The following is a 224720-nucleotide window of genomic DNA, read 5'->3' as shown; positions in this document are numbered from 1 at the left end:
AGTGCGGGCCGCCGTTGTAGAGGGCGTGCGGGCCTTCGTTGGTCCGGTAGGGGCCCTCGGCGGTCCGGGCGCGGCCGCCGAGCGTGTGGTGGGCCTCGTGGACGGTGACCTTGGCGCCCGCCTCGGCGGCGGTGATGGCCGCGGTCAGTCCGGCGAGGCCGCCGCCGACGACGGTGATGCGATGCATGGCTCGGGGTCTCCCTCGGGTCGGGGTCGCCTGGTGCGTGACCTGTCTGCCCCTACGACGCCCGAGGGGGTGCCGAATGTGACATCGCGCCCGGAGCGGAGGCGTTCGCGCAGGCCGGCGCCGGTTGTCAGTGGCGGGGTGCAGCATGGGGTCATGGCGAGGAGAGCGGCGGACGGACGGGGTACGACGGTGCGGGCGGCGCGGCGCCCGGAGCTGCGGCTGCCACCGCTGGCGCCGTTCGAGGACGGGGGACTGGAGCCGGACGGGGACTACGACGCGCTGGACTTCGCGGAGACGGACCTCACCGGGCAGGACGGCGCGGGCGCCCGCTTCATGGACTGCGCGCTGACGGGGTGCGCGCTGGACGAGGCGTCGCTGCCCCGGGCCCGGCTGCTCGACTCGGTCCTCACCGGCGTCCGCGGCGTGGGCACGAACCTGGCGGAGGCCACCCTGCGCGACGTCGAGCTGCGCGACGCCCGCCTCGGCGGCACCCAGCTGCACGGTGCCGTACTGGAACGGGTCCTGATCCGCGGCGGCAAGATCGACTACCTGAACCTGCGCCGGTCCCGGCTCAAGGACGTCGTCTTCGAGAGCTGCGTCCTGGTCGAACCGGACTTCGGCGGCGCCCGCCTGGAGCGCGTCGAGTTCGTGGACTGCGCCCTGAAGGAGGCGGACCTCAGCGCGGCCACCCTCGTCGACGTCGACCTGCGCGGCGCCGCCCCGCTGGAGCTGGCCCGGGGCGTGGACCGGCTGTCGGGCGCCGTGATCAGCCCGGCCCAGCTGCTCGACCTGGCACCGGTACTGGCGGCGGAGCTGGGGGTGCGGGTGCTGGCGGACGGATAGCGCCGGGCCGGGGCGTCAGGGCAGGCGCGCAGGGGGGCGTCAGGTCAGGCGCGGGAAGCGGGCCTGGAGGGTCCAGATCGCCGGGTTGTCCGCCAGGTCCTCGTGCATGTCGGTCAGATCGGCGACCAGGTCGTGCAGGAAGTCCCGGGCCTCCCGGCGCAGTTCGGCGTGGGAGAAGGACAGCGGGGGTTCGTCCGCCGGCATCCACTCCGCCTCGATGTCGACCCAGCCGAAGCGGCGCTGGAAGAGCAGGCGGTCCGTGGACTCGGTGAAGTCCAGCTCCGCCCGCTGCGGCCGGGCCGCCCGGGAGCCCGCCGGGTCCCGGTCCACGCGCTCCACGATGTCGCACAGCGCCCAGGCGAAGTCCAGCACCGGCACCCATCCCCAGGCTGTGGACAGCTCCCGGTCGGCCTTGGTGTCGGCGAGATAGACGTCCCCGCAGAACAGGTCGTGCCGCAGCGCGCGGACGTCCGCGCGCCGGTAGTCCGTCTGCGGCGGGTCCGGGAAGCGGTTGGAGAGGGCGTAGCCGATGTCGAGCACGCAGCCGATGGTGTCACGCCCGACCGGATAGGTTGCCCACGTGATCATCACCCCCTTGCGGCCCGGCCCCGACCACGACATCCCCGGGCCCCTCCTCACCGAGCTGACCGCCCTCTACGCCGCCCACCGCGACTTCCACGCGCTCAGCGGCGACTTCCCCGACCCGGAGGACATCCGTCCGGAGCAGGTGGCGGCGGCGCTGGCCGACGAGCTGGCGCGACCGGGCGCCGAGGTGCTCCTCGCCAGGGACGCGGGCCGGCTGACGGGCGTCGCGATCACACTCGCCCGGCATCCCGACCCGGCCGACCCGGACCCCTGGATCGGGCTGCTGATGGTGGACGCCGAGCTGCGGCGCCGGGGCCACGGCAGGCGGCTCGCGACGCTCGTCGAGGAACGGCTCCGGGCCACCGGCCGCACCGCCGTACGGCTCGCCGTGCTCGACGCCGACACCGAGGCCCTCGCCTTCTGGACCGCCCTCGGCTACACGGCCGTCGACCACCGCCCCGACCTGGAGCGCGGCCGTCCCTGCACGGTGCTGCGCAAGGAGTTCGACAGCGGCGTGCCCCGCACCCCGCGCCGCGCCGCCCGGGTCGCCGTGCTCGACCCCGAGGGCGCGGTGTTCCTCCTGCGCTACGACAACATCGAGGTCGGCGTGCACTGGGCGATGCCCGGCGGCGGACTGGACGCGGACGAGAGCCCCCGCGAGGGCGCCCTGCGCGAGGTGCGCGAGGAGACCGGCTGGCACGACCTGGAGCCCGGCCCGCTGCTCTGCACCTGGGAACACGACTTCACCCACCTGAGCGTCGGCCCCGTCCGCCAGCACGAGCACATCTACGTCACCCACGCCCCGCGCCGCGAACCCACCGGCCCCCACCTCGCCGCCGCACACGCCGCGGACGGCATCCTCGAATGGCGCTGGTGGAGCCGCGCCGAACTGGCCGAGGCCCCCGAACCGCTCTGGCCCCCGGACCTGGCCCTGCTGCTCGACGCCTTCGAGGGGTGAGACCGCGGGGACGGCGGTGCCTCACGGGCGGTCCGGCCGGCCGTCCCCGTAGAGCCAGTCGTCCCAGATCTCCGTGAAGTCCTCGTCCGGCGCCGACTTCTCCACGTAGGCCGTGAAGTCCTCGGTGTCCGCGTTGCCGTGGCGGTGCGCGGTGGCCCAGCCCCGCAGCAGGGCCAGGAAGGCGTCGTCGCCGACCTTCTGGCGGATCTTGTGCAGGACCATCGCGCCGCGCTGGTAGACGGGGCTCGCGGAGATCTGCTCGGCGTCGGGCGGGTCGGCGGGCGGGAACGCCCAGATCGAGTCGCCCTCGTCCTCCTCGTCGTAGTACGTCCCGTCGTAGAGCGCGTCGAAGGTCTGCTGGGCGGTGTCGCCGCCCTCGTCCTCCTCCCACAGCCACTCGGCGTACGTGGCGAAGCCCTCGCTGAGCCACATGTCCCGCCAGGTCTTCGGGCTGACCGAGTTCCCGTACCACTGGTGGGCGAGTTCGTGGACGAGGAGGGCCGGGCCGGGGGCGCCGGGGAAGTAGGGCCGGTTCTGGGTCTCCAGCGCGTATCCGGCGTCCTCGACGCGGTCGACGATCGCGCCGGTGGAGGAGAAGGGGTACGGGCCGAAGTTCTCCTCGCCCCACTCCACGACCTCGGGAATCCGCGCCAGCACCTTGCGGCTCGCGTCGGACTGCTGCGGGTCGACGGCCGTGTACACCGGCAGACCGGTGTCGGTGGTGGAGCGGTCGGTCTCCCACTCGCCGACGGCGACCGTGGCCACGTGGCTCGACATCGGCTCGGCCGTGTGCCAGGTGAACGTCGTACGGCCGCCACGGGTCCGCTCGTCCCGCAGCTCCCCGTTGGAGACCACGCCGAAGCCCTCCGGAACGGTCACGGCGAGGTCGTACGTCGCCTTGTCCGAGGGGTGGTGGCTGCCGGGGAACCACGCCATCGAGCCGACCGGCTGGCCGAGCGCCACCGCGCCGTCGGCGGTGGGCAGCCAGCCCTCCTCGGAGTCGTCGGGATCGGTCACCGTCCGAGGTTCGCCGGAGTAGCGGACGCTCACCCGGAACGTCTCCCCTTCGCGCAGCTCGTCCGCCGGGCGGACGGTCAGCTCCTGCCCGGCCCGGTTGAAGCGCGCCTCCCGGCCCTCGACCGTGACCGCCTCGACGTCCAGGCCCTTGAGGTCGAGGTCGAAGGCCGACAGGTCCCGGGTGGCACGGGCGGTGATCGTCGCGGTGCCGGCGAGGTGCTCGTCGTCGGGCTCGTAGGCCAGCTTCAGGTCGTAGTGGCCGACGTCGTAGCCGCCGTTGCCCGCCTTCGGGAAGTACGGATCGCGCACGCCCGAGCCACCGGGACCGCCGTCCACGGCCCCGCCACCGCTGCACGCCGCGAGGACGGTGACGGTGGCGGCGGCTATGAGGGGACGGGAGATGCGCACGTCGTGATCCTATGCGGCGTTTCACGTGAAACGCCCGTTGGGACCGGGTGTCGGGGCCCTGTGGCCAGCCCCGCTGCCTCCTCGGGCAGCCCCTAGTTCAGCGCCTCGGCGCCCGCCCGCGCGAACTTCTCGTCCAGGGTGCCGGACGGAGCGCCCGCGACACCGATCCCGGCGATCGGCGCCTTGCCGGCGGTGACCGGAACGCCGCCGCCCAGGAACAGGGTGCCCGGGATGTCCTTCAGGTTCGGGGCGTTCTCGAGGCGGCCCTCCAGCTCGCTGGTCGGGGCGTTCCAGGAGACCGCGGTGAACGCCTTCTTCTCGGCCGACTCGTAGGACTGCGGGCCGGCGCCGTCACCGCGCATGGTGAGGATCGTGTTGCCGTTGCGGTCGACGACCGCCACCGTGATCCGCTGACCCTCCTTCTTCGCCGCCTTCAGCGCGGCCTGCCCCGCCTCGGTGGCGGCGTCGATCGTCAGGTGCGTGGAGGTCGTGGTGGAGCGCTGCCCGGCCGAGGCGGGGGCGGCGGACACGGCTGAGTCGCGGCCGCTCTCCGGAGCGGAGGCGTTCGCGGCCACCGTGCCGAAGGTGCCGGCGGCGACGGCGGCGAGCACGGCGCCTCCGGTGACGATGCGGGCGCGTCGGGAGAGGGTCTTCTTCATGGCGGTCTGCTCCTCGGGATCGGGCCGGATCGGGCGCTGTGCTGCGTCCGCTCTCCACCCTCCGTCCCGCCGCCCCGGTGCCCGGTCGCCGTTCCGGCTGCTCCCGGACGACGGAACGGGCGAGGCCGGGGTCGTCCGATCGGTTGACCCGGACACCCCCCGCACAGGGCACCATGGGTGTGTTCGGGCAGCTCAGCGCCCTCCTGCGGCACGTTGGGGGACACGAACCGGAAAGGAGGCGGGCGGATGCCGAAGCCGTACGACCCCGACACCCGGTGGCTCGGCGCCGTCATGCACGCGGCGTTCTTCCTGCTGCTCGGCGGCGCCCTCGCCCGCTTCCTGCTGCGCCACCCGGGCGAGCCCCGCACCCCGTGGATCCTCGCCCTCTCCCTCGCGCTGGCCCTGCTGCACCTGCTCGGGCCGGTCCTCAGCGGGGCCGGGGAGCGGCCCACGGGGCGGCGCGTGGCCTGGCTGGGCCTGGTGGTCGTGGTGTGGATGGTGCTGGTCGTCCTCGCGCCCAGCTTCTCCTGGTGCGCGGTACCCCTCTTCTACACCGGCCTGCGCACCCTGCCGCCCCGGGCCGCGCTCGTGCTGGTCGGCGTCCTGACGGTGTTCGTGGTCGCCGCGCAGCTCCGGCTCGCCGGGCGCTTCGACCCGAACCTGCTGCTGGCCCCGCCCGCCGTCGCCGCCGTCGCCGCCGCCGTGTTCCTGCACACCGAACGGCAGACCGCCCGGCAGCGCGCCCTGATCGACGACCTGATCCGCACCCGCCGCGAACTCGCCGCCTCCGAACGCCGCGAGGGCACCCTGGCCGAACGCCAGCGGCTGTCCATGGAGATCCACGACAGCCTCGCGCAGGGCCTGTCCAGCCAGCGGATGCTGCTCCAGGCGGCCGAGCGGGTCTGGGAGTCCGACCCGGACAAGGCCCGCGCCCACGTCCGGGGCGCCGCCTCCGTCGCCGAGCACAACCTCGCCGAGGCCCGCCGCTTCGTCCACGACCTCGCCCCGGCCGACCTCGCCCGGGGCGGCGGCCTCGAGGCGGCGCTGCGCGCACTGGCCGCGCGGGAGTCCGGCGACGACCTCACCGTGCGCGTCCACGTCGACGACGGCGCCCGCGTCCCGCCGCTGCCCGACCGCGTCCAGTCGGCCCTGCTGCGCATCGCGCAGGGCGCCCTGGCCAACGTCCGGGAGCACGCGGGCGCGTCCACCGCCGCGCTCAGCCTCACCCTCCTCGACGACCAGGTCGTGCTGGACGTCACCGACGACGGCCACGGCTTCGACCCGGCCGCCCTGCCCGACGCCCCCGCCGGAGTGCGGGGCCACGGACTGCCGGCGATGCGCGCCCGGCTGCGCCAGCTCGGTGGCACCCTGACCGTCGAGTCCGCCCCCGGCGAGGGCACCGCCCTGTCCGCCGCCGTCCCCCTGGACCCGCCCCGCACCGACCCGGCCGACGCCCAGGAGGCACCCCGATGACCGACCCGGCAGCCGGCGCTCCCGGCCCCGTGCGCATCCTGGTCTGCGACGACCACGTCGTCGTACGGGCCGGGCTGCTCGCCCTGCTCGACAGCGCCCCCGGCATCGAGGTGGTCGGCGAGGCCGGCACCGGCGAGGAGGCGCTCGCGCTCGCCGGGCGGCTGGCGCCGGACGTGGTGCTGATGGACCTCCAGCTCGGCGAGGGCATCGACGGTGTGGAGACCACCCGCCGCCTCACCGCCCCTACGACCGGCTCCGGCGGCCGCACACCGCACGTACTCGTCCTGACCACGTACGACACCGACGCCGACATCACCCGCGCCATCGAGGCCGGCGCCACCGGCTACCTGCTGAAGGCGGAGCGCCCCGAGGAACTGTTCGCCGCGATCCACGCCGCCGCCCAGGGCCGTACGGCGCTGTCGGGGCCGGTCGCCAGCCGGGTCATGGCCAACATGCGGCGCCCGAGGCCCTCCCTCACCGACCGCGAGCGCGACATCCTGGCGCAGCTCGCCACCGGTCTCGGCAACCGGGAGATCGCTCGCGCCCTGTTCATCAGCGAGGCCACGGTCAAGACCCATCTGCGCCGGATCTACGACAAACTCGGCGTCGACACCCGCGCGGGCGCGGTCGCCGTGGCCAAGGAGCAGCGCCTGCTGCCGTGACACCGACGCCGGAACAGGCCGACCGGACACGCCGAAGGCCCCCGGCCGGACGTCCGGGGGCCTTCGTACGGAACTGCTCGGCGGGCGAACGTCAGACGTTCACGCCGAAGTCCTGGGCGATGCCGACCAGGCCCGAGGCGTAGCCCTGGCCGACGGCGCGGAACTTCCACTCGGCGCCGTTGCGGTACAGCTCGCCGAAGACCATGGCGGTCTCGGTGGCGGCGTCCTCGGACAGGTCGTAGCGGGCGATCTCGGCGCCGCCGGCCTGGTTGAGGATGCGGATGTAGGCGTTGCGCACCTGGCCGAAGTTCTGCGAGCGGTTCTCCGCGTCGTAGATCGAGACCGGGAAGACGATCTTCTCGATGTCGGCCGGCAGACCCGCCAGGTTGACGTTGATCGCCTCGTCGTCGCCGGCGCCCTCGCCGGTGCGGTTGTCACCGGTGTGGACGATGGTGTTGTCCGGCGTCTGCTTGTTGTTGAAGAAGACGAAGTGACCGTCGGAGTAGACCTTGCCCTGCGTGTTGACCGCGATCGCGGACGCGTCGAGGTCGAAGTCGGTGCCGGTGGTGGTACGGACGTCCCAGCCGAGGCCCACGGTGACTTCGGTCAGGCCCGGAGCCTCCTTGGTGAGCGAGACGTTGCCACCCTTGGACAGGCTTACAGCCATTGTTGGGAGTCCCTTCCCTCGTTTACGTACGGCAAGAAAGCTACAGCTACCCCCATGAACGTCGAGGGGGGTACGTAAGGTTCCAGCTCTCTTTACTTTCTTTACCGAGTCCGGGACCGAGGATATTCGGGTGACGTGACCCGTTCGGTGGCGGGAACATGGACGGCATGTCCGGTCCCCATGTCATCCGCGGTTCCGTCTCCCTTCCCGAGGCCGAGCTGGTCTGGCGCTTCTCGCGTTCCTCGGGGCCGGGCGGCCAGCACGTCAACACCACCGACACGGCGGTCGAGCTGCGTTTCGACCTGGCGCGGACCGAGGCCCTGCCCGAGGTGTGGAAGCGGCGGGCGCTGGAACGGCTGGCCGGGCGCCTGACCGACGGCGTCGTCAGCGTCCGCGCCTCCGAGCACCGCTCCCAGTGGCGCAACCGCGAGAGCGCCGCGGTGCGCCTGACGGCGCTGCTCGCCGAGGCCACCGCGCCCCCGCCGAAGCAGCGTCGCCCCACCCGCATCCCGCGCGGCATCAACGAACGCCGCCTGCGGGAGAAGAAGCAGCGCGCCCAGACCAAGCGAGGGCGCTCCGCGCGGGGCTGGGAGTGACCGACGCGGGGGTTCCCGTTGTGGCTGTCCACGGGTTCGTCGTGGCTGGGCGCGCGGTTCCCCGCGCCCCTTTCGGGGCGTGTTCCGCGGTGTTTCAGCCCAGCTCCAGCACGCCCACCGTCTCGCCCTCGCTCGTCTCCCCGTCGGGGCGGAAGCCCAGGCCCAGGTAGAAGCCCTCGGGGCCGTTCGGGCCCGGATGCCACGTCACGAAGCACTCCTTGCCGCCGCGACGGCGGATCTCCTCCACCACCGACTCCACGGCGAAGCGGCCGTAGCCTCGGCCCTGTTCACCGGCCGCGATGTTCAGCCGCCACAGGCCCGAGCGCAGGACGCTGCCGTCCTCGTACCAGTCGATGTCGAGGAAGGCCATCAGGAAGCCGACCGGACGGTCGCCGTCCACGATCAGCCGGGGCCAGGCGACGCCGTGATGCACGTACGCCTCGGCGAGGGACTTCACCACCGGGTCCACGGCGAACTCCTGCTCCGGGCGCACCCGGATGCCGGTGGCGGCCTCGAAGTTCGCGGAAGTGATCGTCTCCAGGCGGAGACCGGCGTGCGTCGTCATGCGCGCACCCTAGGCAGGCGGCGCGAGGACGGGCGAGCGCATTACGGCTCAGCCCAACTGCCGGTACCGGCCCCGGAAGTACGTCAGCGGCCCCCCGTCCGCGCTCGGCAGGGCGGCGGTCAGCACCCGGCCGATGACCAGCACGTGGTCCCCGGCCGGCACCCGCTGCTCGGTGCGGCACTCCAGGGTGGCCAGGGCGCCCCCGGCAAGCGGCGCCCCGGTCGCCCCGCCCCGCACGTAGGGGATGTCGGCGAAGAGGAGGCGGTCGCTGATCCGGCCCTTCATCGCGAAGCGGCCGGCGATGTGCCGCTGGCTCTCGGAGAGCACGGAGACCGCCCACAGGGGCTGCTCGTCGAGCAGGTCGTCCATGCGGGAGCCCGTCCGCAGGCTGACCAGGACCAGCGGCGGATCCAGGGAGACCGACATGAACGCCGTGGCCGTCATCCCGACGTCCTCACCGCCCGGCGCCAGCGGGTCGTCGGCGTCGAGCGGCGGCTCCTGGGCGGTCACCAGGACCACGCCCGAGGCCAGCCGGGACATGGCGGCGCGGAATTCCTCGTTGCTCACCCCCTCAGCATGCCCGGCGGCGGGCGACGGCAGCGGGAGCGCGGGGGACGCATGGGACGTGAGGGAGGGAGTATTCGGCACACCATCACGCTAATCTCCGGACTCTCGGCCGGACATCGGACCCCGGTCCGAACCGGGACCTAGGACCACGGACGGAGACGTGCGCATAGCCACAAAATTTGCGTTCAGTAAACGCACAGGGAAAACGCAGAAACTCCACTCAATTGTTCATCTTCCGCTGTGACTTGAGTCACAAGGGGCGGTAATTGTTGACCCTGTGTACCGAGTGGGGAGCGCGCTGTGATTCAGTGGCGGTGAACCTGCAAGGGCACCATCAGTAAGGGCGCCGGAGAGATCCCTTGATTCGCTGCGAGGTCTCGGGGGGAGGGCGAGCATGGAGACCGAGTCGGAGCCCTATGTCCGCCTTGCGTCCCTGCGGCAACTGCACCAGGCCATGGCCGACATGAACAAGGCCCGCAGCCTGGCCGACACCCTGCAGGCCGTCGCCGACGGCGTCGTCCAGGCCCTGGGGTACGAGCTGGCCTGCGTCAACCTGGTCCGCCCCGACGGCGATCTCGTCGTCGCCGCGTTCGCCGGCAACCCGGCCGCCGAGGCGCTCATCACCGGCCGCTCGGGCTCCCGCGACTCCTGGGACCGGCGCCTGAACATGGGCGAGCAGTGGGGCGACCTGATCTTCATACCGCACACCGAGGGCTGGATCCTCGACGACGACGACGTCCCGCAGTGGTACACCGACGGACCCGCGCCCCGCTTCGAGGACGAGTGGCACCCCTCGGACCGCCTCTTCGCGCCGATGTACGCGCCCGGCCCGCAGGGCGCCGGCAACAGCGGCGAGCTGATCGGCGTCCTGTCCGTGGACCGGCCGCGCAACGGCCGCCGCCCCGGCGCCTGGGGCCGCGAGGCTTTGCAGATGTACGCCTTCCAGGCCGCCATCGCCATCAGCAACGCCCGGCTCCGCTCCAACATGCAGCGCGCCCTGGTCCGCCTGGAGCGCGACCAGCAGGCGCTCAGGGCCAGCGAGGAAAGCTTCCGCCAGGCCTTCGAGTACGCCCCCTCCGGCATGGCCATCGCCGAGATGGGCGGCGACCAGCACGGCCGGATCCTGCGCACCAACGACGCGCTCTGCCGCCTCCTCGGCCGCCCCGCCTCCGCGATGCGCCGCTACGCCTTCTCCGACCTCGTCCACCCCGAGGACATCGGCACCCTGCTGCGCACCTCCGCCGAGGGCGGCCGGGCCGAGCTGCGCCTGGGCCGCCGCGACGGCACCTACGTCTGGGTCTCGCTGCGCAACAGCGTCGTCGCCGACGCCGCCGACGGGCCCCGCTTCCTGCTCACCCACGTCGAGGACATAGAGGAACGCAAGCGCCGCGAGCTCCAGCTCGCCCACCGCGCCTCGCACGACTCGCTCACCGGGCTGCCCAACTCCGCCGAACTGCGCTCCCGCCTGGCCGCCCGGCTCTGCCAGCGCCCGCAGTCCTCGCACGCGGCGATCGCCGACGCGATGGACGCCGCCTACGGGCATCCCGCCGTCTTCGACTCCGGCGGCCACACCTTCGACTTCAGCGCGCCCGCCGAGCCGTACGGGGCCTATGACCACCATGTGCACGCGGTCGCCCCCGAGGACGGCCGGGACGACGGCACCAAGGGCCTCGCGGTCCTCTTCTGCGACCTGGACGGCTTCAAGTCGATCAACGACCGGTTCGGGCACAACGCGGGTGACGCCGTGCTCATCGAGGTCGCCCGCCGGCTCGGCGGCGGCGTCCGCGACGGCGACACGGTGGCCCGGCTCGGCGGCGACGAGTTCGTGATCCTCGCCAACGGTCTCGGCCGCGCCGACGCCCAGGACCTCGCCGTACGCCTGCGCAACGAGATCATCCAGCCGATCCGGGCCGAGGGCCGGGCCGTCCGCGTGGGCGCCAGTTTCGGCATCGGATGGGCACACTGCGGCATGACGGCGGACGAGGTGTTGAAGTCAGCTGACGAACGGATGTACGTCGAGAAACGATCTCGTCCCAAACAGCACCGCCGAGCCGGATGATCACCAGGTCAGCGCGCTGATGCGGTCTGAGTCACCCGTTTGGGTCAGCTCGAGCGGGTAGGCTCGCCATCTCACACCTGTACCGCAACGCACCGCATCTGGTTAGGAGACCAAGGGATGACGCCCGGCAACAACGGCGCGAGCACGCCCGAGGACGACGACCCCTTCGGCTATCTCTACGCCGACGGGCAGGCCAACGGGGCCCAGCCGCCGTCCGGTGGCTACGGCTACCCGAACTCCGTCAACCGGGTGCGTCCCGTCGGTACACGGCAGTACGGGGCGCCACAGCACCAGGGCGTCCAGACCGCCGCCCACGGCCAGGCCGCCCCGCCGCAGCAGGGCGCCTACGGGCAGCCGAACGCGCATTACGCCGCGCCGGAGACGTTCCCCGGCGGGGGTGGCGGTTCTCACACCGGCTCCCAGCAGTCCGGGCACGGCGGGGGCGGCGGACGCCGCGGCCCCAACACCAAGGGCCTGCTGATCGGCGCGGTCGCCGTGGTCGCCGCCGTGGTGATCGGCATCGCCGTCGCCATGACGAGCAGCGGCTCGGACGACGACAAGGGCGGCGACGAGGCGGGCGGCGACCCCACCGCCGGCCAGTCCCAGACCACCGAGCCGAGCGCGTCCGCGAGCGACGGGGCGGAGGAGGAGGTCGAGCTTCCCGGGGTCGACGCGAAGACCCTGCGCCTGTCACCCGGGGTGACCACCGCCTCGGACGTCAAGGGCGCGGAGGCCGACGGCGGTGTCTACGTCACGGGCTTCAACCAGGTCGGCGCCAAGGTCACCTGGACCGTCAACGGCATCGAGAAGGCCGGCAGCTACCGCCTGAACGTGCGCTATGGCATCCCCGGGGTGGACGCCGACGCCACTCTGGTGATCAACGGGAAGGCCAGCTCGCGCCCGCTGAACATGAAGAACTTCGGCGGCACGCCTCAGGGCGACTGGGAAAAGGGCTGGCAGACCACCTGGGCCAACGTGAACCTCACCAAGGGCACCAACACGATTGAGCTCGCGTGCAACGAGGGCAACAAGTGCGACGTGGCCTTCGACCAGTTCTCGCTCTCGACCGACTAGCCGCCCCCTCGGGGGATCACGCCGCGCCCGCCTCCGCCGTCACCGCGACCCCCCGCCCGATCAGCTCCTCGTACGCCGCCCGGTCGAACTCGCCGGCCACCGGGGCGAGGACCGTCGCTGCGGACAGGGCGACCGCGCGGGCCAGCCGGTCCGGCCAGGGCAGGTGCTCGACCAGGCCGGAGAGCAGGCCCGCGACCGCCGAGTCGCCCGCGCCGGTCGGGTTGCCGTGCGCGTGGGCGGGCGGCGCGGCCCGCCAGCGGCCCTCCGGGGTCACCGCGAGCAGCCCCTCGGCGCCCAGCGAGGCGATCACCGAGCGGGCGCCGCGGCGCCGGGCCGCCTGGGTGGCCCGCAGCGGCTCGTGCGAGCCGGTCAGCTCGGCCAGTTCGTCGGCGTTCGGCTTGATCAGGTCCGGCCGGGCGGCGACGCCCCGCCGCAGCGGCTCCCCGCTGGTGTCGAGCAGCACCGGCACGCCCGCCGCGCGCGCGGACCGCACCAGACCGGCGTAGGCGCCCACCGGGACGCCCGGCGGCAGGCTGCCGCACAGCGCCACCGCGGAGGCGCCGGCGAGCAGTTCCTCGTACGTGTCCTGGAAGGCGTTCCACTCGGCGGGTGCGACGGCCGGGCCCGGTTCGTTGAGCTGGGTGGTGTCGCCGGTGCGTTCGTCGACGACGGCGATGGTGCGCCGGGTGGCCCCGGCGACCGGCACCAGCGCGTCGGCCACCCCGCGCACGCCGGCCAGCCCGTCGCGTACGACGCCGCCGGTGGTGCCGCCCGCGAAACCGGTGACCGTCACCTCGTGCCCGAGGGCCGCCAGCACCCGGGCCACGTTCAGCCCCTTGCCGCCGGCCCGCTCCGTCACGTCGGTGACCCGGTGGGACGCGTGCGGCCGCAGGGACCGGACCCGGTAGGTGATGTCGAGAGCGGTGTTGAGCGTGACGGTGAGGATCACCGGTACCGACCTCCCCCGATCGCCTCCGGCCGTGTGTCCCGGAGATGTTTTCCGAAGACACGATCATGCCAAACGGACGGCGGTCGGCCCAGTCCCCCCGTCGGATCAGCCCAGTTGGGGCTCGACCACCCAGGCGCCGTGCCGCATCACGCCCCGCACGTCGAAGGCGTCGTCCAGCACCACCAGGTCGGCGTCCCTGCCGGGCTCCAGGGAGCCGATCCGGTCGCCGAGGCCGAGCAGCCGGGCCGGGTTGGCGGAGATCGCCGTGACGACGTCCCCGACGGGCAGCCCGTCGACCGTCACCGCCCGCTTGAAGGCGCGGTCCAGGGTCAGCGTGGAGCCCGCGATCGAGCCGCCCTCCACCAGCCGGGCCACCCCGTCCGCGACCTCGACCTCCATCGGGCCGAGCAGATAGCGGCCGTCGCCGAAGCCGGCCGCGTCCATCGCGTCCGTGATGAAGGCGACCCGGTCCGCGCCCGCGTGGTGGAAGGCCAGCTGGAGTGAGGCCGGGTGCAGGTGCGTGCCGTCGTTGATCAGCTCGACGGTGATCCGCTCGTCCTCCAGGAGCGCGGCGATCGGGCCGGGGGAGCGGTGGCCCATCGGCGGCATCGCGTTGAAGAGGTGGGTGGCGACCGTGGCGCCCGCGTCGATGGCCTGGACCGTCTGCTCGTACGTGGCGTCCGTGTGCCCGACCGCCGCGATCACGCCGTGCTCCACGAGCAGCCGTACGGAGTCCAGACCGCCCGGCAGCTCGGTGGCCAGCGTCACCATCTTCGCGTGTCCGTGGGCGGCGTCGACCAGCTTGCGGACCTCGGCCGGATCGGGGTACCGCAGCAGCTGCTCGTCGTGCGCGCCCTTGCGGCACGGGGAGATGAACGGCCCCTCGAAGTGGATGCCGGCGATGTCGCCCTGCTGGGCCAGCTCGGCGAGCACCCCGGCGCGCCGGGCGAGGAAGTCCAGGTCGCCGGTGACGGCGGAGGCGACCACCGTGGTGGTGCCGTGCCGGCGGTGGGTCTCGACGCCCTTGAGGATGTCCTCGGGCGTGCCGCCGGTGAAGGAGGCGCCGCCGCCGCCGTGGTTGTGGATGTCGACGAAGCCGGGCACCACCCAGTGGCCCGACAGGTCGAGCACTTCCGCGCCGGGGGGCGCCGTGTCCGCGATCCGGGTGCCTTCGACGATCACGCGGCCGTCGTCCACGGTCCCGGTGGGCAGTACCACCCGGGCACCGGCGAGAACCTTGCTTGGGGCCATCAGGTGGTTACCTCCGGGGGAGTCGCGGTCGTGGGGGTGGTGCCGGTCGGTTCGGTGTCGAGCAGGTCCCAGGCGAGCAGCCCGGCACCCAGGCAGCCGGCGGTGTCCCCCAGCGCCGCGGGGACGATCTCCGGCAGCTTCTGGAAGGTGACGCGCCGCCGCACGGCGTCCCGCAGCGGTGTGAACAAGGTTTCCCCCGCCTCGGCGAGGCCGCCACCGATGATCAGGACGCGCGGGTCCAGCAGAGTGAGCGCGGTGACCAGTCCGTCAGCCAGCGCGTCCACGGCGTCCTGCCAGACCGCGAGCGCGCGGGCGTCGCCCGACTCGACGGCCTTGGCGCAGTCGGCGGCGTCCGCGGCCGGGTCGCCGCAGGCCGCGGCCCACGCCTGGCTGACCGCCGACGCGGACGCGAACCGCTCCAGGCAGCCGCGCTGCCCGCACGGACACGGGATGCCGCCGGGCCGCACGACGACGTGGCCGATCTCGCCCGCGAAGCCGTGGGCGCCCGACTCCACCCGGCCGTCGATGCCGATGGCGCCCGCGATGCCGGTGCCCAGCGGCACGAACAGGAACCGGTCGGCGCCCTGTCCGGCCCCGATCCGTCCCTCGGCGAGCCCGCCGGCGCGCACGTCGTGGCCGAGGGCGACGGGGACGGCGCCGAGCCGGTCGCCGAGCAGGGCCCGCAGGGGTACGTCGCGCCAGCCGAGGTTGGCCGCGTACACGGCGGTGCCGTGCTCCTCGTCGATGATGCCGGGGACGGCCACGCCGGCCGCGCGGGCGGGCTCGCCGAACCGGTCGGCGCCGTGGGCGCGCAGTTCGGCGGCGAAGTCGAGGATGCCCGCGACCACCGCCTCGGGCCCGCGCTCGCGGCCGGTGGCCCGGCGGGCCCGGTGCAGCAGCTCGCCCCCGGACCCGACGAGGGCGGCCTTCATCCCGGTGCCGCCCACATCGAGGGCGATGACATGTCTCACGGGGACAGTGTGGCCCGTTGACCCGGGAGAGGTCTAGTCCACTGCCGTGGTGTAGACCTTAATCCGTTAAACGAACAGGCACAGGGTTGGGGATTCAGGTGCAGCGGCGTAGGACAGGAACGATCGCGGTGGTGTCCGCACTGGGCATGACGGCGGTCCTCGGCGGCTGCGGCCTCACCGGCGACTCCGGCGAGGTGACTCTGAAGCTGGTCGCCGCCGACTACGGCGACAGCAAGGACAACAGCTCCCAGAACTACTGGGACGAGCTGGTCAAGTCCTACGAGGCCAAGAACCCCGACGTGCACGTGGAGGTGGACGTCTACTCCTGGAACGACGTCGACCGGAAGGTCCGGGAGATGGTCGACGCCGGTGAGGCGCCCGACATGGCGCAGATCGGCGCGTACTCCGACTACGCGGACAAGGACCTGCTCTACGCCGCCGACGACGTGCTCTCGATCCCGGTCCAGGCCGGCTTCGTCTCCCAGCTCGCGGGCGCCGGCCAGGTCAACGGGGTCCAGTACGGGCTGCCCTTCGCGGCCTCCACCCGCGTGCTCTTCTACAACAAGACCCTCTTCGCCGAGGCCGGCGTCACCCCGCCCAAGTCCTGGGACGACCTCGCCGACGCCGCCGAGGCGCTCGACGCGAAGGGCGTGAAGTACCCGTACGCCCTGCCGCTGGGCGCCGAGGAGGCGCAGGCGGAGACCATGCAGTGGATGCTCAGCGGCGGGGGCGGCTACACCGACGACCTCGGCACGTACTCCGTCGACTCGCCGCAGAACGTCACCACGTTCACCTGGCTGCGCGACGAACTGGTCGCCAAGGGGCTCACCGGCCCGGTCGCCCCCGGCAAGCTCAACCGCGCCGCCGCCTTCGCCGCCTTCGCCAACGGCGACGTCGGCATGCTCAACGGCCACCCCTCGCTGATGAAGATGGCCTCCGACAAGGGCGTGAAGTACGGCATGGTGACGACCCCCGGCGCCGACGGGGAGAGCCAGAACACGCTCGGTGTGTCCGACTGGATGACGGCCTTCAAGAAGAACGGCCACCAGGAGGAGATCGGCGACTTCCTCGACTTCGTCTACAGCGACGAGAACGTCCTCGACTTCTCCCGCGAGTACGACCTGCTGCCGGTGACCACCTCCGCGTCCCAGGTCATGAGCACCGCGGCCGAGGACAGGAACCTCAAGCCGTTCCTGGACGAACTGCTGCTCTCCGAGCTGTACCCGGTCGGCAAGACCTCCTGGGCCTCGGTCAGCGCGGACGTCAAGAAGCGGATCGGCCAGGCGGTCGCCCCCGGCGGCAGCCCCCAGGAGGTGCTCGCCCAGATACAGGCGACCGCGATGCGGGTGGGCAGCGCGGAGTAGGGCTTTCGCGACAGGCCCTCGCGGGCCGCGCTGTCGGTGGCGGGCGCTACGGTGCCTCACATGGACCTGGGAGAGCTGGCCGAGCGGGAGCGCGGCATCCTCGCACTGGAGCGCCGCGGCTTCCCCGGCCCCGGCGCCAAGGAACGCGCGATCCGCGAGGAGCTGGGCCTGGCCCCCGTCCGCTACTACCAGCTCCTCAACGCCCTCCTGGACGACCCCCGCGCCCTGGCCACGGACCCGGTCACGGTCAACCGCCTCCGCCGGATACGGGAGTCCCGCCGCTCGGAGCGGTGAGGCGGCGACGAGGTTGCCGTCCGCGCCGGCGGGATAGGTTCGCGGTATGGGAAGCCACCAGGACTCCACCCGTGCCGACTCCCCGGACCGCCTGCCGACCCCCTCGACGGCGGCCGGACGCGCGGGGCTCGACGCGCTCCTCACCGACCCCGGCCGTGCGGTGATCGCACTGGACTTCGACGGCACGCTGGCCCCGATCGTCGCCGACCCCGACCGGGCGCGGGCCCACCCGGACGCCGTACCGGCGCTCGCGGCCCTCGCCCCTAAGGTCGCCGCCGTCGCGGTGATCACCGGCCGCCCGGCCGAGGTCGCCGTCCGGCACGGCGGCTTCGCGGACGTCCCGGGCCTGGACCACCTCGTCGTCCTCGGCCACTACGGCGCCGAGCGCTGGGACGCCGCCACCGGCACCCTCACCACGCCCGAACCGCATCCCGGTGTCGCCGCCGTCCGCGCGGAGCTGCCGGCCCTGCTGGAGCGGTCCGGGGCGGGGGAGGGCACCTGGACCGAGGAGAAGGGCCACGCGGTCGCCGTCCACACCCGCCGCGCCCCCGACCCGCAGGCCGCCTTCGACGTCCTGCGCGTCCCCCTCACCGACCTGGCCTCCCGGCACGGCCTCATCGTCGAACCGGGCCGCATGGTCCTCGAACTGCGCCCACCCGGCATGGACAAGGGCGCCGCGCTACGGGCGTACGTCCGGGACACGGACGCCGCGTCCGTCCTCTACGCCGGCGACGACCTCGGCGACCTCCCCGCCTTCGCGGCGGTCGACGTACTCCGCTCCGAGGGCACCCCGGGCCTCCTCGTCTGCAGCGGCAGCGACGAGGTCCCGGACCTCCACAAGAGCGCCGACCTGGTGGTCGACGGCCCGACGGGGGTGGTGCGACTCCTTCGCGCCCTGGCCGCGCGCCTCGCGTAGCTCCCCCCCCCCGCCGCCGTCTGCGGGCACGCGTGCCGCCTGGGGCGGCACGGGTGGGCGCAGGCGGCGCCCCGCACGCCGGGCCACCAACACCCACCCCCCGGCACCCGCCGTCAAGACCTCAGCGCCTCCAACTGCTCGAGAAACCACCGCGCCGGAGGCAGCGCCGTGCCCGCCGCGGCCAGCCGCTTCGAGCGCTCGGCACGCTCCGCCGGGGGGACGGACAGGGCGGTGTGCAGGGCCTCGGCCGTCCCGGACACGTCGTACGGGTTCACCACCACCGCGTCCTCGCCCAGCTCCTCGTACGCCCCCGCCTCCCGCGACAGCACCAGCACGCACCCCTCGTCGGAGACGACCGGCACCTCCTTCGCGACCAGGTTCATCCCGTCCCGCACGGGGTTGACGAGGGCCACGTCGGCCAGCCGGTACGCCGCCAGCGACCGCGCGAAGTCGTCCTTCACGTGCAGCACTACCGGCGTCCAGTCCGCCGTGCCGAACTCCTCGTTGACCGCGTCCGCGACCCGCTGCACCTCGGCCGTGTAGTCGCGGTACACGGCGAGGTCCTGCCGCGAGGGGTAGGCGAACGCGACGTGCACCACCCGCTCGCGCCACTCCGGCCGCGTCGCCAGCAGCTCCCGGTACGCCAGCAGCCCGCGCACGATGTTCTTGGACAGCTCGGTCCGGTCCACCCGCACGATCGTGCGGCGGCCCTCGCCGATCTCCTCCCGCAGGGCCGCCATCCGCTCGTCCACGTCCGCCTCGTGCGACCGCTTCCGCAGGAAGTCCGCGTCCGCCCCGAGCCCGTGCACGCCGGTCTCCGTGGAGCCCAGCCCGCCCACCAGGGCGTCGCAGCACGCGGTGAACGCGTCCGCCCAGCGCCGGGTGAGGAACCCGAGCCGGTCGGCGCCGAGCATGCCGCGCAGCACCTGCTCGGCGATGTCGTCCGGCAGCAGCCGGAAGTAGTCGACCGGCGCCCACGGCGTGTGCGAGAAGTGACCGATCCTGAGGTCCGGCCGCAGCTCGCGCAGCATCCCCGGCACCAGCGTCAGGTGGTAGTCCTGCACGATCGCGACCGCGCCCTCGGCGGCCTCCTCGGCCAGCGCCTCGGCGAAGGCCCGGTTGTACGCCTCGTAGGAGGCCCACTGCCGCCGGAACTCCGCGTCGAAGACCGGCTCGAGGGGCGTCTGGTAGAGCATGTGGTGCACGAACCACAGCACCGAGTTGGCGATCCCGTTGTACGCGTCCGCGTGCACGTCGGCCGGCACGTCCAGCATCCGGACGCCGTCCTCGCCGACCCCGCGCCGCACCGCCTCGCGGTCGCCGTCGCCCAGCGCCGAGCACACCCACAGCGCACCCGCGTCCGGCCCGATGGCCGACAACCCCGAGACCAGCCCGCCACCACCCCGTTTCGCGCGCAGCGCCCCGTCCTCACCCACCTCGTACGAGACCGGCCCCCGATTGGAGGCGACCAGCACCTGAGCAGCACCGAAGGTTGAAGCCATACGCCTCAACCTAGCCCGGCCCCGAAATACTCAAACGTGGTCGCACACCACAGAGGGCCGATCACGCCACCCGCCGCGCCGCGTACTCCGCGATCTCCCTCATCGGTGGCCGTTCCTCCGTGTCCACGGCGTGGTTGCGGGGCTCGAAGCCCGAGGGGCCGCGTTCGAACTGGGTGAGGGTCGGGCGGACCAGGTGGCCGCGGGCCAGGCGGAGCTGGGCGGTGCGGTAGATCGCGGCGGACATGCGGCCCAGGGCCTGGCCGTCCTGGTGGTGGTGGATGCGGACGCCGACGTCGACCTGGGCGAGGGCGTCCAGGCCGACCAGGTGCAGGGCGTCGACCAGCATGCCCAGCTCGACGCCGTAGCCGACGGGGAAGGGGAGCCGTTCCAGCAGGGAGCGGCGGGCCGCGTACTCGCCGCCGAGCGGCTGCACGAAGCCGGCCAGCAGCGGCCAGTGCAGGTTGAGCAGCGGGCGGGCCACCAGCTCGGTGACCCGGCCGCCCTGGCCGGGAGTGGTGCCGAGGGGGCGGTCGTACATCGCCTTGACGAGCTGCACGTCCGGTTCCGTGAGCAGCGGGCCGACGATCCCGGAGACGAAATCGGCGGAGAACTCGCGCAGGTCGGCGTCGACGAAGCAGACGAGGTCGCCGCCGGTGACCAGCAGCGAACGCCACAGCACCTCGCCCTTGCCCGGCACCGCCGGGACACGCGGCAGGATCGCGTCGCGGTGCACGACGCGCGCGCCCGCCGCCGCGGCCACCGCCGACGTACGGTCGCTCGACCCGGAGTCCACGACCACGATCTCGTCGACGAGCGGCGCCCGCTCCATCAGCTCGCGGCGGATCACCGTGACGATCTCGCCGACCGTCGCCTCCTCGTCGAGGGCCGGGAGCACCACGCTGACCGTCTGCCCGGTGGCCTGTTTGGCGGCCAGCAGCTGCCGGATCGGCCGGTCCCCGGCGGACCAGGAACGCGCGCTCAGCCAGCGCTCGACTTCTTCCAGCACGGTCCCGGGCTCCTTTGTGATCCATCTCGCGGTACGGACGACTATCTCAACCGTCCTGGCCTTCGGTTACAGTCTTGAACAACGCGCAGGACCACCGCATGCCGGGGGTCGCCGCGTGTACCAGCGAGAAACAACTTCATACCGCTCATCCAGAGGGGCAGAGGGATACGGCCCGATGAAGCCCCGGCAACCCTCCAGTCGGTTCTTGTCACACGGACGTGGCGAGGCTCCCGACTAGGGAAGGTGCCAAATCCGTCTCACGGCGAGATGCGTCGTGAGGAAGATGAGGAGAAAGGGCCTCGCCTCCATGGCTGTGCAGACTGCCGAAACCTCCACGAACACCCCGGGCGCCACCGACACCACGGTCGACCTCGGCCCCGCCGCCGCGCTGAGCTGCCGGGAGTGCGGCCACCGGGTCCCGCTCGGCCCGCTCTTCGCCTGCCAGGAGTGTTTCGGCCCGCTGGAGATCGCCTACGACTTCTCGGCCTACGACACCGAGGAGCTGCGCAAGCGGATCGAAGCGGGCCCCGCGAACATCTGGCGCTACGCCCCCCTGCTGCCCGTCCCCGCCGACGTGGCCGACAAGCCGAACATCAACCCGGGCTGGACCAAGCTGGTCAAGGCCGACAACCTGGCCCGCGAGCTGGGCGTCACCGGCGGTCTCTACGTCAAGGACGACTCCGGCAACCCGACGCACTCCTTCAAGGACCGTGTCGTCGCCCAGGCCCTGGAGGCCGCCCGCGCCTTCGGCTTCACCACCCTCTCCTGCTCCTCCACCGGCAACCTGGCCGGCGCCGTCGGCGCCGCCGCCGCCCGGGCCGGCTTCCGCTCCTGCGTGTTCATCCCGCACGACCTGGAGCAGGGCAAGGTCGTCATGGCCGCCGTCTACGGCGGCGAGCTGGTCGGCATCCAGGGCAACTACGACGACGTGAACCGTTTCTGCTCCGAGCTGATCGGCGACCCGGCCGGCGAGGGCTGGGGCTTCGTCAACGTCAACCTGCGGCCGTACTACGCCGAGGGCTCCAAGACCCTCGCCTACGAGATCTGCGAGCAGCTCGGCTGGCGGCTGCCCGACCAGATCGTCGTCCCGATCGCGTCCGGCTCCCAGCTCACGAAGATCGACAAGGGGCTCCAGGAGCTGATCAAGCTCGGTCTGGTCGAGGACAAGCCGTACAAGATCTTCGGCGCCCAGGCCGAGGGCTGCTCGCCGGTGTCCACGGCGTACAAGGCGGGCCACGACGTCGTGCGCCCGCAGAAGCCGGACACCATCGCCAAGTCGCTGGCCATCGGCAACCCCGCCGACGGCCCCTACGTCCTGGACATCGCGCGCCGCACCGGCGGCGCGGTGGAGGACGTGACCGACGAGCAGGTCGTGGACGCGATCAAGCTGCTCGCCCGGACCGAGGGCATCTTCGCGGAGACCGCCGGCGGCGTGACCGTCGGCGTCACGAAGAAGCTGGTCGAGAGCGGTGTGCTGGACCCGTCGCTGACCACGGTCGTCCTCAACACCGGCGACGGCCTCAAGACCCTGGACGCGGTGGCCGGCACCGGCCTGACCGCGACCATCCGCCCCAACCTGGACTCCTTCCGAGAGGCTGGCCTCGCATGAGCGTGACCGTTCGCATCCCGACCATCCTGCGCACCTACACCGGCGGCAAGGCCGAGGTCGACGCCCAGGGTGCCAACCTGGGTGAGGTCATCTCCGACCTGGAGAAGAACCACACCGGCATCGCCGCCCGCGTCCTGGACGACCAGGGCAAGCTGCGCCGCTTCGTCAACGTCTACGTCAACGACGACGACGTGCGCTTCGAGCAGGGCCTGGAGACCGCGACCCCGGACGGCGCGGGCGTCTCCATCATCCCGGCGGTCGCCGGCGGCTGATCCACTCGTTCGTTACCGCAGGTAATCGCGGTGACGCAGAGTTCATCGAATTGCCCCCTCCGTGAGAGAAGCGGAGGGGGCAATTCCATTGGATTGAGCGCGGTAGAGTTGGGGAACGCGCTCCCGATCAAGACATCGGGAACCCTGAATTCCTGCCGCCCACCCGACAAGAAGTAGCCAAATTGTGGGTGTGTTTCGCGGCTTTTGTGACTTTTGCGTGCCCCGACTTGACCCACATTCAGGGGAAAGCTCGTCATATTCCGGACCGGGTACGTCCAGATTTCTCGTTCGATTGCCCTGTTGCAGACGGCAGTTGGACAGATACATTCAGCCGCGGTCGACGCGTTCCGGCGCACGCCCCCAGTCGTGGGGGGTGAGGTCTGACCCGGGTCCGCGAAGTGCGGATCTGTGCAAGGGCCAGTAATAGGGGAGTTAGGCATGGCTCAGGGCACCGTCAAGTGGTTCAACGCGGAGAAGGGGTACGGCTTCATCGCGGTCGACGGTGGTGCGGATGTTTTCGTCCACTACAGCGCGATTCAGATGGACGGCTACCGCACCCTCGAAGAAGGCCAGCGGGTCGAGTTCGAGATCTCGCAGGGTCAGAAGGGCCCGCAGGCCGACATGGTTCGCCTCAGCGCCTGAGACGTTCGGCCACCGCAAACAAACGGTTCTTCTCCGAAGGGCCCGCACCTCCCCGGAGGTGCGGGCCCTTCGGGCTGCCCGGACGAGGGTGCGCCCGAGTGTTCACGGGTGGCTGAGCGGGCGCCCCGATCCCCGAGAGCCGCTTGCACTCGATGGGGTCGAGTGCTAATCATTGGCGTTAGCACTCTGAAGGTGAGAGTGACAACGAAGGACCGGGTCGGTGAGGCCCGCAGGCCGGGTGGGGAAGGAACCACGAGGTCGGCGAGCCGTCCGTCGCGGGCGCGGGCGCGGTCCGAAGGAATCACCCCCAGTCCTGGAGGGACCACTTCACATGGCCAAGATCATCGCGTTCGACGAGGAGGCACGGCGCGGCCTCGAGCGCGGCATGAACCAGCTCGCGGACGCCGTCAAGGTGACGCTCGGCCCCAAGGGCCGCAACGTCGTCCTCGAGAAGAAGTGGGGCGCCCCCACGATCACCAACGATGGTGTCTCCATCGCCAAGGAGATCGAGCTCGAGGACCCGTACGAGAAGATCGGCGCCGAGCTGGTCAAGGAAGTCGCCAAGAAGACGGACGACGTCGCCGGTGACGGTACGACCACCGCGACCGTTCTCGCCCAGGCCCTGGTCAGGGAAGGCCTGCGCAACGTCGCGGCCGGCGCCAACCCGATGGCTCTGAAGCGCGGCATCGAGAAGGCCGTCGAGGCCGTCTCCGCCGCCCTGCTGGAGCAGGCGAAGGACGTCGAGACCAAGGAGCAGATCGCCTCCACGGCCTCCATCTCCGCCGCCGACACCCAGATCGGCGAGCTGATCGCCGAGGCCATGGACAAGGTCGGCAAGGAAGGCGTCATCACCGTCGAGGAGTCCCAGACCTTCGGTCTGGAGCTGGAGCTCACCGAGGGTATGCGCTTCGACAAGGGCTACATCTCGGCGTACTTCGCCACCGACATGGAGCGTATGGAGGCGTCGCTCGACGACCCGTACATCCTGATCGCCAACTCCAAGATCGGCAACGTCAAGGACCTGCTGCCGCTCCTGGAGAAGGTCATGCAGTCGGGCAAGCCGCTGCTGATCATCGCCGAGGACGTCGAGGGCGAGGCCCTGTCGACCCTGGTGGTCAACAAGATCCGCGGCACCTTCAAGTCCGTCGCAGTCAAGGCCCCGGGCTTCGGTGACCGCCGCAAGGCCATGCTCGGCGACATCGCCATCCTCACGGGCGGCGAGGTCATCTCCGAGGAGGTCGGCCTCAAGCTGGAGAACGCGTCCCTGGACCTCCTGGGCCGCGCCCGCAAGGTCGTCATCACCAAGGACGAGACCACCATCGTCGACGGCGCCGGCTCGACCGACCAGGTCAACGGCCGCGTCAACCAGATCCGCGCCGAGATCGAGAACAGCGACTCGGACTACGACCGCGAGAAGCTCCAGGAGCGCCTGGCGAAGCTGGCCGGCGGCGTGGCCGTCATCAAGGCCGGTGCCGCCACCGAGGTCGAGCTCAAGGAGCGCAAGCACCGCATCGAGGACGCCGTTCGCAACGCGAAGGCGGCCGTCGAGGAGGGCATCGTCGCCGGTGGTGGCGTGGCCCTGCTCCAGGCCTCCCAGGTCTTCGAGAAGCTGGAGCTGTCGGGTGACGAGGCGACCGGCGCCAACGCCGTGAAGCTCGCCCTGGAGGCCCCGCTGAAGCAGATCGCCGTCAACGGTGGTCTCGAGGGCGGCGTCGTCGTCGAGAAGGTGCGCAACCTCCAGGTCGGCCACGGCCTGAACGCCGCCTCCGGCGAGTACGTCGACATGATCGCCGAGGGCATCATCGACCCGGCGAAGGTGACCCGTTCCGCGCTGCAGAACGCCGCCTCCATCGCCGCGCTGTTCCTCACCACCGAGGCCGTCATCGCCGACAAGCCGGAGAAGGCCGCCGCGGCCGGTGCTCCGGGCGGCATGCCGGGCGGTGACATGGACTTCTGATCGACCGGTTCCGGTTGATCGACCGTCCAGCATCGACCGAGGGCGGCACTCCCCGCGAGGGGGGTGCCGCCCTCGGGCGTTTCCCGTGGTTCGGCGGGTGTGGGAAAGCGCACCCTGGAGTGCGGAATGGGGCCCCGGGGGTGCGGGGTTCACCTTGGAGCGTGTTCAATGCATGCGCACATACCAGCCGGTACCCGGTACCCCGTCCAAGGAGCCCCCACGTGACCGTCACCCCCGTCGAGGCCGCCTCCCGCGCCGCCCGGATCCTCGCCCGCCCGGCCACCATCAACGGACTCACCGTGCCGAACCGCATCGCGATGGCGCCGATGACCCGGATGTTCTCCCCGGGCGGCGTCCCCGGTGAGGACGTGGTGTCGTACTACTCCCGCCGGGCCGCCGCCGGTGTCGGCCTGATCGTCACCGAGGGGACGTACGTCGGTCACGACTCCGCCGGGCAGAGCAGCCGGGTGCCGCGGTTCCACGGCGAGGAGCAGCTCGCCGGGTGGGCGAAGGTCGCCGAGGCGGTGCACGCGGCGGGCGGCACGATCGTGCCCCAGCTGTGGCACATCGGCATGGTGCGCAAGGCCGGCCAGCCGCCCTTCGCGGACGCCCCCGCCGTCGGCCCGTCCGGGCTGCGCATCGGCGAGGACGAGGTCACCGGCACGGCCATGACCCGGCGCGACCTGGACGACGTCATCGGCGCCTTCGCCCAGGCCGCCGCGGACGCCGAGCGCATCGGCTTCGACGGCGTGGAGATCCACGGCGCCCACGGCTACCTCGTCGACCAGTTCCTGTGGTCCGGCACCAACCGCCGCACCGACGCCTACGGCGGCGACCCCGTGGCCCGCACCCGGTTCGCCGCCGAGATCGTGGCCGCCGTACGGGAGAAGGTCTCGCCGGAGTTCCCCGTGATCTTCCGCTACTCGCAGTGGAAGCAGGAGGCCTACGACGCCCGCCTCGCCGAGACCCCCGAGGAGCTGGAGGCGATCCTCGCCCCGCTCGCCTCGGCCGGCGTCGACGCCTTCCACGCCTCCACCCGCCGCTACTGGCTGCCCGAGTTCGACGGCTCCGACCTCAACCTCGCCGGCTGGACCAAGAAGCTGACCGGCAGGACCACCATCACCGTCGGCTCGGTCGGCCTCGACGGCGACTTCACCAAGGCGTTCCTGGGCGAGGGCGCCCCCGTCGGCAGCCTCGACAACCTCCTCGACCGCCTGGAGCGCGACGAGTTCGACCTCGTCGCCGTCGGCCGTGCGCTGCTCCAGGACCCGCTGTGGGCCGAGAAGGTCCTCGCCGGACGCTTCGACAGCCTCGCGCCCTACGACGCGGCCTCGCTGAAGACCCTCAGCTGAGCGCGGTGCGCACCGCGGCGTAGGGTCCGTGGGATGACGATCCCTGGACCCGTGGAGTCAGTGGAACCCGTGGTGCGCACGGCCGCCGGTGCGGTGCGCGGGCGCGCGGAGGACGGGCTGACCGTCTTCCGCGGCATTCCCTTCGCCGAACCCCCGGTGGGCGCGGGCCGGTTCGCCGCCCCGCGCCCCGCCCGCCCCTGGGACGGCATACGCGACGCGTACGCCTTCGGCCCGCCGCCCCCGCAGGACCTCGGCATCGCGGGCCCGCCCGGTGCGCTTCCCCAGGGCGACGACTGGCTGACGGTCAACGTCTGGACACCGGAGCCCGATCCGGCCGCTCGCCGCCCGGTGATGGTCTGGATCCACGGCGGCGCCTACAAACTCGGCCACTCCGGCAGCCCCGGCTACGACGCCCGCCGCATCGCCGCCGACGGCGACCTCGTCGTCGTCACCCTCAACTACCGCCTCGGCATGGAGGGTTTCGCCCACATCGAGGGCGCCCCCGCCAACCGGGGTCTGCTCGACCAGGTGGCCGCGCTGGAGTGGGTGCGGGACAACGTCGCCGCGTTCGGCGGCGATCCGGGCCGGGTCACCGTCTTCGGGGAGTCCGCGGGCGCCGGTTCCGTGGCCGCGCTGCTCGCCATGCCGCGCGCCGCCGGACTCTTCGGGCGGGCCATCGCGCAGAGCGTGCCGGGCACCTTCTTCTCGCCGGAACTGGCCCGGGACCTCGGCACCGCCCTCGCCGCCGAGGCCGGTCTGCGCCCCACCGTCGCCGACCTCGGCACCGTCCCTCCCGAGCAGCTCGTCAAGGTGGGTCAGGCCCTCGCCCCGAGGATGCCCGGCCGCGTCGACCGCTGGGGACAGGCAGCGCCCACCGTCACCCCGTACGCCCCGGTCGTCGACGGCGAGGTCCTGCCGGTGACCCCCTGGCAGGCGCTCGCCTCCGGCGCCTCCCGCGACGTCGACCTGGTCGTCGGTCACAACCGCGACGAGAACCGCCTGTTCACCATGATGGCGGGCAAGCTCGGCTCCATCGGCGAGGAGCGGGCGGCCGCGGCCCTGCGCCTGTACGCGCCGGGCGGCGAAGCGGCCTACCGCGCGGCGTTCCCGGACGCCTCCGCGAACGACCTCTACGAACGGGTCCAGACGGACTGGCTGTTCGGCATGCCCTCACTCCACTTGGCCGAGGCGCACCTCGCCGGCGGGGGCCGCGCCCACGTCTACGAGCTGACCTGGGCGGCCCCGGCCGACGGAGGCGCCCTCGGCGCCTGTCACGCCCTGGACGTCCCGCTGCTCTTCGGCACCTTCGCGGCGGACGTCGGCGCCCTCCTCTTCGCCGGCACGGAACCGTCCCCGGAGGCATTGGCCCTGTCGTCCCGCTTCCGGTCGTCCTGGACGGCGTTCGCGCGCACGGGCGACCCCGGCTGGCCGGAGTACGACACGGAACGGCGCCTGGTCCAGGTCCTCGACACGGAGCCGGTCGTCGCGCCGTACCCGGAGGAGGCGTCCCGGCGCCTGTGGGAGGGCCACGAGTTCCCGGCGTTGCCCCTCGTGGGACGGGGCGCGTGAGCGCGGGACGGGCACTGCGTCCGCTGCTGCTGCTCGCGCCCCTGGCGCTGCTCGTCGCGGGCTGCGGGGTGGCCGAGCCCTCCGAGGAGAAGGCGACGGACGCCGCCCGCGAGGTGGCCAGGACCGTGGGAGAGCGGCTCTACAGCCAGCGCACCCGCACGCCGGTTGAGGCGGGGCGTGAGGCCGCCGCCATGGAGGGGGTGGAGGTGATGCGGGTCGACGGCACCTCGTCCCACGACGGGGACGGCCTCGAACTGGTCGTCCGCACGTCCGGCACCGCGTACAACGCGACCTTCGACATCGAGGAGGTCACCGTACGGCGGTGTTTCGCGGTCCGCGTGGCACCCTGGTCCGAGTGGCGCGAGAAGCCCCGTGACGTGGACTGCCCGGACAGCCTCCCCCTGGTCTTCGGCCCGCCGCCCGAGCCGCCCCGGCTGCCCGAAAGGGAACTGCGTGCGAAGCTCCCGCGGGTGCCGGAGGGCGGGCGGGCGGACGAGGCGGAGGTGCGGCGGGTGGTCGGAGCGCTCGACATGGACCCCGCGATCCGCAGTGAGGTGAAGGCGGAGGACGGGCGGGTCGGCGTACTCCTGCTGGTGCCGGGCGACGGGTTCGGCCCGCAGGACTGCCTCCTCGCCCGCGTGGGCCCCGGCGAGACCGAGGTGTGGGTGCCGCCCCGGATCCAGCGGATGCGGGGGGAGGCCGGCTGCACGGTGTCCAACGCCCTGCACCCGGCTCCGCCGCCGCACTAACGCTACGCGGTCAATCGGTGGTGACTGGAGACGCCTTGAGGGCGCCTACGAAGGCGGACCAGGCGGCGGCTTGGAAGCGGAGGGTTGGTCCGTCAGGGTTCTTGGAGTCGCGGACAGGGGTGGTGGTGGGGTTGCCGAGCCCCATTTCCAGGCAGTTGTCGCCGCTGCCGCCGCTGTACGTGGACTTGCGCCAGCGAGCGATCTCCAAGCAATTGCCGCCGCTGCCGCCGCTGTAGCTGGACCTGTGCCACGCGTACTCAGAGGTCGTCTCCATGGGCGTAATTCTGCGCCAGCTCCTCGATCATGGACAGGGATTTCGTAGGCGAGAGCGCGGAGATCATGAGGAGTTCGTAGTAGAGCCTGTAGCGCCCGACGGTGGCCGGATCGTCGTCCACCCGCCCTGTACCCACCCCTTCGAGGTAGACCAGCGGAGGAGCGCCCGCGAAGTCCATCAGCTTGACGCAGCCCTGCATCGCGGGGTGCGCTCCCGCATCAAAGGGCAGCACCTGCACGATGACCCGGTTCTCGCGCATGAGGGTGGCGATGTGGCGCAGCGCCGCTGCCATCACTTCCCGGCCGCCGGTGGCGCGGCGCAGCGCGGATTCGTCAATGACGGCCCACAACATGGGTTCTGTTGGATCGGCGAGCATGCGGGCCCGCTCCATCCGTGCCGTCACCAGTTCGTCGATCACTTCGTCAGTCGCCGTCGGCTGATAGGCGCGGCATACGGCCCGAGCGTAGGAGGGAGTCTGGAGCAGCCCCCGGGATCAGCATCGACGCGTACTCCTTGATCGCCGTAGCTGACCCTTCTGCCTCCGCCGCCTCGGCGAAGTGCTCGGGATACTTCGACTTCGCCGCAGCCGCACAGTTGCGCCGAAAGAAGTCCTCCGTCCCGAGGGCGTCGTCCAGCAGTCCCGCGTACTCGCGCTGCATCCTCCTCGTGCCGGACTCCAACTGGCCGATGAACGACCCGCTGACGAACAGCCGCCCGCCCAGCTCCTCCTGGCTCAGCCCGGCCTTCTCCCGCGCGTGGCGCAACTCCGCACCCAGCAGGGCGCGGGGGGACGTCGAGGGGTCGAGGTCTTTCGGTCCAGGCATGGCGACGGAACTCCCGGTCTTACAGCAGGGGTTGTTGGGGCGCCCTCTCTGGCCAGGTTAGAGGCGGAACGGACACGCTGTGTCGCGAATCACGAACTCAGCGTGGAGGTGGAGAAGGGTGCGTACGACCGAGGAAGTCGTCGAGTCCCTGCGGCAGGCACTCCTGGGCGCGGGCGTCGTCCTGCCGTCCCTGTGCGTCGATCCGGTGACCGGCGCGAGCGACGAGCCGTTCGCCCTGGTCGAGCTGGGGCGTTGCAACGTCCGCGTGGCCGAGCGGCTGGCGTCGGTGGTGCGGGGTGAGCGCCCGCCGGTCGGCACGCATGCCGTGGACGCGCGGGACGGCCGGGTGGGTGAGGTGATGGGGCACGTCGGCGGCAGCGTTCAACTGCGGCCGGTCGGCGGAGGCCGGGAGTGGGACTGCCCGCACGGGTCGGTGACGGCGGCGGGGGCGGACGAGGTGATGCGGGCCAGACTGCGGCGTACGAACCACGAAAGCGCGCGGGGCTAGCGCGTACGGCGTCAGGCGGGTGGCCAGCACACCCGAACGCCTTCGATACGCGGCCTGCTGGCCGGTGTCCGGGTACAACCTGAAGGCGTACCGAAGTTGCATGCGAGGATCGTACGAACGAGTCAGAGTATGTCGCCGGGAACATTCGTTCCCCGCCTCACCCCAGACGACCTTCTCCGTCCGGCAACGCCGGTCAGCCCCGGTCCGGCACCACGATCCGTTCGACCGCCGCCGTCACCAACTGGTCCCGCTCCTCCTCGGTGAACACGTCCGGGAGGGTGAGCTGTTCGACGATCAGCCAGTTCAGGGCGAGATAGAGCAGCTTGACGGCCATCGCGTCGCCGGGGAGGCCGGAGCCCTCGTGGTAGGCGACGTTGGCGTCCACGTCCTCGCGGATGCGTTCGGTCAGGACCGCGCGCAGGCCGGGGCGCCGGGTGGCCTCGAGGCGCAGTTCGAGCAGCGCGAGGTAGCCGGAGCGGAAGGAGGAGACGCGGTCGACGAGTTCGCGCATCAGCCGGACGTAGGTGTCGCGGTCGTTCCCTGCCGCGCGCTGGCGGGCGATCGTCGCCTCGTCCGGGTGGAGACGCTCGTAGACGCGGGCGCCGGTCTGGGTGAGCAGGTCGTCGCGGTTGGCGAAGTAGTTGGACGCGGTGCCGGCCGGGACGGCGGCCTCGGCGTCCACCGCCCGGAAGGTCAGGCCCCGCGCGCCCTGTGCCGCCAGCACCTCGATGGCGGCGTCGACGAGGGCGGCGCGCCGCAGGTCGTTCCGTCTGACCACCTCAGAGGCCGCCCATCGGTTCGATGTCCACCCGCACCGGCGTGCCCCACACCCGCAGCACCTCGTAGTCCGTGAACTCGTGCACCAGCCGGTACGCCATGGCCGCCCGCGGGGCGCGCAGTTGGGCCGCGATGTACAGCTCGGCCTCGCGGCGGTCGCGGCGCGGGGTGCCGCACAGCTGCCACGCCTGCCCGTTCCACAGCTCGGGCAGCCAGCGCTGCTGGGGCTGCGGACGGTCGCCCCGCACCCCGTAACGGGACTGGACCGGCTCGGTGGGCCGGGCCGGGAGGGGGCCGCCGTTGTACTCGGCGCGGCGGGCGCTGCGGCGGCGGGTCTCGCACAGCAGGCAGCGGTCGGGGGCGGCCTCGTCGACCGGCCCCGTCGGATGCTCCGGGCAGCGGGTGCTGGGGGCCGCCGTCGCGACGCTCTCCTCCAGCAGGTCCAGCGCGCGCTTCACGTCCGCGCGAACCTCGTGCAGCTTGGCGTCCGGGGTGTCACCGGTCAGGGCCTCGCCGTGCTCACCGAGGAGGCGCAGGGCGCGGCCCAGGGCGGTCAGCTGGGCGTGGTTCATGCCCTCCAGAATCGCACACGCCGCGGGACGGCCCCGGGCCGGTGGGCGGGGACCTGCCCGGCGGGCCCGGCCGCGGAACAGGGCGCCGCGCCCGCCGGTACCGGGGTCGGGGTCCGGGGCGGACGCCACGCGGCGGGAGCGGCACCCCTCCCGGCACCCCTCCGCCGCCCGGACCGCCGGACGGCGTCGCGCGGGTCAGCCGTTCGCCGCCGCCAGCGCTGCCCGCAGGTGGCCGTCGGAGTCCGCCAGGAGGCGGGCCGCGGTCGGGCCGTCCACGTCGGCGAGGAGCACCAGGATCGCGTGCTTGACCTCGCCGTCGGTGGCGGTCAGCGCGCGCTCGATGTCGGCGTCGGCGGCGCCGGTGGCGAGCGCGACGATCCGGCGTGAGCGGGCGCGCAGCTTCTCGTTGGAGGCGCGCACGTCCACCATCAGGTTCCCGTACGTCTTGCCGAGCCGGACCATGGTGATCGTCGACAGCATGTTGAGGACGAGCTTCTGCGCCGTGCCGGCCTTCAGGCGGGTCGACCCGGTGATCAGCTCGGGCCCGGTGACGACCTCGATGCCGTGCTCGGCGGCGGCGGCCAGGGCGCTGCCCTCGTTGCAGGCCAGCCCCACGGTCAGGGCGCCGAGCGCGCGGGCGTGCTCGACGGCGCCGACGGCGTACGGGGTGCGGCCGGAGGCGGAGACGCCGACCACCGCGTCGTCGGCGGTGAGACCGAGGGCCTCCAGGTCGGCACGGGCCAGCTCGGGCGAGTCCTCGGCGCCCTCGATGGAGGTGACCATGGCGTCCGGGCCGCCCGCGATCAGGCCGACGACCTGTCCCGGGGCGGTGTTGAAGGTGGGCGGGCACTCCGAGGCGTCCAGCACCCCGAGCCGTCCGGCGGTCCCGGCGCCCGCGTAGATCAGCCGCCCGCCGCGTGCCATCCGGGCGGCCACGGCGTCGATGGCACCGGCGATCTCCGGCAACCGCGCGGCCACGGCGGCGGCGACGCCGGCGTCCTCACCGTTCATCGTCCGCGCGATGTCGAGGGTGGGCAGCTGATCGATCTCGGCCAGCTCGGGCCGGAACGCCTCGGTGGCAAGGGTCTCCAACTGGGAACGGAGATCGGGGTGATGGGGGGTTGAGGTCATGAGAGCTGCTCTCTTCAACGTTCGGTCCGTGTACTAACCCAGGGGCCCAGGGGCGCGGGGAACTGCGCGACCAGCCACGACGGGCCCGCAGCCGCGCACGGCGAATACCGTCTACGGTCTCCCGCGCGACCCCCCGTGCCGATGGGCCAGCGCTTCATAGGACGCCGCCAAAGCCGGCGCCGCCGCCTCGTACGTCCGCTGCGCCACCCCCACGAACAGGCAGTCCACCACCAGCAGCTGACTCGTCCGGGAGGACATCGCCGCCGGCCGCAGCTCACTCTCCCGCGACGTCGACGTGGTCAGCACGTGGTCGGCGTACTGCGTGACGGGGCTGTCGGGGCGGCCGGTGATGGCGACGGTCGTCGCGCCGCGTTCGAAGGCGGCCCGCAGCGGTTCGATGACGTCCCCGGTCGACCCGGAGTGGGTGATCGCGAGGGCGACGTCCCCGGCGCGCAGCTGCACCGCGTTGGTGACGGCGAGGTGCGGGTCGTTGGGGGCGTGGGCTATCAGCCCTATGCGCAGGAGTTTCTGGGTGAGATCCTGGGCGACCAGGCCGGAGGCGCCGATGCCGTACACGTCGGTGCGGCGGGCGGCCGCCAGTGCGGCGACGGCCGCGCCGAGCTGGCCGGTGTCCAGCCCGGCGGCGGTGTCGGCGAGGGTCTGCTGTTCGTCGTAGGCCAGCTTGGCGACGACGTCGGCGATCGGGTCGTCCACCGCGATGTCGGTCGTGATGGCGGGCGCGCGGCCGGACTGCTGCTGGGCGGCGAGCCCGGCCAGGGCGAGGCGCAGATCACGGTAGCCGGGGTAGCCGAGCAGCCGGGCGGTGCGTACGACGGTCGCCTCGCTGGTGCCGGTCAGCTCGGCGAGACCGGTGACCGTGAGGGCGGCGCAGCCGGCCGGGTCGCCGGCGACGGCCTCGGCGACCCGCTGCATGGAGCGGGTCATCGACGGCGCCAGCGTGCGCACCTTGGCCGCGAGGGCGGCGGGTGCGGGCGGCGCGGTCCCGCCGCCGGTGGCGCGGCGGCCCCCGGAGGCCTTCGCGAAAGTTTCCTTCACTTCATCGGTCACTCATGAAAGATATTTTCGTTTCGGTCCGCGGGTCAAGAGTGCGCACAATGGGTGCATGGACCCCATCAGCCCCCTGGAGCAGACGCTGCACGCCGCGCGCGCTCTCGTGCTCGCCGATCTGGTGGCGGGCCGGGTCGCCGAGCCGGACGTCGTGTCGCTGGTCGAGGAGTCCGTCGTGCAACGGCGTTGGTGGGTCGAGCAGTGGCCCGAGGGCGCGGAGTTCGTGGCCGGGCTGGTCGCGCAGGACGTGCAGGACGCCCTGCTGGAGCGCTACGGCCGCTGGCCGCTCTGCCCGGTCTGCGGCTCCGGCGACCCGCACGCGCTGGACGTCGAGCCGGAACTGGGTCCCGACCCGCACTGGGTGTGCGGCAAGGCGGGCGTGAAGGTCGCCGCCGTCGGTTCGCTGGGCGGCGCCATCGGCGGCTCCGCCCCGTGAGGACGCCCCGGTGACCGTCTACATCGACCCGCCGACCTGGCCGGGCCACGGCCGCATGTGGTCGCACCTGGTCAGCGACGTCTCCTACGCCGAGCTGCACGCGTTCGCCGCGACGCTGGGCGTCCCGCGCCGCGCCTTCGAACGCGACCACTACGACGTCCCCGCCCAGCGGTACGCCGACGCGGTGTCCGCCGGTGCGCTGGAGGTCAGCAGCCGCGAGGTGGTGCGGCTGCTGCACGGGGCGGGGCTGCGGCGCCGCAAGGGATCGGGGACCGGCTCCGGGGCCGGGGCTCAGCCGCGCAGCTCGTAGGCGAGTTGCCCCTCGTCGCCGGCGACCCGGGTGAAGCCGGCGCGGGTGATCACTGCCTGGGAGGCGACGTTGGCGGGCTCGGTCGTCGCGAACACCGACGTCACCTCCTCCCGCGCCAACGCCCACGCGGACAGCGCGCGCAGCGCCTCGGTGGCGTAGCCGTGGCCGCGGGCCGCCTCGGCGAGGTCGTAGCCGATCTCCACCCGCCCGTCCTCGTCCGGCGGCCCGTGGAAGCCCATACCGCCGACCGCGCGGCCGTCTTCCCGGCGCACCAGTGCGAACACGCCCCACTCCGGCCGGTGCACGCCCCCCTCGTACGCCTTGAGCAGCATGCCGGCGGCGTCCCGGGTGCCCTGGAAGGGCCCGCCGCCCACCCACTCGAACCCGCCGTCGCCGCCCGCGGCGAGGTCGGTGGCGGCGGCCGGCGTGACGCCCTGGAGGGTGAGCCGTTCGGCCGGTATCACCAGGTTGTTGCGCCAGCGCCACTCGGTGACCGGGGCACGTCCGGGCAGGTCTCCGCGGCCGGTGGCCCACAGCAGGGTGCGCCAGGGGTCGGGGCCGGGCTGAACGTGCGGGAAGATCCCGGCGAGGACGCCGGCGCAGAGTCCGGCGGGGGGCTCGTAGGCCAGGCCGAGACCCTCGGCGATGTCGTGCGTGTGCAGGAACACCTCGGCGATCCCCATCGCGGCGAAGCCCTCGCGATTCGCGCTGCGGTAGGGGTACGGGTGGAAGGCGCGGACCTCGCGCGGGGTGGTGCGCAAGGTCGCGGCGAGCAGCGCGCAGGTCGTCTCGATCACATGGAGCACGCCCTCGTTGCCGGTGCCCTCGTCGAAGGTGATCTCGAAGGGGACGTACGCGTCGGTGGCGCGTCCGGCCAACTGCCCCGCGTAGGTGATGAGATCGCCCGCGACGTGCTCCGCCGTGTACCGGCAGCTCCACTCCAGCCGGCCCGCCCGCGCCGTCTCCCAGTCCCGGTCGACCGCCGTCCGCAACAGCGCGACGGCGCTCGCGACGGCTTCCTCCACCTGTTCCCCACCCATGGTCCGCATGCCGGGCAGGCTAAGCGTCCGGGGCGTCTGAGAGCGACAGCATTTCCAGCTCGCCGGTGATGTTGTGGCGTGCGGTCGCCTCCCACTCCCGGCGGCCGTGCGGGGTGTGGAACAGCCGGGGCAGGCCGAGCAGCTGCCGCAGGACCGCGGCCCGGCCCTCGCGGAAGGCGTCGTTCGGCACGAAGTGGTACTCCTCGCGCACGGCCACCGTGTACGCGGCGTACGCCGACGGCGGCGAGGCGAGGACCGCGAGGTCCGCGTCGCACAGCACCTGTCCGTCGCGGTCGTCGTCGGCCGGGGCGTGGGTGACGGTGAGGCGGACCAGCCGGGCCACCTCGGCGGTGCGCTCCGCCGGGACCCCGGCCTCGGCCAGGGCGCGCTCGGCGAGCCGGGCCGAGCGCTCCTCGTTCTCGGAGCGCTCGGGGAGGTAGACCGCGTCGTGGAACCAGGCGGCGAGCCGGACGGCGGCCAAGTCGTGGGCGTGCTCGGCCAGTACGTCGACGTGGTCCAGTACGGCGGTCAGGTGCGCGAGCGTGTGGTACCGCCGGTGTGGCTCCTGCCAGCGGGCGAGCAGACGGTCGGCGTACGGCGCCGGGTCGGGGCCGGAACCGGGGGTGGCGGCTTGCTCCAGGGCACGGGCGAAGCGGGAGCGCAGGGCGTCGAGGTCGGCCATGCGCCCATTCTTCCAGCGGCAGCTCTGGTGATAACCTCTCACTCAATCTTGACGATGAAGCGGAGAGGTGGCGGACCATGCCCGAGGCGCGCACCGAGACCCCGCGCGAGCGCTACCGCACCCAGGTGCGCGCGGAGATCAAGGAACACGCGTGGGAGCAGATCGCCACGGCGGGCGCCTCCGCGCTCTCGCTCAACGCGATCGCCAAGCGGATGGGCATGAGCGGGCCCGCGCTCTACCGGTACTTCGCCGGCCGCGACGAGCTGATCACCGAACTGGTCCGGGACGCCTACCGCAGCCTCGCCGACGGCTTCAAGGCGGCCGCCGACTCCGGCGCCGACCTCGCCGGACTCGCGCACGTCCTGCGCACGTGGGCACTCGCCGACCCCCAGCGCTACTTCCTCGTCTTCGGCACCCCCGTCCCCGGCTACCACGCCCCCGACGACATCACCGGGATCGCCGCCGAGACCATGGCGGTCATCCTCGACGCCTGCGCCGCACTGCCGTCGGACGGTCCCGCCGGCGACTTCGACGCGCACATCGACGGTCACCGGCAGTGGGCGGGCGGCCACCCGGCCCCCGCCGCGGCCCTGCACCGCGCCCTCGCCTTCTGGACCCGCGTGCACGGCGCCCTCTCCCTCGAACTCGCCGGACACTTCACCGGCATGGCCTTCGACCCCGCCCTGCTCTTCGTCGCCGAGGTCGACGACCTGTCGGGACGCTGACCGCTCCCCCCGCCCGGCCCTAACGTGGGGTCCATGACGACTCCTGCCGACGTGAACGACGTACGCGACCCCGAGCTGCCCGGGCGGCTGCTGACCATCGAGCGGGACGCTCTGGTGCCCCTGCTGCGGGCGCGGGCGGACGCGGACTTCGCGCTGCCCGTGGCCGCGTGTCCGGGCTGGACCGTGCGCGACGTGCTGGCGCACTGCTCCAGCGCGCTCATCCGGGTGGTGGAGAACCGCTTCGAGGAGGGCGTCTTCTCGCCCGCGTTCAACGACCGCGACATCGCCGACCGCGCGGACTGGAGCAACGCCCGCGTCGTGGACGAGCTGGAGCGCGGCATGACCGAGGCCGGTCCGGTGATCGGCCGCGCGGGCGGCGCGCTGGACGGGGTCGCGCTGGGGGAGTGGGTGCACGCGGGTGACGTGCGGACGGCCCTGGGCGAGCCGGGCGCGTACGCCGGGCCCGGCCTGCCCGCCGCCCTCGCGCTGCTCGCCACCCTCACCCGCGACCGCGGCCACGTGCCGCTCCACGCCGACCTCGACGACGTGGACGAGCCCCTGAAACTGGGCGCGGTGAGCGGTGAGCGGCCCCCGGGCCGGTTCATCGGCGACGCCGCCACCCTCGTACGGCTGTACGCGGGCCGGCCGGCGGGTGACCCGGCCGGATACGAGCTGGCCGGGGTGGAAGCGGCGGAGCTGAACCTCTTCGGCGACTGAGGGGCGCCCCGGCCCGCCGTCTGGGCGTAGTCTTGGATTGGACTAGACCTGTAGCAGGCCGACGAATGGGGTCCCATGAGCAAGCGTGCAGTCCTGGAGGTGATCGCCCTCGACGTCGAGGACGCGGTCGCCGCCCAGGCCGGAGGCGCGGATCGCCTCGAACTGGTCACCGACATGGCGGCCGACGGACTCACCCCGTCGGCCGAGACCGTCGCCGCGATCCGGGCCGCCGTCGACATCGACCTGCGGGTGATGCTGCGCCTCGCGGACGGGTTCGCCGCCGGGGACGTCGAACGGCTGACGCGGCTGGCCGGCCGGATGCGGGAGGCCGGGGCGACGGAGTTCGTCCTCGGGTTCCTCGACCCGGACGGGGACGTGGACCTCCACGCGGTGGAGCGGATCGCGGGCGTGCTGCACGGGTGCCGGTGGACCTTCCACCGGGCGATCGACCGCGCCGCGAACCGCGACGCCCTGCGCAAGCAGCTCGGGGACTTCCCGGGGCTGGACACCTACCTCACGGCCGGCGCGGCCGGCGGCGTGGACGAGGGCATGACCGTCCTGCTCGCCGAGGCACGGCGCCGGGGCGAGCCGGGCTACGAGCAGCAGCTCCTCGTCGGCGGCGGCCTGCGCCTCGAGCACGTGCCGGGGCTGCTGGCGGCGGGGATCGACGCGTTCCACATCGGCGGTGCGGCGAGGCCCTCCGGGTGGGAGGGGCCGGTGTCGGCGGAGGCGGTCGCGGAGTGGCGGCGGGTGCTGGGGGATTGATCTCCCCCCAGCTGCGGGCAGTCGTGCCGCTGGGGCGGCACCCGTCCCAAGGAGAGCGGCACCCCGCCCACGCGGGCGAGTGACACCCACGCCACCGGTGCCCCGTAGCTACGAGGCCAACTGCGGCGGCAGCTCCGTCGCGTGGGTCACGATCAGCCCCGACACCGCACGCGTCAGCGCCACGTACAGCCGCCGCAGCCCCGTCCGCTCGTCCGGCTCCCCGTCCACCACCGCCCGCGGTTCGTCCAGCACCACGTAGTCGTACTCCAGGCCCTTGGCCAGCGAGGCCGGCACCAGGGTCAGCCGCGTGGCGTGCGTGGTCTCCTCGCCCGGCCCGACGTACCCGACGCCCGCCGCGTCGAGCGCCGCCGCCAGCTCCGGCACCCGCGCGTCCGCCGCGATCAGGCCGACGGAGCCCTCGCGGGAGAGCAGCTCACCGCAGGCCGCCAGTACTCCGGCCGTCCCCGCGGGCGTCGTACGGATGTCGAAGAAGCCCGGGTTCTCGCGGATCGACGCGACCGGCGTCAGGCCCGGCGCGATGTGCGGCAGCAGCCGGGAGGCGTACGCGATGACGTCCGTCGGCACGCGGAAACCGGCCGTCAGCTCCTCCACCACGGCCTCGCCCTTGCCCAGGTGCCCCAGCGCCTCGGCCCAGCTCCGCGTCGCCCACGGCGTGGTGCCCTGCGCCAGGTCGCCGAGGACGGTCGCCGAGCCGGTGGTGCAGCGCCGGCCCACCGCGCGGTACTGCATCGGGGAGAGGTCCTGCGCCTCGTCGAGGACCACGTGCCCGAGCGAGTGGGTGCGCTCGACCAGGTCGGTCGCCTCGTCGATCAGCACGGCGTCCGCGGGCGACCACGTGGCGGACTTCACCGAACGGGCCGGCTTCACCCACAGCACCGCCTTCTGCTCGTCCTCGGAGAGCACCCCCGCGGCGTGCTCGGCGAGGAAGTCCGCGTCGGAGAGGAGCCGCAGGACCAGCTTGGCGGGGTCGACCGGCGGCCAGATCTCCTTCACCGCGGCCTTCACCGCCGTGTTGCGCGCCACCGCGTTCTGCACCCGGTCGTCCGGCGCCTCGCCCGCCCGCTCCATCTGCACCAGCACGAGGTGCGCGATGCGCTGCGGCAGCGCCTCGCGGGCGGCGCCGTAGCGGATGTCGCGGGCGAGCAGCTCACGGACGATCTCCTCCAGCTCGTACGCCGCCACCCGCCAGCGCCGCGAGCCGCGCACCACGACGATCCCCTCGGCGGGCGGGGAGACGTGCGCGTAGAGGGCCCGGCGCAGCACCTCCGCCATCCGCGCGTCGCCCTTGACCACCGCCGTCGCCGCCTCGTCCGCACCGCGCACCTCGACGTGACCGACCAGGTCCTCGACGGTGGCCTGGCGGACCGTCAGCTCGCCGAGGGCCGGGAGGACCTGCTCGATGTAGTGCAGGAAGGACCGGTTCGGCCCGATCACCAGCGTGCCGGTGCGGGCCAGGCGCTCGCGGTGGGCGTACAGGAGGTAGGCGACCCGGTGCAGGCCGACGGCGGTCTTGCCGGTGCCGGGGCCGCCCTGCACGCAGACCGAGCCGGTGAGCCCGGCGCGCACGATCTCGTCCTGCTCGGGCTGGATCGTCGCGACGATGTCCCGCATCGGCCCGACGCGCGGCCGCTCGATCTCCTGCTGGAGCAGCCTGCTGGTGGTCGCCGCCTCGGCCGGGTCGGACAGGTGCTCGTCCTCGTACGCCGTGAGGTCCCCGCCGGTGTAGCCGAAGCGGCGGCGCAGCGAGACGTCCAGCGGGTCGTTCTTCGACGCCCGGTAGAACGGCTGCGAGACCGGCGCCCGCCAGTCGATCACCATCGGGTCGCCGTCCGCGTCGTGCACGTGCCGGCGCCCCACGTGCAGTGTCCGATAAGCGGCCTCCGGCCGCGGGCGCTCACCCTCCGCGCCCTCGGCCCGCTCGGCACCGGGAGCGTGCAGGTAGTCGAGCCGGCCGAAGAACAGCGGGGTCTCGCTGAGGTCGGCCAGCGCCTTGATGCGGTCCTCGATCTGGCGTTCCAGGACCGCGGCGTTGACCCAGTTCGCGGTCACGTCGGAGATGTCGAGGGACTCCACGTCCTCGCGCATGGCGCGCAGGGCGGAGCGCGAGGCGGCCAGGTGGGCGCGCTCGCGGGACAGGGGGTCGTCGTGGACGGGCGTGGACAAGGCGGTGCCTCCGGGTGACCTGCGGTGCGGTGGGCGCGGGCGCGCGCGGGAAGCCGGCCGGTTACCAACCGGACGACGGCACTCCGTGAGGGAGGCGGGCAAGAGCGGAGATTTTAGGGGAGAGGGTGGCGGGCGGGCCAACCCTTTTCCACCCTCTGGTGTCATCCCCCGCTCGACCCCTAGGGGACGGGCCCTCCCACCTGAGGGGCACCCGTCCCTCGGGAGGTGTACGCGGGGGCGGAGCGGGTTCGGTCCGGAGACCGATGCCGGTCGGGGCCGGGCGGTCGCACCATGGAGACATGAGCGCAGCAACCATGTACCCCGCCCCGGCACCGGTCCGTGCGTCCGGTGCCACGCCCGTGGCCGGCAGCCACCGGCACCGGCTCGGCGACGCCGTGCGCGCCGTGCGGGTGTTCGCGGGCGCCGCCTTCGACGTCGTGATCCTCGGCGAGTACGGGGAGGAGGCCGGCGTCCGCCGCCGCTGACACCCCGGACCCGTCAGACCCCCTCGCCGAGCACCTCGTCCGCGTCCATGATCCGGTACGCGTAGCCCTGTTCCGCCAGGAAGCGCTGGCGGTGGGCGGCGAAGTCCTGGTCGAGGGTGTCGCGGGCGACGACCGAGTAGAAGTGCGCCTGATGACCGTCGGCCTTCGGACGCAGCACCCGGCCGAGCCGCTGCGCCTCCTCCTGCCGGGAGCCGAAGGTGCCCGACACCTGGATCGCGACCGTCGCCTCCGGCAGGTCGATCGAGAAGTTCGCGACCTTGGAGACGACGAGCACGCTGATCTCGCCCTGCCGGAAGGAGTCGAAGAGCTTCTCCCGCTGGGCGTTGGACGTCTCGCCCTTGATGACCGGCGCGCCCAGGTGCTCGCCCAGCTCGTCGAGCTGGTCGATGTACTGGCCGATGACGAGGATCTGCTGCCCGGCGAAGCGCCGCACGATCGCCTCCGTCACCTTCCGCTTGGTGTCGGTCGTCGCGCAGAAGCGGTACTTCTCCTCCGTCTCGGCGGTGGCGTACGCCAGCCGCTCGGAGTCGGTGAGGTTGACCCGGACCTCCACGCAGTCGGCGGGCGCGATGTAGCCCTGCGCCTCGATCTCCTTCCACGGCGCGTCGAACCGCTTCGGGCCGATGAGGGAGAAGACGTCGGACTCGCGGCCGTCCTCGCGGACGAGGGTCGCGGTCAGACCGAGCCGCCGCCGGGCCTGGAGATCGGCGGTGAACTTGAAGACCGGCGCCGGCAGCAGGTGCACCTCGTCGTAGAGGATCAGCCCCCAGTCCCGGGAGTCGAACAGCTCCAGGTGCGGGTAGACGCCCTTCCGCCGGGTCGTCAGCACCTGGTACGTGGCGATGGTGACCGGCCGGATCTCCTTCTTCGTGCCGCTGTACTCGCCGATCTCGTCCTCGGTCAGGCTGGTCCGCCGCACCAGCTCGTGCTTCCACTGCCGGGCGGAGACGGTGTTCGTGACGAGGATCAGCGTCGTCGACTTGGCCTGCGCCATCGCACCGGCCCCGACCAGGGTCTTGCCCGCACCGCAGGGCAGGACGACGACACCGCTGCCGCCGTGCCAGAAGTTCTCCACCGCCTGCTTCTGGTACGGGCGCAGTGCCCAGCCGTCCTCCGCCAGCTCGATCGGGTGCGCCTCGCCGTCGACGTACCCGGCGAGGTCCTCGGCGGGCCAGCCGAGCTTGAGCAGCGTCTGCTTGATCTGCCCGCGCTCGGAGGGGTGCACGGCCACCGTGTCGGGGTCGATGCGGGTGCCGACCAGCGGCGCGATCCGCTTCGACTTCAGGACCTCCTCCAGCACCGGCCGGTCGGTCGTCGTCAGGACGAGGCCGTGCGCCGGGTGCTTGGAGAGGGTGAGGCGGCCGTAGCGGTCCATCGTCTCGGCGATGTCGACGAGCAGCGCGTGCGGCACGGGGTAGCGGCTGTACTCGACGAGGGCGTCCACGACCTGCTCGGCGTCGTGGCCGGCCGCCCGCGCGTTCCACAGGCCCAGCGGTGTCACCCGGTAGGTGTGGATGTGCTCGGGCGCCCGCTCCAGCTCGGCGAACGGCGCGATGGCCCGACGGCAGTCACCGGCCCGCTCGTGGTCGACTTCCAGGAGCAGGGTCTTGTCGGACTGGACGATCAGCGGACCATTCACGGGCGGCACCCTTTCGCGTGCGTACGGCCGACAGCGACTCGACGGCTCGGCCAAACGTCCAGTGTGCCTGATCGCGCCGCCGGGCTACTTGAGACCGATGTTGTTGATCAGCGGCCCCTCGATGGTGAGGCCCTCGGTGACCAGCGGCTCCACGCCGGTGGCGGGCAGCGGGAGCGGCAGCGCGGCGGCCTTGGGGGCGAGCGCGCCGAACAGCGCCGCGGCGGTGATCAGGGCGGCCACGGAGACGGCGACGGCGGAACGGGCGGCGGAGCGGAGGGGGTCGGCGGTCTTGGGACGCATGAGGAGCCTTCCGGAGGGAGGGGGAGGGAGCGAGGGGAGGGAGAGGGAGGGAAGGGGATCCGGAGCGGGCCGGGCCCCGGGGGCTGGGAGCCCGGCCCGCCGGAAGGGGGTGTGACGGATCGGCGGGCGGTCAGAGGGTGACGCCTCCACCGAGGTCGATGCCGACCGCGGCGGCCTCGGCGGCGAACGCCGCGATCAGGGTCGCGGTGGAGGCCAGGACGGTGGCGACTCGGCGAACGGCAGTACGCATCGGGTTCTTCCTTTCGGTTTCGGTGCAGGACACCCCGTGGCTGCCCGACCGCCGAAAGGTCGATGCGGTTTATGAAAAAAGCTCCCTCTCAGGTGCGAATCACCCGGCGTGGCGTGCATGAACCGGCGCGTACGCCCGAAAGAGGGCGTGTCACGTCGCGTCGTCGGCCAGTTCCGCCACGCCCGTGACGCGGTGCAGCGGATAGGTGCGCACCTCGTCCGCCGTGTGGTCGTACGCCGTGACGAAGCCGCCCTCCACCCGGATCGGGGCGATCACGCGCTGGCTGGCGGAGCCCTCCGCGTTCACGTAGCCGATCCACAGCGCCTCGCCGGTCAGCACGGCCGCCTGCATGGTCGCGAGCGTCTCGGCGGCGCCCGTGCGGGGCAGCTCGCCGCCCGTCGCACCGCCCTCGCCGTCCCCGGGGCCCGGCTTGCGCGGGGCCGTGGAGGCCAGGTCGCCCGCCCGGACGGCGCGGATCGCGGCCGCCAGCAGGGTGTCGTCGGGCGCCGGCGGACCGTCCGGGACGGGCTCCGGCGCCGCCCGCGGCGGGGTGCGGCGGGCGTCGGCCCGCGCGATCAGCACGTCGCCCGCGGCGGACTCGGCGGCCGGCGCGAACCCCATCGCGCGCAGCCCCTCGAGCAGCGCCGCCGGCTCGGCCTGCGCGGCCAGCACGGTCGGCGCGAGGCGACGCAGGCCCAGGCCGGCGCCCCGCCGGTCGGCGAGGATCTCGTCCAGCGTCGCGTCGTCGTCGCAGCGCACGTACGCCGAGGCCGCGCCCACCCGCAGTCGCCCGTGCCGCCGGGCCACGTCGTCGATCAGGTACGTCAAGGGCTGCGGCACCGGCGTGCGGGAGTGCCGGGCCAGGAAGGTGTGCAGGTCGGCGGCGGTCTGCCCGGCGTCCAGCGCACGGCGCACCGACCCCGGCGTGAACCGGTAGACGGTCGCCCCGCCCTTGGACTCCACGTCCGCGAGCACCCCCAGCAGGTCGGCCAGCTCACGCTCCAGCGGGCCCGGCGCCACCGCCGTGAGGTCGGCCTGGAGCAGCACGTGGTCCAGCGGCTCCGGGAGGAGCGGCGCCAGCAGCCGGGCGGCGGTCGCGGCGGCGGCGGCCCGTTCGCCGGGGGCCGGGGGAGCCGGCGGCGCGGGCGTGCGGTGGTGGACGGGGAGCTTGTCGCCGGGGCCCTCCGGCGCCTTCGCCGGGTGCGGCGGCTCGGGCGCCCCGATCAGCGCCCGCCCCGGCGCGGCCAGCGCGCCGCGGCCGGTGACGCCCAGCAGCTCGGCCTCGGACAGCGTCCACCGGGCGAGCCGGGTCCGCAGGTCGTCCTCCCGCCGGTCCCGCTCGGGGCCGCGCAGGGGGCGCTCCCAGCGCAGCCGGGCCAGCATCGACTCCTCGGTGGGCGAGGCCCCCTCGGGCAGGCCCGCCAGCAGGGCCAGCACCCGGTGCCGTACCTCCGGCGCCGCCGAACGGTCCAGGTTCGGGCCCAGCGCGGAGAGCGTCCGGTCCTTCGCGTCCCGCCCGCCGACCACACCGGGTGTCCGGGTCGCCGTCAGCCACGTCTGCGCCAGGCTCGCCCAGCGCTCGGCGGGCGGCAGCTCCCGCCACTCGTCGTACGCCGGGGTCGGCGCGTACCGCTCGTCGGCCTCGCCGTCGGAGGCGATCAGCCCGGCCGCGTAGGCCAGTTCCAGCCAGAAGGCGGCGACCGGCTCGGGCAGGTCCAGGGCGACGGCCGTGCGCTTCAGGTCGCGCACGCTCAGCCCGCCGGCCCGCAGCACCGTCGGGCCGCCCTCGTCCCACTCCTTCAGCAGCTCGGTCACGGTCGCCAGCGCCGCGAGGGCCTGCCCGGCCGCGGTGGCGTCCACAACCTGTGGACGGTGCGTGGCGGCGGCCTCCACCGCCGGCGGGGCCGGCTCGGGCGCCCGGTGCGCGCGGCCCGCGCGCAGGTGCAGGGCGACCTCGCGGGGCAGGACGACCGTGCCGGGCGCGGTGGGCAGCAGCAGGCCGCGGTCGAGGAGCGCGCGCAGGTGCGCCGCCGGGTCGTGGGTGACCTGACCGTACGGGGGTCCCCACACCAGCCGGGCCAGCACCTCCCGCGACTCCTCGGGCAGCCCGGCCAGGAGGGCCGTCATCCGGCGCCGGTCGGCGAACAGGGCGCCGAGCGCGGTCACCGCGGACACCGAGTCGTGGGTCGAGGGCAGGCCGGCGGTGGTCAGGATCTCCTGGATCCGCCCCGGCGACATCCCGGCGGTCGCCTCCCGCACGGTGGGCCCAAGACCCGTGGGGGACGGGTGCTGCGGGGAGGGCGCCAGCAGCTCACGGGCGGTGCGCACCAGCCGCAGCCGGTCGTCGGCGCCCCACACCAGGGCCTGCTCGCGCAGCAGGGCGACGGCCCGGGGCAGCGCCGCGGCGACGGCCGGGTCCTCGACGTCCCCCGCCATCAGACCGAGCAGCTCGCCGTACGGCGCCGGGTCCGACGCCACGGCCAGCGCCTCCGCCGTCTGGAGCGCGAACCGGTCAAGACGCTCCAGCGCCCGCACGACCGAGGCCCGGGTGCCGGCCCGGGTGGCGAGCTGCGTCAGGTCGGTGGGCACAGGAGTGATGAGGTCGGGACGGCTGCGCAGGAGGGCGGCCAGCGAGACGTCGTCCCGGACACGGAGCGCCTCCGCGAGGGACCGGGGGGCCGCGGACTTCTCCTCGGTGCTCATCCGGCCCACGTTAGCGGGTGGGGGTGACGGCGGGGGGTCGCGTGCGCCGGTGCCGTGCGCGGGGTGTCCGCCGCCCACGGGAGGATTCGGTACCTTCGTGCGACGGGCTACCACAACACACCGCCCCGGAGGGATCCGTGGGGATCGAGAGCGACCAGGTCGTCTACGAGTATCTGAGCCGCGTCGGCGACGTGGCCCAGCAGCGGCAGCTGCCGTCGGCCGCGCGCATGCGGCTGGTCTCCGAGCTGCGCAACGAGATCGACCGGCACCGGGCCAGGACCACCGTGGACAGTCCCGCCGCCGTCCGGCGCATCCTGGACCGGCTCGGCAGCCCCGACGACCTCGTCGACGCGGCGGGCGGCACGAGCGGGGTCCGCCCGGCGCCGGTGCCGCCGCCGACCGCGGTGCCCGAGCAGCGGGACACGGGCCCCCGCAGGGCCGAGCGCCGCAAGGGCCTGCGGCGGAACGCGCCCGAACCCCCGCCCGAACAGCCGGCCGCCTCCCCACCCCATGTGGCGAGCGCGCAGGAGCTGGGAGGCGGCGGCCGCGGTCCGCAGCCGGACTGGTGGCGGGTGGAGGGCGGCGCGTTCGGCGCCATGGGCGACAGCGTGCCCGGGTTCGTCGGCGGGGTGGAGATCCCCGAGCTGCTCAAGCCGCCGCCGAAGCCGGAGGACGAGGCGGAGAAGAAGGACGCCACCGACGCGAAGCCCGCCGTGGTGGAGCAGGTCGTGGAGCCCGCCCCGGCGGGAAGGACGCGGAGGCTGCTTCGCCGGGCCCGGCCCCGGCCCGGCGGCGGCTGGAACAACCCCCTGCTGCTGCTCGCCGCCGCGCTCCTGGTCATCGGCGCCGTCCTCGGCAACCTCGTCGCCCTGGGCCTGGGCTGGCTGATCGCCTACCTGTCACGCCGCCTGACCGCGGCCCAGTCGAAGTGGGCGGTGCTGGGCCTGCCCGGCACGGTCGCCGCCGCCGGTGTGGTCTGGCTGTGGGGCCGCACGGAGGGCCGCTGGGGCGACCCGATCGCCGAGGGCCACATGAACGACGCGATCACCGAGACCTGGCCCTGGGTCCTCCGCGGCGCCGCCGTCGCCACGGCCCTGTACCTGCTCTGGCACTCCCGCCGCCCGCGGGGCTGAGCGGGGCGGCTCGCCGTGGGCCGTCGGCAGGGGAGGGCCCGCCGGGGGTGCCGGGTGGGACCTGCACAATGGGGGCCATGGCCTTCACCACCCGTACCGCCCCCACCGTCGGCTTCGATCTCGACATGACGCTGATCGACTCGCGGCCCGGCATCCGGGCCTGCTACCTGGCGCTGAGTGAGCGGACGGGGACGTACGTCGACGCCGACCTGGCCGTCACGCGGCTGGGGCCGCCGCTCGTGGAGGAGCTGGCCAACTGGTTCCCGGCCGAGGAGATCGCCGCCACCGCCGACCTCTACCGGGAGATGTACCCGTCCTACGCGATCGAGCCGACGCTCGCGCTGCCCGGCGCCCGGGAGGCCGTCGCCGCCGTACGCGCGGCCGGCGGGCGGACGCTCGTCGTCACCGCCAAGTACGAACCCAACGCCAAGCTGCACCTGGCGCACCTCGGCATCGAGCCCGACGCCGTGGTGGGCAACCTGTGGGCCGAGCAGAAGGCCGTCGCGCTGCGCGAGCACGGCGCGGACGTCTACGTCGGCGACCACGTCGGCGACGTCCGCGGAGCCCGGGCCGCGGGCGCCCGCTCCGTGGCGGTGGCCAGCGGCCCGTGCGGTGCCGAGGAACTGCGCGCGGCCGGCGCGGACGTGGTCCTCGCCGACCTGACGGAGTTCCCGGAGTGGCTCGCGGGCTACGGGGACGGCGAGGGCGACGGGGCGGCCGCCGCGCGGGCCTGACGGCGCCCGGCCGCGATCGACTGGAACACCCCCGCCCCGGCGATCAGGAAGCCCACGCCCATCAGCATGCTCAGGCCGAACATGTAGGTGGGGAACGGCGTCGTCCCCAGCAGCAGCGGGGCCACGGTGACCAGAGTGGCCACCGTACCGACGAAGAAGACGATCGCACCGGCGCGGATCAGTCGGTCACCGGGCGCGGCGGAATTCGATTGGGTTTGTTCACGCACTCGACCAGGGTAGTTCCCAGCCCTGGGGAACAACCGAGGGACGTCTTGTCAGTCGCCTGAAGAGCATTAGCCTTGGTACCGGCGGGTCAGGACGACCCGCCCAAGTGCTATCAAGAGCCGTTTCCACGCAGTTATCCGAGCAATTTCCCGACGAGCACGAGGACGAGGACAGACGTGCCTACCGGCAAGGTCAAGTGGTTCAACAGCGAGAAGGGCTTCGGCTTTCTCTCCCGCGACGACGGCGGTGACGTCTTCGTGCACTCCTCGGTCCTCCCCGCCGGAGTCGAGGCGCTGAAGCCCGGCCAGCGCGTGGAGTTCGGCGTCGTCGCCGGGCAGCGCGGCGATCAGGCCCTGTCCCTGACCCTGCTGGACCCGGCCCCGTCCGTCGCGGCCGCGCAGCGCAAGAAGCCCGACGAGCTGGCCTCCATCGTCCAGGACCTGACGACACTCCTGGAGAACATCACCCCGATGCTGGAGCGGGGCCGCTATCCCGAGAAGACGGCCGGCAAGAAGATCGCCGGCCTGCTCCGCGCCGTCGCCGATCAGTTGGACGTCTGACCGGGCCCGCCCGTCAGGGGAACGCCAGCGCGTCCGGGCCGAGGGCCGGCACCAGTCCCTCGGCCGCCGCGCGCGTCAGCAGGCCCCGGATCGCCGCGTAGCCGGCCTCGCCGAGGTCGGCCGTGAACTCGTTGACGTACAGCCCGATGTGCTGGTCGGCGACGGCCGGGTCCATCTCCTGCGCGTGCTCCATGACGTAGGGCCGGGAGGCCTCCGGGTCGTCCCAGGCCGCGCGGACCGAGGCGCGGACCGCGTCGGCCAGCCCGGTCAGGGCCTCCGCGCCCAGCGACCGCCGGGCGATGATCGCGCCGAGCGGGATCGGCAGCCCGGTGGTGTGCTCCCAGTGCTCGCCCATGTCGGCGAGCTTGTGCAGCCCGTAGTTCCGGTACGTGAAGCGCGCCTCGTGGATCACCAGACCCGCGTCGACCTTCCCGTCCCGCACGGCCGGCATGATCTCGTGGAACGGCATGACCACGATCTCACCTACCCCGCCGGGCACCGTGTCCGCCGCCCAGAGGCGGAACAGCAGGTACGCCGTCGACGTCTCGCTGGGCACCGCGACCGTGCGCCCGCGCAGGTCCGCGTCCGCCTCCCGGGTCAGCACCAGCGGCCCGCAGCCCCGGCCGAGGGCGCCGCCGCAGGGCAGCAGGGCGTACTCGTCGAGGACGTACGGCAGCACGGCGTACGACACCTTCAGTACGTCCAACTCGCCGCGTTCGGCCATGCCGTTCGTGATGTCGATGTCCGCGAACGTCACGTCGAGGGCGGGCGCGCCCGGCACCCGGCCGTGGGCGAGGGCGTCGAAGACGAAGGTGTCGTTCGGGCAGGGCGAGTACGCGATCCGCAAGGGCTCAGCGGTCAGGTCGGTCGTGTGCGTCATGTGGGTTCCAACTCCTGAGGACGGGTGCGAGCTTCCCGAAGGCGTCCGTCAGCGCCGCGAGGGCCTCGCCGATGCGCCAGGCGGCGCGGTCGCGCGGGCCGACCGGGTTGGAGACGGCGCGCAGTTCCAGTACCGGCACCCCGTGCGCGGCGGCGGCCTCGGCGACGCCGAAGCCCTCCATCGCCTCGGCCAGCGCGTCCGGGTGGCGGGCGCGCAGCAGCGCGGCGCGTTCGGCGGTGCCGGTGACGGTGGACCCGGTCAGGACGGTGCCGGGGCGGGCGCCGGTCGCGGCGGCGGTGGCGCGCACCAGGGCGGGCGGCGGGTGGTGGGTGACGGTGCCGAAGCCGAGGTCGGTGACCGGCAGGAAGCCGTCGGCGGTCTCGGCGCCCAGGTCGGCGGCCGTGATCGCGTCGGCGACGACGAGCGAGCCGACCGGCGCGTGGGGCGGGAAGCCGCCGCCGATGCCGGCCGAGACGACCAGGCCGTAGGGGGCGCCGTCGAGCGCCGCGGCGGTCAGGGCGGCGGCGGTGGAGGCGGCGGCGAGGGCGGGGCCGACCCCGGCGGCCAGCAGGTCCGGGCCGCCGTCCGGGAGGCGGTGCAGGGCCACCCCGGGACGGGACAGCTCGGCGGCCGGCGCCGGGAACGCCCGTGCCACCGCGTCCCGTTCGGCGGGGACGGCGGTGGCTACGAGAACGCGCGCGGGGGACGTGGTCAGTCGTCCTTCTTCAGCTTGAAGGACCACAGACCGGTGGCCGACTCGCTGTCGTCCTTGCCGTCGCCGGCCTTGATGGTGACCAGCGTGGAGTCGCCCTGGGCGCCGTACTGGGCGTTGAAGAACACGCTGCCCGGGACCGTCCGGTAGGTGTTGTCCGTGTCGTCGGTGAGCTGCTGACCGTTCATCAGGATCGTCCAGCGCTCGTCGGCGACCTCCGGGTCGACGCCGAAGCGGACCGTGTCGTCGGCGTTGACGCTGATGGACTTGACCTTGTCGTTCTGGAGGCACTTCTGGATCTCGGCGGTCTCCAGGGTTTTGCCGTGCCCGCCGCATTCGGCCTCGGAGCTGACCGAGTCACTGCCGACCGTGACCGTGGCCATGGGCGTGGGCTTGTCACAGGCGGACAGCAGGAGCAGTCCGGCGGATACCGCGCCGGCGGCGGCGACGGCGCGGCGGCGCCGCACAGCGCCGTGTCCGAGGGCGGCAGTGCCGCGGAGCAACGTGGTCATGGGCGAAGGCTATCTGGCGCCCGCGGCCTGCCCCCCACCTGGGTACGGCGTGGCGTGATCACGCCACCCTGGGTCTGCTCGGCCCGCCGTGCCGCGCCGAGCCGACCAGACCCCGTACGGTCGTCAGCCACCCGGCGGCGATGATCGCGGCGCCCACCGACAGGCCCAGCGTGCCGTTGAGGGGCAGCACGATGCCGACCGCGCCGCCGAGCACCCAGGAGACCTGGAGCAGCGTCTCCGAGCGGGCGAACGCGGAGGTGCGGACGAGTTCCGGCACGTCCCGCTGGATCAGCGCGTCCAGGGACAGCTTGGCCAGCGCCTGCGCGAACCCCGCGACCGCCGCCAGGCACGCCACCAGGACGGCGCTGAAGAACACCGCGGCCGTGACCGCCGCGCCCAGCACGATCGCGACCACCGTCACGATGATGATCTCCGGCGCCCGGGACCGCAGCCACGCCCCGACCGCCGTGCCCAGCGCGTTGCCCGTTCCGGCCGCGACGCCCACGATCCCCAGGGACACGGCCGCGCTCTGCCCGGACAGCGGGTGCACCCGCAGCAGGAAGGCCAGGAAGAAGATCAGGAAGCCGGTCAGGCAGCGGATGGCGGCGTTGGCGGCCAGCGCGTGCGTCACCGCCGGGCCGACCGTGCGCAGCCCCGGCCGCTTGCTCCGCTTGCGCAGCGGACCGTGCAGGTGGTCCTCGTCCGCGGCGAGCAGGGCCCGGGCCTCACCTCGCGCGGAGTCCACCGTGTGCGGCAGCGTGAACGACAGCACGGTGCCCGCCACGAAGATCACGAACGCGCCGTACAGCGGCCAGCGCGGCCCGACCTGCTGGAGCCCCGCCCCGATCGGCGCGGCCACACCGGTGGCGAGCAGCCCGCACAGCGTGACCCGCGAGTTCGCCTTGACCAGGGAGAAACGGGGTGGCAGCAGCCGTGGCACCACCGCGCTTCTGACCACGCCGTACGCCTTCGAGGCGACCAGCACACCGAGCGCGGCCGGGTACATCTCGATGCTGCCGGTGATGACCGCCCCCGACAGCACCAGCGCGAGCAGCGCCCGCGCGGCCATCGCGCACGCCATCGCCGCGCGGCGCCCGTGCGGCACCCGGTCCAGGAGCGGGCCGATCACGGGCGCGAGCAGCGTGAACGGCGCCATGGTGATGGCCAGGTACAGCGCGACCCGGCCGCGCGCCTCGTCGGTGGGGACGGAGAAGAAGACGGTGGAGGCGAGGGCGACAGTGATCATGACGTCCCCGGCGCCGTTCACCCCGTGCAGCTCGATCAGTTTGCCGAGGCCCGACTCGCCGGCCCCGTGCGCGTGCGTCGCTTTCCGGATGCCGCGCGCGGTCCCGGTCACCGGAAGGCGAAGAGCGCGGCCGAGCGCGCGGAACCGCGGGCCGGGGCCACGCCTCCGGCCCCCGCCCTTGAACTCCGTCCGTGCGGCTGCCACCCCGTCATAGTGCCCCGAGAGCGGGTGCTATAGCGTCCCATCGGCACGGATGGCGGTGATCGAGTCGGGTGACACGGACGCCGGGGCCGGGTGGGAAGAGCGGACCGTACCCCGCCGAAACTCCCGTCGGTGTAGGCCCAGCGCACATGAGCAGGTAGCGTGCCTAGCGCGCCGTGGCGAACGTTCTCGGCCGCGCGCCTTACGGCCATCCCGCAGAATGGATGGCGTAGGTGTGCCCGAGCGCGATCGGGCGCGGACGTCGACGCGGTCCACAGGTCCGCTCCGTCCGCCCCTCGCAGGCAGCGGCGCACTCGTGAGACGGCGTATGGAGAGAAGCGATACCTGTGAGCGCAGCGACAACGCGAAGCCGCACCCCTGACCGCCTGTGCGCCGAGGCCCTCGACCTCGCCCGCGCCGCAGCCGAGGAGGCCGCCGCCCCCGGCGTCGTCGGCGAGCACGAGGGCCTGGTGTCGGAGGGCGACCGGGTCGTCACCCACTACTTCGCCTGCAAGGAGATGGGCTACCGCGGCTGGCGCTGGGCCGTGACCGTGGCCCGCGCCTCCCGCGCCAAGATCGTCACGGTGGACGAGGCGGTGCTGCTGCCCGGCCCCGACGCGCTGCTCGCCCCCGAGTGGGTGCCGTGGAGCGAGCGGCTGCGGCCCGGCGACATGGGCCCCGGCGACCTGCTGCCCACCGACGCGGAGGACCTGCGTCTGGAGCCCGGCTGGACCGGCGAGGACGAGCCGCCGCCGAACTCCGCCGTCTCCCACGAGATGGCCGACCTGGTCGAGGCCGAGGACGCGGAGGTGACCGCCGGACCGCCCGCCGAGCTGACCACCGTGCCGGCCCGCGGCACCATCTCGGCGGTCGCCGAGGAACTGGGCATGCGCCGCACGCGGGTCCTGTCCCGGTACGGGCTGCACGTCGCCGCCGACCGCTGGGAGGACGGCTACGGCCCGAAGACGGCGATGGCCCAGGCGGCCCCCGCGTCGTGCGTCAGCTGCGGCTTCCTGGCCCGGATCGGCGGCTCGCTCGGGCAGGCCTTCGGGGTGTGCGCCAACGAGTTCTCCCCGGCGGACGGGCACGTGGTGTCGCTGGCCTACGGGTGCGGGGGGCACTCCGAGGCGGCGGTCATGCCGAAGCCGCCTCGGGTGGCTCCGCCGGTGATCGACGAGACGCGGGTGGATCCGTTCCCGCTGCGGCCGGCGTCGGACTCGGGGTCCGTCTCCCTGGCGGAGGACGAGGCTTCGGCGGAGCTGGGGCATTCGTAGGTCGCCTCGGTGCGGGTGCGTCCCTTGGGGCGGGGATGCGGGTGCGTCCGTAGCGGGGTAGGTGCGCGTCCGTCGTGGCTCGCGTCCCCGGGGGCTGCGCCCCCGGCCCCCCATCGGCCTTGACGGCCTCGTCCTCAAACGCCGGACGGGCTGGATGGTGCGGCTCGGGCTGGATGGTGCGGCTCGGGCTGGATGGTGCCGCCCGAGCCGGATGACGGCGCCCGCCGGAGGAATCCCGGGCCGGTGAGGAAGTCTCCTCGCGGTACCTTCGTGGTCCGTCGATGAGGAGAGTCACCGTGAGCATGTTCGTGCAGCCTGCCGCCGAGGGGGCCGATCCGTTCGGTACGGGACGTCTTCGGCGCGGGGTGCTGGACGCCTGGGCCACGAGCCCGGCCCGGTTCCGTGAGGACGCCAACGCGGAGGAGGACCTCGTCCTCGGCGGCTACCGCGACCGGCTGGTCGTCGAGCTGGCGCAGAACGCCGCCGACGCCGCCGCCCGGTCCGGCGTGCCGGGGCGGCTCCGGCTGACCCTGCGCGACGGCGTCCTCGTCGCCGCCAACACCGGCGCCCCGCTGGACGCGACCGGCGTCGAGTCGCTGTCCACGTTGCGCGCCTCCGCCAAGCGGGACGCCGGGGACAGCGCCGTCGGCCGGTTCGGGGTCGGCTTCGCCGCCGTCCTGGCCGTCACCGACGAGCCCGCCGTCGTCAGCCGGCACGGCGGGGTCCGCTGGTCCCTGGCCGAGGCCCGCGACCTGGCCGCCGACACCGCCGCGCACAGCCCCGGCCTGGGCGACGAGATCCGGCGGCGCGACGGGCACGTCCCGCTGCTGCGGCTGCCGTTCTCCGCCGAGGGCAGCGCCCCCGGCCCCTACGACACGGCCGTCATCCTCCCGCTGCGCGACACGGCCGCCGCCGACCTCGCCGAACGGCTCCTGCACGCCGTGGACGACGCCCTGCTGCTCGCCCTGCCGGGCCTGGCGGAGGTCGTGGTCGAGGTCGCGGACGACGTCCGCACGCTGTCCCGGCGCACCGAGGGCGCCCTCACCGTCGTCGAGGACACCAGCGAGGGCACCACCCGCTGGCGCACCGCCGCCGCGCACGGCCCGCTCACCCCCGACCTGCTCGCCGACCGGCCGGTCGAGGAACGGCTGCGCCCGCACTGGTCGGTGACCTGGGCGGTGCCGGTCGACGCCGACGGCGCCCCGGCACGGCCCCGCACCAGCCCCGTGGTGCACGCGCCCACCCCCAGCGACGAGCCGCTCGGCGTGCCCGCCCTGCTCATCGCGTCCTTCCCGCTGGACTCCACCCGCCGGCACGCCGCGCCCGGCCCGCTGACCGGCTTCCTGACCGAGCGGGCCGCTGACGCCTACGCCGGGCTGCTCGCCGACTGGCGCCCGGTCACCGCCGGTCTCATCGACCTCGTGCCCGGCCCGCTGGGCAAGGGGGAGCTGGACGGCGCGCTGCGCCAGGCGATCCTCGAACGGCTGCCGCGCACCGCCTTCCTCCCGCCCGCCACGGAACCCGGCGACGATCCCGACCTGCCCGAGTCCCTGCGCCCGCGCGACGCCGAGGTGGTGGAGGGCGCCGGCGCCGACACCGTGCGGGTCCTCGCCGAGGTGCTGCCGACCCTGCTGCCCGCCGGGCTCGAACGCCGGGTGGAGCTGCGCACGCTCGGCGTCGCCCGGGTGCCGCTGACCGACGCGATCGACCGGCTGGCCGGCCTGGAGAAGGACCCGGGCTGGTGGCACCGGCTCTACGACAGCCTCGCCGGCGTCGATCCCGACCGGCTCTCGGGGCTGCCGGTACCGCTGGCCGCGGGCGCCTCCCAGGGCTTCGGGACGGGAGCGGTGCGGACCACCATCGGGCCCCGGCAGGTGCTGCTGCCTTCCCCGGAGGCCGCCTCCCTCGACCCGGAGGTGCTCACCCGCCTCGGACTGAAGATCGCCCACCCGGACGCCGCCCATCCGCTCCTGGAGAAGCTCGGCGCCCTCCCGGCCACCCCGCGTGCCGTGCTCACCACCCCGCAGGTCCGGGCCGCGGTGGCCGCCTCGCTGGAGGACGACGGCGGCGCGAACTGGGAGGAGGACGCCCTCGACGCCGAGGAACTGGCCGACACCGTCCTCGGCCTGGTCCGCGACGCCGGACTCGACGCCGGGGACGAGCCCTGGCTGGGCGCGCTCGCCCTGCCCGACGAGGACGGCGAACTCTCCCCGGCGGGCGAACTCGTTTTCCCCGGCGGCCCGTTCGCGCGGGTCATGCGCGAGGACGAGGTCGCCGCCGTGGACGCGGAGCTGGCCGAGAAGTGGGGGGAGGACGCGCTGGCCGCCTGCGGTGTGCTCGTCACCTTCGCCCTCGTCCGCGCCACCGACGTCGTCCTCGACCCGGACGAACTGGAGCCCCGCGAGGGGGACTTCGCCGAACCCGACGACGCCGGGCTGCTGGACGCCGTGGACGTGTGGAGCGAGGACGTCCTGGACCGCTTCCCGGACACGCCCGTGCCGCCGGTCGCCACCGAGATCGTCGCCGTGCGCGACCTGGACCTGGTGGACGACGACCGGTGGCCCGAGGCCCTCGCCCTGCTGTCCCGGCCGCCCCTGCGCGACGCGCTCGTCCAGCCGGTCCGCGTGCTGCTGCCCGACGGCACCCACGAGGTCGTACGGCCGTACACCGCGTGGTGGCTGCGCGGGCACCCGGTGCTCGGCGGACGGCGCCCGGCCGGACTGCGCGCGGCGGGCTCCGACCCGCTGCTGCGGGGCCTGTACGACGAGGCCGACGCCTCCGGCTTCGAGGACGAGCAGGTGCTGCGGGCGCTGGGCGTACGCACCTCGGTCGCCGCGCTCCTCGACGAGCCCGGCGGCGCGGCCGAACTCCTCGACCGCCTCGCCGACCCCGGCCGCCCGGTCACGGCCGCCCAACTGCACGCCCTGTACGGCGCGCTGGCCGAACTGGACCCGGAGCAGGTCACCCTGCCGGACGACGTGCGGGCCGTGGTCGACGGCGAGGTGCGCGTGGTGGACGCCGCCGACGCGGTCGTGGTCGACTCGCCGGACCTGCTGCCCTTCACCTCGGGTGTGCCGCTGCTGCCGGTACGGCCGGCCCGGGCCGCCGAGCTGGCGGAGCTGTTCCAGGTGCGGAGGCTGAGCGAGTCCGTCACCGGGCGCGTGGACTCCGAGGGCACCGAGCACGACGTGCCGGAGCCGGTGCGGGTGCTGCTCGGGGCGCGGACCCCGGCGTCGTACGTGGAGCACGAGGAACTGGTCGTCGACGGCGTGGAGATCGACTGGCGGCTGACCGACGACGGGGCGTTGCACGCGGCGACGCTGGAGGGGGTCGCCGCGGGGCTGGCCTGGGCGGCGGGTCAGTGGCCGCGGCGGTTCGAGGTCGCGGCCCTGCTGGAGGACGAGTCGCGCACGGAGGAGCTGGCCAGGGACCGTTGGTTCGACTGACGGTTCCGGCTCGTGGGTTGGTGCCGCGCCGTCGTGGCCGTTCGCGCAGTTCCCCGCGCCCCCTGCGGCATCACCCTCAGGCCGGGAAGCGGTGGCCCACCCGTCGCCACAGGAGTTCCAGCGAGGCCGCCGCCACCACCGCGACACCCGCGGCGGCCACGGCATCGTCATCCCTACAGCTGCGCAGGTCCTACGCGTCGTCCCGCGCCGCCCGCCGCAGGGCGGCCTCGCGGCCCCGGACGTACCAGATGCCGATCAGCCCGAGTCCGGCTCCGGCCAGGCAGGTCCACACCCACCAGGTGTGGCCATGATCGTCGAACCAGCCGTAGAACGGGAGCTGCACCAGGAAGAGGACGAACCACAGGACGGTGCCGCCGACGATGGTCGGAACCACGGGGCCCTCCAGGGGCGCCGGTGCCTCGTGCGTGGGTGTCCACTTCTTCATGCGTACAGCTTACGAGGAGCGGGCGAACGGGTTGTCGGCGCGGCGCCCTCGGGGTCTACGCGCGGAGATAGCGATCCCGGGCTCATACGTTCATACTGAACCCGTTTGTCTCTGACCACTTTCTTTCGTAGAAAACTCCAAGCGCAGAAACACCGACAAGGCCGTGGGGGAACCTGCTGTTGGTGATGAGGTCTCCGCATGCCCACCTCGGCCTCCGCCAAGGTCCCCCCGTCCCCCGAGTCGCCGGAGGACCGGCGACCCCCGCAGAACGGCCTCGACCGCTACTTCAAGATCTCGGAGCGCGGCAGCACCCTGCCCCGTGAGATCCGCGGCGGCTTCGCCACCTTCTTCGCGATGGCGTACATCATCGTGCTGAACCCGATCATCCTGGGCAGCGCGAAGGACATGTACGGCAACCAGCTCGACAACGGTCAGCTGGTCACCGCGACCGCGCTCACGGCCGCGTTCACCACGCTGCTGATGGGCGTCATCGGCAACGTCCCGATCGCGCTGGCCGCCGGTCTCGGCGTGAACTCCGTCGTCGCCCTCCAGCTCGCCCCGCGGATGTCCTGGCCGGACGCCATGGGCATGGTCGTGCTGGCCGGGTTCGTCGTCATGGTGCTGGTCGCCACCGGTCTGCGCGAGCGCGTGATGAGCGCCGTGCCCTACGGCCTGCGCAAGGCCATCGCCATCGGTATCGGCCTGTTCATCCTGCTGATCGGCCTGGTCGACTCCGGGTTCGTGACCCGGATGCCCGACGCCGCGCAGACCACCGTCCCGCTCCAGCTGGGCACCGGCGGCCACCTGGAGGGCTGGCCGGTGCTGGTCTTCGTGCTCGGCGTGCTGCTGACCCTCGCGCTGATCGTCCGCAAGACCCCCGGCGCCATCCTCATCTCGATCGTCGTGATGACCGTGGTCGCGGTGATCATCAACGCCGTCGCCGACATCCCCTCCTGGGGTCTGACCACGCCCGAGTGGCCGGGCAACCCCGTCGCCACGCCCGACTTCGGGCTGGTCGGCGAGGTCAGCCTGTTCGGCGGGTTCGAGAAGGTCGGTGTCCTGACCGGCGTGCTGTTCGTCTTCACCGTGCTGCTGTCGTGCTTCTTCGACGCCATGGGCACGATCATGGGCGTCAGCGACGAGGCCAAGCTGACGGACGGCGAGGGCCAGATGCCGGGCATCAACAAGGTCCTGTTCGTGGACGGCGTCGCGGTCGCCGCGGGCGGCGCCAGCTCCGCCTCGGCCACCACCTGCTTCGTGGAGTCCACGGCCGGCGTCGGCGAGGGCGCCCGGACCGGCTTCGCGAACATCGTCACGGGCGGGCTCTTCGCCCTGGCGCTGTTCCTCACCCCGGTCGCCACGATGGTCCCCTCGCAGGCGGCCACCCCGGCGCTGGTCGCGGTCGGCTTCCTGATCCTGGCCGGCTCGGTCCGGGAGATCGACTGGTCCGACTTCACCATCGCGATCCCGGCCTTCGTGACGATGCTGATGATGCCGTTCACGTACTCGATCACCAACGGCATCGGCATGGGCTTCATCACCTTCTCGGTGCTGCGCCTGGCGGCCGGACGGGGCCGCGAGGTCCCGGTCACGATGTACGTGGTGTCGGCGGTCTTCGCCTTCTACTACCTGATGCCGGCCCTCGGTCTGACCTGACCGGTGGGGCTCAGGTGACCCCGTAGAACCGTTCCGTCTCCTCCACGGCGGACTGGAACCGCTCGTCGAAGTCATCCCGAATGAGCGTCCGGACGACATAGTCCTGGACGCTCATTCCCCTTTTCGCCGCATGGTGCCGGAGCCGTTCGAGCAGCTCCCCGTCCATCCGCAGGCTGAGCACGCTGGTCCCCATGCGGTCGAGGGTCGCCCGCGCCGGCCGGGTGATGCTCCGATTTCCGGAAACGACTCACTCGTACGGGTGAACCGTGGGTTTCGGTGGCGGGCGTCACGGGCACGCGGGCGGTTGTGCGGTGGTATTTCGCGAGACTAATGAGTTAGGCTAAGGAACATGCCGGACCTCAAGCATGGCGACGACGCCGCCGCCGTGAACTCCCTGCGCTCCGCCGTGATGCGGCTGTCCCGTCGGCTCAAGCACCAGCGGGTCGACGAGTCGCTCAGCCCGACCGAGATGTCGGTGCTCGGCACCCTGTCGCTCTGCGGCAGCGCGACCCCGGGCGAGCTCGCCCGCAAGGAACACGTCCAGCCGCCCTCGATGACCCGCATCGTGGCGCTGCTGGAGGCGAAGGGCCTGGTCCGTCTCGAGCCGCATCCCGAGGACCGGCGTCAGAAGGTCGTGACGCAGACCGAGCAGGCCGTGGTGATGCTCGAGGAGAGCCGCCGCAAGCGGAACGCGTTCCTGGCCACGCTGGTCGAGGGACTCGACGAGGACGAGTGGGCGAAACTGCGCGCCGCCGCCCCCGTGCTGGAGAAGCTCGCCCACAAGTAAGCAGTTCTCGCGAGGAGGCGAACCCTTTTGAGTACGGGATCCGGAGCAGCTTCCGCCCCCGCACCTGACGGCCACGACGACCCGACCACCCCCGACACCCCCCGTACGTCCCGGACCTCGATGTTCGCCTCCCTGAGGGTCAGGAACTACCGCCTGTTCTTCATGGGCCAGGTCGTCTCCAACATCGGCACCTGGATGCAGCGCATCGCCCAGGACTGGCTGGTACTCAGCCTCACCGGCTCCTCGGCGGCCGTCGGCATCACCACCGCCCTCCAGTTCCTGCCGATGCTCCTCTTCGGCCTCTACGGCGGGGTCCTCGTCGACCGCCTGCGCAAGCGCCCCACGCTGCTGGTCACCCAGTCGGCGATGGCCCTGACCGCGCTCTTCCTCGCCGTCCTCACCCTGACCGGCCACGTCCAGGTCTGGCACGTGTACGTCGCCGCCTTCGCGATGGGCCTGGCGACCGTGGTCGACAACCCGGCGCGGCAGTCCTTCGTCTCCGAGCTGGTCGGCCGGGACCAGCTCCAGAACGCGGTCAGCCTCAACTCGGCGAACTTCCAGTCCGCCCGGCTGGTCGGCCCCGCCGTCGCCGGCCTCATGATCACCGGAGTGGGCACCGGCTGGGCGTTCCTCGCCAACGGCCTCTCCTTCGTCGCGCCGCTCAGCTGTCTGCTGCTGATGCGCGCCCGCGACCTGCACGCCGTACAGCGCGCCCCGCGCGGCAAGGGACAGCTGCGCGAGGGCCTGCACTACGTCGCCGGGCGCCCCGAGCTGATCTGGACCATCACCCTGGTCGGCTTCATCGGCACCTTCGGCTTCAACTTCCCGGTCTTCCTGTCCGCCTTCGCCGACGACGTCTTCGACGCGGGCGCCGGGGCGTACAGCCTCTTCAACACCCTCATGGCCGTCGGCTCGCTGGCCGGCGCCCTGCTCGCCGCCCGGCGCGGCACGGCCCGGCTGCGGGTCCTGATCGCGGCGGCGGTGGCCTTCGGCGCGCTGGAGATCGTGGCGGCGACGGCACCGGGGCTGTGGCTGTTCGCGCTGCTGATGGTCCCGATCGGCGTCTTCAGCATGACGGTCAACGTCACCGCCAACACCAGCATCCAGATGTCCACCGACCCGGCCATGCGGGGCCGCGTCATGGCCCTGTACATGATGGTCTTCCTCGGCGGCTCCCCGGTCGGCGCCCCGATCGTCGGCTGGGTCACCGACACCTACGGCGCCCGGGTCGGCTTCGCCGCGGGCGGCGCGGTGGCCGCCACCGCCGCGATCGTCATCGGCCTGGTCCTGGCCCGCGTCGGCAACCTGCGCCTCTCGGTCGGCTGGCACCGCGGCCACCCGCAGGTGCGGTTCGTGCCGCGGGAGCGGCGGGAGGAGCTGGCACCGGCGGCATGACCGGCCTCCGGGTCAGTCGCGGGGGAAGTCGTCGGTCTTGAGGGTGAGACCGACGGCGGTCCCGGTCAGGTCGACGTCCTCGCCGAAACCGAAGCTGACGCGCCCGTGATACTTGCCGTCCGCCGGCAGGGTGTGCAGATGCCATTCCTCGGCATACGGGTCCACGATCAGATACACCGGGACCTCTGCGGCGGCATAGGCGTCCTTCTTGGGGCCGTGGTCGTTGCCGGCAGTGCTCCGGGAGATGACCTCGGCGACGAACTCGACGTCCTCGGGGCGCCAGTGGCCCTTGTCGTCCTTCGCAGCCCCTTCGGCCAGGGCCACGACGTCGGAGGCGAAGCCGTTGAGGTAGCCCGGGTAGTCCATACGGACGTCGGACTTGACGCGCTTGCGTGGGTACTTGGTGCGGAGCTGATCGTAGATGTCCGCGATGATGTCCCAGTGGGCGTCCCGCTGCGGCGTCATGAAGATGTGCCCCCCGACGATCTCGGTCTTGTATCCCTCGGGGACGGGCAACTTCTCGAGCCACTCGAACATGACGTCCAGAGTCAGCTCGGCGCTCTCTTCGGCCATCTCGATCCTGTCGTCAAGGACGGTCATCGTGGCGCTCCTCCCCGGCTGCCCCCGACGCGAGTGCAGCCGCGCGGTACAACGATACGCACGGTGACCGGGACAAGCGCGGGCGTACGCGTGTTCCCCGGGGGAGACTGGTCGGCATGAGACTGTTCGCCGCCGTCCTGCCCCCCGAGGACGTCACCGCCGCCCTCGCCGCCGAGGTGGACGCGCTGCGGAGGCTGCCGGGGGCGGACGGGCTGCGGTGGACCGGGCGGCCGGGATGGCACTTCACGCTCGCGTTCTACGGGGAGGTGGACGACGGACTCCTGCCGGAGCTGTCGGCCCGGCTGGAGCGGGCCGCGCACCGCACCGGACCCTTCGGGCTGGCGCTGCGCGGCGGCGGCCACTTCGGGCACGGGCGGGCCCTGTGGGTGGGGGCGGAGGGCGATCTCGCGACGCTGCGGCTGCTCGCCGAGCGGGCGGAGTCGGCGGGGCGCAAGGCGGGCGTCGCGCCGGGGGAGCACCGGCGTTACAAGCCCCACCTGACGCTGGCCCGCAGCCGGGAGGCGCACGACGTACGGCCCCACCTCGCGGCGCTGGACGGCTTCACCGGCCCGGCCTGGACCGTGACGGAGCTGGTCCTGGTCCGCAGCCGGCTGCCGAAGTCCGGCGTGCCGGGGGAGCAGCCCCGTTACGAGGCGGTCGGCCGCAGTCCGCTCGGCGCCTCCGGTTAGGCTCAAAGGCGTGGACCCGAAGACCCGTAACCGGATCATGGCCGGTGTACTCGTGCTGATGCTCGTGGTGGTGGCGGTGGCGGCGGCGCTGGGCTGACCGGCCGCCGCCCCGCTCACCCCGCTACCAGGCGAACGCCTCCGGGGACGGTCCCGGACCCGGGAAGATCTCGTCCAGCCCGGCCAGCAGCTCGTCCGACAGCTCCAGCTCGACGGCGCGCAGCGCGGAGTCGAGCTGCTCGGCGGTGCGCGGACCCACGATCGGGCCGGTCACGCCGGGCCGGGTCAGCAGCCAGGCCAGGGCCGCCTCGCCGGGTGCGACGCCGTGCTTGTCGAGCAGGTCCTCGTAGGCCTGGATCCGCGCCCGGCCCGCCGGGTCGGCCAGGGTGTCGGCGGCCCGCCCGGAGGCCCGCCGTCCGCCCTGCACCTCCTTCTTGAGCACGCCGCCGAGCAGCCCGCCGTGCAGCGGCGACCAGGGGATGACCCCGAGGCCGTACTCCTGCGCGGCCGGGATGACCTCCATCTCCGCCCGGCGCTCGGCCAGGTTGTACAGGCACTGCTCGCTGACCAGGCCGATGGTGCCGCCGCGCCGGGCGGCGGTTTCGTTGGCCTGGGCGATCTTGTACCCGGGGAAGTTCGACGACCCCGCGTACAGCACCTTGCCCTGCTGGACCAGGACGTCGATCGCCTGCCAGATCTCGTCGAAGCCGGTGGCGCGGTCGACGTGGTGGAACTGGTACAGGTCGATGTGGTCCGTCCGGAGCCGCCTGAGGCTGGCGTCGACCGCCCGCCGGATGTTCACGGCGGACAGCTTGTCGTGGTTGGGCCACGCCTCGCCGTCGGCGGCCATGTTGCCGTACACCTTGGTGGCGAGGACGGTCCGGTCGCGCCGGTCGCCGCCCTTGGCGAACCAGTTGCCGATGATCTCCTCGGTACGGCCCTTGTTCTCGCCCCAGCCGTACACATTGGCGGTGTCGAAGAAATTCAGACCGGCCTCCAGCGCCGCGTCCATGATGGCGTGGCTGTCGGCCTCGTCGGTCTGCGGACCGAAGTTCATGGTCCCGAGGACGAGCCTGCTGACCTTGAGTCCTGTGCGTCCCAGCTGCGTGTACTCCATGCTCTCCAGCCAACGACTTGGAGTGCGCTCCAAGCAAGTGATCTCAGCCGTCCCGGTCGCGCAGTGCCGCCCGGGCGGGGAGCGTCACGGAGAGCAGGCCGAGGGCGACCACGACCGCGGCGAACGTGGCGTACAGCAGCGGCGGGACGTGCGGGGACTCGCCCGTCAGGCCGCGCATCATCGGGGTCAGCGTGATCATGGCGATGGCGGTGCCCAGCGCCACGCCCGCCACCGACACCAGCAGCGACTCCCAGCGGAGCATGCGCAGCACCTGGCGGCGGGTGGAGCCGACGAGGCGGAGCGCGGTCAGTTCGCGGCGCCGGTCGAGGACCGTCATCACCAGGGTGTTGACGGCGGCGACGGCGGCGAAGCCGCCCAGGACGGCGGCCATCGTGTAGTTGGCCCAGGCGCCGAGTTCACGCTCGACGTTCCGCGCGAGGGCGTAGCCCGACGCGTCGGTGACCTCGCCGAGCGCGGCGAGCGGCCCGGCCTCGCCGCCGCTCACCAGCAGCGTGCTGTCGAAGGCCGAGGTGACGTGGCCGGCCAGGGAGGCGCGGTCCATGGTCACCGCCGCCAGGCCCAGGCCGCGGCCGTAGACCGCGACGACTTCCGGGCGGGCCCGGGTGCCGTCGGGGAGGTAGAGCGGCAGTGCGTCGCCGACCTCGACGTCCGCCGCGGTGGCGAGCGTCCTGTCGACCGCGATCCGGCCCGCACCCACGCGGTCCAGGCTGCCGCTGCGTACGTCGAGGTCCTGCACCTCGGCGAGCTGGGCGCCGGAGCCCGAGATGCCCTGGGCCGCCGACGCCTGGAGCGACGTCTCGCCGCCGCCCCGGACGGGGACCAGCACCTGGGTGTCCAGCAGGCTCACCGCCGCTTCGACGCCGGGAGCGCGGGCGGCCCGGCCGGCGGCGTCGGCGGGCAGGCCCGCCGGGTCGGTGACGACGTGGTCGGCGGTGAGGCCGGCGCGGAGCTGGTCCTCGGCGGTGCGGCTCTCGCTCGTGTGCATGAAGACCAGCGTCGAGGCGAAGGCCATCGCCATCACGATCGGGGTGAGCGCGGACGCCAGCCGGCGGGCGTTGGTGCGGGAGTTGGCGGCGGCCAGCGCGGCCGGGGCGCCGCCGCCGCGCAGCAGCAGGCCGAAGAGCGCGGCGCACAGCCGGGCCACCACGGGGCCGAGCAGGGCGACGGCCAGCATGAAGAGCATGATGACGCCGAGGGAGGCGTTGGCCGCGTCGCCACCGGCGGCGGAGGCGGCGACGCCGGCCAGGACCGCCGCGCCGGCCAGGGCACCCAGTCCGAGGACGGTACGGACGACGCCCGGCCGCAGCCGCTCCACCGAGGCCTCGGCGAGTGCCTGCCCCGGCTTGATCCTCGCGGGCCTGCGCCCGGCCGCCCAGCCCGCGCCGAGCGCCGTGAGCAGCCCGGCACCGACGGCGGCGAGGGGCGGGAGCCACGAGACGTGCAGCTCGACGGCCTCCGGAATCGCCCCGCGGTCCTTCAGCTGTCCGAACCACCAGTTCGCCAGCGCGATCCCCGGCAGGCAGCCGAGCAGCCCGGCGAGCGGCGCGACGAGCAGTGCCTCGGTGGCGACCGCGCGGCGGATCTGCCGCGGGGTGGCGCCGACGGCGCGCAGCAGCGCGAACTCGCGGCCGCGCTGGCCGACGGAGAGGGCGACGGTCCCGGCCGCGGTGAAGACGGCGACCAGGGTGGCGACGCCGCCGAAGGAGCCGCCGAGTCCGGTGAGGGTCTCCTTGGCGTACGCCAGGCCGTGGTCCTCGACCTCGCCGCGGTCGTCGCCGGTGCGGACCAGCGCGTCGGAGCCGGCCAGGGACTTCCCGACGGCCGCGGCGAGGGCGTCCGTGCCGGTGCCGTCCTCGGCGAGTACGGCGATGGCGTCGGCCTTGCCGGGGTGCCCCGCCAGCACGGGTGCCTCGGTGTCGGCGAACCAGGCGGTGGCACCGCCACCGGCCCTCGCGCCGGACCCCGCGGTGTCACCCGGCCCGGCCTCGGCCAGCCCGGAGACCCGGAAGACGGCGCGGCCGGCGGCCGTTTCGAGGGCGACGGAGTCGCCCACGGCGGCCTGCGCGGTACGGGCCGCGGCGGCGTCGAGCACCACCTCGCCCGCGCCGGGTGCGGCGCCCTCGGTCAGCGCGGTGCCGGTGAAGGCGTGCGAGCCCCAGCCGTGACCGGTGAGTCCCGCGCCGCCGGGGCCCGCACCCTGCCGCACCGGGAAGGTGAAGTCCGGCACCGCGGCCGCGGCACCCGGCGCCCGGGCGGCCTTCGCGGCGAGCCCCGCGTCCACGCGGGCGGTGTCCGGCAGCGGGAACGCGCTCTCCTCCGGGCCGTCGATGGTGTCGGCGACGAGGCGCGCGGACTGGTCGGCCGCCGCGACCACGGGGGCGTTCGCGTACCGCTCGGCCGGCACCGAGGCGCGGACGCCGCTCTCCAGCAGGACGCCGTAGGCCGTGACGATCAGCGCCGACATCATCAGCGCGACGAACGTGCCCGCGAACGAGGCGGGTTTGAAGCGCACGGCCGCGCGCGCGAGGCCGTTCGGGGCGAGGCTCCTCATGCCGCCACCCCCGCCATCACGTCCGTACGGGCGGTGAGCGCCGCCATGCGTGCCGCGATCCGCTCCGCCGAACCGCGCTCCAGGCTGCCGGCGAACCCGCCGTCGGCGAGGAAGAGCACGCGGTCGGCCCAGGCGGCCGCGGCCGGGTCGTGGGTGACCATGACGACGGTGGCGCCGAGGGTGTCCACCGCGTGCCGGAGCAGGCCGAGGACCTCGGTGGCGGTGCCGGTGTCGAGGGCGCCGGTGGGCTCGTCGGCGAAGACCACGTCGGGGGTGGTGACCAGGGCGCGGGCGACGGCCACGCGCTGCTGCTGACCGCCGGAGAGTTCGCCGGGGCGGCGCCGTGCCTTGTCGGCCAGCCCGACCTGGGCGAGTACGGCGGCCGCGCGGCGCCGGTCCTGGCGGTGCCCGGCGAGGCGCAGGGGGAGCAGGACGTTCTGCTCCACGGTCAGCGACGGCAGCAGGTTGAACGCCTGGAAGACGAAGCCGAGTCGGCTGCGGCGCAGTTCGGTCAGCTCGTTCTCGCTCATGCCGGTGATCTCCGTACCGCCGAGGCGCACGGACCCCGCCGACGGCCGGTCAAGGCCGGCCGCGCACTGGAGGAAGGTGGACTTGCCGGACCCGGACGGCCCCATGACCGCGGTGAACGTGGAGCGCGGGAGGGCGAGGTCGATGCCCGCGAGCGCGTGCACGGTGCCCGCGCCCCGCCCGTACTGCCGCCGGACACCGCGCAGTTCGACGGCCGGTCCGGGCGTCCCGGCCGGGGCCTCCGGCCGGTCGTCCGCCTTCTGCCGCTTGCCGCCGCGTAGCCTCATGTTCCGTCTCCCTCGTCCGTTCACTGCTTCGACGGGATGGAGAGTGCGGCCTCGGCTACGCCCCGGGCGTCATACCGGGGAGCCAATGTGGGGGTGCTACCGGGGTAGGGGGTGGCGGAGGAGGGAGCAGGAGGGGAACGGGACCTGCCGGAGGTCACTCGCCCGGCGCCACCAGCCCCGATTCGTATGCGAAGACCACCGCCTGGGCGCGGTCGCGCAGGTCGAGCTTGGTGAGGACGCGGCTCACGTGGGTCTTCACGGTCTGCTCGGCCAGTACCAGCGTCTGGGCGATCTCCGTGTTGGACCGGCCGCGGGCCACCAGGGTGAGGACCTCGGTCTCGCGTTCCGTGAGGGCCTTCAGGCGCAGCGCGGGCTTGCCCCGGGCGGCGGGGCGCTGCCGGGCGAAGTCCGCGATCAGGCGGCGCGTCACCGAGGGGGCGAGCAGCGCGTCGCCCGAGGCCACGACGCGTACCGCCGCGATGAGGTCGGCGGGCGGCGCGTCCTTCAGCAGGAAGCCGCTCGCGCCCGCCCGCAGCGCCTCGTACACGTAGTCGTCGACGTCGAAGGTGGTCAGCATCAGGACGCGCGGCCGGTGGGTGACGCCCGGCGGGGGCGACAGGAGGCGGCGTGCGGCCTCCAGGCCGTCCATCTCGGGCATGCGGACGTCCATCAGCACGACGTCGGGCCGGGTGCGCCGGCTCAGCTCGACGCCCTGTGCGCCGTCGGGCGCCTCGCCCACCACGTCGATGTCGGCCTGTGCGGCCAGCAGCGCGGCGAAACCGGCCCGCACCATGGCCTGGTCGTCGACGATCATGACGCGCGTGGTCATGTGAAGTCCTCTTCGGTCAAAGGGAGTCGGGCGGCGATCCGGAACCCGCCGTCCGGCAGCGGCCCCACGTCGAGGGTGCCGCCGATGATGCGTACCCGCTCGCGCATGCCGACCAGGCCGTGCCCGGTGCCGCCCACCTCGAGCGGCGCGGCGGGCGGCTCCGGCGGCGGCCCGTTGACGACCAGGACGGTGAGCCGGCCGCCGCCGTCCGCGACCGGCTCCGACACCGACAGCGACACCCGCGTCGCGGCACCCGGCGCGTGCCGTACGACGTTCGCGAGGGCCTCCTGGACGATCCGGTACGCCGAGAGGCCCACCGCCTCCGGCACCTCGGCGTCGCAGGGGGTGAACTCCACCGGCCCGACGGTCCTCGCCGTCGCCTCCACCAGCTGCGCGATCTGCGGGAGGCCCGGCTGGGGCACCAGCTCGCCGTGTGCCTCCTCGTTGCGCAGCACGCCGAGGAGCCGCCGCATCTCGCCGAGCGACTCCCGCGCGGTCGCCGCGATGGAGGTGAACTCCTCCCGCACGTCCGGCGGCAGCGTCGCGAGGCGGTACTCCGCGGTGTCCGCCTGCACCGTGATGACGGACATGTGGTGCGCCACCACGTCGTGCAGCTCGCGCGCGATGCGGGCACGTTCCTCCAGCAGCGTCCGCCGCCCCCGCTCGGCCTCGCTGATCGTCTCCTGCTCGGCCAGCCTGCGCTGCACCTCGTGCCGCTCGCGCAGCACACCGCCCAGCAGGAGCGCGACGCCGCCGAGGATGGTGAGCAACAGGCCCTTGGCGCCGAAGCCGTGGGGTGCCGCGAAGCCCAGGCCGACGTTGGCGGCCGCCGTCGCCAGCCACACCAGCAGCAGCGTCCGGCGCCGCTCGCGCAGGCCCAGGGCGAGGCACAGGCCGATGTACCCGACGATCCCCATGGGCGGGAACGGCCACAGCAGGCGCGCTTCGAAGTCGACGGTGAGCAGGGCCAGCGCCCCGGCCACGTCCGCGGCGAAGATCACGTACCAGGCCCGCAGCGGGTGTGCGACGGCGAGCAGCAGCGGCGCCGCCTGTGCGACGGCCAGCGCGCTCGCGAGGCCGCCGCCCAGACCGTAGTCGGCGGTGAGGACCACGATGGTGGTGGGCAGCAGGGCGACGGACAGCACGAACGCCACGGCCCACGGCAGCAGCCGTACCCACCACCGCGAAGCCCCCGCGAGCAGCGCGCGAGGGCGACCCTCCTCGACTGAGGTCATGGGCACCAGCCTATGCGGGGCGGGACGGCGTCCGGACAGGTGCACGGCGTCGGTTCCTCCTCCCTCCGAAGCGTCCGGCGTGACGGACAGGAGGATAGGAAGACGGCCGGGGGCGTGGCGTCACCCTGGGGAGCCAGGTCGTCAGTGGTACCCGGGTAGGGGGGGTGGGTCGGGTGCCCGCGGTGGTCTACGCGGCGGCCGAGTAGGGCCCGCCGAGTCCCCACCCCTCGTCCATCGCCTCGGCGAACGCCGCCGCGATCCGGTGCTCGCCGCTCTCGTTCGGGTGGGTGCCGTCGTACGTGTCCGCGTGGAACTCGTACTCCGCGGGCGGCGGGACGAGCAGCAGGGAGGAGCGCGGCTCGTCGAGTTCGGCGACGGTCTTGGCGAGGAGTTCGTTGAAGCGGTGGACCTGCCCGGCGAAGGTGGGGTCCGCGTCCACCCGGATGTTGTGCAGCACCGGCATCACGGCCATGCGCACGCGCGGGTTGGCCGAGCGGGCCTCGGCGACGAAGGCGCGGGCGTTGTCGGCGGTCTGCTCCGCGTTCGTGTAGAAGCCGAGGTCGATGAGGCCCAGGGAGACCAGGAGCACGTCCGCGCGGTACTCCCGTACCGTCTCGGCGATCAGCGGTGTCATGTGGTGCCAGCCCTCGCCCCAGCCGGCCAGGTGGGCGCGCGGGAAGCCGGGTTCGGCGTAGGCGTACGAGGTGGGGGCGTCCGTCACCTGGTCGTGCAGCGTCTCGCGCGGGCCGACGCAGGTGAAGGGGCGGCCGTACGAGGCGCACAGGTGCTGCCACAGCCGGTAGCGCCACGTGTGTTCGCCGGCGCTTCCGATCGTCATGGAGTCACCGACGAACATGAACCTGAGCATCCGCTCATCATGGACGATCGGTCCGGCCGGCGCGACGTGACCCCGACCACCCGGGATGTGAGCCCGGCCACCCAGGGTGACCGCCCGCGTGAACGCCCGCGCGGGATGGCAGGCTTGGCGCATGCGCCGACCCCTCGCCCTCCTCGCCGCGGCCCTCCTCGCGGGCGCGTTCGCCGTGCCCGCCTCCGCAGCCGACGGCGTTGCCGGGAGCGAGGGGTTCACGATCAAGGACCCGCGCATCACCGAGTCCAGCGGCCTCGCCGCCTCCCGCCTCCACCCGGGCGTCTACTGGACGCACAACGACCAGGACAACGGGCCCTACCTGTACGCCGTCGACGGCGCCACCGGCGAGACCGTCGCCCGCGTCGCCCTCTCCGGCGTCGGCAAGCCCCGCGACGTCGAGGCGATCGCGGTCGGGCCGGGCAACAGGATCTTCGTCGGCGACATCGGGGACAACCTCGGCGGCACCTGGCCGTACGTGTGGATCTACGAGCTGCCCGAGCCGAAGGAACTGAAGGACCAGACCGTCAAGGCGACGCAGTACGTCGTGAAGTACGCGGACGGCGCCCGGGACGCGGAGTCGATGGCCGTCCACCCGCAGACCGGGCGGGTCTACCTCATCGACAAGAACGAGGACGGCGGGCACCTCTACGAGGGCCCGGCGAAGCTCTCCGCCTCCGGCACCAACGTCTTCAGGCCCACCGTCCCCGTCGACCTCTGGGCCACCGACGCCGCGTTCTCCCCGGACGGGAAGTCGCTCGCTGTGCGCGGCTACCTCGGGGGCATCTGGTACGACTGGAACGGCGGGAAGATCCAGCGCAAGGACCGGATCAGCGTGCCCCTCGGGCAGGGCGAGTCCGTCACCTACACCACCGACGGCGTGAAGCTGCTGCTGGGCATGGAGGGCGCGAGCAGCCCGGTCAAGGCCCAGGACGCGCCCGGCGCGGGTGACGGGGCGGGCGGGGGCGGCTCCGACGCCTCGGGCGGGGGCGGCGACGGGTGGGGTGTCCCGGGCGGGGACACGTTCAAGGTCGGGGCGGCCGGGCTGGTCGTCGCGTGCCTCGCGCTGTTCGGGCTACGACGGCTGTTCCGGCGGCGCTGAGCAGTCGGAGCCGGTGTCCGTGGCGGGGACCGGTGCGGCTCTCCGGGCGGCCGCGAAGACCTCGAGACCGTCCAGGATGCGCTGCAGACCGAACTCGAAGTGGTCGAAGCCGGGGCCGAAGGTGTCCTCCGACAGCCCGGCGAGGACGGGGTAGCGCCCGCTGGTCATGGCCTTCACCATCATGGGTTCCTGCGCCGCCCAGAACTGCGCGTCGGTGAGCCCCGAAGTGCGCTCGGCCTCCTCCGCGTACACCTGGGTCCGGGCGGCCCCGATGACGTACCCGTCGATCAGGAGGATGGCCGACAGCAGTTCGGGGTCGGTCAGCCCCATCGGCTTGATCCGGGTGAGCACCTTCTCCATGCCGTCCAGCGCGCTCGGGCCGAGGATCGGGCGGGAATTGTTGACCTCCAGCAGCCAGGTGTGGCGGCGGTAGAGGGCGAGCGTGGCGTGGCCGAGGGCGTGCAGTGCCGAGCGCCAGTCGCCGTCGCCGAGGTCGGCGGGGTTCTCCGAGGGGCGCTGCACGCGGTCCAGCATCAGGTCGAGCAGCTCGCTCTTGCCGGGGACGTAGCGGTACAGGGACATCGTGCCGGTGCCCAGCTCGGTGGCGATGCGGCGCATCGAGAGGGCGCCGAGCCCCTCCCGGTCCGCGACCTCGACGGCGGCCTCCACGATCCGCTCCAGCGTCAGGCCGGGCTTGGGCCCCCGGCTGGGGCGCGGGCCGGTGTCCCACAACAGTTCGAGGGTGCGGGCGATGTCGCCGCTGCCGCTGGTCTCCGTGCCGCTCGCCATGGGGTCAGTCTAGGGCCGCGGAAAAAAACTGGGTACGGCGTACGCGTAATCGGGTACGGTGTACTCAGTTGGCGAGTGAGAGGGGGACCCATGAGCGACGGACACGCGGTTCGCGCCGAGGGCCTGGAGAAGCGCTACGGCGAGAAGCACGCCCTCGACGGCTTCGACCTGGCCGTCCGCGAGGGCACCGTGCACGGCCTGCTCGGGCCGAACGGCGCGGGCAAGACCACGGCGGTACGCATCCTGTCCACGTTGATCCGGTTGGACGGGGGCCGGGCCGAGGTGGCCGGCCTCGACGTCGCCCGGCAGCCGCGCGAGGTGCGCGCCCGGATCGGCCTGACCGGCCAGTACGCGGCGGTGGACGAGGTGCTCACCGGCCGGCAGAACCTGGAGATGTTCGGGCGCCTGTTCCACCTCGGCGGCCGCCGGGCCCGCGCCCGCGCCGTCGAGCTGCTGGACCAGTTCGACCTGAGCGACGCCGCCGACCGGGGCGTCGGCAAGTACAGCGGCGGCATGCGGCGCCGCCTGGACCTCGCCGCGTCGATGATCCTCGCCCCGTCCGTCCTGTTTCTGGACGAGCCGACGACCGGCCTCGACCCCCGCAGCCGGGGCGAGGTCTGGGAATCGGTGCGGGCCCTGGTGGCGGGCGGCACGACCGTGCTGCTGACCACGCAGTACCTGGAGGAGGCCGACAAGCTGGCCTCCCGCATCACCGTCATCGACCAGGGCCGGTCCATCGCCGACGACACCCCGGACGGCCTGAAGAACCTGGTCGGCGGCGACCGTGTCGAGGTCGTGGTCGCCGAACGGGCCGACCTGGCAAGGGCGGTGAAGGTGGTCGCCCGGGTCTGCGAGGGCGAGCCCGAGGCCGACGAGGAAACGCTGCGCGTGCACGCCCCGGTCGCCGACCGGGTGTCCGCGCTGACCGAGGTGGCGCGCACCCTCCAGGACGAGGGCGTCGCGGTGGAGGACATCGGGCTGCGCAGGCCGAGCCTCGACGACGTGTTCCTGCGCCTGACCGGACACCGCACGGATCGCACGGATCGTGTGGATCGCACGGATCGTGCGGAGAAGGAGATGGTGACCGCATGAGCGCCCTCGACCTGACGACTGGGGAGACCGGCGGTCGCGGGCGTCTGTACTGGCTGCTCGCCGACTGCGGCAACCTCGTCCGCCGCGGCCTGCTCCACTACCAGCGCCAGCCCGTCAACATCGCCTGGCAGCTGGGCTTCCCGATCCTCTCCGTCCTCCTGTACGGCTACGTCTTCGGCAGCGCGATGACGGTGCCGGGCGGCGGGGACTACAAGGACTTCCTGATGCCGGGCATGTTCGTGATGACCATGGCGTTCGGGTTCATCAACACCGCGACGCTCGTCGTCTACGACTCCACCAAGGGCGTCATCGACCGCTTCCGCTCCATGCCGATGGCCTCCTCCGCGGTGGTGGCCGGACGCGGCGTCACCGACCTGCTGGCCGCCTGCGCCGAGTTGGCCATCATGATGCTGACGGCGATGGCCATGGGCTGGCGCCCGGACGGCGGCTGGGGCTTCCTCGCCGCGTTCGGGCTGCTGCTGTGGCTTCGGTTCGCGCTGATCTGGATCGGCGTGTGGCTGGGCCTGCTCGTCCCCAACCCGGAGGCGGCGGGCGGCCTGTTCGCGGTGGCGTTCCCGCTGACGATGATCTCCAGCATCTTCGTCGCCCCGCAGCTCATGCCCGACTGGCTGGGCTGGGTGGCCGCCTGGAACCCCATCTCCTCCACGGCGGCGGCCGCCCGCGACCTCTTCGGCACCCCGGTCGGCGGTGGCGACACGTGGATCGAGCAGCACGCGCTGCTGATGGCGGTCGTGTGGCCGGTGATCCTGACGGCGGTCTTCCTGCCGCTGGCGGTACGGCGGTTCCGGCGGCTGAGCCGGTAGGCACCGGCGGGGTGCGGTCCCTCAGCGGGAGGGGACGGGTGCGGGCGCCGACCGCCATTCGCGCCGGAGCAGTCCGTACACCCACGTGTCGGACACGTCGCCGTTCACGACGCAGTCCTCGCGCAGCGTCCCCTCCCGTACGAAGCCGATCTTCTCCAGGACCCGGGCCGATGCCGCGTTGCGCGTGTCGGCCTCGGCCTGGACCCGGTTCAGGTCGAGTGTGTCGAAGCCCCACCGCAGCAGGGCGTGCGCGGCCTCCGTCGCGTAGCCGTGGCCCCACATCGCCTCTTCGAGGCAGTAACCCATCGACGCGCTGCGGAAGTCCGCGTTCCGTTCGCCCAGGAAGCACCAGCCGACGAAGGCCCCGTCGGCGGAGCGCTCGATCGCCACCCGCGCGCCGGTACCTTCCTCCGCCATCCTTCCGGACCGCGCGACGAACAGCTCACCGCGCGCCCGGTCGGTCCACGGTGGGGAGTCCCAAAAACGCATCACGCGGGTGTTGCTGTGCAGTGCGAAGAGGGCGTCCGCGTCGTCGGCGGCGAAGGGCCGCAGGCGCAGGCGGGCGGTGTGCAGCACGGGAGTCGTCAGGGCCATGCCCGCCATCCTGGGCCTTCTCGCGGTTCGGTGCGCGGCAATTTCACTAGGAGGGCGGCTTCGTGCTCGCCGTCGAGTCGCAGGGCAAGCCGGATCCGGACAAGCACAACAGCTGGACGTACTACTTGGCGCACCTCTACGCCAAGTACCGGTTGCCGCCCTTCCTTCTGGTGGTCTGCAAGGACAAGGCGACCGCGTCGTGGGCGGCGGAACCGATCCGTGTCGGTCGCGGCTTCCACACGAGCATGGTCGTCTTCCCGCTGGTCCTGGGGCCGGGCACCCTTCCCGTGATCACCGAGGCGGACGAGGCGGCCCGGGACCTTGGAGTCGCCGTCTTCTCCGCGCTCGCGTACGCCAGGGATCCGGGGCTGACTGCCATACTGGACGCGCTGGCGTCAGGAGTGGCGGACGACGCCGAAAAGTCCGGGTCCACGGGCAGCAGCGGGACGGACGAGGGCGGGGACGTGGACCGTGTGGACTGGGCGGAGATCGTCGAAATCGGGCTGGGTGAGGGCCCGGGTCGTGACTACTGGAGGCATCTGATGGCCACTTACACCCCGAACTTTCCGGGCAGCAACACGATCGTCGAGGAGTCCTGGCTCGAAGGCCGAGCCAAGGGTCAGAGCGAGGGCAAGGCTGAGGGCAAGGCCGAGGACATCCTGCACATCCTCGAAGTGCGGGGTATCGAGGTTTCCGACTCCGTCCGGGAGCGGGTCACCGACTGCACCGACCTCGACGTGCTGGGCACCTGGCTCGACCGCTCCCTGAGCGCGGCACACGCCGAGGAGTTGTTCGGCGAGGGGTAGAGCGGAGCGTACGGATGCGCGGAGGGCGCCCGGCGGTTGATCCGCCGGGCGCCCTCCGTCGTCGTACGTGCCGGAGAAGCCGTTACAGCTTGTCGATCACGTAGTCGACGCACTTCGTGAGTGCCTCGACGTCCGCCGGGTCGATCGCCGGGAACATCGCCACGCGCAGCTGGTTGCGGCCCAGCTTGCGGTACGGCTCGGTGTCGACGACGCCGTTGGCGCGCAGCACCTTGGCGACGGCGGCGGCGTCGATGTCGTCGGCGAAGTCGATGGTGCCGATGACCTGCGAGCGCTTGGCCGGGTCGGAGACGAACGGGGTGGCGTACTTGGCCTCCTCCGCCCACGAGTAGAGGCGGGTCGAGGAGTCCTTGGTGCGGCCGGTGGTGAAGTCCAGGCCGCCCTGGCCGTTCATCCAGTCCAGCTGCTCGCCCAGCAGGAAGAGCGTGGCGAGGGCCGGGGTGTTGTACGTCTGGTTCTTGCGGGAGTTGTCGATCGCCGTCGGGAGGGAGAAGAACTCCGGGACGTGGCGGCCGGACGCGTGGACCCGCTCGGCGCGCTCGATCGCGGCCGGGGAGAAGACGCCGATCCACAGGCCGCCGTCGGAGGCGAAGGACTTCTGCGGGGCGAAGTAGTACACGTCGGTCTCGGCGATGTCGACCGGCAGACCGCCCGCGCCGGACGTCGCGTCGACCAGCACCAGGGAGCCCTCGTCGGCGCCGGCGACCCGCTTGATGGGCATGGCGACGCCGGTCGAGGTCTCGTTGTGGGTGAACGCGTACACGTCCACACCGGCCTCGGCGTGCGCGTCGGGGTGGGTGCCCGGGTCGGAGGAGACGACCGTCGGCTCGGCCAGCCAGGGCGCGAGCTTCGCGGCCTTGGCGAACTTGGACGAGAACTCGCCGAAGCTCAGGTGCTGCGACCTGTTCTCGATCAGGCCGTGCGTCGCGACGTCCCAGAACGCGGTGGAGCCGCCGTTGCCGAGGATCACCTCGTAGCCGTCGGGGAGCCGGAACAGCTCGCGGATGCCCTCGCGGACCTTGCCGACCAGGTTCTTGACCGGAGCCTGTCGGTGGGAGGTGCCGAGGAGGGACGTACCGGTGGCGGCCAGGGCGTCCAGCGCCTCCACCCGCACCTTGGAGGGGCCCGCGCCGAATCGACCGTCCGCGGGCTTGATGTCAGCAGGAATCTGGATCTCAGCCACGTGCCGGAGGGTATCCCGTCGGCCAAACCGGGCGAAGCCATGTCCGTCCGATGAGACGAGATCTCCGCCTTGCGGACCTGTAGCGAACCACAAGAGCCCATGCTGGATGACATGACCGATCTGGAGGCAGCACTGCGCAGGGCCGTCCGCGGCGAGGTCGGGTTCGACGTCACCTCCCGCGCGCTGACGACGATGGACGCGTCCAACTACCGGAGGGTCCCGCTCGGCGTGGTGGCGCCCAGAGACGCCGACGACGTGGCGGCCGTGCTGGGGGTGTGCCGGGAGCACGGGGTGCCGGTCGTCGCGCGGGGCGGCGGCACGTCGATCGCCGGGCAGGCGACCGGCACGGGCGTGGTGGTGGACTTCACCCGGCACATGAACCGGCTGGTCTCCCTCGACGCGGAGGCGCGGACGGCCGTGGTCCAGCCCGGCCTGGTCCTCGACCGCCTCCAGGACGCCGCCGCCCCGCACGGCCTGCGCTTCGGCCCCGACCCCTCCACCCACAGCCGGTGCACGCTCGGCGGCATGATCGGCAACAACTCGTGCGGCTCCCACTCGGTGGCGTGGGGCACGACGGCGGACAGCGTGCGCGAGCTGACGGTGCTCACCGCGCACGGGAAGCGGCTCCGGCTCGGGCAGGAGTGGGCCGGGGCGCCGGACGGCCTGCGCGACCTCGTGGACGGCGGCCTGGCACGTCTGCGCACCGGCTTCCCCGACCTCCCCCGCCGCATCTCCGGCTACGCGCTGGACGCGCTGCTGCCGGAGCGGGGCGCGGACGTCGCCCGCTCCTTCTGCGGCTCCGAGGGCACGCTGGGCGTGCTGACCGAGGCGTCCGTGCGGCTGGTCGAGGCCCCGCGCGCGCGTGCGCTGGCGGTGCTGGGCTACGCCGACGAGGCCGGGGCGGCGGAGGCGGCGGCCGGGCTGCTGCCGTACGGCCCGCTGACGGTGGAGGGCATGGCGGCCGACCTGGTGCCGTCCACCGAGGGGCTGCCCCGGGGCGGGGCCTGGCTGTTCGTGGAGACCGGCGGCGACTCGGGGGCGGAGGCACGCGCGCGTGCGGAGGCGATCGTGCGGGCGGCCGACGTCGTCGACGCGCGCGTGGTGACCGACCCGGCGGAGCAGCGGACGCTGTGGCGGGTACGGGAGGACGCGAGCGGTACGGCCACGCGGATGCCGGACGGGGCGGAGGCGTGGCCCGGCTGGGAGGACTGCGCGGTGCCCCCGGCCCGCCTCGGCGCCTACCTGCGCGACTTCAGGGCGCTGCTGACCTCGCATGGTCTGCGCGGCACACCGTACGGCCACTTCGGCGACGGCTGCATCCACGTACGCATCGACTTCGACCTGCTGACGGACGCGGGCGTCGCGCGCTTCCGCCGCTTCTCGGAGGAGCTGGCGGACGTCGTCGTGACGCACGGGGGCTCGCTCTCCGGCGAACACGGGGACGGGCAGGCGCGGGCGGAGCTGCTGCCGCGGATGTACGGGGAGGAGACGGTCGCCCTCTTCGAACGCGCGAAGGCCGTCTGGGACCCGGACGACCTCCTCAACCCGGGCATGCTGGTCCGCCCGGCGCCGTTGGACACCAACCTCCGCTTCTCCGTCCTGCCGCGCGAGCCGGTGGACGTGGAGTTCGGCTACCCGTCCGACGGCGGTGACTTCTCGGCGGCGGTACGACGCTGCGTGGGGGTCGCCAAGTGCCGTACGACGTCGGCGGCCGGCTCGTCCGTCATGTGCCCGTCCTTCCGCGCGACCGGGGAGGAGGAGCACTCCACCCGCGGACGCGCCCGCCTGCTGCACGAGATGCTCGCGGGCGAGCTGGTGACGGACGGCTGGCGGTCGACGGAGGTCCGCGACGCGCTCGACCTGTGCCTGTCCTGCAAGGGCTGCCGCTCCGACTGCCCGGTCGGGGTCGACATGGCCACGTACAAGGCGGAGTTCCTGCACCACCACTACGCCGGGCGCCGTCGCCCCGCCGCCCACTACGCGATGGGCAGGCTGCCGGTGTGGCTGCGCTGGGCGGCGCGGGTGCGGGTGGCGCCGGTCGTCAACGCGCTCGCCTCCGTCGGCCCGCTGGCGGCCGTGGCCAAACGCCTGGGCGGCATCGCTGCCGAGCGGGACCTGCCCCGCCTGGCCCGCGAGCCGTTCACCCGCTGGTGGCGCGGGCGCGCGGCGGACCCCGGGCGGACGGGCGACCTGGTCGTCCTCTGGCCCGACACCTTCACCGAACACCTCTCGCCCTCCGTGGGCCGGGCGGCCGTACGGGTACTGGAGGCGGCGGGGCTGCGGGTGGCGCTGCCACCGGCGCTGCGGGGACGCGCCCCGGTGGGCGACGGCACGTCGATGTCGTCGGCGGCGCTGTTGTGGACCCGCCGGGGCCGGGTCTGCTGCGGACTGACGTACGTGTCGACGGGCCAACTGGACCAGGCCCGCGTGGTGATGCGGCGCACGCTGGACCTGATGGCCCCGGTGCTGGAGACGTCGGCGCCGGTCGTCGTCCTGGAACCCAGCTGCGCCGCCGCCCTGCGCACGGACCTCCCGGAGCTGCTCCACGAAGACCCCCGGGCGGCTCGGCTCGCCGCCCGCGTACTGACCTTCGCGGAGGCCCTGGAACGCCACGCCCCCCACTGGGCCCCGCCCGCCGTGGACCGCCCGGTCACCGGTCAGACCCACTGCCACCAGCACGCGGTCCTGGGCGACGCCCCCGACCGCCGCCTGCGCGAGGCGGCGGGCCTGACCGGCGAACTGACCGGCGGCTGCTGCGGTCTCGCCGGCAACTTCGGTTTCGAGAAGGGCCACTACGAGGTCTCGGCCGCCTGCGCGGAGGACCGGCTCCTCCCCGCGGTGCGCGAGGCCCCGGACGGCGCGGTGGTCCTGGCGGACGGCTTCTCGTGCCGCACGCAGTTGGAGCAGTTGGCGGGGGTGCGGGGGCGGCACTTGGCGGAGGTGCTGGCGGAGGGGTTGGGGGAGGAGTGACCGCGCGGGCCTCGGTCCGGCGCCCGACGGGTGATCGGAACCGCGTGCCGCCGCCGGTGCGTGATCATTCGTATGGACGGTTCGGATGATCAGGACGGCACCCCGCGGCGGCGCGTCGGCAGGCGGACGTGGCTGATCGCCGGTGTCGCCGGTGTCGTCGCGGTGGGTGTCGTCGTGGGGGTGGTGGTCGTCGGCGGGGAGCCGGCGGGCGTCGCCGCGCCGTACGCGTGCCGGGCCTCGGGGGAGGGCGCCGCGCTCGCCACCGCGCCCGCCACCGCGGCCGCGTCGGGACGGCCCGCGTCTGGACGGCCCGCGTCGGAGAACACCGCGCCCGCCACGAAGCGCCCCGCGCAGAAGGGCACCGTGCCCCCGGCCGACTTCGACGGGGACGGCAGCCCCGACCTCGCCTTCGGTTCCGGCGGCAGTGTCGAGGGCGGGAGCGGCGGCGGGAGTATCGAGGTCGCCTACGGGACGGGGGACGGGACGCGGGTCGGACGGTGCCAGTACCTCACGCAGGACGACCCCGGGATCCCCGGGAACAACCGCGACGAGGCGTTCTTCGGGACGGACGTGGTGGCCCGGGACTTCGACGGGGACGGGTACACCGACCTCGCCACCGCCGTCTTCGACTGGAAGCCGAGCGTGATCATCGTGTGGGGGTCGGAGAACGGGCTGGCCGGCGCCACGCGCGTGCCCGGCACCGACGGCAGCCACGTCGCCTGGGACAACGACCCTCTCCTGGACGAGCAGCTCGCCGCCGGTGACTTCGACGGGGACCGGCATCCCGACCTGGTCTTCGGGCTCGGTTCCGACAAGGGTCTGCTCAAGGGCCCCTTCCGGCGCGACGGTACCCCGGCCGGGACGGACCACGTCCCCGCCCCGCGCAGGCCCGCGCCGGAGGTCGGCAACGCCAACTACGGCGACCTCGTCGCCGGGGACCTCGACGGCGACGGCGTCGACGACCTGGTGAGCTTCCACAACGCCGACCCGGACCCCGAGGGCCCCTGGTCCGAGCAGGTCAGACCCGTGAGCTACCTGCACGGCGGCCGGGACGGCTTCACGCAGCCGCGGGGCCTCCGCCTCCCCGACGCCGGGACGGGGGCCATCGGCGACGTGGACGGCGACGGCTTCGGCGACCTCGTCCTCACCCCCCGGGGCGGCGACGCGAGCCGCAGCTCGGTGACGGTCGTGTACGGCTCGGAGTCCGGGCCGGGCGAGCGGACGACGACCGTGGACCGCGACACCCCGGGCGTGCCCGGCGAGGAACCCCAGGACGAGGACGCCGTCCTCGCCCCCCTCGACGTCGGCGACGTCAACGGCGACGGGTACGCGGACGTGGTCGCCGGCGCGCCCCGGTGGGACATCTACGGGAAGCCCGGTCCCGAGCAGGTGGTGTTCCTGGCGGGCGGTCCGGACGGACTCGGCGGCGCGGGCGCCCGCCTCTTCGACGGGGCCGACTTCGGCGCCGACCCGGAGGGCAGGGCCGACTTCGGCACCTCCCTCGGCCTCACCGACCTGGACGGCGACGGCCACGCGGACCTCGTGGTGACCGCTCCGGGCAGCGACACGGTCGACGGCGCCGGGTGGGTGCTTCCCGGCACGGCCGAGGGGCCCGCGACCGAGGGCGCGGTCCGGCTGTCCGCGGACGACTTCGACGACACGGAAGGGCTTGGCCTGCTGATGGGAGGCGCGGGGATCGCCCACTAGGCCATCGGGCGTCCGTCCCGGCACCTCGATCTAGGACCTGATCCGACCTACATCCCCCGTAGCGTGGTCTCACCGACGGAGCAGGAACACCGGAAGACGGAGATGGACCATGCCCTTCGAAGAGACCCTCACCGGCGCCCCGACCACCCGCGACGCGGCCGCCACCGGCGAGCGCGCCGACCTGCTGGAGATGCTGGCCAAGCACCGGCATTTCCTGCGCTTCACCACCCGTGACCTCACCGATGAGCAGGCCGGCCTGCGGCCCACCGCCAGTGAGCTGTGCCTCGGCGGTCTGATCAAGCACGTGACCTCGGTGGAGAGGGGCTGGGCGGACTTCATCCTGGAAGGCCCGTCCGCGATGGGGGACTTCACGGCCATGACCGAGGCCGACTGGGCCCAGCGGGCCGACGAGTTCCGGATGCTGCCCGGCGACACGCTGGCCGGTGTGCTGGCCGACTACGCCGAGACCGCCCGCAGGACCGACGAGCTGGTCGCCGCCCTGCCCGACCTGGGGGCCACACAGCCACTGCCGAAGGCCCCCTGGTTCGAGGCCGACGCGCACTGGTCGGCCCGCCGCGTGCTGATGCACGTCATCGCCGAGACCGCCCAGCACGCCGGCCACGCCGACATCATCCGCGAGTCCCTGGACGGCGCCAAGAGCATGGGCTGACCTGCGGATCTTCCCGCACGTCACTTCACGAAGCGGTACTTCAGGTGCGCCGCCAGGGGCGTCTCGACCGCCCCGACCTGTTCGAGGTCGCGCCGCCCCGCGTCGCCCAGCCCCTCGAAGAGCCGCAGCCCGCCGCCGAGGAGGACGGGCACCACGTGCAGCTGGAGCTCCTCGACGAGCCCCGCCGCGAGGTACTGCCGCACGGTGTCCGCGCCGCCCGCGATGTCGACGTTCCGGTCGCCGGCGGCGGCCTCGGCCCGCTCCAGGGCGCTGCGGAAGCCCTCGGTGACGAAGTGGAAGGTGGTGCCGCCCTCCTTCACCAGGGTGGGGCGGGGGCGGTGGGTGAGGACGAAGACCGGGGTGCGGAAGGGCGGGTTGTCGCCCCAGAACTCCTCGCCCAGGTCGTACATCGTGCGGCCCATCACCACCGCCCCGGTGGCGTCGAACCACTCGCGGACCAGCTCGGAGTCGCGGTTCTCGTCCCCGCCGGTCAGGCCCTGGCGCTCCCGCCAGCTCGCCAGGGTGTGGATCCAGTCGAAGATGCGCTCGGCGCCGTCGCCCCCGGGGTTGTCGCGGGAGACGTTCGGGCCGGCGACGTAGCCGTCGAGGGTGATGGCGAAGTCCGCGGTGACGGTCATGGGGGCGCTCCTCGGGTCGGGGGCGGGTCGTGGGGTGTACTGCCTTCACCCGTGCGTCGATCGGGAGCCCCCGCTTTCGACACCGCCCGCGAGATTCCTCAGGGCGCCGTCTCGCCCCGCACCAGCGGACCGCACACCGGCTGGCTGTCCTCGGGCAGCTCGTCGGGGCGGCACCAGCGGGCCTCCAGGATCTCGAAGGGGTCGATGCGGAGTTCGCCGCCCAGCAGCCGGGCCTCGTAGGCCACTTCGAGCCGGGTGCGCAGGCCGCTGTTGAGCATGACCAGGCGGCCCACCTCCACGTCGAGGGCGGTCTCCTCCTTCACCTCGCGGACGACCGTCTCCCGGAAGTCCTCGCCCTTGCGCGCGAAGCCGCTCGGCAGACCCCACTGGCGGCCCGGCGGCCACATCCGGTGCTTCAGCAGCAGGACCCGACCCTCGTCGTCGCGCACGACGCCGGTCACGCCGACGACGTACTTGGTGTGCAGGAGCCACATCACACGGCTCTGAACGGGGCGCAGCAGGCGCCAGAGGCGGGCAACGAGTCGTCTCACGGTGCGGACGCTACCTCCTCGCCGACACGGTCCTTCGGGCGAGTCCGCCCACATGCCGGAAGTCCGTTGACAGCGACCCTCCCCGCTCGCGACAGTTGCGTGGCGGGGTCATGCGCCTGACGTGGTCCATTGCTGTGCACCGTGACGTACAGTGTGATGCACCATCTCGTGTCCAGCCTCCTCCCCGGACCTACTGCCGACTACCCGGAGCCACCGTGAGCACCCCCAGCACCCCGTCCCCCGCCGCCGCCCCCGTGGCCGGCGCGGAGGCGGCGCCCGCCACCGGCCATCAGTCCGTGCCGGGCGGGCGACGGGGTTCCCTCGGCCCGGTCGGCCTGGTCCTCGCCGGCGGCCTCTCCGTGCAGTTCGGGGCAGCGCTCGCGGTGACCCTGATGCCCCGGGCGGGGGCGCTCGGCGTGGTGACCCTGCGGCTGGCCGTCGCCGCCGTCGTACTGCTGCTGATCTGCCGGCCCCGGCTGCGCGGGCACTCCCGCGCCGACTGGGGCACGGTCGTCGTCTTCGGCATCGCCATGGCCGGCATGAACGGCCTCTTCTACCAGGCCGTCGACCGCATCCCCCTCGGCCCCGCCGTCACCCTGGAGGTCCTCGGCCCGCTCGCCCTGTCCGTCGTCGCCTCCCGCCGCGCGGTCAACCTGGTCTGGGCTGCGCTCGCCCTGGCCGGCGTCTTCCTGCTCGGCGGCGGCGGCTTCGAGGGCCTCGACCCGGCCGGTGCCGCCTTCGCGCTCGGGGCGGGCGTGATGTGGGCGGCGTACATCGTCTTCAGCGCACGCACCGGGCGCCGCTTCCCGCAGGCCGACGGGCTGGCGCTCGCGATGGCGGTCGGCGCGCTGCTGTTCCTGCCGCTGGGCATCGCCGAGTCGGGCGGCAAGCTCCTGGACCCGGCCACGATCGCGCTGGGCGCCGGGGTCGCCCTGCTCTCCTCCGTCCTCCCCTACACCCTCGAACTCCTCGCCCTGCGCCGCCTGCCCGCCCCCACCTTCGCCATCCTGATGAGCCTGGAACCCGCCATCGCCGCCACGGCCGGCTTCCTCATCCTCGACCAGGCTCTCTCCGCCACCCAGTCCGCGGCCATCGCCCTGGTGATCGCGGCCAGCATGGGCGCGGTGCGGACCCAGGTGGGCCGGGGGAGCCGCGCGAAGCGGCAGTTGCCGGGGCCGGGGGCCGACGGCCAGTAGAGGGCGGGCGCGGGTTTCCCGACCGTGCCGCGACGTGGTGCGGGTGGGACTAGAGTCGGGCTCGTGCCCCGTACCACCCCGCACCCGGCACCCCGGGTCCGGCGTCCGTCCGGTCCGTCCGCCGGGGACACGAAGGAAGCGGCAGCATGGGTCTCCAGCACGCCGAGGCCATCGGCGACCGACCACTGATTCCACGCCCGGAGCGCACACCGGGCGCCCTGCGGGCCGCTTACGCGGTCGTGGCCCCCGAACTGCTGACGGCCTACGACCGTGCGAAGGACCAGGCGCTGGCGGACGCCGTGGACGGCGGTTCCCTCAAGCCGGTCCACGCATACCTCTGGCACTGGGCCGCCCTGATCGAGATCGAGCGTCATCCGGCCGTGGCCAAGGCATATCACCGCGCCGAGTACCTCGCCCGGGTCGCGCCCACGCCGGACGAGGCCCGGGCGCATCTGATCACGGCAAGCACTCTGTACCGCGAGGCGGCCGAAGCGGTGCGCGCGGAGTGACCTGGCGGTGGGAGTACGTGCCCGACGAGGAGACCGTGGCGGCAGGGGCCCCGGCGGAGTTCCTCTCGGCGGTTGAGAAGAAGGCCGACGAACTCGTCCGAGCCGCGGAAGCGCTCCACCTGCACGGACCCGCCTTCCAGGGCGCGGACGAGGGGCCGAGCACGCGTTCGTCGGTGGAGGCTTCTTCGTCTACATGGTCACACCACGCTCGAAGCTCGTCACCATCTGGCAAGTAGCCCCCGACCCCCTCTCCTGACGGGCCGGTACGGGGTCGTCGAGCGATCGCGCCGCCACGGACTGCCGTCCGACAGAAATCCAGCAAGCGTGCTTGATTGTTTCTGAACCCCCTGCCATGCTCCCCCCACACCGCGCCGCGCACCACCGTGCCCGAGGGGAGCGATCGTGTCCGACCCGACGCCCGTGATCGACGATCTGCGCGAGGAGAGTGAGGAACTCGACGCGCTGGTGGCCCGGTTGGAGCCCGGGGAGTGGCGGATCGCCAGCCCCGCGCCCGGCTGGACGGTCGCGCACCAGGTCGCGCACCTGGCCTGGACCGACCGCGCCGCCCTGCTCGCCGTCACCGACGAGGACGGCTTCCGGGGGCTGGTGGAGCAGGCCCTCGCCGCGCCCGACCGGTACGTCGACGACGGTGCCGAGGAGGGCGCCCGGCAGGATCCGGACGAGCTGCTGGCCGCCTGGCGGGAGGGCCGGACCGCCCTCGACGGGGCACTGCGCGCCGCCGCACCCGGCGCCCGCTTCCCCTGGTACGGCCCGCCCATGGCCGCCGCCTCCATGGCCACCGCCCGCCTGATGGAGACCTGGGCGCACGGCCTGGACATCGCGGACGCGCTCGGCGTCGTGCGCCCGCCGACCGACCGCCTCAGGCACGTCGCCCGCATCGGCGTCCGCGCCCGGGACTTCGCCTACGCCGCCCACGGACTCACCCCGCCCGCCGAGCAGTTCCGCGTCGAACTCACCGGCCCGGGCGGCGAACTCTGGGCGTACGGCCCCGAGGACGCCCCGCAGCGCGTCACCGGCCCCGCGCTCGACTTCTGCCTGCTCGCCACCCAGCGCGCCCACCGCGCCGACCTCGCCCTCACCGCAGAAGGCCCGGACGCCGACCACTGGCTGGACATCGCCCAGGCCTTCGCCGGACCACCGGGAGCCGGGCGGAAGCCCAAGGGGGCGGCCAGGTGAGCGTGGTGCGCGTCGGCAACGCCTCCGGCTTCTACGGCGACCGCTTCGACGCCATGCGCGAGATGCTCACCGACGGCGCCCTCGACGTCCTCACCGGCGACTACCTCGCCGAGCTGACCATGCTCATCCTGGGCCGCGACCGGCTCAAGAACCCGGACGCCGGGTACGCCCGCACCTTCCTGCGGCAACTGGAGGAGTGCCTCGGAATCGCCCACGACCGGGGCGTCAGGATCGTCAGCAACGCCGGCGGACTCAACCCCGCCGGACTCGCCGACGCCGTACGCGCCCTCGCCGGCCGCCTCGGCATCCCCGTACGGGTCGCGCACGTCGAGGGCGACGACCTCACCGCCGCCCACCCGGGGACCCTGGCCGCGCACGCCTACCTCGGCGGCTTCGGCATCGCGGAGTGCCTGCGCGCGGGCGCCGACGTCGTCGTCACCGGACGCGTCACCGACGCCGCCCTGGTCACCGGGCCCGCCGCCGCGCACTTCGGCTGGGCCCCCACGGAGTACGACCGGCTCGCGGGCGCGGTCGTCGCCGGGCACCTGCTGGAGTGCGGGGCGCAGACGACCGGCGGCAACTACGCGTTCTTCCAGGACGGCGACGTACGGCGGCCCGGCTTCCCCCTCGCCGAGATCCACGCCGACGGCACCTCGGTCATCACCAAGCACGACGGCACCGGCGGCTTCGTCGACACCGGCACCGTCACCGCCCAACTGCTGTACGAGACGGGCGGCGCCCGGTACGCGGGACCCGACGTCACCGCCCGGCTGGACACCGTACGGCTCACCCGGGACGGCCCCGACCGCGTCCGCGTCGAGGGCGTGCGGGGCGAGGCGCCGCCGCCCACCCTCAAGGTCGGTCTCAACCGCCTCGGCGGCTTCCGCAACGAGGTCGCCTTCGTCCTCACCGGCCTCGACGTCGAGGCCAAGGCCGCGCTGGTCCGCACGCAGCTGGAACCCGCGCTCGGCAAGGCCGCCGACGTCCGCTGGGACCTGGTCCGCACCGACCGGCCCGACGCGCCGACCGAGGAGAGCGCCAGCGCCCTGCTCCGGCTCGTCGTCCGCGACGCCGACCAGCAGGTCGTGGGGCGGGCGCTGAGCGGCGCCGCCGTCGAACTGGCCCTCGCCAGCTACCCCGGCTTCCATGTGCTGGCGCCCCCCGGAAAGGGCGCGCCCTACGGCGTCTTCGAGGCCGTCCACGTCCCCCGGAACACCGTGGATCACGTGGCCGTCCTCCACGACGGGCGCCGGGTCCCCGTGCCGGGCACCCAGGACACCGCCGTACTGACGGACGTACCGGAACCGCCCCTGCCGCCGCCGCTCCCACCGGGTCCCGCCCGCAGCGCCCCCCTCGGCCGCGTCGCCGGCGCCCGCAGCGGTGACAAGGGCGGGGACGCCAACGTCGGCGTCTGGGCGCGCACCGACGACGCCTGGCGCTGGCTCGCGCACGAACTGACCACCGACCGCTTCCGGGAACTGCTCCCCGAGACCCGCGACCTGCCCGTCACCCGGCACCCGCTGCCCAACCTGCGCGCCCTCAACTTCGTCGTCGAGGGCATCCTCGGCGAGGGCGTCGCCGCCCAGCACCGCTTCGACCCGCAGGCCAAGGCGCTCGGCGAATGGCTGCGCGCCCGCCACCTGGACATCCCGGAGGTCCTGCTGTGACCGTCCCGCCGTACCCCCCGGAGGTCCTCCCGTGACCGTCCTCGCCTCCGCCCTCGACCCCGCCGCCCCCGACCACCGCGCGCACCGCGAGGCCATGCTCGCGAAACTCGCCGACCTGGACGCCGAACACGCCAAGGCGCTGGCGGGCGGCGGCGAGAAGTACGTGGCCCGGCACCGGGGGCGCGGCAAGCTCCTCGCCCGCGAGCGCATCGAGCTGCTCCTCGACCCCGACACGCCCTTCCTGGAGCTGTCCCCGCTGGCCGCCTGGGGGAGCGAGTACACGGTCGGCGCCTCCCTCGTCACAGGCATCGGCGTCGTCGAGGGCGTCGAGTGTCTGGTCACCGCCAACGACCCCACCGTGCGCGGCGGCGCCAGCAACCCCTGGTCGCTGAAGAAGGCCCTGCGCGCCAACGACATCGCGCTCGCCAACCGGCTGCCCTGCGTCAGCCTGGTGGAGTCCGGCGGCGCCGACCTGCCCTCCCAGAAGGAGATCTTCATCCCGGGCGGCGCGATCTTCCGGGACCTCACCCGGCTGTCGGCGGCCGGCATCCCGACGATCGCCGTCGTCTTCGGCAACTCGACGGCCGGGGGCGCCTACATCCCCGGCATGTCCGACCACGTCATCATGGTCAAGGAGCGCGCCAAGGTGTTCCTCGGCGGGCCGCCCCTGGTCAAGATGGCCACCGGCGAGGAGAGCGACGACGAGTCGCTGGGCGGCGCCGACATGCACGCCCGCACCTCGGGTCTCGCCGACCACTTCGCCCTGGACGAGCCCGACGCCCTCCGCCAGGCCCGCCGCGTCGTCGCCCGCCTCAACCACCGCAAGGCGTACGCCGATCCGGCACCGGCCGAGCCGCCCAAGTACGACCCGGAGGAACTCCTCGGCATCGTCCCCGGCGACCTCAAGGTCCCCTTCGACCCGCGCGAGGTCATCGCCCGGATCGTCGACGCCTCCGACTTCGACGAGTTCAAGCCGCTGTACGGGACGAGCCTGACCACCGGCTGGGCGAGCCTGCACGGCTACCCGGTCGGCATCCTCGCCAACGCCCAAGGGGTGCTGTTCAGCGAGGAGTCCCAGAAGGCCGCCCAGTTCATCCAGCTCGCCAACCAGCGCGACATCCCGCTCCTTTTCCTGCACAACACCACCGGCTACATGGTCGGCAGGGAGTACGAGCAGGGCGGCATCATCAAGCACGGCGCCATGATGATCAACGCGGTCTCCAACTCCCGCGTCCCGCACCTGTCCGTCCTCATGGGGGCGTCCTACGGCGCCGGCCACTACGGCATGTGCGGCCGCGCCTACGACCCGCGCTTCCTCTTCGCCTGGCCCAGCGCCAAGTCCGCCGTCATGGGCCCGCAGCAGCTCGCCGGCGTCCTGTCCATCGTCGCCCGCCAGTCGGCCGCCGCGAAGGGGCAGCCGTACGACGACGAGGGCGACGCCGCGCTGCGCGCCATGGTGGAGCAGCAGATCGAGTCCGAGTCGCTGCCCAAGTTCCTCTCCGGGCGGCTCTACGACGACGGCGTCATCGACCCGCGCGACACCCGCACCGTCCTCGGCCTGTGCCTGTCCGCCCTCCACACCGCCCCCTACGAGGGCGCGCGCGGCGGCTTCGGCGTCTTCCGGATGTGAGAGAACCCACTGTGGCCACCACTGTGACAAGCGAGGCAAACACCGTGATCGGTACCGTCCTCGTCGCCAACCGCGGCGAGATCGCCTGCCGGATCTTCCGCACCTGCCGCGAGTCCGGAATCCGGACCGTCGCCGTGCACTCGGACGCCGACGAGAACGCCCTCCACGCGCGCGTGGCCGACGCGGCCGTACGCCTGCCGGGCGCCGCCTCCGCCGACACGTACCTGCGCGGCGACCTGATCGTGAAGGCCGCGCTCGCCGCCGGCGCCGACGCCGTCCACCCCGGCTACGGCTTCCTCTCCGAGAACGCCGGCTTCGCCCGCGCCGTCCTCGACGCCGGGCTGACCTGGATCGGGCCGCCGCCGGAGGCCATCGAGGCGATGGCGTCCAAGACCCGCGCCAAGGAGCTGATGGGCATCGCCCCCCTGGGCGAGGTCACCGAGGCCGACCTGCCCGTGCTGGTGAAGGCCGCGGCGGGCGGCGGCGGACGCGGCATGCGCGTCGTACGGCGTCTCGCCGACCTCGACGCCGAGCTGACCGCCGCCCGCGCGGAGGCGGCGAGCGCCTTCGGCGACGGCGAGGTCTTCGTCGAGCCGTACGTCGAGGACGGCCGCCACGTCGAGGTGCAGATCCTCGCCGACACCCACGGCACGGTCTGGGCGCTCGGCACCCGCGACTGCTCCCTCCAGCGCCGCCACCAGAAGGTGATCGAGGAGGCCCCCGCCCCCGGCCTGACCCCGGAACTCACCGCCGAACTCCACGACCTGGCCGTACGCGCCGCCCGCGCCGTCGACTACGTCGGCGCCGGAACGGTCGAGTTCCTCGTCGCCGAGGGGAAGGCCCACTTCCTGGAGATGAACACCCGCCTCCAGGTCGAACACCCCGTCACGGAGGCGGTCTTCGACGTGGACCTCGTCGCCCTCCAACTCCGCGTCGCCGAGGGCCACGCCCTCGAAAAGGACCCGCCACGCGCGCGTGGACACGCCGTCGAGGCGCGCCTGTACGCCGAGGACTCCGCGCACGGCTGGGCCCCGCAGACCGGCCGCCTGCACCGCCTCACCGTGCCCGACGGCATCCGCCTGGACACCGGCTACACCGACGGCGACGACATCGGCGTCCACTACGACCCGATGCTCGCCAAAGCCGTCGCCCACGCGCCCACCCGCGCGGAGGCCGTCCGCCGCCTCGCCGGCGCCCTGGAACGGGCGGCGATCCACGGCCCGGTCACCAACCGCGACCTCCTCGTCCGCTCCCTGCGCCACGAGGAGTTCACCTCCGCCCGCATGGACACCGGCTTCTACGACCGCCACCTGGCCTCACTCACCGAGGCCGCCCCCGACCCCCTCGCCCCGCTCGCCGCCGCCCTCGCCGACGCGAGCGCCCACCCGGGCCGCTTCGGCGGCTGGCGCAACCTGCCCTCGCAACCCCAGGTCAAGCGGTATGTCCTCGCGGGCGAGGAACACGAGGTCCGCTACCACCACACCCGCACCGGCCTCGCGGCGGACGGCGTACGCGTCGTACACGCCGACGCCCGCCTGGTCGTCCTCGAGACCGACGGCGTACGACGCCGCTACGAGGTCGCCCGCTACGGCGACCGCGTCCACGTCAACACCACCGCCCTCACCGTCCCGCCCCGCTTCCCCGACCCCGCCACCCAGCACGCCCCCGGTTCCCTCCTGGCCCCCATGCCCGGCACGGTCGTCCGCGTCGCGGAGGGCCTCACGGAGGGCTCCGCCGTACAGGCGGGCCAGCCCCTCCTCTGGCTGGAGGCGATGAAGATGGAACACCACATCACGGCCCCGACCACGGGCACGCTGACGCACCTGCACGCCGTACCCGGCCAACAGGTCGCGGTGGGCTCTCTGCTGGCGGTGGTGGAAGAGAGCTGAGGGGCGCGGGGCTGCATGGGACATGCGGCTCCGCCGCGCGAGCGCGACAAGCCACGACGAAGCCCGCACCCGAAGGAGCACAGTGATGACCACCCTCCTCGAATCCCACGAGCACAAGGCACTCCGCGAAGCGGTATCGGCCTTCGCCCGGAGCCACCCCCGCGCCACCGGCCCCGCCGAGAGCAGGCACTTCTGGCAGGAGGCCGGCAAGCTCGGCTACCTCGGCGTCAGCCTGCCGGAGGCGTACGGAGGCGGGGGCGGCGGTGTCACGGAACTCTCCCTCGTCCTGGAAGAGATGGGCGCCGCCGGCAATCCCCTGCTGATGATGATCGTCTCCCCGGCGATATGCGGCACCGTCATCGCCCGCTTCGGCACCGACGAACAGAAGCAGACGTGGCTCCCCGGCATCGCCGACGGCACCCGCCTGATGGCCTTCGGCATCACCGAACCCGACGCCGGCTCCAACAGCCACCGCATCACCACCACCGCCCGCCGCGACGGCGCCACCGGCGACTGGCTCCTCACCGGCCGCAAGGTCTTCATCAGCGGCGTCGACATCGCCGACGCCACCCTGATCGTCGGCCGCACCGAGGACGCCCGCACCGGCAAGCTCAAGCCGTGCCTGTTCATCGTCCCGCGCGACACCCCCGGCTTCGAGCGGCGACAGCTCGACATGGAACTGCACGCCACCGAGAAGCAGTTCGAGCTGACCCTCGACGACGTACGGCTGCCCGCCGAGGCGCTCGTCGGCGACGAGGACGCGGGCCTCCTCCAGCTCTTCGCCGGACTCAACCCCGAGCGCATCATGACGGCGGCCTTCGGTATCGGCATCGGCCGCTACGCCCTCTCCCGCGCCCTCGACTACGCCCGCGAACGCACCGTCTGGAAGACCCCCATCGGCGCCCACCAGGCCATCGCCCACCCCCTCGCCCAGGCCCACATCGACCTCGAACTCTCCCGCCTGATGACGCAGAAGGCCGCGCACCTCTACGACGCCGGTGACGACATGGGCGCGGGCGAGGCCGCCAACATGGCCAAGTACGCCGCCGGGGAGGCCTGCGTGAAGGCCGTCGACCAGGCCGTCCACACCCTCGGCGGCAACGGCCTCACGCGCGAGTTCGGGCTCGCCACGCTCATCACGGCGGCGCGGGTCGCCCGGATCGCCCCGGTGAGCAGGGAGATGATCCTCAACTACGTCTCCCACCAGACCCTGGGCCTGCCCAAGTCGTACTAGGGAACGCCCACGTCGTACCAGCCCGCCCTGGAGGAACCGTGTTCCGCAGCCAGTACGCCGACGTCCCACCCGTCGACCTGCCCATCCACGAGGCCGTGCTCGGCCGGGCCGCCGCCTTCGGGAGCGCACCGGCGCTGATCGACGGCACCGACGGCACCACCCTCACCTACGAGCAGGTGGACCGGTTCCACCGGCGGGTCGCCGCCGCCCTCGCGGAGGCCGGGGTCCGCAAGGGCGACGTCCTCGCCCTGCACAGCCCCAACACCGTCGCCTTCCCGCTCGCCTTCTACGCCGCCACCCGCGCGGGCGCCTCCGTGACGACGGTGCACCCGCTCGCCACGGCCGAGGAGTTCGCCAAGCAGCTGAGCGACGCGCGGGCCCGCTGGATCGTCACCGTCTCACCGCTGCTCGACACCGCCCGCCGGGCCGCCGAACTCGCGGGCGGCATCCAGGAGATCCTGGTGTGCGACAGCGCGCCCGGCCACCGCTCCCTGATCGACATGCTGGCCTCGACCGCCCCCGAACCCCGGATCGCGATCGACCCCGCCGAGGACGTCGCCGCGCTTCCGTACTCCTCCGGCACCACCGGCACCCCCAAGGGCGTGATGCTCACCCACCGCCAGATCGCCACCAACCTCGCCCAGCTCGAACCGCTGATGCCGGCCGCCCCCGGCGACCGCGTCCTCGCCGTGCTGCCCTTCTTCCACATCTACGGCCTCACCGCCCTGATGAACGCCCCGCTGCGGCTCGGCGCCACCGTCGTCGTACTGCCCCGCTTCGACCTGGAGCAGTTCCTCGCCGCCATCCAGAACCACCGCATCACCAGCCTCTACGTCGCCCCGCCGATCGTCCTGGCCCTCGCCAAACACCCCCTGGTCGCCGAGTACGACCTCTCGTCCCTCAAGTACATCGTCAGCGCCGCCGCCCCCCTGGACGCCCAGCTCGCCGCCGCCTGCTCCCGGCGGCTCGGCCTGCCGCCCGTGGGCCAGGCGTACGGCATGACCGAACTCTCCCCGGGCACCCACGTCGTCCCCCTGGACGCCATGGCCGAGGCGCCGCCCGGCAGCGTCGGCAAGCTGATCGCCGGGACCGAGATGCGCATCGTCTCCCTCACCGACCCCGGCAAGGACCTTCCCCCCGGCGAGTCCGGCGAGATCCTCATCCGCGGCCCCCAGATCATGAAGGGCTACCTGGGCCGCCCCGACGCCACCGCCGCCATGATCGACGAGGAGGGCTGGCTGCACACCGGCGACGTCGGACACGCCGACTCCGACGGCTGGCTCTTCGTCGTCGACCGCGTCAAGGAACTGATCAAGTACAAGGGCTTCCAGGTGGCCCCCGCCGAACTGGAGGCCCTCCTGCTCACCCACCCCGGCGTCGCCGACACCGCCGTCGTCGGCGCGTACAACGACGACGGCAACGAAGTACCGCACGCCTACGTCGTACGCCAGCCCACCGCACCCGGCCTCTCGGAGGGCGAGATCATGATGTACGTCGCCGAACGCGTCGCCCCCTACAAACGCGTCCGCCGGGTCACCTTCATCGACGCCGTGCCCAGGGCCGCCAGCGGCAAGATCCTGCGCCGGGAACTGCGAGGCACCGAATGACCCTGATCGGCCGCACCCGCGAACGCGGCGTCGAGACCCTCACCCTCGACTCCCCGCACAACCGCAACGCCCTCTCCGCCGCCCTCGTCGGCGACCTGGCCGCCGCCCTCACCGCCGCCGGCGAGGACACCGGTGTGCGCGCCGTCGTCCTCACCCACACCGGCACCACCTTCAGCGCCGGCGCCGACCTGCGCGACCCGCCCGACCCGGACACGCTGGTCGGGCTCTTCCGGCAGATCGCCGAGCTGCCCAAACCGGTCGTCGCCCGCGTCACCGGCCACGTCCGCGCGGGCGGCCTCGGCCTCCTCGCGGCCTGCGACATCTCGGCGGCGTCCCACGACTCCACGTTCGCCTTCACCGAGGTCCGCATCGGCGTGGCGCCCGCCGTCATCTCCCTCACCCTGCTGCCGCGCACCGACCCCCGCGCCCTCGCCCGCTACTACCTCACCGGCGAGCGCTTCGACGCCGCCGAGGCCGCCCGCGCCGGCCTGGTCACGGCCGCGGGCGACGACGTGGACGCCGTACTCGCGCCCGTCCTCGACGGCGTGCGCCGTGCCTCACCGCAGGGCCTGGCCGAGACGAAACGGCTGCTCACGGCTAGGGTGCTGGAGACCTTCGACCGGGACGCGGCCGACCTGACCGCGCTCTCGGCCCGGCTGTTCGCCTCCCCGCAGGCCCGCGAGGGGATGACGGCCTTCCTCGAACGACGGGATCCGGAATGGGTGGTGTGAGCGGCGCCGCGAACACGGCCGACCGCGCGGAGCGCGTGCCCAAGCAGGACCGCAGCCGGGCCACCCGGCAGCGGCTCCTCGAAGCGGCCGTCGCCTGCCTCGCCGAACGCGGCTGGGCGGGCTCCACGGTCTCCGTCGTCGCCGAACACGCCGGCGTCTCCCGCGGCGCAGCCCAGCACCACTTCCCGACCCGCGAGGACCTCTTCACCGCGGCCGTGGAGTACGTCGCCGAGGAGCGCTCCCTCGCGCTGCGCGCCCTGTTCCCCGAAGGCGCGGCGGCCGGTGACCGCCGGGCCGTGGTCGCCGCGCTGGTCGACCTCTACACCGGCCCGCTCTTCCGGGCCGCCCTCCACCTGTGGGTGGCCGCCTCCAACGAGGAGCAGCTGCGCGGCCGGGTCACCGAGTTGGAGGCCCGCGTCGGCCGCGAGAGCCACCGCATCGCCGTCGACCTCCTCGGCGCCGACGAGACCCGCCCCGGCGCCCGGGAAACCGTCCAGGGCCTCCTCGACATGGCCCGCGGCCTGGGCCTCGCCAACCTGCTCACCGACGACCGCGCGCGGCGGGAACGGGTGGTCGACCAGTGGGCCCGGCTGCTCGCCGCCGAGCTGGGCTGACGCCGGTCACGGAGCGAGCCGCTCCACCCGCCAGCTCCCGTCCGCCTCGGCCACGTACCGCAGCCGGTCGTGCAGCCGGTTCTCCCGCCCCTGCCAGAACTCGACCTCCCGCGGCGCCACCCGGAAGCCGCCCCAGTGCGGCGGCACGGGCACCTGCTCGCCCGCCGGGTAGCGTCCGGCGAGCTCCGCGTACGCGGCGTCCAGACCCTCCCGGCCCGCCACCACCGACGACTGCGCGCTCGCCCACGCCCCCAGCTGGGAGCCGTGCGGCCGGCTCCGGAAGTACGCGGCGGTCTCGTCCCGCCCGGTCCGCCGCGCCACGCCCGTCACGATCACCTGCCGGGCCATCGGATGCCAGGGGAACAGCAGCGAGACGTACGGGTTGGAGCCCAGGTCGCGGCCCTTGCGGGAGTCGTAGTTGGTGTAGAAGACGAAGCCCCGCTCGTCGAAGTGCTTCAGCAGCACCGTGCGGGAGCTGGGCCGCCCCTCGGCGTCGGCGGTGGAGACGACCATCGCGTTCGGCTCGAACAGTCCGCCCTCCATGGCGGCCTGCCTGAACCAGCGCGCGAACTGCTCGACGGGGCCGGCGGCCAGCTCGGACTCGGCAAGCCCCTCGGCCCGGTACTGCTTGCGCATCGAGGCGAGATCGAAGGGGACGTCATCGCGGTCGGTCACACCGGCCATCCTGCCGTATCCGCGGTGTCCTTCGTCACTGAGTGGCACTGAGTGCCGCGACCCCTCCCCACGGTTGACACTCGGAGATATCGTGCTGGTCCCGGCGCGGTTGGACGAACGGCCGTACGGGGCATCACAGGGGTGACCGCAGAACGAGGACCGCGAGTCGTGCGCACGACCGTGGATCCGGTGGACCCGATGAAGCCGACGGGTCGGTCACCACACATCTACGTCACGAGGAGCCGCCTGATGTCCGACTTCGTACCCGGGCTAGAGGGAGTCGTCGCGTTCGAGACGGAGATCGCCGAACCGGACAAGGAGGGCGGCGCCCTCCGCTACCGCGGCGTCGACATCGAGGACCTGGTCGGCCACGTGTCCTACGGGAACGTCTGGGGCCTGCTCGTCGACGGCGCCTTCAACCCCGGCCTCCCGCCCGCCGAGCCCTTCCCCATCCCGGTCCACTCCGGCGACATCCGTGTGGACGTCCAGTCCGCGCTCGCCATGCTCGCGCCGGTCTGGGGCCTCAAACCCCTCCTCGACATCGACGCCGAGCAGGCCCGCGCCGACCTCGCCCGCGCCGCCGTGATGGCCCTCTCCTACGTCGCCCAGTCGGCCCGCGGCCAGGGCCTGCCCATGGTCCCGCAGCGCGAGATCGACAAGGCCCAGTCCGTCGTCGAACGCTTCATGATCCGCTGGCGCGGCGAGCCCGACCCCAAGCACGTCGCCGCCGTCGACGCCTACTGGACCTCGGCCGCCGAGCACGGCATGAACGCCTCCACCTTCACCGCCCGCGTCATCGCCTCCACCGGCGCCGACGTGGCCGCCGCCCTCTCCGGCGCCGTGGGAGCCATGTCGGGCCCGCTGCACGGCGGCGCCCCCTCCCGCGTCCTCGGCATGATCGAGGAGATCGAGCGCACCGGCGACGCCGAGGCGTACGTTAAGAAGACGCTCGATGCGGGCGAGCGCCTCATGGGCTTCGGCCACCGCGTCTACCGCGCCGAGGACCCCCGCGCCCGCGTCCTGCGCCGCACCGCCCGCGAACTGGGCGCCCCGCGCTACGAGGTCGCCGAGGCCCTGGAGAAGGCCGCCCTCGCCGAACTCCACGCCCGCCGCCCCGACCGCGTCCTGGCCACCAACGTCGAGTTCTGGGCCGCCATCATGCTGGACTTCGCCGAGGTCCCGGCCCACATGTTCACCTCGATGTTCACCTGCGCCCGCACGGCCGGCTGGTCCGCCCACATCCTCGAACAGAAGCGCACCGGCCGCCTGGTCCGCCCCTCCGCCCGCTACGTGGGCCCGGGCCCCCGCGACCCGCACACCATCGACGGCTCCGACACGCTCACGACCTGACCACTCCCGAAAACGCAGACGACCCGCGAGTCTGGTTCCTCCAGCGGAGGAGCCGGCCGGACGTACCGGCGACTCGCGGGTCGGGTGACTGCGATGGTTTGGCCGGCTGCGTGTATCTCGTACACGCTGGTCCGGCACCGCACAGGATGTGGTGACGGGCCGCTAGCCCGCAGCCACCTCACGCGTCCGGTTGTCATACATTCGCCGGATCACCTCCTTTCGGTGTGGGGTCCACACTAGGAACCGCTCGGCCCTCGATCAATCGGTTTTTCGAGTCGATTCCCCAGTGATCACCCATGGACGCGTCTTCGCTGGTCACCTACCGTTCCGCCCATGACGAAGCGACAGGGGGGGCCTTCGGTGAGGCGGGCGATAGGCAGTGGTTCGGTGTTCGAGGAGCGGATCGGGTACGCGCGGGCCGTCGTCGACGGGGACCGGGTGCACGTGTCCGGGACGACCGGGTTCGACTACGCGGCGATGACCATCTCCGAGGACGTGGTGGAGCAGGCGGGGCAGTGTCTGCGGAACGTCGGGGCGGCGCTGGCCGAGGCGGGGTGCACGTTCGCGGACGTGGTGCGGGTGCGGTACCTGCTGCCCGCGCGGGAGGACTTCGAGCCGTGCTGGCCCGTGCTGCGGGAGGCGTTCGAAGAGGTGCGGCCGGCCGCGACGATGATGGTGTGCGGGCTCGCGGACGAGCGGATGAGGATCGAGATCGAGGTGGACGCGCGGCGTGCGCCGGTCGGTCCCGGCGCCGGGCTGCGGATCGCGGCCGTCGACGGGGACGCGATGGTCCAGGAGTGGCGGTACGTCCACAACGAGATCGTGCCGCCCGCCGCGATGACCCCGGACGAGGCGCGGGATCGCGGGCGGCGGTACCGGCTGGAGAACGCCTACCTCGGGGACACGCTCGTCGGCTGCTCCACGGTGCGTCCGCCCGGGGGCGACGGGCGGGTGGCGACCGTGATCGCGCGGGTGCTGCCCGCGTTCCGGGGGCGCGGCATCGGTACCGCGCTCTACGAGTCGGGTCTCGCGCACGCGCGGGGGCTCGGCGCGCGGGCGGTGGAGACCGTGGTGCTGGCGGCGAACGCCGACGGGTTGCGGTTCGCCGTGGGGCGTGGGTTCGTGGAACGGGAGCGGTACGTCCTGGACGGCGAGCGGGACGAGTGGGTCGATCTGAGACTCGCCGACCCTGCGCCGTGACCGTCATGACCGTCATGACGGGGGCGTATGCCGAGTTTCCGCAGTACAACGATTTCTGCAATCTTGTGGGAACTCGGTGTGTGCTGCATCACGTTCGAGTTGAATGAAGGCCAGTGAGCGAACCGACGTACCGTACGGCGGACGCAGCCTGCAGGGGGTCCAGGTGAGTGCTTCCCGGCGTAGTGGGACCACCGACGAGCTGGGGCCGGACGAACCGGAGCAGCCCGAGCGGGACGGCGCGGACCTGTTGGCCGCGCTCCTCGACGGGATGGACGCGGCCCTGTGCGCCTTCGACGCGGACGGCGTGGTCACCCACTGGAACCGCGAGGCGGAGCGGATCCTGGGCTGGAGCGCGGCCGAGGCCGTGGGGCGGCAGGGTTTCGCCGGGTGGGCCGTGCGCAGCGCGGACGCCGGTGAGGTGGAGGACCGGCTGCTGTCCGCGATGCGGGCGCCGGGGCGGCAGGTGCACGAGTTCGCGCTGCTGACCAAGGACGGCGGGCGGGTGCTGGTGCGCACCCAGTCGGCGGCGGTGCGCGGCGCCGACGGGAGGCCCGCGGGGGTGTACTGCGCGTTCAGCGAGGTGCACGCGCAGATCGACCTGGAGCGGTCCATCGCGCTGAGCGAGGCGCTGCTGGAGGACGCGAGCTGGGGTGTCGTCCTGGTGGACGCGGACCTGCGCCCCGCCGTGGTCAACGCGCACGCGGCACGCGCGCTGGGCGCCGGGCGCACCTCGGTGCTGGGGCGGCCGCTCGGCGATCTGCTCGTCCAGGGCGTGGAGGATCTGGAGAACGCGCTGACGCACGTCCTGGCGGAGGGCGCGCCGCCCGGGCCCGCCGAGGTGTGGGTGGGGCTGCGGACGCCGGAGGGGGAGCGGCGCCGGTGCTGGCGCAGCGGGTTCGTGCGGCTGGCCTCGCCGCTCGCGGAGGAGCCGGTGCCGCTGGGTGTGGGCTGGCTGTTCCAGGACATCACCGAGGCCAAGCAGGCCGAGCAGGAGGCGGCGCTGCTGCGGTTCCGGGCCAATCAGCTGCACCGGGCGGCGCGGGCGGCGGCGGAGTGCGAGGACCCGGCGGAGGCGGCGGTGGTCCATCTGGACTTCGCGCTGGCCGGTTTCGCCGACCACGCGCTGATCGACCGGCTGGCGGGCGGGGCCGTGGACACCGACGCGGCGGTGCCGGTCCGGCTGGTGCGGGTGGCGGCCACGCCGTCCGGCGCGCCGGGTCCGAGCCTGCCGTCGGGGACGGCCGGGGTGCCGGTGCGCTACGGCGAGGGGCATCCGGCGGTGAGCTGTGTGGAGCGGGCGGGCTCGGTGCGGGCCAGCGCCGGTGCGCGGGCGGTGCCGCCCGAGAAGGTGCGGGACTGGGCGGTGGCCCGGCAGTGGCCGGCGGACACGGTGCACGGCCTGTGCGCGGTGCTGCGCAGCCGGGGCCGGACGCTGGGCGTGGTGACGTTCCTGCGGGGCGCGGGGCGGAGCGCGTTCGAGCGGTCCGACGCCGTGTACGCGGAGGACGTGGCCGTCCGGATCGCGTCCGCGCTGGATCTGGCCGGTGCGGTGGAAAAGAAGCGGTAGCGGGGTGCCCGCGCGGGCCGGCTCAGCGCTGGTAGAAGATCCGGTCCCGGTACTGGTCGAGGACGCGCCCGTTCCAGTCGTGGCCGCCGTCCACGTTGCCGGAGCGCAGCAGCGGGGGTTCGATGCCGCGGTCGGCGAGGGCGCCGGCGGCGGTGGCCATCATGGCCTGCATGAGGGCGCTGGTGACGACCGTGGAGGCGGGTGCGAAGGGCACCGGGACGGTGTCGAGGGTGAGTTCCGCGTCCCCGACGGCGATCTTCGAGTCGAGCACGATGTCGCAGTGGTCCTTGAGGAAGGTGCCGGAGCTGTGCCGGGAGGCCGTCTCGGAGGCGTACGCCACCGAGGTCACGCCGATGGTGCGGACGCCGAGGGCGCGGGCGTTCATCGCCATCTCCACGGGCATGGCGTTGCGCCCGGACAGGGAGATGATCACGAGGACGTCGCCCTCGCGGAGCGGGGACGAGCCCAGGACGGCGCTCGCGAGGCCGTCGACGCGTTCCAGGGCGGAACCGAGCGTGGCGGGCATCACGTCGACGCCGACGACGCCGGGCACGGTGAGCAGGTTCATCAGGGCGAGTCCGCCGGCGCGGTAGACGACGTCCTGGGCGGCGAGGGAGGAGTGGCCGGCGCCGAAGGCGAAGAGCCGTCCACCGCGCTCGACGGTGTCGGCGAGCAGGGTCCCGGCCGCCTCGACGCTGTCCGCCTCCTCGTCGCGGACGCGGCGCAGCAGGTCGATCGCCGCGTCGAGGAACTGCCCGGCGGGCTTGCGGTCGCTCATGCGGGACCCCTTCGGTGTGCCTGTGTCGCGGATCACGGTGCGGTCTGGACCAGTGCGGTGTCAATACGGCGTGGCGCGGCCGCGCGGGCCCGGCTTCGCACCGCGAGGCACGGTTGTCGGTGGTATGCGTCAGAATTGAATCCAGGGCCAGCGCACGCGCCGGTGGCCGCGGCCTCCGGCAATCTCATCAAGGGGCACGTATGTCCGGACTGATCGACACCACGGAGATGTACCTCCGCACCATCCTGGAGCTGGAGGAGGAAGGTGTGGTCCCGATGCGCGCCCGGATCGCCGAGCGGCTCGATCAGAGCGGCCCGACGGTCAGTCAGACGGTGGCGCGGATGGAGCGCGACGGCCTGGTGTCCGTGGCGGCCGACCGGCATCTGGAGCTGACCGACGAGGGCCGGCGGCTGGCGACGCGCGTGATGCGCAAGCACCGGCTCGCCGAGTGCCTGCTCGTCGACGTGATCGGCCTGGAGTGGGAGCAGGTGCACGCCGAGGCGTGTCGCTGGGAGCACGTGATGAGCGAGGCCGTCGAGCGGCGCGTGCTGGAGCTGCTGCGCCACCCGACGGAGTCGCCGTACGGGAACCCGATCCCGGGCCTGGAGGAGCTGGGCGAGGCGGACGGCGCCGACCCGTTCCTGGACGAGGGCATGGTCTCGCTGGCCGACCTCGACCCGGGGGCGGAGGGCAAGACGGTCGTCGTGCGCCGTATCGGTGAGCCGATCCAGACGGACGCGCAGCTGATGTACACGCTGCGCCGGGCGGGTGTGCAGCCCGGTTCGGTGGTGAGCGTGACCGAGTCGGCGGGTGGCGTGCTGGTGGGCAGTGGTGGCGAGGCCGCCGAGCTGGAGTCGGACACCGCCTCCCACGTGTTCGTCGCCAAGCGCTGAGTCCGCCGGGGGCGGGGAGGTGCGCCGGCGCACGGATCCCGTCGTTTCGGGTTCCAGTGCGCCGAATCGCAGCGCCCGGACGCTTCGCGTGCAAGGCTGTGCCGTGAGGCATATGACGTAGGGGGCTCTTGGCCGCGCGTGACAGCGATGTCGCCCGGTCGGGGAGGGGGCGGGACGTGCCGGAGAGACGGAGAGGGCCCCGGCGCCATGTGGCGCCGGGGCCTGTCCTCCCCTGTGCTGACCCGGAGCCCCGAGCTCTCAGGGTCAATCCCCACGGACCGTTTTCCCCGAGCGGTCCGCCTCCCGTTGAAGATCTCCCCTGAGCAGCGGCGATCAATCCCCGCAGGGTGTCACTCGAATGAGGGGTGTTGCTGGGCGAGACGCCTCTTTCGAATAGGCATTCGATACTCTGCGGACAGGTACGGCAAGGCACGGCAGGCAGGACACGGTTCCGAGCGGAGCTTGGGGGTGCCAGGACCAATGGCGCGGCGCATCGACGTAACCGGCGCGGGCGGCGTACGCCTCGCGGCTTGGGAGTTCGGCGACCCTCCCAAGACCAACCGGACGCACGGCGCGGGTGACCAGCCCGGCGTGCTCTTACTGCACGGCCTGATGGGCCGCGCCTCGCACTGGGCCCCCACGGCCCGCTGGCTCTCCGCCCGCCATCGGGCCGTCGCCCTCGACCAGCGCGGTCACGGCCGCAGCGACAAGCCCCCGCACGGCTCCTACACCCGGGAGGCCTACGTCGACGACGTCGAGGCCGCCCTGGAGCAGCTCGGCCTCGGCCCGGCCGTCCTGATCGGCCACGCCATGGGCGCGCTGACCGGCTGGCAGCTCGCCGCCAAACGCCCCGACCTGGTCCGCGGTCTGATCATCTGCGACATGCGGGCCTCCGCCCTCGGCGCGGCCTCGCAGCACACCTGGACCGAGTGGTTCCGCGCCTGGCCGGTCCCCTTCGCCACGCTCGCCGACGTCCGCAAGTGGTTCGGCGAGGACGACCCGTGGGTGGAGCGGCCCAACCCGGCCCGCGGCGAGTTCTACGCCGAGGTGATGGCCGAATCCCCGGACGGCTGGCGCCCCGTCTTCGAACCGGAGCAGATGCTCAGGACCCGCGAGACCTGGGTCTACGACGCCCACTGGGAGGAGCTGGCGCAGGTGCGCTGCCCGACCCTGGTGGTGCGCGGCCTCGACGGCGAGCTGGGCCGCGCCGAGGCCCAGGAGATGGTCCGCGTGCTGCCCGGCGGCCAGTACGCGGAGGTCGCCGACGCCGGCCACCTCGTCCACTACGACCAGCCGGAGGCGTGGCGGGCGGCCATCGAGCCGTTCCTGGACACGCTCAGGTTGAGCTGACCTCCGCCCCGCGCGGGACCGTCACGCCTTGCTGACCGCCGTGAGGATCTCCGGCAGCCGCTCCGCCGTGCGCGGTGCCGCCAGCCGCAGCCCGAGCAGCGTCAGCGCGGCGCCGTACACCGCTCCCACCGGCAGCAGCAGCCAGGCCAGGTCCGCGGCGCCCTCGCTCACGTTCAGCCAGATGGCCAGCGCGATCACGGGCGCGCACAGCAGGGCCGCGCCCACCATGCCGCCGAAGATCGAGATCCAGGCCAGCCCGACCTGACCGGGGGCGACGTTCTTGTACCCCTCCTGCGGGATGGAGTACGGGAAGCGCGCCGAGGTCCACGCGCCGGTCGCCAGCATCGCGCCGAGCAGCGCGAAGGACAGCCCCAGCGTCTCGGGCAGGGCGGGCCAGTCGTCGAGCATCGCCGTGGTCAGGACGGTCACGAGGGTGGCGTACGGCAGGGTGATCAGCAGCAGCGCCAGCGCACGGGCCCGCAGCTCGACGTAGGCGTCCCGCGTCGACGAGATCGTCATCGCGACCATCCAGAAAGCGGACGTGTCCTGTCCGAATTGGTTGTACATCTGGATGCCGAGCATCCCCGCGGCGAAACAGGCGAAGTAGACCGAGCCGGTGCCCTGCCAGGCGTTGAACACCGGCACGATCAGGCCGATGGCCAGCGAGGTCACCCAGGCCGCCTTGGTCTTGGGGTCGCGCCACACGTAGCGCAGGGTGCGCTCCATCGTCGTACCGGTACGGCCCGCGGGCAGCAGCCGGGCGAGCCCCGACGAACCGCGCTCGCGCACCGGCCGGGTGTCGCTCTGGATCGTGGAGCCGTCCGGCGTGGTCATCAGCCGCGTCAGGTGGCGGGCCCACACCCACAGCAGCAGCACCAGGGCCGCCGCGGTCAGCGCGAGCTGGGCGAGAGCGGTGCCGTACGCGCCGTCGCTCGCCGCGTCCATCGCGCCGATCGCCGACGCGGGCGGCACCCAGCGCAGCACGTCGGCCGCCGGGTCGAGCTGTTCGAGACCGGAGGAACCCAGGCGCTGCGCGCCGAAGTTGACGAGCTGCGCGCCGACCGCGACGACCAGACCGCTCAGCACCGCAAGGTCGCGGCCCTTGCGGCTGGTCAGCAGCCGTACGTTGGCCGCGGCGACGGCGCGCGCCAGGGTCACGCACACCAGCAGCGCGAGCACCGCCGCCACGACGCCGACGGCGTACGCCGCCCCGCCGTGCGCGACCGCGGCCACGGATCCGGCGAACATGCACAGCGTGAACAGCGGCCCGATGCCCACCAGCGACGACGTGAGCAGGGCCCGGACCAGCGGTCGGGGTCGCAGCGGCAGCATCACCAGCCGGGTCGGGTCGAGCGTCTCGTCGCCGCCCGGGAAGAACAGCGGCATCACCGCCCAGCCGAGGCCCAGTACGGCCGCCAGCAGGACGACCAGCGACTCCACGTGCGCGTGCCCGCGCAGCGCGATCAGGCCGATCAGCTGGAGCACGGCGAAGAGCAGGACGGCGACGGCCGACGCGATGTACGCGGCCCGCCGCCCGCCGGACTGCCGCAGTCCGTTGCGCAGCAGGGAGAGTTTCAGCCGTACGAAGACGGCGGTGACGGAGGCGGGCGCGGCCGGCGCGGCGGACGTGCCGGACGTGACGAGCGGGGTCTGCGTGTTCATCGGGACCCGCCGCCCAGCCAGTCCAGGTCGGAACCGGCGTCCCGGCCCCCGGCGCCGACGAGTTCGAGGAACGCCTGCTGCAAGGAGGCCGCCTCGCCGCGGACCTCGGCGAGCGTGCCGGTGGCGCGGATGCGGCCGGCGGCCATGACGGCCACCCAGTCGCAGAGCGACTCCACCAGCTCCATCACGTGGGACGAGAAGACGACGGTGGCGCCGGAGGCGGTGTAGCGCTCCAGGACGCCCCGGATGGTCTGCGCGGAGACCGGGTCGACGCCCTCGAACGGCTCGTCCAGGAAGAGGACTTCCGGGTTGTGCAGCAGGGCGGCCGCGAGCCCGATCTTCTTGCGCATGCCGGTCGAGTAGTCGACGACCAGCTTGTGCTGGGCGCCGGTCAGGTCGAGCACGTCCAGCAACTGCGTGGCCCGCTTGTCGACCTCGTCACCGGGAAGCCCGCGCAACCGGCCGGAGTAGCCCAGCAGTTCGCGCCCCGACAGGCGTTCGAACAGCCGCAGCCCCTCGGGCAGCACCCCGATCCTGGCCTTGACCTCGACCGGATCGCGCCACACGTCGCGCCCGACCACCTCGACCGACCCCTGATCGGGCCGCAGCAGCCCGGTCACCATGGAGAGAGTGGTGGTCTTCCCGGCCCCGTTCGGCCCGACCAGCCCGATGAACTTGCCCGCCGGCAAATCCAGATCGATCCCACCCACGGCGACCTGCTGCCCGAACCGCTTCCAGAGCCCCCGCACCCGCACCGCACTGTCACTCACCACGACTCCCTCCGTCGACTTCGAACCCTACGGGGGGAGAGCGCCCCCGAAGGGGCGCGGGGAACTGCGCGATCAGCCACGTACCACCCGCAGCCGTTCACGAGACATCGACCCGGCAGACGAGAAGGCGCCCCTAACGTTCCCGCCCGCACGCATACGCAAGCGGCGACAGCAGCTCCTCCACATCCGGCAACCACCGATTCGCCGGCGTGGGCCGGCACGCCCACTGCACCGCCCCCCACGTCCCGACCCGCGTAGGCGGCGCCGCCACGTAGGCCCCCTCCCCGAGCACCGCCAGATCAAGGGCCCGGGGCGCCCACCCCAACCGCCGCACGAGGTCCGGCACCTTCACCCCCGCACCGGGAAGAACAAAGAACCGCATCCGGCGGTCCGGCGTCAGCGTGACCGGCCCCAGCGTCAGCTCCATCCGCTCCATCCGGGCCAGCGCCAGGAACCCCGCGGTCTCGGGCACGTCGACCGCGTCGAACGTCCGCCCCGTGGGCAGCAGGATCGACGCCATCGGCTGCTTCTGCCACATCCGGCGGGCCACGGTCGCGCTGCCCGTCGCCTGCGCCGCCCAGTCCTCGCGCGCCGGGTGCGCGCCCGGGGCGGCGCACGCCGGGTCCGCGCAGGAGCAGCGCTGCACCCCGTCGGCGGCTACCAGCCAGGTACCGGGAACCACGTCCCAGTGGCGCTCCTCGGCGTAGCGAACGGCGGTCTCCAGCAGCGATGTGCCGCGCTGCTGCGGGATCTGGGCGGCTTCGGTGGCCTGGATGGTCTCTTCCACGTGGAACACAACTCCCGTGCTCACCCCGGGTTACGGGGGTCGAGTGCGCGGGGGAGGGGCATCGATTCCGCATCCGGGGCGCACGGGCGCATACGTGGGGGCGCGCAGGAGGATTCGCCGCGGGAGCTGGGTAGCCACGTCTGGGGCCGGCACCGTCCGTTACCCCGGCAATCCTCGTAAGCATTGCAAGCTTCGCAAGTCTCGCATTGTCGGCACATCGACTGGGCATTGATCTTCACGGCCGGATCCGCTTCGTCCCACGATCCGCCGGGACAGCATCGAGACCGCAAGAGACCGCATGGGGGTTACGCCATGGCCGCAAGGCCTCTCGTCGCGCGGCAGCCGAACGAACGACTGCAGGCGCTCATTCAGGAAGCGGGCTGCTCGAACGCGGGCCTCGCCCGCCGGGTCAACGTGTGCGGGGTCGAGCACGGTCTCGACCTGCGGTACGACAAGACCTCGGTGGCCCGCTGGCTGCGCGGACAGCAACCGCGGGGCCGGGCACCGGCGATCATCGCCGAGGCGCTCGGCCGCAAGCTCGGCCGCACGGTCACGATCGACGAGATCGGCATGGCCAACGGCAAGAACCTCGCGTCCGGCGTCGGCCTCCAGTTCTCGCCGACGGTACTGGGAGCCATCGAGCAGGTCTGCGAGCTGTGGCGCAGCGACGTGGGGCGCCGGGACTTCCTGTCCGGTTCCTCCGTCGCCGCCTCCGCGCTCGTCGAACCCAGCCGGGACTGGCTGATTTCCGCCCCCGACTCGCAGGTGTCGCGCTCGGCCGGGCCGCGGGTGGGGCCGTCCGACGTGGCGGCCGTGCGGGCGATGACGCAGGCGCTGGTGGACCTGGACCACCAGTACGGCAGCGGACACGTCCGGCCGGTGCTCGTGCACTACCTGAACAGCGTGGTCTCGGGGCTGCTGGCGGGCTCCTACCGGGAGGCGGTCGGGCGCGAACTGTTCGCCACGGTCGCCCGGTTGACCGAGCTGGCCGGATACATGGCCGTCGACACCGGCCAACCGGGCCTCGCCCAGCGGTACTACATCCAGTCGCTGCGGCTCGCGCAGGCGGCCGGCGACCGCGGCTACGGCGGCTACGTGCTGGCCGCGTCCATGAGCCACCTGGCCGCGCAGCTCGGAAACCCGCGTGAGATCGCGCAGTTGGCGCGGGCGGCGCAGGAGGGCGCGCGGGGCCGGGTGACGCCCCGCGCGGAGTCGATGTTCCACGCCGCCGAGGCCCGCGGGCACGCGCTCCTGGGCGACGTACGGTCGGCCCACGAGGCGGCCGGACGGGCGGTCGGCGCGATGGAGGCGGCCGATCCGGCCTCCGGCGACGACCCGGTGTGGATCAGGCACTTCGACGAGGCGTACCTCGCCGACGAGTTGGCGCACTGTCACCGGGACCTCGGGCAGGCCGACGCGGCGGCGCGGTACGCGCGGCAGTCCCTGGACGGCCACCCGGAGTCGCGGGCGCGCAGGCGGGCCATCGGCCATGTGCTCTTGGCCACTGCGCAGGTGCAGCAGCGGGAGATCGAACAGGCCTGCAACACCGCGACGAAGGCCGTGGAGATCCTGGGGACCCTGCGCTCCAACCGGGGCGCCGAGTACCTGGAGGACTTCCAGGCCCGGTTGGAGCCCTACCGGGAGGAAGCCGTGGTCAGGGAGTTCGGAGCGCGTCTGGATCTGCAGGCCGCCGCGTGAACGGACGGGTCGCGGACGCGTGAACACGCGTGAAACCACGGCGTGGTGATCGCGAAGGAACGTGAACAGCGTGCCGCGGCCCGGTTTTGTTACTGCCGTCACAGGGAAAGAGTTGACGCCCCATGCGGCGTGGCAGTGGGCTCGGGGGACCCGGTAGCGTGAGCCGACGATTCCGAAGGTCCCCCATTCGTAGGAGTCCCGGTGACGCAGAGTGGACAGGGCGAGGAGCCCTCGGCGCGGCAAGCGCACGAAGGCATCGTGCTGCCCTCGGACGGTGGCGAGCCCTTGCTGCCCGGCATGACCGGCGGCTCCGTCGGCCCCTCGGCCGGCGGACCCGTGCCCGCCTCGGCGCCACCCGGCGGCCAGGCGTGGGACCGGCCCTGGGGCCCCGAGCAGCAGAGCCCGCACTCCGGCCAGGGCTGGTCCACCCCCGCCGACGCCCAGCCCTGGGGCACCCCGGAGCAGCAGGCCCCCCAGCCGCCCGCACAGCCCGGACCGGCGCAGCAGCAGACGCACGGAGCCCTGCCGCCCCCGACCGGCGCAGGACCCGGTCCGCTCCCCCCGGAGGGCGCGCAGCCCCCGGCGTACGGCACCCCGGCCGGCGGTGGGTCCTACGGCGACCAGGCCTACGGGACCCAGTCCTACGGCGACCAGTCCTACGGCGCGCAGCCGCCGTACGCGCAGCCGCAGCCCCACCAGCAGCCCGAACCGCAGCCGCGGCCCCACCAGGGCCAGGCGTTCCCGCCGCCGCCGGCCGCCGACGAGGGCGCGACCCAGTTCATGCCGCCGGTCGCCGCGTCCGCCGACGAGGGCGCCACGCAGTACATACCGCACATACCGCCCGCGGGTCCGGGGGCGCTGCCGCCGGAGAGACCCGCGCAGGCGCAGGCCGAGTCGACGCAGTTCCTCGGCCGCGCACCGCAGTACCCCGCGCAGCCCGCGGCCGGACACCAGCCCGCTCCCGCCGCCCACCCCGACGCCCAGGCCACGCAGTACATCGCGCCCGTGCCCGGCGGTCCCGCCGGCGCCCCCTACGGCGCCGCGCCCGGCGGTGACGAGGGCCGGCAGCCGCCCGCCGAGTTCGACAACCTCTTCCGCAGCGCCCCCGGCGCCGACGGCCCGGCCTCCGCCACGCAGCAGATGCCCCGCTTCGACGAGCCGCAGCCGCACCACGCGGCCGGCCAGTCGATGTACGCCCCCCAGGGCCCGGGCGGCGGCGGTGGCAGGCGGCGCGGGAACGACGACGGCGGCCGGAGCGGCGGTGGCCGCTCACGGCTGCCGCTCATCGCGGCCGTCGGCGTGGCCATCGCCGTCGTCGGGGTCGGCGCCGGAGCGATGATGGCCGGCGGGGGAGGCGACGACGAGAAGAGCGAGAACCAGCCGGTCTCCGCCACGGCCCCGGCCTCCGAGTCCGCGTCGGCCTCCGCCCCGGCATCCGCCGACCCGGTCCGGCAGCAGGCCGTGGAGCTGGACAAGCTGCTCGCCGAGAGCGGCACCGGCCGCACCACCGTGATCAAGGCCGTCGGCGACGTGAAGTCCTGCGACAACCTGCCCCAGGCGGCCAAGGACCTGCGCGAGGCCGCCAAGCAGCGCACCGGACTGGTCGAGAGCCTCGCCAAGCTGTCCGTGGACAAGCTGCCCCAGCACACCGAGCTGACCACCGCCCTCAACAAGGCGTGGCAGGCCTCGGCTTCGGCCGACAACCACTACGCGGCCTGGGCCGACCAGACGGCCGGCAAGAAGGGCTGCAAGAAGGGCACGGCCCGCACCACCAGCCACGCGCAGGCCGGAAACCGGGACAGCGGCACGGCGAGCAAGGAGAAGGCCACGGCCGCGGGGCTGTGGAACAAGATCGCGAAGCAGTACGGCCTGACGGAGCGCGGGCCCACCCAGCTGTGACCCGGCGGGCGGGCCGGGCCCCCGGCCCGCTCAGGCCACGTCGGCGTTCTGCAGGACGCGGGTGGTGTCCACGGCCCCTTGGCGGGCCGAGACCAGGCGGCCCTCCCGCACCACCTGGAGGGTGACCTCGGCGTTGACCAGGCGCGGGAAGCCGACGGAGGCCAGTTTGTCGGCGAAGGTCCACTGGAGGGGCGGCGTGAGCCCGCCCGTGCCGACCTTCAGCCCGCCGTCGAGGGCGCGCCGGACGGAGTCGGCGCTCACCTCGCCGTCGCCGAGCGACGCGACGATCTCGCTCAGCACGGTGTACGCGATCCAGGTGGTCTGCACCCCGGCGTCCGCGGCGTCGACGTCGTTGTCGCCGAACGCCTCCTCCTTGATCACCTTCTTCATCCCGCTCCAGGCGGGGTCGCTCACCGACGGGTACCAGCCGGTGACGTACGCCCCCTCGTAGGGCCCGGACGGCCCGCCGCTCGCGTTGATCGTGCTCTGGTCGACGCTGCCGAGCACGGTCGCGGTGCGTACCTCGGGATGGTCCTCGCGGGCCCGGCGGAAGGAGTCCATGAAGGTGCCGGTGCGGTCCCCGAGGACGGGCACCACGCATCCCGGGTCCGCGGAGCCGGTGGCCGTCCGCTCCAGCGCCCGCTGGGACTGGCCGCCGTACTCCGTGGCGTCCTCCGCCGCCCGCTGGTCCTGGGCCCGCTCGTGCCCGCCCGAGGTCAGGCCCGAGTCGAGCAGCACCGGCAGCTGGTCGCCTGCGATCGTGTCGGGGCGCACCAGCGTGACCGGCCCGCAGGGGCCGGCCAGCGCGCTGCCGAGGCCGGCCAGCAGCGCGGGCTGTCCTCCGTTGACCGGGTACGACAGCGGACTGGTGAACTCCGCGTTCGTGATGCCGTAGCCCCCGATGTACGGGATGCCGGCGCCCTCGAGGACCGGGAAGAACGAGTCGGCGTGCTGGCTGTAGGAGCCGACGACGGCGACCGCGTTCTCCTTGACGGCGCGGCGCGCGCACTTCGCGGCGGTCACGCCGTCGTTGTGGTCGTTGCAGGTGAGCACGTTGAGCTTGCGGCCGTCGAGGCCGCCCCGGTCGTTGATCCAGCGGGCGTAGGCCTGGGCGAGGGCGGGCATGCCGGGTTTGTTGGTCGCGCCGGTGTCCTGCGGCGCCCAGGTCATCACGGTGATCGGGTCGTCCCCGGAGCCCCCCGTGGCACCGGGGACGACCCCGCAGCCGGCGGCGAACGACGCGCACGCCACCAGCGCGCCCGCGGACAGGACGCCGGTGCGGGTGGCCCGGAAGCGGCGGCGGAGGCCGCCGGGGTGTGCGCTGCGGATGGGTCGCCTGCCGGTCATGTACCCGCACGATTCCCTCACGCGGCCAACCTGGAAGTGACCTGCGGTCAACGCGTGGTGACGCGGAGGTGAATTGCGGGGGCCGGTGGGGCGCCCGTGAAGAGGAACGTACGATCGATGACCGTGCAAGGTTCGGAGAAGTCTTCCCGTCGCGGCCGTCGCTCCTCCACCATGGGCGGCATGCCACTCAACGACATGCCGTGGTGGCGCTGGCGCAGTCAGGTGCGCTCCGCGCTGCACATGCTCTCCGCGCCCGCCTTCCAGCGGGACGTCTGGCTGGCCGGGACCGACGGCTACGGCGACGTCACCGACGCGGTGTACCGGCTGGTGGAGGACACCTGGCTGGACCACTGGTCCGCCGAGAAGTACGTCGGCACGGTCTTCCGCGACTCGCAGGAGGCGGCGCTGGTGGACACCGCCGTGCTGCGGGTCCTGCGGATCATGCACCAGGTGGGACCGGACGCGGCGGTCAACGCCTACCTCGACCACCCGGACTGGCCGGAGGCGGTACGGGCCGCTCGCGACGCGCACGTGCGGCTGGCCGCCAGTGACGGCGAGGACCCGGAGACCGAGCCGCGCTCGCTGGAGCTGCTGCAGATCATGACGCGGGCGGTCTGAGGCGGTCCGCCTGGCGGGACGGCGCTCGGTCCGGTGGGCCGGATATGGGACCCTGTCCTGCATGAACGAGCAGTCCTCCGCCGCCGTGCCCTCGGCCGCCGCACCGGCCGACCAGTACGTCCTCACCCTGTCCTGCCCCGACAAGCAGGGCATCGTGCACGCCGTGTCGAGCTACCTGTTCATGACCGGCTGCAACATCGAGGACAGCCAGCAGTTCGGCGACCACGACACGGGTCTGTTCTTCATGCGGGTCCACTTCTCGGCCGACGCCCCGGTGACCGTGGACAAGCTGCGCGCCAGCTTCACGGCGATCGGCGACGCCTTCCACATGGACTGGCAGATCAACCGGGCCGACGAGAAGATGCGCATCGTGCTCATGGTCAGCAGGTTCGGGCACTGCCTGAACGACCTGCTGTTCCGGGCCCGGATCGGGGCGCTGCCGGTGGAGATCGCGGCGGTGGTGTCCAATCACACCGATTTCGCGGAGCTGGTGGGGTCCTATGACATCCCCTTCCACCACATTCCCGTGACGAAGGACACCAAGGCGGAGGCCGAGGCCCGGGTTCTGGAGATCGTGCGCGAGGAGAACGTCGAACTCGTCGTGCTGGCCCGCTACATGCAGGTCCTCTCCGACGACCTGTGCAAGCAGCTCAGCGGCCGGATCATCAACATCCACCACTCCTTCCTGCCGAGCTTCAAGGGCGCGAAGCCGTACCACCAGGCGCACGCGCGGGGCGTGAAGCTGATCGGCGCGACCGCGCACTACGTGACGGCCGACCTCGACGAGGGGCCGATCATCGAGCAGGAGGTCGAGCGGGTCGGCCACGATGTCACGCCGGACCAGCTGGTCGCGGTGGGCCGGGACGTGGAGTGCCAGGCGCTGGCGCGGGCCGTGAAGTGGCACGCGGAGCGCAGGATTCTGCTGAACGGGCGCCGGACGGTCGTTTTCGCCTAACGGGGGGGCTGCCGCGTCGGCGGGTGCGGGTGTGTGGGTGGTTGCTCGCGCAGGTCCCCGCGCCCCTTGAGGTACGTGCGGTGTACGCCCCTTCAGGGGCGGGGGGAACCGCGCGACCTGCCACCGATCACCCGCACCCGCCGACGAACCCGCGACCCACCCCTACATCCTGCTCAGGCTCGCCGCGGCGAACAGCACGTCCCTGATCGCCTCCCGATCCCCCAACTGCCCGGCCGCCGCGTCCGCCGGAGGCACGTGGCCCGCCGCCAGCCGGCAGAACTCCACACCGTCCAGGGCGACATGAGCCACCTCGTGGTCGGCGGAGCCCACCGCGCCGGGGGAGTCGAGCGGGATGAGCCACTCACCGCCGCCTGAACCCTCGATCTCCAGCCGCAGGCTGCGCCCGGGCTCTCCCGCGGGGACCAGGTGCGGGCGGACGCCGGGCGTGGCCAGACCGGCCCGGCGCCGGGCGGCCAGCGCACCCGGAAGCATCCGGGCCGCGAGGTCGATCATGCGGTTGAGATGGCGCGCGGCGGGCGGCTCGTACGGATAGTCCACCGCCTCGGCGATGTCCTCCGCGTGGACCCAGCACTCGAACGCCCGGTCCAGCATCGCGTCCCGCAGGGGCAGTTCGAAGTCGCCGTACGAGACCGGCATCCCGCCCGCGTCCCCGGTGAACGACGCGGTCCGCACGATGCCGTGGCTCTGCTCCCGCCAGGGTGCCCGCACCAGGCGGGTGGGCGGGTAGTGCGAGGCCCGCCAGTACGCCTCGGTGCGGGCGGCCGGTACGCGGCTGGGCGCGGTGACGTCGCCCATCGGGTCGGCGAGGCCCAGGGCGACGGCGACCGTGCCGTCCACCGTCAGCAGGTGGGCGAGGACCCCGGCGACCGTGGTGCGGCGGCTCGCGGGGCCGTCGTCCTCGAACCAGCGCAGCCGGACCGGCGTGTGCCAGTCGGCGTCCCCGATGTCCTGGAGCAGCGCGTCCAGCCGTGCGGTCTCTGCGTCGTACGGGGTGGCCCACTCGGGCACCGGGATGCGCGGCGGGCGCCGCTCCAGGCAGCCGTCCAGGACGCGGGTGCGCAGGGCGGGGTCCAGGTCGAGACTCTCGGGGCGCTGGAGCAGCGTGACGGCCTCGCGCAGCCGCAGGGCCTCGTCGGCGCAGGCGGCGCAGTCCCCGATGTGCTCCTCGACGGCCGCCGCCTCCTCGGCCGAGCAGGCGGCCAGGGCCCAGGCCCCGAGCAGCGACGTCAGCACGTGATGCTCCAGCACGGCCGGCACCACGTCGGGCAGCGCCCGGCCACCGTCCTCGACGGAAACCCGGGGCAACGGTATCCGCGGCCCACCGCCGTCCCCCTCACCGGAGCCACCGGAGCCACCGGGCACCCCGGTCCCGCCGATTCCGGCAGCACCACCGGGGACGGCGGGGCCGCCGAGGTCGCCGGGGCCGCCGAGGTCGCCGGACATGCCCGCGGCGGTCTCCTCCTCGTTCTCGTCGTGGGCCGTCATGCCGCACCCCCGTATCCCGGCGGAGCCCCGGGCGGCTGTGGGGCGGTGGCCGCGTCGCGGGCGGTGGACAGGAGCTGGAGGCCCAGGCGCAGGCGGCGGCGGGCCTCGTCCTCCGTGACGCCGAGGTCGGCGGCGGTCTGGCGGTAGTCGCGGCGCTGGAAGTAGGCCAGCTCCAAGGCGGCGCGCAGCGGGGCCGGCATGGACTGGACGATGTAGTCGGCGCGGGCGGCGACCGAGGCGTGGCGCACCTTGAGCTCCAGCTCCTCGGCGGTGCCCGGGCCCCGCGGGCGAGGGCGGCCGTCTCGGTGGCCCGCAGCCGCTGGACGGCGAAGCGGTGGGTCAGCGTGGCGACCCAGGTGCGCAGCGGCCCCTGCCGGGGGTCGTAGGCGTCGGGGTGCTCCCAGACGTGGGCGAAGACGTCGCGTGTGATGCGGTCGGCCGCCCGCTCGTCGTCGAGCACGCGGTGGGCCAGACCGTGCACGAGCGAGGCGAACCGGTCGTACAGCTCGCCCAGGGCGGCGGCCTCGCCGCGGGCGAGTCGCTGCTGCATCTTGCGGTCCCAGCGCATCGGCACGTCCCTCTTCGCCATGCGGCCCTCCACCCCCTGTTCCCTCCGCCGTCCAGCCTGCGGCCGTTCTCTCCCCGAATGTAGTCGGCACGTCCGACAGCGCACGCCCCTTTGTGGCAACGTGCGCCCCCGGCCCGCCACGGGTGATAAGGGGTTCTACTACCCTCGACTGTGCGACCAGATTCGATCGGGAAAGATCGGATGAGATCGAACAGGATTGAAACAGTCGGAAACAAGCCTCTTCTGATCGGGCGCCGTTTCCGGGCAGGTGTTTGCGGGAACGGCCGCTGGGCAGGCGCGCCGCCAAGAAGCGAAGGCACGGCTTCCGTTTCGGGTGAATCCAGACGATCCGGCGAATGAAGGGCATGGTGGTGACGTTCAATGTGACCGGCGGCGAGCAGGGCCAGTGGGCCGTGCTCCAGGTGTCGGGCGAACTGGATCTGGTGACGTCACCGGTGCTGCGGCAGCGCGTGCACGACGAGGTCGCCGAGGGGCGGCACAGCCTTGTCCTGGACCTTTCCGAGGTCCTGTTCTGCGACTCCAGCGGGGTCGGGGTGCTCATCGCCTCCCGGCGGCTCATCCGCTCCTGCCAGGGCCGGCTGCGCCTGATACTGCCGGCCCAGGGAGCCGCCGACGGCTCCCACGTCAACCGCGTCCTGGGCGCGCTGGGAGTACGCCGGCTCTTCGACTGCCACCCCGACCTCGCCTCGGCGACCGGGGACGAGCCGCGGCCCCTCTCCGCGTAACCCCTGTCCGCGTAACCCCCCTGTTCGCGTAACCCCCTGTTCGCGTAACCCCTGTCCGCGTAAGTCGTGCCCGCGGCGGCGCCCGGCGTCGTACGCTCCGGGCGAGACGCACCCGACACCGACGTGAGGCGGCCGGAAGAACCATGGTCAACAGCGAGTACGAACGCAGGATCGCCGCGCGGTTCAGCATCTTCGACCAGGACGGCAACGGCCATATCGACCGTTCGGACTTCAGCGGGGCGGCCAAGGCGCTGCTCGCCGAGTTCGGCGTCGCGGCCCGGTCCGACAAGGGGCAGGCCCTCTACGGCGGCGCGGAGGCCCTCTGGCAGGGGCTCGCGGGCATCGCCGACCGGGACGGCGACCAGCGCATCACCCGCGAGGAATTCGTCACCGGGGCGGTCAAGCGCCTGCGGGACAAGCCGGAGCGGTTCGCCGAGATCGCCCGCCCCTTCCTGCACGCCGCGCTGTACGTCGCCGACGCGGACGGCGACGGATCCGCCACCGTCGCGGAGACCGCGCGCCTGCTCACCGCGCTGGGCGTGCCCGAGGACACCGCGCGCGAGGTCGCCGGCGGTCTCGACGCGGACGGCGACGACAAGGTGGGCGAGGCGGAGATCGTCCCGGCCTTCGCGCAGTACTTCACCGTGCCCGAGTAGGCACCCGAGTGGGCGGCGGATGTCGCGGATCGTGGCAGAGCGGTGTCACTGAGCGTTGATACCGGGTTGTGTCCACCGTGTCACCCGTCACGGACCGGAGTCGGTGCCACGCTCCGGTACCTTGTGTGGGATGCGAGTGGTCGTGAGCGCCAGCCGTGCCGGAGCAGCCCCAGGGGCGGCTCCGGAACCGGCGGTGCGTGCCTTGCCCCGCAGGGCGGAAAGGCCGTCGGCCGCCGCCTGTTCGACTCCCCGGAATGCGCGTCGCACAGTATGCCGCACGGGTACTCCTTCGCGCTGGAATATGCCCGAAGCGCTTGTTGGGGTGACTGTACGTCAACCATGCTGTCCCACAACGGAATCACGGTCCGTGATCCCGTCCCCGGCCGTTGATCTGGCCATGCTGATGATGGCTACGATCGTGGCCCACGTGAGGCGCGAGCCTTTGTGTCCGCCGGTTCGGATGGTGTGAGCGGTGCAGATGCTTCAAGTGCAGCTGGAGATCCGGCCCGACCCCTCGGAAGTGGGACGCGCCCGGCGGTGGGCGCGCTCACGGCTCGCCGGGTCGGCGATACGGGCCGACGAGTCACTCGCCGAGGCGCTGGTCCTGCTCGTCTCCGAGCTGGTCACCAACGCCGTGGTGCACACGGGCCGTTCGGCCGTGCTGCGGCTGGTGCTGCCGGAGGCCGCGCCCGGAGAGCCGGGGCAGCTGGGGGAGCCGGGCACACCCGAGGAGACCACCGTCCGACTCGAGGTGGACGACGCCAGCGACCTTGCCCCGGTGCCCCGTTGTGTGGACGACGAGGCGACGGGCGGCCGGGGCCTCGCCCTCGTCGACGGGCTCGCCGACCGCTGGGGCTGGAGCCGGGAGGGCACCGGCAAGCGCATCTGGTGCGAACTGGACCGCTGCGCCGAACGCGAGGAGACCGCCCCGGCGTGCGGGAGCGTTGGCGGCGCGGTGCCGTACGAGGGATACGCCTACGAGGTCGTTTAGCGGCCGGCGGTGACGCGGCAGTGCGCCGGGCGTGCTTCCGTGCGCGTCCCCGACGAACGTGGACGCAAGGGATGAAACAGCCCTGGCTGGTTGACGGATCGTGACCGCTTCCTCACGCTTGTGGACAACGATTCGCCGCGAGGGGACGACGAGGGCCCGGTGAGGGGCCCTCGACGAGTGTGGGTCGTGATTCGGCGGCGGTTCCCCCGGGGGCGACGGGAGCCGGGCGGGAGCGCCGGAGTCGGGTGGTGGCGCGCGATGCCGCGCTCGGGGCGACAGCGCCGCGCCGCCGGCCGGCACATCTCCGTACGCCCCTCACTTCGGCGCTCATTGTCCACAGGCTGTGGACAACTCTGCCCGGAAGGTCCTCCGGTACCCGGTCGGCGTGACCCCCAGTGCCGCCTGGAGGTGCTGCCGCATCGACTGGGCCGTGCCGAACCCCGAGTCCCGGGCCACCTGGTCGACGGAGAGGGCGGTGGACTCCAGCAGGTGCCGGGCCCGTTCCACCCGCTGCCGGGTGAGCCACTGGCCCGGACTGACGCCGACCTCCTCGCGGAACCGGCGCGTGAAGGTGCGTACCGACATCGACTCCTGGGCGGCCATGTCCCGCAACTGGATCGGCTCGCCCAGGCGGCCGAGCGCCCAGGCGCGGGCACCGGTCGTGGAGGACTGCTGCGGATCGGGCACCGGCCGCTCGATGTACTGCGCCTGCCCGCCGTCCCGGTGCGGCGGTACGACGGTGCGGCGGGCCACCTCGTTGGCGACCGCCGTGCCGTGGTCCCGGCGCACGATGTGCACGCACAGGTCGATGCCGGCCGCGACCCCGGCCGAGGTGAGCACGTCGCCGTCGTCGACGAACAGCACGTCGGCGTCCACTCTGATCTGCGGGAACAGCCGCTGGAAGTGCTCGGCGGAGGACCAGTGCGTGGTCGCCGGACGGCCGTCCAGGTATCCGGCGGCGGCCAGCACGAACCCGCCCGTGCAGATCGCCACGAGCCGGGTGCCGGGCCGGATCAGCGCCAGCGCGGCGGCCAGCTCCCCGGTCAGCACCCCGTCGTCGTAGACCGGGCCCAGTTCGTAGGAGGCGGGAACGACGACGGTGTCCGCGGTGGCCAGCGCCTCGGGGCCGTTCTCGACCAGGATCGCGAAGTCGGCGTCCGTCTCGACCGGGCCCGGCGGCCGGACCGAGCAGGTCACCACCTCGTACAGCGGGCGCTTCCGCTCGTCGCGGGCGAGGCCGAAGATGCGCTGCGCGATGCCCAGCTCGAAGGGGAGCAGGCCGTCCAGGGCCAGGACGACGACACGGTGCGGGCGGGGCGGGCTGTCGGGCGTCATGGCCCGATCCAAGCGAGCGCTGTCCTTCGGGCCACTCGTTCGGACGGTTCCGCTGCCCGAAGCTCAATGACGTGACCCAGACAACCGACGCCGCCGCAGCATCCGTACACCGGCCGAAGCCCGCCGGGCCGCGCCGCCGCCCGCGCATCCACCGTGCCTGGTGGGTCGCCGCGGTCACGTTCGTGACGATCATCGGTGCCGCCGCCTTCCGCTCCCTCCCCGGCATCCTCATCGACCCGCTGCACGAGGACTTCGCGTGGTGATACTTTGGGGAACTTGAAGGCGGGCCTTGCGTCTCTGCCAGTTTCCAACCGGTCGGGGTGGATTCGGCGGCAAGGCGTCCGTACGGGGCGGCCCCACAGGGGAGCGCCCCGATCCCTCACTCCGGTGTGGTCGAGTACCGCTCGATGCTCGCGCGGCCTGTCGATCGGTCGAGTAGGCGCAGCTCCCATGGGCCCGTGTTCACGTCGAAGTCCTTGCCGAAACCGACCCACTTGCCTGCCATGCGTCGGCCTGTCGGCTCGATCAGCAGCTGAATCGCACCGTGGTAGCGAGCGCCCTGGTAGTACCCGTCGGCTGCCGTCTGCTCGGTCCACGTACCGGTGACGACGTTCCGGTCCACGGTGAGATCCAGAGACAATGGGCTGTCCGGGTTGGTCGACGCTCCGGGCAGGCTCTGAGCTGTCAGCCGGTTACCGTGCTGGACGATCACGACGTGATGCTTGCAGTCGAACGTCTCGTCGCGGCTGGACGAGTAGAACTCGTACCGGGACAGCCAGATGCCCGCGTACTCGGTCTGCGGCTCTGGCTCCGGGCTTGTGGCGGCGTCAGCTGTGCCGACTTCCCCAGCTTCCATGTCGTGGCCTCCTGCCCCGTCTGAGTGGACGCGTGCCATCGGGATCGCGAACCCCAGCGACTCAGGGGAACGGCCGGTGAACCGCTTCAGTGCCCGCGCATACAGCGGGCGGCATGTCCTGGTCTCCCCGGACTCCCAGCGTTGCACGAGTCGCTTGGAGGCGTCGTTCGGCTCCCCCAGCTCCTCGCCTGCGCCGCGTAAGCCCCGGGCGAACTCGTCTTGGCTGAGGTTCATCGACTTGCGCACAGAAGTCAGCACGTCGTTGGGGATTCGCTCCCGCTCGGCCGGAGTCGTCATGATCCGAGGGTAGCCACGTCACGCCTCCAATGACACCGGTTTGACGCCCTCGGGGTGACACCGACATGACGCCCGAGGGGCGCCTTGAACGTCGCCGCAATGGTCATGATCGATCCGGAACATGGTCGTCATGTCCATCCGCATCAGCGCTTACACGGTGAGAGCCGACGGCACCCAGACCAAGCCACGAACCCTGTACGAGGGTGAGGGCGGGGAACCCCTCGCTACTGGCCTGATGCCGCCGTGCCTGTGCCCCAAGTGCGGGGGTGGGCGACATGACCGGAGCACCACGGACCCCCAATTGCGTGGAGGCAAGCCAGCATGAGCACGGCAGTAGTGACCCGCGACCCGAAGGCGTACGTCACCCCGGAGGTGTGGGAGCGGGAGGTGGCCCTCCTGCTCCGCAACCCGGAAAACACGCGCGAACTGGCCGATGCCAAGTTCGGACAGGCCATCGCCTACCTGGTCACGTGCGGCGAGAACCCGGACCTTCTCATGGGTCCGTCTGAGCAGGTGGACGAGGCGTGGCACTCGTTCATGCTCGACTCGATCCCGTACCACCACTTCACCAGCCGGCACTTCGGCCGGTACATCCACCACGTTCCGGAGCTTCCGGGGGCGGCGGCCGGTGTCCAGTGCGTCAGCGACGACAAGGCGACGCTGGACGGCCACGACCTCAAGACCGGCGGCCCGCTCGTCCTGGAGCAGACGATCAAGGCCATCAAGGCGGCCGGGTTCGAGATCGACTCCGACCTGTGGGGCATGGAGGACGCGGCCGACTGCAACCAGTGCCACGCAGGGTGCCACGACTCGCCCAAGTAGTAGTGAGCAGCATGTGAGTTGGGGCCTGTCCCCGTACGTTGGGGGTGGGCCCCTCATGCTGGAAAGGATCACTGCATGTCATTGGCTGAGTCCTGGGACAGGTACGCGGTCGGGAGCAAGCCACGCAGGACCGTGAACGCCAAGGGTGATACGACCTGGCTGAACTGGACTCAGTACGCCGATCACGGGCCGAACGAGAGCGTTCTGGGCCCCGTGGCCGGACGCCGGGTGCTGGAACTCGGCTCGGGGAGCGGTAGTAACCTCGCGCATCTCGTGACGCTTGGCGCGACAGGTCGAGGGGTGGACATCGCCCCCGCCCGCGAGACGGTCGCGCGGGAGTGCTGGGGCCATCTGCCGGGCCTTGAGTTCTGTACGGCGGAGGCGACTGCGTTCCTGAACGAGACGGACGAGACATTCGATGTCGTGCTCTCGATCTTCGGTGCCGTGTGGTTCGTCGATCCGGACACCCTGCTCCCGCTGATCCGCTTGCGCATGGCGCCGGGCGGCATCCTGGCCTTCTCGCATTTGCCTCCGGGCAGCCAGGGGCCGAAGCCCGGCAAAGCCGGACTGCGGCACGATCGCACCCCGGATGAGTGGGGGCGCATCCTGACGGGGCACGGCTTCTCTGACGTGCGCGTGTCTCTGATCGACCCGCCAGAGGGCAAGGCTGTGGGCACGATGCTTGTCCGTGCCTTGGCGACCTGACCGCGCGGCTGTGCGCCTGTCTCAGGACACCCCGGCCTTCTGGCAGACGGAGCGAACCGTCATGGCGCTCCACTTCGCGGCTCTGCGCGGGGGCAGGCCCTCAGTGTCGAGCTGCGTGCCGATGGCCCGGTAGCTCATCCCCTCCGCCCTCAGTTCGAGTATGCGGGCCTGTGCCGCCTGCTCCGTGGGGTTGGGTGCAGCGTCGCGCTCTCGCCCCTCTCCGTCCCCGTGGAAGCCGTAGGCGTACGCACCGACAGCCTTTCGTCCGGATGCTGCCTTGGCCGCACGCCCGTCCCGGAGACGCTTGACCACCATGCGCCGATCGAGTTCGGCGAACACGCCGATGACCTGCCGCATGGCCGTGCGCATCGGGTCGTCAGGGTCGTCCTGGTGGACCTCCCCACCATCGGCGGTGAAGACCTTCCCTCCGTCACGCCAGACCACGGCAAGAGTGGCTTCCTGCACCGTGAGCGCACGGGCCAACCGGTCGAGCCGAGGTATCAGCAACCCCTCTGCCGCGCCCTCCCTGATGAGCAGCAGAGCTTCCGACAGGCCCTGACGGTCAAGCGCTTCGGTCGCACCAGACACGCCCTCGTCGCGTGATACGTGAACGATGCGGTGACCGTGGGTCTTGGCCCACACCTTGACGGCCTTCTCCTGCACGTCCAGGCCGAAGCCGTCCGAGACCCACCGGCGTCCTCACCGCCGCCTCCGCCTCCGGACAGCTGATCTTCCTGCCGCTGCTGTCCTGGATCGTCGAGACGTACGACTGGCGCCCGGCGGCCGTCACCGTCGCCCTCGCCGCGCTCGCCGTCATCCCCTTCGTCTGGCTCCTCCTGCATGACCACCCGGCCGACGTGGGCCAGAAGCCGTACGGAGCCGAGGAGTTCGTCGAGAAGCCCGCGCCCGTCCCCGGCGCCGCCCGCCGTGCGCTCACGGTGCTGTTCTCCGCCGTCCGCACCGGCCCCTTCTGGCTCCTCGCCGGGACCTTCGCGATCTGCGGCGCCTCCACCAACGGCCTGATCCAGACCCACTTCGTGCCCGCCGCGCACGACCACCGCATGCCGCTGACGGCCGCCGCCTCGCTGCTCGCGGTCATCGGGGTGTTCGACGTGGCCGGCACGATCGCCTCCGGCTGGTTCACCGACCGCTTCGAGCCGCGCCGCCTGCTGGCCGTGTACTACGCCCTGCGCGGCGTCTCCCTCCTCTTCCTCCCGATCCTGCTGGCGCCGACCGTGCACCCCCCGATGATCTTCTTCATCGTCTTCTACGGCCTCGACTGGGTCGCCACCGTCCCGCCCACCCTCGCCCTGTGCCGCGAGCACTACGGCGAGGACAGCGCGATCGTCTTCGGCTGGGTGCTCGCCTCCCACCAGGTGGGCGCCGCCCTCGTCGCCTTCCTCGGCGGCGTGGCCCGCGACACCTTCGGCTCCTACGACGTGGTCTGGTACGCCTCGGGTGCGCTGTGCGCGGCGGCGGCCCTGATGGCCCTGGTGATCCGCCGCCGGCCGACTGCGGTGGCCGCGGGGGTCTGAGCGGGTCGTAGGGTGCGGGGATGGGGTGGGGGAGAACGGGGTTGGTCGGCGAACGCCGGCCCGCCCGGCCGAACGATGAGTGGAACCGGGCGATCGCGCTGTGCGCGGGGCAGGTGCCACTGGTGTGGCTGGCGTGGTGGTTCGCCATGCAGGCGGGCCGGGACGACTACGACTACGGGGGCGGCGGCTACCTCGGCATCTGCTGCGTTCCGCTGATCCTGCCGTTCGTCGGCCTCCTCCACGCAGCCGTGCAGATCGCACCCGCCGCGGCCCTGGCCCGCCTGCTGCCTCGCACCTCTCCTGGCCCCGAGTGGGCCTGGCACCTGGCCGGGTCCGTACTGATCGGCGCGGGCTGGTCGGCGCTGGGGCTCGTGCTGTGGGGGTGGCCGGTCACCGACACCCTCCCGTGGTTCGTCGGGGTCGGTGTCCTGCCGGTGCTGGTCCTCCACGCCCTGCGCGGACGATCGTGGGGAGGAGGGGGCGTCTGGCTCCGCTCCGCGGGCACGAGCTTCGTCCTCTTCGTGGTGTGCGGCGTGGCGGCCGCCTCCTTGGCCGAGGACTACGAACCCCCTCAGCTGTCCGCCGCGCGGCTCGCCGGGGAGTGGCGGGGCGAGGACGGGGGCGTGTTGCGGCTGGCGCCGGGCGGCCGGGCCGAGTTGACCCGCGTACCGGCCCACGACGACGTCGACGAGGAGGGGGACTTCTCCCTGTGCGACGGGACCGGCACGTGGACTTTCGAACAGGACAGCCGGTTGCCGGGCAGCCATCGCGACGGCGTCCTCGTGCGCCTCGACGGCGAGTGCGGCCAGGAGACGCACTGGACGATCGGCGGCACCGAGCGGAATCCAGAGCTGTTCGTGCTGTTCGGCGATCCGGACGCCGGTGAGCTGCGCATCCTCACCAGGGACTAGCCGGGCAGCCGGGACACCCGGCCCGCCTCGCGCTTCGTCACCGCCCTGGCGATCCGCTCCGCGTCGAGCGCCAGTTCGCGGAGCATGCCGCTGATGGGGTTGGTGAAGCCGGTGAAGTAGAGGCCGGGGGCGTCGGGTGGGGTGGTGGCGCCGCGCGCGAGCGGTCTGCCGCGGTCGTCGAGGACGTCGAGGTGGCCGACCAGGCCCTCCAGGCCCCGCCGGTACCCCGTGGCCGCGATCACCGCGTCCGGGGCGAGGCGGGTGCCGTCGGCCAGGAGGATCTTGCCGTCCTCGAAGCCGTCCACCGCGGCGACGACCTCCACCCGGCCGCCGCGCACCGCGTCGATCAGGCCCACGTCCTGCACCGGGATGGCACCCTCGGTCACCCGGCTGTAGAGCCCGGTGCCGGGCCTCGGCAGCCCCTGCGCCGACAGGTCGGGCACGCTGATCCGGGCCAGCGGCCGGGCCAGCCGGTCCACCAGCGCGACCGGCAGCCGTCGGCACAGGATGCCGGTGTACTGGGCCGCCCACCCGGCGGTCGAGCGGCGGACGATGTGCGGCGCCGTGCGCACGGCGAGCCGGACCCGGGCGGCGCCGCCCTCCGCCAGGTCCACGGCGATCTCGGCACCGGTGTTGCCGACCCCGACGACCAGGACGTCCCGGCCCGCGTACGGGGCCGCGTCGCGGTACTCGGCGGCGTGCCGGAACTCGCCGGTGTACGTGTCCCGGCCTGGCCAGTCCGGCACCCGCGGGGTGTGGTTGAACCCGGTGGCGACCACGACCGCGGCCCCGGTCAGCTCGCGTCCCCCGGAGGCGTGCAGCAGCCAGCCGCCGCCGGACGCCCGCTCGACGCGGAAGACCTCCACGCCGGTGACGATCTCCAGCTGGTGGTACTCGACGTACTTCTCCAGATACCGCACCACGTCGTCCCGGGACACCCACCGCCCGAACCGGCGCGGCATCGCGAGGCCGGGCAGCGCGGACAGCCGGCGGGTGGTGTGCAGCCGCAGCCGGTCGTAGTGGCGCCGCCACGAGTCGCCGACGTGTTCGGCGCGCTCCAGGACCACCGCCCGCAGGCCGCGGGCGCGCAGCGCCTGGGCGACGGCGAGGCCGCCGGGACCCGCGCCGATGACGTACACGGGGCGGTCCGCGGGGTGTGCGGGCTGCGGTTCAGCGGACGCTGTGGAGTCGGCCATGCGGCGAGCGTAATCGCGCTCCGGGTTGATGGGTCTCGGTCAAGACCGGAATCGGTTGCGGATCGGTCACGACCGGCGCGGGTCCGCTTCAATGGCCGGATGGCCCACACACGTACGCACGCCCTCGACCCCTCCCCGGCCGAACCCCGCGGACACGGACTGCGCCTGCGCTCCTGGGACCCGGACTCCGACGCCGACGCGGAGGCATGGCTCCGCGGCTGCCTGGACCCCGAGTTCCAGCGCTGGAACACCCCGCTCAAGCTGTGGACCGACCTCGCGGGGGCCCGCGAGTCGCTGCGCGCCCGGGCCCGGGACGAGGCCGCCGGCAGATCCGTGTCCTTCCGCGTCACGGACGCGGAGAGCGGGACGACGCTGGGGCACGTGGGCGTCAACGAGATCAGCCGCCCGATGAAGGTGGCCCGGGTCGGCTACTGGGTGCTCCCCGAGGCCCGCGGCCGGGGCGTCGCCGTCCGCTCCCTGCTGCTCGCCTCGCGCTGGGCCTTCGACGAACTCGGCCTGCACCGCCTGGAACTGGGCCACGCGGTGGGCCACGACGCCTCCTGCCGCGTCGCGGAGAAGGGCGGCTACCCCGGCGAGGGCACGCTGCGCGAGGCCATGTTCGAGACCGGCCGCCACGACCGCTTCCGCGACGTACACCTCCACGCCCGTATCGCCACGGACGCGGAACCGCCGGCACCGGCGTCACGCTGACGGACTTCGGACGCGACGTACCGCGCGCCCCGTGGGGCCGGTGCCCGGGGCGTCCTGCGCCCGTGGCGGCCCGGCGTCCCGTGCCCACGGCCGGGCGCCCCGCCGCTCACGGCCACAGCAGCCGCTGATGCCAGCCGGCCTCGTTCTCCGTCCGCAGGTAGGCGAGGCGTACGTGGCGTCTGTGGGGCTCGCCCTGGAAGAACTCCACCTCGTGCGGGCGAAGGCGGTACAGGGTCCAGGTCGGGGCGGGTGCCGTCGGTTCGCGGGCGGCGCGCTGCCAGGCCGCCTCCGAGGCGCGGGTCAGTTCGTCCGGCGAGTCCAGCTCCGCGCTCTGCCTGCCGGTGAGGGCCGCGGCCAGCGCGCCCGTCGACCGCGCGTGCAGGTCGGCCATCGCCTCCTCGGCCGGAGCCGCGGCGACCGGGCCGCGCACCCGCACCTGGCGGCCCAGCACCGGCCAGTAGAAGGCGAGCGCGGCGTACGGGCGCCCGGTCAGCTGGCGACCCTTGCGGCTGTCGGCGTGCGTGGCGAAGGACCAGCCGCCCGCGTCCGCGCCGTGCAGCATCACGATGCGTACGTCGGGCAGCCCGTCGGCGTCGGCCGTCGCCAGCGACACGGTGTGCGGTTCGGTCTGGCCGGCGGCCACCGCCTCCGCGAACCAGCGCGTGAACAGGTCCACCGGGTCGCCGGGGGCGCCGGACGGGTCGAAGGGCGGCAGCTCGGTGACCGCGGGGTCCCACACCCGCAGCGACCGCAGCAGCTCGTGGACGCTCTTCACACCGAGCCGAGGTCGGAGGAGACCCAGCGCTCGGGCCGCATCCGCACGACGACCTGCTCGCCGTGGTTCGCCGTGGCGAAGGCGACGTACCCGTCGACCTTCTCGGCGGGGAGGTAGCGGGCGGAGATCTCCCGCAGGTTCTCCTCGGTGGCGGGGACCGTGTCCACCACCGGCCCCTCCACGGACACGTAGCGAATGGTGGGCTCCACCCGGTCGACCATCAGCGAGAACCGGCCCGCGGCGCGGATCCGCTGGTTCTTGCGGCTGTCGAGGCCGGTCATGATCCACACGTCGCCGCCGGGTTCGTACTGGTACCAGATCGGCACGGTCAGCGGAGCGCGGCCGGCTTCCGCGTCGACCGCGAGCGCGGCGATGTGCGGTTCGGCCAGGAACTTCTCACGCTCTTCGCGGGTCAGGGCCATCGTGGTCTCCTCCAGCGGTTACGGGCGTCGGCGTTGAGCACAACACCGGCCGGGTGCGGGGCTGTTCCCCGATCCGGGCCGTCGCGGGGCCGAACTTCGAGGCGTCGTTCGTCGTGTCGGTGCGGCCGGGGGCGGAGGGCGCCTGGCGCGGGACACGGTCGCCGAGTTCGGGCGGGCGGGCGGGCCGTCGGCGGGCGGGGCTTTGAGGTGGTGCCGGAGGTGCGGCGAAATGGTGGAGCGATAGAGCGATAGAGCAGTGGAGCGATAGAGCGGTGGAGCTGACGGGCTTGGTACCGGCGTACTGCCCGGAGTGCTGCTTCGTGCTACTTCGTGGGCTTCTTGCCGGTGACGCCCAGGTACATCAACAGGGCCAGATTCGGCTTGAGTTCCGCCTGCTTGACGCCCCAGGAGGAGAAACCCTTCTGGTGGGAGGCGACGGCCGCGAGCATCACGACCAGGGAACCCGCGATCGCGGCGGGGTTCACGTCCTTGTCGACCTTGCCCTTGGCCTGGAGGTCGGCGACGGAGTCCGCCAGGGAGGAGTTCACCGAGTTGAGGATCTTCATGCGGATCTTGGAGAAACGTTTGTCCCCCTCGGCCGCTCCGAGATCGATCACGCGGAGAATCGCGTCGTTCTTCCGCCAGAACTCCATGAATCCGTCGACGAGTTCCTGTGCCGTGTGCCAGCCGGCCTTGCCGACCCACGAACGGCCCGCCGTAAGACCGGCCAGCGACGCGCTCTCGGCGGCCATGGTCTCGGCGATCTCCAGCACGGCGCCCTCGACGTCCGGGAAGTACTGGTAGAAGGTCGCGGGCGAGGTGCCGGCCTTGCGGGCGACATCGATGACTTTGACATCGCGATAGGGGGAGGAGCTGAGCATTTCGCTGAGGCAGTCGAGCAGTTTCTGCCGGGTCGCCTGCCCACGTCGACCGGCCACGCGGCCGTCGACGGTACGCACTTGTCCTGTCATGCCGTCAGCTTACCGACGGGCGATCCGAGCGCGATTCGGCCGACTGCAAATGGGGTGCGAGGGCCCGAGAGGCCCTTTGAGCCCAGAGATGCTGGTGCGCCGGTCTGCGCGGCGGGGGCGACGCGGCTACTTTGACGGCATGGCTGAAAACGGGGCATCCGAGAAGAGGGCGACAGCCCGTCCGTCCGACCGCCCGGAGGGCACCCCCTGCTGGGTGGAGGCCCAGCTCTCCGACGTCGAGGCGGGCAGACGCTTCTACGGCGAGCTGTTCGGCTGGACCTTCGAGGAGACGACGGAGTCACTGCGGGCGTCCCTGGACGGTGAGCCGGTCGCCGGTCTGGTCCGCAAGACGGACGGCCGGATGCCCACCGTGTGGACCGTGTACTTCCACACCCCGGACGCCCGCGCGCTCGCCGGGCGGATCCGGGCGGGCGGCGGGCAGGTCGTCATCCCGCCCCACGAGGTCGGCGACCTGGGCACCAGCGCCCTCGCCGCCGATCCCGAGGGTGCCGTCTTCGCGCTCTGGGAGCCGGACGGTCACCCCGGCTTCGGGCGCCGGCACGAGCCCGGCACCTTCGCCTGGGCCGAGCTGTACGCCCGCGACACCGACGCCGCGAACGCCTTCTACGGCGACCTGTTCCGCGACGCCCTCTTCGGCCCGGACGCCGACCCCGACTTCGGCCGCGCCCCGGTCTCCGGCGTCTTCCCCGCCGAGATGCCGCCGCACTTCCTCGTCCACTTCCTGGTCCGGGACGTCGAGGCCGCCCTCGGGACGGTGGCCCGGCTCGGCGGCCGGGTGCGGGTCCCGCCCTTCGAGACGTCGTACGGGAGGGCGGCGGTGGTCTCGGACGGCCAGGGGGCGTCGTTCGCGCTGCTCCAGCGCTGAACCGGGGCCGGGCAGCGGAGCCCAGGCGCCCGGGATGTGGTGAGACACCCCGATTGTCCCCAGGTTCGCCACCAGCGCCTCGGACAGGAAGAATCGGGGTGCGTGGCGCCACGCAGGTGCGGTGGTGAGACGCTGCACTTCGGTCGCGTACATAAGTGGGTGGCGCGGCCCGTACGGGGAGGTGGGCAGGCAAGTGGTGGATCAGCTGATGCAGCACGATCCGCGGCGGATCGGGCCGTTCGAGGTGCTGGGCCGGCTCGGGGCCGGCGGCATGGGGCTGGTCTTCCTCGCGCGCTCGGCGTCCGGGCGGCGCGTGGCGATCAAGACGGTGCGCACGGAACTGGCGGAGGACCAGCTCTTCCGCGTCCGCTTCACGCGCGAGGTCGAGGCGGCCCGCGCGGTCTCCGGCTTCTACACGGCGGCCGTGGTCGACGCCGACCCGCGCGCCGCGGTGCCGTGGCTGGCCACCGCGTACGTCCCCGCGCCCTCCCTCGAGGAGATAGTGAACGAGTGCGGGCCGCTCCCGGCCCAGGCGGTGCGCTGGCTGGCGGCGGGCGTCGCGGAGGCGCTCCAGTCCATCCACGGCGCGGGCCTGGTCCACCGCGACCTCAAGCCCTCCAACGTCCTCGTCGTCGAGGACGGCCCCCGCGTGATCGACTTCGGCATCGCGTCCGGCGTCTCGAACACCCGTCTGACCATGACGAACGTCGCCGTCGGCACCCCCGCCTACATGTCCCCGGAGCAGGCGAAGGACTCCCGCAGCGTCACCGGCGCCAGCGACGTGTTCTCGCTGGGCTCGATGCTGGTCTTCGCCGCCACCGGGCACCCGCCCTTCCACGGGGCCAACCCGGTCGAGACCGTCTTCATGCTGCTGCGCGAGGGCCCCGACCTCGAAGGACTCCCGGACGAGCTGCGTCCGCTCATCGAGTCCTGCATGCAGATGGAGGCCACCGGCCGCCCCAACCCCGCCGACCTCCAGGCCCAGCTCGCCCCGCACCTCTTCGGCTCCGGCTCCGACGACAGCGGTACGGCGTCGGCGTGGCTGCCCGAGCGTGCGGTCAGCCTGATCGAGGGCCGCCGGGGTGGCCGCCCCCCGGTCAGGCCCGCCCCCTCCGGCGGACGCGGCCCGGGCCCGTCCGGCGCCCGCCCGGCCGTTCCGGCGCCCCAGCTGCCGCCGCCGCCCGCGCACGACCCCGTCGTACCGGCGCCGCCCACGCGCGGACCGTCCGTCCCCGCGCCCGTCGGCGCACCCGACGCCGGACCGGTCCGGCTGGCCGGCGGGTCGGTGCCCATCGGCCCCGGCCCGCGCGTCGCCGACATGCGCGCCGCCGCCGTCGCGGCACCCCCGCCGGAGTCCGCCCTCACCGCCTCCTGGTCCCGCGTGCGCCCCGGCGTCAACGGTGCCGACCCCGCGCTGCCGGCCGCCCCGCCCGTGCCCGCCGCCGCCGCGCCGCCCGAGGCGTCACCGGCCGGCTGGCGCCCCTGGCGCTTCCGCATGTCCAACGACGTCTGGGGCACCCCCCGCGTCGCCGAGGACCTCGTCTACGTCACCTCCTTCGAGGTGCACGCCCTGGGCGTGGCCACCGGACGCCGCCGCTTCAAGACCCGGGACGTCGCCTGGTCGATGGCGGTCGCGGACGGCCGTATCCACGCCTCCGACGGCCCGACCCTGTTCGCCCTCGACGCCCGCGAGGGCGGCGACCTCTGGCGCGTCCAGACCGACGCCTGGGTGTACTCCCTCCAGGCCGACCGCGGCACCGTCGTCACCGCCACCCGCGGCGGCGGCGTCCAGGGGTGGGAGGCCTCCGGCGGCCAGAAACTCTGGGAGATCACCGGCGCCCAGACCGACTTCGAGTCCCCGGAGGCCGGCGCCGCCCTCCACGACGGCACGGTGTACGTCTGGCAGGACGCCCGGCTGCGCGCCCTGGACGCGCGCACCGGCGAGGAGAGATGGTCGTACCCCATCGGCGACGCGGCCTCCTGCGGCGGCGTCCCCGTCCGTGTCACCCAGGCACCCGACGGATACGTCTACGTCGCGGCCGGCACCCGGGTCCTCGCCCTGGAGGTCGCCTCCGGCCACGTCCGCTGGCACTTCGAGGCCCCCGCGGTCTTCCTCGCCCCGCCCGCCTTCGTCCCCGGCCCCGCGGTGACCGGCGGCGGCGTCTACCTCGCCGACTACCTCGGCACGGTGTACGCCCTCGACGCCACCGACGGCCGCGACCGCTGGCGCATCGCGACGGAGGCCCGCTCCTCCACCGACCCGGTCCTGGTCGCGGCGGGCCACGTCCACGTGGGCAGCGGCAAGGGCCTCTACACCCTGGACGCGGTCACCGGCACCCCCAAGTGGCGCTTCCAGGCGGGCGGCGACATCGTGGGCGCCCCCGCGGTCGCCGAGGGCCGCATCCACTTCGGCTCCACGGACCACCTGCTGTACACCCTGAAGGCCGACGACGGCCGCCTGCGCTGGAAGCTGGCGACCGGCGGCGAGATCACCGGCTCCCCGGTCGTCCGCGACGGCATCGTCTACGCGTGCAGCAAGGACCGCTGCGTGTACGCCCTCGACGCGGAGAAGGGGACGGGGACGGCCCGGACCACCTGATCCGAGGCGCGCTCAGGCCGGCTTGCGCCAGACGGAGATGTGCTTGTCGGAGTCCTGGACGAACGGCGAGCCGTCCCAGTCCGCGACCCGGCGCTCCAGTTCGAGCCCCGCGATCCGGGCCATCAGGTCCAGCTCGGCCGGCCAGGCGTACCGGTGCCGGGAGTTGTCGCGGCGGTACTGGCCGGTGTTCTCGTCGCGGGTGAAGTGGTTCGAGACGAGGATCTGCTCGACCAGGTCGAAGGTGTCGAAACCGAGGTGCCGGTCGGACACGTCGAACGGCACCGCGATCTGACCGGGCGGCAGGCGCCGCAGCGGCGGCACGCCCAGCTCGATGACGAACCGGCCGCCGGGGCGCAGATGGCGTGCGGCGTTGCGGAAGCACTCGACCTGCTCGTCCTGGGTGAGCAGGTTCGTGATCGTGTTGTAGACGAGGTAGACCAGGGCGAATTCGCCGGGGACGACGGTCTTCGCCATGTCCCCGATGGTCACCGGGAGGGTGTCCTCGTCGGTCTTCCGCCGCAGCATCGCGGCCATGTGCTCGGAGAGTTCGATGCCCGCCACCGGTACGCCGCGTTCCCTGAGCGGGACGCCCACGCGGCCCGTTCCGATGGCGAATTCGAGGGCCCGGCCGTCTCCGGCGAGCCCGGCGAGGAAGTCGAGAGTCGGTCCGAGGACGGCGGCCGAGGAGTTCTCGGCCTCCTCGGCGTCGTAGCGGTCGGCGGTCGCGCGGCTCCACAGCTCACTGCTCGTCACGGGCGACCACTCTGCCGGGTCGCGACGCGCGCTGTCGACGCATTTGAACGACCACGGCCGCGGCGGCTCCCCTCCGCGCCGCCGCGGCCGATTCCCCCGTGCGGGAAGAAGGTCTACTTGCCGTCCCGGTCCAGGGCGGGCGGGGTGGGCATGTTGTTGTCCATCGTCTGGATGGCGTCCTTGGCCGGCGGGACAGGCATGTTGTTGTCCTGCGTGGTGACGGTCTCGTCCGAGGCCGGCGGCGCGGGCATGTTGTTGTCCTGCGGAGTGGCGACCGCTTCTTCCTTCTTGTCGCTCATGTGCTTGCTCCTCCGTGAAGTTGAACGAGTGAGGAAAGCCCGTCCGGTAGCTCCCCCGAGGGCCACCGGACGGGCGTTCGGAGCCGCACACTAACCCGTCGGCTCGCTGGTCACCCGTCTGCCCCCCGACGCGACGGCGTGACAGGAACGAGCGTGACGGAGGGCGATAAACGAATGCTGAACGGCCCTGTCAGCCGGCTCAGGCCGCCGTCGCGGGCTTCAGCAGGGCTCGTACGGCGTCCGCCTCCGGGGAGCCGTTGGCCTCGTAGAGGTTGAGCGCCTCGCGCCAGCACGCCTGTCCCCGGTCCACCTCGCCGAGGCCGCTCAGGGAATGCCCGAGGAGTTTCAGCACGTTGCCGCGCATCTGGTCACCGCCGATGCAGCCAAGGGCCAGGGCCTGTTCGGCGTGCTGTGCGGCCGGACCGGGACGGTGGGCCGTCAGGTGGGTCTCGGCGATCCTGAAGTGGGTGGTGCCCGCCCACAGCCGCTGCCTGTGGTCCACGAAGATGGTCAGGGCCTGCGAGAACTGCGCGAGAGCGTCGATGTGACGGCCGGCTGTCACGTAGGCGACGCCGAGGGCGTAGTGCCCGTTGGCCAGGCGCATGGTGCTGCCGACCTGGACGTGCACGGCAAGGCCGTTCTGCGCGAACTCGATGGCCTTGGCGGTGTTGCCCATCCCCATGTAGGCGCGCGAGAGATTGCACAGGGCGGTCGCCTCGCACAGGCCGTTACCAGCGGCCCGGAAACCCTCGATGGCCTGGTCGAAGAACACCTTGCCGTCGGAGTAGCGGTGTTGATGCAGGGCGATGAGACCGCAGTCCTGTGCAGCCCAGCTCGCGGCGGTGGGGTCCGCCGCGGCAGTTGCCCGCTCCATGGCGAGACGCGCCTCTTCCGAGGCCTGCTGGATGCGGCCGGACACCAGCAGGAACCCGGTGAGTGCGATACGCGCCCTGCCCTCCGCGCGGGTGTCACCCACGGCCTGCGTCGCTTCGCGCACGGCCACTGCCGTCGTCTCGTACTGGCGCGAGTTGGCGCCGGACTCCGCCAGGTCCCTCGCGGCCCACAGGAGATCGACGGCACGGCGCAGCCTCTCCGTCCCGGCGGCCTGGCGTACACATGCCAGCAAGGCCGAGGACTCGGTGTACAGCCAGTCCAGCGCCGCCGGACCGTCGGCGAAGCGAAGGCCGGGATACTTGGTCACCTCCAAGTGGTCCACCAGCCGATCGCCGGGCCGCTCGATCGCGTACACCCCCGCCGCCGTAGCCAGATAGAAGTCCAGCAACCGCGACATCGCCGCCCCCCGCTCGCTCGGCGGTTGCTCGTCCCGTTCCGCGCACGCACGCGCGTAGAGGCGGACCAGGTCGTGGAAGCGGTAGCGGCCCGGGGCCGCCGATTCCAGGAGGGACGTGTCGACCAGGGACTCCAGGAGGTCCTCCGTGTCGTCCACGGGGAGGTCCAGCACCGCAGCCGCGGCCGCCAGGGAGAGGTCCGGGCCGTCGGCCAGGCCGAGGAGGCGGAAGGCGCGGGCCTGGGCGCGCTCCAACTGGCCGTAGCCCAGCTCGAAGGTGGCCTTGACGGCCAGGTCACCGGCCTGGAGTTCGTCAAGCCGGCGACGCTCGTCCGCCAGCTTCGCCGCGAGGACCGAGACCGTCCAGGTGCGGCGGGCCGCGAGCCGGGACGCGGCGATGCGGATCGCCAGCGGCAGGAAGCCGCACGCGCCGACCACGTCCAGGGCCGCCTCCCGTTCCGAGGCCACCCGCTCCTCGCCCACGATCTTCGTGAAGAGGGCCAGCGCCTCCTCCGGGGACATCACGTCCAGGTCGACCAGCTGCGCCCCGGCGAGATCCACCATCCGCACCCGCGCCGTCACCAGCGCCGCGCAGCCCTCCGTGCCGGGCAGCAACGGCCGTACCTGCGCGGCGTCACGGGCGTTGTCGAGGAGGACGAGGACGCGGCGCCCGTCCAGCACGGAGCGGTAGAGGGCGGCGCGCTCCTCCAGGGAGTCGGGGATGGCCGAGTCGGCCGTACCGAGGGCGCGGAGGAACGAGCCCAGCACCGTCTCCGGCTCCGCCGCCCGCGCGCCCGCGCCCTGGAGGTCGACGTACAGCTGCCCGTCCGGGAAGGCGGCCCGCGCCTGGTGGGCGACGTGCACGGCGAGGGTGGTCTTGCCGACGCCGCCGATGCCCGCCAGCGCGGAGACCGCCATCACGCGGCCGGAGTTCCCGCTCCCGTCCCCGGACGCGGAGGACAGTACGTCGCTCAGCTCGCGCACGAAGGAGGCCCGGCCCGTGAAGTCGGACACCGTGGCCGGGAGCTGCGCCGGACGTACGGGGGACGGCACCGTCTCCGCGGCCGGGGCCGACGGTTCGGCGAGGCCGGGGTCGGCCTGGAGGATGCGCTGCTGGAGTTCCTGGAGGCCGGGGCGGGGGTCGACGCCGAGTTCGTCGGCGAGCAGGCGCCGCGTGTCCGCGTAGACCGCGAGGGCCTCCGCCTGGCGGCCGCTGCGGTACAGGGCCAGCATCAGCAGCTCGCGCAGGCGCTCCCGCAGCGGGTGCTCCGCCGTGAGCGCCGTCAGCTCCGAGACCGCCTCCGCGTGGCAGCCCTGCTCCAGGTCCATGTCCAGGCAGGTTTCGAGGAGTTGCAGCCGCCACTCCTCAAGACGGACGCGCTGCGCCTCCGCGTAGGGTCCCGGAACGCCCGCCAGCACCTCGCCGTCCCACAGCGCGAGCGCGCGGCGCAGGAGGTCACGGGCGTGGCACAGGTCCCCCGCGGTCCGCGCCTTCTCGGCGCCGGTGGCCAGGTCCTGGGCCGCCGCGAGGTCCAGCGCCCCCTCGGCGAGACCGCGCACGGCGTACCCGCCGGACTCGCTCACCAGGACCCCGGGGTCCAGGATCTTCCGCAGCCGGGACGCATACGTCCGCACCGCCGCCAGCGCCTGCGACGGCGGTTCCTCGCCCCACAGGGCGTCGATCAGTTCGGCCGCCGTCGCCGTGCGGCCCTCGCGGAGCAGCAGCGCGGCCAGCAGCGCGCGCTGCTGCGGGGAGCCGGTGGCCAGCGCCCCCTCGCCCCGCCAGGCCCGCACCGGTCCGAGCACGCCGAACCGGAGCGCGGCCGACCCGTCCGGTTCCGCCGGGGTTCCGGGACGCCGCTGCTCCGGAACCCGCGGTCCACCGTCCATGCCGTCGTCCCCCTAGACATCCTGAGCAACCAGGCCAGTTTGCCTTGTTCATGCCGACCACGTCAGCCGTGGGAGACGCCGATCACAAGGTTCTCACCTGCTCCCTGACCCCTCCCCCTCCAGCTCCACCCGCACCGTCAGCAGCCCCGTCCCCACCCCCATCGCCCGTACCGCCAGGCTGTTGAGGCGGGGGAGCCGGCGCAGGCGGGCGAGTGGGTCGTCGTCGGGGAGGAGATGGGCCGTTCCCTGGTGCCAGCGGCCGCGGAGGCGTACCCGGACGCGCGGGTCGGCGCGGATGTTGCGGACGTACTGGGACCGTTCGCCGAACTCCGAGACCAGCCAGAAGTCGTCGCCGACCCGGCGTCCGCCGACCGGTGTGCGGCGGGGGAGGCCGGAGACGCGGCCGGTGGTCTCGAGGAGGGTCTGGCCGGGCAGTCTGCGTACGACGGCGTTGAGGCGGCGCTGGAAGGCCGTGACGGCCCGGTACTTCTTCTCGGCCTTGGGCGGCCTCTCGGCGTTGGACGACATCGACATCCTTCGTTCACCCTTCCGACTCTTGTGTCTCCATGTTCCCGGAAAACCTCTGGGGGACGGGCGGGGCGGGCGTGGCGGACGGACGGGTGGTGCGGGTGTGCGTGTGGTGACGTGGAATCTGTGGTGGCGGTTCGGGGCGTGGGCCGACCGGCAGAAGGCGATCCTCGCCGTGCTGCGGGAGTTGCGGCCCGATGTCGTCGGGCTCCAGGAGGTGTGGGCCGCCGACGACGGCGAGAACCTCGCCGGGTGGCTGGCGCGGGAACTCGGCCTGCACTGGGCCTGGGCGCCCTCGCCCGCGCCCGAGCGGTGGCAGCGGCGGATCGGGGACGGCTCGGTCGGCATCGGCACCGCGGTGCTCAGCCGCTGGCCCGTCGTGGAGCGCGCGGTGCTGCGGCTGCCGGCCCCCGACGAGGTCGACGACGGGCGGCTGGCGTTCCACGTCCGGCTGGACGCGCCCGGTCACCAGGTGTCCTTCTGCACCGTCCACCTCAACTCGGGTGCCGGAGCCTCCGAGGCGCGGCGCGCACAGGTCGCGGCCCTGGTGGAGTTCGTCGCCGCGCACCGGCACGGCACCGGCTTCCCGGCCGTCGTCACCGGTGACTTCAACGCCCTCCCCGAGTCCCCGGAGGTGCGCCCCCTGCGTACGGCGCGGCTCCACGACGCCTGGCTGCACGCCGGGCCCGGCCTGCCCTCCGGCACCTGGGGCCCGGGGGACCCCGACGGGCCGGGCGGGCTGAGCGCGCGGATCGACCACGTGTACGTGGGCCCGCCCGGACCCGGCGGTCTCGGCCGGGTCCGGGCGGTACGGCGGGCCGGCGACCGCCCCGTCGACGGCGTCCGCCCCTCCGACCACGCGGCGGTCGTAGCCGACCTCGACGACGGAGGGGCGGCCCCCGCCGCGGGAACGCCGGGGGCGGCTACGGCCCCAGGAACACCGGGTTGGTGAACGCCGCCAGCGCCCCCGGCAGCGGACCGGCCGCCGCCTCGTGCCGTACCTCGGCCCGTACGTACGCCGCGTACGAGGCGGTCGTCCGCCACTCCACGACGCCCGCACCGGACACCGGCAGCGGGTCGCTGGTGAACAGCACCCCCTGGTCGGTGACGAGGCGCACCGTGCAGCGCGGGGCGCCGGTCACCTCCAGGCGGACGGTGACCGGGGTGTCGCCGTCCACGCGCAGCCGCTCACCGATCCCGGCGTGCTCGCCCCGGCCGCCGGACGCGGTGAAGGCCAGCGACAGCCGCGACGACTCGGCGACGTAGGACCGGCCGGCCTTGATGCCCTCCTGGATCGCCTCCCGCGTCAGGTCGTCGGCGAGGACGACGGTCTGCGGGCGGCCGATGACGTCGGGGGAGCGGTGGGAGTCGCTGCTGCCCATCGCCGGGATCCAGCTCCGGCCGCCGTCCCGCACCGAGGCGACCAGCATGCCGTCCCAGTCGGCAAGCGCCACCTCGTCGTCGGGCGTGTAGGCGCCGTTCCACACCTCGACCGCGTCGGCCTCGCCGAAGCCGAACTTCCAGTTGCAGCCGATGCAGGTGGCGTGCGGGTGGGCCGGGACGACCAGGCCGCCCGCGCGGCGGATCTGCCGGGCGAAACGGCCGAAGCGGTTGTCCCGGGCCCGGTAGCGCCAGTCGACGAAGGTGCCGGGGTCGGTGCCGAGGGCGACGACGTGGCCGTTGCGGGTCGTCACCTCCTCGCCGAGCAGGATCAGCAGGTCGTCCCCGGCGAGGTCGGCCCAGTGCGCGTGGGCCGAGTGGGTGTTGTGCTCGGAGGAGTTGATGAAGTCCAGGCCCGCCGCACGGGCCAGCTCCGCGATCTCGGCGAGGGTGTAGCGGCCGTCGGAGTACTCGGAGTGCAGGTGGCAGTCGCCCCGGTACCAGGCACGGCCCCGTCCCCGGGCCCGCTCGGGCGGGTACACCGGGCGGGGGGTCTCGTCCTGCTCGCCGTACGTCAGTGTGATCGTGACCTCGTACGACAGGCCCTGCGGGGCGACCGTGTACGGGCCGAGGGCGACGTGCCAGGTGCCCGGCCGGATCCTCCCCGGGAGGTACCCCGGCGTCGCGTCGTCCGCCCGGACGAAGAACTCCGTGCGCGCCCCGCCCGACCAGCCCCGGAAGCCGCGGCCGCCCAGCTCGGTGCCGCGCTCGTCGAAGAGGCCGATGTCGAGGGCGTTGCCCTGGGTGCCGGCCGGGACGGTGGGGCGGTCGTAGGTGTAGGCGACGTGTATCTCGCGCACCCCGGCCGGGACTTCGACGGGGACGTAGACGAAGTCGGGGGAGCCCGGCGGCAGGGTGCCGCGCACGGTTCTCCTCCGCTCTTCCCGGGGTGCCGCCGAGGCGAAGCTCACGCTTCCCAACGTAAGCGCGGCGGCGGCTCCCGTCACGAACACCGCGCGTCTGCCGATCCCGGCGTGGTCGTCCTCGCACATGCTGCTGCTCCCTGCGTCGTCAGTGACATGACATCGGTGGTGCAGTGGTGGTGCGTGCAACCCTCGTATTGAGCCGTGAACTCCCGTGCAAGAGAAGGGGGTACGCGCATAGCGAGCCGGAATCCTCCCGGTGGGGCGCTCCGGATGTGCTCCGCGTCACGATCACCCCGCTCGTATGCTCGAAGGATGACGACTTCCGCGACCTCCGGAACCGGACCCGCCGACCAGGCCGGCCCCACCGAGAACTCCCTGCGTCGCGCCCTCAAACGCGCGCGGGACGGCGTCGCCCTGGACGTGTCCGAGGCCGCCGTGCTGCTCCAGGCGCGCGGCGAGCACCTCGACGACCTGACCGCGTCCGCCGCCCGGGTCCGGGACGCGGGCCTGGAGGCGGCCGGGCGGCCCGGCGTCATCACGTACTCGAAGAGCGTCTTCGTCCCGCTGACCCGGTTGTGCCGGGACAAGTGCCACTACTGCACGTTCGTCACCGTCCCCGGCAAGCTGCGCCGGGCGGGGCACGGGATGTTCATGTCGCCGGACGAGGTGCTCGACATCGCGCGCAAGGGCGCCGCCCTCGGCTGCAAGGAAGCCCTCATCACCCTGGGCGACAAGCCCGAGGACCGCTGGCCCGAGGCCCGCGAGTGGCTCGACGCGCACGGGTACGACGACACGATCGCGTACGTCCGCGCCATCTCCGTCCGCATCCTGGAGGAGACGGGCCTGCTCCCGCACCTCAACCCCGGCGTGCTGTCCTGGACGGACTTCCAGCGGCTCAAGCCGGTGGCGCCGTCCATGGGCATGATGCTGGAGACGACGGCGACCCGGCTGTGGTCCGAGCCCGGCGGCCCGCACCACGGCTCCCCGGACAAGGAGCCGGCCGTGCGGCTGCGCGTCCTGGAGGACGCCGGACGCTCCTCGGTCCCCTTCACCTCGGGCCTGCTCATCGGCATCGGTGAGACCTACGAGGAGCGCGCGGAGTCGCTGTTCGCGCTGCGCAAGGTCTCCCGCGCCTACCACGGCATCCAGGAACTGATCATCCAGAACTTCCGCGCCAAGCCGGACACGGCGATGCGCGGCATGCCGGACGCGGAGCTGGACGAACTGGTCGCCACGGTGGCCGTCGCCCGGCACATCATGGGCCCGTCCGCCTGCCTCCAGGCCCCGCCGAACCTGGTGGACGCCGAGTACGAGCGGCTGATCGGCGCCGGCATCGACGACTGGGGCGGGGTCTCCCCGCTCACCATCGACCACGTCAACCCCGAGCGGCCCTGGCCGCAGATCGACGAACTCGCCGCGAAGTCCCGGGCGGTCGGCTTCGAATTGCGGGAACGTCTCTGCGTCTACCCGGAGTTCGTCCAGCGCGGCGAGCCCTGGCTGGACCCGAGGCTGCGCCCGCACGTGGCGGCCCTCGCCGACCCGGCGACCGGCCTGGCGCTCCCGGACGCGCCGGTCGTGGGGCGTCCGTGGCAGGAGCCGGACGAGGCGTTCACCGCGTCCGGCCGCACCGACCTGCACACCACCATCGACACCGAGGGCCGCACCTCGGACCGCCGCGACGACTTCGACGAGGTGTACGGCGACTGGGGCGCCCTGCGCGAGGCCGCCGCGCCCGGCATGGTCCCCGAGCGCATCGACACCGACGTGCGCGCCGCGCTCGCCACGGCGGCCGACGACCCGACGCGGCTGACGGACGACGAGGCGCTGGCCCTGCTGCACGCCGACGGCCCGGCGCTGGACGCCCTGTGCAAGGTGGCCGACGACGTGCGCAAGTCCGTGGTGGGCGACGACGTCACGTACATCGTCACCCGCAACATCAACTTCACCAACGTCTGCTACACCGGCTGCCGCTTCTGCGCCTTCGCCCAGCGCCGCACCGACGCCGACGCCTACACGCTCTCCCTGGACCAGGTCGCCGACCGCGCCGAGCAGGCGTGGGACGTGGGCGCGGTCGAGGTCTGCATGCAGGGCGGCATCCACCCGGACCTGCCGGGCACCGCGTACTTCGACATCGCGAGGGCGGTGAAGGCCCGGGTCCCCGGCATGCACGTGCACGCCTTCTCGCCGATGGAGGTCGTCAACGGCGCGACGCGCACCGGCATGTCGATCCGGGAGTGGCTGGGCGCGGCCAAGGAGGCGGGCCTGGACTCGATCCCGGGCACGGCGGCGGAGATCCTCGACGACGAGGTCCGCTGGATCCTGACCAAGGGCAAGCTGCCGACGGCCACCTGGATCGAGGTGATCGAGACGGCCCACGAACTGGGCCTGCGCTCCTCCTCGACCATGATGTACGGCCACGTCGACCAGCCCCGCCACTGGCTGGGCCACCTGCGCACCCTGGCCGGCATCCAGCAGCGCACGGGCGGCTTCACGGAGTTCGTGACGCTCCCCTTCATCCACACCAACGCGCCCGTGTACCTGGCGGGCATCGCGCGGCCCGGCCCGACGGTCCGGGACAACCGCGCGGTGACGGCGATGGCCCGCCTGCTCCTCCACCCGCACATCCCCAACATCCAGACAAGCTGGGTCAAACTGGGCACGGAGGGCGCGGCGGAGATGCTCCGCTCCGGCGCGAACGACCTCGGCGGCACCCTCATGGAGGAGACGATCTCCCGCATGGCGGGCTCCTCCTACGGCTCGTACAAGTCGGTGAAGGACCTGATCGCGGTCGCGGACGCGGCGGGCCGCCCGGCCAAGCCCCGCACCACGCTGTACGGGCCGGTGCCCGAGGAGCGGCAGCGGGCGGCGCGGGACTCGGACGGGCACCTGCCGGAGCTGCTGCCGGTGCTGGACTGAGGCGCGGGCGGGCAGGGGCTGGGCGGGCGCGCAGTACGATGATCTGGCCCCAGGTGTGCAGGGGTCCCGTAGATGATCGCTGAGGAGATGCGTGCCCGTGCCTGCCCGACTTCCCTCATGGGCGTGGGTCTCCGGTCTGACCGTGGGCGCGATCGCGGCGGTGACCTTCCTGGCCGTGCAGGCGGACCAGGGGCCCCATCCCACCGCCTCGGCGACCCGGCCGTCGCCCACGGCGTCCGCCGGCAAGGACCCGTCGCCGAAGGAGACCGCGCCGGCCCGGGTGCCGGACGGCTCCGGCACCGGGCGGCGGGTCGTGTACTCGCTGGACCAGAAGCGGGTCTGGCTGATCGACGCCAGCGACGCCACCCGGCGGACGTTCACGGTGTGGCCCGGCACGGTCGACCCCGACCCGGGCACCTACACCGTCAGCAGCCGGGTCGAGGGCGCCACGACCGGCTCCGACGGGGTGCAGATCGAGCAGATCGTCTACTTCGCCCAGGAGGACGGCGTCTCGGTCGCCTTCTCCAACGCCGTCGACGGCTCCTCGCCGCCCCCGCCCGCCTCCGGTGCGAAGACGGGCGGCATACGGCTCCACAAGGCCGACGGGACGGCCGTCTGGGGTTTCGCGACGACCGGCACGAAGGTCACGGTCGTCGGCTAGCCTCTTCGCCGCCGGAGGGCAGGTGGGCGACGATCAGCACGACAGCGCTGATCAGGAACACCCGCAGTGCCGCGTCCAGCCCGTTCCAGTCCGCGGACTGCCACATCGCGAACCACTCACCGCCGATACCGATGAACCCGGCGCCGAAGAGCAGCATCAGCATGAGGGTGCCGTACGTGGTCAGGCGCCGCGCGGTGGTCTGGTCCCGGCGTATCCACAGCCAGGTCGCGCCGATCAGTACGAGCGCGGCCACGGTCTCCCACACGATGATCGCGACGTACGCGGCGTCCTGAAGTCCCTTGCTGGTGATCGCCCGCCACATCAGGTCGTCGTCCTTGAACGTGGTGTCCATCGCCAGGACGTGACGCACGAAGTCCCGGTTCGTCCCGAAATCGGTGATGTTGCCGAAGGCGACGAGGGCGATGTAGAGGGCGAGGACGCCGGTGAGGACGGTGGCGGCGAGGCGCAGGGGAAGGGGGTGTCTGGTGGTGGTCATGACCCCACCCTTCCCCATGCCGCTCGCGCTCAGCCGACCAGGAGGTCCGCCTTGAGCCGGCGCAGCTCGCGCGCGTCCATACCCAGGGCCTTCTCCTCGTACCCGGCGAACGAGCCGTAGGCGTCCTCGACTTCGGCGAAACCGGAGTTCAAGTAGGCGGCGCGCAGGGCGGCGGGCGCGGCCGTGGCGGCCGGGGTGGCCACGCCGGTCAGGAGCGCGGCGGCCGACAGGACGCAGGCCATGCTGACACGTGTCTTGTTCGTCATGGCCGGGATCGTTCATCGCCCGGACGGTCGCGCCGCTAACGGATCACGAACTACGCCCGTCGGGTGGCCGTCGTGACGGTGTGCACGAACGCGGTCCATGAGACGTCGGTGAAGGTGAGGCGGGCGGCGGTGGGGTTCTTGGAGTCGCGGACATGGATGGTGGAGGTGGTCGGGGGTATCGCCACCTCGACGCAATCAGGGCCGTCGTTGCTGCTGTAGCTGCTCTTGAACCACTCCAGGGCGGAGGTCATGTCTCTTCTCCCATGACTTTCTCGATGAAGGCCAGTGACTCACGGGGTGTGAGAGCCTGCGCGCGGATCATTCCATAGCGCATTTCCAGGACCTGGACATCCCGGGGTTCGCTGACGAGGCGGCTGTGCAGTTGGGCCTCCAGGTGTCCGAGTGTCTTGCCGTCCCGGAGTTTCAGCAGCCGGAGCGACCCGGCCATCCCCGCGTGATCCTCCCGCGCCGTCGGCATCACCTGGATCTCGACGTGCCGCAACCCCCCGACCTCCAGCAGGTGTTCGAGCTGCTGGCGGAGGACCATTCTGCCGCCGAGCGGGCGCCGCAGTGTCACCTCTTCTTGGACAAAGGTGAGCTGGGCCCTGGGCACGCGATCGAAGACCGCCTTCCGCGCCATGCGGGCGGAGACGTACCGGTCGACCTCTTCCTCCGTGAACGCCGGGCGGCGCATCGCGTACAACGCGCGGGCGTACTCGGGTGTTTGCAGCAGCCCGTGGATGTGATGACCGGCGTACGCCCCCAGCTCGACCGCCTCGTCCTCCAACCTGGCAAGGTCCCGCACCTTCTTCGGGTAACGGGCCTTCTCCACGTCCTCCTTCATCGTGGCGAGCTTGCCGTCCGCGCCGAGGACCTCGTCGGCCTTGTCCAGGAAGTCCGGCTTGGGGATGCGCCGCCCGCGCTCGACCGAGGAGACCAGGTCCTCGCCGTAGCCGATCGCGGCGCCCAGCTCCGGCTGGGTCATCCCGGCGGCCTCGCGCCACATCTTGACCTGCCGCCCGACCGTCTTGAGTACGGCCTCGGACTCCTCGTCCTCCATGTCTTCCCCTCCTGCACGGTCACCCTCGGTGTCGGGATCGTCACCGCACAGAGTAGAGCGGGTCCCGCGTACCCACGACCCGGTCGCCGACGAGGTCTGCCTGGGCCCAACCGGCCCTTCCCGCCCACCGGATCGTGGCTGGACGCGACCCGGCCGGACGCGACGCCAAAGACCAAAGAACCGGGGAAAGAACCGAACCCGCCCCTGCCGCCCCCGTCGCTCACCCTCCGGAGTGAACATCACCAACTCGGCTGGCGCGGAGGGGCGTTCATGGTGCAGCGTCTGCCGCAACAACACCAGACATGATTCGGCCCCCGCCGGGACTGCCATCCCACTGCGAGGGCCTGATCACCGAGGAAGTAGAGGCTTCCCGATGACTGAGCAGAACCCTAGCGCGCACGCGCGCCCCGCGTCCGGCCGTCGCGCCGGTGGCGTCGAGCACGAGAACCACCCGCACCACGACAACTTCACCGTGGTCGGCAACCACCTCCTCCAGCACCCCGAGCTGTCCCTGACGGCGATCGGCCTGGCCGTCCACATCCAGTCGCTGCCCGCCGGGGCGCCGGTCGGGATCAAGGCGCTGGCGGGGAAGTTCCCCGAGGGCGAGATCCGGATCGCCGCGGCTCTGCGGGAGTTGGAGGAGCACGGCTACCTCGCACGCACCAAGGAGCGTCTTCAATCGGGCCGAGTCGTGACCCGGACGGTCTCCCGCAACAAGCCCCGCGCGAGCCTGGCGGCCGCACTGTCGCCCGCCGAGCCGCCTACGTTCGGGCCCGCGATTCCGGCCGCCTCGCATGCGCGCCCCACCCCGGCTCCCTGGACCGACCGCACCCCCGCGTCCGACCTGCTCACCCGCCTGCGCCTGCACGACTCCCGCCTGCTGCTCACCCAGCGGGACGTCCGCCGTCTCGCCCCGTCCGTCACCGTGTGGCTGGAGCGCGGCGTCCCCGCGAGCGCGGTGGAGCGGGCCCTGGCGGCCGGCCTGCCCCAGGAGCCGATCCGCCACCCGGCGGCCTTCCTGGAGCGCCGCCTCACCGCCGACCTCCCTCCGTTCCTGCCCGCACCTCGCCCCGAGGCCCCCGGCCCACGCCTCCCCGACCCCCTCCAGACCTGCGACGGGTGCGAACGCGCCTTCCGCGCCCAGCGACCGGGGCGGTGCCGCGACTGCCGCGAGGGCGGCGCCCGGGGGTACGCGGCCGCGTAGAAACCGGCTCGACCTCGGTGCCCCAGGGGGGAATCATGGTCGAGTGACGTCGGCCGAAGCAGCAGCACTCGCCCTGCAGGACCATGCCGCCCTGTGGAGGATGGGCGAGGTCGGAGCCGTCGACGTCGTCTCCAGCGCCTGTGATGCGCTCGTCGCCGGCCTCGACAGTCCGGCCCTGCGGATGCTGGCCGCGTGCACCCGTAGGGAGGCGGATTACGACGTCCCCGATCTCCTTCCCCCCGCACTCGACGAACTGGGCCTCACGCTCCACCCGGCGGGCAGCCGTGCCGCGCGGGAAGCCGGCGTACGAGCACTCGCCGCCCGCACGCTGGCCGGCGAGCTGACGCCGCGCGAACTGGCCTTCCGGATCCACCAGCGCTTCGGACACGACCTTCCGTTGACCGAACGTCTCGCCGCACTGGACGGCGAGTACGACTACCTCGAACACGGCGAGGGGACACCGGCACAGGTCGACGCCGACGTTCTGGCCGAAGCTCTGCGGCTCACCACTGCCGCCCGCCCCATGCCATGACGTGAACGTTTCCACACCGTTCCGCCCCTGAAGCGACCGTCCACCTTCGAATAAAGTGCTGGGCGTCGTACGTACGGACCATGTCGATGCCGAGGGGAGGTCCGGGTGGGCGCGACAGCCGGTGCCGTCTGGGGGCGTGCCGAGCAGCAGGACTTCCGCAGCCGGGTGCGCGGGACGCTGCTCGGTGTGGCCGTCGGGGACGCCTTCGGCGCGCCCGTCGACGGGCTGGACCTCGACGGGATCCGGGAGGAGCACGGCGCGGAGGGGCTGACCGACCTCGCCCCCGCTTACGGTCGGCGCGGTGCGGTCACCCACCTCACCCAGCTCAGCCTGTTCTCCGTGGACGGGCTGATACGGGCCCAGGTACGGCGGGACACCGGCGCCTGGCATCCGCCGACCGACCTGCACCGGGCCTACCGGCGCTGGGCCGCCACCCAGCGCGACTGGGGTCCCGACCTTCGGCGCAAGGACGACGGCTGGCTGGCCCACGAGGAGTGGCTGTACGTCCGCCGGGACGCCCCGCGCGCGCTGCTGCTCGGGCTGGGCGACGAGACCATGGGGACGCCGGAGGCACCCAAGAACCCCGGTGAGCGCGGGCCCGAGGCGGCGGCACGGTCGGCGCCGTTCGGTCTGCTGGTCGGCTGGGAGCCGCAGCTGGTCGTCCAGCTCGCCGTGGAGTGCGCGGCGCAGACCCACGGGCATCCGACCGGGTACCTGGCGGCGGGCGCGTACGCCGTGATCGTGCACGGGCTGGCGCGCGGGGAGAGCCTGGACGCGGCGGTGCAGCGCGCCCTCGCCCTGCTCGTCGCCCGGCCGGGGCACCCACCCGTGACCGAGGCGCTCCAGCACGCGCTGGGCGCGGTACGGCAGGGGCTGCCGACCCCGGCGCGGGTGACCGAGCTGATCGGCGAGGGCGCGGCGGAGGGACTGGTCGCCGCCTCGGTGTACTGCGCCCTCGTCGGCGAGGACGTACGGCACGGACTGCGGCTCGCCGTGAACCACGACGGCCCCTCCGCGGCGATGGGCGCCCTCACCGGCGGCCTCCTCGGCGCGCTGCACGGCGAGACGGCCCTGCCCCCGGCCTGGCTGGCCGAGCTGGAGGGCCGGGCGACCCTCCTGGAACTGGCCGACGACTTCGCCATGGAGATGACCCAGGGCCCGGCCCTGCACGGCCCGGCGGGCTCGTCCCCGGGCTGGCTGGCCCGCTACCCGCGCGCCTAGAACGCGGGAGGCTCCGCGCAGCAGTCCTGCGCGGAGCCCCTGGCCGGCCGGTTACGGGCGTCAGCCGCCCACGTACCAGCTGAAGCCGCCGTTCGACGCGGCCACGATCATCAGCACGACGAAGAGCAGCACGTCGACGATGCCGAGTGCGATGGCGGCCTTCGCCATTCCGGCGCCGCCCTTCGCCCCGGCCTGTCGCAGGCCGACGGCACCGAAGACGATGGCCAGCGGTCCGAGCACGATGTTCAGGATGAAGATGCCGACGACGCCGCACGCGAGACCGGCGACGGCAAGTCCGTTGGTACGCGAGCCTGCGGCAGACGCACTGTTGCTGAAGTTGGTCATCGCTCTCTCCCCACCTCGGGTCCGGCTTCCGTGTGCTCCCGTCTGCCCCGCCTCTCGACGAGCAGACGGCATGCGGACAATCACTTTCGGTCGTGATTTGCCACTGCTTTGCACAGGCGCGGACCGCCGCCTGTCCGCGTGTGTCCGGATGACACCACTTCGGCCTGCCCGAAAAGCGCTATGCGGAGGGGCGTGTTCTGACCCGCCTGGTTCGTGTGTTCGAGGGCAGGGCGGCCAACCTGTACGGCTTCTCTGCCAGGTTGTGGCTGCCTCGGGAAGGAGAAGACTTGGCCGCCGCGAGTGGAAGCAGCTTCTGGCCCACTGGCGCGATCATGCTCGTCGTGATCACCGTCATCGTCGTGTCGATCGGGATCTGGCGAAGCCACAACGCGAAGAAGAGCAAGTAGCAGAGGTCCGGCACCGACAGATGCCGTCTGTTGGTATGAGTCCCGGCCTCCGGCACCAGGGCACACCGCCCCCCGCCCCGCTAGCGTGGCCCGCATGGGTATCAGCATTCACACCACCGTCCTCCCGCACGACGACCCGGACGCGTCGCTGGTGTTCTACCGCGACGTCCTCGGGTTCGAGGTCCGGCAGGACGTGGGGCAGGGCGCGATGCGCTGGATCACCGTCGGGCCCGCCGGTCAGCCGGACATCTCGCTGCTGCTGGCGCCGCCCGCCGCCGACCCCGGGATCACCGAGGCCGAGCGCCGGACCGTCGCGGAGATGATGGCCAAGGGCACCTACGGGTGGCTGCTGCTCGCCACCAAGGACCTCGACGGCACCTTCGAGAAGCTGCGGGCCGGGAACGCCGAAATCGTCCAGGAGCCGACCGAGCAGCCGTACGGCATCCGGGACTGCGCCTTCCGCGACCCGGCCGGCAACCAGATCCGTATCCAGGAAGTGCACTGAGCCGGGCGCCTCCTGGCCGCTCCGACCGGCGCCCGTCGTCGCGGGCACCGGTCGGAGAGACACGCGCGGGGCTAGTCGCCCACCCTGCTGCCCGCCTTCGCGTCGCCCACCCCGGGCGCAGGCTTCGGGATCGCGGCCGTCGCGGCGGACACGTCGCCGTCGTCGTCGGTGTTGACGCGCTCGATGATCGCCAGCCGCTCCGGGGTGTCCTCCGGCTTCAGGTAGCCGATCACGATGTACAGGACCAGCGAGACCGCCAGCGGGATGGAGACCTGGTACTCCAGCGGCACCCCGCCGTCCACGTTCCAGCTGATCGGGTAGTTGACCAGCCAGAAGGCGAGCAGTCCGAGCCCCCAGCTGGTGAGCGCGGCGGTCGGGCCGGAGCGGCGGAAGGGCCGCAGCAGGCCGAGCATCATCGGGATCGCGATCGGGCCCATCAGGCCGGCGACCCACTTGATGACGACCGTGATGATGTCCTTGAACGTCGGCGAGTCGACCTGCGTCGCCACCGCCATCGACAGCCCGAGGAAGACCACCGTCGTCAGCCGCGCCGCCAGCAGTCCGGCGCGCTGCCCCCACTCCCGCGCCCGCGACGACAGCACCGGTGCCACGTCCCGGGTGAACACGGCCGCGATGGCGTTGGCGTCCGAGGAGCACATGGCCATGGTGTGCGAGAAGAAGCCGACGATGACCAGGCCGAGCAGTCCGTGCGGCAGCAACTGCTCGGTCATCAGGGCGTACGAGTCGGAACCGTCCGGCTTCTGCGACTCCACCAGCAGCGGCGACATCCACATCGGGAAGAACAGCACCAGCGGCCAGACCAGCCAGAGCACCGCCGAAAGCCGCGCCGACCGGGTGGCCTCGTGGGCGTTGCGGGTGGCCATGTAGCGCTGGGCCTGGTTGAGCATGCCGCCGTTGTACTCGAAGAGCTTGATGAAGAGGAAGGCCAGCAGGAACACCGTTCCGTACGGGCCGACCAGCGGCTGTCCGTGGCCCTGGAGGGCGGGCTCGTCCCAGACGCCGAAGAAGCCGCCGTAGTCGCCGAGCTTCATCACCACGGCCACGAACATCGCCACGCCGGCCAGCAGCTGGATGATGAACTGGCCCAGCTCGGTCAGCGCGTCCGCCCACAGGCCGCCGATCGTGCAGTAGATGCCCGTGATGACGCCGGTGATCAGGATGCCCTGGTTGAGGCTGATGCCGGTGAAGACGGACAGCAGGGTGGCGATGGCCGCCCACTTCGCGGCCACGTCCACGATCTTCAGCAGCATGCCGGACCAGGCCAGCGCCTGCTGGGTGGGCAGGTTGTACCGGTTCTTCAGGTACTCCAGCGGCGAGGCCACGTGCAGCCGTGAGCGCAGCCGGTTGATGCGCGGCGCGAACAGCTTGGAGCCGATGGCGATGCCGAGCGCGATGGGGAACGACCACGTCACGAACGAGGTGACCCCGTAGGTGTAGGCGATGCCGGCGTAGCCGGTGAACATCACCGCGCTGTAGCCGGACATGTGGTGCGAGATGCCGGACAGCCACCAGGGCATCTTGCCCCCGGCCGTGAAGAAGTCGCTCACGTCGTCCACGCGTTTGTGCGACCACACGCCGATCGCCACCATGACGGCGAAGTAGCCGATGAGCACGGACCAGTCGAGACCGTTCATGTGCCCCCTTCCGGGGTCCGCCTTGTGAACTCCGCTCAGCTGGTTGGCACTTCGCACGAGCGGGGTAGGGGCGGGTAGGGGCGAGGCAGGGCGCGAAGTGCCCGCTCATCGTGGTTGCGTCGACGCGGGCACGACAAGGAAGGGGAAGGTCAAGAGGGAGTAAAAATGTTCGCCTTGCTGACCTCGGTTCACCTACATGAACGCCGAGAGGCCTTTCCCCAGAGGCTTACCTCAGCTCCTCCGGGCACGGTGTGCCCCGCTGCAGTCCGTACGGCGCGGCCAGCCGGTACGTGCCCGCCTCGGGGGCGACCAGCAGCGTCCACTTGTCGCCCTCGGCGGTCTCCTCGGTCTCCGTCACGCAGCCGTTCACGTTGTCGTACGTCTTCGGCGTGCCCTCGGGGCTGTTCTTGGAGCTCTCCGTCTCCTGCGGCGGCTGGAGCTTGTTGCCCTCGGCGTCCACCAGGCTCAGCCACGGCGAGTACGGCACCCGGACCAGGATCCGGCCCGGCTCCTTCACGTCGATCGTCCACTCGCCCTGCTCGGCGCGCTGGACCTCCGCGTTGGGCTCCGCCAGCGGGGTCGGGTTGGTCACCTGGAAGAGCTGCCAGTTGGCGTCGCCCCAGATCTGCTTCAGGAAGGGCAGGCCCCGCTGGACCAGCTCCCGCTCCCGCTCGCCGCCGTCCCCGTCCGGCTCGTCCTTCGGCAGCACCACGAAGTGCACCGCCCAGCGCTGCAGCCACTCGTGGTAGTTCGCCGAGTTGAGCGTGTCGTCGTAGAAGAGGGGGTTGCGCTCCATGTCGGCCTGGCGGTTCCAGCCGCGGGCCAGGTTCACGTACGGCGCCAGCGCCGAGGCCTCACGGTGGGAGCGGGCCGGGACGACCTCGACCCGGCCGCGCTCGGCGCCGACCTCCTGGAGCTCGTTGACCAGCGGCGCCAACTCCCGCGCCCACGAGGCGGCCGGCGTCGTGTGGATGACGTCGTCGGCCGACTTGAATCCGATCCAGACCACGAAGCCGACGAGCGAGACCACCAGCGCGTACCACTTGCGCGACTTCGGCACCGTGAACGGCAGGGCCGCCACCAGCGCCACCCCGGCGAAGAGCATCGCCAGGCGCGTGATGTTGGAGCCGATCTGCGAGCTGATCACCCAGACCAGCAGCACGGCCAGGCCGTAGACCGCCGAGGTGATCCGCACGGTGGTCCAGGTGCGCGGCACGAACGCGTAGACCAGGCCCGCGTACAGGACCGGCAGGGCCGCCGAACCGAAGGACATCGGCTGGGTGCCGGAGAAGGGGAACAGCCAGGCCGACAGCGCCACGACCGCCGCGGGGGCCAGCCCCAGCGACCAGGCGCCCGGCCGCCGCTTCTGGAGGAACAGCGCGACCGCCACCAGACCCACGAACAGGCCCGAGACCGGCGACGCCATCGTGGACAGCGCGGCCAGCGGCGCCGCGCACAGCCCCTTGGCCCAGCGCTCGTACCTCCAGCGGTAGGGCCAGCAGAAGACCGCGGCGACCGCGCCGAGGCCGAACACCATGCCGAGGCCGAAGGTCACCCGGCCCGACGCGGCGTTGCCCAGCAGTCCGAACAGCCCCGCCAGCGAGGCCCACAGCGGATTGCGCACCACGCGGCTGCGGATCAGGATCATCGTCAGCAGGCCCGCCGACACCGTGCCCGCGATCATCATGGTGGTCCGCACGCCGAGCACCGACATCAGGTACGGCGAGACCACGCTGTACGACACCGGGTGCATGCCGCCGTACCAGGCGAGGTTGTACGCCGAGTCCGGGTGCCGGCCGACGAACTCCGACCACGCGTCCTGTGCCGCGAGGTCGCCGCCGCTGTTCGCGAACGTGAAGAACCAGACGACGTGGAGGATGCCGGCCAGGGCGGTCACGGACAGCACGGGGTGGCGCAGCATGCGCTCGCGCACGGCGTGGAACGCGGCGTTCATCGGGGACGGCGCCTGCGGGCGGTCCTCGTGGGGCCCTTGCGCGTCCGTGTGTTCGGGGTCACGGCCGTCGCCCTCCCCGCGCGGCGCGGGTACGCGTGGTCGAGGGCCGGCTCCCGGGCCCGAATCGGCGTCGTCGGCGCGTGTCGGCTCCGCAGTGGCCACCTGAAGGCACTCCCCGTGTCCCGTCTTCTGCTTTGGGCCGTGTCCCGTTCCGGCGACCGGCGACCTGCCCCGTTTCGTGACGCTAGCACGCACGCCCGCACCGTGGCTTCCTCACTTTCGGCGCCCCATGCGACGCCCCCGCGGCCGGTCGGCCACGGGGGCGCGGAGGGCGTCGGCCGGGCCCGGACCGGGCCCGACGTCAGCCCACGCGGGTGAGCTTGTCCGTGAAGCCGGGCTCGGCGAGGTCGTCCCGCAGGGCGACCGGCACCTTCACCGCGCCGCTGCTGCCGCCGTCGCCGACCGCGAGGGTGCCGACCTTCGTCCCGGCCTTCGCCGTGTGCGGCACCTCGTCCGCCTTGAACGTCAGTTTCACGGTCAGCCCGGCCCAGCCGACCGCCTTGACGTCCTGCGTGGCGACGACCGGCGTGCGGCCGCCGAGGCCGTCGTCGACGTACCCGACGACGCTGCCCTTCTTCACGATCGTCGACGACTCCAGGGTGTCCTGGGCGGCCCGGATCAGCTTGTCGCTGGAGTCCAGCGCGGCACCGAGGATGGTGTTGTCCGCGCCGCCCGCCGGCTGCCGCACCACGGCACCGACGATGGTCCGGGTCTCGCCGTCGACGTCCTTCTTGGCCGCGAAGACGAGGTTGCCGAGCGCGGAGGTGGTGGTGCCGGTCTTGATGCCGACGACGTCGTTGTGGCCGACCAGGTGGTTCCAGTTGGAGTGGTTGACGCCCTTGTAGTCGTCGTAGGACATCATCGCGGCGACCTCGCGGAACGCGGGCTCCGTCATCGCCGCCTTGGCCAGCTTCACCTGGTCCACGGCGGTGCTCACGGTCGTGTTGTTCAGGCCCGAGGGGTCGGTGTACGTGGTGTTGGTCATGCCGAGGTCCTTCGCGGTGGCGTTCATCTTCTCCACGAACGCCTTCTCGGACCCCGCGTCCCAGCGGGCGAGCAGCCGCGCCACGTTGTTCGCGGACGCGATGAGGATGCTCTCGAGGGCCTCGCGCTGCGAGATCGCGTCGCCCGCGAACACGTTGACCGTCGACTCCTGGCCCGCCTGCGACTGGTCCTCGGCGGCCTGGTCGATCTTGATCTTCGGGCCCTCGGCGCCGCTCTTGAGCGGGTGCTCGCGCAGGATGACGTACGCGGTCATGACCTTGGCCACACTCGCGATCGGCACGGGCTTCTGGTCGCCGGACGAGCCGAAGGTGCCGATGCCCTGCACGTCGAGCGCGGCCTGCCCGCTGGACGGCCACGGGATCTGCGGCTTGCCGCCCTCGAAGGTGAAGCTCTCCTCCGCCGTGAGGTCCAGGGTCGGCGCGGGCAGCGGGCGCATCGACTGCGCCACCGCGAAGACGATCAGCAGCAGGACGACCAGCGGCGTCCAGATCTTGACCCGGCGCACCGTCGTCCGCAGCGGGGTCTCCGGGGGCGGCGGGGTGTTGGTCAGCTCCGCCAGCAGGTCCAGCGGCGGCTTCGGCGGCAGCGGCTGCTGTGTCGTCCGCTCCGGACCGACCTGCGGTACGGCGGCGGTGGGGGCGTTGCGGGGGACCCGCGGCGGCTCGGCGGGCTCGGCGGGCTCGGCGGGCTCGGAGGGTGCCTTCGGGGTGCCCGGCGGCTTGCGCGTCGCCGGGTCGTCCAGATGGCGCAGCGCCACGAACTTGCTGGTCCGCTCGACGTCGCGCGGCTCGTCGGCCTTGTTCCCCTTGTTCCCCTTGTCCGCCTTGTCGCCCTCGGTGTCCTTGGCGTCTTTGGCGTCCTTGTCGGACTTCCTGGGGGCCGGGGCGACGTCGCCCAGCTTCAGCATCGTCGTGGGCTGGTCGACGGGGGGCTTGGCGGGTCGCGTCTGGAACACGGCGGTGGGCTGGTCGACCGGACGCGTGTCCTCCGCGGGGGCGTCGGAGGGCTTCCCGTCGGCCTCCGGGGCCTCCTCGGGGGCCTCGGCGTCCTTCTGGGTGCCCTCGGTGTCCTCGTCGGTCTCCGGCGCTTCCAGGCGCGCGTTGGCGGCGGCCCGCTCGTCCGCGGTCGCCACCCAGGCGGCGACGGCATCCCGCAGCCGCCCGTCGCTGGGGGTGGCGTCGTCCCCGGCGTCGTCCTCTTCCTTGGACGTTGCGGACGCGTCCGACGTATCCGGCTTCTCGGACTTCTCCGGCGTATCCGCTTCCTCGGAGCCGTCCGACGCGTCGGAGACGTCGGACGCTTCAGCCTTGTCGCCCTTGTCGCCGTCGTCGCCCTCGTCGCCGTCGTCGTCCTGGGTGTCCTGGGCGTCCTGGGCATCCTCGTCGGCGGACTCCGCCTCGTCGGTCGCCTCGGCCTCCTCGGCCGTCCCGGAGCCTTCGGCCGGCTCCTCCTCCCGGGAGCCCTCGGCGTCCTCGGCCGGCTCCTCCTCGGCGGACCCGGCCTCCTCCGCCTCGTCCGTCGCGGTTTCCGTCTCCGTCTCGCGGACCGACAGCACCCGCGTCGCCGTGTCGACGCCCCCGCGCGGGCGCTCCGCGCCGTCGGACCCGGCGGACGCCGAGGACTTCGCGTCCTCCCGCGACACCGCCAGCCGCGGATCACGCCGTTCGCTCGCCTCGGTCCTGGCCTCGGGAACCGGACCCGCGCTCCCCGACGTCGGTTCTTCCGACGACTCGCGCTGCTTCGACCTGTCGGGGGACTCGCCCGCCACCGATGCCTCCTCCATGCGCCGCACGTGCTGTGCGCGCTGCCGATCCCGTACCGAAACCATTTACCAGTGTCCTGTGTACGGGGGGAACCCACGCGGAAGACGAGAACGACATACCTACTGGTTCCACTACAAACAGGTCACGCACCCTCGACAGACCAATGTGAGAGGGGTCACCCTGTGTCTCATCCACGCGGGGAGGCATGGATGGGCAGGAGCCGCAGAACAATTCCGGAGGAGCTTCTGCTGCTGGCGTTGGACCCGACCACGGGTACCACCGCACAGCCGCAGTCGCTCGACCTCGGTCTGGCCGGAGCGCAGCTGGTCGAGCTGGCGCTGGCCGGACGGATAGCCCCAGACGGGGATCGTATCGCCGTGGTGGCACCACGGCCGACAGGAGATCCAACACTGGACTGCGCGTTGGAGTTGCTGCGAAGGCGTGGCGCTCCCGTACGGGCGGTCAACTGGATTGGCGGGCCCCGCCTGGGGCTGCGCCAGACCTACCTCTCGCATCTGGAGCGATGCGGCATGGTGCATGCCGTGGAGGGCCAGATGTGCGGGGTGCTGCCGACGACTCGCTATCAGGCGACGGACACGGCGATCAGCAGGGAGATCAAGGCCCGCCTCGACTCGGCGATCCGCACCGGCGTTCCGCCGGACCCGCGGACCGCGGCGCTCGCCGCGCTGGCCCACGCGGTCGGTCTCGGCAAGCACCTCTACCCGGGCAACGAAGGACGTTCGTCGCGGTCCCGCCTGCGGGACCTCATCAGGCACGACCCCATGGGCGGCCTGGTGGCGCACGCGGTGATGGACGTTCAGAACGGTGCGGGGGCGCAGCCGCGCCGCGCTCCGGCCGCCCCGGCCGGCCGTCAGGCCGCCGGACCGGGTGGCAGGCCCGCTCCGGAACCCGCCCGCGGTGTTCCGGCGCAACCACGCCACGGATCCATGGCGCGTGCGGTGGCCCACTGAGCCGCACCGCACCGCAGTGACGCACACGCAGTACCGCACAGCCGCACCGCCAGTCCCCAAGCCCGGTCACGGGAGCCGCAGGTCCGCGCGGGGCGGCGGGACCGACCGTCCGTCCGGCATGCCGGACGGCGGCCCGGCCCGCCGCCCCGCGCGGCCATGTGTGCGGGTGGCGTTCCGAACTGGCGTGTACGCGGCGCATATGGACCGTTTGCCAGCGGTGGAAACCACCTTGGTGGCAGTCTGCTCAGCAGCAGATACGCAAAGTGGCAAGTATGAGTCACGCAGCCGGAGGTGCACGTTCCGTGGCGTCGAGTGTCAATCCCACCGTAAGGCGGCGTCGGCTGGGCCAGGAGCTGCGCAGGCTCCGTGAGCTCAAGGGCATGACGGCCGAGGAGGTGGCGGAGCGGCTGCTGGTCTCGCAGTCGAAGATCAGCCGCCTGGAGAACGGCAGGCGCAGCATCAGCCAGCGCGACGTCCGCGACCTGTGCGGGGTCTACGAGGTCGAGGACCAGCGGATCGTCGACTCGCTGATGCAGATGGCCAAGGACTCGCGCCAGCAGGGCTGGTGGCACGCCTTCGGGGACATCCCGTACAGCGTCTACATCGGCCTGGAGACCGACGCGGAGTCGCTGCGGACCTACGAACCGCAGATCATCACCGGGCTGTTGCAGACCCGCGCGTACGCCGAGGCGCTCATCCAGGGCGCCCTGCCGGAGACGTCGGTCGCCGACATCGAGAAGCGGGTGCAGGTCCGCATACGGCGCCAGGAGCGCATCGCCACCCAGAACAACCCGCTGCGGCTGTGGGTGGTGCTCGACGAGGCCAGCCTGCGCCGCGTGGTGGGCGGCAGGCAGGTGATGCGGGAGCAGTTGGAGCACGTCGCCGAGATGTCGCAGCTGCCCCACATCACCGTGCAGGTGCTGCCGTTCGACGTCGGGGCGCACCCCGGCATCAACGGGCAGTACTCGATCCTGGAGTTCGCCGACGCGGCCGACTCGAGCGTGGTCTACATCGAGGGCGTGACCAGCGACCTGTACCTCGAGAAGGCGCTGGATGTGCAGAAGTACACGGTGATGTACGAGCATCTGCGGGCGCAGGCGCTCAACGTGGAGCAGTCGCGCCAGCGCATCGAGGACGTGGCGAAGGAGTACGCACGCTGAGAAAGGGGCGGATGCTACACCCCTGACTGGCGGTACTGGAAGACTCACCTGGAATATGCCATCCGGTCGGGTGAATGGCTGCTCCGTACGGGAAGGTCAGCGAGTAGCGTCGATCACGCCAAAGATCACACGTCATTGGCGTAAACCGCACTCAGCAACTCGCCATCGGAGCAGACATGGCAATTCGTCAGGGCGCCCAGGAATCGTGGACCAAGTCCTCCTACTCCGGAGGGAACGGCGCGTGCGTCGAGGTCCGGTCACCCCTCGTGGCGGCGCTCGCCGTCCGTGACTCCAAGGTCCAGGAGGGCCCGGTCCTCGCCTTCCCCGCCGACGCGTGGAACGCGTTCGTGGGGTCGGTCAAGGAGTAACACCCCGAGGACGACTCCACGCACCGCCCGGCAGTACCGACGGCGGAGCCCTCTCGACCAGTTCGCCGACCTTGCCGAGAGGGCTCTGTCTCACCTCACCTCACCTCACCGGGAAGGCGATGTCGCACACCGGGTCCTCGGGACCCGCCGCCTCCCAGTCGGCGAAGTACACCTCGCGGCAGGGCCCCGCCGCCGTCAGCCCCTGATCGGCGATCCACGCCTCCACCGCCTCGAACGCGGTCAGGATCTGCGGATGTGCCACCTGCGCCTTGGTGATCCGGGTGTAGGCCAGCCGCCCGGCCGGCTCCACCCGCACCCGCGTCTGCCAGACCCGCCCGCGCTCCTCGCACCACGCCCGGGCCGCCGCCTCGTCGGCCACCGGGACGCACGACTCCGCCGGGCCGTCGCTCTCCATCGACACCTCGGCGTGGTAGACGACGTACGGCGCCGCCGTCACGCCTCCGCAACCGCGGGCCGCTTCCTCCAGCCGCCCCAGCGAGGCGCCGATCCACGCAGGCAGTTCCGCCGCCAGCGTGTGCCGGGTCTCGCTGATCACCACCTGCTCGGGCACGTCCACCGTCTCGACCTCGAACCTCGCGTACATCTCGGAGCTCCTCCCCGACAGTCGTCCACGGAGGTGCTCGGTGAGCGTGCGCTGCCCGGCCACCCGGGCCTCCACTTCCGCCCAGTAGGCGTCGAGCAGGGCGGCGGCCCGGGGCCCGTCCGCGTGGACCACCTCCGCGACCTGCGCGAGCGGCATGTCCAACCGGCGCAGCAGCACCACCAGCCGGGCACGTTCCGCCTGGCCGGCGCGGTAGTAGCGGTAGCCGGTGGCCTCGTCCACCCGGGCGGGCACCAGCAGGCCCATCCGGTCGTACAGCCTGAGGGCCTTGGCCGACAGCCTGGCCCTCTCGGCGAACGCCCCGATGGTCAGCAACCCGTCGTCGCGAGCGTCGTCCACGTCGTCATCCTCCGTCGCCGGACGGCTTCTCCGCCCGGCGACGACGACGCTCGGGCCTGACCCAGGGGGAAGGTCAACCGGCCCGTCGGTAGTTCCGGTCCGGTCGATCAGCCCGCCAGCTCCGGTCGATCAGCCCGCCAGCCGGGCCTCGACCGCCGCCACGACCTCGGCCGCCTCCGGCTCGGTCTGCGGCGCGAACCGGGCGGCTACCCTGCCGTCCCGCCCGATCAGGAACTTCTCGAAGTTCCAGCGGATGTCCCCGCTGTGCCCCTCGGCGTCGGCGAAGCCGGTCAGGCGGTCGTACAACGGGTGCCGGCCCTCCCCGTTGACCTCCACCTTCTCGGTCATCGGGAACGTGACGCCGTACGTCGCCGAGCAGAACTCGGCGATCTCGTCGGAGCCGCCGGGCTCCTGGCCCATGAACTGGTTGCAGGGCACGCCCAGCACGGTGAAGCCCTGCTCCGCGTACCGCTCGTGCAGCCGCTCCAGGCCGGCGTACTGCGGGGTGAGCCCGCACTTGGAGGCCACGTTGACCACCAGTACGACCCGGCCCGCGTACTGGGAGAGGTCGGCGGACCCGCCCTGGAGGGCGTCGATCCCGACGTCGAGGGGGAGGCTTTCGCTGCTGCGCGCGTTCTCTGAGGTCGTCATGCCCGGATGCTAGCCCCGCCCGATGACAGGTTCCCCGGCCGCCTCCCCGGCCGCCGCCTCGACCAGCACCTCCCCGGCCGCCGTCCGTGAGTACAGCACCGACCGGCCCGACCGGCGTCGCTCCACCAGGCCGGCGTCCAGCAGCACCCGCAGATGCCGTCCGACCGAGCCGAGGGCCTGTCCGGTCACCCCCACCAGCTGGCTGGTGCTCATCGGGGAGCCCAGCAGGACCAGTACACCCGCGCGGGCCGGGCCGAGCAGCGCGCCGAGCGCCGCGGGGACGGTGCGCGCACCGTCGTCCGCGAGGGCACCCGTGCACGGGTAGACCACCGCGTACCGCTCCGGTTCCTCCCACGCCACCCAGCCCTGCCGCTGCGGGGTGATGGGCACGAGGGCAAGCTCGGCCCCGGACAGGTCGCGCGGCGGGTACGGGTTCAGGTTGATCTGGAGGCGGCTGTCGCCGAGCCAGCGGGTGCCGGGCCGCAGCGCGTCGAGCACCGCCGCCCAGCCGCCCCGGCTGACCCGCGCGGTCCGGGCGACGACATCCGCCTCCAGGACACGGCGGCGCCGCTCCCAGTCGGGCCGTACGGCCTCGGCCCAGACGTCCTCCAGCAGCGCGGCGGCGCGCTCGGGCAGGTCGTCCCGGTCCAGGGCGGAGGGCAGCACACCCCCGAGGGAGACGGCCAGGTCGGCGCGGGCCACGTCGGGGCGGGTCGTCCGGACGCGCGCGACGCCCTCGTCGAAGGTCTCGCCCTCACGCGGGGCGGGCGTGAGGAAGTCGGCGATCCACTCCCGGCCGACGCCCGAACGGACCAGGAGCGCCGTCACGGGATCGTCCGCGAGCCGGCGCCGGTACGCGGGCAGCCGGGCGTCGAGCCAGGCCCGTTCACCCGGGTGCGCGGCCACCCCGGCGTGCAGCAGCTTCAGGCACGCGAAGGTCTCGGCAAGGGGCGAGACGACGAAACGGCTGCGCGCGAGGGTGTCGGCGTTGATCTGCCACCAGCCCATACGCCGCCTCCCGCCGCCGACGTTTCGCACGGACGCGAAAGAATAACGCCGGTCCCCGCGGCGGCCCAGACTCCCCGCATGCCAGACACCCGCCGCACGAGCTACGCGGACCTCTTCCGCACCCCGGAGTTCAGCCCCCTCTTCCTCTCCTCCTCGGCCAACATCGCCGCACAGACGGTGAGCGGACTGGCGCTCGGCACCCTGGTGTTCCGCGCGACGGGGTCACCGCTGCTGTCCGCGGTGAGCATGTTCGGTCCGGCACTGGCCCAGGTGCTGGGCGCCACCCTCTTCCTCTCCGGCGCCGACCGGCTCGCCCCGCGCACCACGCTGGCGGCGCTCTCCCTGGCCTTCGCGGCCGCCACCGCCGCCCTCGCGCTGCCCGGCCTGCCCATCTGGGCGATGCTCGCCATCGTCCTCGTCGAGGGACTGATCGCCTCCCTCGGCGGCGGCGTCCGCTGGGGCCTGCTGACCGAGATCCTCTCCAAGGACCGCTACCTGACCGGGCGTTCGCTCTTCAACATGATGAGCGGCGTCATGCAGATCGCCGGATACGCGGCCGGCGGCGTCCTGGTGACCCTGCTGTCACCGCGCCTGTGCCTGCTGCTCGCGGCCGGTCTGTACGCCACCGCGGCGGCCCTCGCGCTGCGGCTGACCCGCCGTCCGCCGCGCGCCACCGGCCGCCCCTCGGTACGCGCCACCTGGCACGCCAACGCCCTGCTCTGGTCCGCCCGTCCGCGCCGCCACGTGCTGCTGGCCCTGTGGATCCCCAACGGCCTCGTCGTCGGCTGCGAGTCGCTGTACGTCTCCTACGACCCCCGCGCGGCCGGCACGCTGTTCGCCTGCGCCGCGCTGGGCATGCTCGCGGGGGACGTGACGGTCGGCCGGCTGCTCCCGGCCCGGCTGCGTCCGCGGTTCGGCGTCCCGCTGCTGGTGCTGCTGGCCGCGCCGTACCTGGCGCTGTTCCTGCGCCCGCCGCTGCCGCTGACGGCCGTACTGGTCGCGCTGGCCTCCGTGGGCTTCGGCGCGAGCCTGGTGCAGCAGGAGCGCCTGGTCGCCCTGACCCCCGACGAACTCTCCGGGCACGTCCTCGGACTGCACTCCGCCGGAATGCTCACCCTGCAGGGCGTCTCCGCGACGCTGGCCGGCACGGTCGCCCAGTTCACCTCCCCGGCGACGGCGATGACCGCGATGGCGGCGGGCTCCCTCGCGGTGACCCTCGCGCTGACGGTGGCGAGCCGGCGCGGCGCGGCCGACGGGGGGCTGCTGCCGAGGCTGGTCCGGGCGGCGTGAGGAGCCGTTCCCGGGGGAGGCCCCTGAGCCTCCCCCGGGAACGCGATCGAGCGGACGCGGGCCAGATCCGCCTCCCGGCGCGAGCGCATCACGGTCGCCGCGACGGGTGGCCCAGCGGGTCCTGCCGCGCCCGGTACCGCTGCCGCGGGCCCGCTGCAGGCCGCCCTCTCGTACACCTCGGCCTCGCCGAGGCCGGATCGGCGGCGACCCGTACGAGGTGGTCGCCTCGCCGCAGGCGTCCGGGTGTTCGTCGGCGACGTGCAGGGCAGGGGGCTGGACGCGGTGGAGACCGCCGCCCGGATCCTCGGCACCTTCCGGGAGGCGGCGTACGACCCGGTGCACGCCCTCCCGCTCGGCCCGGCGGCCCCGGCCGGACCCCTTCCCGCTGCCCTTCACACGACGACGCGGCGATGCTGCCGCTGCGGTTCTGCCAGGCCCCCGGGGCCACGCAGACTCCGGATGCGTCGCCGACCGGCCGGGCGCAGACTGACCGGGTGAGCGGAACGCACACGGAGCGGGACCCGGTCAACTTCCCGGAGGGCGAGCTGCGTTGAGCCGGGCCGCGCGGCGGGTCAGGTGGTCGCGTTCGGCGAGGTTGTCGGCCTTGAGGGCCGCCTCGGCGTACAGCCGTGCCGCTGTGTCCGGGTCGCCGTCCCGCTCGTGCAGGTACGCCGCCGCCGCGGTGTACCTGGGCAGCGAGGAGTCCACCGCCGCGAGCGCCGCCAGACCCGCCCGCGGGCCGTCGGCCTCACCGACGGCCACCGCGCGGTTGAGCCGGACCACGGGGCTGTCGGTCAGGCGGGCCAGCTCGTCGTACCACTCCACGATCTGCACCCAGTCCGTCTCCTCGGCGGTGGGCGCGTCGGCGTGCAGGGCGGCGACGGCCGCCTGGGCCTGGAACTCGCCCAGCCGGTCGCGGGCCAGCGCCCCCTGGAGGATCGCCACGCCCTCGGCGATCGACGCGGTGTCCCACCGGCCGCGGTCCTGCTCGGCGAGCGGCACCAGGCTGCCGTCGGGCGCGGTCCGCGCGGCGCGGCGCGCGTGGTGGAGCAGCATCAGCGCCAGCAGCCCCGCCACCTCGGGATGATCGACGGCGGCCGCCAGCTGCCGGGTGAGCCGGATGGCCTCGGCGGCGAGGTCGACGTCGCCCGAGTAGCCCTCGTTGAACACCAGGTAGAGCACCCGCAGCACGGTCGCCACGTCTCCTGGCCGGTCGAACCGCACGCCGGAGACGGTGCGTTTGGCGCGGCTGATGCGCTGCGCCATGGTCGCCTCCGGCACCAGGTAGGCGCGGGCGATCTGACGGGTGGTGAGTCCGCCGACGGCGCGCAGGGTGAGCGCGACCGCCGACGACGGCGTCAACGAGGGGTGGGCGCACAGGAAGTAGAGCTGGAGGGTGTCGTCCACCGAGGACGCGGGGCCGGGCGCCGGCTCCTCGTCCACCCGGTCCTCGCGCCGTCGGCGGGCGGTGTCCGACCGGGTCGCGTCGAGGAAACGCCGCCAGGCCACGGCGACCAGCCAGCCCTTCGGGTCCCGCGGCGGGTCGTCCGGCCAGGCCCGGACCGCCTCCATCAGGGCGTCCTGGACCGCGTCCTCGGCCGCCGCGAAGTCCGCGCCGCGGCGGACGAGGATGCCGAGCACGCTCGGCGTGAGGCTCCTCAGCAGGACCTCGTCCATCTCCCGGGTCACTCCGTGACGGTGGGCGGCTCGACCAGGAACGGGCGCAGCTCCAGCCACTCGTGGATCGGCTTCCCGCCCGCGCCGGGGGCGGCCGACAGCTCACCGGCCAGCTCGACGGCGCGCTCGTAGGTGTCGACGTCGATGATCATCCAGCCGGCGATCAGGTCCTTGGTCTCGGCGAACGGGCCGTCCGTGACCGGAGGGCGCCCCTCACCGTCGTACCGGACGAAGGTGCCCTCGGGGGCGAGCGCCTGACCGTCGACGAACTCGCCGGTCTTCTCCAGACGGTCCGCGAAGTCCCGCATGTACTGCATGTGCGCCGAGATCTCCTCGGGCGTCCACTGGTCCATCGGCACGTCGTTCACGGCAGCCGGGGCGCCTCGGTAGTGCTTGAGCAGCAGGTACTTGGCCATGGTGCGTCTCCTCGGTGCTGGTGCGGTCCATTGTGGCCGCGTGCACCCCGGGGACGGAGCGGGACCCGTGTTCTCGACATCGCCGTACGGACTTCTTCAGAGAATTTTTCGCGGCTCCGGACGGCGCTCCGACCTGCGACTTCGCGCGCGTGGCACGCGTTGGCATCGTGTGGTGCCAGGCTGTGCCACATTCTCCCTTGCTTGTGGCGCCATAGTGGTGCCATGATGACGTCATCGACTTCAGCGGTACGTCGGAACCCACCGCGCTTCTCGTCCCCAGTCACTCCAGCCTTCGAACGGGAGGGCCCCGTGCCTTCGACTGTCATGCCCACATCCGGCCAGGGTGCCGCCCCCGCGCCCGCCGCCATCTCCGCCGTCGGCCTGCGCAAGTCCTTCGGCGACAAGGTGGTCCTGGACGGCATCGACCTGCGCATCCCGGCCGGATCGGTGTTCGCGCTGCTCGGGCCGAACGGGGCGGGCAAGACCACCGCCGTCAAGATCCTCTCCACCCTGATCACCGCCGACGGCGGCCAGGCCCAGGTCGGCGGCCACGACCTCGGCACCGACCCGCAGGCCGTGCGCGCCGCGATCGGCGTCACCGGCCAGTTCTCCGCCGTGGACGGGCTGATCACCGGCGAGGAGAACATGCTCCTGATGGCGGACCTGAACCACCTGTCCAAGGCCGAGGGCCGGCGGGTCGCCGCCGAACTGCTGGAACGCTTCGACCTCGTCGAGGCCGCGAAGAAGCCCGCCTCCACCTACTCCGGCGGCATGAAGCGCCGCCTGGACATCGCCATGACCCTGGTGGGCAACCCGCGCATCATCTTCCTCGACGAGCCCACCACCGGCCTCGACCCCCGCTCCCGGCACAACATGTGGAAGATCATCCGCGCACTCGTCAACGGCGGCACCACCGTCTTCCTCACCACCCAGTACCTGGAGGAGGCCGACGAACTCGCCGACCGCATCGCCGTCCTCAACGGCGGCCGGATCGCCGCCGAGGGCAGTGCCGACGAGCTCAAGCGCCTCATCCCGGGCGGCCACGTCCGCCTGCGCTTCACCGACCCCGCCGCCTACCGCGACGCCACCGACGCCCTCGCCGACGCCGCCCGCGACGACGAGGCGCTCACCCTCCAGATCCCCAACGACGGCAGCCAACGCGAACTGCGCACCGTCCTGGACCGGCTCGACGCGGCCGGCGTCGAGGCCGACGAGCTGACCGTGCACACCCCCGACCTCGACGACGTCTTCTTCGCCCTCACCGGCTCCACCACCGTCCCCGCCCAGGCCGACCAGTCCAAGGAGACCGCCCGATGAGCACCCTCGCCCTCACCCTGCGCGACTCGTCCACCATGCTCCGGCGGAACCTGCTGCACGCCCGCCGCTACCCGTCCCTCACCCTGAACCTGCTGCTCACCCCGGTCATGCTGCTCCTGCTCTTCGTCTACGTCTTCGGCGACGTGATGAGCGCGGGCATGGGCGGCGGCGCGGACCGCGACGCCTACGTCGCCTACCTCGTCCCCGGGCTGATCCTGATGACCATCGGCAGCACCACGGTCGGTACGGCCGTCTCCGTCTCCAACGACATGACCGAGGGCATCATCGCCCGCTTCCGCACCATGGCGATCCACCGCGGCTCGGTCCTCGTCGGGCACGTCGTCGGCAGCGTGCTCCAGTCCATCCTCAGCGTCGTCTTCGTCGGCCTCGTCGCCCTCGCGATCGGCTTCCGCTCCACCGACGCCACGGCCCTGGAGTGGCTCGCCGCGTTCGGACTGATCACGGCCTTCTCCGCCGCCCTCACCTGGATCGCCGTCGGCATGGGTCTGATCAGCCCCAACGCCGAGGCCGCCAGCAACAACGCGCTGCCGCTGATCTTCCTCCCGCTCATCTCCAGCACCTTCGTGCCGATCGACGCGATGCCGGGCTGGTTCCAGCCGATCGCCGAGTACCAGCCCTTCACCCCGTGCATCGAGACCCTGCGCGGCCTGCTGCTCGGCACCGAGATCGGCCACAACGGCTGGCTGGCCCTCGGCTGGTGCGTGGCCCTCACCGTGCTCGGCTACTTCTGGTCGAAGTCGGTCTTCGACCGCGACCCGAGGTAGTGCCGGAGCGGCCCCTCGCTCCACCGTCCCAGGGCGGCGCACCCCGACACCGTGTCGGGGTGCGCCGCCTTTCTGGTGGCACAGCTGACGCCATAAAGGGCTCGTAATGGTGCCACATGTGTGCCATAGTGGCGTCAACAAGGTGCGCGGAATCTACAGGGGGGTCGGACCATGGAAACGGTGACGGTGACGGTGGCCGCGGACAGAGCGCCCGGCAGGCCGCACGGGGCGCCCGGTGCCCTCGCCGCCTTCGCCCGCTTCGTCCTGTGCGGCGGCGGGCTGGGACTGGCCTCCAGCGTCGCCGTGGCGGCCCTCGCCGCCTGGCTCCCCTGGGCCCTGGCCAACGCCGTGATCACCGTGGTCTCGACGCTCCTCGCCACCGAGCTGCACGCCCGCTTCACCTTCGGTGCCGGCGGGCGCGCGACCTGGCGCCAGCACACGCAGTCCGCCGGATCGGCGGCGGCCGCGTACGCGGCGACCTGCGCGGCGATGCTCGCCCTGCACCAGCTGGTGGCGGCGCCCGGCGCGGTCCTTGAGCAGATCGTCTACCTGTCCGCCTCCGCACTCGCCGGCGTCGCGCGCTTCGCCGTACTGCGCCTCGTCGTCTTCAACCGTCGCGGTGCCGTCCCGCCACGGGCCGGCGACCCCGAGGCCACGGAGCGCCGGGCGCCCTCGGCCGGCCGGTACCCCGGGTGCGGGTCGGCGACGAGCGTCCCGGGGTCCGCCGCGACCCGGCACGGACGCGTCGTCGCAGCGCGCCGTGCCGCCGGCGGCAGGCACCCCATCAGGGAAGCGTCAAAGCCGTTCGGGTCGACGTATGGAAGCCATCAACGACGGCCGAATCCGGCCAGGAAGGAGCTTTCCTCGAACTGTCAGTTCCCTGCCCGAACCTCTTAGGAGTTGCGATGGCCGACGTGGCCTTCGTCGTCACCACGCTCGCGGTGTTCGCGCTCGTGGCTCTCGTCGCCAAGGGGGTGACGAAGCTGTGACCGCAGAGAACATCGTCGGCCTGATCGTGGCCGTCGCCCTCCTGGGTTACCTCGTCCTCGCCCTGATCCACCCGGAGAGGTTCTGAGCACCACATGAGCCCCGTCCTCGCCGGCGTCCTCCAGCTGCTCGCGCTCATCGCCGCGCTGGCGCTCGCCTACGTACCCCTCGGCAACCACATGGCCCGGGTCTACTCCTCCGACAAGCACTGGCGCGTCGAGAAGTGGATCTACAAGGGCATCGGTGCCGACCCCGACCGGGAGATGCACTGGCCCGCGTACCTGCGCGGCGTGCTCGCCTTCTCCCTCGCCGGCGTCCTCTTCCTCTACCTGCTCCAGCGGCTCCAGGGCGTCCTCCCCGGCTCCCTCGGCTTCGCCTCCATCGACCCGGACCAGGCGTTCAACACCGCCGTGTCCTTCGTGACCAACACCAACTGGCAGTCGTACTCCGGCGAACAGGCCATGGGCCACGTCGTGCAGACCGCCGGCCTCGCCGTGCAGAACTTCGTCTCCGCCGCCGTCGGCATGGCCGTCGCCATCGCCCTGGTGCGCGGCTTCGCCCGGTCCCGCACCGGTGAGCTGGGCAACTTCTGGTCGGACCTGGTGCGCGGTGTCGTCCGCGTCCTGGTGCCGATCGCCGCGGTCGCCGCCGTCGTCCTGGTCGCCTGCGGGGCCATCCAGAACTTCTCCGGCATCCACGAGGTCGGTCAGTTCCTCGGCGACCCGCAGCAGTGGAACGGCGGCGCGGTCGCCTCCCAGGAGGCCATCAAGGAGCTGGGCACCAACGGCGGCGGCTACTTCAACGCCAACTCCGCCCACCCCTTCGAGAACCCGACGCCCTTCTCGAACCTGTTCGAGATCTTCCTGATCCTGCTCATCCCGTTCTCGCTGACCCGGACCTTCGGCCTGATGGTCGGCTCGGTCCGCCAGGGCTACGCGATCCTCGGCACGATGGCCGCCATCTGGGTCGGCTTCACCGCCCTGATGATGTGGACCGAGTTCGCCCACCACGGACCGGCCCCGGAACTCGCGGGCGCGTCGATGGAGGGCAAGGAGCTGCGCTTCGGCGTGGGCGCCTCGTCGATCTTCGCGGTGTCGACCACGCTGACCTCCACGGGCGCTGTGGACTCCTTCCACTCCTCGTTCACCGGACTCGGCGGCGGCATCACCATGCTCGGCATGATGCTGGGCGAGATCGCGCCCGGCGGCGTCGGCTCCGGCCTCTACGGGATGCTGATCATGGCGGTCATCGCGGTGTTCATCGCCGGTCTGATGGTCGGCCGAACACCCGAGTACCTGGGCAAGAAGATCGGCACCCGCGAGATCAAGTTCGCGGCCTGCTACATCCTCATCACGCCCGCCCTGGTCCTGGTCTTCACCGCCGCCGCCATGGCCCTGCCGACCCCGGGCCACTCGATGACCAACAGCGGGGCGCACGGATTCTCCGAGATCCTCTACGCCTACACCTCGGCCTCGAACAACAACGGCTCCGCCTTCGCCGGCCTGAACGCGGACACGCAGTGGTTCAACAGCACCCTGGGGCTGGCGATGCTGCTCGGCCGCTTCCTGCCGATGGTGTTCGTCCTGGCGCTCGCGGGCTCCCTCGCCCAGCAGAAGCCCGTACCCGCCTCCGCCGGCACCCTGCGCACCGAGAAGCCGCTGTTCACCGGCCTGCTCGTCGGCGCCGTCCTGATCATCACCGGTCTGACCTACTTCCCGGCGCTCGCGCTGGGCCCGCTCGCCGAGGGGCTGGCGGCATGAACACCGGTACCCCTGCCCACCACACCGACTCCCAGCGGCCCGACCCGCAGAAGCACGAGGACGCCATGTCCACAGCCACCCCGACCAGGGCGCCGCACAGCGACGCGCCCACCGGGCACAAGCCGGAGGAAGGCCGCGTCGGCGCGGGCCTCTTCGACCCCGGGCAGCTGGTCAGGTCGCTGCCCGACGCCCTCCGCAAACTGGACCCGCGCGTGATGGTGAAGTCGCCCGTCATGTTCGTCGTCCTCGTCGGTTCCGTCCTGACGACGGCGTTCTCCTTCGCCGACCCCGGCGACTGGTTCGGCTGGACCATCAGCGCCTGGCTCTGGCTGACCGTGATCTTCGCCAACCTCGCGGAGGCCGTCGCCGAGGGCCGCGGCAAGGCGCAGGCCGACACCCTGCGCAGGGCCAAGACCGACACCGTCGCCCGCCGCCTGGTGGACGGTCGCGAGGAGCGGGTGCCGGGCACCGGGCTGCGCGTCGGCGACCTCGTGGTCTGCGAGGCCGGCGACGTCATCCCCGGCGACGGAGACGTCGCCGAGGGCGTCGCCTCCGTGGACGAGTCGGCGATCACCGGCGAGTCCGCGCCCGTCATCCGCGAGTCCGGCGGCGACCGGTCCGCGGTCACCGGCGGCACCAAGGTGCTCTCCGACCGGATCGTCGTCAGGATCACGACGAAGCCGGGGGAGACCTTCATCGACCGGATGATCAACCTGGTGGAGGGCGCGGCCCGGCAGAAGACGCCGAACGAGATCGCGCTGAACATCCTGCTGGCCTCGCTGACCGTCGTCTTCCTGCTGGCCTGCGCCACCCTGCCGCCGCTGGCCGGCTACGCGGGCACCGACCTGACGATGGTCGTGCTGGTGGCCCTGCTGGTCTGCCTCATCCCGACCACGATCGGCGCCCTGCTCTCCGCGATCGGCATCGCGGGCATGGACCGGCTCGTGCAGCGCAACGTGCTCGCGATGTCCGGCCGCGCGGTCGAGGCGGCCGGCGACGTCTCCACCCTGCTGCTGGACAAGACCGGCACCATCACCCTCGGCAACCGGCAGGCCGCCGAGTTCGTGCCGGTCGGCGGCGCCACCGAGGCCCGGCTGGCGGACGCCGCCCAGCTCTCCTCGCTGGCCGACGAGACGCCCGAGGGCCGCTCCGTCGTCGTCCTGGCCAAGGAGCGGTACGGGCTGCGCGAGCGCGACCGGGGCGAGCTGGTGGGCGCCGAGTGGATCGAGTTCACCGCCCAGACCCGGATGTCCGGCGTGGACGTCGACGGCCGCAAGGTCCGCAAGGGCGCGGCCGGTTCGGTCACCGCCTGGGTCCGCGAACGCGGCGGCACGGTCGCCGAGGGCGCCGGCGAGGCCGCCGACCGCATCTCCGCGGCGGGCGGCACCCCGCTGCTGGTCGCCGTGGAGGACGGCGACGGCGCCCGCGTCCTCGGGGTGATCCACCTGAAGGACGTGGTCAAGCAGGGCATGCGGGAGCGGTTCGAGGAACTGCGGCGCATGGGCATCAAGACCGTCATGATCACCGGCGACAACCCGCTGACGGCCAAGGCCATCGCCGCGGAGGCGGGCGTCGACGACTTCCTCGCGGAGGCCACGCCCGAGGACAAGATGGCCCTGATCAAGCGGGAGCAGGCCGGCGGGAAGCTGGTCGCGATGACCGGCGACGGCACCAACGACGCGCCCGCGCTCGCGCAGGCCGACGTCGGCGTCGCGATGAACACGGGTACGTCGGCCGCCAAGGAGGCCGGCAACATGGTCGACCTCGACTCCAACCCGACCAAGCTCATCGAGATCGTCGAGATCGGCAAGCAGCTCCTCATCACGCGCGGCGCGCTGACGACGTTCTCCATCGCCAACGACGTCGCCAAGTACTTCGCGATCATCCCGGCGCTCTTCGCGGCCGTCTACCCGGGCCTCGACAAGCTCAACGTCATGCAGCTGTCCTCGCCGGACTCCGCGATCCTGTCCGCGGTGATCTTCAACGCGCTGGTCATCGTCGCCCTGGTGCCGCTCGCCCTCAAGGGCGTCCGCTACCGGCCGCTCAGCGCCGACCGGCTGCTCCGCCGCAACCTCGCCGTCTACGGCCTGGGCGGGCTGATCGCGCCCTTCCTCGGCATCAAGGCCATCGACCTGCTCATCTCCCTCATCCCCGGGATCGGCTGACCGCCATGAACACCTCCCTCACCAACACCGCCCGGCTGCTCGGCGCGGGCCTGCGCGCCCTGCTCGTGCTGACCCTCGTCACCGGCGTCATCTACCCGCTGGCCGTCACCGGCATCGCCCAGGGACTCTTCTCCGGCAAGGCGAACGGCTCCGAGATCGAGTCGCACGGCAAGGTCGTCGGCTCGTCCCTGATCGGCCAGGCGTACAACCTGCCGCTCAAGAAGGGCCAGGAGACCCCGGAGCCCGACCTCAAGTGGTTCCAGGGCCGCCCGCAGAACGGCCTCGGCAGCAACAGCGTCAACACCCAGTACAAGCTCGTCCTGTCCGGCGCCACCAACCGCGCCGCCGACAACGCCGAGCTGGTCCAGTGGGTCAAGGACGCCAAGGCCGCCGTCGTCAAGGACAACTCCGTGCCCGGTCACCCGGTCCGTCCCTCGGACGTGCCCGCGGACGCCGTCACCTCCTCCGGCTCCGGCCTGGACCCGGCCATCTCCCCGAAGTACGCCGACCTCCAGGTCCACCGCGTCGCCGAGCGGAACGGCCTGCCCGCCGACCGGGTCCAGAAGCTGGTCGACGAGCACACCGAGGGCCGCACCCTCGGCTTCATGGGCGAGCCCCGGGTGAACGTCCTCGAACTCAACATCGCCCTCAAGGACCTCGCGGCGGCCGACCGCTGACGGCCTCAGGCGCACGCCGTCGGAGCCGGCCGCCCGAACCTTCCTTGGGCCTGTGACGCGCGGTGTCCGCGATGCGGCACGCCGACGGGGGCCGGGGCGACGACCCCGGCCCCCGTCGGGGCGTGTGCCAAGCCTAGAAATAATGCTTGCGGCCGCCCACGGCCCGCCCGGTCGCCCCGAGAATCCACAGGACCGCACCGACCACGATGAGGATTCCGCCGATCGTGGTCAGCAGTCCGATGCCGACGAGCAGTCCGATGATGAGCAGAATGAGCCCAATGAGAATCATTGCGAATCCGATCTGTCGAGTCTCCACGAGGCGCTCGGGCCCCCTGACGGAAGGTCCGTAGCGTCTTCTGTTTCGTCAGCCTCGATACGGTGGAGGTTGTGTAGCGTTGCTCCCTCCGTGTGCCCTGCCATGACGGGCACATGCCCGGAGAACGCGGTCGGGCCGGGAGAGGAGGCGAACGTGTGGTCGACGCTCCTGCTTCTCGCCGGTCTCGCCGTCGTCGGTGCCGGAATCCACGAGGCCGTGCTCCAGCGCCGCCTCCGCCGCGCGGGGACGCGCGTCGACGGCCTGGTGGTCCGCCACCACCGGAGCACCGGCACGAGGGGGGAGGGCGTCACCTACACCGCGGTGGTGGAGTTCACCGACGCGCAGGGCTGTTCGCACCAGTTCCAGGCCAGGACCTCCGGCGTCAAACGTCTCCCCGTGGGCGGCCGGGCACCGGTGCGCTACCTCCCCGGCGCCCCGAGCACGGCACGCGTCGACCTGACCGGGAAGCGGGTCGAGAGCGTCGTACTTCCCTTGGGGGCGGGCGGTTTGTTCACCGCGGTGGCGATCTGGATGCTGCTCGGCGGCCGTTGAGGCGTCCCCTCCCGGCCCGGCCTCTGTCAGTGGGCGCAACTAGCGTCCAGGCCATGGGTATTCAGGTGGACGTGGTGGCGGCCTGTCCGGTCAACGACGAGATGGAGCGCGTGCTCGGGCTGGCGGAGGCGGTCGGCGAGCCGGTCACGGTGACGTTCATGTGGGAGGGCGGTCGCGCCACCGAGCGCGCCGTACTCGTGCCCGCGGCCACGCTGGCGCTGTGGGAGCACTGGGCCCCCGAGGCATATCCGAGGCGTGAGGCCCCGGACGAGGGTGAGGCGGGAGACGAGGGGCTGGAACTGGCCCACCCGGAGGAGTTCGGCCCGTTCACCCTCTTCCGCCGTCGCGTGGGCAGGCGTACGGCGGTCGCTCGCGCAGGCGTGGTCGTCGCCGAGCTGCTGCCCCCTGAGGAGGCGCACTGGCTCGAAGAGCGGGCGCGCGATGTCCGTCAGGGCTTCATGGACCCGAAACAGAAGGCGGCGTTCGAGGAGTTCCTCGCGCGGCAGCCGCCCGTCGGTGAGCAGTGAGGCGGCGTCGGAAGACCTCCTGTTGCCGTCATCTATCGAATCACGATAGATTCACATCGCGATTCGATTGAAGGAGTGGTGATGGGAAAGCTGACCGTGCTCGCGCTGCGCGCCGTACTCGCGGCGCTGCTCGCCGGGTCGGTGTTCGTCCAGACGGTGATGGCGGCCCTGCTGGCGTCCGACCTGGACGGCGGTGACCTGGCGGACCGGCGGGTGCCGATCGTCGTGATCGTGGTCCTGGGCGTCCTGACGGTGGAGGCCGTCCTGCTGAGCACATGGCGTCTGGTGACCATGGTGCGCAGGGGCACGGTGTTCTCCCACGCCGCCTTCCGGTACGTGCACGTCGTGATGGGCGCGTTCGCCGCCGCCGGGGTGCTCGTCTGCGCGCTCGGCGTCGTACTCGCACCGGGCGAGGCGGTGGCGCCGGGCGTCGTGCTCCTTCTCGGCGGCGTCGCCCTCGCGGCCTTCGGGGTCGCGCTCGTCGTCCTGGTGATGCGGGTGCTGCTCGCCCAGGCGGTCGCGCGCGACGCCGAGGCGTCGCAGATGCAGGCCGAGCTCAGCGGGGTGATCTGATGGCCATCGTCGTCGACATCGACGTGATGCTGGCCCGCCGCAAGATGGCCGTGGGCGAGCTGGCCGAGCGCGTGGGCATCACCCCCGCCAACCTGGCGGTCCTCAAGAACGGCCGCGCCAAGGCGGTGCGCCTGTCCACACTCGACGCGCTCTGCGCAGCACTCGACTGCCAGCCGGGGGACCTGCTCCGCTGGGAGGCCGACGACCGGGTGGACGCGACCGTCCCGGACCAGCCCCGGTGAACGGCCTCGGAGCCACGGCCGAGGCCGACGTCCTGGTGGTCGGCGCGGGACTGGCCGGCCTGCACACGGCCACACTCCTCGCCCGTAAGGGCCACGACGTGGTCCTGGCCGAACGCCGCGCAAGCCCCGCCTCCGCGATCCGCACCACCGGCATCTTCGTCCGCAAGACACTCGACGACTTCCCGCTCCCGCCCGACTGCCTCGGCCCACCGATCCGGCGCGTCCTGCTCTACCCCCCGAACCTGCGCCGCCCGGTCGGCCTGGTCAGCGGACGTGACGAGTACCGCGTGGGAGACATGGGCCCGCTCTACACGCGGGCGGCCGAGGACGCGGCGGCGTCCGGCGTACGCATGGCGCTGAGCACCCGCTACGTCGGCCGCACCGGCACCACCTTCCACCTCGCCGGACGCGAGCGCCCCACGACGCTCCGGGCCCGCTTCGTCGTAGGTGCCGACGGCGCCCGCTCACGCGTCTCCCACGACCTGGGCCTCGACCGCAACCACCACCTGCTGGTCGGCGCGGAGGAAGTCTTCGCCCTGTCCGCAACCGGCGACGAGCCACCGACGTTCCACTGCGTGCTGGACCCGTCCTACGCCCCCGGCTACCTCGCCTGGGTGGTCAACGACGGCCGGCACGCCCACGTCGGCGTCGCGGGCTACGCCGACCGCTTCCCCCACGGCCTCCGCCGCACCATGGAACGCTTCAGCGCCGCGGCTCCCGGTCTGACCGGCGTAACCCGCCCCGACGCGGTGGAACGACGCGGCGGCCCGATCCCCGTCGGCGGCGTCCTCCGCCGGATCAGCTGCCCGGACGGCCTCCTCGTGGGCGACGCGGCCGGCGCGGTGTCCCCGCTCACGGCGGGCGGCCTGGACCCGTGCCTCCGCCTGTCGGAGCACGCGGCCACGGTCCTGGACACGGCACTGCGCACGGGGGACCGGGGCGCGCTGCGCACCTACGACGGATCAGCCCTGCGCACCGACTTCCGCGGCCGCCTGATGCTCCGCGGGGCACTGTCCCAACTCCGCACCCCGGCGGCAGCGACGGCGGCGTTCCCTCTCCTCCGGAGCCGCTTCGGCAGGGCGGTGGCCGGCAGGGTCCTCTTCGGCGACAGGTCGTTTCCGACGCCGGGGGAGGCCGAGGTCAGAGCCGGCCGAGATCGATCTCCACGGCGAAGGGAGCGGCAACCCTGACGACACCGGTGAACATGTCGCTGGTCCGGTAGCTGCTGGTCGCCGGGTCGAGGACGTAGGTGTGGATCAGCGGCACGCCCGTTGCGGTCTGCTCGATGCGCCAATGGAAGGCGACGCCGGCCTCGGCGAACTGGTCCACCTTCACGCGGCGCTCGGCGGTCTCCGACCCCGGCGAGACGATCTCGGCCACCAGCAGCACGTTGCTCGGGGCGGGTGGGTGTCACGTCGATGGTCTCCGCGCGGTAGACCACGACATGTGGGCGCCGGTTGGTGAGCGGCACGTCCTGGAGACGGACGTCGGAGTCCGTGTCGGCGTTCCAGCCCGGTCCGGCCGCGGCGTCCAGGGCGTTGGCCAGGATCCGCGCGATGCGGCGGGGCCGCTTGGGTACGCGCCGGGACTCACGACGACCCTTCCGTCCACGACCTCGATCCCCGCACACTGCTCCTCGGACCAGGTCGCTGTCACCCACGTCCCCATCAGATGCCGCAGACTCGCTACGGCAGACGATCTTCAGGATGCGTCGGCGTAGGCGAGGTGCGCGCCACAGACGGACGTCGGTGTGCGCTTCCACAAGAGCTGCTCCGGCGGCCCCGGCTATCGCCCACGCACCCTCAGCGAAGAGGGCCCAGCACGCGGTGCGGCTGGTGCGCGTCTCCTACGAGGAGACCACGCCCGTCACCACCCTCGACCAGGGACGCGAGTCGGCCTACGAACCCGAGCGCATCTTCGGCGGCTGGATACCGGCCCGCGTTGATGTCAGACGTGGATGTCAGAAGGGGGCCACCCCCGAAATTTCGGGGGTGGGCCCCTTCTGAACTGGTGCCCCCGGCAGGATTCGAACCTGCGACACCCGCCCGCGTGGACCGTGGCGTCACCCCTGTCGTCGTGCGTGCCGGTTCGACCGTCGGCGCACGGTGAAGACACAGGCGAGGATGCCGAGGGCCCAGGCGATCAGGAGGGCACCCCACAGCGGCATGGTCACCATGGGGATGAGGAGGCGGATCTCGACACTCGAACGGTTCTCGAAGATGAAGATGAGAGCGATCGCGGTGATCAGGGTGAAGGGTATGAGGCGGCGGACAGTGGGGCGGGAAAGGAATGACTTGTGCGCCTTGTCTGTGGTTGCCTGAGTCATGGGTGTCTCTCCATCTCATTGCCCCCAAGTCCAGCGTTCCCTCGGGGGGCACGGGTCGCGCCACGGGAGGGACCACAGCAGCAGGGAGATGCGGGCGAGAGCGGTGCCGCCCTCGGCCGCGGGCGGTACGCCGCTCCCGCGCTGCCGGCTCGTGTCCGTGCCTCGTGCACCCACGTGTCGCTCTTTCGCTCTGTCACACGTCTAGTCCGGGGTGCGTTCCCCGGACAGGTCGTAGAGGTTGCCGCCGGGCTTGATCACGCTCAGGGCCCAGATGATGAAGCCCGACATGGTGATCATCACGACGGACCACAGCGGGTAGTACGGCATGGAGAGGAAGTTGGCGAGGATCACGAGTGCGGCGATGACCACGCCGGACACGCGCGCCCATGTCGCGATCTTGAGCAGCCCGGCGCTGATGATCACAGCGAGTACGCCCAGGACGAGGTGGATCCAGCCCCAGCTGGTGAGGTCGAACTGGAAGACGTAGTCGGGCGTGGTGACGAAGACGTCGTCCTCGGCGATGGCCATGATCCCCCGGAGGATGTCGAGGAGGCCGACGAGCAGGAGCATGACGGCGGCGAAGACGGTCAGGCCGGTCGCCCACGCCTGCCTCGACGAGTGTGTCGGCCGGGGGTGTGTGGCGGTCATGTGCGCCTCGGTTCGTGGCGTGCGGATGGTCAGCGGGTGGACGGGCCGGTTGTGGTGGGGGCGTGGCCCGCGTGTTCCGCCGGGCCGTGGCCGCTCAGGACCAACTCCTTCGCCCTCTGGAACTCCTCGTCCGTGATGGCACCCTGATCCCGGATCTCGGAGAGCCGGGCCAGTTCGTCGACGCTGGTGCGCTGCCCGCCGCTCGCGGTTTTCCTGATGTACTCGTTGAACTCCTCCTGACGGGCGCGGGCGTGCGCCGTCTCCCGGTGGCCCATGTTCTTCCCGCGTGCGATGACGTAGACGAATACGCCGAGGAAGGGCAGGAGGAGGCAGAACACCAGCCAGCCGGCCTTGGCCCAGCCGCTCAGCCGGTCGTCGCGGAAGATGTCACCGATGATTCGGAAGAGCAGGACGAACCACATGATCCACAGGAAGACCAGAAGCATGGTCCAGAACATGCTGAGCAGCGGATAGTCGTACGCCAGGAAGGTCTGCGCGTTCATGTCCGTCCTCCGCCCCGGGCGTGCCCGGCCGTCGTTGCGTGCTGACCTCAGGGTGGTCACCGGGCTCAGCGCGCGGCATCACCCGGCACGGGTGAGTTGGCTGCGGGGCCGGCCGGCCGGGGCCCTGCCCGGAACCACGGCACTCGTTCATGAGGCGTTCGGTGCGTCGACGGAGGTGCCGGTCCGGCGGCCGCCGCCAGGACCGCGGGGGAGCGGTCCGCAGGTCCACCGGAGTCAGGCGATCCGGCCGGGGTGGTCGGGGCGTCGACGTTCCTTCCACCGGTCCGCGGTCAGGTCATGGCAGCGGGCGTGCCTGTTTTCGGAGGGCGTGCCCCGCGCGACGCGGACCGCCACCCCAGGGCGACCACCGCCTCGGCCAGACCGAGCAGGACCAGCCACAGGCCGAGAAGCCGGGTCAGGGCGCGGGCCGATTCCGGGGGCAGCGCGAGGACGACGATCCCGGCGACGACCGCGAGTACCGCCATCCCCATGACGAGGCCGCGGTGCGGCAGGTTCTCGGTGACCAGGGCGGCGTAGAGGGTGAGGATGCCGGACACCAGCCATACCATGCCGACGATCAGCGACAGCGCGGCGATGGTCTGTAGCGGGTTGCGCAGACACAGCACCCCGGCCAGCACGTACAGCACGGCCAGCAGGAGCCCGGGCAGCCGCTCGTGTCCCTCCCGCGCGAAGACGGCTACGAACCGGAACACACCGGTCAGCAGCAGGTACAGACCGATGAGGACGGCCAGGACATGCAGGGTCGCCTCCGGCCAGACCAGGACCAGGACGCCCGGGACCAGCGTGGCGACGGCCGATCCCATGAGCCAGGTCCAGGATCGGCCGAGCCGGGTGAGGACGTGCGCAGGGTCGTCCACGGCTCCCGGGACCGCCCTGCCGGGCCCGCCACCCCGGCCGGGAGGTTCCGCCGCGTCTCGGGGCACGGTCATGGCGCCTCCTCGTGGACCGGCCGGTCGTCGCCGGACCGCCCGATGGGGGCGGTCGGTGAGCGCCCGACTCGTACGTGTCCGTTCCAGGGTCAGGGCCGGCGCTGGGGGCCGGGGTCACCCGTGAGGGGTGATCCCGGCCTGCCGGCGAGGCAGTGAGGTGGGATTCGGGAACATCCGCCCACGGGCCCGGACGAGACGAAGAGACGTGAGATGAGCGATACGACCTCGGGAGGCAGCGGGGGCCGCACCTCGTCTGGACCGCCCCCACGTGGCGGGCTCCGTTCTCGCCGAGCCGCCGGCGCGGTCGCGGTCGCGCGCGCTGTGTCCGTCGCCGTCGGGCTCGTCACCGCCTACTACCTGCTGCCCCTGGACGAGCGGCTCACGGCCGGTACGTCGGTGCTGCTGGTGTGCGGCCTGCTCGTGGTCCTCCTGGTGTTCTGCTGGGAAGTGCGGGCCATCGCGCGTTCCCCTCATCCGCGTCTGAGAGCCGTCGAGGGACTGGCCGCGACGCTGGTGCTCTTCCTGGTCCTCTTCGCCGGCTCCTACTACCTGCTGGAGCGCTCCGCGCCCGGCTCGTTCAGCGAGCCGCTGAACAGGACGGACGCGCTGTACTTCGCCCTGACCACGTTCGCCACCGTCGGCTTCGGCGACATCACGGCCCGCTCTCAGACGGGGCGGGTGCTCACGATGGCGCAGATGGCGGGAGGGCTGCTGCTCGTCGGTGTCGCCGCCCGAGTGCTCGCGAGCGCGGTGCAGGCGGGGCTGAACCGCCGGCGCCGGGAGCCGACGGCTGCGCCGAGCTCCGGGGCCGGGCCCGTGGAAGAACCGGAGGCCGGACCATGACGATACCCAGCGCCTTCACCGCCGCCCTGCCGCCGGCCGAGCGAGCCGCGTACGGCAGGAAGGCCCGTAAGCGGGCCTCGCGTTCGTGCCACGGCTGGTACGAGACGGGGCAACGGAGGAGCGACCCGGTCGACCTGCTGGAGCGCCAGTCCGGTGAGCGCGTCCCGGCCTTGGTGCCGATCCGTTACGGACGCATGCTGGAGTCGCCGTTCCGCTTCTATCGCGGTGCGGCGGCGATCATGGCGGCGGACCTGGCGCCCCTGCCCAGCAGCGGACTCCAGGTTCAGCTGTGCGGGGACGCGCACCCGTTGAACTTCCGGCTGCTGGCCTCACCGGAGCGTCGCCTCGTCTTCGACATCAACGACTTCGACGAGACGCTGCCCGGCCCTTTCGAATGGGACGTCAAACGTCTTGCGGCCGGGTTCGTGATCGCGGCCCGGGCGAACGGCTTCTCGACCAAGGAGCAGAACCGCACCGTACGGGCCTGTGTGCGGGCCTACCGGGAGCGCATGCGGGAGTTCGCCGGGATGCCGACCCTGGACATCTGGTACGCCCAGGAGGACGCCGACCACGTACGGCAACTGCTGGCGACGGAGGCCGCGGGGAAAGCGGAGCACCGGCTCAGGGACGCTGCTGTGAAAGCACGCACACGTACCCACACGAGAGCGTTCGCGAAGCTCACCCGCGTCACGGCCGAAGGCCGGCGCATCACCCCCGACCCGCCGCTGATCACCCCGCTCGGCGATCTGCTCACCGACCCGGCCGAGGCCGGCCGGGAGGAGGAACTGCGGTCCCTCGTGAACGGCTACGCACGGTCCCTGCCGCCCGAGCGCCGGCACCTGCTGCGTCACTACCGTCTGGTGGACATGGCTCGCAAGGTGGTCGGTGTCGGCAGCGTCGGCACCCGCTGCTGGGTCCTGCTCCTGCTCGGCAGGGACGACGACGACCCCCTGCTGCTCCAGGCCAAGGAAGCCTCGGAATCGGTGCTGGCGGCCCACACGGGCGGCGAACGCCACGACAACCAGGGGCGCAGGGTCGTGACCGGCCAACGCCTGATCCAGACCACCAGCGACATCTTCCTCGGCTGGACGCACGTCACCGGCCTCGACGGAAAGGGCCGGGACTTCTACGTGCGCCAGCTGTGGGACTGGAAGGGCATCGCGCGGCCGGAGACCATGGGACCCGACCTGCTCTCCCTCTTCGCCCGGCTGTGCGGGGCCTGCCTTGCGCGGGCCCACGCCCGCTCCGGCGACCCCGTCGCGCTCGCCGCGTATCTGGGTGGCAGCGACCGTTTCGACCGCGCGCTCACCGAGTTCGCCCAGTCCTACGCCGACCAGAACGAACGCGACCATGAAGCCCTGCGGGCGGCCTGCAGCTCCGGCAGGGTTACGGCCGCCCGGTTGTGAGGCCGACCCGGGAACGGCGAGCCGGCCCGGCACACACCGCCGGTCGGCGTCATTGTGGAAGCTGCCGCATCTCCATGACGCGCAGGCCCAGTGACTGGCAGCGGGTGAGCAACCCGTACAGATGGGCCTCGTCGATCACTGTGCCGAACAGGACGGTCTGGCCGGACATGACGACGTGCTCCAGTTCCGGGAACGCGTTGGCCAGCGTCTCCGACAGGTGTCCCTCGATACGGATCTCGTAGCGCACGAGCGGTCCTTCCACCGGACGGGCTCGGGACGCCGTCCGGGGCTTCGGGGCGGACGGTGTTCTCGCTGACGATCCTGCGCCTCGTCGCCCTCCGGCGCCCTCACCCGGTGCAGGTGACTCCGGCCGCAGTGCCCGTGGCTTTCAGTGCGTCACCGCGATCTTGACGACGACGATCACCAGACCGAGGAGTACGTTGACCGTCGCGGTGGTGGCCACCAGCCGTCGCGAGGCGCCCGCGCGGTGCGCCGCGGCGACGGACCAGCCCACCTGTCCGGCGACGGCGACGGACAGCGCCAGCCACAGGGTGCCCTGGACGTCCAGCCCCAGCACGGGACTGACGGCGATCGCCGCGGCCGGAGGCACGGCGGCCTTCACGATCGGCCACTCCTCGCGGCACACACGCAGGATCACCCGACGGTCCGGAGTGCGCCGCGCGAGACGCGCTCCGAACAACTCGGCGTGGACGTGGGCGATCCAGAACACCAGGCTGGTGAGCAACAGCAGCAGAACCAGTTCGGCGCGGGGGAACGAGCCCAGGGTGCCGGCGCCGATCACGACGGAGGCCGCGAGCATGGAGCCGTAGACACCGCCTGTGTAGTCCGCGTGGGCCCGGTGTGCGGCCCGCCGCTCCCGCCGGTCCGCAGACCGTCCGGCCCTGGTCTCGCCCGCGGTCACCTGTGTCTCCTCCACGCTCGGCCCGTCGGTCCGACCGGCCCGGTTGTCCGGGGCCCGGCAACGGGTTCGGGTTCGGGCGGGCGGCCTGCCCGGGCGGTCGGAAGACGCGCGGTGACCAGGAAACTCGCGAGCGCGATGCCGCCCGTGGCCAGGATCGCCGCCTTCAGCCCGTCCAACTGGGCGGAGGCGTAGGAGTCCGCCACGGCGTCGACCTCGGACGGCGGCAGCCCGGCCTCCTCGGCCGCGGAACGCACCTGCTCGGTCGGGACGAAGGTGATGCCGGCCTCCAGACGGACCCCGACCTCGTCCCGGGCGGCCGGGGACAGCCGGGGGTCGTCCGCGACCTGGGTGGTGAAGGCGCCTGCCAGGGCGCCGACCAGGATCGAGCCGATGAGCGCGGTGCCCAGCGACGAGCCCAGATTCTGGGCCGTGAACTGCAGCCCTCCGGCCTCGCTGCGCTCCTCCTCACCGACACCGGACTGCACGACGTTGCCGAGCTGCGAGGCGAGCAGACCGACGCCCACGCCCAGCACGGCCATGGCCCCGGCGAACTGCGCGTCGTCGATGACCGGGTCGATCGTGGCCAGCAGCCACACCACGGCCGCGGCGAGAATCACCAGGGCCAGCCGCACCACCCGGCGCGGTCCCATCCTGCGCCCCAGCGCGGACCCGCACAGGGAGGTCACCAGCATGGTGGCCGACACCGGCAGCAGGCGCAGCCCTGTCTGGAAGGCGTTGAAGCCCTGCACCACCTGGAGGTAGAGCGGGATGGCGAAGAACAGGCCGAGGAGGATGAGGTTCTGGCTGAGCAGCGTCGTCAGACCGGCCCGCAGTACGGGCCTGCCCAGCAGGGACAGATGCACCAGAGGGTCGGCGCCCCGGGTCTCCCGCCGCCGTTCCCATCCCCGGAACAGGGCCAGCACGGCGATTCCGGCGCCGACGACGAACAGGGTGGGGGAGAAGCCAAGGACGGTGAAGGGAGGGTTGCGGGGCTCGACCCAGCCCCAGGTGCTGCTCTGCAGCACCCCGAGCACGCCCAGCCCCAGCCCGGCGGCGGAGAGCGCCGCGCCGAGCCCGTCCAGCCGGGGGCGTTTCGCGGCCGGGGCGGGCGTCGCGATCACCCGTCGGCACAGCAGCACGGCCACGACGACGAGTACCTCACCGGCGAAGACCAGCCGCCAGGTGAGGTAGGTCGTCATCCAGCCGCCCAGCAGCGGGCCGACCGCGATCCCGGCGCCGGCGAGCCCGCCGATGACCGCGTAGGCGACGGCCCGGTCCCGTCCGCGGTACGCCTCCGCGACCAGCGCGGCCATGGCCGGCAGCACCATGGCGGCCCCGAGCCCTTCGACGACGGACCAGCCCAGCGTGAGGACCCACAGCGTGGGCGCCACGGCCGTCACGGCCGAGCCGACCCCGTACACGGCCAGTCCCGCGAGGAACATGCGGCGCCGGCCCAGAATGTCCCCGAGCCGGCCACCGATGAGCATGAACGCCGCCATGACCAGCGCGTACAGGGTGATGACGGCCTGGATGGCGGTGACCTCCGTGTCGAAGTCCTCGACCAACTGGCTGATCGACACGTTCATCACGGAGGTGTCCAGAACCATCAGGAACTGGGCCGTACCGAGGACTGCCAGGGCCCGCCAGTGCTTCACGTCGTCTCACCTCGCCGGGTCGGACCGGTGCGCTGCGGCACGTTCCTCCATCCCACCCCGGCGGTGGCGCCCCGTGCCTCACCCCTCGCGGGGGAGGTGACGCCAGCAGCCCCGCTGCCGCCGCAAGAAGGTGGCAGACCGAGGCAGACCGAGGCGGACCGAGAGGGAAGCGCGAGCCGTGTGCTCGGGTACGGATCGCCCAACGGGTCGGCGCCCGCATCGGCCGGTGCCCGGGCCCTGCCGTCGGTCGTGCTCACACTCCTCACTCCAGCGGCCTCGCCCCCTCGGCGTACTCGGGCCGTGCTTGCGGTGCTGGCGGGTGCGACGGTGACGGAGGTCGCCGCTCAGCTGGGGGTTTCCCGGCAGACGGTGAGCGGGTGGAAGTCCCGGTATGCCGCTGAAGGGCCGGCGGGTCTGGCGGACCGGTCGCGCAGGCCGGGGTCGTGTCCGCATCAGGCTTCTGCCGAGGTGGAGGCTGCCGTCTGTGAGCTGCGGCGCAAGCACCCGAGGTGGGGTCCGCGGCGGCTCGCGTTCGTGCTGGAGCGGCCCGGGCCGTCACGCCGGTGCCGTCGCGGATGCGCCTGACCAGAATCCGATACACGGTGCGTGCACACGTGCGGGGTTCAGTGCCCTGCCTGTGTTGATGAGGGCCTCTGGAATCGGCCAGGGCTACGCGTCGCCTCACTTGCTTCGCCCCTCAACCGAGTGGGGAGCGAAGACGAGCGCCTCGCAGGGGAAGTCCGGTCTCGCCCGCTCGCGGGGTGTGCGGGCTGCATCGAACCGTCGTGGTGCGCTCAGGCTCCCCGGTCCGGGGCGACGGCGCGGCTTACGCAGTCTCGGAGCAGGGTGCGGCGCTGGTCGTGCACGCTCGTGGGCTCCTGGGTGGAGGCGGCGTAGACGTTGCTCACCGGAGACCAGGCCATGGACATGGCGATGACCATGGCCATCACGTCAAAGGGGTCTCCCTGTCTGATGCGCCCGGCGGCCTGGGCCTCTGCGATGGCGCGGAGTTTGTGGTCGTCGTAGCGGTCGTGGTCCGCCACGAGATACCCGGTCGGGCGCCTCTCCAGGCGCGCCCAGGTCGCGAGGCGGATCAGATCGGGGCGGCTGAGGTACTCGTCGTAGAGGCGCACCGCCCAGTCGGCGAGGTCCATGGCGTCGATGGGGACGACATTGGTGATCCGCTCCAGTGAGGCGAAGAAGATCGCGTCGAAGAGCTGTTCCTTGTTGCCGAAGTAGCCGTAGAGCTGTGCCTTGTTGGTGCGTGCGGAAGCGATGATCCGCTCGATGCGCGCACCGGCGATGCCGTACTGGGCGAATTCCTGGGTGGCGGCGTCGACGATGCGCTGGTAGGTCGCGGCACCTCGGCTGCTGGCTGGCTGGTCAGGCATATCCGGACCTTAACAGACAGACTCGTCTGTTTGCTTCTTGGCTCGCACGCCTCTATCGTCAAATAGACCGAACAGTCTGTCTTAGGAGTCAGAGATGCGTTCTACGACCGGATGGCAGGCGGACAGCGTGACGCGGACTCTGCGCCGCGCTGCGCTGGAGCGCCGGGACCTGCGCCCGGACGACATCGCGGTACGTGTCGACTACTGCGGTGTCTGCCACACAGACCTCCACGCGCTGCAGGCGCACGAGAGCGACGCGAACGGCGTGCTCGTACCCGGGCATGAATTCACAGGCGTGGTAACCGAGGTCGGCAGCGCGGTTTCCGGCTTTTCCCCAAGTGATCCCGTGGCTGTCGGCAACATCGTCGACTCGTGCGGCATGTGCCGCATGTGCCAGGCCGGCCAGGAGAACTTCTGCCGTGAGTTCCCGACACTGACCTACGGCGGAGCCGACCGGCAGGACGGGTCGACCACGCTGGGCGGGTACTCCCGCGAGTACGTCGTGAGCCATCAGTTCGCCTACCCTCTCCCTGCGGGCCTCGACGCGGCCGCCACAGCCCCCTTGCTCTGCGCCGGCGTCACCGTCTGGGAACCGCTGCAGGCGCTCGGAGTGGGCCCGGGCAGTACCGTCGCCGTGGCCGGACTGGGCGGCCTGGGACACCTCGCGGTCAAGATGGCGACCTCACTCGGCGCCACGACCTCCGTCATCAGCCAGACCCCGGACAAGGCTGACGAAGCGCGCAGTCTGGGGGCGCAGGGATTCGTCGTGTCCACCGACCCCAAGCAGATGGAAGCGGTCCGCGACCAGTTCGATGTGGTCATCGACACCATCTCCGTCCCACACGACCTGGCTCCGTACCTGCGTGCAACGGCCATGGACGGCACCCTCAGCCAGCTCGGCCACCTCGGACCAGTCACCGTGAAAACCATGGACCTGCTCATCGGCCGCAAGAAGCTCAGCTCAGCCGGCAGCGGCGGCCGCCCGTCGACCGCTGCCATGCTGCACTTCTGCGCCGAGCACGGCATTGCCGCCGATATCGAGCTGCTCCCGTCGTCCCAGGTGAACAGGGCTCTCGAACGCCTGGAGCGCAACGACGTCCGCTACCGCTTCGTGCTCGACATGTCCGACCTGGACTGACCGACGGCGCGGCTTGTCCAACGGCAAGTCCGGCGATAACCACGAGAGCCGCCCGGACGCAGGACCACCTTGGCAGTCGCCCTCTACTCGACCGCGCTGATCATTTTCCTGCCGTAGCGGGATGGAACGTTGGTCAGCGGCAGATCCCCGGGCTTCATGGCGCGCGGAAGACTGGTCAGTCCGCATGCGGCCGCCCGTAGGTCGACCGACTGCCGTCATCTACTGCCGTCAAAGGCCCCGGACCATGATCGATCCGGGGCCTTTCGCCTGGTGCCCCCGGCAGGATTCGAACCTGCGACACCCGCTTTAGGAGATTTCTCTGGGCGGGGCTGTGACCTGGGAAATGTTGGCTACAGGTGGTCTGGCCAGGGAAACACGCCTCCGTAGTTCTTACGTTTCCCTAGGGCTTCCCATGCTGATATGTGCTGAACACGTGCTGTCCTCGTCGGCTGGCCCGCGGGCTGCAACTCCCCACTGAACGGCCTCCGGGGCGACGTCGCCACCGCGTGACGCGCCGACCCCGTCCGGGAGGCGTCCGCCGCCCGCGGGCACGGACAGGCCCGAGAGGGTCAGCGCGAGGGCACCGACAGGGCCGCCTCCGGCCGGCGGCCTTCCGGGCCCGCGGTGCGGACCAGGTTGCCCGTCTGCTCGCGGTGCTCGTGCACGAGGTGGATCGACATCGCACCCTCACCGGTCGCCGCGGCCACCCGCTTGACCGAACCGCTTCTGACGTCACCGGCGGCGAAGACGCCGGGAAGAGTGGTCTCCAACAGCAGCGGACCACGGCCGAGCGGGGTCCACCGGGCCGGGTCGGCCAACGGCTGGGCGTCGGCGCCGGTGAGGACGAAACCCTTCTCGTCCAGGGCCAGTACATCCCTGAGCCATTCCGTGTGCGGTCGGGCTCCGATGAACACGAACAGCGCTGCGGCTTGCAACTCCCGCCGTCGGCCGTTCGTGTTGTCCTCCACGAGCAGAGCTTCCAGCTTCTCCGCACCGAAGACGCGCCGCACTTCGGTGTGCAGCAGGACCTCGATCTTCGGGTGTCGTTCGACTTGGTCGACCAGGTAGCGCGACATGTTCGCGTTGAGGTCACCGCCCCGGACGAGGAGCTGGACCCTGGACGCGTGGTTGGCGAGGAACAGCGCCGCCTGTCCGGCGGAGTTCCCGCCGCCGACCACGGCGACCGGATCGGCCCGGCAGAGGCCGGCCTCGTGGACGGTCGCCGCGTAGTAGACGCTGACGCCCTCCAGACGGTCGATGCCGGGCACCTCGAGTCTGCGGTACCAGACGCCCGAGGCGAGCACCACGGCACTCGCACAGGCCCTTGACCCGTCGGCGAAGGTGACGACGTACTCGTCGCTCTGAGGAGCGAGCCCGGTGACCTTGGCGGGCACTATGAGGCGGGCGTCGAACTTGCGGGCCTGGAGCACCGCGCGTTCGATGAGTTCGCCCCCGGAGATGCCCGACGGGAAGCCGAGGTAGTTCTCGATGCGGGACGAGGTACCGGCCTGGCCACCGGTGGCCACAGCGTCGACGACGGCCGTGGTGAGGCCGTCGGAGGCGCCGTACACGGCGGCGGCGAGCCCTGCGGGTCCCGCACCGACCACCATCACGTCGTACCGCCTGGCCTCCGGCGAGGGAGCGGGCAGTCCGATGACCCGGGCGAGTTCGGCGTTGCTCGGATTTCGCAGGACCTGGTCGCCCTTCCAGAGAACTACCGGAGTCTCCTCGGGACGGATCGCGAACCGACGCAGCAGCTCCTCCGCTTCCTTGTCCTTCTCCAGGTCCACCCAGCGGTGGGGCAGCCTGTTGCGGGCGGCGAACTCACGCAGCCGCAACGTGTCCGGTGAATAGCACGATCCCAGGATGCGGAAGCCCGCGCCGAGGCCGATGAGCAGATGTCTGCGGCCCAGGTATGCGCGGAGGATCAGGTCACCGAGGACGGGATCGCGGCCGACCAGGGCGCGTTGCCGGTCCACCGGTACGGCCAGGATCTCGCCCGGCTCACGCACCACGGCGGTGTCGAAGGCCGCCTGGCCCTCCAGCAACCCGAGTTCGCCCAGGAAGCGGCCGGGACCGTGGACCGCCACCGTGCGCTCCTCGGAGCCGCCGTGGCCGTGGACGATCTCGACGGTCCCGCTGAGGATCGCGAGGAACTCCCGGAACGGCTCACCTTCGTGGTACAGCACCTCGTTCTCGGCCGTCCTGCGGCGCTCCCCGTGCGTGGTCAGGACCTGGAGCTGCTCCGGTGAGAGACGCGGGAACGCCCCGTACTGGTCCGGTGTCTCGCGGGGGCCACCCTGCCCGTGCTCGGCGCTGCTCATCAGACCATCGCCTCGTGGACGTAGCACCAGCGCCAGTTCTCCCCGGGCTCGAAGGACTGCACGACGGGGTGACCGACGCCGGCCGCGTGGCGGCTGGCGTGCTTGAGGGGCGAGGAGTCGCAGCAGCCGACGTGCCCGCAGGTGAGGCAGAGCCGCAGGTGCACCCACGGGGAGTGGACCCTGAGGCACTCCTCGCATCCCTCTGGGGTACGCGGACTCACGGGACGCACCATCGCCAGGTGCGGGTCGGGGATCGTAACCATGATGGGGTGCCCTACCTTTCTGGTGGGGGCTGCTTCGCGGCTGTGCGCGGCAGCGCGCCGAGCGTCTACGGCAGTACGGAGGCCAGGGACTTCGGCAGTCCGGACTTGAGGTGGTTCCACTCGCCTTCGCTCACGTGGCGTTCCAGAACCTCCAGGACGGTGTGCACGACTCGTTCGACGCCACCGTCGACCGCGTAGGGAAAGTCGTCCCGGACGCGCTGGAGGAAATCCTCGCCGCTGAGTTTCACCGGTGTCTCGGACGGCTTCCAGCCGTCGTAGTAGACGCCTCGGATCAGGGTGGGCAGCTGTGCCCCGAAGTGCGCGGCCCCGTCGACGGAGAGGCGGTCCCGTAGCCGGTGCAGGACGGCGCGCAGTGCGGCGTACGACTGCTTACGGCGTTCTTTGGGCCAGCCGTTGGCTTCCTCGATCTCCCTGAGGAGCCGGTTCGCCTTGTCCACCATGGTGTCGAAAGAGGAGAATCCTGTTTCGGTCATGACCGGGCTCCTTTCGCTCCCGGCGGGCCGGCGGTGCCGGACCGCGGTCCCGCACCGCCGGGCTCGCGGGTCAACGATCGCCGCTCTCGCCGCTCTCGGTGATCTGGATGTGACGGGGCTTGGCGACCTCCGCCTTGGGGACGGTGACCGTGAGTACACCGGCCGACATCTCCGCTGTGACCTTTTCGGTGTCCACCTCGCCCGGCAGCCGCAGCCGGTACTCGAAGGCACCGGTTCGGCGGGCGCGGCGGCGCAGGACGCCGCTGCGCTCCTTTTCCTTGATCTCTCCGGTGACCACCAGTTCCTGTCCGTTGGCCTCGACGTGGATGTCCTTGCTCTTGACGCCGGGAAGTTCGATCTCGACCTCGAAGGCGTCATCGGTCTCCGTGACGTCCGCGAGGGGGGTCCAGGCGGCCGCCGGCGTGGCGGCCCCGCCCACCGTCGATTCGAGCAGTCCGCTCATCTGGTTGAGCAGCTCGTCGAATTCCGTCAGTGGATTGCGGGCCCACCCGAGAGGCCGCTCTGCTGTCGCGCCACCACGGTGGCTGCGGACGGGCATGTTCATCACCGATCACCTCCGCTTTCTCGTCGGTCCGGTCGGCCCGCCATGGCCTGTTCGACCCAATTCCGCAGGACGTGCGCGGGTGCCGCGCCGGCCTGCCGGGCGACCGTCTCGCCCCGGTCCAGGACAAGCAGGGTGGGCACCGCCTGTACCTCGAACCGTTGGCTGAGCAGTGGGTTCTTGTCGACGTCGACCTTGGCGAGCTTGATCCGTCCGGCAAGGTCGCGAGCCACTTGTTCGAGGGCGGGGCTGACCATGCGGCAGGGGCCGCACCAGGTCGCCCAGAGATCGACGACGACGGGCACCGTGGCCTGCTCGACGACCTCGCCGAAGTCGCCGTCGCCCGCGTCGACGATCCAGGGCAGGTACTGCTTGCAGTGACCGCACCTGGGGCGTCCCTCGCCTGTCACGGGAATACGGTTCTCGCGCTCGCAGTGCGGGCAGGTCACCTTTGTCGTCCGGCTGGTCTTCACGCTGCCCTCGTTTCCCGGGCGGCGGCCTCCGGCTGGTCGTAGGTGACCACCAGTTCCCCGTTCTCGCTGTCCACGCGGACCGTCGCGCCGTCCTGGACGTCGCCGCGCAGAAGGGCGCGCCCGACCAGGGTCTCCACCTCGTGGGAGATGTAACGGCGCAGGGGCCGCGCCCCGTACACGGGGTCGTAGCCCTGATGGGCGATCGCCTCACGGGCACGATCGGTGAGTTCGACGTCGATGCGGCGTTCGGCGAGCCGCTGTCGCAGTTCGTCGAACTGCAGCTCCACGATCCGCTCGATCTGCCGCTCGCCGAGCGGCTTGAACAGCACGATGTCGTCGACGCGGTTGAGGAACTCCGGGCGGAAGTGCCCGCGGAGTTCGCCCATGACCAGGGCGCGGGCGTCCGGCTTGATCTCCCCGTCGGCGGTGACGCCGTCGAGGAGGTGCTCGGAGCCGATGTTGGACGTCATGATGATCACGGTGTTGCGGAAGTCGACGGTACGGCCCTGGGCATCGGTGATGCGGCCGTCGTCGAGGACCTGCAGCAGCGTGTTGAAGACATCGGTGTGCGCCTTCTCGATCTCGTCGAACAGCACGACGGAGTACGGCTTGCGGCGTACGGCCTCGGTGAGCTGGCCGCCCTCCTCGTAGCCGACGTATCCGGGCGGTGCGCCCATGAGCCGGCTGACGGTGTGCCGTTCCTGGTACTCGCTCATGTCGAGGCGGACCATGTTCTCCTCGGAGTCGAACAGAGCCCGGGCGAGGGTCTTGGCCAGCTCGGTCTTCCCCACGCCGGTGGGACCGAGGAAGACGAACGACCCGATGGGACGGCGGGGGTCGCGGATGCCGGAGCGGGCGCGGATGATGGCGTCGGCGACGAGCTTGACGGCCTCGTCCTGGCCGATGACGCGCTCGCGCAGGATCTCGTCGAGACGCAGCAGTTTCTCCCGCTCCCCCTCCTGGAGGCGGGCTACGGGGATGCCTGTCCAGGCGGCGACGATCTCGGAGATCTCCTCCTCGGTGACGACCTCGCGCAGCAGCCGGTTCTCCCCTTGCTTGGAGGCCAGCTGCTCCTCCTCGGCGGCGAGCCGGCGCTCCAGATCCTGGAGGCGGCCGTAGCGGAGTTCGGCGGCGCGGTTGAGGTCGTAGGCGCGCTCGGCCTCCTCCGCCTCGTGGCGGACCTGCTCCAGTTCCTGGCGCAGTTCCTGCACCCGGCGGATGGCCTGCCGTTCGGCCTCCCACTGGGCGTGTTTGGCGTCGGCCTCGCCGCGCAGGTCGGCCAGCTCCCTACGCAGTTCCTCCAGGCGGGCTTCGCTGGCGGGGTCGGTCTCCTTCGAGAGGGCGGCCTCCTCGATCTCCAGGCGGGTGACGCGGCGGGTGATCTCGTCGAGTTCGGCGGGCATCGAGTCGATCTCGGTACGCAGCCGGGCGCACGCCTCGTCGACGAGGTCGATGGCCTTGTCGGGCAGGAACCGGTCGGTGATGTAGCGATGGCTCAGGGTGGCCGCGGAGACCAGCGCGGTGTCCTGGATCTTGACGCCGTGGAAGACCTCCAGGCGTTCCCGCAGCCCGCGCAGGATGGAGATGGTGTCCTCGACGCTCGGTTCGTCCACCAGGACCTGCTGGAAGCGGCGTTCGAGGGCGGCGTCCTTCTCGATGTGCCGGCGGTACTCGTCGAGAGTGGTCGCGCCGATCATGTGCAGTTCGCCGCGGGCGAGCATCGGCTTGAGCATGTTGCCCGCGTCCATGGCCCCTTCGGCGGCGCCCGCGCCGACGACCGTGTGCAGCTCGTCGACGAAGAGGAGGATGCTTCCTTGGGCGGCCTTGACCTCGCTGAGCACGGCCTTGAGGCGTTCCTCGAACTCACCGCGGTACTTGGCGCCGGCGACCAGGGAACCCATGTCGAGGGCGAAGACGATCTTGTCGCGGAGCCCTTCCGGTACGTCACCGCGCACGATGCGCTGGGCGAGGCCCTCGACGATGGCGGTCTTGCCGACGCCGGGGTCGCCGATCAGGACGGGGTTGTTCTTGGACTTGCGGCTGAGTATCTGGGTGACGCGGCGGATCTCGGAGTCCCGGCCGATGACCGGGTCGAGCCTGCCGTCCCTGGCCTCGGCCACGAGATCGCGGCCGTACTTCTCCAGGGCTTCGTAGGCCACCTCCGGATTGGCGGAGGTGACGCGCTGGTTGCCGCGCACCTGGGTGAGCGCGCTCAGGAACGAGTCCGTCGTGATGCCGGCCCGGCCGAGCAGTCGTCCGGCGGCGGTCGAGGAGCCCTCCCCGGCCAGGGCGAGCAGGAGGTGTTCCACGGACACGTACTCGTCCTTGAGGCGTTTGGCCTCCTGTTCGGCGGTGTCGAGCAGGCCGGCGAGACGCTGGGTGACGAAGACCTGACCGGGGGCCGCGCCGGGACCGGTGACCCGCGGGCGGCGCGAGAGTTCGTCGCGCACGGCCTCGCGCAGTTCCTTCGGCTCGGCGCCGGCCTGCTGCAGCAACCGCGGGATCAGACCGTCCTCCTGGTCGAGAAGCGCGAGCAGCAGGTGTTCCCCGTCGACCTCGGTCTGTCCCATGCGGGCGGCCGCGGTCTGGGCCTCCTGGAGGGCTTCCTGGGATTTCTGGGTGAGACGGTTCATGTCCATGGGGGTGTTTCACTCCTCGTGCCGCGGACGCGCAGGGCGGACTCGAGCAGGCTGATGCGGTCGAGCAGGTCGAGCACCAGGCCGATGGCCGCGTAGTTGAGGCAGAGTCCGGCGCGCAGCCGCTGGATGCGGGCGAGTACCGCCGGGGCGGTGGGGTCGAACACCAGCTGTCCCGCGGCGTCGCGTTCGGCGTCGACCAGCCCCAGGGCGACGAACCGGCGGACGAGATCGGGGTGGAGGCCCGAGCGGCGGGCCACGGCGTCCAGGGAGAGCCTCGGTGCGGGCACGAGCGCGAACCGGACAGCCGTGGAGGCGGTCACGTCGGCGTGCGTCCGTACCGGGCGGTCGCCCAGCCCGGTCCGGACGGGGCCTGCCGCTCTCTCGGGTCGGTCTTTCATCGTGTCCTCCTGGGGTCGAAGGAAGAGGTGGCGGCGAGCTCCTCGAACAGTTCGCGCTCCCGGTCGCCGAGGGTGGACGGCACCATGACACGGACTTCGGCGTAGAGGTCACCGCCGGCGCCGCGCGGATTCGGCATGCCCTCACCGCGCAGTCGCAGCCGTCGGCCGCTGGACGAGCCCGCGGGCACCGTGACCTTGGCCGTGCCGCCGCCGGGGGTGGGCACCGGCACGGTCGCTCCCAGGGCCGCCTCCCAGGGGGCGACCGGGAGCTGCACGTACACGTCGCGGCCTTCCAGCCGGAACCGGGGGTGGGGCTGGACCCGCACCCGTAGGTACAGGTCGCCCCCCGGGGCGTCGCCACTGCCCCGGCCGCCCTCACCCGCCAGCCGGATGCGCTGCCCGTCGGTGACGCCCGGCGGCACGTCGACGTCGTACCGCCGGGGCTGCCCGCCGGGGCCGGCGAGCGTGACGGTGCGGCGGCCGCCCCTGTACGCCTCCTCGACGGTGAGCGGCAGCTCGGCCTCCTGGTCGGCTCCCGGTACACCGCCGGGGGCCGCGCCCGCTCCGAAGAGCGAACCGAGCAGATCCTCGATGTCGACACCCTCCCCCGCGAAGTCGTCGCCGAAGCCGGAGGCGTACCGGACGCGGGGGCCACCCGTGCCCGCGGGCCCCCGGGCGCGGAACCCGCCACCCGCTCCGGCCGCGACCCGTTCGTCGAAGTCCTCGGGGATCTTGCGGAAGTCCTCGCCGAAGCGGTCGTAACGGGCCCGCGTCTTCGGATCCGAGAGGACGCTGTACGCCTCGTTGAGGTCCTTGAAGCGTTCCTCCGCCCCCGGATCCTTGTTGACGTCGGGGTGGTACCTGCGGGCGAGCTTGCGGTACGCCTGCTGGATCTCGTCCTGGCTCGCGGTCCGCGACACGCCCAGCACCTCGTAGAAGTCCCGTGCCATGACCCGTCACTCCCGCTTCGCGACCGTCACGGCGGCGGGCCTGAGCTGCGTGTCACCGTCGCCGTAGCCGGGGCGCAGCACCTCGACGACGGTGCCCGGTGGGGCGTCGGGATCCTGGACGACCCCGACCACCTCGTGCCGGGCCGGGTCGAAGGTGACGCCGGTCTCCGCGTGTCGCGGGTAGCCCAGCAGTTCGAGGACGTTCACCGCCTGGTCCCGGACCGCCCGGATGCCCTCCACGATCGCGCCGGGGGCGGCGTCGGAGTGGTTGAGGGCCAGTTCGAGGTTGTCGATGACGGGGAGGAAGGCGGCTGCGGTGCGGGACCGTTCCGCGGCCCGTTCCCGTTCCAGCTCCCTGGCGTGACGCTTGCGGAGGTTGTCGAGGTCGGCGAGGGCGCGCCGCCAGCGGTCTTCGAGTTCCTGGACCGCGGCCGCATATTCGTCGTCGGCGGGCTCGGCGTGGTCGGCGTCGGGTTCCGACGCGTCGCGCGCCGCTTCCGGCCCGGGCGCCGGGTCCGGACGCGGCACGTCCCCGTGCGGCGGTCGTACGGCTTCCGGCACCGGCTCGGCCGGGTCCGACGCGGCGTGGTCGGGTTCGTTCGGCTGGGTGGGCATGGCGTGCCTCAGTCCTTGTCGAACTCGGCGTCGATGACGTCGTCGTCACCGCCACCGGCGGCGCCACCGTCGGCGGTGTCCTGGCCGGGCCCGCCTGCGGCGGTGGCGCTCTGCTGGGCAGCCGCCAGCCCGGCCAGCACCTGCTGGAGTTCGGAGGTCAGCGGCCGTACGCGCTCCACGCCCGCCTCTTCCTTGACCGCCGCCCGGGCGTCGGACACGAGCATCTCGGCGCGTGCCTTCTCGTGCGCCGGGGCGGTGTCGCCCAGTTCGGCGAGGCGCTTCTCGACCTGGTAGGTGACGGCGTCCAGCTCGTTGCGGGCGTCGACGGCCTCGCGGAGTGCCTGGTCCTCGCCCTGGTTGCGCTCGGCCTCCTGGACCATCCGTTCGACCTCACCGCGGTCCAGGTTGGAACTCTCGCTGATGGTGATGCCCTGTTCCTTGCCGGTGTCCCGGTCGCGGGCCTTGACCTCGAGGATGCCGTTGGCGTCGATGTCGAAGGTGACCTCGATCTGCGGTTCGCCCCGCGGCGCCTGGCGGATGTCGGTGAGCTGGAACCGGCCCAGCACCCGGTTGTCGGCGGCCCGCTCGCGCTCGCCCTGGAGGACCACCACGTCGACGGCCGGCTGGTTGTCCTCGGCCGTGGAGAAGGTCTCGCTGCGGCGTACCGGGATGGTGGTGTTCCGTTCGATGATCTTCGTCATCACGCCGCCACGTGTCTCCACCCCGAGCGACAGGGGCGTGACGTCGAGCAGCAGGACGTCCTTGACCTCGCCCTTGAGCACCCCGGCCTGGATCGCGGCGCCCAGGGCCACGACCTCGTCGGGGTTGACGCTCATGTTGGGGTCCTTGCCGCCGGTCAGCCGGCGCACGAGGGCCTGGACGGCGGGGATGCGGGTGGAGCCGCCGACGAGGATGACCTCGTCGATGTCGCTCTCGCCGACCTTGGCGTCAGCCATGGCCTGCTGGACGGGCTCCAGGCACCGCTCCACCAGGTCGCTGGTGATCTGTTCGAACGTGGAGCGCATCACCGAGTCGGTGAGGTGCTTGGGACCCGAGGCGTCGGCGGTGATGAACGGAAGGCTGACCTGCGTCTGCGTCACCGAACTCAGCTCGGTCTTGGCCTTCTCCGCCGCCTCGAACAGCCGCTGCAGCGCCTGCGGGTCCTTGCGCAGGTCGACGCCGTTGTCCTTCTGGAAGTCGTCCGCGAGGTGATCCACCAGACGCCGGTCGAAGTCGTCACCGCCCAGGTGGCTGTCGCCGGCGGTGGACCGTACCTCCACCACGCCGTCGCCGACGTCGAGAATGCTCACGTCGAAGGTGCCGCCGCCCAGGTCGAAGACCAGCACCGTCTCGTGCTGCTTCTTGTCCATGCCGTACGCGAGGGCGGCCGCGGTCGGCTCGTTGATGATCCGCAGCACCTCCAGTCCCGCGATCCGTCCGGCGTCCTTGGTGGCGGTGCGCTGGGCGTCGTTGAAGTAGGCGGGCACCGTGATGACCGCCTCGGTCACCCGCTCGCCCAGCTGCTTGGAGGCGTCGTCGGCGAGTTTGCGCAGCACCTGAGCGCTGATCTCCTCGGGCGCGTACAGCTTGTCGCCCACCTTGAAGCGGGCCGCCCCGCCGTCGCCCTCGACGACGTCGTACGCGACCGCTCTGGCCTCGTCCGAGATCTCGTCGAAGTGCCGGCCGATGAACCTCTTGGCCGAGTAGATGGTGCCTTTGGGGTTGAGAATCGCCTGGCGACGGGCCAGCTGACCCACCAGGCGCTCACCGCTGTCCGTGAAGGCCACCACGGACGGTGTGGTGCGGTTGCCCTCGTTGTTGGGCACGACGGACGGCTCACCGCCCTCCCACACGGCGATCACCGAGTTGGTGGTGCCCAGATCGATGCCCACTGCCTTGGCCATGAGGATCTCCTCCTGCTCTGGCGGCCCGCGCCGGCTCTCCGGATCGCGGTGGGTCCACTTACGACCGGAACCTCCTGGCCCGCAGGGCTCGCTCCTCGGTCATCGCCCAGCTCTTGCCGCCGGTGTGGGCTGAGGTTCTCGGACACACCCCAGGGTGGTGAGACGAGAAGGGGCACGCCTGCTCCTGGCGAGCCGAGATTGCCCGCGGCCGTTCGCACCGTCGGCACAAGACGGTGCAAGTCGTCTATCTCGAATGAGTGGGCTTGCGGACGGGTACCCGTCCGGTTGTCCACCGAGGGCTCGGGCGAACGGAGCCATCCCATGGCCGGCAGCCGGGTGCAGGATCCGTACTCCAGTGGCCCCGACCGGGAGAACGATCTCCCACGGGGCGGCGGGTTGGCTCCCGCGGCTGCCCCGGCGGCGGGCCGGCCAGCATCGGCCGACCGGTTTGACCGTGCCCTCAGCGACTTGTCGGCGCTCTCCTACGCTCTGCTCGACACTCTGGACGAAGCCGAGATCCTCGGGCTGGCCATGGCCCACGTGGAGGCCGTAGGGGCCTACAGAGCCGAGGCCGGATTCGTCGAAAGGGGTGGCGGTCTGATTCCGGCTCCGGCCAACGGACGGAATCACCCCTCGGCGGTGGACCGGAGAGTGCGGGAGCTGGCCGGCCAGGACGGGCCGGTGACCGTACCCGACAGGCCCTGGGGCCGCGCCCTCGGGCTGCGCGGACTGCAGCGACTCCACGGTTACCTCGTGGTGACGTCCGATTCCGAGCCCACCGAGGCAGAACGATTCCTGCTGAGCACGCTCGTCCGGTACACCGCCGCCGCTCTGTCGCTCGCTTTCGCAGACCGCCGCCTGCGTGACCAGGCGGTGAAGCTCCAGCAAGTGAGGGAGCAACGCACCGGCCTTCAGCGACAGCTCATCTCGGTCGTGGCCGAGCAGCGGTACCAGCGGGCCGTGCACACGCTCCTCACCGACGTCGCCGACACGGGCGGCGGAGAAGAAGCTGTCACGCGGGCGCTCCACGGCCTCACCGGGCTCCCCGCGCTGGTCGAGGACCGGTTCGGTCGGTTGAGGTCCTGGAGCGGCCCGAGCCGGCCCGACCCCTATCCGGAACCCGACCCCGTGCGTCAGGACGAGATGCTGCACGCCGTCGCACGGGAGGCCGGGCCGGTGCGGATAGAGGACCGGCTGATCATCCTGGTCCGCCGACACGGCGAGATCCTGGGCGTGCTCGCCCTGCTCGATGCCGGAGGCGAGGCGGACGAGCACACCGTGCTCGCGCTGGAAAACGCCGCCACGTCACTCGCCCTTGAGCTGGCGCACATGCGCAACCTTGCCGAAGTCGAGCTGGCACTGCGCCGTGAGCTGGCCGATGACCTCCTGGCCGGGACGGACACGGCGAGCGCCTACGCCCGCTCCGAGGCGATCGGCCACGACCTGCACCGCAGTCACTACATCGTCGTGGTGCAGTGGTCCAAGCGCACCGTGGACGACTCCTTCGCGGAGGCCGTGGGCCGGGCGGCCGCCGCCCAGGGCATGCGCTCGCTGCTGACCCGGCGCTCCGATCACGTGGTCCTGGTCGCCGACGCCAGGCCGCGCGCCCGCGCGCTGTACGAGGCGCTCACCGTGGAGACGGGGACACATTCAGGGGCCATCGGGGTGAGCGCCCCGTGCGACTCCCCGAACGACATTTCCCGGGGTTATCAGGAGGCACAGCGTGCCCTGGAGGTGCGTCGCCAGTCCCGCGAGGGCTACGGCACGACGTTCTTCGACGAGCTCGGCCTCTACCGCATCCTCGGCCCCGGCAACGACTACCAGCAGTTGGAGGCGTTCGTCCACGAGTGGATCGGGCAGCTCATCGACTACGACTCCCGGCACCACGCGACCATGGTGGACACCCTGACCCGGTACTTCGACTGCGGCGGCAACTACGACGAGACCGCCGCGTCCCTCGCGATCCACCGCAGCACGCTGCGCTATCGGCTCCAGCGAATCCGCGACATCAGCGGCAACGACCTCGCGAACGTCGAGGACCGGCTCAACCTGCAGGTGGCGACCCGCGTATGGAAGATCGTGCTGGGCGGATCCGGCTGACTCGGGAGACGCCGCGCTCCTCGACGCCGAAACCCTCACCCGCCTCCGCGGGCGGGTCCTGATCCGTCACCCTCCGCGGCCAGAGCCGCGCGCACCCGTTGCTCCTCACGAGCAGAGCCGACGTCCCGTTCCAGGGGTGTGCGGCTCACGGCCGTCGCAAGATTGTCCAGGGCCTTCTTCTGCAGTTCCGTACCGCGTCGCAGTACCGGGCTGCGGTCCCCGGCGGTGCCCTCCCATATATGGAGCGCCTCCGCCACGTGCCCCCAGTCCGGGTTTCTGTGTTCACGCATGTCGTCTGCCGCCTGGGCGGTGTCCGCCTCCAGGGCGTCGGCGAACCTCTCCGCCTCGGGGATGGAACGACTGCCGGCCGCCGGGAGGTGGCTTTCCATGAGCATCGTCGCTCGGTCGAATCCCCTGAGCGCCTCCTGCGCATCCTCCGCCTCGCGGGATGTCAGGCCCCGGGGGCGAACGGGTTCTTGCCTCGCCTGGTCGTAGGCTTCCTGCCAGGCGGCACGTGCCTCCCGGCTCGCCAGCAGGGCCCTGCGCAGGTCGGCGCGATGCTTCTGGGTCGGTTCGGCGTAGCCGCGGAGCACCGCGGCCGCGTAGCGGCCGTTTGCGGCGAGCCAGTCCGCGAGCCGACCCGGCAGCCGGGGGGTCTCCCATGCGGGGAACACCACGTACGCCAGCATTGCCAGGGCCCCGCCGATCAAGGTGAGCACCACCCGCTCCGGGACCGTCTGCTCCCACGCATGGCCCCCCATGCCGAGCAAGAAGACGACGTACGCGGCAGTGAAGCACTGGGAATACGCGTAGCCGGTACGGAGCAGCGTGTACGACAGGGCCGCCGAGACCACCGCGAGCGCACCGAACAGATGAGCGTCGGGGCCGATGGCCTGCACCATCCCGGTGGCGAGGGCCACCCCCACCAGGGTGCCGGCGAGGCGGCCCACCGCACGGGCGTACGTCCGGTGGAAGTCCGGCCGCATCACCATCACCGAGGCGATGGGCGCCCAATAACCGTGGCCCACGGGCAGCGGGGACGCGATGAGATAGCCGAGCGGGGCCACCGCCGCCAGGCGGACGGCGTGCCGGAGCACGGGCGAGTCGCGGCGCAGCTCGCGACGGACCGCGCGGACGACAACGGGGAGCAGCCGGAACATGGTCGGGCGCACCAGGAACCGGGCGCTCGCGGGGCCGGACGATGTAGACGCCCTGTCGTACACGCCGGCGCCCCCGGCGACCTCCAACGCCTCGGCGAGCAGCCTCACGAGCTCTTCTGCGGTGTGCCGGGCAGGCCCCTCCAGCACCTCGCCCTGGCCGTCGACGCGTAGGATGTCCGTGCTCCGGGGCGGAATCTCGGTGGGAGTGCCGCAGCGGATCGAACGCGCGGCCGCGTCCAGCACGTCAGCGGCCGCATTGAGCAGCTCCCGCGCGCGGTGCCGCCCGGGCCCCTCCGCCGGGGCGCCGACGTCCGGGTCGGCGAGCGCGGCGATGACCGGCACGATGCGCTCGGCGAGGCCCCGGGGGCCGTGGAGGGCGGGGGGCCGGGTGCGGGCCTGCGACGGCGTCACGGCGGCCGCGTCCCGGGCCGTCATGAGAGGTTCCGGGTCGAACGGGGCAGCCGGGTCGTGTTGCAGCCGACGGGCGTAGTCGGCCACGGCGGCCAGCGCGTCGGCGAGCGCGTCGCGATGAGCCCCCCATCTTCGGATCGGGAACAGGAGGATCAGTACGGCCTGCGCCACGCCTCCGAGCGCGATGACCCCGGCGTGCTCAAGGGCCGGCCCGATGCTCGTGGGCAGGGTGACAGTCACCAGCATGCTGCCGACCGTCGTCGCCGCGACGATCCCAGCGGTCGATCCGAGGGCCCACGCCATCCCCGCGGCGAAGGCCCATACGGCCAGCAGCGGGAGGAACGTCGCGAGTCGCCCCGCCGCCAGGTACCCCACGAAGGTACTCAGCGCCAAGCCCGCGCCCGCGCCGAGCGCGATCACCTTGCGCGGACGCCAGGTGCGCTGGAAGGTGGCCGTACCCGCGGAGAAGGCACCGAGGGCGGCGGACGTGGCGAATGCAGGCGTAGCCAGCCACAGCGCGGCCCCGATGACCAGCCCGACCCCGGCAGCCGTGCGCAGCGCGAGCAGAGGCTCCAGCCGGGTCTCCTCGACCGTGAGCCCGGATCGCACGACCTCCCCGAAGGTCCGAAGCCACCTCACGGTGCGAGCCTGGGCGGAACGCCCTGCCGGGGCGCGACGGCTCGGCCGAGGTGCGGTAGCCGGGCGGGGGAGACTACCGCAGGGCCCGCCAACGTCCATCGGTCGGTATCGTGCTTCCGATTCGGACCCCGGCTAATCATCCTGGGCGCCCTGGAGTCTGTCGCGACGTTCCTGTTCGCGCTTGGAGTACGCGGCTGCCCGGATCGCCTCGTCGCTCTCGAACCCTGATCCCAGCGCGCCCCCCACGGTGGCGACCGAGGCGACGAACCAGGACAGCGTCAGGTACTCCGTGGCGTGCAACGGGGATCGCGTCAGGGAAGCGAACACTTGGTCGTTGAGGATGAACAGCGCCCACAGCAAGTTGATGACCATCAAACCCACGTAGCAGACGAGCGCCCCTATACCCACAGTCACGACCGTCGAGGCGTTGTAGAGCCTGGCCTGCTGCCTCGCCTCCGGTGAGCCCCCTGTTGATCGATGCCACAGTTCTCCGTCCACGATCAGCCAGCCGATCATGAGTCCGACGGACCCGATCATGGCGATCACGAGGCGTGGTGTGCTCAGGGCCTCGGAGAGGCTCCAGGTGGTGGAGTCGAGGGTGGCGATGGCCCCGGTGGCGAGGGCGGCCGCCAGTGCTTTCGACAAGCCCGTCACCAACCGCCACGGCCGGTTGGCGCGGACCATACCGACGAGTACTCGCAGGTAACCTCGCGGTCCGCTGACGACGTACCGGAGATCGTCGGCTTCCGTCTCACCGATCGGGCCCGGATGGACAGGCTCGAGACGATGGTCGAGTGGCCCCAGAGACGGCTGACCTCGCGGAAGTCCTTCGGCCGCCGTGGTCGGTGGACCCGCCAGGCCGAGCACGGCTTCTTCGACGGCCCGCCGCACCCTCGTCTGCAGCCGCAGGCCCCCCAGCGAAGGAAGAGAGAGCAGCGCCAAGCCGTGCTCGTGATTCAGATCCGCAGCGAGCCTGCGACCGTGGGCGTGCAGCGGAAGGTCGGTGAGGGCCACGACGATGTCCCAGTCCTCCGTACTCCCGCGGTCCATGATCCGGCGCATCAAGGTGGGCGGGTCCTCTGCCCCCGAGGTGAACGGCTCACTGACCACCTCGACGACGAACCGCCGCCCCTGGCCCGACTTGTCGGCGAGCCGAGTGGAAAGTGTCCGGGCCATGCGCTGCGCGATCTCCGTCGGCGTGTACGGATCCGCCAGGAGAGCCACGACCGTAACGCCTTGAGACGACACCCGCATGACAGGAACCTCCTCGTCGGCCGCCCCGCGACCCCAAGTTCCCGCAGACGCGTCCGGGGTAACGCCGACGCCGCCTGCATCTGGCGTCCGTACCGCCGGCGGGTGCAGGCGGCAGCGCTACGCTCCGCCCGGTGTCGTAACGGCTGGTGGGCAGGATGATCCGCGTCAGCCGACTCGGGCTGCTGCTCACCCGGCTCTCCCGAGCGCTCTCCGGCCCTGCCCCGTAGATCCGCAGGCCCGTCCGACAACCCGGGCAATCGGATGCCTGGGCCTGACAGGGCGAGACGGTGAGCCTGATTGGGCCTGGCATGCGCATGCGCTCGTGCGCTCCCGTCGGCCAGGCTGGCCGGGAAGCCCTGGGGCCGGGAATCACCCGGCTCCCGCAGCCGGAGGTTGCCGTCATGACAGTGATGTCCATCGCCAGATTCGAGAGGTTCTTTCGCGCGGCCGCAGGACTGAACGTCGACAAGAACGATCTCAAGCGCTACAGCGACTTCGTCGACGCCAAGCTCTACGACCTGCTGACCGTCGCCCAGGCCACTGCCAAAGCCAACGGGCGCGACGTCATCCGGACCTGTGACCTGCCGATCACGAAGGGCTTGCAGGAGTGCATCCACCACTTCCGGAAGATCGACCAGGAAGTGGAGATCAAGCCGATCCTGGAGCAGCTCGCCACCCATCCCGCGTTGGACCGCACGCCCGATGAGGAGACCGAGGCGGCCTACCCGGACATCGTGGGCGGACTCAGCCTCGCCCTCGGCCAGAGCTTCAAGATCCTTCACCCCGATCTGAAGAACCCCCAGACCCAGCACTGGGACGAGGCCCGAGCCGTCTTCGACCTCCTGCTGTGAGTGGCGAACGGGACATATGGCGCGGCCAGCGCCGAAACTGCTCATGGTCCTGACCAGGCAAAACCGGAGCAATGGCTTTGGGGGAGCCCGTTGTCCAGGGTGACGAAGGCAAGGAAGGGCGGCGCCGGCGACCGGCCGGCGCCGCCGGGCCGTGCGCGGCACCTCCGATCTGTGATCGGACTGCTTGCTTCCGGTATCACCCGGATCCCCTGGCAAGCGGGTCCATCCGCGCGTCCGCCGAGTCGTGTGCCTGCTGCGGCCGCAGCACGGGCTGGATCTACACGGCCACGTTCTACTCCGCGCAAGAGGTCAGCGGACGCTTCTGCCCCTGGTGCATTGCAGACGGGAGCGCGGCTGGTCGCTTCGCGGGTGAATTCACCGACTCCTACGGGCTCGACGGCGTGAGCGACGACGTGTTGTACGAGGTCACCCGCCGCACACCTGGGTTCCACGCTTGGCAGGATCCGCACTGGCTAGTTCACTGCCGCGACGCGGGTGCCTTCGTGGGTGAAGTCGGGTACACGGAGTTGGCGGAGCATCCCGAAGCCCTCGACCAGCTGCGGGCCGACATGCGCATGGACGGCTGCCACGACGAAAGCCAGGTCGAGCGCATCTTGACCCACCTCGGCGAGGGGATGAGGGCCATGCTCTTCCGGTGTCAGAAGGGGCCCACTTCCGAAATTTCGGGGGTGGGCCCCTTCTGAACTGGTGCCCCCGGCAGGATTCGAACCTGCGACACCCGCTTTAGGAGAGCGGTGCTCTATCCCCTGAGCTACGAAGGCGGGCGGCCCGGCAGGGCTGCTGGGCCGTCGCGGACAGTGTAGCGGGTGGGGTGGGGGAGGGGTGGTGGCGGGCGAGGTGGGGAGTGGGAGGTTCCGGGTGGGTGCCCGCACCCTTTTGCCAGGTGTGCCTTTCTTCGTACCCCTGATAACGGCGCGATAGGTGCCCCATATCGGCCGCCAGCACAGTGGAGCCCGATCTCGTTTCGAGGTGTCGAATCAACCCTGAGCCCCAGAGGTGAACGCCCATGAGTACGGACCCCAAGTCGGTTGTGCACGGGATTCTGGCCGAGGATCTGGAAGTGGAGCCGGCGGACATCACGGACGCGGCGCTGCTGCGGGACCTGGAGCTGGACTCGCTGGCCGTCGCCGAGCTGATCGTGCGGATCAAGGAGGAGACCGGCGTGGACCTCGCCGGTGAGGAGACGCGGATCGCGGATCTCAGCGTGGGGGAAGTCGTCTCGCTGGCCGGCGCGGGTCTGGAAGCGGCGTGACCGAGGGGCCCGTGGCCATCACCGGTGCCGGACTGGTGACGCCGGCCGGCACCGACGCCGACTCGACCTGGGAGGCGATGTGTGCCGCCGAGTCCCTGGAGAGCGGTGATCCGGAGCCGCTGGCCGGTACCGGGGCCTGGCACAGTCTGCGGGTGCCCGAGCTGCGGCCGGGGCAGTTGACCGGGCGCGGGACCGCCCGTACCGATCCGTTCATACGGTTCGCCCTCGCCGCCGTCGAGGAGGCGCTCACGCAGTCGCGGCTCGATCCCGGTAGCTGGGACGGCAGCCGGGTGGGGATCGTGGTCGGCAGCGCCTTCGGGGGTGTCACCACGCATGACGAGCAGCACCGGCGGATGGAGCGGCAGGGCGCGGGCATGGTCTCGCCGTACCTGCATCCCCGGGCCCTGATCAACATGGCCGCCGGGACCATCGGTGCGCGGTACGGGATCACCGGGCCGGGGCACACCGTGGCCGCCGCCTGCGCGTCCGGCGCCTCCGCCTTCGGGCTGGGCAAGATGCTGCTGGACGCCGGTGTCTGCGACACGGTCGTCGCCTGCGGCACGGACGCCGCCATCACCCCCCTCGTCGTCTCCGGGTTCGCCCGCATGGGCGCGCTGTCCGAGCAGAAGGCGACCGACGCGTCCCGGCCGTTCGCCGCCGACCGCGACGGCTTCGTGATCTCGGAGGGTGCCGCGGCCGTCGTGATGGAGAAGCCGGCGAAGGCCCGCGCCCGGGGGGCCGAGGTGCTGGGGCGGCTGCTCGGGCACGCCGACACCTCCGACGCGCATCACCCGACCGCCCCCCGTCCGGACGGCGCGGGCGCCGCGGCCGCCGTCGAGCGGGCGCTGGCGGCGGCGCGCATGTCGGTGCGGGACGTGTCCTCCGTCAACGCGCACGGCACCTCGACCCCGCAGAACGACCAGACGGAGGCCCGCCTCATCGCCCGCCTCTTCCCGCACGGCCCGGCCGTCACCGCCAACAAGGGCCTGCTGGGCCACACCCTCGGCGCGGCCGGCGCCATCGAGGCCGTACTGACCCTGCGCAGCCTGCGCACCGGCATCCTCCCGCCCATCGCGCACACCGAGCGGGCCGACCCCGGCCTGCCCGACCTCGACCTGGTCCTCGGCGGCCCGCGCCGGCACGGCGGGAGCGTCGCCGTGAGCACCTCCTTCGGCTTCGGCGGCAGCAACTGCGCGCTCGTACTCGACGCCGCCTGACCCCCACATACACAACTCGCGGTCGCACCGTCATGCCCTGACGTCGCCCGGGTGCGTGCGGCCATTCCTGGAGAGTTCATGACGCAACGCGAAGAAGAGCTGGCCCGTGTCCTCTCCGGGCCCGAGTTCGCCACCATCCGGCCCGACGACCTCAGCGTCCGCGACTACAGCCTGCTCACGCTGCGCCGGGCGCGGCTCCTCAACGGGGCCGGGTTCGCGGCGAATTCGCTGTGGCTGGGACGCGGTGACAGCGACCGCTTCCCCGAGTTCCTGCGCACCATGGGCTGGATCGGCGCGTACGACCTGTCCCTGCTCAACGTCCTCGTCTCGCACCAGATCGCGGGCGACGCGCTGCTCAGCCACGCCGGTACGGAGCAACTCGACTCCTGGACGGCGGAGATCGACTCGATGGAGCGGATGTACTGCTTCGCCGGGTCCGAACTGCTCGCCGGGTCCGATCTGAAGCAGGTGCGGACCGTCGCGACGTACGACCCCCGCGACCGCACCCTGGTGCTCAACACCCCGCGGCCCGCCGACAGCAAGGTGTGGACCGGTAACAGCCTGCACAGCGGCGACGTGGCCATGGTGCTGAGCCGGCTGGTGGTCGGCGGGCGGGACGAGGGGCACCACTGGCTGCGGGTTCCGCTGCGCGCGGACGGGCGGGTGCTGCCCGGCGTGCGGATCGGGCGGGCCGAGCCCAAGGGCGGCGTCACCGCCAACCAGACCGGTGTGCTGACCTTCACCGACCACCGGCTTCCGCTGTCCGCCCTGATGAACCGGTGGGCGTCGGTCGATGAAGAGGGCAGGTACAGCTCCCCGTTGCCGCGGCATCGGCGGTTCGAGGAGTGTCTGGCCACCTTCACACACGAGCGGCTCTTCCCCTCGGTGGGCGCGGCGTACGCGCAGCTGCTCGCCTGCGCGATCACCACCCGGTTCGCGGCCGTCAAGCAGACCTTCGGCCGGCCGCTGCTCGGCCACGAGCACTACCGCATGCGGCTGACCGCGGCCGTGGGCCGTTCGCTGGGCGCCCGGCACGCCATGGCCGCGCTGTCCGACATCGCGGTGGCCCGCAGCGCGCAGGGGGCCCCGGCCCGCGACCAGGTGCTGCACGCCCTCATCTCCTGCGGGAAGTCCGGCTCGACCGGCGACGCCCGGCACACCCTCGCCGAGACCCGGGAACTGTGCGGCGGGCTCGGCTACCACGACGCGAACCAGATCGCGCCCCTGCTGCACGACTACGAGATCGCCGTCACCTTCGGCGGCGACAACACCGTCCTCGGCTACCAGGCGACCCGGTTCGCGCTGCGCCACCGCGCGGACTTCGACAGGGTGCTCGACGAGGCGGCCGCCGGGGCCACGCGCCTGGACGCCGCCCGGGTGCTGCGGGCCGTCTGCTACGCCCTGCTCGACCGGGTGGAGCGGGACGGCGCCGGGGAGGCCAGCGCCCAGTGGAGCCGCGCCGTCCACCAGATGCTGGCGATCGGCCACTGGGCCCGCGAGGCCGCGAACCCGTTGTCCGAGCGGCTGCTGGGGCAGTACGCGGCGGCCTGTGTGCTGGAGCACGCGCTGACCGGGCTGCGGGCCGGGATCCTCGACCAGGACGCGCTCCTCGGGTTCGAGGCGGCCCGGCACGAGGCGGCCGGCGCGTCCCTCGACGCCGAGGCGCTGCTGGGTGAACTGGCCGTTCCCGAGGGGCTGATCAGCGCGCCCATCGCCCACCCCGACTTCGCGGAACGGCACGCCGCCGTGGCCCACGCCGGGTCCGGGCAGCCCACGCACCCGGCCCCCGCCGACGCCGCTCCCGACGCCCACGCCCACGCCCAGGCCCAGGCAGAAGCCGATGCCCACGCCGCATCCGGCGCCCACGCCACCCCCGGCGCCGTCCAGGCGGGAGTGCGCCCGTGACCGCGTCGAGCGACCGCGTCGGCGCCGTCGTCACCGGACTCGGCACCTGCCTGCCGGAGACGGTCGTCACCAACGACGAGTTGTCCCGGCACCTGGACACCGACCACGCCTGGATCCACAGCCGCACCGGCATCGAACGCCGCCGCCGCGCGTCCGCCGGGACCACCACCGGGGACCTCGCCGTGACCGCCGGGGCCGCCGCGCTGAAGTCCGCCGGACGCGACGACTGCGACCTCGTACTGCTCGCGACCACGACACCGGACCGGCGCTGCCCCGCCACCGCCCCCCGGGTGGCGTCCCGGCTCGGGCTGCGGGCCGCCGCGTTCGACCTGTCCGCCGTGTGCTCCGGGTTCGTGTACGGGCTGTCCGTGGCCGACGCGATGATCACCGCGGGCACCTGTGAGCGGGCCCTGGTCATCGGCGCGGACGTCTACTCGTCGATCGTCGACCCCGGCGACCGGGGTACGGCCGTCGTCTTCGGCGACGGGGCCGGCGCCGTCCTCCTGGAGCGCGGCCGGACCGGTGATCCGGGTGCGGTGCTCCACACCGAACTCGGCAGCGACGGCACCGGCGACGACCTGATCACCATCCCGCCGGACGGCGACCACCTCACCATGCGGGGCAGCGACGTCTACGCCCGCGCCGTGACGACCATGACGGAGTCCGCGCGCTCCGTGGCCGCGCACGCGGGCTGGGACCTGGCCGACGTGGACGCCTTCGTCGGACACCAGGCGAACCTCCGCATCCTCACCTCGGTCGCCAAGCGCCTCGGCCTGCCCCGGGAGCGGGTGGTGTCGAACATCGCGGACGTCGCCAACACCGCCGCCGCGTCCATCCCCCTCGCGCTGGCCGACGCGGCCGCCGAGGGACGTGTCGGCTCCGGGGACCGGCTGCTCCTGACCGCCTTCGGCGGCGGCCTCACCTGGGGTTCCGCCGCCGTCGTCTGGTCGGGCGCGGAACCCGTGCAGGACCAGCGGAGCTGACCGCACCGAGCGCACGAGAGGAAGGGACAACGTGGTGCCGAAGCTGCGGATCGCAGTGGTCGGCGGGGGCATCGGCGGACTCGCCGCCGCCCTCGCCCTGACCCGGAAGGGCCATGAGGTACGCGTCTTCGAACAGGCGCCGGAACTCAGGGAATCGGGCGTGGGCATGCACCTGGGCCCCAACGGCAGCCGCATCCTGGAGCGCTGGGGCCTCGGCGAGCGGCTGCGCGCCCTCGGCGTACGGCCCACCGGCATGGAGGTGCGGGACTGGTCGCACGGCGCCACCCTGGTGCGGCAGCCGATGGGCGAGGAGTGGCTGGCCGAGTTCGGGGCGCCGTACTACACGATCCACCGGGCCGACCTGCACACCATGCTCGCCGAGTCGCTGCCGTCCGGCGTGGTGCGGGCGGGACACCGGCTCGAGCGGTTCACCGAGACCGGGCGGGAGGTCCGGCTGGAGTTCGCCGGCGGCGCCACCGCCGAGGCCGACGTGCTGATCGGCGCGGACGGGGCGCACTCCGTGGTGCGCCGCACGCTCGCCGGGCCCGACACGGCCGTCTTCTCCGGCCAGAGCGCCTTCCGCGGCATCGTCGCCCGCGACCAGGTCCCCGGCCTGCCGGGCGACACCCTGCTGGTGTGGGCCGGACCGGACGCCCGCATGCTGGTGTACCCGGTGCGCGGCGGGGAGTTCCTCACCTTCGTCGCTGTCGTGCCCGACGCGCGCTGGCGGCTGGAGTCGTGGAGCGCCCCCGGCGAACTGGACGAACTCGCCGCCCGCTTCGACGGCTGGAACCTCGACGTCAAGTCGCTGGTCGCCGCGGTGCGGGAGACCCGCCGCTGGGCGTTGTACGACCGTGAGCCGCTGGCCCGCTGGAGCGCCGGGGCCGTCACCCTCCTCGGTGACGCGGCCCACCCGATGCTGCCCCACCACGGCCAGGGCGTCAGCCAGGCCGTCGAGGACGCGGCGGTCCTCGCGCACTGCCTGGACGCGCCGTCCGCCGCCGCGCCCTCGACCCCCGCCGGCCGGCGCCTGATCGCGGACGCGCTGGACGCCTACGAGGGCGTCCGCAGGCCGCACACCACCCGGGTCCAGCTCGGCTCCCGGGGCGGCGGCTCGCAGCGGCTGCGGCCCGACGAGGACGGCGGCGAGTCCACCGGAACGATGTCCTCCCTCGTCCAGGACGTGTCCTGGATCCAGCGCCACGACGCCGAGGCCGACCTGCCGGACCTGCCGCGGGCCCATTGAACCGGCCCCCGTGCCCACCCCCGTGAACCCACCCCGTGAACCCACCCCCGTGAACCCACCCCCGTGAACCCACCCCGCGCGAGAGAACCAAGGAGAATCCATGTCGAACAGCAGCAACCTCGGCCGACGAAGGCTGATGACCACCACCCTCGGCACCGTCGCGGCCGTCGGCCTCGGCGCGGGCACCGGCCTCCTGGGCGCCGCCCCGGCCGGTGCCGCCGAGCGGCCGGCCGCCACCCCGCACCGCGGCCGCGGCGACGACTTCCCCGACGTGCCCGGCATGCTCGGCGACCGCCGCGCCAACGAGCTCTGGTACATGTTCGACGAGACCACGCTCTACAACGTGGGCCCGGAACTGGAGCAGGCGTTCACCGACATCGAGACCGCCCTCGGCGACGGCTGGGAGCGGGCCATCTTCGACGCCTGGATGGCGATGGCGGCCACCAGCGACTACCCGAACAACTTCATCGAGTACGTCACCCCCATCAAGGGCCCGCTCGCCGTCCTCTCCAAGGCCCAGCTCGGCGTCTTCGACGACTACTACCGGCCGGGCAGCCACGGCGTGGTCAGCGCCTTCGCGGACTTCGCCCAGGGCGTGCTCTACGACCCCCGCCGGGAGCGCCCGGTGCACACCATGAACGGCAACCCGCCCCCCGGCTACCACATCTGGTTCATCTTCATGCGCTCCATGATGCTGCTGGGCATCGACCGCCACCGCTGGGAGCGGATGGCCCCGGTCAACGCCATGGCGTGGGCGATCCAGGCCATCGCCAAGCCCACCCAGACCGAGGTCAAGGAGCCGCTGCCGCGCCAGGTCGTGGCCCGCGAGGCCGTCAAGTGGCTGCCGCGCAGCGTGCGTCAGCTCGACCGCGACTTCCTGTCCTACCCGCTCCCCGAAGGCATGAGCTGACGGACGCCCCACCCCCGCGGGAACGACAGGAGGAGACATTCATGCGTACCGGAATCTGGCTGGTGGGTGCCCGCGGCTCGGTGGCCACGACGACCGTCGTCGGCGCCGCCGCGCTGCGCGCCGGACTGGTGCCGGCCACCGGCTGTGTGAGCACGCTCGAAGCCTTCGACGGCGTGCCGCTGCCCGGCTTCGACGACCTGGTCTTCGGCGGACACGACGTCGTCGACACGAGCCTGGTCAAACGGGCCGAGCAGCTCGCCGACGCGGGCGTCGTGCCGCGCGGCCTGCCGGGCGTGCTGACCGCGGAACTCGACGCGGCCGACGCCGAGATCAGGCCGGCGCCACCGGGCACGGAGAGCGGCGACCAGGCGGCGGCCGCCGAGGCGCTCGTCGCCGACCTCACCGGATTCCGGGAACGCCTCGGTCTGGACCGGGTCGTCGTCGTGAACGTCTCCTCCACCCAGCCGCCCGCCGCACCGCACCCGGCACACGCCTCGGCGGCGGCGCTGCGCGAGGCGCTGGCGCGCGGTGAACGGCCGCTGCCCGTCAGCTCCCTGTACGCCTACGCGGCACTGCGGGCCGGCTGCGCCTTCGTCGACTTCACCCCGTCGACGGGGGCGCGCCTGCCCGCGCTGGACGAACTGGCCCGGGAGCGGGGCCTGCCGTACGCGGGCAGCGACGGCAAGACCGGGGAGACCCTGGTCAAGTCGGTGCTGGCGCCGATGTTCGCCCGCCGGGCGCTGCGGGTGCGCTCCTGGTCCGGCACCAACCTGCTCGGCGGCGGCGACGGCGCCACCCTCGCCGACCCCGAGCGCGTCGTCAGCAAGAACGCCTCCAAGGGGCTGGTGCTCGAAGCGGAGCTGGGCCACGCGGTGGACGGCGGCGTGCACATCCACCACGTCCCCGACCTCGGGGAGTGGAAGACCGCCTGGGACCACGTGACGTTCGAGGGCTTCCTCGGGGCGCGCATGACCCTCCAGTTCACGTGGCAGGGCTGCGACTCCTCGCTGGCCGCGCCGCTCGTGCTGGACCTGGCCCGGTTCACGGCCCTCGCGCACCGCGCGGGCGTCGCCGGGCCGGTGCCGGAGCTGGGCTTCTTCTTCAAGGACCCGGTCGGCAGCACCGAGCACGACCTGGCCGCGCAGTACGCGACGCTCGTCGGGTGGGCGCGTGCGGTGGGGGCGCCGGCGTGAGGCCCCTGCCGCGGGCGCGCGACCTGGCCCGCCTGGTCCGGGCCCCGGCCGCGCTGTCGGTGCCCGGTGACGTCCTCGCCGGCGCGGCGGCGGCGCGGCTGCCGCTCCGTCCCGAACTGCTCGGCATGGTGGCGTCCTCGGTCTGCCTGTACTGGGCGGGCATGGCGCTCAACGACTACGCCGACCGCGACCTCGACGCCGTCGAGCGGCCCGAACGCCCCATCCCCTCCGGGGCGGTCACGCCCGCCGAGGCCCGCGCGGTCGCCGGTGGGCTCACGGCGGCCGGCCTCGGCCTCGCGGTGCTCGCGCGCGGTCGGCGGGGGCTGGCGACGGCGGTGCCCCTGGCCGGGGTCGTCTGGGCGTACGACCTCGCGCTGAAACCCACCCCGGCCGGTGCCGCCGCGATGGCGGCGGCCCGCGCGCTGAACGTGCTGGGCGGCGCGGGACCCGGCGGACTGCGCCGGGCGCTGCCCGCCGCGGCCACCGTGGGCGTGCACACCGGCATGGTCACGCGTCTGAGCCGGTACGAGGTGAGCGGTGCGCCGCCCGCCGTCCCCCGGCAGGCCCTCGCCGTCGGCGCGGCGGTCAGCGCCGCCGTGCTGGTGCGCGGCCACCGCCGGCCGCCCCGGGACCGGGCGCTGGCGGCGGCGCTCACGGCCGTGTACGCGTACGGCGGCTCGGCGGCGCAGCTCACGGCCGCGCGGGCGCCGTCTCCGCCGCACGTCCGGCGGGCGGTGGCGGCCGGCATCCACGCGCTGATCCCCTTGCAGGCGGCGCTGACCGCGACCGCCGGACGCGGTACCGCGGGCGCCGCGCTGGCCTGCGCCCTCCCGTGGGCCCGCCGACTCGGCAGAAAGGTGTCCCCCACATGACCGCGCCCATCAGATTCGGGTACGGCACCAACGGCTTCGGCGACCATCCGCTGGAGGACGCGCTGGCCGTCCTCGCGGACCTGGGGTACGAGGGCGTCGGCCTCACCCTCGACCCGCGCCACCTCGACCCGTTCGCCGACGACCTGCCCCGGCGGCTGGACCGGCTCGCCACGCGGCTGGACCGGCTCGGTCTCGCCGTCGTCGTCGAGACCGGCGGGCGCTACGTGCTCGACCCCTGGCGCAAGCACCAGCCGGTGCTGATGTCCGCCGAGGGCGCGGAACGCCGGGTCGACCTGCTGCTGCGCGCCGTGCGGATCGGCGCCCACCTCGGCGCGGAGTCGGTGTCCTTCTGGAGCGGCGCCGCCCCGGCGGACACACCCCGGCAGGTGGTGTGGGACCGGCTGCTGTCCGGCTGCGCCACGGTCGTCGAGGCCGCCGCGGAGGCCGGAGTCACCCTGGGCTTCGAGCCCGAGCCCGGCATGTTCGTGGACACCCTCGACGCCTACGACGAACTGCTCCGCAGGCTCGGCGGCCCGGACCCGCTCGGCCTGACCCTGGACATCGGGCACTGCCGCTGCCTGGAGCCGCAGCCCGTCGCCGACTGCGTACGGCGCTGCGCCGACCGGCTGGTCAACGTGCAGATCGAGGACATGCGCCGCGGCACCCACGAGCACCTGGAGTTCGGCAGCGGGGAGATCGACTTCCCGCCCGTGCTCGCCGCCCTGGCCGGCACCGGCTACCGCGGCCTGGTCTCGGTGGAACTGCCCCGCCACAGCCACGCCGCCCCCGAGGTGGCCCGGCGCTCCCTGGACTTCCTGCGCACGGCCGAGTCCCACACCCGCGCCACGGCCCGGGGAGCGGCAGCGTGAGCGCCGGGTCCGCCGGCCTCGTCGCCGCCCTCCCCCCGGAGGCCGCCGGCTGGCTCGAGCGGGGGCGTGCCGTCGTTCGCGAGCAGCCCGGCGAGGTCGACGGCTTGTTCGCGGTCGCCGCGCGGAAGTGTGGGCGGGGCGCGCTGGGCGCCGTGCCGGGGTGGAGTGTCGACGACGCCGTGCGGGCGTCGCTGCTCGCCGCGCTGCCCCTGACCGGTGCCGAGCTGGCCGCCGTCGTGGCGCGGCTGTACCGGGTCGGGGGCGGGCCCGAACGGCGGGCCGTGCTGCGGTCGCTGGCGCTGCTGGAGGCCGACGGCGACCTCGGCGACCTGGGACTGCCGCTGGTCGAGGACGCGCTGCGGTCCAACGACCCGAGGCTGATCGCCGCCGCCGTCGGCCCTTACGGTGCCCGCCGTCTCGGCGCGCACGCGTTCCGGCAGGCCGTCCTCAAATGCGTGTTCACCGGCATCCCGCTGGACCGGGTGGCGGGTCTGGCCGGACGCGCCGACGCCGAACTGGACCGGATGATGGCCGACTTCGCCGCCGAGCGGAGCGCCGCGGGACGGACCGTACCGCCCGACGTCGCCGAGTACCTGCACACCCACCGCGTATCCACGGAGGCCACGGCGTGACGCGCATCTTCGACCCGCACATCCACATGACGTCCCGCACCACCGACGACTACGAGGCGATGGCCGCCGCCGGGGTCCGGGCCCTGGTCGAACCCGCCTTCTGGCTCGGTCAGCCGCGCACCGGTGTCAGCTCCTTCACCGACTACTTCGACTCGCTGCTCGGCTGGGAGCCGTACCGGGCCGAGCAGTTCTCCATCCGGCACCACTGCGCGCTCGCCCTGAACCCCAAGGAGGCCAACGACCCGCGCCTGGACGGAGTGCTCGACGTGCTGCCCGACTACCTGGTCCGGGACCGGGTGGTGGCGGTCGGCGAGATCGGCTACGACTCCATGACACCCGCGGAGGACAAGGCGTTCGCCGTCCAGCTGGAGCTGGCCGTCCGGCACGACCTGCCCGCCCTCGTGCACACCCCGCACCGCGACAAGGCGGGCGGCACCCGCCGCACCCTCGACATGGTCCGCGAGTCCGGCATCGCACCGGGGCGGGTCGTCGTCGACCACCTCAACGAGGTGACGGTGCGCGCCGTCGCGGACAGCGGCTGCTGGATGGGCTTCTCGATCTACCCCGACACCAAGATGAGCGAGGACCGCATGGTCGCGCTGCTGCGCGAGTACGGCACCGAGCGGATCCTGGTCAACTCCGCCGCCGACTGGGGCCGCAGCGACCCGCTGAAGACCCGCCGCACCGCCGACGCCATGCGCGCCGCGGGGTTCACCGAGGACGACGTCGACCAGGTGCTGTGGCGCAACCCGGTCGCCTTCTACGGCCAGAGCGGACGCCTCGAACTCGACGGCCCCGACGGGACGCCCGCCGAGTTCGAGGGCAGCTCCATCCGCCGCGGGGAGAGGTAGCCGGCCGTGCGCCTGACGCACCCCGACGGCACCACCGTCCACCTCGCCTACTGCACCAACGTGCACGCGGCCGAGGACCTGGACGGCGTCCTCGCCCAGCTGGCCCGCTACGGCGAGCCGGTGCGCGAGCGGCTCGGCGCCGACCGGATCGGCCTGGGCCTCTGGCTGGCTGCGCCGGTCGTCACCGCCCTGACCGCCGACCGCTCCGCGCTCGACCTGCTCCGCAAGGAACTCGACCTGCGCGGCATCGAGGTCGTCACCCTCAACGCCTTCCCCTACGCGGGCTTCCACGCCCCGACCGTCAAGAAGGCCGTCTACCGCCCCGACTGGACCGAGCGGCCCCGCCTCGACCACACCCTGGCCTGCGCCCGCGTCCTCGCGGAGCTGCTGCCGCCCGACGCCGCCCGGGGCTCGGTCTCCACGCTGCCGCTGGCCTGGCGGGCACCCCGGTCGCCGGAGCGCGACGACCTCGCCCGGCGCCACCTCGACCTGCTCGCCGAGGGCCTGGCCGCCGTCGCGACGGACACCGGGCGCACCGTGCGCGTGGGGTTCGAACCGGAGCCGGGCTGCCTGATCGAGACGACCGGGCAGGCGGTGCGCCGGCTCGCGGACGCCGACCACGCCTGGCTCGGCGTCTGCGTGGACACCTGCCACCTCGCCGTCGCCTTCGAGGAGCCGGGGCCCGCGCTCACCCGGCTCGCGGCGGCCCTGCCCGTCGTCAAGACCCAGGCGTCCTGCGCGGTGCACGCCGACCGGCCGGCCGATCCGGCGGCCCGCGCCGCGCTGGCCGCCTTCGCCGAACGGCGTTTCCTGCACCAGACCAGGCAGACCGCGCCGGACGGCCCCCTCGCCGCCGACGACCTGCCCGAGGCGCTGGCGGGCGCGCTCCCCGGCGACGACGCGTGGCGGGTCCACTACCACGTGCCCGTCCAGCGCGACCTGCCGCCGCCCCTGCGCAGCACCCGGCCCGAACTGGTCGCCGCGCTGACCACGCTGCTCGGCGGACCGGCCGCGCTCACCGACCACGTGGAGGTCGAGACCTACACCTGGCCGGTGCTGCCGGGCGCCCCCGACGGCGGCGGACTCGTCGACGGCATCGCCGGTGAACTCGCCTGGACCCGCTCCACCCTGACCGCCCTCGGCCTGACGGAGGAGACCACCCCGTGAAGCGCCTGCTCGTGCTGGACGTCGTGGGGCTCACCCCGCGCCTGCTGGCCCACATGCCCCGTCTCTCGGCGCTCCGCGACGCCGGCGCGGGCGCCCGCCTGGACACCGTGCTGCCCGCGGTCACCTGCTCGGTGCAGTCGACGCTGCTGACCGGGGCGCCGCCCGCGGAGCACGGCGTCGTCGGCAACGGCTGGTACTTCCGCGAGCTGGGCGACGTACTGCTGTGGCGGCAGCACAACCGGCTCGTCGGCGGCGAGAAGGTGTGGCAGGCGGCCCGCGCGCTGCGGCCCGGCTACACCGTCGCCAACGTCTGCTGGTGGTACGCCATGGGCGCCGACGTCGACTGGACGGTGACCCCCCGGCCCGTCTACTACGCCGACGGCCGCAAGGAACCCGACTGCTACACCCACCCGGCGTCCCTCCACGACGAACTCACCGACCGGCTCGGGCCGTTCCCGCTCTTCCACTACTGGGGCCCCACCGCCGGCATCGTCTCCTCCCGCTGGATCGCCGACGCGGCCCGCCACCTGAACCGCACGCACCGGCCCGACCTGAACCTGGTCTACGTACCGCACCTCGACTACGACCTCCAGCGGTACGGACCGGACAGCCGCCGTGCCCGCCGGGCCGCCGCCGAACTGGACCGCACCCTGGCGCCGCTGCTGGACGAGGCCCGCCGCGACGGTGTCACCGTCGTGGTGCTCAGCGAGTACGGCATCACCCCGGTCAGCAGGCCCGTCGACGTCAACCGGGCGCTGCGGCGGGCCGGGCTGCTGGCCGTGCACACCCAGGACGGCATGGAGTACCTGGACCCCTGGACGTCCCGCGCCTTCGCCGTCGCCGACCACCAGGTGGCGCACGTCTACGTCCGCGACCCCGCCGACCTGCCCCGGGTCGAGGAGCTGCTGCACGGCCTCGACGGGGTCGCCGAGGTGCTCGACGAGCGGGGGAAGAAGGAGCACGGCCTCGACCACGAGCGGGCCGGGGAACTCGTCGCGGTCGCCCGGCCCGAGGCCTGGTTCACCTACTACTACTGGCTGGACGACGCGCGGGCCCCGGACTTCGCCCGCACCGTCGAGATCCACCGCAAGCCCGGCTACGACCCGGCCGAGCTGGCCTTCGACCACAACGCCCCGGTGGCGGCCCGGCGCCGCGCGGCGACCGCGCTGGCCCGCAAGAAGCTCGGCCTGCGCTACACCATGAACGTCGTCCCGCTGGACGGCTCCCGGGTCCGCGGCAGCCACGGACGGCTGCCCGACGACCCCCGGGACGCGCCCGTGCTGCTCGTCTCCGACCCGCACGCGCCCCTGGGGGAGGCCGTCGCCGCGACGGAGGTCAAGGAGCTGCTCCTCGGCCTGGCCGGGCTCACCGGAACCTGAATTTCCGCTCATGCTCACTCGATACGCGGCCGATAACGACGGCCCATAGCGTCACGAGTGCACACAAAAGGAATGTGGACGGAGGCTCTGACAATGGCTGCGAATGCCGCACGGTCGGCGCCGCGTTACGACGTGACGCTGAACCAGTCGGACGCGGAACTCGTCGAGGAAATAGCCTGGAAGCTCGCCACTCAGGCGACCGGGCGGCCCGACGACGCCGAATGGGTCGAGGCGGCCAGGAACGCCTGGCACGAATGGCCCGCGAACCTGCGCAAGAAACTCGCCGAATTCCGCCGGGACTCGGGACCGGACGGCGGCATGCTGCTGCGCGGGCTGCCGGTCGACTCGATGGGGCTGCCGCCGACCCCGGCGGTCAACGGCTCCGTGCAGCGCGAGCCCTCGCTGGGCGCCGCGGTGCTGCTGATGGTGGCCTGCGGACTGGGCGACCCCGGCGCGTTCCGGCCGGAGAAGAACGGGGCCCTCGTCCAGGACGTCGTCCCCGTGCCGGGGATGGAGGAGTTCCAGGGCAACGCCGGCTCGACCCTGCTGACGTTCCACAACGAGAACGCCTTCCACGAGCACCGCCCCGACTTCGTGATGCTGCTGTGCCTGCGGGCCGACCCCACGGGCCGGGCGGGCCTGCGCACCGCCTGCATCCGGCAGGTGCTCCCACTGCTCTCCGACCGCACCGTGGACGCCCTGTGGGCACCGGAGTTCATCACCGCCCCGCCGCCGTCCTTCAACCTGAGCGGCCCCGGCGAGGCGGCGGGGCCCGTCCTCCTCGGCGACCCGTCGGACCCCGACCTCCGGGTGGACCTGGCCGCCACCGAACCGGTCACCGAACGCGCCGCCGAGGCCCTGCGGGAACTCCAGGCCCACTTCGACGCCACCGCGACCACCCACCGCCTCGCCCCGGGCGAACTGGCGATCGTCGACAACCGGGTCACCGTCCACGGCCGCACCGAGTTCACGCCCCGCTACGACGGCACCGACCGCTGGCTCCAGCGCACCTTCGTGCTGACCGACCTGCGCCGCTGCCGCGCGATGCGCCCGGCCGACGGCTACGTGCTCGGAGACGCGCCACAGCCCGCCTGACCGGCGAAGCCCCCGCAGTGAAACAGGAGTAGGAGTCCGATGACGAGCACGCAGACCAGGGAGCGACCGCCCGCTCCGGACGCCGGGGCGAAGAGCGCGCCGGAACCCGGGCCGCCGGCCCCGCCCGCCCGTAAGGTCGGGCTGCGCTCCCTGTTCCCGTATCTCCAGGGCTACTGGCCGACGCTGGGGATCGTCGCGGTGCTCTCGCTGGTGGTGACCCTCCTCACCCTCAGCCAGCCGGTGCTCACCCGCGACGTGCTCACCGACATCGAGGCGGACCGGCCGGTGGGCCGGCTGGTCGCCCTGCTCATCGGCGTCCTCATCGTCGTGGCCGTGCTCGGCGGCGTCCGCGACTACCTGCTCCAGCGGGCCGCCGAGGGGCTGGTCCTGACCGCCCGGCGGCGGCTGGTGGCCCGGCTGCTGCGGCTGCCCATCACCGAGTACGACCGGCGCCGCACCGGCGACATGCTCTCCCGGGTCGGCGCCGACACCACGATGCTGCGCGCGGTGGTCACCTCGGGCCTGTTCGACACCGTGACCAACGTCGTCATGGTCGGCGGCTCCGCGCTCATGATGTGCCTGATCGACCCCACCCTGTTCGCCGCCACCGCCCTCGGCCTCGGCCTCGGCGTCCTCGCCGTCGTCGGGCTCTCCCGCCGGGTGCGGGGCGCCTCCCGCGACGCCCAGGACCGGATCGGCGAGATGACGTCCGCCGTCGAGCGCGCCATCTCCGCCGTCCGCACGATCCGCGCCAGCGGCGCCGAGGAACGCGAGGGGCACGCCGTCGACGGCTACGCCAAGGAGGCGTACCACGCCGGTATGCGCATCGCCCGGCTCCAGGCGATGATCAACCCGATCACGTCCACCACCATCCAGGTCGCGTTCCTCGTGGTCCTCGGCCTGGGCGGCGCCCGGGTGGCCAGCGGCGCCATCCAGGTCGGCGACATGGTCGCCTTCGTGCTGTTCCTGTTCATGCTCTGGTTCCCGCTCGGCCGCGCGCTGACCGCCTACTCCCGGCTCCAGTCCGGGCTCGGCGCCCTCCAGCGCATCGAGGAGATGGTGGACCTGCCGCAGGAGACCGACAGCGCCGCCGCGGGGACGCTGACCGTGCGGGAGCGGACCCGGCCCGATGCGGAGACCGGCGCCGGACGGCCGCCCGCGATCGAGTTCGACCGGGTCAGCTTCGGCTACGACGACGGCGAGACGGTCCTGCGGAACGTGTCCCTCACCGTCCCCCGCGGCACCCGCACCGCCCTGGTCGGCCCCTCCGGGGCGGGCAAGTCCACGCTGCTGTCGCTGGTGGAACGGTTCTACGACGTCACCTCGGGCGTCGTACGGGTCGGCGGCACCGACGTACGCGACCTGCCGCGCCGGGAGCTGCGCCAACGCCTCGGCTACGTCGAGCAGTCGGCGCCCGTCCTCGCCGGCACCGTCCGCGACAACCTGTCCCTGGCCGCGCCCGACGCCACCGACGACGCCATGCGGGAGGTGCTGCGCTCGGTCAACCTCCTGGGCGTCGTCGAGCGGGCGCCGCTCGGCCTGGACACCGAGGTCGGCGAGGGCGGCGTCCTGCTCTCCGGCGGCGAACGGCAGCGGCTCGCCCTGGCCCGCACCTTCCTCGCCGCGCCGCCGATCATGCTGCTCGACGAGGCGACCAGCAACCTCGACGCCCGCAACGAGGCCCTGATGCGGGAGGCCATCGGCACCGTCACCGCCGACCGCACGCTGCTCGTGGTCGCCCACCGGCTCTCCACCGTCGTGGACAGCGACCAGATCGTCGTCCTGGAACACGGCGAGGTCGTCGCCGCGGGCCGGCACGAGGAACTGACCGGCACCAGCCCCCTCTACCGCGAACTGGCCAGCCACCAGCTGCTCATCCAGTAGTCCCCCCCACGAACCCCCACACGAAGGGGCCTCCCGGTGACTTCACCGGGAGGCCCCTTCGTGTGTGCCGCGGGCCGGTCAGCCCGCCGTCGCCAGGCACTGCCGGACCCGGTGCCGGGTCAGCTCCCAGGCGGCGTCGAGCCGCACCGCCCGGGCCCGCGAGGCGTCGTCGGTGAACCGCCGGTGGGCGCGGCGCTCGCGGTAGAGCAGCAGCGTCAGGTTCACCAGGAACGGCATCATCCCGTCCCGCTCGTCGGCGCGTTCGGCCACCGCCACCTCGATCCGGGCCCGGGCGCCGGGGACGTCCCCGAGCAGCATCCAGAGCTGGGCGAGGTCGAGGCAGGGCAGGTACAGGGCGCTGCTCGCCCAGTCGATCAGGACCTGCCGGCCGCGGCTGCGGACCACGTTGGCGAGGACCAGGTCGCCGTGGCCGAACTCGCGGGGCTCGCCGCACAGTTCGAGGAGCCGGAGCAGCGACGCCCAGTGCGCGTCGTCGAAGACGCCCTGGGCGTGCACGCCCTCCAGCATGCCCCGGTAGTCCACCGACCAGCCCTCGGCCAACGCGGGGTGCCAGTGGCGCAGCCGCTCCACCGCCGCCAGCACCCCGTCCAGGTCCTCGCGGGAGACGGGCGTGACCGGGAACCGGTCGGGCGCCAGCACCTCCCCGGCGAGCCGCTCCATGACCAGCACGGCACGCTCCTTGTCGGAGGCGAACCGCCGGGGCACCGGCACCGGCGGCGCCACCGCGTCGAACAGGTCGTACGTGTCGATCTCACGCAGGCACTGGCGCCGCCAGTCGGGGGTGCGCACCTTGGCCAGCGCCTCGACGCCGTCCAGGGACCCGCCCACCACCAGGGAGGTGCGGCTGCGGTAGACGACCTCGCCGGGGGCGAAGCCGGGGCACACCTCCAGGGCCAGCCCGAGCAGGTGGCGGTCGTCGGGCGTCAGGGTCCCGGACGCGGTCTTCGGCGCGGTCTCGGACTCGGTCTGCAAGGCGTTCTCCTTCACCGACGCAGGAATTCGACGAGGCTCTTGTTCACCGCGTCCGGTGACTCCAGATAGCCGTAGTGCCCGCAGTCGGGCACCAGCTCGTACTCGGCGCCGGGGATCGCGTCGGCGACCTCCCGGCCCAGGTGGGGCGGGGCGATCAGGTCGTCCTGGAAGGCGATGACGCGGGTGGCGGCCCGGATGCCGCGGTACGCCTCGCGCCGGTCGGGCATCATGCCGACGCCGAGCTGGGCCCGGTGCCCCGGCCCGGAGACCCGGGTCAGTTCCAGCACGTCGAGCCAGTCGCGGGCCTGCCGGTCGTTGTCGAGGGTGCGGGGCGAGAGGTTCTGCATGGCCTGCACGACCGCCTCGTAGGCGGCGGGCAGCTCGACCCCTTGGTCGTACAGCTCCATCTCCGCGCGGCACAGCGCCTCGCGCAGGGCGTCCGGGCGGGCCCGGGTCGCCATCAGCACCAGCCGGTCCACGAGGTCGGGCCGGGACAGGGCCAGTTCCTGGGCGATGTGGGCGCCCATGGAGATGCCGGCCACCCGGCAGGGGCCCAGGCGGAGTTCCTCGACGAGCGCCGCGGTGTCGGCGACCAGGTCGTCGATGCCGAAGCCGCCGGGGCACTCCTCGCTGGGGGCGATGCCCCGGTTGTCGAAGCTGATCACCCGGTGGCCGGCGGCGACCAGGGCGGGCACCTGGTGCAGGTGCCAGGCCCGGCCGCTGCCGCCCGAGCCCATCACCAGCAGCACGGCCGGTGCCGAGCCGCCACCTCCCGGCGGCGCGCTGTCGTAGTAGTTGATCCGGATGTCGTTGACGGTGATGACAGGCATGGCGTCAGGCGACCTCGGACGAGGGGTTCATGGCGGTGACTCCTTCGGGCGGAGGGGTTGCGGGAACCGCGGGACCGGCGGCCCGGTCCAGGCGTTCGGCCAGGGCCCGGCCGATGACGGCGAGGGCGGTGTCGGACTGCACGAGCCCGAGGTGGTCGGCGTCGACGCCGACCCGTTCGATCCGGCCCGTCACGTGCGGGCGCCAGGACTCGGCGCCGCGGCGGGCCAGCTTGCCGGCGTCGGCCCGTTCGGCGGCCAGCACCAGCACGTCGCCGTCGTAGGTACCGGGGGTGTGGCCGCGCATCAGCCCGGCGTTGTTCATGAACACCTGGAGGACGGCGGCCAGTTCGTCCTCGTCCAGACGGCCCATCGGGTCGCCGGAGGCGTTCAGGAACGCCCGGTAGCGGGCCGAGGGGAAGCGGCCGCCGGTGAGTTCCTCCTCGGTGACGGCGAACCCGGCGTCACGCAGGTTGTGCGCGAACACCTCGGCCAGCGGCGTCTCCGCGCCCGAGCCCGCCTGGCGCGGATAGGCGTCCAGGAAGGCCAGCAGCTCCACCTCCTGGCCGCGGGCGCGCAGTTCGGCCGCCATGGCGAAGGCCACGTTGCCGCCGAGCGACCAGCCGAGCAGCCGGTACGGCCCCTCGGGCTGCGCCTCCTGGACCAGGTCCGCGTACTCGGCGGCCATCTCCTCCAGCGTCGCGGGCAGCGGACCGTCGCCGTCGAGTCCCGCGGCCTGGATGCCGTAGACCGGGATGTCGGCGGGCACATGGCGCACCAGGCCCGAGTAGCACCAGCTCATGCCGGAGCCGGGGTGGACGCAGAACACCGGACGGGCGGTGCCGGTGGCGCGCAGCGGGAGCAGGCGCTCCATCGGCTCCCGGCCGCCGCGCGCCGCGAGCCGCACCGCCAGGTCGGCGACGGTCGGGGCGGCGAACAGGTCGCGCACGCCCAGCTCCTCGCCCAGCTCGGCGCGGACCCGCTCCACGAGCCGGATGGCGAGCAGGGAGTGGCCGCCCAGGTCGAAGAAGCCGTCGTCCAGACCGACCAGCTCCAGATCCAGGACCTCGGCGAAGAGCCGGCACAGGGTCTCCTCGCGCGGGGTGCGCGGCGAGCGGCCCTCGGCCGTGCGGTACTCGGGCGCCGGCAGGGCGCGGTGGTCGAGCTTGCCGTTCGGGGTGAGCGGCAGCGCGTCCAGGACGACGAGGGCGGCGGGCACCATGTACTCGGGAAGGGTGGCGCGCAGCCGCTGCCGCAGCGCGGCGGTGTCCACGGCGGCACCGGCGTCCGGCACGACGTAGCCGACGAGACGGCGGTCGCCGGGCGTGTCCTCGCGGACCAGCACGGCCGCCTGCGCGACGCCCGGCTGCCGTGCCGTCACCGCCTCGATCTCGGCCGGTTCGACGCGCATGCCGCGCAGCTTGACCTGGGTGTCGGTGCGGCCCAGGTACTCCAGCTCGCCGTCCGCGGTGTGCCGGACCAGGTCGCCGGTGCGGTACATCACGCTGCCCGCCGGGCCGAACGGGCTCGCCACGAAGCGGCCCGCGGTCAGCGACGGCCGGCCGAGGTAGCCGCGGGCGAGGCCGGGTCCGCGCACGTACAGCTCACCGGGCACGCCCGGCGGGACCGGCTGGAGGGCGTCGTCCAGGACGTAGCCGGCGGTGTCGGCGATCGGGGTGCCGATCGGCGGGACGACCGCTCCCGACAGCGGGGCGCTCATGGTCGCGCAGACCGTGGTCTCGGTCGGCCCGTACGAGTTGCGCATCAGGCGCCCGGCGGACCAGCGTTCGACCAGTTCCGGCGGGCAGGTCTCGGCGGCGACGACCAGCGTCGTCCCGGCGGGCAGCGCCCCCTCGGGGATCAGCTGGAGCACCGCCGGGGTGATCGCCGCGTGGGTGACCCGATGGCGCACCGCCAGCTCCGCGAGGGCGGGACCGGGGACGGTGCCGGGTTCCGCGACGACCAGGGCCGAACCGGTCAGCAGGCCCATCGCCAGTTCCCAGAACCCGCCGTCGAAGGCGGGGGACAGGTGGTGCAGGACGCGGCTGCCGGGGACGACGCCCAGCTGAGAGGTGAAGATGTCCAGCAGGGCGGGCAGGCCGGTGTGCGTCACGGTGACGCCCTTGGGGCGGCCGGTGGTGCCGGAGGTGTAGATGACGTACGCGGGGTGGCGCGGCAGCAGCGGCGCCAGCCGGTCGGCGTCGCGCAGGTCGCCCGGGTCCTCGTCGTCCGGGGTCTGCTGTGGCTCCTGGTCGAGCAGGAGCAGGGGCACGTCCGTGTCGGGGAGACCGGAGGAGACCTCGGCGGTCGTCAGGAGCGCGACCGGCGCCGCGTCCTCCAGGGTGCCGGCGATGCGCTCCGCCGGGTGGGCCGGGTCCAGCGGCAGGTAGGCGGCGCCGGTCTTGGCCACCGCGAGGACGGCGACGGGCAGTTCGACGGAGCGGGGCAGGGCCAGCGCGACCAGCCGCTCGGGGCCGGCGCCCCGCGCCACCAGCAGCCGCGCCAGCCGGTTGGCGCGGGCGTTGAGCCGCGCGTAGGTCAGCGACTCGTCGCCGAGGACCACCGCCTCGGCGTCGGGGCGCTCCCGCACGTGCCGCTCGAACAGGTCGGGCAGGGTGGCCGGGGCGAGACCCTTCGCGGTGGCGTTCCAGTCCTCGACGACCCGGTGCCGCTCGCGCGGGCCGAGGACGTCGATGCGGCTCAGCGGCCGGTCGGGGTGGGCGGCCGCGTCGGCGAGCACCCGCACGAAGCGGTCCACCAGCGCCTGCGCGGTGCCGTGGTCGAACAGGTCGGTCCGGAAGTCGAGGACGCCCGCGACCCCGTCGGGGGTGTTGTCCGCGGCCCGGCGTTCGGTCACCGAGAACCCGAGGTCGACCTTGGCCGCCGTCGCCGCCGAACCGCCCGCCCCGCTCACCGTCAGCCCGCCCGGCAGCGCCGGGGCGCCCTCGCCGTCCCCCCTCTGCGGGGCGGCGCTGCGGAGCGCGAGGACCACCTGGAAGAGGGGGTGGTGGGCGAGGGAGCGGGTGGGGTTGAGGGCTTCGACGAGGCGTTCGAAGGGGAGGTCCTGGTGGGCGTAGGCGGTGAGGTCGGTGTCGCGTACGCGGGTGAGGAGGTCGCGGAAGGTGGGGTTGCCGCTGGTGTCGGTGCGCAGGACGAGGGTGTTGACGAAGAAGCCGATGAGGTGGTCGGTGGCGTCGTCGGTGCGTCCGGCGATGGGGGTGCCGATGGGGATGTCGTCGCCGGCGCCGTGCCGGGTGAGCAGGGTGGCGAGCGCCGCCTGGAGCACCATGTAGAGAGTCGTGTCCGTGGCCCGCGCGAGGTCGCTCAGTCGGGTGTGCAGCTCGGCGGGGACGGTGAAGGCGACCCGGTCGCCGGTGTGGTCGGCGGTGGCGGGGCGCGGCCGGTCGGTGGGGAGGTCGAGCTGCTCGGGCAGCCCGGCCAACCGCTCCTTCCAGTGGGCCAGTTGTCGTCCCGCGAGGCTGTCGGCGTCGGAGTCGTCACCGAGCACGCCGCGCTGCCAGAGCGCGTAGTCGGCGTACTGGACGGGCAGCGGCTGCCAGGCGGGCGCGGCGCCCGCGCAGCGGGCGGTGTAGGCGGCGGTGAGGTCCTGGGCCAGGGGAGCCCGGGACCAGGCGTCACTGGCGATGTGGTGCACCAGCAGCAGCAGGACGTGCTCCTCCTCCGACAGTCGCAGCAGCCGCGCGCGTACGGGGATCTCCGCGCCCAGGTCGAAGGAGTACCGGGCCGCCCGCGCGAGGTCGGCCTCGTACG

Annotated in this window: 210 protein-coding genes, 1 tRNA gene, 8 pseudogenes and 1 riboswitch (2 of these 220 only partly in view); of the genes and pseudogenes, 117 read left to right on the top strand and 102 right to left on the bottom strand. The window is 72.7% G+C overall.

Translation table 11 applies throughout. The features are described from left to right. Positions 1–187, bottom strand: the start of a protein-coding gene (locus OIE75_RS16905; RefSeq protein WP_329471383.1) for an NAD(P)-binding protein. The gene continues 980 nt to the left of window position 1, outside the view; only the first 187 of its 1167 coding nucleotides appear in the window; it begins with the start codon at positions 185–187; the stop codon falls past the left edge of the window. A gap of 153 nt (positions 188–340) precedes the next feature. On the opposite strand from OIE75_RS16905, the gene OIE75_RS16900 reads away from it, so the two are divergent. After that, a complete protein-coding gene (locus tag OIE75_RS16900) occupies positions 341–1030 on the top strand; it encodes a pentapeptide repeat-containing protein (protein ID WP_307013315.1) in 690 nt (229 codons plus the stop codon). 39 nt (positions 1031–1069) lie between these two features. On the opposite strand, the gene OIE75_RS16895 is transcribed toward OIE75_RS16900, so the two are convergent. Beyond that, positions 1070–1570, bottom strand: coding sequence for a hypothetical protein (locus OIE75_RS16895; protein WP_307017978.1), 501 nt, complete (start codon positions 1568–1570; stop codon positions 1070–1072). Positions 1571–1610: 40 nt separating this feature from the next. Here OIE75_RS16895 and OIE75_RS16890 point away from each other — a divergent pair, with 40 nt between their 5' ends. Continuing rightward, complete coding sequence (locus tag OIE75_RS16890) at positions 1611–2573, top strand: GNAT family N-acetyltransferase (protein WP_329471382.1); 963 nt, start codon at positions 1611–1613, stop codon at positions 2571–2573. A gap of 21 nt (positions 2574–2594) precedes the next feature. Here OIE75_RS16890 and OIE75_RS16885 read toward each other — a convergent pair whose 3' ends face one another. Both OIE75_RS16885 and OIE75_RS16880 read right to left on the bottom strand, forming a co-directional pair. Next, a complete protein-coding gene (locus tag OIE75_RS16885; RefSeq protein ID WP_329471381.1) occupies positions 2595–3998 on the bottom strand; it encodes a M1 family metallopeptidase in 1404 nt (467 codons plus the stop codon). A 92-nt stretch (positions 3999–4090) separates the two neighbouring features. Then, on the bottom strand, positions 4091–4657 hold the full coding sequence (locus OIE75_RS16880) for a GlcG/HbpS family heme-binding protein (protein WP_329471380.1): 567 nt from the start codon (positions 4655–4657) through the stop codon (positions 4091–4093). Between the two features lie 246 nt (positions 4658–4903). On the opposite strand from OIE75_RS16880, the gene OIE75_RS16875 reads away from it, so the two are divergent. Together OIE75_RS16875 and OIE75_RS16870 are read left to right on the top strand one after the other, a co-directional pair. Continuing rightward, on the top strand, positions 4904–6130 hold the full coding sequence (locus OIE75_RS16875) for a sensor histidine kinase (protein WP_329471379.1): 1227 nt from the start codon (positions 4904–4906) through the stop codon (positions 6128–6130). Beyond that, positions 6127–6792 carry a response regulator transcription factor gene (locus tag OIE75_RS16870; RefSeq protein WP_329471378.1) on the top strand — a complete coding sequence of 222 codons (666 nt, stop codon included), beginning with the start codon at positions 6127–6129 and terminating at the stop codon, positions 6790–6792. The genes OIE75_RS16875 and OIE75_RS16870 overlap by 4 nt, the downstream gene beginning before the upstream one ends. Positions 6793–6883: 91 nt before the next feature. Here OIE75_RS16870 and OIE75_RS16865 read toward each other — a convergent pair whose 3' ends face one another. Next, complete coding sequence (locus tag OIE75_RS16865) at positions 6884–7459, bottom strand: TerD family protein (RefSeq protein ID WP_055417542.1); 576 nt, start codon at positions 7457–7459, stop codon at positions 6884–6886. A gap of 158 nt (positions 7460–7617) precedes the next feature. On the opposite strand from OIE75_RS16865, the gene arfB reads away from it, so the two are divergent. After that, complete coding sequence (arfB, locus tag OIE75_RS16860) at positions 7618–8055, top strand: alternative ribosome rescue aminoacyl-tRNA hydrolase ArfB (RefSeq protein ID WP_329471377.1); 438 nt, start codon at positions 7618–7620, stop codon at positions 8053–8055. Between the two features lie 94 nt (positions 8056–8149). On the opposite strand, the gene OIE75_RS16855 is transcribed toward arfB, so the two are convergent. Next, entirely contained in the window at positions 8150–8620 is a 471-nt protein-coding gene (locus OIE75_RS16855; RefSeq protein WP_329471376.1) for a GNAT family N-acetyltransferase, read from the bottom strand. A gap of 48 nt (positions 8621–8668) precedes the next feature. Next, positions 8669–9268: a flavin reductase family protein gene (locus OIE75_RS16850; RefSeq protein WP_373462974.1), complete on the bottom strand. Its 600-nt coding sequence runs from the start codon at positions 9266–9268 to the stop codon at positions 8669–8671. A 313-nt stretch (positions 9269–9581) separates the two neighbouring features. Between OIE75_RS16850 and cdgB the strand changes: the two genes are divergently transcribed. Next, positions 9582–11246 (top strand): diguanylate cyclase CdgB, encoded by a 1665-nt coding sequence (gene cdgB / locus OIE75_RS16845; protein ID WP_329471375.1) that lies wholly within the window; start codon positions 9582–9584, stop codon positions 11244–11246. Positions 11247–11363: 117 nt separating this feature from the next. Then, a complete protein-coding gene (locus OIE75_RS16840) occupies positions 11364–12320 on the top strand; it encodes a CBM35 domain-containing protein (RefSeq protein WP_329471374.1) in 957 nt (318 codons plus the stop codon). A 16-nt stretch (positions 12321–12336) separates the two neighbouring features. Here the strand turns inward: OIE75_RS16840 and OIE75_RS16835 are convergent, their stop codons facing one another. The 3 genes from OIE75_RS16835 to OIE75_RS16825 all read right to left on the bottom strand — a co-directional run bounded on the left by OIE75_RS16835 (position 12337) and on the right by OIE75_RS16825 (position 15452). Beyond that, complete coding sequence (locus OIE75_RS16835) at positions 12337–13269, bottom strand: 1-phosphofructokinase family hexose kinase (protein ID WP_329471373.1); 933 nt, start codon at positions 13267–13269, stop codon at positions 12337–12339. A gap of 105 nt (positions 13270–13374) precedes the next feature. Beyond that, complete coding sequence (nagA, locus tag OIE75_RS16830) at positions 13375–14520, bottom strand: N-acetylglucosamine-6-phosphate deacetylase (RefSeq protein ID WP_307013294.1); 1146 nt, start codon at positions 14518–14520, stop codon at positions 13375–13377. Then, positions 14520–15452 carry an ROK family protein gene (locus tag OIE75_RS16825; RefSeq protein WP_443078447.1) on the bottom strand — a complete coding sequence of 311 codons (933 nt, stop codon included), beginning with the start codon at positions 15450–15452 and terminating at the stop codon, positions 14520–14522. Before OIE75_RS16825 ends, nagA begins: the two co-directional genes overlap by 1 nt. 137 nt (positions 15453–15589) lie before the next feature. On the opposite strand from OIE75_RS16825, the gene OIE75_RS16820 reads away from it, so the two are divergent. Genes OIE75_RS16820 through otsB form a run of 3 tightly spaced genes read left to right on the top strand, consistent with a single transcriptional unit; the run spans position 15590 to position 18065 of the window. Next, positions 15590–16855 (top strand): extracellular solute-binding protein, encoded by a 1266-nt coding sequence (locus OIE75_RS16820; protein WP_443078366.1) that lies wholly within the window; start codon positions 15590–15592, stop codon positions 16853–16855. A 60-nt stretch (positions 16856–16915) separates the two neighbouring features. Next, a complete protein-coding gene (locus OIE75_RS16815) occupies positions 16916–17149 on the top strand; it encodes a DUF3263 domain-containing protein (RefSeq protein WP_307013292.1) in 234 nt (77 codons plus the stop codon). A gap of 46 nt (positions 17150–17195) precedes the next feature. Further along, positions 17196–18065, top strand: a complete 870-nt coding sequence (otsB, locus tag OIE75_RS16810; protein WP_307013289.1) for a trehalose-phosphatase — start codon at positions 17196–17198, stop codon at positions 18063–18065. Between the two features lie 113 nt (positions 18066–18178). Here the strand turns inward: otsB and OIE75_RS16805 are convergent, their stop codons facing one another. Together OIE75_RS16805 and OIE75_RS16800 are read right to left on the bottom strand one after the other, a co-directional pair. Next, on the bottom strand, positions 18179–19567 hold the full coding sequence (locus OIE75_RS16805) for an alpha,alpha-trehalose-phosphate synthase (UDP-forming) (protein ID WP_307013288.1): 1389 nt from the start codon (positions 19565–19567) through the stop codon (positions 18179–18181). Between the two features lie 61 nt (positions 19568–19628). Beyond that, the gene (locus OIE75_RS16800; protein WP_329471371.1) at positions 19629–20573 is read right to left on the bottom strand and encodes a glucosyl-3-phosphoglycerate synthase; all 945 of its coding nucleotides are present in this window, start codon (positions 20571–20573) and stop codon (positions 19629–19631) included. A gap of 142 nt (positions 20574–20715) precedes the next feature. Next, positions 20716–20863, top strand: a riboswitch (SAM riboswitch). A gap of 17 nt (positions 20864–20880) precedes the next feature. Between OIE75_RS16800 and thrC the strand changes: the two genes are divergently transcribed. The 7 genes from thrC to OIE75_RS16765 all read left to right on the top strand — a co-directional run bounded on the left by thrC (position 20881) and on the right by OIE75_RS16765 (position 28723). Beyond that, positions 20881–22182 (top strand): threonine synthase, encoded by a 1302-nt coding sequence (gene thrC, locus OIE75_RS16795; RefSeq protein ID WP_307013284.1) that lies wholly within the window; start codon positions 20881–20883, stop codon positions 22180–22182. Then, the gene (locus OIE75_RS16790; RefSeq protein WP_064728532.1) at positions 22179–22454 is read left to right on the top strand and encodes a MoaD/ThiS family protein; all 276 of its coding nucleotides are present in this window, start codon (positions 22179–22181) and stop codon (positions 22452–22454) included. Before thrC ends, OIE75_RS16790 begins: the two co-directional genes overlap by 4 nt. A 438-nt stretch (positions 22455–22892) precedes the next feature. Continuing rightward, the gene (locus OIE75_RS16785; protein WP_004929928.1) at positions 22893–23096 is read left to right on the top strand and encodes a cold-shock protein; all 204 of its coding nucleotides are present in this window, start codon (positions 22893–22895) and stop codon (positions 23094–23096) included. Positions 23097–23427: 331 nt separating this feature from the next. Continuing rightward, positions 23428–25053, top strand: a complete 1626-nt coding sequence (gene groL / locus OIE75_RS16780) for a chaperonin GroEL (protein ID WP_329471370.1) — start codon at positions 23428–23430, stop codon at positions 25051–25053. Between the two features lie 221 nt (positions 25054–25274). Next, positions 25275–26405 (top strand): NADH:flavin oxidoreductase, encoded by a 1131-nt coding sequence (locus tag OIE75_RS16775; RefSeq protein ID WP_329471369.1) that lies wholly within the window; start codon positions 25275–25277, stop codon positions 26403–26405. A gap of 33 nt (positions 26406–26438) precedes the next feature. Beyond that, entirely contained in the window at positions 26439–27974 is a 1536-nt protein-coding gene (locus OIE75_RS16770; RefSeq protein ID WP_329471368.1) for a carboxylesterase/lipase family protein, read from the top strand. Next, positions 27971–28723: a translation initiation factor IF-2 gene (locus OIE75_RS16765; protein WP_329471367.1), complete on the top strand. Its 753-nt coding sequence runs from the start codon at positions 27971–27973 to the stop codon at positions 28721–28723. Before OIE75_RS16770 ends, OIE75_RS16765 begins: the two co-directional genes overlap by 4 nt. A 10-nt stretch (positions 28724–28733) precedes the next feature. Here OIE75_RS16765 and OIE75_RS16760 read toward each other — a convergent pair whose 3' ends face one another. Further along, positions 28734–28997 carry a DUF397 domain-containing protein gene (locus tag OIE75_RS16760; protein ID WP_329471366.1) on the bottom strand — a complete coding sequence of 88 codons (264 nt, stop codon included), beginning with the start codon at positions 28995–28997 and terminating at the stop codon, positions 28734–28736. Beyond that, a pseudogene (locus tag OIE75_RS16755) lies at positions 28981–29821 on the bottom strand (helix-turn-helix domain-containing protein). Before OIE75_RS16755 ends, OIE75_RS16760 begins: the two are co-directional and overlap by 17 nt. A 118-nt stretch (positions 29822–29939) precedes the next feature. On the opposite strand from OIE75_RS16755, the gene OIE75_RS16750 reads away from it, so the two are divergent. Then, positions 29940–30329, top strand: coding sequence for a hypothetical protein (locus OIE75_RS16750; protein ID WP_307013274.1), 390 nt, complete (start codon positions 29940–29942; stop codon positions 30327–30329). Positions 30330–30522: 193 nt separating this feature from the next. On the opposite strand, the gene OIE75_RS16745 is transcribed toward OIE75_RS16750, so the two are convergent. From OIE75_RS16745 to OIE75_RS16730, 4 genes are all read right to left on the bottom strand, one after another. After that, a complete protein-coding gene (locus tag OIE75_RS16745) occupies positions 30523–31107 on the bottom strand; it encodes a TetR/AcrR family transcriptional regulator (RefSeq protein WP_307013272.1) in 585 nt (194 codons plus the stop codon). Between the two features lies 1 nt (position 31108). Further along, entirely contained in the window at positions 31109–31678 is a 570-nt protein-coding gene (locus tag OIE75_RS16740) for a hypothetical protein (protein WP_125494151.1), read from the bottom strand. Between the two features lie 195 nt (positions 31679–31873). Next, positions 31874–32809: an N-acetylmuramic acid 6-phosphate etherase gene (murQ, locus tag OIE75_RS16735; protein ID WP_329471365.1), complete on the bottom strand. Its 936-nt coding sequence runs from the start codon at positions 32807–32809 to the stop codon at positions 31874–31876. 111 nt (positions 32810–32920) lie between these two features. Further along, a complete protein-coding gene (locus OIE75_RS16730; RefSeq protein WP_307013268.1) occupies positions 32921–33877 on the bottom strand; it encodes a MurR/RpiR family transcriptional regulator in 957 nt (318 codons plus the stop codon). Positions 33878–33932: 55 nt separating this feature from the next. On the opposite strand from OIE75_RS16730, the gene OIE75_RS16725 reads away from it, so the two are divergent. Continuing rightward, positions 33933–34313, top strand: coding sequence for a hypothetical protein (locus OIE75_RS16725; RefSeq protein WP_329471364.1), 381 nt, complete (start codon positions 33933–33935; stop codon positions 34311–34313). Between the two features lie 10 nt (positions 34314–34323). Beyond that, complete coding sequence (locus OIE75_RS16720; protein WP_329471363.1) at positions 34324–34623, top strand: DUF4031 domain-containing protein; 300 nt, start codon at positions 34324–34326, stop codon at positions 34621–34623. Here OIE75_RS16720 and OIE75_RS16715 read toward each other — a convergent pair. Both OIE75_RS16715 and OIE75_RS16710 read right to left on the bottom strand, forming a co-directional pair. Beyond that, positions 34605–35672, bottom strand: coding sequence for a GNAT family N-acetyltransferase (locus OIE75_RS16715; protein ID WP_329471362.1), 1068 nt, complete (start codon positions 35670–35672; stop codon positions 34605–34607). The genes OIE75_RS16720 and OIE75_RS16715 overlap by 19 nt on opposite strands. Before the next feature lie 10 nt (positions 35673–35682). Beyond that, positions 35683–36345 (bottom strand): HD domain-containing protein, encoded by a 663-nt coding sequence (locus OIE75_RS16710; RefSeq protein ID WP_329471361.1) that lies wholly within the window; start codon positions 36343–36345, stop codon positions 35683–35685. Between the two features lie 77 nt (positions 36346–36422). Here OIE75_RS16710 and OIE75_RS16705 point away from each other — a divergent pair, with 77 nt between their 5' ends. From OIE75_RS16705 to OIE75_RS16695, 3 genes are all read left to right on the top strand, one after another. Continuing rightward, positions 36423–37070, top strand: coding sequence for a TetR/AcrR family transcriptional regulator (locus OIE75_RS16705; protein WP_329471360.1), 648 nt, complete (start codon positions 36423–36425; stop codon positions 37068–37070). 33 nt (positions 37071–37103) lie between these two features. Continuing rightward, positions 37104–37787 (top strand): maleylpyruvate isomerase family mycothiol-dependent enzyme, encoded by a 684-nt coding sequence (locus tag OIE75_RS16700; RefSeq protein WP_329471359.1) that lies wholly within the window; start codon positions 37104–37106, stop codon positions 37785–37787. Between the two features lie 75 nt (positions 37788–37862). Continuing rightward, positions 37863–38552 (top strand): copper homeostasis protein CutC, encoded by a 690-nt coding sequence (locus OIE75_RS16695; RefSeq protein ID WP_329471358.1) that lies wholly within the window; start codon positions 37863–37865, stop codon positions 38550–38552. A gap of 108 nt (positions 38553–38660) precedes the next feature. Here the strand turns inward: OIE75_RS16695 and OIE75_RS16690 are convergent, their stop codons facing one another. After that, complete coding sequence (locus tag OIE75_RS16690) at positions 38661–40736, bottom strand: HelD family protein (protein ID WP_329471357.1); 2076 nt, start codon at positions 40734–40736, stop codon at positions 38661–38663. A 299-nt stretch (positions 40737–41035) separates the two neighbouring features. On the opposite strand from OIE75_RS16690, the gene OIE75_RS16685 reads away from it, so the two are divergent. Beyond that, positions 41036–41221: a hypothetical protein gene (locus OIE75_RS16685; RefSeq protein WP_163016220.1), complete on the top strand. Its 186-nt coding sequence runs from the start codon at positions 41036–41038 to the stop codon at positions 41219–41221. 13 nt (positions 41222–41234) lie between these two features. Here OIE75_RS16685 and OIE75_RS16680 read toward each other — a convergent pair whose 3' ends face one another. The 3 genes from OIE75_RS16680 to OIE75_RS16670 all read right to left on the bottom strand — a co-directional run bounded on the left by OIE75_RS16680 (position 41235) and on the right by OIE75_RS16670 (position 46134). After that, entirely contained in the window at positions 41235–42881 is a 1647-nt protein-coding gene (locus OIE75_RS16680) for a DNA repair helicase XPB (protein ID WP_307013252.1), read from the bottom strand. 84 nt (positions 42882–42965) lie between these two features. Beyond that, positions 42966–43181: a hypothetical protein gene (locus tag OIE75_RS16675; RefSeq protein ID WP_307013251.1), complete on the bottom strand. Its 216-nt coding sequence runs from the start codon at positions 43179–43181 to the stop codon at positions 42966–42968. A gap of 400 nt (positions 43182–43581) precedes the next feature. After that, positions 43582–46134, bottom strand: a complete 2553-nt coding sequence (locus OIE75_RS16670) for a helicase-associated domain-containing protein (RefSeq protein WP_329471356.1) — start codon at positions 46132–46134, stop codon at positions 43582–43584. 137 nt (positions 46135–46271) lie between these two features. Between OIE75_RS16670 and OIE75_RS16665 the strand changes: the two genes are divergently transcribed. Beyond that, the gene (locus tag OIE75_RS16665; RefSeq protein ID WP_307013247.1) at positions 46272–47267 is read left to right on the top strand and encodes a hypothetical protein; all 996 of its coding nucleotides are present in this window, start codon (positions 46272–46274) and stop codon (positions 47265–47267) included. A 77-nt stretch (positions 47268–47344) separates the two neighbouring features. Continuing rightward, on the top strand, positions 47345–48001 hold the full coding sequence (locus OIE75_RS16660; RefSeq protein ID WP_307013245.1) for an HAD family hydrolase: 657 nt from the start codon (positions 47345–47347) through the stop codon (positions 47999–48001). Here OIE75_RS16660 and OIE75_RS16655 read toward each other — a convergent pair. Beyond that, positions 47956–48228: a hypothetical protein gene (locus OIE75_RS16655; RefSeq protein WP_307013243.1), complete on the bottom strand. Its 273-nt coding sequence runs from the start codon at positions 48226–48228 to the stop codon at positions 47956–47958. The genes OIE75_RS16660 and OIE75_RS16655 overlap by 46 nt on opposite strands. A gap of 174 nt (positions 48229–48402) precedes the next feature. Here OIE75_RS16655 and OIE75_RS16650 point away from each other — a divergent pair, with 174 nt between their 5' ends. Then, on the top strand, positions 48403–48786 hold the full coding sequence (locus OIE75_RS16650) for a cold-shock protein (RefSeq protein WP_053132946.1): 384 nt from the start codon (positions 48403–48405) through the stop codon (positions 48784–48786). Between the two features lie 13 nt (positions 48787–48799). Here OIE75_RS16650 and OIE75_RS16645 read toward each other — a convergent pair whose 3' ends face one another. The 4 genes from OIE75_RS16645 to OIE75_RS16630 are packed head-to-tail and all read right to left on the bottom strand — an operon-like array spanning position 48800 to position 52340. After that, entirely contained in the window at positions 48800–49666 is an 867-nt protein-coding gene (locus tag OIE75_RS16645; RefSeq protein ID WP_373462972.1) for a 1,4-dihydroxy-6-naphthoate synthase, read from the bottom strand. Next, positions 49638–50321, bottom strand: a complete 684-nt coding sequence (locus OIE75_RS16640; RefSeq protein ID WP_443078365.1) for a futalosine hydrolase — start codon at positions 50319–50321, stop codon at positions 49638–49640. Before OIE75_RS16640 ends, OIE75_RS16645 begins: the two co-directional genes overlap by 29 nt. 56 nt (positions 50322–50377) lie before the next feature. Beyond that, positions 50378–50890 (bottom strand): DUF2771 domain-containing protein, encoded by a 513-nt coding sequence (locus OIE75_RS16635; protein ID WP_329471354.1) that lies wholly within the window; start codon positions 50888–50890, stop codon positions 50378–50380. Between the two features lie 58 nt (positions 50891–50948). Next, positions 50949–52340: an MFS transporter gene (locus tag OIE75_RS16630; protein ID WP_307013238.1), complete on the bottom strand. Its 1392-nt coding sequence runs from the start codon at positions 52338–52340 to the stop codon at positions 50949–50951. Positions 52341–52684: 344 nt separating this feature from the next. Between OIE75_RS16630 and OIE75_RS16625 the strand changes: the two genes are divergently transcribed. Then, positions 52685–53611 carry a DUF3027 domain-containing protein gene (locus OIE75_RS16625; protein WP_307013236.1) on the top strand — a complete coding sequence of 309 codons (927 nt, stop codon included), beginning with the start codon at positions 52685–52687 and terminating at the stop codon, positions 53609–53611. Positions 53612–53907: 296 nt separating this feature from the next. Beyond that, a complete protein-coding gene (locus OIE75_RS16620; protein WP_329471353.1) occupies positions 53908–57057 on the top strand; it encodes a sacsin N-terminal ATP-binding-like domain-containing protein in 3150 nt (1049 codons plus the stop codon). Positions 57058–57247: 190 nt separating this feature from the next. Here the strand turns inward: OIE75_RS16620 and OIE75_RS16615 are convergent, their stop codons facing one another. Next, a complete protein-coding gene (locus OIE75_RS16615) occupies positions 57248–57502 on the bottom strand; it encodes a DUF2530 domain-containing protein (RefSeq protein WP_307013233.1) in 255 nt (84 codons plus the stop codon). Positions 57503–57700: 198 nt separating this feature from the next. Between OIE75_RS16615 and OIE75_RS16610 the strand changes: the two genes are divergently transcribed. Then, positions 57701–59158, top strand: coding sequence for an NCS2 family permease (locus tag OIE75_RS16610; RefSeq protein WP_307013231.1), 1458 nt, complete (start codon positions 57701–57703; stop codon positions 59156–59158). A 10-nt stretch (positions 59159–59168) separates the two neighbouring features. On the opposite strand, the gene OIE75_RS16605 is transcribed toward OIE75_RS16610, so the two are convergent. Next, positions 59169–59351 (bottom strand): ribbon-helix-helix protein, CopG family, encoded by a 183-nt coding sequence (locus OIE75_RS16605; protein WP_064728497.1) that lies wholly within the window; start codon positions 59349–59351, stop codon positions 59169–59171. Positions 59352–59507: 156 nt separating this feature from the next. Here OIE75_RS16605 and OIE75_RS16600 point away from each other — a divergent pair, with 156 nt between their 5' ends. Both OIE75_RS16600 and OIE75_RS16595 read left to right on the top strand, forming a co-directional pair. Beyond that, a complete protein-coding gene (locus OIE75_RS16600; protein ID WP_114527826.1) occupies positions 59508–59945 on the top strand; it encodes a MarR family winged helix-turn-helix transcriptional regulator in 438 nt (145 codons plus the stop codon). 27 nt (positions 59946–59972) lie between these two features. Then, entirely contained in the window at positions 59973–61340 is a 1368-nt protein-coding gene (locus OIE75_RS16595; RefSeq protein ID WP_307013227.1) for an MFS transporter, read from the top strand. A gap of 12 nt (positions 61341–61352) precedes the next feature. Here the strand turns inward: OIE75_RS16595 and OIE75_RS16590 are convergent, their stop codons facing one another. After that, positions 61353–61940: a Uma2 family endonuclease gene (locus OIE75_RS16590; protein WP_122619641.1), complete on the bottom strand. Its 588-nt coding sequence runs from the start codon at positions 61938–61940 to the stop codon at positions 61353–61355. 116 nt (positions 61941–62056) lie between these two features. Here OIE75_RS16590 and thpR point away from each other — a divergent pair, with 116 nt between their 5' ends. Further along, entirely contained in the window at positions 62057–62629 is a 573-nt protein-coding gene (gene thpR, locus OIE75_RS16585; protein ID WP_329471352.1) for an RNA 2',3'-cyclic phosphodiesterase, read from the top strand. Positions 62630–62750: 121 nt separating this feature from the next. Here the strand turns inward: thpR and OIE75_RS16580 are convergent, their stop codons facing one another. The 6 genes from OIE75_RS16580 to OIE75_RS16555 all read right to left on the bottom strand — a co-directional run bounded on the left by OIE75_RS16580 (position 62751) and on the right by OIE75_RS16555 (position 70062). Next, a complete protein-coding gene (locus OIE75_RS16580) occupies positions 62751–63743 on the bottom strand; it encodes an aldo/keto reductase (RefSeq protein WP_307013222.1) in 993 nt (330 codons plus the stop codon). 43 nt (positions 63744–63786) lie between these two features. After that, positions 63787–66315: an ABC transporter permease gene (locus OIE75_RS16575; protein WP_329471351.1), complete on the bottom strand. Its 2529-nt coding sequence runs from the start codon at positions 66313–66315 to the stop codon at positions 63787–63789. Beyond that, complete coding sequence (locus OIE75_RS16570) at positions 66312–67130, bottom strand: ABC transporter ATP-binding protein (protein ID WP_307013219.1); 819 nt, start codon at positions 67128–67130, stop codon at positions 66312–66314. The genes OIE75_RS16575 and OIE75_RS16570 overlap by 4 nt, the downstream gene beginning before the upstream one ends. Before the next feature lie 154 nt (positions 67131–67284). After that, the gene (locus tag OIE75_RS16565) at positions 67285–67959 is read right to left on the bottom strand and encodes a response regulator (protein WP_307013217.1); all 675 of its coding nucleotides are present in this window, start codon (positions 67957–67959) and stop codon (positions 67285–67287) included. Further along, complete coding sequence (locus OIE75_RS16560; RefSeq protein WP_329471350.1) at positions 67956–69194, bottom strand: sensor histidine kinase; 1239 nt, start codon at positions 69192–69194, stop codon at positions 67956–67958. The genes OIE75_RS16565 and OIE75_RS16560 overlap by 4 nt, the downstream gene beginning before the upstream one ends. Positions 69195–69381: 187 nt before the next feature. Next, positions 69382–70062 carry a GDSL-type esterase/lipase family protein gene (locus tag OIE75_RS16555; RefSeq protein WP_307013213.1) on the bottom strand — a complete coding sequence of 227 codons (681 nt, stop codon included), beginning with the start codon at positions 70060–70062 and terminating at the stop codon, positions 69382–69384. A gap of 121 nt (positions 70063–70183) precedes the next feature. Here OIE75_RS16555 and OIE75_RS16550 point away from each other — a divergent pair, with 121 nt between their 5' ends. Next, positions 70184–71164, top strand: coding sequence for a WD40 repeat domain-containing protein (locus tag OIE75_RS16550; protein ID WP_329471349.1), 981 nt, complete (start codon positions 70184–70186; stop codon positions 71162–71164). Here the strand turns inward: OIE75_RS16550 and OIE75_RS16545 are convergent. Then, positions 71138–71953: a TetR/AcrR family transcriptional regulator gene (locus OIE75_RS16545; protein ID WP_329471348.1), complete on the bottom strand. Its 816-nt coding sequence runs from the start codon at positions 71951–71953 to the stop codon at positions 71138–71140. The genes OIE75_RS16550 and OIE75_RS16545 overlap by 27 nt on opposite strands. A 90-nt stretch (positions 71954–72043) precedes the next feature. On the opposite strand from OIE75_RS16545, the gene OIE75_RS16540 reads away from it, so the two are divergent. Next, on the top strand, positions 72044–73045 hold the full coding sequence (locus OIE75_RS16540; protein WP_329471347.1) for an ATP-binding cassette domain-containing protein: 1002 nt from the start codon (positions 72044–72046) through the stop codon (positions 73043–73045). Then, entirely contained in the window at positions 73042–73869 is an 828-nt protein-coding gene (locus OIE75_RS16535) for an ABC transporter permease (protein ID WP_307013205.1), read from the top strand. The genes OIE75_RS16540 and OIE75_RS16535 overlap by 4 nt, the downstream gene beginning before the upstream one ends. Positions 73870–73890: 21 nt before the next feature. Here the strand turns inward: OIE75_RS16535 and OIE75_RS16530 are convergent, their stop codons facing one another. Continuing rightward, positions 73891–74463 (bottom strand): GNAT family N-acetyltransferase, encoded by a 573-nt coding sequence (locus tag OIE75_RS16530; protein WP_329471346.1) that lies wholly within the window; start codon positions 74461–74463, stop codon positions 73891–73893. A gap of 62 nt (positions 74464–74525) precedes the next feature. Between OIE75_RS16530 and OIE75_RS16525 the strand changes: the two genes are divergently transcribed. Then, positions 74526–75269 carry a hypothetical protein gene (locus OIE75_RS16525; protein WP_329471345.1) on the top strand — a complete coding sequence of 248 codons (744 nt, stop codon included), beginning with the start codon at positions 74526–74528 and terminating at the stop codon, positions 75267–75269. A gap of 82 nt (positions 75270–75351) precedes the next feature. Here OIE75_RS16525 and serC read toward each other — a convergent pair whose 3' ends face one another. Next, complete coding sequence (gene serC / locus OIE75_RS16520; protein ID WP_307013199.1) at positions 75352–76470, bottom strand: phosphoserine transaminase; 1119 nt, start codon at positions 76468–76470, stop codon at positions 75352–75354. Between the two features lie 111 nt (positions 76471–76581). Here serC and OIE75_RS16515 point away from each other — a divergent pair, with 111 nt between their 5' ends. The 3 genes from OIE75_RS16515 to OIE75_RS16505 all read left to right on the top strand — a co-directional run bounded on the left by OIE75_RS16515 (position 76582) and on the right by OIE75_RS16505 (position 81817). Next, on the top strand, positions 76582–79440 hold the full coding sequence (locus OIE75_RS16515) for an FAD-binding and (Fe-S)-binding domain-containing protein (protein ID WP_329471344.1): 2859 nt from the start codon (positions 76582–76584) through the stop codon (positions 79438–79440). Between the two features lie 72 nt (positions 79441–79512). Further along, on the top strand, positions 79513–81147 hold the full coding sequence (locus OIE75_RS16510) for a VCBS repeat-containing protein (RefSeq protein WP_329471343.1): 1635 nt from the start codon (positions 79513–79515) through the stop codon (positions 81145–81147). A gap of 109 nt (positions 81148–81256) precedes the next feature. Next, positions 81257–81817: a DinB family protein gene (locus OIE75_RS16505; protein ID WP_329471342.1), complete on the top strand. Its 561-nt coding sequence runs from the start codon at positions 81257–81259 to the stop codon at positions 81815–81817. A gap of 20 nt (positions 81818–81837) precedes the next feature. Here OIE75_RS16505 and OIE75_RS16500 read toward each other — a convergent pair whose 3' ends face one another. Together OIE75_RS16500 and OIE75_RS16495 are read right to left on the bottom strand one after the other, a co-directional pair. Next, positions 81838–82455: a dihydrofolate reductase family protein gene (locus OIE75_RS16500; protein WP_329471340.1), complete on the bottom strand. Its 618-nt coding sequence runs from the start codon at positions 82453–82455 to the stop codon at positions 81838–81840. A gap of 98 nt (positions 82456–82553) precedes the next feature. After that, complete coding sequence (locus OIE75_RS16495) at positions 82554–83006, bottom strand: NUDIX hydrolase (RefSeq protein ID WP_307013187.1); 453 nt, start codon at positions 83004–83006, stop codon at positions 82554–82556. A 215-nt stretch (positions 83007–83221) separates the two neighbouring features. On the opposite strand from OIE75_RS16495, the gene OIE75_RS16490 reads away from it, so the two are divergent. The 10 genes from OIE75_RS16490 to OIE75_RS16445 all read left to right on the top strand — a co-directional run bounded on the left by OIE75_RS16490 (position 83222) and on the right by OIE75_RS16445 (position 95280). Then, positions 83222–84202, top strand: coding sequence for an EamA family transporter (locus OIE75_RS16490; protein ID WP_329471339.1), 981 nt, complete (start codon positions 83222–83224; stop codon positions 84200–84202). A 146-nt stretch (positions 84203–84348) separates the two neighbouring features. Next, positions 84349–84711, top strand: coding sequence for a DUF6247 family protein (locus OIE75_RS16485; RefSeq protein WP_329471338.1), 363 nt, complete (start codon positions 84349–84351; stop codon positions 84709–84711). A 402-nt stretch (positions 84712–85113) separates the two neighbouring features. Continuing rightward, entirely contained in the window at positions 85114–85908 is a 795-nt protein-coding gene (locus OIE75_RS16480; protein ID WP_329471336.1) for a TIGR03084 family metal-binding protein, read from the top strand. Then, positions 85905–87575: an acyclic terpene utilization AtuA family protein gene (locus OIE75_RS16475; protein ID WP_329471335.1), complete on the top strand. Its 1671-nt coding sequence runs from the start codon at positions 85905–85907 to the stop codon at positions 87573–87575. The genes OIE75_RS16480 and OIE75_RS16475 overlap by 4 nt, the downstream gene beginning before the upstream one ends. A 31-nt stretch (positions 87576–87606) precedes the next feature. Further along, a complete protein-coding gene (locus OIE75_RS16470) occupies positions 87607–89205 on the top strand; it encodes an acyl-CoA carboxylase subunit beta (RefSeq protein ID WP_329471334.1) in 1599 nt (532 codons plus the stop codon). Between the two features lie 44 nt (positions 89206–89249). Further along, on the top strand, positions 89250–91094 hold the full coding sequence (locus OIE75_RS16465) for an acetyl/propionyl/methylcrotonyl-CoA carboxylase subunit alpha (RefSeq protein WP_329471333.1): 1845 nt from the start codon (positions 89250–89252) through the stop codon (positions 91092–91094). 85 nt (positions 91095–91179) lie between these two features. After that, entirely contained in the window at positions 91180–92328 is a 1149-nt protein-coding gene (locus OIE75_RS16460; RefSeq protein ID WP_307013174.1) for an acyl-CoA dehydrogenase family protein, read from the top strand. Positions 92329–92366: 38 nt separating this feature from the next. Next, positions 92367–93935, top strand: a complete 1569-nt coding sequence (locus OIE75_RS16455; RefSeq protein ID WP_329471332.1) for a 4-coumarate--CoA ligase family protein — start codon at positions 92367–92369, stop codon at positions 93933–93935. Next, a complete protein-coding gene (locus OIE75_RS16450; RefSeq protein ID WP_307013170.1) occupies positions 93932–94666 on the top strand; it encodes an enoyl-CoA hydratase family protein in 735 nt (244 codons plus the stop codon). The genes OIE75_RS16455 and OIE75_RS16450 overlap by 4 nt, the downstream gene beginning before the upstream one ends. Then, complete coding sequence (locus OIE75_RS16445) at positions 94654–95280, top strand: TetR/AcrR family transcriptional regulator (RefSeq protein WP_307013168.1); 627 nt, start codon at positions 94654–94656, stop codon at positions 95278–95280. Before OIE75_RS16450 ends, OIE75_RS16445 begins: the two co-directional genes overlap by 13 nt. Positions 95281–95286: 6 nt before the next feature. Here the strand turns inward: OIE75_RS16445 and pdxH are convergent, their stop codons facing one another. Then, the gene (pdxH, locus tag OIE75_RS16440; RefSeq protein WP_307013166.1) at positions 95287–95964 is read right to left on the bottom strand and encodes a pyridoxamine 5'-phosphate oxidase; all 678 of its coding nucleotides are present in this window, start codon (positions 95962–95964) and stop codon (positions 95287–95289) included. A gap of 240 nt (positions 95965–96204) precedes the next feature. On the opposite strand from pdxH, the gene OIE75_RS16435 reads away from it, so the two are divergent. The 3 genes from OIE75_RS16435 to OIE75_RS16425 all read left to right on the top strand — a co-directional run bounded on the left by OIE75_RS16435 (position 96205) and on the right by OIE75_RS16425 (position 100072). Further along, a complete protein-coding gene (locus OIE75_RS16435) occupies positions 96205–97305 on the top strand; it encodes a citrate synthase 2 (protein ID WP_307013164.1) in 1101 nt (366 codons plus the stop codon). Between the two features lie 333 nt (positions 97306–97638). Continuing rightward, a complete protein-coding gene (locus tag OIE75_RS16430) occupies positions 97639–98505 on the top strand; it encodes a GNAT family N-acetyltransferase (protein ID WP_329471330.1) in 867 nt (288 codons plus the stop codon). Positions 98506–98608: 103 nt separating this feature from the next. Then, entirely contained in the window at positions 98609–100072 is a 1464-nt protein-coding gene (locus tag OIE75_RS16425; RefSeq protein ID WP_307013160.1) for a PAS domain-containing protein, read from the top strand. Between the two features lie 22 nt (positions 100073–100094). On the opposite strand, the gene OIE75_RS16420 is transcribed toward OIE75_RS16425, so the two are convergent. After that, on the bottom strand, positions 100095–100850 hold the full coding sequence (locus tag OIE75_RS16420) for an SIS domain-containing protein (RefSeq protein ID WP_329471329.1): 756 nt from the start codon (positions 100848–100850) through the stop codon (positions 100095–100097). A 200-nt stretch (positions 100851–101050) separates the two neighbouring features. On the opposite strand from OIE75_RS16420, the gene OIE75_RS16415 reads away from it, so the two are divergent. Next, positions 101051–101743, top strand: a complete 693-nt coding sequence (locus tag OIE75_RS16415) for a metal-dependent transcriptional regulator (protein ID WP_122619672.1) — start codon at positions 101051–101053, stop codon at positions 101741–101743. A gap of 480 nt (positions 101744–102223) precedes the next feature. After that, entirely contained in the window at positions 102224–103093 is an 870-nt protein-coding gene (locus tag OIE75_RS16410) for an alpha/beta fold hydrolase (RefSeq protein WP_329471328.1), read from the top strand. Between the two features lie 21 nt (positions 103094–103114). Here OIE75_RS16410 and OIE75_RS16405 read toward each other — a convergent pair whose 3' ends face one another. The 3 genes from OIE75_RS16405 to OIE75_RS16395 all read right to left on the bottom strand — a co-directional run bounded on the left by OIE75_RS16405 (position 103115) and on the right by OIE75_RS16395 (position 106312). After that, the gene (locus OIE75_RS16405; protein WP_329471327.1) at positions 103115–104755 is read right to left on the bottom strand and encodes a transporter; all 1641 of its coding nucleotides are present in this window, start codon (positions 104753–104755) and stop codon (positions 103115–103117) included. Next, complete coding sequence (locus tag OIE75_RS16400; protein ID WP_307013152.1) at positions 104752–105528, bottom strand: ABC transporter ATP-binding protein; 777 nt, start codon at positions 105526–105528, stop codon at positions 104752–104754. The genes OIE75_RS16405 and OIE75_RS16400 overlap by 4 nt, the downstream gene beginning before the upstream one ends. Positions 105529–105658: 130 nt before the next feature. After that, entirely contained in the window at positions 105659–106312 is a 654-nt protein-coding gene (locus OIE75_RS16395) for a bifunctional DNA primase/polymerase (protein ID WP_307013150.1), read from the bottom strand. Between the two features lie 312 nt (positions 106313–106624). Here OIE75_RS16395 and OIE75_RS16390 point away from each other — a divergent pair, with 312 nt between their 5' ends. Further along, positions 106625–108010, top strand: coding sequence for a transcriptional regulator (locus OIE75_RS16390; protein WP_122619676.1), 1386 nt, complete (start codon positions 106625–106627; stop codon positions 108008–108010). Between the two features lie 201 nt (positions 108011–108211). Continuing rightward, positions 108212–109909 (top strand): hypothetical protein, encoded by a 1698-nt coding sequence (locus OIE75_RS16385; RefSeq protein WP_329471326.1) that lies wholly within the window; start codon positions 108212–108214, stop codon positions 109907–109909. 30 nt (positions 109910–109939) lie between these two features. Here the strand turns inward: OIE75_RS16385 and OIE75_RS16380 are convergent, their stop codons facing one another. Further along, positions 109940–111256, bottom strand: coding sequence for an ABC transporter substrate-binding protein (locus OIE75_RS16380; RefSeq protein WP_307013146.1), 1317 nt, complete (start codon positions 111254–111256; stop codon positions 109940–109942). A gap of 117 nt (positions 111257–111373) precedes the next feature. Between OIE75_RS16380 and OIE75_RS16375 the strand changes: the two genes are divergently transcribed. Further along, positions 111374–111874, top strand: a complete 501-nt coding sequence (locus OIE75_RS16375) for an SCO4402 family protein (RefSeq protein ID WP_307013145.1) — start codon at positions 111374–111376, stop codon at positions 111872–111874. A gap of 61 nt (positions 111875–111935) precedes the next feature. Then, positions 111936–112829, top strand: coding sequence for a formyltetrahydrofolate deformylase (purU, locus tag OIE75_RS16370; protein ID WP_161329186.1), 894 nt, complete (start codon positions 111936–111938; stop codon positions 112827–112829). A 162-nt stretch (positions 112830–112991) separates the two neighbouring features. On the opposite strand, the gene OIE75_RS16365 is transcribed toward purU, so the two are convergent. Both OIE75_RS16365 and OIE75_RS16360 read right to left on the bottom strand, forming a co-directional pair. Next, entirely contained in the window at positions 112992–114335 is a 1344-nt protein-coding gene (locus OIE75_RS16365; protein WP_329471325.1) for a zf-HC2 domain-containing protein, read from the bottom strand. After that, positions 114332–114924, bottom strand: a pseudogene (locus OIE75_RS16360) (sigma-70 family RNA polymerase sigma factor). Before OIE75_RS16360 ends, OIE75_RS16365 begins: the two are co-directional and overlap by 4 nt. A 344-nt stretch (positions 114925–115268) precedes the next feature. Here OIE75_RS16360 and OIE75_RS16355 point away from each other — a divergent pair. The 3 genes from OIE75_RS16355 to OIE75_RS16345 all read left to right on the top strand — a co-directional run bounded on the left by OIE75_RS16355 (position 115269) and on the right by OIE75_RS16345 (position 117296). Further along, positions 115269–115649 (top strand): STAS domain-containing protein, encoded by a 381-nt coding sequence (locus OIE75_RS16355; RefSeq protein ID WP_122619774.1) that lies wholly within the window; start codon positions 115269–115271, stop codon positions 115647–115649. 143 nt (positions 115650–115792) lie between these two features. After that, positions 115793–116305 (top strand): EF-hand domain-containing protein, encoded by a 513-nt coding sequence (locus OIE75_RS16350; protein WP_307013140.1) that lies wholly within the window; start codon positions 115793–115795, stop codon positions 116303–116305. A gap of 487 nt (positions 116306–116792) precedes the next feature. Next, positions 116793–117296 (top strand): ATP-binding protein, encoded by a 504-nt coding sequence (locus tag OIE75_RS16345; protein WP_307017969.1) that lies wholly within the window; start codon positions 116793–116795, stop codon positions 117294–117296. 327 nt (positions 117297–117623) lie between these two features. Here OIE75_RS16345 and OIE75_RS16340 read toward each other — a convergent pair whose 3' ends face one another. Next, on the bottom strand, positions 117624–118631 hold the full coding sequence (locus OIE75_RS16340) for a GlxA family transcriptional regulator (protein ID WP_307013139.1): 1008 nt from the start codon (positions 118629–118631) through the stop codon (positions 117624–117626). Between the two features lie 71 nt (positions 118632–118702). Here OIE75_RS16340 and OIE75_RS16335 point away from each other — a divergent pair. Continuing rightward, positions 118703–118891, top strand: a pseudogene (locus tag OIE75_RS16335) (MFS transporter); the annotation flags it as partial. 119 nt (positions 118892–119010) lie between these two features. Here OIE75_RS16335 and OIE75_RS16330 read toward each other — a convergent pair. Then, positions 119011–119784 (bottom strand): helix-turn-helix domain-containing protein, encoded by a 774-nt coding sequence (locus tag OIE75_RS16330; RefSeq protein ID WP_329471323.1) that lies wholly within the window; start codon positions 119782–119784, stop codon positions 119011–119013. 321 nt (positions 119785–120105) lie between these two features. Here OIE75_RS16330 and OIE75_RS16325 point away from each other — a divergent pair, with 321 nt between their 5' ends. Together OIE75_RS16325 and OIE75_RS16320 are read left to right on the top strand one after the other, a co-directional pair. Further along, entirely contained in the window at positions 120106–120606 is a 501-nt protein-coding gene (locus OIE75_RS16325; protein WP_329471322.1) for a glycine-rich domain-containing protein, read from the top strand. A 132-nt stretch (positions 120607–120738) separates the two neighbouring features. Continuing rightward, positions 120739–121311 (top strand): class I SAM-dependent methyltransferase, encoded by a 573-nt coding sequence (locus tag OIE75_RS16320; protein WP_329471321.1) that lies wholly within the window; start codon positions 120739–120741, stop codon positions 121309–121311. A 21-nt stretch (positions 121312–121332) separates the two neighbouring features. Here the strand turns inward: OIE75_RS16320 and OIE75_RS16315 are convergent, their stop codons facing one another. Continuing rightward, positions 121333–121974, bottom strand: coding sequence for a recombinase family protein (locus tag OIE75_RS16315; protein WP_329471320.1), 642 nt, complete (start codon positions 121972–121974; stop codon positions 121333–121335). Positions 121975–121988: 14 nt separating this feature from the next. Here OIE75_RS16315 and OIE75_RS16310 point away from each other — a divergent pair. Next, positions 121989–122846 (top strand): annotated as a pseudogene (locus tag OIE75_RS16310) (MFS transporter); the annotation flags it as partial. A gap of 41 nt (positions 122847–122887) precedes the next feature. Next, positions 122888–123757, top strand: coding sequence for a hypothetical protein (locus OIE75_RS16305; RefSeq protein WP_329471319.1), 870 nt, complete (start codon positions 122888–122890; stop codon positions 123755–123757). On the opposite strand, the gene OIE75_RS16300 is transcribed toward OIE75_RS16305, so the two are convergent. Next, a complete protein-coding gene (locus OIE75_RS16300; RefSeq protein ID WP_329471318.1) occupies positions 123754–124953 on the bottom strand; it encodes a flavin-containing monooxygenase in 1200 nt (399 codons plus the stop codon). The genes OIE75_RS16305 and OIE75_RS16300 overlap by 4 nt on opposite strands. A 99-nt stretch (positions 124954–125052) precedes the next feature. Between OIE75_RS16300 and OIE75_RS16295 the strand changes: the two genes are divergently transcribed. Continuing rightward, positions 125053–125664 (top strand): GNAT family N-acetyltransferase, encoded by a 612-nt coding sequence (locus tag OIE75_RS16295; protein ID WP_329471317.1) that lies wholly within the window; start codon positions 125053–125055, stop codon positions 125662–125664. Positions 125665–125770: 106 nt separating this feature from the next. Here OIE75_RS16295 and OIE75_RS16290 read toward each other — a convergent pair whose 3' ends face one another. The 3 genes from OIE75_RS16290 to OIE75_RS16280 form a co-directional block, all read right to left on the bottom strand. After that, positions 125771–126439, bottom strand: a complete 669-nt coding sequence (locus tag OIE75_RS16290; protein WP_307013129.1) for a pyridoxine/pyridoxamine 5'-phosphate oxidase — start codon at positions 126437–126439, stop codon at positions 125771–125773. After that, positions 126436–126861, bottom strand: a complete 426-nt coding sequence (locus OIE75_RS16285; protein WP_307013126.1) for a pyridoxamine 5'-phosphate oxidase family protein — start codon at positions 126859–126861, stop codon at positions 126436–126438. Before OIE75_RS16285 ends, OIE75_RS16290 begins: the two co-directional genes overlap by 4 nt. Before the next feature lie 323 nt (positions 126862–127184). After that, the gene (locus tag OIE75_RS16280; RefSeq protein ID WP_307017968.1) at positions 127185–127820 is read right to left on the bottom strand and encodes a TetR family transcriptional regulator; all 636 of its coding nucleotides are present in this window, start codon (positions 127818–127820) and stop codon (positions 127185–127187) included. A 151-nt stretch (positions 127821–127971) separates the two neighbouring features. On the opposite strand from OIE75_RS16280, the gene OIE75_RS16275 reads away from it, so the two are divergent. Then, the gene (locus OIE75_RS16275; protein ID WP_329471316.1) at positions 127972–128718 is read left to right on the top strand and encodes a VOC family protein; all 747 of its coding nucleotides are present in this window, start codon (positions 127972–127974) and stop codon (positions 128716–128718) included. A 193-nt stretch (positions 128719–128911) separates the two neighbouring features. Next, positions 128912–131317, top strand: a complete 2406-nt coding sequence (locus tag OIE75_RS16270) for a serine/threonine-protein kinase (protein WP_329471315.1) — start codon at positions 128912–128914, stop codon at positions 131315–131317. A gap of 12 nt (positions 131318–131329) precedes the next feature. On the opposite strand, the gene OIE75_RS16265 is transcribed toward OIE75_RS16270, so the two are convergent. From OIE75_RS16265 to OIE75_RS16250, 4 genes are all read right to left on the bottom strand, one after another. Next, on the bottom strand, positions 131330–132070 hold the full coding sequence (locus tag OIE75_RS16265) for a class I SAM-dependent DNA methyltransferase (RefSeq protein ID WP_329471314.1): 741 nt from the start codon (positions 132068–132070) through the stop codon (positions 131330–131332). A 113-nt stretch (positions 132071–132183) separates the two neighbouring features. Next, complete coding sequence (locus OIE75_RS16260; RefSeq protein ID WP_307013117.1) at positions 132184–132369, bottom strand: hypothetical protein; 186 nt, start codon at positions 132367–132369, stop codon at positions 132184–132186. Positions 132370–132568: 199 nt separating this feature from the next. After that, complete coding sequence (locus OIE75_RS16255) at positions 132569–135547, bottom strand: AfsR/SARP family transcriptional regulator (protein WP_307013115.1); 2979 nt, start codon at positions 135545–135547, stop codon at positions 132569–132571. Positions 135548–135640: 93 nt separating this feature from the next. Then, complete coding sequence (locus OIE75_RS16250) at positions 135641–136075, bottom strand: nitroreductase/quinone reductase family protein (RefSeq protein WP_307013113.1); 435 nt, start codon at positions 136073–136075, stop codon at positions 135641–135643. A gap of 103 nt (positions 136076–136178) precedes the next feature. On the opposite strand from OIE75_RS16250, the gene OIE75_RS16245 reads away from it, so the two are divergent. Continuing rightward, a complete protein-coding gene (locus tag OIE75_RS16245) occupies positions 136179–137027 on the top strand; it encodes an endonuclease/exonuclease/phosphatase family protein (RefSeq protein ID WP_329471312.1) in 849 nt (282 codons plus the stop codon). Here the strand turns inward: OIE75_RS16245 and OIE75_RS16240 are convergent. Continuing rightward, complete coding sequence (locus OIE75_RS16240) at positions 136999–138507, bottom strand: CehA/McbA family metallohydrolase (protein WP_329471311.1); 1509 nt, start codon at positions 138505–138507, stop codon at positions 136999–137001. The two genes, OIE75_RS16245 and OIE75_RS16240, sit on opposite strands and share 29 nt — an antisense overlap. Before the next feature lie 186 nt (positions 138508–138693). On the opposite strand from OIE75_RS16240, the gene OIE75_RS16235 reads away from it, so the two are divergent. Further along, on the top strand, positions 138694–141297 hold the full coding sequence (locus OIE75_RS16235) for a bifunctional FO biosynthesis protein CofGH (RefSeq protein WP_307013108.1): 2604 nt from the start codon (positions 138694–138696) through the stop codon (positions 141295–141297). A 97-nt stretch (positions 141298–141394) separates the two neighbouring features. After that, complete coding sequence (locus OIE75_RS16230; RefSeq protein WP_329471310.1) at positions 141395–141958, top strand: hypothetical protein; 564 nt, start codon at positions 141395–141397, stop codon at positions 141956–141958. On the opposite strand, the gene OIE75_RS16225 is transcribed toward OIE75_RS16230, so the two are convergent. The 4 genes from OIE75_RS16225 to OIE75_RS16210 are packed head-to-tail and all read right to left on the bottom strand — an operon-like array spanning position 141942 to position 143780. Next, positions 141942–142454 carry a DUF2165 domain-containing protein gene (locus OIE75_RS16225; RefSeq protein WP_307013104.1) on the bottom strand — a complete coding sequence of 171 codons (513 nt, stop codon included), beginning with the start codon at positions 142452–142454 and terminating at the stop codon, positions 141942–141944. The genes OIE75_RS16230 and OIE75_RS16225 overlap by 17 nt on opposite strands. Before the next feature lie 29 nt (positions 142455–142483). Continuing rightward, positions 142484–142720: a tyrosine-protein phosphatase gene (locus OIE75_RS16220; protein WP_329471309.1), complete on the bottom strand. Its 237-nt coding sequence runs from the start codon at positions 142718–142720 to the stop codon at positions 142484–142486. A gap of 50 nt (positions 142721–142770) precedes the next feature. Next, on the bottom strand, positions 142771–142971 hold the full coding sequence (locus tag OIE75_RS16215) for a DUF397 domain-containing protein (protein WP_307013101.1): 201 nt from the start codon (positions 142969–142971) through the stop codon (positions 142771–142773). After that, positions 142968–143780: a helix-turn-helix domain-containing protein gene (locus OIE75_RS16210; protein ID WP_307013099.1), complete on the bottom strand. Its 813-nt coding sequence runs from the start codon at positions 143778–143780 to the stop codon at positions 142968–142970. Before OIE75_RS16210 ends, OIE75_RS16215 begins: the two co-directional genes overlap by 4 nt. A gap of 373 nt (positions 143781–144153) precedes the next feature. Here OIE75_RS16210 and OIE75_RS16205 point away from each other — a divergent pair, with 373 nt between their 5' ends. From OIE75_RS16205 to OIE75_RS16195, 3 genes are all read left to right on the top strand, one after another. Next, positions 144154–144984, top strand: a complete 831-nt coding sequence (locus OIE75_RS16205; protein WP_329471308.1) for a helix-turn-helix domain-containing protein — start codon at positions 144154–144156, stop codon at positions 144982–144984. 43 nt (positions 144985–145027) lie between these two features. After that, on the top strand, positions 145028–145516 hold the full coding sequence (locus OIE75_RS16200) for a hypothetical protein (protein WP_329471307.1): 489 nt from the start codon (positions 145028–145030) through the stop codon (positions 145514–145516). 105 nt (positions 145517–145621) lie between these two features. Further along, complete coding sequence (locus tag OIE75_RS16195; protein ID WP_329471306.1) at positions 145622–146737, top strand: ADP-ribosylglycohydrolase family protein; 1116 nt, start codon at positions 145622–145624, stop codon at positions 146735–146737. A 60-nt stretch (positions 146738–146797) separates the two neighbouring features. Here the strand turns inward: OIE75_RS16195 and OIE75_RS16190 are convergent, their stop codons facing one another. Beyond that, a complete protein-coding gene (locus OIE75_RS16190; protein ID WP_307013091.1) occupies positions 146798–147082 on the bottom strand; it encodes a DUF4190 domain-containing protein in 285 nt (94 codons plus the stop codon). Between the two features lie 501 nt (positions 147083–147583). Here OIE75_RS16190 and OIE75_RS16185 point away from each other — a divergent pair. Next, positions 147584–147994, top strand: a complete 411-nt coding sequence (locus tag OIE75_RS16185; protein WP_234957176.1) for a VOC family protein — start codon at positions 147584–147586, stop codon at positions 147992–147994. A gap of 71 nt (positions 147995–148065) precedes the next feature. Here OIE75_RS16185 and OIE75_RS16180 read toward each other — a convergent pair whose 3' ends face one another. The 3 genes from OIE75_RS16180 to OIE75_RS16170 form a co-directional block, all read right to left on the bottom strand. Next, positions 148066–149649, bottom strand: coding sequence for a sodium:solute symporter family protein (locus OIE75_RS16180; RefSeq protein WP_329471305.1), 1584 nt, complete (start codon positions 149647–149649; stop codon positions 148066–148068). A 226-nt stretch (positions 149650–149875) separates the two neighbouring features. Then, positions 149876–151765, bottom strand: a complete 1890-nt coding sequence (locus OIE75_RS16175; RefSeq protein ID WP_307013085.1) for an MFS transporter — start codon at positions 151763–151765, stop codon at positions 149876–149878. A 199-nt stretch (positions 151766–151964) separates the two neighbouring features. Further along, complete coding sequence (locus tag OIE75_RS16170) at positions 151965–154496, bottom strand: D-alanyl-D-alanine carboxypeptidase (RefSeq protein WP_443078364.1); 2532 nt, start codon at positions 154494–154496, stop codon at positions 151965–151967. 144 nt (positions 154497–154640) lie between these two features. Here OIE75_RS16170 and OIE75_RS16165 point away from each other — a divergent pair, with 144 nt between their 5' ends. The 3 genes from OIE75_RS16165 to OIE75_RS16155 all read left to right on the top strand — a co-directional run bounded on the left by OIE75_RS16165 (position 154641) and on the right by OIE75_RS16155 (position 156930). Then, positions 154641–155402 (top strand): GOLPH3/VPS74 family protein, encoded by a 762-nt coding sequence (locus OIE75_RS16165; protein WP_307013081.1) that lies wholly within the window; start codon positions 154641–154643, stop codon positions 155400–155402. Between the two features lie 302 nt (positions 155403–155704). Then, on the top strand, positions 155705–156562 hold the full coding sequence (locus OIE75_RS16160) for a helix-turn-helix domain-containing protein (RefSeq protein WP_329471303.1): 858 nt from the start codon (positions 155705–155707) through the stop codon (positions 156560–156562). A 176-nt stretch (positions 156563–156738) separates the two neighbouring features. Further along, positions 156739–156930 (top strand): DUF397 domain-containing protein, encoded by a 192-nt coding sequence (locus tag OIE75_RS16155; protein ID WP_122619709.1) that lies wholly within the window; start codon positions 156739–156741, stop codon positions 156928–156930. Between the two features lie 100 nt (positions 156931–157030). On the opposite strand, the gene OIE75_RS16150 is transcribed toward OIE75_RS16155, so the two are convergent. The 3 genes from OIE75_RS16150 to OIE75_RS16140 form a co-directional block, all read right to left on the bottom strand. Continuing rightward, positions 157031–157891 carry a MerR family transcriptional regulator gene (locus tag OIE75_RS16150; protein ID WP_307013077.1) on the bottom strand — a complete coding sequence of 287 codons (861 nt, stop codon included), beginning with the start codon at positions 157889–157891 and terminating at the stop codon, positions 157031–157033. Between the two features lie 129 nt (positions 157892–158020). Then, a complete protein-coding gene (locus tag OIE75_RS16145; RefSeq protein WP_307013076.1) occupies positions 158021–158542 on the bottom strand; it encodes a glutathione peroxidase in 522 nt (173 codons plus the stop codon). Between the two features lie 9 nt (positions 158543–158551). Further along, positions 158552–159550 (bottom strand): ArsR/SmtB family transcription factor, encoded by a 999-nt coding sequence (locus OIE75_RS16140; RefSeq protein ID WP_307013074.1) that lies wholly within the window; start codon positions 159548–159550, stop codon positions 158552–158554. Between the two features lie 78 nt (positions 159551–159628). Between OIE75_RS16140 and OIE75_RS16135 the strand changes: the two genes are divergently transcribed. Next, positions 159629–160840 (top strand): MFS transporter, encoded by a 1212-nt coding sequence (locus OIE75_RS16135; RefSeq protein WP_307013072.1) that lies wholly within the window; start codon positions 159629–159631, stop codon positions 160838–160840. Between the two features lie 91 nt (positions 160841–160931). Further along, positions 160932–161197, top strand: a pseudogene (locus OIE75_RS41445) (hypothetical protein); the annotation flags it as partial. 168 nt (positions 161198–161365) lie between these two features. Here OIE75_RS41445 and OIE75_RS16130 read toward each other — a convergent pair. Continuing rightward, complete coding sequence (locus OIE75_RS16130) at positions 161366–162517, bottom strand: RNA polymerase sigma factor (RefSeq protein WP_329474001.1); 1152 nt, start codon at positions 162515–162517, stop codon at positions 161366–161368. An 8-nt stretch (positions 162518–162525) separates the two neighbouring features. Then, a complete protein-coding gene (locus OIE75_RS16125; RefSeq protein ID WP_307013070.1) occupies positions 162526–162933 on the bottom strand; it encodes a YciI family protein in 408 nt (135 codons plus the stop codon). Between the two features lie 324 nt (positions 162934–163257). Here OIE75_RS16125 and OIE75_RS16120 point away from each other — a divergent pair, with 324 nt between their 5' ends. The 7 genes and pseudogenes from OIE75_RS16120 to OIE75_RS16090 all read left to right on the top strand — a co-directional run bounded on the left by OIE75_RS16120 (position 163258) and on the right by OIE75_RS16090 (position 170624). Next, positions 163258–164250 carry an ATP-binding cassette domain-containing protein gene (locus tag OIE75_RS16120; protein ID WP_307017962.1) on the top strand — a complete coding sequence of 331 codons (993 nt, stop codon included), beginning with the start codon at positions 163258–163260 and terminating at the stop codon, positions 164248–164250. Further along, entirely contained in the window at positions 164247–165035 is a 789-nt protein-coding gene (locus tag OIE75_RS16115) for an ABC transporter permease (protein ID WP_307013069.1), read from the top strand. The genes OIE75_RS16120 and OIE75_RS16115 overlap by 4 nt, the downstream gene beginning before the upstream one ends. 171 nt (positions 165036–165206) lie before the next feature. Further along, positions 165207–165650, top strand: a pseudogene (locus OIE75_RS16110) (hypothetical protein); the annotation flags it as partial. Between the two features lie 370 nt (positions 165651–166020). Next, complete coding sequence (kdpF, locus tag OIE75_RS16105) at positions 166021–166110, top strand: K(+)-transporting ATPase subunit F (protein ID WP_037922167.1); 90 nt, start codon at positions 166021–166023, stop codon at positions 166108–166110. 7 nt (positions 166111–166117) lie between these two features. Then, positions 166118–167782: a potassium-transporting ATPase subunit KdpA gene (gene kdpA, locus OIE75_RS16100; RefSeq protein ID WP_329471302.1), complete on the top strand. Its 1665-nt coding sequence runs from the start codon at positions 166118–166120 to the stop codon at positions 167780–167782. A gap of 65 nt (positions 167783–167847) precedes the next feature. After that, complete coding sequence (kdpB, locus tag OIE75_RS16095) at positions 167848–169947, top strand: potassium-transporting ATPase subunit KdpB (RefSeq protein WP_329474000.1); 2100 nt, start codon at positions 167848–167850, stop codon at positions 169945–169947. Positions 169948–169952: 5 nt separating this feature from the next. Further along, positions 169953–170624, top strand: coding sequence for a potassium-transporting ATPase subunit C (locus OIE75_RS16090; protein ID WP_329471301.1), 672 nt, complete (start codon positions 169953–169955; stop codon positions 170622–170624). Between the two features lie 133 nt (positions 170625–170757). Here OIE75_RS16090 and OIE75_RS16085 read toward each other — a convergent pair whose 3' ends face one another. Then, complete coding sequence (locus OIE75_RS16085) at positions 170758–170940, bottom strand: hypothetical protein (protein ID WP_329474170.1); 183 nt, start codon at positions 170938–170940, stop codon at positions 170758–170760. Between the two features lie 153 nt (positions 170941–171093). Between OIE75_RS16085 and OIE75_RS16080 the strand changes: the two genes are divergently transcribed. The 5 genes from OIE75_RS16080 to OIE75_RS16060 all read left to right on the top strand — a co-directional run bounded on the left by OIE75_RS16080 (position 171094) and on the right by OIE75_RS16060 (position 174024). After that, positions 171094–171492: a DUF3592 domain-containing protein gene (locus tag OIE75_RS16080; protein ID WP_329471300.1), complete on the top strand. Its 399-nt coding sequence runs from the start codon at positions 171094–171096 to the stop codon at positions 171490–171492. A gap of 53 nt (positions 171493–171545) precedes the next feature. After that, a complete protein-coding gene (locus OIE75_RS16075) occupies positions 171546–172019 on the top strand; it encodes a hypothetical protein (RefSeq protein ID WP_329471299.1) in 474 nt (157 codons plus the stop codon). 81 nt (positions 172020–172100) lie between these two features. Further along, positions 172101–172592, top strand: coding sequence for a DUF2975 domain-containing protein (locus OIE75_RS16070; RefSeq protein ID WP_307013059.1), 492 nt, complete (start codon positions 172101–172103; stop codon positions 172590–172592). Beyond that, the gene (locus OIE75_RS16065) at positions 172592–172834 is read left to right on the top strand and encodes a helix-turn-helix domain-containing protein (protein WP_125492722.1); all 243 of its coding nucleotides are present in this window, start codon (positions 172592–172594) and stop codon (positions 172832–172834) included. Before OIE75_RS16070 ends, OIE75_RS16065 begins: the two co-directional genes overlap by 1 nt. Continuing rightward, on the top strand, positions 172831–174024 hold the full coding sequence (locus OIE75_RS16060) for an NAD(P)/FAD-dependent oxidoreductase (RefSeq protein ID WP_329471298.1): 1194 nt from the start codon (positions 172831–172833) through the stop codon (positions 174022–174024). Before OIE75_RS16065 ends, OIE75_RS16060 begins: the two co-directional genes overlap by 4 nt. Here OIE75_RS16060 and OIE75_RS16055 read toward each other — a convergent pair. After that, a pseudogene (locus tag OIE75_RS16055) lies at positions 173975–174502 on the bottom strand (Uma2 family endonuclease). The gene OIE75_RS16060 and the pseudogene OIE75_RS16055 overlap by 50 nt on opposite strands. 167 nt (positions 174503–174669) lie before the next feature. Here OIE75_RS16055 and OIE75_RS16050 point away from each other — a divergent pair. Then, positions 174670–174840, top strand: a complete 171-nt coding sequence (locus OIE75_RS16050; RefSeq protein WP_329471297.1) for a hypothetical protein — start codon at positions 174670–174672, stop codon at positions 174838–174840. A 56-nt stretch (positions 174841–174896) separates the two neighbouring features. Here OIE75_RS16050 and OIE75_RS16045 read toward each other — a convergent pair whose 3' ends face one another. From OIE75_RS16045 to OIE75_RS16030, 4 genes are all read right to left on the bottom strand, one after another. Then, on the bottom strand, positions 174897–175160 hold the full coding sequence (locus OIE75_RS16045) for a hypothetical protein (protein WP_307013055.1): 264 nt from the start codon (positions 175158–175160) through the stop codon (positions 174897–174899). Positions 175161–175361: 201 nt separating this feature from the next. Then, positions 175362–175808 carry a DUF7144 family membrane protein gene (locus tag OIE75_RS16040; RefSeq protein ID WP_329471296.1) on the bottom strand — a complete coding sequence of 149 codons (447 nt, stop codon included), beginning with the start codon at positions 175806–175808 and terminating at the stop codon, positions 175362–175364. A gap of 29 nt (positions 175809–175837) precedes the next feature. Further along, on the bottom strand, positions 175838–176311 hold the full coding sequence (locus tag OIE75_RS16035) for an SHOCT domain-containing protein (protein ID WP_329471295.1): 474 nt from the start codon (positions 176309–176311) through the stop codon (positions 175838–175840). 290 nt (positions 176312–176601) lie between these two features. Then, on the bottom strand, positions 176602–177261 hold the full coding sequence (locus OIE75_RS16030; RefSeq protein ID WP_443078363.1) for an HdeD family acid-resistance protein: 660 nt from the start codon (positions 177259–177261) through the stop codon (positions 176602–176604). A gap of 210 nt (positions 177262–177471) precedes the next feature. On the opposite strand from OIE75_RS16030, the gene OIE75_RS16025 reads away from it, so the two are divergent. Beyond that, the gene (locus OIE75_RS16025) at positions 177472–178104 is read left to right on the top strand and encodes a potassium channel family protein (RefSeq protein ID WP_329471294.1); all 633 of its coding nucleotides are present in this window, start codon (positions 177472–177474) and stop codon (positions 178102–178104) included. Next, positions 178101–179510, top strand: coding sequence for a DUF2252 domain-containing protein (locus OIE75_RS16020; protein WP_329471293.1), 1410 nt, complete (start codon positions 178101–178103; stop codon positions 179508–179510). Before OIE75_RS16025 ends, OIE75_RS16020 begins: the two co-directional genes overlap by 4 nt. A gap of 49 nt (positions 179511–179559) precedes the next feature. On the opposite strand, the gene OIE75_RS16015 is transcribed toward OIE75_RS16020, so the two are convergent. The 3 genes from OIE75_RS16015 to OIE75_RS16005 form a co-directional block, all read right to left on the bottom strand. Continuing rightward, a complete protein-coding gene (locus OIE75_RS16015; protein ID WP_052843475.1) occupies positions 179560–179757 on the bottom strand; it encodes a hypothetical protein in 198 nt (65 codons plus the stop codon). A gap of 141 nt (positions 179758–179898) precedes the next feature. Then, positions 179899–180432 (bottom strand): hypothetical protein, encoded by a 534-nt coding sequence (locus OIE75_RS16010; protein WP_307013047.1) that lies wholly within the window; start codon positions 180430–180432, stop codon positions 179899–179901. Continuing rightward, positions 180429–182087: an MFS transporter gene (locus tag OIE75_RS16005; RefSeq protein WP_329471292.1), complete on the bottom strand. Its 1659-nt coding sequence runs from the start codon at positions 182085–182087 to the stop codon at positions 180429–180431. Before OIE75_RS16005 ends, OIE75_RS16010 begins: the two co-directional genes overlap by 4 nt. 249 nt (positions 182088–182336) lie before the next feature. Between OIE75_RS16005 and OIE75_RS16000 the strand changes: the two are divergent. Continuing rightward, positions 182337–182680 (top strand): annotated as a pseudogene (locus tag OIE75_RS16000) (helix-turn-helix domain-containing protein); the annotation flags it as partial. A 201-nt stretch (positions 182681–182881) separates the two neighbouring features. On the opposite strand, the gene OIE75_RS15995 reads toward OIE75_RS16000, so the two are convergent. Further along, positions 182882–183478, bottom strand: a complete 597-nt coding sequence (locus OIE75_RS15995; RefSeq protein WP_329471291.1) for a TetR family transcriptional regulator — start codon at positions 183476–183478, stop codon at positions 182882–182884. A gap of 94 nt (positions 183479–183572) precedes the next feature. Between OIE75_RS15995 and OIE75_RS15990 the strand changes: the two genes are divergently transcribed. Then, a complete protein-coding gene (locus OIE75_RS15990; RefSeq protein ID WP_329471290.1) occupies positions 183573–184616 on the top strand; it encodes an NAD(P)-dependent alcohol dehydrogenase in 1044 nt (347 codons plus the stop codon). A gap of 569 nt (positions 184617–185185) precedes the next feature. Here OIE75_RS15990 and OIE75_RS15985 read toward each other — a convergent pair. From OIE75_RS15985 to dnaK, 10 genes are all read right to left on the bottom strand, one after another. Then, on the bottom strand, positions 185186–186940 hold the full coding sequence (locus tag OIE75_RS15985; protein WP_329471289.1) for an FAD-dependent oxidoreductase: 1755 nt from the start codon (positions 186938–186940) through the stop codon (positions 185186–185188). Beyond that, positions 186940–187203 (bottom strand): UBP-type zinc finger domain-containing protein, encoded by a 264-nt coding sequence (locus OIE75_RS15980; protein ID WP_087808817.1) that lies wholly within the window; start codon positions 187201–187203, stop codon positions 186940–186942. Before OIE75_RS15980 ends, OIE75_RS15985 begins: the two co-directional genes overlap by 1 nt. A 65-nt stretch (positions 187204–187268) precedes the next feature. Next, positions 187269–187697 (bottom strand): DUF2267 domain-containing protein, encoded by a 429-nt coding sequence (locus OIE75_RS15975; RefSeq protein WP_329471288.1) that lies wholly within the window; start codon positions 187695–187697, stop codon positions 187269–187271. A gap of 70 nt (positions 187698–187767) precedes the next feature. Next, entirely contained in the window at positions 187768–188262 is a 495-nt protein-coding gene (locus OIE75_RS15970; RefSeq protein ID WP_329471287.1) for an Hsp20/alpha crystallin family protein, read from the bottom strand. Beyond that, positions 188262–188732 (bottom strand): thioredoxin, encoded by a 471-nt coding sequence (gene trxA, locus OIE75_RS15965; RefSeq protein ID WP_329471286.1) that lies wholly within the window; start codon positions 188730–188732, stop codon positions 188262–188264. Before trxA ends, OIE75_RS15970 begins: the two co-directional genes overlap by 1 nt. Then, positions 188729–191371 carry an ATP-dependent chaperone ClpB gene (clpB, locus tag OIE75_RS15960; protein WP_329471285.1) on the bottom strand — a complete coding sequence of 881 codons (2643 nt, stop codon included), beginning with the start codon at positions 191369–191371 and terminating at the stop codon, positions 188729–188731. The genes trxA and clpB overlap by 4 nt, the downstream gene beginning before the upstream one ends. Then, positions 191362–191769 (bottom strand): chaperone modulator CbpM, encoded by a 408-nt coding sequence (locus OIE75_RS15955; RefSeq protein ID WP_114527934.1) that lies wholly within the window; start codon positions 191767–191769, stop codon positions 191362–191364. Before OIE75_RS15955 ends, clpB begins: the two co-directional genes overlap by 10 nt. After that, positions 191766–192719, bottom strand: a complete 954-nt coding sequence (locus OIE75_RS15950) for a J domain-containing protein (protein WP_307013033.1) — start codon at positions 192717–192719, stop codon at positions 191766–191768. Before OIE75_RS15950 ends, OIE75_RS15955 begins: the two co-directional genes overlap by 4 nt. A gap of 6 nt (positions 192720–192725) precedes the next feature. Continuing rightward, on the bottom strand, positions 192726–193334 hold the full coding sequence (locus OIE75_RS15945; RefSeq protein WP_329471284.1) for a nucleotide exchange factor GrpE: 609 nt from the start codon (positions 193332–193334) through the stop codon (positions 192726–192728). Positions 193335–193342: 8 nt separating this feature from the next. Then, positions 193343–195238, bottom strand: a complete 1896-nt coding sequence (gene dnaK, locus OIE75_RS15940; protein WP_329471283.1) for a molecular chaperone DnaK — start codon at positions 195236–195238, stop codon at positions 193343–193345. A 321-nt stretch (positions 195239–195559) separates the two neighbouring features. Here dnaK and OIE75_RS15935 point away from each other — a divergent pair, with 321 nt between their 5' ends. After that, entirely contained in the window at positions 195560–197338 is a 1779-nt protein-coding gene (locus OIE75_RS15935) for a PucR family transcriptional regulator (protein WP_329471282.1), read from the top strand. Positions 197339–197373: 35 nt separating this feature from the next. On the opposite strand, the gene OIE75_RS15930 is transcribed toward OIE75_RS15935, so the two are convergent. Together OIE75_RS15930 and OIE75_RS15925 are read right to left on the bottom strand one after the other, a co-directional pair. Further along, a complete protein-coding gene (locus OIE75_RS15930) occupies positions 197374–199548 on the bottom strand; it encodes an FUSC family protein (RefSeq protein WP_329471281.1) in 2175 nt (724 codons plus the stop codon). A gap of 132 nt (positions 199549–199680) precedes the next feature. After that, entirely contained in the window at positions 199681–200772 is a 1092-nt protein-coding gene (locus tag OIE75_RS15925) for a hypothetical protein (protein WP_307013027.1), read from the bottom strand. A gap of 431 nt (positions 200773–201203) precedes the next feature. On the opposite strand from OIE75_RS15925, the gene OIE75_RS15920 reads away from it, so the two are divergent. Next, on the top strand, positions 201204–201653 hold the full coding sequence (locus OIE75_RS15920) for a DUF1931 family protein (protein ID WP_307013026.1): 450 nt from the start codon (positions 201204–201206) through the stop codon (positions 201651–201653). A 71-nt stretch (positions 201654–201724) separates the two neighbouring features. Next, positions 201725–202357 carry a CbrC family protein gene (locus tag OIE75_RS15915; protein ID WP_329471279.1) on the top strand — a complete coding sequence of 211 codons (633 nt, stop codon included), beginning with the start codon at positions 201725–201727 and terminating at the stop codon, positions 202355–202357. A 2-nt stretch (positions 202358–202359) separates the two neighbouring features. Here the strand turns inward: OIE75_RS15915 and OIE75_RS15910 are convergent. Next, a tRNA-Arg gene (locus tag OIE75_RS15910) sits at positions 202360–202435 on the bottom strand. Positions 202436–202680: 245 nt separating this feature from the next. Between OIE75_RS15910 and OIE75_RS15905 the strand changes: the two genes are divergently transcribed. From OIE75_RS15905 to OIE75_RS15835, 15 genes are all read left to right on the top strand, one after another. Next, a complete protein-coding gene (locus OIE75_RS15905; RefSeq protein WP_122619752.1) occupies positions 202681–202926 on the top strand; it encodes a phosphopantetheine-binding protein in 246 nt (81 codons plus the stop codon). Then, positions 202923–204143 carry a beta-ketoacyl-[acyl-carrier-protein] synthase family protein gene (locus OIE75_RS15900; protein WP_307013012.1) on the top strand — a complete coding sequence of 407 codons (1221 nt, stop codon included), beginning with the start codon at positions 202923–202925 and terminating at the stop codon, positions 204141–204143. The genes OIE75_RS15905 and OIE75_RS15900 overlap by 4 nt, the downstream gene beginning before the upstream one ends. Positions 204144–204221: 78 nt before the next feature. After that, the gene (locus OIE75_RS15895) at positions 204222–206048 is read left to right on the top strand and encodes an acyl-CoA dehydrogenase family protein (RefSeq protein WP_329471278.1); all 1827 of its coding nucleotides are present in this window, start codon (positions 204222–204224) and stop codon (positions 206046–206048) included. Beyond that, entirely contained in the window at positions 206045–207031 is a 987-nt protein-coding gene (locus OIE75_RS15890) for a beta-ketoacyl-ACP synthase III (protein WP_329471277.1), read from the top strand. Before OIE75_RS15895 ends, OIE75_RS15890 begins: the two co-directional genes overlap by 4 nt. Positions 207032–207062: 31 nt before the next feature. Further along, positions 207063–208277 carry an FAD-dependent monooxygenase gene (locus OIE75_RS15885; RefSeq protein WP_329471276.1) on the top strand — a complete coding sequence of 405 codons (1215 nt, stop codon included), beginning with the start codon at positions 207063–207065 and terminating at the stop codon, positions 208275–208277. Between the two features lie 100 nt (positions 208278–208377). Next, positions 208378–209187, top strand: coding sequence for a hypothetical protein (locus OIE75_RS15880; RefSeq protein WP_307013005.1), 810 nt, complete (start codon positions 208378–208380; stop codon positions 209185–209187). Positions 209188–209228: 41 nt separating this feature from the next. Continuing rightward, the gene (locus OIE75_RS15875) at positions 209229–210380 is read left to right on the top strand and encodes an inositol-3-phosphate synthase (protein WP_307013004.1); all 1152 of its coding nucleotides are present in this window, start codon (positions 209229–209231) and stop codon (positions 210378–210380) included. Continuing rightward, positions 210377–211252 (top strand): SCO3242 family prenyltransferase, encoded by an 876-nt coding sequence (locus tag OIE75_RS15870; RefSeq protein ID WP_329471275.1) that lies wholly within the window; start codon positions 210377–210379, stop codon positions 211250–211252. The genes OIE75_RS15875 and OIE75_RS15870 overlap by 4 nt, the downstream gene beginning before the upstream one ends. Continuing rightward, a complete protein-coding gene (locus tag OIE75_RS15865) occupies positions 211249–212121 on the top strand; it encodes a sugar phosphate isomerase/epimerase family protein (protein WP_329471274.1) in 873 nt (290 codons plus the stop codon). Before OIE75_RS15870 ends, OIE75_RS15865 begins: the two co-directional genes overlap by 4 nt. After that, positions 212118–212753: an EboA domain-containing protein gene (locus OIE75_RS15860; protein WP_329471273.1), complete on the top strand. Its 636-nt coding sequence runs from the start codon at positions 212118–212120 to the stop codon at positions 212751–212753. Before OIE75_RS15865 ends, OIE75_RS15860 begins: the two co-directional genes overlap by 4 nt. Further along, a complete protein-coding gene (locus OIE75_RS15855; RefSeq protein ID WP_329471272.1) occupies positions 212750–213604 on the top strand; it encodes a TatD family hydrolase in 855 nt (284 codons plus the stop codon). The genes OIE75_RS15860 and OIE75_RS15855 overlap by 4 nt, the downstream gene beginning before the upstream one ends. Before the next feature lie 6 nt (positions 213605–213610). After that, a complete protein-coding gene (gene eboE, locus OIE75_RS15850) occupies positions 213611–214771 on the top strand; it encodes a metabolite traffic protein EboE (protein WP_329471271.1) in 1161 nt (386 codons plus the stop codon). Positions 214772–214824: 53 nt separating this feature from the next. Further along, positions 214825–216150 (top strand): nucleotide pyrophosphatase/phosphodiesterase family protein, encoded by a 1326-nt coding sequence (locus OIE75_RS15845; RefSeq protein WP_443078446.1) that lies wholly within the window; start codon positions 214825–214827, stop codon positions 216148–216150. Between the two features lie 93 nt (positions 216151–216243). After that, a complete protein-coding gene (locus tag OIE75_RS15840; RefSeq protein ID WP_307012993.1) occupies positions 216244–217245 on the top strand; it encodes a clavaminate synthase family protein in 1002 nt (333 codons plus the stop codon). Positions 217246–217284: 39 nt separating this feature from the next. Beyond that, complete coding sequence (locus OIE75_RS15835) at positions 217285–219129, top strand: ABC transporter ATP-binding protein (protein WP_329471269.1); 1845 nt, start codon at positions 217285–217287, stop codon at positions 219127–219129. A gap of 78 nt (positions 219130–219207) precedes the next feature. Here the strand turns inward: OIE75_RS15835 and hasP are convergent, their stop codons facing one another. The 3 genes in view from hasP to OIE75_RS15820 are tightly spaced (at most 56 nt apart) and all read right to left on the bottom strand, a layout consistent with a single transcriptional unit that may run on beyond the window. Then, entirely contained in the window at positions 219208–220077 is an 870-nt protein-coding gene (gene hasP, locus OIE75_RS15830; RefSeq protein ID WP_307017954.1) for a 3-hydroxyasparagine phosphotransferase, read from the bottom strand. Between the two features lie 56 nt (positions 220078–220133). Continuing rightward, a complete protein-coding gene (locus OIE75_RS15825; protein WP_122619762.1) occupies positions 220134–220952 on the bottom strand; it encodes an alpha/beta fold hydrolase in 819 nt (272 codons plus the stop codon). A gap of 4 nt (positions 220953–220956) precedes the next feature. Next, a protein-coding gene (locus tag OIE75_RS15820) for a non-ribosomal peptide synthetase (RefSeq protein WP_329471268.1) crosses the window boundary here: on the bottom strand, positions 220957–224720 show its 3' portion. It continues 3457 nt past the right edge of the window; 3764 of the gene's 7221 nt are visible here — the last part of the coding sequence; the start codon falls outside the window, past its right edge; it ends in the stop codon at positions 220957–220959.

The organism is Streptomyces sp. NBC_01723, assembly GCF_036246005.1.
Lineage (GTDB): Bacteria > Actinomycetota > Actinomycetes > Streptomycetales > Streptomycetaceae > Streptomyces.
Note: the sequence above shows the minus strand (reverse complement) of the source record. Positions and strands in the feature narration are given on the sequence as shown.

Excerpts from the sequence above, each read along its gene's own strand:
- OIE75_RS16430 (WP_329471330.1), top strand. The coding sequence starts at position 97,639 with ATGACGAAGCGACAGGGGGGGCCTTCGGTGAGGCGGGCGATAGGCAGT.
- OIE75_RS16365 (WP_329471325.1), bottom strand. The coding sequence starts at position 114,335 with ATGACGGCCCACGACGAGAACGAGGAGGAGACCGCCGCGGGCATGTCC.
- OIE75_RS16140 (WP_307013074.1), bottom strand. The coding sequence starts at position 159,550 with ATGGGCTGGTGGCAGATCAACGCCGACACCCTCGCGCGCAGCCGTTTC.
- OIE75_RS16025 (WP_329471294.1), top strand. The coding sequence starts at position 177,472 with ATGAGCGATACGACCTCGGGAGGCAGCGGGGGCCGCACCTCGTCTGGA.
- OIE75_RS16695 (WP_329471358.1), top strand. The coding sequence starts at position 37,863 with ATGAGCAAGCGTGCAGTCCTGGAGGTGATCGCCCTCGACGTCGAGGAC.
- OIE75_RS15865 (WP_329471274.1), top strand. The coding sequence starts at position 211,249 with ATGACCGCGCCCATCAGATTCGGGTACGGCACCAACGGCTTCGGCGAC.
- OIE75_RS16825 (WP_443078447.1), bottom strand. The coding sequence starts at position 15,452 with ATGAAGGCCGCCCTCGTCGGGTCCGGGGGCGAGCTGCTGCACCGGGCC.
- dnaK (WP_329471283.1), bottom strand. The coding sequence starts at position 195,238 with ATGGCCAAGGCAGTGGGCATCGATCTGGGCACCACCAACTCGGTGATC.
- groL (WP_329471370.1), top strand. The coding sequence starts at position 23,428 with ATGGCCAAGATCATCGCGTTCGACGAGGAGGCACGGCGCGGCCTCGAG.
- OIE75_RS16035 (WP_329471295.1), bottom strand. The coding sequence starts at position 176,311 with ATGAACGCGCAGACCTTCCTGGCGTACGACTATCCGCTGCTCAGCATG.
- OIE75_RS16040 (WP_329471296.1), bottom strand. The coding sequence starts at position 175,808 with ATGACCGCCACACACCCCCGGCCGACACACTCGTCGAGGCAGGCGTGG.
- OIE75_RS16725 (WP_329471364.1), top strand. The coding sequence starts at position 33,933 with ATGGACCCCATCAGCCCCCTGGAGCAGACGCTGCACGCCGCGCGCGCT.
- OIE75_RS16515 (WP_329471344.1), top strand. The coding sequence starts at position 76,582 with ATGACCGATCTGGAGGCAGCACTGCGCAGGGCCGTCCGCGGCGAGGTC.
- OIE75_RS16675 (WP_307013251.1), bottom strand. The coding sequence starts at position 43,181 with ATGCGTCCCAAGACCGCCGACCCCCTCCGCTCCGCCGCCCGTTCCGCC.
- OIE75_RS16875 (WP_329471379.1), top strand. The coding sequence starts at position 4,904 with ATGCCGAAGCCGTACGACCCCGACACCCGGTGGCTCGGCGCCGTCATG.
- OIE75_RS16500 (WP_329471340.1), bottom strand. The coding sequence starts at position 82,455 with ATGACCGTCACCGCGGACTTCGCCATCACCCTCGACGGCTACGTCGCC.
- OIE75_RS16535 (WP_307013205.1), top strand. The coding sequence starts at position 73,042 with ATGAGCGCCCTCGACCTGACGACTGGGGAGACCGGCGGTCGCGGGCGT.
- OIE75_RS16565 (WP_307013217.1), bottom strand. The coding sequence starts at position 67,959 with ATGACCACGCGCGTCATGATCGTCGACGACCAGGCCATGGTGCGGGCC.
- OIE75_RS16705 (WP_329471360.1), top strand. The coding sequence starts at position 36,423 with ATGCCCGAGGCGCGCACCGAGACCCCGCGCGAGCGCTACCGCACCCAG.
- cdgB (WP_329471375.1), top strand. The coding sequence starts at position 9,582 with ATGGAGACCGAGTCGGAGCCCTATGTCCGCCTTGCGTCCCTGCGGCAA.
- OIE75_RS16065 (WP_125492722.1), top strand. The coding sequence starts at position 172,592 with ATGGCCATCGTCGTCGACATCGACGTGATGCTGGCCCGCCGCAAGATG.
- purU (WP_161329186.1), top strand. The coding sequence starts at position 111,936 with ATGAACGAGCAGTCCTCCGCCGCCGTGCCCTCGGCCGCCGCACCGGCC.
- OIE75_RS16090 (WP_329471301.1), top strand. The coding sequence starts at position 169,953 with ATGAACACCTCCCTCACCAACACCGCCCGGCTGCTCGGCGCGGGCCTG.
- OIE75_RS16610 (WP_307013231.1), top strand. The coding sequence starts at position 57,701 with ATGCCCACCTCGGCCTCCGCCAAGGTCCCCCCGTCCCCCGAGTCGCCG.
- OIE75_RS16070 (WP_307013059.1), top strand. The coding sequence starts at position 172,101 with ATGGGAAAGCTGACCGTGCTCGCGCTGCGCGCCGTACTCGCGGCGCTG.
- kdpB (WP_329474000.1), top strand. The coding sequence starts at position 167,848 with ATGTCCACAGCCACCCCGACCAGGGCGCCGCACAGCGACGCGCCCACC.
- OIE75_RS16275 (WP_329471316.1), top strand. The coding sequence starts at position 127,972 with ATGGCTGAAAACGGGGCATCCGAGAAGAGGGCGACAGCCCGTCCGTCC.
- OIE75_RS16550 (WP_329471349.1), top strand. The coding sequence starts at position 70,184 with ATGCGCCGACCCCTCGCCCTCCTCGCCGCGGCCCTCCTCGCGGGCGCG.
- OIE75_RS16170 (WP_443078364.1), bottom strand. The coding sequence starts at position 154,496 with ATGGTTTCGGTACGGGATCGGCAGCGCGCACAGCACGTGCGGCGCATG.
- OIE75_RS16115 (WP_307013069.1), top strand. The coding sequence starts at position 164,247 with ATGAGCACCCTCGCCCTCACCCTGCGCGACTCGTCCACCATGCTCCGG.
- OIE75_RS16250 (WP_307013113.1), bottom strand. The coding sequence starts at position 136,075 with ATGTCGTCCAACGCCGAGAGGCCGCCCAAGGCCGAGAAGAAGTACCGG.
- OIE75_RS15895 (WP_329471278.1), top strand. The coding sequence starts at position 204,222 with ATGACGCAACGCGAAGAAGAGCTGGCCCGTGTCCTCTCCGGGCCCGAG.
- OIE75_RS16605 (WP_064728497.1), bottom strand. The coding sequence starts at position 59,351 with ATGGGGACCAGCGTGCTCAGCCTGCGGATGGACGGGGAGCTGCTCGAA.
- OIE75_RS16660 (WP_307013245.1), top strand. The coding sequence starts at position 47,345 with ATGGCCTTCACCACCCGTACCGCCCCCACCGTCGGCTTCGATCTCGAC.
- OIE75_RS16510 (WP_329471343.1), top strand. The coding sequence starts at position 79,513 with ATGGACGGTTCGGATGATCAGGACGGCACCCCGCGGCGGCGCGTCGGC.
- nagA (WP_307013294.1), bottom strand. The coding sequence starts at position 14,520 with ATGGCCCCAAGCAAGGTTCTCGCCGGTGCCCGGGTGGTACTGCCCACC.
- OIE75_RS15985 (WP_329471289.1), bottom strand. The coding sequence starts at position 186,940 with ATGAGCAGCGCCGAGCACGGGCAGGGTGGCCCCCGCGAGACACCGGAC.
- OIE75_RS16415 (WP_122619672.1), top strand. The coding sequence starts at position 101,051 with ATGTCCGGACTGATCGACACCACGGAGATGTACCTCCGCACCATCCTG.
- otsB (WP_307013289.1), top strand. The coding sequence starts at position 17,196 with ATGGGAAGCCACCAGGACTCCACCCGTGCCGACTCCCCGGACCGCCTG.
- arfB (WP_329471377.1), top strand. The coding sequence starts at position 7,618 with ATGGACGGCATGTCCGGTCCCCATGTCATCCGCGGTTCCGTCTCCCTT.
- OIE75_RS16600 (WP_114527826.1), top strand. The coding sequence starts at position 59,508 with ATGCCGGACCTCAAGCATGGCGACGACGCCGCCGCCGTGAACTCCCTG.
- OIE75_RS16205 (WP_329471308.1), top strand. The coding sequence starts at position 144,154 with ATGACTGAGCAGAACCCTAGCGCGCACGCGCGCCCCGCGTCCGGCCGT.
- OIE75_RS16900 (WP_307013315.1), top strand. The coding sequence starts at position 341 with ATGGCGAGGAGAGCGGCGGACGGACGGGGTACGACGGTGCGGGCGGCG.
- OIE75_RS15875 (WP_307013004.1), top strand. The coding sequence starts at position 209,229 with ATGCGTACCGGAATCTGGCTGGTGGGTGCCCGCGGCTCGGTGGCCACG.
- OIE75_RS16545 (WP_329471348.1), bottom strand. The coding sequence starts at position 71,953 with ATGGCGAGCGGCACGGAGACCAGCGGCAGCGGCGACATCGCCCGCACC.
- OIE75_RS16020 (WP_329471293.1), top strand. The coding sequence starts at position 178,101 with ATGACGATACCCAGCGCCTTCACCGCCGCCCTGCCGCCGGCCGAGCGA.
- OIE75_RS15955 (WP_114527934.1), bottom strand. The coding sequence starts at position 191,769 with ATGAAAGACCGACCCGAGAGAGCGGCAGGCCCCGTCCGGACCGGGCTG.
- OIE75_RS16580 (WP_307013222.1), bottom strand. The coding sequence starts at position 63,743 with ATGGAGTACACGCAGCTGGGACGCACAGGACTCAAGGTCAGCAGGCTC.
- OIE75_RS16350 (WP_307013140.1), top strand. The coding sequence starts at position 115,793 with ATGGTCAACAGCGAGTACGAACGCAGGATCGCCGCGCGGTTCAGCATC.
- OIE75_RS16635 (WP_329471354.1), bottom strand. The coding sequence starts at position 50,890 with ATGACCACGTTGCTCCGCGGCACTGCCGCCCTCGGACACGGCGCTGTG.
- OIE75_RS16770 (WP_329471368.1), top strand. The coding sequence starts at position 26,439 with ATGACGATCCCTGGACCCGTGGAGTCAGTGGAACCCGTGGTGCGCACG.
- OIE75_RS16870 (WP_329471378.1), top strand. The coding sequence starts at position 6,127 with ATGACCGACCCGGCAGCCGGCGCTCCCGGCCCCGTGCGCATCCTGGTC.
- OIE75_RS16295 (WP_329471317.1), top strand. The coding sequence starts at position 125,053 with ATGGCCCACACACGTACGCACGCCCTCGACCCCTCCCCGGCCGAACCC.
- OIE75_RS16865 (WP_055417542.1), bottom strand. The coding sequence starts at position 7,459 with ATGGCTGTAAGCCTGTCCAAGGGTGGCAACGTCTCGCTCACCAAGGAG.
- OIE75_RS16225 (WP_307013104.1), bottom strand. The coding sequence starts at position 142,454 with ATGACCACCACCAGACACCCCCTTCCCCTGCGCCTCGCCGCCACCGTC.
- clpB (WP_329471285.1), bottom strand. The coding sequence starts at position 191,371 with ATGGACATGAACCGTCTCACCCAGAAATCCCAGGAAGCCCTCCAGGAG.
- OIE75_RS15950 (WP_307013033.1), bottom strand. The coding sequence starts at position 192,719 with ATGGCACGGGACTTCTACGAGGTGCTGGGCGTGTCGCGGACCGCGAGC.
- OIE75_RS16540 (WP_329471347.1), top strand. The coding sequence starts at position 72,044 with ATGAGCGACGGACACGCGGTTCGCGCCGAGGGCCTGGAGAAGCGCTAC.
- OIE75_RS15905 (WP_122619752.1), top strand. The coding sequence starts at position 202,681 with ATGAGTACGGACCCCAAGTCGGTTGTGCACGGGATTCTGGCCGAGGAT.
- OIE75_RS15880 (WP_307013005.1), top strand. The coding sequence starts at position 208,378 with ATGTCGAACAGCAGCAACCTCGGCCGACGAAGGCTGATGACCACCACC.
- OIE75_RS16555 (WP_307013213.1), bottom strand. The coding sequence starts at position 70,062 with ATGCTCAGGTTCATGTTCGTCGGTGACTCCATGACGATCGGAAGCGCC.
- OIE75_RS16255 (WP_307013115.1), bottom strand. The coding sequence starts at position 135,547 with ATGGACGGTGGACCGCGGGTTCCGGAGCAGCGGCGTCCCGGAACCCCG.
- OIE75_RS16380 (WP_307013146.1), bottom strand. The coding sequence starts at position 111,256 with ATGACCGGCAGGCGACCCATCCGCAGCGCACACCCCGGCGGCCTCCGC.
- OIE75_RS15945 (WP_329471284.1), bottom strand. The coding sequence starts at position 193,334 with ATGCCCACCCAGCCGAACGAACCCGACCACGCCGCGTCGGACCCGGCC.
- OIE75_RS16220 (WP_329471309.1), bottom strand. The coding sequence starts at position 142,720 with ATGACGAACAAGACACGTGTCAGCATGGCCTGCGTCCTGTCGGCCGCC.
- OIE75_RS16560 (WP_329471350.1), bottom strand. The coding sequence starts at position 69,194 with ATGACCTCAGTCGAGGAGGGTCGCCCTCGCGCGCTGCTCGCGGGGGCT.
- OIE75_RS16445 (WP_307013168.1), top strand. The coding sequence starts at position 94,654 with ATGGGTGGTGTGAGCGGCGCCGCGAACACGGCCGACCGCGCGGAGCGC.
- OIE75_RS16030 (WP_443078363.1), bottom strand. The coding sequence starts at position 177,261 with ATGACCGTGCCCCGAGACGCGGCGGAACCTCCCGGCCGGGGTGGCGGG.
- OIE75_RS15840 (WP_307012993.1), top strand. The coding sequence starts at position 216,244 with ATGGCTGCGAATGCCGCACGGTCGGCGCCGCGTTACGACGTGACGCTG.
- OIE75_RS16840 (WP_329471374.1), top strand. The coding sequence starts at position 11,364 with ATGACGCCCGGCAACAACGGCGCGAGCACGCCCGAGGACGACGACCCC.
- OIE75_RS15995 (WP_329471291.1), bottom strand. The coding sequence starts at position 183,478 with ATGCCTGACCAGCCAGCCAGCAGCCGAGGTGCCGCGACCTACCAGCGC.
- OIE75_RS16285 (WP_307013126.1), bottom strand. The coding sequence starts at position 126,861 with ATGGCCCTGACCCGCGAAGAGCGTGAGAAGTTCCTGGCCGAACCGCAC.
- OIE75_RS16405 (WP_329471327.1), bottom strand. The coding sequence starts at position 104,755 with ATGAACACGCAGACCCCGCTCGTCACGTCCGGCACGTCCGCCGCGCCG.
- OIE75_RS16740 (WP_125494151.1), bottom strand. The coding sequence starts at position 31,678 with ATGAACCACGCCCAGCTGACCGCCCTGGGCCGCGCCCTGCGCCTCCTC.
- OIE75_RS16760 (WP_329471366.1), bottom strand. The coding sequence starts at position 28,997 with ATGGAGACGACCTCTGAGTACGCGTGGCACAGGTCCAGCTACAGCGGC.
- OIE75_RS16340 (WP_307013139.1), bottom strand. The coding sequence starts at position 118,631 with ATGACGCCCGACAGCCCGCCCCGCCCGCACCGTGTCGTCGTCCTGGCC.
- OIE75_RS15845 (WP_443078446.1), top strand. The coding sequence starts at position 214,825 with ATGCCCCGTCTCTCGGCGCTCCGCGACGCCGGCGCGGGCGCCCGCCTG.
- OIE75_RS16715 (WP_329471362.1), bottom strand. The coding sequence starts at position 35,672 with ATGCGGACCATGGGTGGGGAACAGGTGGAGGAAGCCGTCGCGAGCGCC.
- OIE75_RS16570 (WP_307013219.1), bottom strand. The coding sequence starts at position 67,130 with ATGAGGCTACGCGGCGGCAAGCGGCAGAAGGCGGACGACCGGCCGGAG.
- thpR (WP_329471352.1), top strand. The coding sequence starts at position 62,057 with ATGAGACTGTTCGCCGCCGTCCTGCCCCCCGAGGACGTCACCGCCGCC.
- OIE75_RS16145 (WP_307013076.1), bottom strand. The coding sequence starts at position 158,542 with ATGACGACCTCAGAGAACGCGCGCAGCAGCGAAAGCCTCCCCCTCGAC.
- OIE75_RS16215 (WP_307013101.1), bottom strand. The coding sequence starts at position 142,971 with ATGACCTCCGCCCTGGAGTGGTTCAAGAGCAGCTACAGCAGCAACGAC.
- OIE75_RS16410 (WP_329471328.1), top strand. The coding sequence starts at position 102,224 with ATGGCGCGGCGCATCGACGTAACCGGCGCGGGCGGCGTACGCCTCGCG.
- OIE75_RS16590 (WP_122619641.1), bottom strand. The coding sequence starts at position 61,940 with ATGACCGTCCTTGACGACAGGATCGAGATGGCCGAAGAGAGCGCCGAG.
- OIE75_RS16530 (WP_329471346.1), bottom strand. The coding sequence starts at position 74,463 with ATGGCCCTGACGACTCCCGTGCTGCACACCGCCCGCCTGCGCCTGCGG.
- OIE75_RS16375 (WP_307013145.1), top strand. The coding sequence starts at position 111,374 with ATGACCGTGCAAGGTTCGGAGAAGTCTTCCCGTCGCGGCCGTCGCTCC.
- OIE75_RS16075 (WP_329471299.1), top strand. The coding sequence starts at position 171,546 with ATGGGTATTCAGGTGGACGTGGTGGCGGCCTGTCCGGTCAACGACGAG.
- OIE75_RS16300 (WP_329471318.1), bottom strand. The coding sequence starts at position 124,953 with ATGGCCGACTCCACAGCGTCCGCTGAACCGCAGCCCGCACACCCCGCG.
- OIE75_RS16685 (WP_163016220.1), top strand. The coding sequence starts at position 41,036 with ATGAGCGCAGCAACCATGTACCCCGCCCCGGCACCGGTCCGTGCGTCC.
- OIE75_RS16045 (WP_307013055.1), bottom strand. The coding sequence starts at position 175,160 with ATGACTCAGGCAACCACAGACAAGGCGCACAAGTCATTCCTTTCCCGC.
- OIE75_RS16165 (WP_307013081.1), top strand. The coding sequence starts at position 154,641 with ATGGGCAGGAGCCGCAGAACAATTCCGGAGGAGCTTCTGCTGCTGGCG.
- OIE75_RS15975 (WP_329471288.1), bottom strand. The coding sequence starts at position 187,697 with ATGACCGAAACAGGATTCTCCTCTTTCGACACCATGGTGGACAAGGCG.
- OIE75_RS16185 (WP_234957176.1), top strand. The coding sequence starts at position 147,584 with ATGGGTATCAGCATTCACACCACCGTCCTCCCGCACGACGACCCGGAC.
- OIE75_RS16330 (WP_329471323.1), bottom strand. The coding sequence starts at position 119,784 with ATGACGACTCCGGCCGAGCGGGAGCGAATCCCCAACGACGTGCTGACT.
- OIE75_RS16615 (WP_307013233.1), bottom strand. The coding sequence starts at position 57,502 with ATGAAGAAGTGGACACCCACGCACGAGGCACCGGCGCCCCTGGAGGGC.
- OIE75_RS16190 (WP_307013091.1), bottom strand. The coding sequence starts at position 147,082 with ATGACCAACTTCAGCAACAGTGCGTCTGCCGCAGGCTCGCGTACCAAC.
- kdpA (WP_329471302.1), top strand. The coding sequence starts at position 166,118 with ATGAGCCCCGTCCTCGCCGGCGTCCTCCAGCTGCTCGCGCTCATCGCC.
- OIE75_RS16460 (WP_307013174.1), top strand. The coding sequence starts at position 91,180 with ATGACCACCCTCCTCGAATCCCACGAGCACAAGGCACTCCGCGAAGCG.
- OIE75_RS16210 (WP_307013099.1), bottom strand. The coding sequence starts at position 143,780 with ATGGAGGACGAGGAGTCCGAGGCCGTACTCAAGACGGTCGGGCGGCAG.
- OIE75_RS16325 (WP_329471322.1), top strand. The coding sequence starts at position 120,106 with ATGAGCACGGCAGTAGTGACCCGCGACCCGAAGGCGTACGTCACCCCG.
- OIE75_RS16485 (WP_329471338.1), top strand. The coding sequence starts at position 84,349 with ATGGGTCTCCAGCACGCCGAGGCCATCGGCGACCGACCACTGATTCCA.
- OIE75_RS16805 (WP_307013288.1), bottom strand. The coding sequence starts at position 19,567 with ATGGCTTCAACCTTCGGTGCTGCTCAGGTGCTGGTCGCCTCCAATCGG.
- OIE75_RS15835 (WP_329471269.1), top strand. The coding sequence starts at position 217,285 with ATGACGAGCACGCAGACCAGGGAGCGACCGCCCGCTCCGGACGCCGGG.
- OIE75_RS16815 (WP_307013292.1), top strand. The coding sequence starts at position 16,916 with ATGGACCTGGGAGAGCTGGCCGAGCGGGAGCGCGGCATCCTCGCACTG.
- OIE75_RS16855 (WP_329471376.1), bottom strand. The coding sequence starts at position 8,620 with ATGACGACGCACGCCGGTCTCCGCCTGGAGACGATCACTTCCGCGAAC.
- OIE75_RS16700 (WP_329471359.1), top strand. The coding sequence starts at position 37,104 with ATGACGACTCCTGCCGACGTGAACGACGTACGCGACCCCGAGCTGCCC.
- OIE75_RS16235 (WP_307013108.1), top strand. The coding sequence starts at position 138,694 with ATGACGACTTCCGCGACCTCCGGAACCGGACCCGCCGACCAGGCCGGC.
- OIE75_RS16450 (WP_307013170.1), top strand. The coding sequence starts at position 93,932 with ATGACCCTGATCGGCCGCACCCGCGAACGCGGCGTCGAGACCCTCACC.
- OIE75_RS15935 (WP_329471282.1), top strand. The coding sequence starts at position 195,560 with ATGGCCGGCAGCCGGGTGCAGGATCCGTACTCCAGTGGCCCCGACCGG.
- OIE75_RS16390 (WP_122619676.1), top strand. The coding sequence starts at position 106,625 with ATGGCCGCAAGGCCTCTCGTCGCGCGGCAGCCGAACGAACGACTGCAG.
- OIE75_RS16125 (WP_307013070.1), bottom strand. The coding sequence starts at position 162,933 with ATGGCCAAGTACCTGCTGCTCAAGCACTACCGAGGCGCCCCGGCTGCC.
- OIE75_RS16710 (WP_329471361.1), bottom strand. The coding sequence starts at position 36,345 with ATGGCCGACCTCGACGCCCTGCGCTCCCGCTTCGCCCGTGCCCTGGAG.
- OIE75_RS15980 (WP_087808817.1), bottom strand. The coding sequence starts at position 187,203 with ATGGTTACGATCCCCGACCCGCACCTGGCGATGGTGCGTCCCGTGAGT.
- OIE75_RS15915 (WP_329471279.1), top strand. The coding sequence starts at position 201,725 with ATGGCTTTGGGGGAGCCCGTTGTCCAGGGTGACGAAGGCAAGGAAGGG.
- OIE75_RS16575 (WP_329471351.1), bottom strand. The coding sequence starts at position 66,315 with ATGAGGAGCCTCGCCCCGAACGGCCTCGCGCGCGCGGCCGTGCGCTTC.
- OIE75_RS16670 (WP_329471356.1), bottom strand. The coding sequence starts at position 46,134 with ATGAGCACCGAGGAGAAGTCCGCGGCCCCCCGGTCCCTCGCGGAGGCG.
- OIE75_RS16880 (WP_329471380.1), bottom strand. The coding sequence starts at position 4,657 with ATGAAGAAGACCCTCTCCCGACGCGCCCGCATCGTCACCGGAGGCGCC.
- OIE75_RS16355 (WP_122619774.1), top strand. The coding sequence starts at position 115,269 with ATGGTGGTGACGTTCAATGTGACCGGCGGCGAGCAGGGCCAGTGGGCC.
- OIE75_RS16645 (WP_373462972.1), bottom strand. The coding sequence starts at position 49,666 with ATGACGCACACGACCGACCTGACCGCTGAGCCCTTGCGGATCGCGTAC.
- thrC (WP_307013284.1), top strand. The coding sequence starts at position 20,881 with ATGGCTGTGCAGACTGCCGAAACCTCCACGAACACCCCGGGCGCCACC.
- OIE75_RS16155 (WP_122619709.1), top strand. The coding sequence starts at position 156,739 with ATGGCAATTCGTCAGGGCGCCCAGGAATCGTGGACCAAGTCCTCCTAC.
- OIE75_RS15825 (WP_122619762.1), bottom strand. The coding sequence starts at position 220,952 with ATGCCTGTCATCACCGTCAACGACATCCGGATCAACTACTACGACAGC.
- OIE75_RS16790 (WP_064728532.1), top strand. The coding sequence starts at position 22,179 with ATGAGCGTGACCGTTCGCATCCCGACCATCCTGCGCACCTACACCGGC.
- pdxH (WP_307013166.1), bottom strand. The coding sequence starts at position 95,964 with ATGGCCGGTGTGACCGACCGCGATGACGTCCCCTTCGATCTCGCCTCG.
- OIE75_RS16785 (WP_004929928.1), top strand. The coding sequence starts at position 22,893 with ATGGCTCAGGGCACCGTCAAGTGGTTCAACGCGGAGAAGGGGTACGGC.
- murQ (WP_329471365.1), bottom strand. The coding sequence starts at position 32,809 with ATGACCTCAACCCCCCATCACCCCGATCTCCGTTCCCAGTTGGAGACC.
- OIE75_RS16505 (WP_329471342.1), top strand. The coding sequence starts at position 81,257 with ATGCCCTTCGAAGAGACCCTCACCGGCGCCCCGACCACCCGCGACGCG.
- OIE75_RS15920 (WP_307013026.1), top strand. The coding sequence starts at position 201,204 with ATGACAGTGATGTCCATCGCCAGATTCGAGAGGTTCTTTCGCGCGGCC.
- OIE75_RS16435 (WP_307013164.1), top strand. The coding sequence starts at position 96,205 with ATGTCCGACTTCGTACCCGGGCTAGAGGGAGTCGTCGCGTTCGAGACG.
- OIE75_RS15990 (WP_329471290.1), top strand. The coding sequence starts at position 183,573 with ATGCGTTCTACGACCGGATGGCAGGCGGACAGCGTGACGCGGACTCTG.
- OIE75_RS16180 (WP_329471305.1), bottom strand. The coding sequence starts at position 149,649 with ATGAACGGTCTCGACTGGTCCGTGCTCATCGGCTACTTCGCCGTCATG.
- OIE75_RS16135 (WP_307013072.1), top strand. The coding sequence starts at position 159,629 with ATGCCAGACACCCGCCGCACGAGCTACGCGGACCTCTTCCGCACCCCG.
- OIE75_RS16420 (WP_329471329.1), bottom strand. The coding sequence starts at position 100,850 with ATGAGCGACCGCAAGCCCGCCGGGCAGTTCCTCGACGCGGCGATCGAC.
- OIE75_RS16425 (WP_307013160.1), top strand. The coding sequence starts at position 98,609 with ATGAAGGCCAGTGAGCGAACCGACGTACCGTACGGCGGACGCAGCCTG.
- OIE75_RS16130 (WP_329474001.1), bottom strand. The coding sequence starts at position 162,517 with ATGGACGAGGTCCTGCTGAGGAGCCTCACGCCGAGCGTGCTCGGCATC.
- OIE75_RS16260 (WP_307013117.1), bottom strand. The coding sequence starts at position 132,369 with ATGAGCGACAAGAAGGAAGAAGCGGTCGCCACTCCGCAGGACAACAAC.
- OIE75_RS16120 (WP_307017962.1), top strand. The coding sequence starts at position 163,258 with ATGCCCACATCCGGCCAGGGTGCCGCCCCCGCGCCCGCCGCCATCTCC.
- OIE75_RS15970 (WP_329471287.1), bottom strand. The coding sequence starts at position 188,262 with ATGAACATGCCCGTCCGCAGCCACCGTGGTGGCGCGACAGCAGAGCGG.
- OIE75_RS16240 (WP_329471311.1), bottom strand. The coding sequence starts at position 138,507 with ATGTGCGAGGACGACCACGCCGGGATCGGCAGACGCGCGGTGTTCGTG.